This is a genomic window from Chryseobacterium gleum (assembly GCF_900636535.1).
Classification (GTDB): Bacteria; Bacteroidota; Bacteroidia; order Flavobacteriales; family Weeksellaceae; genus Chryseobacterium; species Chryseobacterium gleum.
This window is the reverse complement of sequence record NZ_LR134289.1, coordinates 980,417-1,211,102: the sequence shown is the minus strand read 5'-3', so window position 1 is coordinate 1,211,102 and position 230,686 is coordinate 980,417. Positions and strand designations below refer to the sequence as shown.

General features: G+C 36.8%; 219 protein-coding genes and 5 tRNA genes (2 of these 224 cut by a window edge). 120 read left to right on the top strand and 104 right to left on the bottom strand.

Annotated features, from left to right (window positions below):
• The 16 genes from EL165_RS05630 to EL165_RS05555 all read right to left on the bottom strand — a co-directional run.
• Nucleotides 1-159: the 5' end (the start) of an alpha/beta fold hydrolase gene (locus EL165_RS05630; protein ID WP_002978765.1), read on the bottom strand. It extends 516 nt beyond the left edge of the window; the window shows 159 of its 675 coding nt (coding positions 1-159); its start codon is at nucleotides 157-159; the stop codon falls past the left edge of the window.
• 194 nt (nucleotides 160-353) lie between these two features.
• Nucleotides 354-872 carry a DsbA family protein gene (locus EL165_RS05625; RefSeq protein WP_002978766.1) on the bottom strand — a complete coding sequence of 173 codons (519 nt, stop codon included), beginning with the start codon at nucleotides 870-872 and terminating at the stop codon, nucleotides 354-356.
• 2 nt (nucleotides 873-874) lie between these two features.
• Nucleotides 875-1,336 (bottom strand): redoxin domain-containing protein, encoded by a 462-nt coding sequence (locus EL165_RS05620; protein ID WP_002978767.1) that lies wholly within the window; start codon nucleotides 1,334-1,336, stop codon nucleotides 875-877.
• A 4-nt stretch (nucleotides 1,337-1,340) separates the two neighbouring features.
• Entirely contained in the window at nucleotides 1,341-2,033 is a 693-nt protein-coding gene (locus EL165_RS05615; RefSeq protein WP_002978768.1) for a YoaK family protein, read from the bottom strand.
• 5 nt (nucleotides 2,034-2,038) lie between these two features.
• Entirely contained in the window at nucleotides 2,039-3,085 is a 1,047-nt protein-coding gene (locus EL165_RS05610) for a cupin domain-containing protein (protein ID WP_002978769.1), read from the bottom strand.
• A gap of 128 nt (nucleotides 3,086-3,213) precedes the next feature.
• Complete coding sequence (locus tag EL165_RS05605; RefSeq protein ID WP_002978770.1) at nucleotides 3,214-3,771, bottom strand: hypothetical protein; 558 nt, start codon at nucleotides 3,769-3,771, stop codon at nucleotides 3,214-3,216.
• Nucleotides 3,772-3,972: 201 nt separating this feature from the next.
• The gene (locus EL165_RS05600; RefSeq protein WP_041461732.1) at nucleotides 3,973-4,524 is read right to left on the bottom strand and encodes a putative antibiotic biosynthesis monooxygenase; all 552 of its coding nucleotides are present in this window, start codon (nucleotides 4,522-4,524) and stop codon (nucleotides 3,973-3,975) included.
• Nucleotides 4,525-4,546: 22 nt separating this feature from the next.
• Entirely contained in the window at nucleotides 4,547-5,605 is a 1,059-nt protein-coding gene (locus EL165_RS05595; RefSeq protein WP_002978772.1) for an NADH:flavin oxidoreductase/NADH oxidase, read from the bottom strand.
• 11 nt (nucleotides 5,606-5,616) lie between these two features.
• A complete protein-coding gene (locus EL165_RS05590) occupies nucleotides 5,617-7,824 on the bottom strand; it encodes a hybrid sensor histidine kinase/response regulator (protein ID WP_002978773.1) in 2,208 nt (735 codons plus the stop codon).
• 107 nt (nucleotides 7,825-7,931) lie between these two features.
• The gene (locus tag EL165_RS05585; protein ID WP_002978774.1) at nucleotides 7,932-8,627 is read right to left on the bottom strand and encodes a LytR/AlgR family response regulator transcription factor; all 696 of its coding nucleotides are present in this window, start codon (nucleotides 8,625-8,627) and stop codon (nucleotides 7,932-7,934) included.
• A 54-nt stretch (nucleotides 8,628-8,681) separates the two neighbouring features.
• A complete protein-coding gene (locus EL165_RS05580) occupies nucleotides 8,682-9,155 on the bottom strand; it encodes a Dps family protein (RefSeq protein WP_002978775.1) in 474 nt (157 codons plus the stop codon).
• A gap of 161 nt (nucleotides 9,156-9,316) precedes the next feature.
• The gene (locus tag EL165_RS05575) at nucleotides 9,317-10,162 is read right to left on the bottom strand and encodes a sugar phosphate isomerase/epimerase family protein (RefSeq protein ID WP_002978777.1); all 846 of its coding nucleotides are present in this window, start codon (nucleotides 10,160-10,162) and stop codon (nucleotides 9,317-9,319) included.
• 16 nt (nucleotides 10,163-10,178) lie between these two features.
• Nucleotides 10,179-11,588 carry a carbohydrate porin gene (locus tag EL165_RS05570; RefSeq protein ID WP_002978778.1) on the bottom strand — a complete coding sequence of 470 codons (1,410 nt, stop codon included), beginning with the start codon at nucleotides 11,586-11,588 and terminating at the stop codon, nucleotides 10,179-10,181.
• A 5-nt stretch (nucleotides 11,589-11,593) separates the two neighbouring features.
• On the bottom strand, nucleotides 11,594-12,838 hold the full coding sequence (locus tag EL165_RS05565; protein ID WP_041461734.1) for a sugar MFS transporter: 1,245 nt from the start codon (nucleotides 12,836-12,838) through the stop codon (nucleotides 11,594-11,596).
• 10 nt (nucleotides 12,839-12,848) lie between these two features.
• Nucleotides 12,849-13,763 carry a carbohydrate kinase family protein gene (locus EL165_RS05560; protein WP_002978780.1) on the bottom strand — a complete coding sequence of 305 codons (915 nt, stop codon included), beginning with the start codon at nucleotides 13,761-13,763 and terminating at the stop codon, nucleotides 12,849-12,851.
• 55 nt (nucleotides 13,764-13,818) lie between these two features.
• On the bottom strand, nucleotides 13,819-14,826 hold the full coding sequence (locus EL165_RS05555) for a LacI family DNA-binding transcriptional regulator (protein WP_002978781.1): 1,008 nt from the start codon (nucleotides 14,824-14,826) through the stop codon (nucleotides 13,819-13,821).
• 595 nt (nucleotides 14,827-15,421) lie between these two features.
• Between EL165_RS05555 and EL165_RS05550 the strand changes: the two genes are divergently transcribed.
• Together EL165_RS05550 and EL165_RS05545 are read left to right on the top strand one after the other, a co-directional pair.
• A complete protein-coding gene (locus tag EL165_RS05550; protein ID WP_126358591.1) occupies nucleotides 15,422-15,829 on the top strand; it encodes a 5-fold beta-flower protein in 408 nt (135 codons plus the stop codon).
• 122 nt (nucleotides 15,830-15,951) lie between these two features.
• The gene (locus tag EL165_RS05545; protein ID WP_002978787.1) at nucleotides 15,952-17,751 is read left to right on the top strand and encodes a BamA/TamA family outer membrane protein; all 1,800 of its coding nucleotides are present in this window, start codon (nucleotides 15,952-15,954) and stop codon (nucleotides 17,749-17,751) included.
• Nucleotides 17,752-17,802: 51 nt separating this feature from the next.
• On the opposite strand, the gene EL165_RS05540 is transcribed toward EL165_RS05545, so the two are convergent.
• Entirely contained in the window at nucleotides 17,803-18,297 is a 495-nt protein-coding gene (locus tag EL165_RS05540) for a TlpA family protein disulfide reductase (RefSeq protein WP_041461456.1), read from the bottom strand.
• Between the two features lie 285 nt (nucleotides 18,298-18,582).
• Between EL165_RS05540 and EL165_RS05535 the strand changes: the two genes are divergently transcribed.
• Together EL165_RS05535 and EL165_RS05530 are read left to right on the top strand one after the other, a co-directional pair.
• A complete protein-coding gene (locus EL165_RS05535) occupies nucleotides 18,583-20,106 on the top strand; it encodes a catalase (protein ID WP_002978792.1) in 1,524 nt (507 codons plus the stop codon).
• A gap of 5 nt (nucleotides 20,107-20,111) precedes the next feature.
• Complete coding sequence (locus EL165_RS05530) at nucleotides 20,112-20,615, top strand: ankyrin repeat domain-containing protein (protein WP_002978794.1); 504 nt, start codon at nucleotides 20,112-20,114, stop codon at nucleotides 20,613-20,615.
• 121 nt (nucleotides 20,616-20,736) lie between these two features.
• Here EL165_RS05530 and EL165_RS05525 read toward each other — a convergent pair whose 3' ends face one another.
• Both EL165_RS05525 and EL165_RS05520 read right to left on the bottom strand, forming a co-directional pair.
• A complete protein-coding gene (locus EL165_RS05525) occupies nucleotides 20,737-21,375 on the bottom strand; it encodes a response regulator (RefSeq protein ID WP_002978796.1) in 639 nt (212 codons plus the stop codon).
• Nucleotides 21,368-24,358, bottom strand: a complete 2,991-nt coding sequence (locus EL165_RS05520; protein WP_002978798.1) for a ligand-binding sensor domain-containing protein — start codon at nucleotides 24,356-24,358, stop codon at nucleotides 21,368-21,370. Before EL165_RS05520 ends, EL165_RS05525 begins: the two co-directional genes overlap by 8 nt.
• A gap of 357 nt (nucleotides 24,359-24,715) precedes the next feature.
• On the opposite strand from EL165_RS05520, the gene EL165_RS05515 reads away from it, so the two are divergent.
• From EL165_RS05515 to EL165_RS05500, 4 genes are all read left to right on the top strand, one after another.
• On the top strand, nucleotides 24,716-25,603 hold the full coding sequence (locus EL165_RS05515; RefSeq protein WP_126358590.1) for a hypothetical protein: 888 nt from the start codon (nucleotides 24,716-24,718) through the stop codon (nucleotides 25,601-25,603).
• A 110-nt stretch (nucleotides 25,604-25,713) separates the two neighbouring features.
• Nucleotides 25,714-26,193: a hypothetical protein gene (locus tag EL165_RS05510; protein WP_002978802.1), complete on the top strand. Its 480-nt coding sequence runs from the start codon at nucleotides 25,714-25,716 to the stop codon at nucleotides 26,191-26,193.
• Between the two features lie 19 nt (nucleotides 26,194-26,212).
• Nucleotides 26,213-26,632, top strand: a complete 420-nt coding sequence (locus EL165_RS05505) for a hypothetical protein (RefSeq protein ID WP_002978804.1) — start codon at nucleotides 26,213-26,215, stop codon at nucleotides 26,630-26,632.
• The gene (locus EL165_RS05500) at nucleotides 26,608-26,940 is read left to right on the top strand and encodes a hypothetical protein (protein WP_002978806.1); all 333 of its coding nucleotides are present in this window, start codon (nucleotides 26,608-26,610) and stop codon (nucleotides 26,938-26,940) included. Before EL165_RS05505 ends, EL165_RS05500 begins: the two co-directional genes overlap by 25 nt.
• Before the next feature lie 432 nt (nucleotides 26,941-27,372).
• Here EL165_RS05500 and EL165_RS05495 read toward each other — a convergent pair whose 3' ends face one another.
• The 6 genes from EL165_RS05495 to EL165_RS05470 form a co-directional block, all read right to left on the bottom strand.
• On the bottom strand, nucleotides 27,373-27,831 hold the full coding sequence (locus EL165_RS05495; protein WP_002978808.1) for an organic hydroperoxide resistance protein: 459 nt from the start codon (nucleotides 27,829-27,831) through the stop codon (nucleotides 27,373-27,375).
• 45 nt (nucleotides 27,832-27,876) lie between these two features.
• A complete protein-coding gene (locus tag EL165_RS05490) occupies nucleotides 27,877-29,175 on the bottom strand; it encodes an epoxide hydrolase family protein (protein WP_002978810.1) in 1,299 nt (432 codons plus the stop codon).
• A 357-nt stretch (nucleotides 29,176-29,532) separates the two neighbouring features.
• Complete coding sequence (locus EL165_RS05485; protein WP_002978813.1) at nucleotides 29,533-30,339, bottom strand: SDR family NAD(P)-dependent oxidoreductase; 807 nt, start codon at nucleotides 30,337-30,339, stop codon at nucleotides 29,533-29,535.
• 92 nt (nucleotides 30,340-30,431) lie between these two features.
• On the bottom strand, nucleotides 30,432-31,019 hold the full coding sequence (locus EL165_RS05480) for a TetR/AcrR family transcriptional regulator (RefSeq protein WP_002978815.1): 588 nt from the start codon (nucleotides 31,017-31,019) through the stop codon (nucleotides 30,432-30,434).
• A 294-nt stretch (nucleotides 31,020-31,313) separates the two neighbouring features.
• Entirely contained in the window at nucleotides 31,314-31,736 is a 423-nt protein-coding gene (locus tag EL165_RS05475; RefSeq protein ID WP_002978817.1) for a hypothetical protein, read from the bottom strand.
• Between the two features lie 92 nt (nucleotides 31,737-31,828).
• Nucleotides 31,829-32,527 carry a hypothetical protein gene (locus EL165_RS05470; RefSeq protein WP_002978819.1) on the bottom strand — a complete coding sequence of 233 codons (699 nt, stop codon included), beginning with the start codon at nucleotides 32,525-32,527 and terminating at the stop codon, nucleotides 31,829-31,831.
• A gap of 673 nt (nucleotides 32,528-33,200) precedes the next feature.
• Here EL165_RS05470 and EL165_RS05465 point away from each other — a divergent pair.
• The 3 genes from EL165_RS05465 (at nucleotide 33,201) to EL165_RS05455 (ending at nucleotide 36,255) form a co-directional block, all read left to right on the top strand.
• Complete coding sequence (locus EL165_RS05465) at nucleotides 33,201-34,634, top strand: tetratricopeptide repeat protein (RefSeq protein WP_002978820.1); 1,434 nt, start codon at nucleotides 33,201-33,203, stop codon at nucleotides 34,632-34,634.
• A gap of 139 nt (nucleotides 34,635-34,773) precedes the next feature.
• On the top strand, nucleotides 34,774-35,796 hold the full coding sequence (locus EL165_RS05460) for a hypothetical protein (protein ID WP_002978822.1): 1,023 nt from the start codon (nucleotides 34,774-34,776) through the stop codon (nucleotides 35,794-35,796).
• Nucleotides 35,797-35,925: 129 nt separating this feature from the next.
• Nucleotides 35,926-36,255 (top strand): hypothetical protein, encoded by a 330-nt coding sequence (locus EL165_RS05455; protein WP_002978824.1) that lies wholly within the window; start codon nucleotides 35,926-35,928, stop codon nucleotides 36,253-36,255.
• A gap of 44 nt (nucleotides 36,256-36,299) precedes the next feature.
• Here EL165_RS05455 and EL165_RS05450 read toward each other — a convergent pair whose 3' ends face one another.
• On the bottom strand, nucleotides 36,300-37,535 hold the full coding sequence (locus EL165_RS05450; protein ID WP_002978826.1) for a PKD domain-containing protein: 1,236 nt from the start codon (nucleotides 37,533-37,535) through the stop codon (nucleotides 36,300-36,302).
• A gap of 354 nt (nucleotides 37,536-37,889) precedes the next feature.
• Here EL165_RS05450 and EL165_RS05445 point away from each other — a divergent pair, with 354 nt between their 5' ends.
• Entirely contained in the window at nucleotides 37,890-39,326 is a 1,437-nt protein-coding gene (locus EL165_RS05445) for a helix-turn-helix transcriptional regulator (RefSeq protein WP_002978828.1), read from the top strand.
• A gap of 233 nt (nucleotides 39,327-39,559) precedes the next feature.
• On the opposite strand, the gene EL165_RS05440 is transcribed toward EL165_RS05445, so the two are convergent.
• On the bottom strand, nucleotides 39,560-39,919 hold the full coding sequence (locus tag EL165_RS05440; RefSeq protein WP_002978832.1) for a hypothetical protein: 360 nt from the start codon (nucleotides 39,917-39,919) through the stop codon (nucleotides 39,560-39,562).
• Between the two features lie 240 nt (nucleotides 39,920-40,159).
• On the opposite strand from EL165_RS05440, the gene gndA reads away from it, so the two are divergent.
• The 5 genes from gndA to EL165_RS05415 all read left to right on the top strand — a co-directional run bounded on the left by gndA (nucleotide 40,160) and on the right by EL165_RS05415 (nucleotide 46,443).
• Complete coding sequence (gndA, locus tag EL165_RS05435) at nucleotides 40,160-41,578, top strand: NADP-dependent phosphogluconate dehydrogenase (RefSeq protein ID WP_002978834.1); 1,419 nt, start codon at nucleotides 40,160-40,162, stop codon at nucleotides 41,576-41,578.
• Nucleotides 41,579-41,591: 13 nt separating this feature from the next.
• Complete coding sequence (gene zwf, locus EL165_RS05430) at nucleotides 41,592-43,073, top strand: glucose-6-phosphate dehydrogenase (RefSeq protein ID WP_002978836.1); 1,482 nt, start codon at nucleotides 41,592-41,594, stop codon at nucleotides 43,071-43,073.
• 26 nt (nucleotides 43,074-43,099) lie between these two features.
• Nucleotides 43,100-43,810: a 6-phosphogluconolactonase gene (gene pgl / locus EL165_RS05425; RefSeq protein ID WP_002978838.1), complete on the top strand. Its 711-nt coding sequence runs from the start codon at nucleotides 43,100-43,102 to the stop codon at nucleotides 43,808-43,810.
• A gap of 688 nt (nucleotides 43,811-44,498) precedes the next feature.
• Nucleotides 44,499-45,173: a TetR/AcrR family transcriptional regulator gene (locus EL165_RS05420; protein WP_002978840.1), complete on the top strand. Its 675-nt coding sequence runs from the start codon at nucleotides 44,499-44,501 to the stop codon at nucleotides 45,171-45,173.
• A gap of 631 nt (nucleotides 45,174-45,804) precedes the next feature.
• Nucleotides 45,805-46,443 carry a TetR/AcrR family transcriptional regulator gene (locus EL165_RS05415; protein WP_002978843.1) on the top strand — a complete coding sequence of 213 codons (639 nt, stop codon included), beginning with the start codon at nucleotides 45,805-45,807 and terminating at the stop codon, nucleotides 46,441-46,443.
• 63 nt (nucleotides 46,444-46,506) lie between these two features.
• Here the strand turns inward: EL165_RS05415 and EL165_RS05410 are convergent, their stop codons facing one another.
• The 6 genes from EL165_RS05410 to EL165_RS05385 all read right to left on the bottom strand — a co-directional run bounded on the left by EL165_RS05410 (nucleotide 46,507) and on the right by EL165_RS05385 (nucleotide 53,663).
• Nucleotides 46,507-48,033: a peroxidase, FMP-type gene (locus EL165_RS05410; RefSeq protein ID WP_002978846.1), complete on the bottom strand. Its 1,527-nt coding sequence runs from the start codon at nucleotides 48,031-48,033 to the stop codon at nucleotides 46,507-46,509.
• An 18-nt stretch (nucleotides 48,034-48,051) separates the two neighbouring features.
• Nucleotides 48,052-49,506: a ferritin-like domain-containing protein gene (locus tag EL165_RS05405; RefSeq protein ID WP_126358589.1), complete on the bottom strand. Its 1,455-nt coding sequence runs from the start codon at nucleotides 49,504-49,506 to the stop codon at nucleotides 48,052-48,054.
• 4 nt (nucleotides 49,507-49,510) lie between these two features.
• On the bottom strand, nucleotides 49,511-51,586 hold the full coding sequence (locus tag EL165_RS05400) for a GMC oxidoreductase (protein ID WP_002978849.1): 2,076 nt from the start codon (nucleotides 51,584-51,586) through the stop codon (nucleotides 49,511-49,513).
• Nucleotides 51,583-52,029 carry a hypothetical protein gene (locus EL165_RS05395; RefSeq protein WP_002978852.1) on the bottom strand — a complete coding sequence of 149 codons (447 nt, stop codon included), beginning with the start codon at nucleotides 52,027-52,029 and terminating at the stop codon, nucleotides 51,583-51,585. The genes EL165_RS05400 and EL165_RS05395 overlap by 4 nt, the downstream gene beginning before the upstream one ends.
• A gap of 460 nt (nucleotides 52,030-52,489) precedes the next feature.
• Nucleotides 52,490-52,903 carry a RidA family protein gene (locus EL165_RS05390; protein ID WP_002978857.1) on the bottom strand — a complete coding sequence of 138 codons (414 nt, stop codon included), beginning with the start codon at nucleotides 52,901-52,903 and terminating at the stop codon, nucleotides 52,490-52,492.
• A 157-nt stretch (nucleotides 52,904-53,060) separates the two neighbouring features.
• Nucleotides 53,061-53,663 carry an FMN-dependent NADH-azoreductase gene (locus EL165_RS05385; RefSeq protein ID WP_002978859.1) on the bottom strand — a complete coding sequence of 201 codons (603 nt, stop codon included), beginning with the start codon at nucleotides 53,661-53,663 and terminating at the stop codon, nucleotides 53,061-53,063.
• Nucleotides 53,664-53,780: 117 nt separating this feature from the next.
• Here EL165_RS05385 and EL165_RS05380 point away from each other — a divergent pair, with 117 nt between their 5' ends.
• On the top strand, nucleotides 53,781-54,137 hold the full coding sequence (locus EL165_RS05380; protein ID WP_002978862.1) for a winged helix-turn-helix transcriptional regulator: 357 nt from the start codon (nucleotides 53,781-53,783) through the stop codon (nucleotides 54,135-54,137).
• Between the two features lie 104 nt (nucleotides 54,138-54,241).
• Nucleotides 54,242-54,838 (top strand): Crp/Fnr family transcriptional regulator, encoded by a 597-nt coding sequence (locus EL165_RS05375; protein ID WP_050791115.1) that lies wholly within the window; start codon nucleotides 54,242-54,244, stop codon nucleotides 54,836-54,838.
• A 15-nt stretch (nucleotides 54,839-54,853) separates the two neighbouring features.
• Here EL165_RS05375 and EL165_RS05370 read toward each other — a convergent pair whose 3' ends face one another.
• Complete coding sequence (locus EL165_RS05370; protein WP_002978866.1) at nucleotides 54,854-55,696, bottom strand: universal stress protein; 843 nt, start codon at nucleotides 55,694-55,696, stop codon at nucleotides 54,854-54,856.
• A gap of 23 nt (nucleotides 55,697-55,719) precedes the next feature.
• The gene (locus EL165_RS05365) at nucleotides 55,720-56,169 is read right to left on the bottom strand and encodes a MarR family winged helix-turn-helix transcriptional regulator (protein WP_002978869.1); all 450 of its coding nucleotides are present in this window, start codon (nucleotides 56,167-56,169) and stop codon (nucleotides 55,720-55,722) included.
• A gap of 217 nt (nucleotides 56,170-56,386) precedes the next feature.
• Between EL165_RS05365 and EL165_RS05360 the strand changes: the two genes are divergently transcribed.
• A complete protein-coding gene (locus EL165_RS05360; RefSeq protein WP_002978871.1) occupies nucleotides 56,387-56,740 on the top strand; it encodes a DUF488 domain-containing protein in 354 nt (117 codons plus the stop codon).
• Nucleotides 56,741-56,760: 20 nt separating this feature from the next.
• Here EL165_RS05360 and EL165_RS05355 read toward each other — a convergent pair whose 3' ends face one another.
• The 3 genes from EL165_RS05355 to EL165_RS05345 all read right to left on the bottom strand — a co-directional run bounded on the left by EL165_RS05355 (nucleotide 56,761) and on the right by EL165_RS05345 (nucleotide 59,625).
• Nucleotides 56,761-57,969: an MFS transporter gene (locus tag EL165_RS05355; protein ID WP_041461458.1), complete on the bottom strand. Its 1,209-nt coding sequence runs from the start codon at nucleotides 57,967-57,969 to the stop codon at nucleotides 56,761-56,763.
• 88 nt (nucleotides 57,970-58,057) lie between these two features.
• Nucleotides 58,058-58,972, bottom strand: coding sequence for a helix-turn-helix domain-containing protein (locus tag EL165_RS05350; protein ID WP_002978875.1), 915 nt, complete (start codon nucleotides 58,970-58,972; stop codon nucleotides 58,058-58,060).
• Between the two features lie 137 nt (nucleotides 58,973-59,109).
• Nucleotides 59,110-59,625, bottom strand: coding sequence for a hypothetical protein (locus EL165_RS05345; RefSeq protein WP_002978877.1), 516 nt, complete (start codon nucleotides 59,623-59,625; stop codon nucleotides 59,110-59,112).
• A 117-nt stretch (nucleotides 59,626-59,742) separates the two neighbouring features.
• Between EL165_RS05345 and EL165_RS05340 the strand changes: the two genes are divergently transcribed.
• The 4 genes from EL165_RS05340 to EL165_RS05325 all read left to right on the top strand — a co-directional run bounded on the left by EL165_RS05340 (nucleotide 59,743) and on the right by EL165_RS05325 (nucleotide 64,667).
• Nucleotides 59,743-61,158: an aminotransferase-like domain-containing protein gene (locus EL165_RS05340; protein WP_002978879.1), complete on the top strand. Its 1,416-nt coding sequence runs from the start codon at nucleotides 59,743-59,745 to the stop codon at nucleotides 61,156-61,158.
• 296 nt (nucleotides 61,159-61,454) lie between these two features.
• Nucleotides 61,455-61,631 carry a histone H1 gene (locus EL165_RS05335; RefSeq protein WP_002978882.1) on the top strand — a complete coding sequence of 59 codons (177 nt, stop codon included), beginning with the start codon at nucleotides 61,455-61,457 and terminating at the stop codon, nucleotides 61,629-61,631.
• 239 nt (nucleotides 61,632-61,870) lie between these two features.
• Nucleotides 61,871-62,962: a hypothetical protein gene (locus tag EL165_RS05330; RefSeq protein ID WP_126358588.1), complete on the top strand. Its 1,092-nt coding sequence runs from the start codon at nucleotides 61,871-61,873 to the stop codon at nucleotides 62,960-62,962.
• A 133-nt stretch (nucleotides 62,963-63,095) separates the two neighbouring features.
• Nucleotides 63,096-64,667 (top strand): M20/M25/M40 family metallo-hydrolase, encoded by a 1,572-nt coding sequence (locus EL165_RS05325; RefSeq protein WP_002978886.1) that lies wholly within the window; start codon nucleotides 63,096-63,098, stop codon nucleotides 64,665-64,667.
• 64 nt (nucleotides 64,668-64,731) lie between these two features.
• Here EL165_RS05325 and EL165_RS05320 read toward each other — a convergent pair whose 3' ends face one another.
• The gene (locus EL165_RS05320; RefSeq protein WP_002978888.1) at nucleotides 64,732-65,382 is read right to left on the bottom strand and encodes an HAD family hydrolase; all 651 of its coding nucleotides are present in this window, start codon (nucleotides 65,380-65,382) and stop codon (nucleotides 64,732-64,734) included.
• 41 nt (nucleotides 65,383-65,423) lie between these two features.
• Nucleotides 65,424-67,547 carry a Tex family protein gene (locus tag EL165_RS05315; RefSeq protein WP_002978890.1) on the bottom strand — a complete coding sequence of 708 codons (2,124 nt, stop codon included), beginning with the start codon at nucleotides 67,545-67,547 and terminating at the stop codon, nucleotides 65,424-65,426.
• A gap of 300 nt (nucleotides 67,548-67,847) precedes the next feature.
• Between EL165_RS05315 and EL165_RS05310 the strand changes: the two genes are divergently transcribed.
• Nucleotides 67,848-68,525, top strand: coding sequence for a YceI family protein (locus EL165_RS05310; RefSeq protein ID WP_041461459.1), 678 nt, complete (start codon nucleotides 67,848-67,850; stop codon nucleotides 68,523-68,525).
• Nucleotides 68,526-68,607: 82 nt separating this feature from the next.
• Here the strand turns inward: EL165_RS05310 and EL165_RS05305 are convergent, their stop codons facing one another.
• Nucleotides 68,608-68,964 (bottom strand): hypothetical protein, encoded by a 357-nt coding sequence (locus EL165_RS05305; protein ID WP_002978894.1) that lies wholly within the window; start codon nucleotides 68,962-68,964, stop codon nucleotides 68,608-68,610.
• A gap of 80 nt (nucleotides 68,965-69,044) precedes the next feature.
• Between EL165_RS05305 and EL165_RS05300 the strand changes: the two genes are divergently transcribed.
• The 8 genes from EL165_RS05300 (at nucleotide 69,045) to ychF (ending at nucleotide 80,167) form a co-directional block, all read left to right on the top strand.
• Nucleotides 69,045-69,299, top strand: a complete 255-nt coding sequence (locus EL165_RS05300; protein ID WP_002978896.1) for a DUF1294 domain-containing protein — start codon at nucleotides 69,045-69,047, stop codon at nucleotides 69,297-69,299.
• Nucleotides 69,300-69,521: 222 nt separating this feature from the next.
• Nucleotides 69,522-71,327 (top strand): translational GTPase TypA, encoded by a 1,806-nt coding sequence (gene typA / locus EL165_RS05295; protein WP_002978898.1) that lies wholly within the window; start codon nucleotides 69,522-69,524, stop codon nucleotides 71,325-71,327.
• 245 nt (nucleotides 71,328-71,572) lie between these two features.
• Nucleotides 71,573-72,892: a DcaP family trimeric outer membrane transporter gene (locus EL165_RS05290; protein WP_002978900.1), complete on the top strand. Its 1,320-nt coding sequence runs from the start codon at nucleotides 71,573-71,575 to the stop codon at nucleotides 72,890-72,892.
• Between the two features lie 38 nt (nucleotides 72,893-72,930).
• A complete protein-coding gene (locus EL165_RS05285; RefSeq protein ID WP_002978902.1) occupies nucleotides 72,931-74,289 on the top strand; it encodes an MFS transporter in 1,359 nt (452 codons plus the stop codon).
• Between the two features lie 183 nt (nucleotides 74,290-74,472).
• Nucleotides 74,473-76,089, top strand: coding sequence for a glycoside hydrolase family 10-like protein (locus tag EL165_RS05280; RefSeq protein WP_002978905.1), 1,617 nt, complete (start codon nucleotides 74,473-74,475; stop codon nucleotides 76,087-76,089).
• A gap of 241 nt (nucleotides 76,090-76,330) precedes the next feature.
• Complete coding sequence (locus tag EL165_RS05275) at nucleotides 76,331-76,882, top strand: ferritin (protein WP_002978909.1); 552 nt, start codon at nucleotides 76,331-76,333, stop codon at nucleotides 76,880-76,882.
• Between the two features lie 98 nt (nucleotides 76,883-76,980).
• Nucleotides 76,981-78,939, top strand: a complete 1,959-nt coding sequence (locus EL165_RS05270) for an AAA family ATPase (RefSeq protein ID WP_041461460.1) — start codon at nucleotides 76,981-76,983, stop codon at nucleotides 78,937-78,939.
• A gap of 136 nt (nucleotides 78,940-79,075) precedes the next feature.
• Nucleotides 79,076-80,167, top strand: coding sequence for a redox-regulated ATPase YchF (ychF, locus tag EL165_RS05265; protein ID WP_002978913.1), 1,092 nt, complete (start codon nucleotides 79,076-79,078; stop codon nucleotides 80,165-80,167).
• A 164-nt stretch (nucleotides 80,168-80,331) separates the two neighbouring features.
• Here ychF and EL165_RS05260 read toward each other — a convergent pair whose 3' ends face one another.
• Entirely contained in the window at nucleotides 80,332-80,577 is a 246-nt protein-coding gene (locus EL165_RS05260) for a bacteriocin (RefSeq protein ID WP_126358587.1), read from the bottom strand.
• Nucleotides 80,578-80,611: 34 nt separating this feature from the next.
• Entirely contained in the window at nucleotides 80,612-80,770 is a 159-nt protein-coding gene (locus EL165_RS25765) for a hypothetical protein (protein WP_002978915.1), read from the bottom strand.
• Nucleotides 80,771-81,001: 231 nt separating this feature from the next.
• Between EL165_RS25765 and EL165_RS05255 the strand changes: the two genes are divergently transcribed.
• Together EL165_RS05255 and EL165_RS05250 are read left to right on the top strand one after the other, a co-directional pair.
• Entirely contained in the window at nucleotides 81,002-81,940 is a 939-nt protein-coding gene (locus EL165_RS05255; RefSeq protein WP_002978917.1) for a helix-turn-helix domain-containing protein, read from the top strand.
• Between the two features lie 89 nt (nucleotides 81,941-82,029).
• A complete protein-coding gene (locus EL165_RS05250) occupies nucleotides 82,030-82,794 on the top strand; it encodes an SDR family NAD(P)-dependent oxidoreductase (protein ID WP_002978919.1) in 765 nt (254 codons plus the stop codon).
• 79 nt (nucleotides 82,795-82,873) lie between these two features.
• Here the strand turns inward: EL165_RS05250 and EL165_RS05245 are convergent, their stop codons facing one another.
• Nucleotides 82,874-84,022 carry a methionine aminotransferase gene (locus EL165_RS05245; protein ID WP_002978921.1) on the bottom strand — a complete coding sequence of 383 codons (1,149 nt, stop codon included), beginning with the start codon at nucleotides 84,020-84,022 and terminating at the stop codon, nucleotides 82,874-82,876.
• Nucleotides 84,023-84,238: 216 nt separating this feature from the next.
• On the opposite strand from EL165_RS05245, the gene EL165_RS05240 reads away from it, so the two are divergent.
• The 8 genes from EL165_RS05240 to EL165_RS05205 all read left to right on the top strand — a co-directional run bounded on the left by EL165_RS05240 (nucleotide 84,239) and on the right by EL165_RS05205 (nucleotide 93,778).
• Entirely contained in the window at nucleotides 84,239-84,778 is a 540-nt protein-coding gene (locus EL165_RS05240) for a DUF2867 domain-containing protein (protein ID WP_041461742.1), read from the top strand.
• 232 nt (nucleotides 84,779-85,010) lie between these two features.
• Complete coding sequence (locus EL165_RS05235) at nucleotides 85,011-86,897, top strand: DNA topoisomerase IV subunit B (RefSeq protein WP_002978924.1); 1,887 nt, start codon at nucleotides 85,011-85,013, stop codon at nucleotides 86,895-86,897.
• A gap of 105 nt (nucleotides 86,898-87,002) precedes the next feature.
• Entirely contained in the window at nucleotides 87,003-87,503 is a 501-nt protein-coding gene (locus EL165_RS05230; RefSeq protein WP_041461461.1) for a hypothetical protein, read from the top strand.
• The gene (locus EL165_RS05225) at nucleotides 87,478-90,069 is read left to right on the top strand and encodes a DNA gyrase/topoisomerase IV subunit A (protein WP_002978929.1); all 2,592 of its coding nucleotides are present in this window, start codon (nucleotides 87,478-87,480) and stop codon (nucleotides 90,067-90,069) included. Before EL165_RS05230 ends, EL165_RS05225 begins: the two co-directional genes overlap by 26 nt.
• Before the next feature lie 36 nt (nucleotides 90,070-90,105).
• A complete protein-coding gene (locus EL165_RS05220) occupies nucleotides 90,106-90,747 on the top strand; it encodes a rhomboid family intramembrane serine protease (protein WP_002978931.1) in 642 nt (213 codons plus the stop codon).
• Between the two features lie 29 nt (nucleotides 90,748-90,776).
• A complete protein-coding gene (locus EL165_RS05215; protein WP_002978933.1) occupies nucleotides 90,777-91,865 on the top strand; it encodes a helix-turn-helix domain-containing protein in 1,089 nt (362 codons plus the stop codon).
• Between the two features lie 159 nt (nucleotides 91,866-92,024).
• Nucleotides 92,025-92,810: an SDR family NAD(P)-dependent oxidoreductase gene (locus EL165_RS05210; protein ID WP_002978935.1), complete on the top strand. Its 786-nt coding sequence runs from the start codon at nucleotides 92,025-92,027 to the stop codon at nucleotides 92,808-92,810.
• Complete coding sequence (locus EL165_RS05205) at nucleotides 92,807-93,778, top strand: NAD-dependent epimerase/dehydratase family protein (protein WP_002978937.1); 972 nt, start codon at nucleotides 92,807-92,809, stop codon at nucleotides 93,776-93,778. The genes EL165_RS05210 and EL165_RS05205 overlap by 4 nt, the downstream gene beginning before the upstream one ends.
• Before the next feature lie 50 nt (nucleotides 93,779-93,828).
• Here the strand turns inward: EL165_RS05205 and EL165_RS05200 are convergent, their stop codons facing one another.
• From EL165_RS05200 to EL165_RS05165, 8 genes are all read right to left on the bottom strand, one after another.
• Nucleotides 93,829-95,370, bottom strand: coding sequence for an L-type lectin family protein (locus EL165_RS05200; RefSeq protein WP_228370520.1), 1,542 nt, complete (start codon nucleotides 95,368-95,370; stop codon nucleotides 93,829-93,831).
• A gap of 7 nt (nucleotides 95,371-95,377) precedes the next feature.
• Nucleotides 95,378-95,950, bottom strand: coding sequence for a hypothetical protein (locus tag EL165_RS05195; RefSeq protein WP_002978941.1), 573 nt, complete (start codon nucleotides 95,948-95,950; stop codon nucleotides 95,378-95,380).
• A gap of 639 nt (nucleotides 95,951-96,589) precedes the next feature.
• The gene (locus tag EL165_RS05190) at nucleotides 96,590-96,949 is read right to left on the bottom strand and encodes a DUF4180 domain-containing protein (RefSeq protein ID WP_002978944.1); all 360 of its coding nucleotides are present in this window, start codon (nucleotides 96,947-96,949) and stop codon (nucleotides 96,590-96,592) included.
• Nucleotides 96,950-96,951: 2 nt separating this feature from the next.
• A complete protein-coding gene (locus EL165_RS05185; RefSeq protein ID WP_002978945.1) occupies nucleotides 96,952-97,974 on the bottom strand; it encodes a serine hydrolase domain-containing protein in 1,023 nt (340 codons plus the stop codon).
• 31 nt (nucleotides 97,975-98,005) lie between these two features.
• A complete protein-coding gene (gene prmC / locus EL165_RS05180) occupies nucleotides 98,006-98,854 on the bottom strand; it encodes a peptide chain release factor N(5)-glutamine methyltransferase (RefSeq protein WP_002978947.1) in 849 nt (282 codons plus the stop codon).
• Nucleotides 98,855-99,613, bottom strand: coding sequence for a peroxide stress protein YaaA (yaaA, locus tag EL165_RS05175; RefSeq protein WP_002978948.1), 759 nt, complete (start codon nucleotides 99,611-99,613; stop codon nucleotides 98,855-98,857).
• Between the two features lie 4 nt (nucleotides 99,614-99,617).
• Nucleotides 99,618-100,322, bottom strand: a complete 705-nt coding sequence (locus tag EL165_RS05170; protein WP_002978950.1) for a CPBP family intramembrane glutamic endopeptidase — start codon at nucleotides 100,320-100,322, stop codon at nucleotides 99,618-99,620.
• Nucleotides 100,323-100,328: 6 nt separating this feature from the next.
• Nucleotides 100,329-100,940 carry an L-threonylcarbamoyladenylate synthase gene (locus tag EL165_RS05165; RefSeq protein WP_002978952.1) on the bottom strand — a complete coding sequence of 204 codons (612 nt, stop codon included), beginning with the start codon at nucleotides 100,938-100,940 and terminating at the stop codon, nucleotides 100,329-100,331.
• A 101-nt stretch (nucleotides 100,941-101,041) separates the two neighbouring features.
• Here EL165_RS05165 and EL165_RS05160 point away from each other — a divergent pair.
• The 5 genes from EL165_RS05160 (at nucleotide 101,042) to EL165_RS05140 (ending at nucleotide 101,558) form a co-directional block, all read left to right on the top strand.
• Nucleotides 101,042-101,114: transfer RNA gene (locus tag EL165_RS05160), tRNA-Met, on the top strand.
• Nucleotides 101,115-101,152: 38 nt separating this feature from the next.
• Nucleotides 101,153-101,225, top strand: a tRNA-Met gene (locus EL165_RS05155).
• 38 nt (nucleotides 101,226-101,263) lie between these two features.
• Nucleotides 101,264-101,336: transfer RNA gene (locus EL165_RS05150), tRNA-Met, on the top strand.
• A 38-nt stretch (nucleotides 101,337-101,374) separates the two neighbouring features.
• A tRNA-Met gene (locus EL165_RS05145) sits at nucleotides 101,375-101,447 on the top strand.
• A 38-nt stretch (nucleotides 101,448-101,485) separates the two neighbouring features.
• Nucleotides 101,486-101,558, top strand: a tRNA-Met gene (locus EL165_RS05140).
• 74 nt (nucleotides 101,559-101,632) lie between these two features.
• Here the strand turns inward: EL165_RS05140 and EL165_RS05135 are convergent.
• From EL165_RS05135 to EL165_RS05120, 4 genes are all read right to left on the bottom strand, one after another.
• Entirely contained in the window at nucleotides 101,633-102,028 is a 396-nt protein-coding gene (locus EL165_RS05135; RefSeq protein WP_002978954.1) for a GLPGLI family protein, read from the bottom strand.
• Nucleotides 102,029-102,043: 15 nt separating this feature from the next.
• The gene (locus EL165_RS05130) at nucleotides 102,044-102,403 is read right to left on the bottom strand and encodes a hypothetical protein (protein WP_002978956.1); all 360 of its coding nucleotides are present in this window, start codon (nucleotides 102,401-102,403) and stop codon (nucleotides 102,044-102,046) included.
• Between the two features lie 86 nt (nucleotides 102,404-102,489).
• A complete protein-coding gene (locus EL165_RS05125) occupies nucleotides 102,490-102,753 on the bottom strand; it encodes an Ada metal-binding domain-containing protein (protein WP_041461462.1) in 264 nt (87 codons plus the stop codon).
• A gap of 17 nt (nucleotides 102,754-102,770) precedes the next feature.
• Nucleotides 102,771-103,484: a 2OG-Fe(II) oxygenase gene (locus EL165_RS05120; protein ID WP_002978959.1), complete on the bottom strand. Its 714-nt coding sequence runs from the start codon at nucleotides 103,482-103,484 to the stop codon at nucleotides 102,771-102,773.
• A gap of 182 nt (nucleotides 103,485-103,666) precedes the next feature.
• Between EL165_RS05120 and EL165_RS05115 the strand changes: the two genes are divergently transcribed.
• Nucleotides 103,667-104,122, top strand: a complete 456-nt coding sequence (locus EL165_RS05115) for a GNAT family N-acetyltransferase (protein WP_002978961.1) — start codon at nucleotides 103,667-103,669, stop codon at nucleotides 104,120-104,122.
• A gap of 273 nt (nucleotides 104,123-104,395) precedes the next feature.
• Here EL165_RS05115 and EL165_RS05110 read toward each other — a convergent pair whose 3' ends face one another.
• Nucleotides 104,396-104,977: a hypothetical protein gene (locus tag EL165_RS05110; RefSeq protein ID WP_002978963.1), complete on the bottom strand. Its 582-nt coding sequence runs from the start codon at nucleotides 104,975-104,977 to the stop codon at nucleotides 104,396-104,398.
• Between the two features lie 332 nt (nucleotides 104,978-105,309).
• On the opposite strand from EL165_RS05110, the gene EL165_RS05105 reads away from it, so the two are divergent.
• The 5 genes from EL165_RS05105 to EL165_RS05085 all read left to right on the top strand — a co-directional run bounded on the left by EL165_RS05105 (nucleotide 105,310) and on the right by EL165_RS05085 (nucleotide 110,229).
• Nucleotides 105,310-105,675, top strand: coding sequence for a BlaI/MecI/CopY family transcriptional regulator (locus EL165_RS05105; protein WP_041461463.1), 366 nt, complete (start codon nucleotides 105,310-105,312; stop codon nucleotides 105,673-105,675).
• Nucleotides 105,676-105,680: 5 nt separating this feature from the next.
• Complete coding sequence (locus EL165_RS05100; protein WP_002978968.1) at nucleotides 105,681-107,672, top strand: M56 family metallopeptidase; 1,992 nt, start codon at nucleotides 105,681-105,683, stop codon at nucleotides 107,670-107,672.
• A gap of 55 nt (nucleotides 107,673-107,727) precedes the next feature.
• Nucleotides 107,728-108,630, top strand: a complete 903-nt coding sequence (locus EL165_RS05095; RefSeq protein WP_002978970.1) for a GLPGLI family protein — start codon at nucleotides 107,728-107,730, stop codon at nucleotides 108,628-108,630.
• 143 nt (nucleotides 108,631-108,773) lie between these two features.
• Entirely contained in the window at nucleotides 108,774-109,340 is a 567-nt protein-coding gene (locus EL165_RS05090; protein WP_002978972.1) for a sugar O-acetyltransferase, read from the top strand.
• A gap of 22 nt (nucleotides 109,341-109,362) precedes the next feature.
• A complete protein-coding gene (locus tag EL165_RS05085; protein ID WP_002978973.1) occupies nucleotides 109,363-110,229 on the top strand; it encodes a GLPGLI family protein in 867 nt (288 codons plus the stop codon).
• 69 nt (nucleotides 110,230-110,298) lie between these two features.
• Here the strand turns inward: EL165_RS05085 and fsa are convergent, their stop codons facing one another.
• Nucleotides 110,299-110,952 (bottom strand): fructose-6-phosphate aldolase, encoded by a 654-nt coding sequence (fsa, locus tag EL165_RS05080; protein WP_002978975.1) that lies wholly within the window; start codon nucleotides 110,950-110,952, stop codon nucleotides 110,299-110,301.
• 227 nt (nucleotides 110,953-111,179) lie between these two features.
• On the opposite strand from fsa, the gene EL165_RS05075 reads away from it, so the two are divergent.
• Nucleotides 111,180-111,668 carry a YdeI/OmpD-associated family protein gene (locus tag EL165_RS05075; RefSeq protein ID WP_002978977.1) on the top strand — a complete coding sequence of 163 codons (489 nt, stop codon included), beginning with the start codon at nucleotides 111,180-111,182 and terminating at the stop codon, nucleotides 111,666-111,668.
• A 59-nt stretch (nucleotides 111,669-111,727) separates the two neighbouring features.
• Here the strand turns inward: EL165_RS05075 and EL165_RS05070 are convergent, their stop codons facing one another.
• On the bottom strand, nucleotides 111,728-112,258 hold the full coding sequence (locus tag EL165_RS05070; RefSeq protein WP_228370521.1) for a hypothetical protein: 531 nt from the start codon (nucleotides 112,256-112,258) through the stop codon (nucleotides 111,728-111,730).
• A gap of 194 nt (nucleotides 112,259-112,452) precedes the next feature.
• Between EL165_RS05070 and pepE the strand changes: the two genes are divergently transcribed.
• The 4 genes from pepE to EL165_RS05050 all read left to right on the top strand — a co-directional run bounded on the left by pepE (nucleotide 112,453) and on the right by EL165_RS05050 (nucleotide 116,656).
• Complete coding sequence (gene pepE / locus EL165_RS05065) at nucleotides 112,453-113,145, top strand: dipeptidase PepE (protein WP_002978982.1); 693 nt, start codon at nucleotides 112,453-112,455, stop codon at nucleotides 113,143-113,145.
• Nucleotides 113,145-113,996, top strand: coding sequence for a hypothetical protein (locus tag EL165_RS05060; protein WP_002978984.1), 852 nt, complete (start codon nucleotides 113,145-113,147; stop codon nucleotides 113,994-113,996). Before pepE ends, EL165_RS05060 begins: the two co-directional genes overlap by 1 nt.
• Nucleotides 113,997-114,106: 110 nt before the next feature.
• Nucleotides 114,107-115,480 (top strand): D-alanyl-D-alanine carboxypeptidase/D-alanyl-D-alanine endopeptidase, encoded by a 1,374-nt coding sequence (gene dacB / locus EL165_RS05055; protein WP_002978986.1) that lies wholly within the window; start codon nucleotides 114,107-114,109, stop codon nucleotides 115,478-115,480.
• A 6-nt stretch (nucleotides 115,481-115,486) separates the two neighbouring features.
• Nucleotides 115,487-116,656 carry a sensor histidine kinase gene (locus EL165_RS05050; RefSeq protein WP_002978988.1) on the top strand — a complete coding sequence of 390 codons (1,170 nt, stop codon included), beginning with the start codon at nucleotides 115,487-115,489 and terminating at the stop codon, nucleotides 116,654-116,656.
• A 148-nt stretch (nucleotides 116,657-116,804) separates the two neighbouring features.
• Here the strand turns inward: EL165_RS05050 and EL165_RS05045 are convergent, their stop codons facing one another.
• The 5 genes from EL165_RS05045 to EL165_RS05025 all read right to left on the bottom strand — a co-directional run bounded on the left by EL165_RS05045 (nucleotide 116,805) and on the right by EL165_RS05025 (nucleotide 125,600).
• Entirely contained in the window at nucleotides 116,805-118,661 is a 1,857-nt protein-coding gene (locus EL165_RS05045; protein ID WP_002978991.1) for a M61 family metallopeptidase, read from the bottom strand.
• A 133-nt stretch (nucleotides 118,662-118,794) separates the two neighbouring features.
• Nucleotides 118,795-120,426, bottom strand: a complete 1,632-nt coding sequence (locus tag EL165_RS05040) for a M1 family metallopeptidase (protein WP_002978993.1) — start codon at nucleotides 120,424-120,426, stop codon at nucleotides 118,795-118,797.
• A gap of 140 nt (nucleotides 120,427-120,566) precedes the next feature.
• Nucleotides 120,567-123,524, bottom strand: coding sequence for a reprolysin-like metallopeptidase (locus EL165_RS05035; RefSeq protein WP_002978995.1), 2,958 nt, complete (start codon nucleotides 123,522-123,524; stop codon nucleotides 120,567-120,569).
• A 223-nt stretch (nucleotides 123,525-123,747) separates the two neighbouring features.
• Nucleotides 123,748-124,575, bottom strand: a complete 828-nt coding sequence (gene tatC / locus EL165_RS05030; protein WP_002978996.1) for a twin-arginine translocase subunit TatC — start codon at nucleotides 124,573-124,575, stop codon at nucleotides 123,748-123,750.
• 65 nt (nucleotides 124,576-124,640) lie between these two features.
• Entirely contained in the window at nucleotides 124,641-125,600 is a 960-nt protein-coding gene (locus EL165_RS05025; protein WP_002978998.1) for a KpsF/GutQ family sugar-phosphate isomerase, read from the bottom strand.
• Nucleotides 125,601-125,758: 158 nt separating this feature from the next.
• Here EL165_RS05025 and recQ point away from each other — a divergent pair, with 158 nt between their 5' ends.
• The 5 genes from recQ (at nucleotide 125,759) to lpdA (ending at nucleotide 131,585) form a co-directional block, all read left to right on the top strand.
• A complete protein-coding gene (recQ, locus tag EL165_RS05020; RefSeq protein ID WP_002979000.1) occupies nucleotides 125,759-127,963 on the top strand; it encodes a DNA helicase RecQ in 2,205 nt (734 codons plus the stop codon).
• 174 nt (nucleotides 127,964-128,137) lie between these two features.
• On the top strand, nucleotides 128,138-129,217 hold the full coding sequence (locus EL165_RS05015) for a glycosyltransferase (protein ID WP_002979002.1): 1,080 nt from the start codon (nucleotides 128,138-128,140) through the stop codon (nucleotides 129,215-129,217).
• Nucleotides 129,218-129,281: 64 nt separating this feature from the next.
• Nucleotides 129,282-129,626, top strand: a complete 345-nt coding sequence (locus tag EL165_RS05010) for a hypothetical protein (protein ID WP_002979004.1) — start codon at nucleotides 129,282-129,284, stop codon at nucleotides 129,624-129,626.
• A gap of 38 nt (nucleotides 129,627-129,664) precedes the next feature.
• Nucleotides 129,665-130,051, top strand: a complete 387-nt coding sequence (locus EL165_RS05005) for a cupin domain-containing protein (RefSeq protein ID WP_002979006.1) — start codon at nucleotides 129,665-129,667, stop codon at nucleotides 130,049-130,051.
• Nucleotides 130,052-130,181: 130 nt separating this feature from the next.
• Nucleotides 130,182-131,585: a dihydrolipoyl dehydrogenase gene (gene lpdA, locus EL165_RS05000; protein WP_002979008.1), complete on the top strand. Its 1,404-nt coding sequence runs from the start codon at nucleotides 130,182-130,184 to the stop codon at nucleotides 131,583-131,585.
• A gap of 126 nt (nucleotides 131,586-131,711) precedes the next feature.
• Here lpdA and EL165_RS04995 read toward each other — a convergent pair whose 3' ends face one another.
• A complete protein-coding gene (locus EL165_RS04995; protein WP_002979009.1) occupies nucleotides 131,712-132,158 on the bottom strand; it encodes a hypothetical protein in 447 nt (148 codons plus the stop codon).
• A 134-nt stretch (nucleotides 132,159-132,292) separates the two neighbouring features.
• On the opposite strand from EL165_RS04995, the gene EL165_RS04990 reads away from it, so the two are divergent.
• Nucleotides 132,293-133,117, top strand: coding sequence for a CvfB family protein (locus EL165_RS04990; protein ID WP_002979011.1), 825 nt, complete (start codon nucleotides 132,293-132,295; stop codon nucleotides 133,115-133,117).
• Between the two features lie 41 nt (nucleotides 133,118-133,158).
• On the opposite strand, the gene EL165_RS04985 is transcribed toward EL165_RS04990, so the two are convergent.
• On the bottom strand, nucleotides 133,159-137,067 hold the full coding sequence (locus EL165_RS04985) for a DUF7948 domain-containing protein (protein ID WP_002979013.1): 3,909 nt from the start codon (nucleotides 137,065-137,067) through the stop codon (nucleotides 133,159-133,161).
• A gap of 178 nt (nucleotides 137,068-137,245) precedes the next feature.
• Between EL165_RS04985 and EL165_RS04980 the strand changes: the two genes are divergently transcribed.
• The 4 genes from EL165_RS04980 (at nucleotide 137,246) to EL165_RS04965 (ending at nucleotide 143,559) form a co-directional block, all read left to right on the top strand.
• Nucleotides 137,246-137,839: a TetR/AcrR family transcriptional regulator gene (locus EL165_RS04980; RefSeq protein ID WP_002979014.1), complete on the top strand. Its 594-nt coding sequence runs from the start codon at nucleotides 137,246-137,248 to the stop codon at nucleotides 137,837-137,839.
• A gap of 88 nt (nucleotides 137,840-137,927) precedes the next feature.
• Nucleotides 137,928-139,295 (top strand): TolC family protein, encoded by a 1,368-nt coding sequence (locus EL165_RS04975; protein WP_002979016.1) that lies wholly within the window; start codon nucleotides 137,928-137,930, stop codon nucleotides 139,293-139,295.
• Between the two features lie 6 nt (nucleotides 139,296-139,301).
• Nucleotides 139,302-140,363: an efflux RND transporter periplasmic adaptor subunit gene (locus EL165_RS04970; RefSeq protein WP_002979019.1), complete on the top strand. Its 1,062-nt coding sequence runs from the start codon at nucleotides 139,302-139,304 to the stop codon at nucleotides 140,361-140,363.
• A 7-nt stretch (nucleotides 140,364-140,370) separates the two neighbouring features.
• Nucleotides 140,371-143,559 carry an efflux RND transporter permease subunit gene (locus EL165_RS04965; RefSeq protein WP_002979021.1) on the top strand — a complete coding sequence of 1,063 codons (3,189 nt, stop codon included), beginning with the start codon at nucleotides 140,371-140,373 and terminating at the stop codon, nucleotides 143,557-143,559.
• A gap of 313 nt (nucleotides 143,560-143,872) precedes the next feature.
• Here EL165_RS04965 and EL165_RS04960 read toward each other — a convergent pair whose 3' ends face one another.
• The 9 genes from EL165_RS04960 to EL165_RS04920 all read right to left on the bottom strand — a co-directional run bounded on the left by EL165_RS04960 (nucleotide 143,873) and on the right by EL165_RS04920 (nucleotide 149,892).
• Nucleotides 143,873-144,319 (bottom strand): KTSC domain-containing protein, encoded by a 447-nt coding sequence (locus EL165_RS04960; RefSeq protein ID WP_002979024.1) that lies wholly within the window; start codon nucleotides 144,317-144,319, stop codon nucleotides 143,873-143,875.
• A 164-nt stretch (nucleotides 144,320-144,483) separates the two neighbouring features.
• The gene (locus EL165_RS04955) at nucleotides 144,484-145,290 is read right to left on the bottom strand and encodes a hypothetical protein (protein ID WP_002979026.1); all 807 of its coding nucleotides are present in this window, start codon (nucleotides 145,288-145,290) and stop codon (nucleotides 144,484-144,486) included.
• 431 nt (nucleotides 145,291-145,721) lie between these two features.
• Entirely contained in the window at nucleotides 145,722-146,366 is a 645-nt protein-coding gene (locus tag EL165_RS04950) for a DUF2306 domain-containing protein (protein ID WP_002979030.1), read from the bottom strand.
• Nucleotides 146,367-146,436: 70 nt separating this feature from the next.
• A complete protein-coding gene (gene nudK, locus EL165_RS04945; RefSeq protein WP_002979032.1) occupies nucleotides 146,437-147,018 on the bottom strand; it encodes a GDP-mannose pyrophosphatase NudK in 582 nt (193 codons plus the stop codon).
• A complete protein-coding gene (locus tag EL165_RS04940; protein WP_002979033.1) occupies nucleotides 147,005-147,364 on the bottom strand; it encodes a DUF4406 domain-containing protein in 360 nt (119 codons plus the stop codon). Before EL165_RS04940 ends, nudK begins: the two co-directional genes overlap by 14 nt.
• A 53-nt stretch (nucleotides 147,365-147,417) precedes the next feature.
• Nucleotides 147,418-148,008: a Crp/Fnr family transcriptional regulator gene (locus EL165_RS04935; RefSeq protein ID WP_002979035.1), complete on the bottom strand. Its 591-nt coding sequence runs from the start codon at nucleotides 148,006-148,008 to the stop codon at nucleotides 147,418-147,420.
• A gap of 7 nt (nucleotides 148,009-148,015) precedes the next feature.
• Entirely contained in the window at nucleotides 148,016-148,924 is a 909-nt protein-coding gene (locus EL165_RS04930) for a TIGR01777 family oxidoreductase (RefSeq protein ID WP_002979037.1), read from the bottom strand.
• 24 nt (nucleotides 148,925-148,948) lie between these two features.
• Nucleotides 148,949-149,293, bottom strand: a complete 345-nt coding sequence (locus EL165_RS04925) for a hypothetical protein (RefSeq protein WP_002979039.1) — start codon at nucleotides 149,291-149,293, stop codon at nucleotides 148,949-148,951.
• Between the two features lie 5 nt (nucleotides 149,294-149,298).
• Nucleotides 149,299-149,892 carry an HPP family protein gene (locus EL165_RS04920; protein ID WP_002979041.1) on the bottom strand — a complete coding sequence of 198 codons (594 nt, stop codon included), beginning with the start codon at nucleotides 149,890-149,892 and terminating at the stop codon, nucleotides 149,299-149,301.
• An 800-nt stretch (nucleotides 149,893-150,692) separates the two neighbouring features.
• Between EL165_RS04920 and EL165_RS04915 the strand changes: the two genes are divergently transcribed.
• Complete coding sequence (locus EL165_RS04915; protein ID WP_002979045.1) at nucleotides 150,693-151,484, top strand: hypothetical protein; 792 nt, start codon at nucleotides 150,693-150,695, stop codon at nucleotides 151,482-151,484.
• A 115-nt stretch (nucleotides 151,485-151,599) separates the two neighbouring features.
• On the opposite strand, the gene EL165_RS04910 is transcribed toward EL165_RS04915, so the two are convergent.
• A complete protein-coding gene (locus tag EL165_RS04910) occupies nucleotides 151,600-152,325 on the bottom strand; it encodes a polysaccharide lyase family 7 protein (RefSeq protein ID WP_002979047.1) in 726 nt (241 codons plus the stop codon).
• Nucleotides 152,326-152,495: 170 nt separating this feature from the next.
• Nucleotides 152,496-152,855 carry a helix-turn-helix domain-containing protein gene (locus EL165_RS04905; protein WP_041461747.1) on the bottom strand — a complete coding sequence of 120 codons (360 nt, stop codon included), beginning with the start codon at nucleotides 152,853-152,855 and terminating at the stop codon, nucleotides 152,496-152,498.
• Nucleotides 152,856-153,205: 350 nt separating this feature from the next.
• Here EL165_RS04905 and EL165_RS04900 point away from each other — a divergent pair, with 350 nt between their 5' ends.
• From EL165_RS04900 to EL165_RS04875, 6 genes are all read left to right on the top strand, one after another.
• Entirely contained in the window at nucleotides 153,206-153,538 is a 333-nt protein-coding gene (locus tag EL165_RS04900) for a single-stranded DNA-binding protein (RefSeq protein ID WP_002979049.1), read from the top strand.
• Between the two features lie 14 nt (nucleotides 153,539-153,552).
• Nucleotides 153,553-154,008, top strand: coding sequence for an HRDC domain-containing protein (locus tag EL165_RS04895; RefSeq protein WP_126358586.1), 456 nt, complete (start codon nucleotides 153,553-153,555; stop codon nucleotides 154,006-154,008).
• 122 nt (nucleotides 154,009-154,130) lie between these two features.
• Entirely contained in the window at nucleotides 154,131-155,501 is a 1,371-nt protein-coding gene (hisS, locus tag EL165_RS04890; RefSeq protein ID WP_041461465.1) for a histidine--tRNA ligase, read from the top strand.
• Nucleotides 155,502-155,642: 141 nt separating this feature from the next.
• On the top strand, nucleotides 155,643-156,443 hold the full coding sequence (locus tag EL165_RS26070) for a PH domain-containing protein (protein ID WP_041461466.1): 801 nt from the start codon (nucleotides 155,643-155,645) through the stop codon (nucleotides 156,441-156,443).
• Between the two features lie 15 nt (nucleotides 156,444-156,458).
• Nucleotides 156,459-157,100, top strand: a complete 642-nt coding sequence (locus tag EL165_RS04880) for a GNAT family N-acetyltransferase (protein WP_002979053.1) — start codon at nucleotides 156,459-156,461, stop codon at nucleotides 157,098-157,100.
• 67 nt (nucleotides 157,101-157,167) lie between these two features.
• Nucleotides 157,168-157,959 carry a class I SAM-dependent methyltransferase gene (locus tag EL165_RS04875; protein ID WP_002979054.1) on the top strand — a complete coding sequence of 264 codons (792 nt, stop codon included), beginning with the start codon at nucleotides 157,168-157,170 and terminating at the stop codon, nucleotides 157,957-157,959.
• A 130-nt stretch (nucleotides 157,960-158,089) separates the two neighbouring features.
• Here EL165_RS04875 and EL165_RS04870 read toward each other — a convergent pair whose 3' ends face one another.
• From EL165_RS04870 to EL165_RS04860, 3 genes are all read right to left on the bottom strand, one after another.
• Nucleotides 158,090-158,326 (bottom strand): YtxH domain-containing protein, encoded by a 237-nt coding sequence (locus EL165_RS04870; RefSeq protein WP_002979055.1) that lies wholly within the window; start codon nucleotides 158,324-158,326, stop codon nucleotides 158,090-158,092.
• A gap of 99 nt (nucleotides 158,327-158,425) precedes the next feature.
• The gene (locus EL165_RS04865) at nucleotides 158,426-159,268 is read right to left on the bottom strand and encodes an isoaspartyl peptidase/L-asparaginase (RefSeq protein WP_002979056.1); all 843 of its coding nucleotides are present in this window, start codon (nucleotides 159,266-159,268) and stop codon (nucleotides 158,426-158,428) included.
• Between the two features lie 271 nt (nucleotides 159,269-159,539).
• Nucleotides 159,540-160,427, bottom strand: a complete 888-nt coding sequence (locus EL165_RS04860) for a cyanophycinase (protein WP_002979057.1) — start codon at nucleotides 160,425-160,427, stop codon at nucleotides 159,540-159,542.
• 201 nt (nucleotides 160,428-160,628) lie between these two features.
• On the opposite strand from EL165_RS04860, the gene cphA reads away from it, so the two are divergent.
• Nucleotides 160,629-163,259 (top strand): cyanophycin synthetase, encoded by a 2,631-nt coding sequence (cphA, locus tag EL165_RS04855; RefSeq protein WP_002979058.1) that lies wholly within the window; start codon nucleotides 160,629-160,631, stop codon nucleotides 163,257-163,259.
• 181 nt (nucleotides 163,260-163,440) lie between these two features.
• A complete protein-coding gene (locus tag EL165_RS04850; RefSeq protein ID WP_041461467.1) occupies nucleotides 163,441-163,854 on the top strand; it encodes an N-acetylmuramoyl-L-alanine amidase in 414 nt (137 codons plus the stop codon).
• A gap of 224 nt (nucleotides 163,855-164,078) precedes the next feature.
• Here the strand turns inward: EL165_RS04850 and EL165_RS04845 are convergent, their stop codons facing one another.
• The 9 genes from EL165_RS04845 to EL165_RS04805 form a co-directional block, all read right to left on the bottom strand.
• Nucleotides 164,079-164,537: a hypothetical protein gene (locus EL165_RS04845; RefSeq protein WP_002979061.1), complete on the bottom strand. Its 459-nt coding sequence runs from the start codon at nucleotides 164,535-164,537 to the stop codon at nucleotides 164,079-164,081.
• 24 nt (nucleotides 164,538-164,561) lie between these two features.
• Nucleotides 164,562-165,740 carry a hypothetical protein gene (locus EL165_RS04840; protein WP_002979062.1) on the bottom strand — a complete coding sequence of 393 codons (1,179 nt, stop codon included), beginning with the start codon at nucleotides 165,738-165,740 and terminating at the stop codon, nucleotides 164,562-164,564.
• Nucleotides 165,741-165,937: 197 nt separating this feature from the next.
• Nucleotides 165,938-166,771, bottom strand: coding sequence for a type 1 glutamine amidotransferase (locus EL165_RS04835; protein WP_002979063.1), 834 nt, complete (start codon nucleotides 166,769-166,771; stop codon nucleotides 165,938-165,940).
• A 33-nt stretch (nucleotides 166,772-166,804) separates the two neighbouring features.
• Nucleotides 166,805-167,926, bottom strand: a complete 1,122-nt coding sequence (locus EL165_RS04830; RefSeq protein WP_002979064.1) for a carboxylate-amine ligase — start codon at nucleotides 167,924-167,926, stop codon at nucleotides 166,805-166,807.
• Between the two features lie 30 nt (nucleotides 167,927-167,956).
• A complete protein-coding gene (locus EL165_RS04825; protein ID WP_002979065.1) occupies nucleotides 167,957-168,910 on the bottom strand; it encodes an ATP-grasp domain-containing protein in 954 nt (317 codons plus the stop codon).
• Between the two features lie 58 nt (nucleotides 168,911-168,968).
• Complete coding sequence (locus tag EL165_RS04820; protein ID WP_002979066.1) at nucleotides 168,969-169,682, bottom strand: alpha/beta hydrolase-fold protein; 714 nt, start codon at nucleotides 169,680-169,682, stop codon at nucleotides 168,969-168,971.
• A gap of 109 nt (nucleotides 169,683-169,791) precedes the next feature.
• A complete protein-coding gene (locus tag EL165_RS04815; protein ID WP_002979067.1) occupies nucleotides 169,792-171,006 on the bottom strand; it encodes an ATP-grasp domain-containing protein in 1,215 nt (404 codons plus the stop codon).
• 141 nt (nucleotides 171,007-171,147) lie between these two features.
• Nucleotides 171,148-172,563, bottom strand: coding sequence for a M17 family metallopeptidase (locus EL165_RS04810; protein ID WP_002979068.1), 1,416 nt, complete (start codon nucleotides 172,561-172,563; stop codon nucleotides 171,148-171,150).
• An 84-nt stretch (nucleotides 172,564-172,647) separates the two neighbouring features.
• Nucleotides 172,648-173,769: an alpha/beta hydrolase gene (locus EL165_RS04805; RefSeq protein ID WP_002979069.1), complete on the bottom strand. Its 1,122-nt coding sequence runs from the start codon at nucleotides 173,767-173,769 to the stop codon at nucleotides 172,648-172,650.
• 198 nt (nucleotides 173,770-173,967) lie between these two features.
• On the opposite strand from EL165_RS04805, the gene glgB reads away from it, so the two are divergent.
• From glgB to apaG, 8 genes are all read left to right on the top strand, one after another.
• Nucleotides 173,968-175,914, top strand: coding sequence for a 1,4-alpha-glucan branching protein GlgB (glgB, locus tag EL165_RS04800; protein ID WP_002979071.1), 1,947 nt, complete (start codon nucleotides 173,968-173,970; stop codon nucleotides 175,912-175,914).
• A gap of 3 nt (nucleotides 175,915-175,917) precedes the next feature.
• A complete protein-coding gene (locus EL165_RS04795) occupies nucleotides 175,918-177,324 on the top strand; it encodes a glycogen synthase (protein WP_002979072.1) in 1,407 nt (468 codons plus the stop codon).
• Nucleotides 177,325-177,364: 40 nt separating this feature from the next.
• Nucleotides 177,365-177,865 (top strand): FEKKY domain-containing protein, encoded by a 501-nt coding sequence (locus EL165_RS04790; RefSeq protein WP_041461468.1) that lies wholly within the window; start codon nucleotides 177,365-177,367, stop codon nucleotides 177,863-177,865.
• A gap of 14 nt (nucleotides 177,866-177,879) precedes the next feature.
• Nucleotides 177,880-179,148 (top strand): glucose-1-phosphate adenylyltransferase, encoded by a 1,269-nt coding sequence (locus tag EL165_RS04785; protein ID WP_002979074.1) that lies wholly within the window; start codon nucleotides 177,880-177,882, stop codon nucleotides 179,146-179,148.
• A gap of 257 nt (nucleotides 179,149-179,405) precedes the next feature.
• On the top strand, nucleotides 179,406-180,446 hold the full coding sequence (locus EL165_RS04780) for an SRPBCC domain-containing protein (protein ID WP_002979075.1): 1,041 nt from the start codon (nucleotides 179,406-179,408) through the stop codon (nucleotides 180,444-180,446).
• A 125-nt stretch (nucleotides 180,447-180,571) separates the two neighbouring features.
• Complete coding sequence (locus EL165_RS04775; protein WP_002979076.1) at nucleotides 180,572-183,388, top strand: 2-oxoglutarate dehydrogenase E1 component; 2,817 nt, start codon at nucleotides 180,572-180,574, stop codon at nucleotides 183,386-183,388.
• A gap of 40 nt (nucleotides 183,389-183,428) precedes the next feature.
• A complete protein-coding gene (gene odhB, locus EL165_RS04770) occupies nucleotides 183,429-184,682 on the top strand; it encodes a 2-oxoglutarate dehydrogenase complex dihydrolipoyllysine-residue succinyltransferase (protein ID WP_002979077.1) in 1,254 nt (417 codons plus the stop codon).
• Nucleotides 184,683-184,761: 79 nt separating this feature from the next.
• Nucleotides 184,762-185,151 carry a Co2+/Mg2+ efflux protein ApaG gene (apaG, locus tag EL165_RS04765; RefSeq protein ID WP_002979078.1) on the top strand — a complete coding sequence of 130 codons (390 nt, stop codon included), beginning with the start codon at nucleotides 184,762-184,764 and terminating at the stop codon, nucleotides 185,149-185,151.
• Between the two features lie 47 nt (nucleotides 185,152-185,198).
• On the opposite strand, the gene EL165_RS04760 is transcribed toward apaG, so the two are convergent.
• The 3 genes from EL165_RS04760 to EL165_RS04750 all read right to left on the bottom strand — a co-directional run bounded on the left by EL165_RS04760 (nucleotide 185,199) and on the right by EL165_RS04750 (nucleotide 187,821).
• A complete protein-coding gene (locus tag EL165_RS04760) occupies nucleotides 185,199-185,753 on the bottom strand; it encodes a 3'-5' exonuclease (protein ID WP_002979079.1) in 555 nt (184 codons plus the stop codon).
• A 196-nt stretch (nucleotides 185,754-185,949) separates the two neighbouring features.
• Nucleotides 185,950-186,930 carry a glycosyltransferase family 2 protein gene (locus EL165_RS04755; protein ID WP_002979080.1) on the bottom strand — a complete coding sequence of 327 codons (981 nt, stop codon included), beginning with the start codon at nucleotides 186,928-186,930 and terminating at the stop codon, nucleotides 185,950-185,952.
• Nucleotides 186,931-186,936: 6 nt separating this feature from the next.
• A complete protein-coding gene (locus EL165_RS04750) occupies nucleotides 186,937-187,821 on the bottom strand; it encodes a lysophospholipid acyltransferase family protein (RefSeq protein ID WP_002979081.1) in 885 nt (294 codons plus the stop codon).
• An 81-nt stretch (nucleotides 187,822-187,902) separates the two neighbouring features.
• On the opposite strand from EL165_RS04750, the gene EL165_RS04745 reads away from it, so the two are divergent.
• Nucleotides 187,903-188,475, top strand: a complete 573-nt coding sequence (locus EL165_RS04745) for a thioredoxin family protein (RefSeq protein ID WP_002979082.1) — start codon at nucleotides 187,903-187,905, stop codon at nucleotides 188,473-188,475.
• Nucleotides 188,476-188,581: 106 nt separating this feature from the next.
• Here the strand turns inward: EL165_RS04745 and EL165_RS04740 are convergent, their stop codons facing one another.
• Nucleotides 188,582-189,943 (bottom strand): aldehyde dehydrogenase, encoded by a 1,362-nt coding sequence (locus EL165_RS04740; RefSeq protein WP_002979083.1) that lies wholly within the window; start codon nucleotides 189,941-189,943, stop codon nucleotides 188,582-188,584.
• Nucleotides 189,944-190,129: 186 nt separating this feature from the next.
• Here EL165_RS04740 and EL165_RS04735 point away from each other — a divergent pair, with 186 nt between their 5' ends.
• Together EL165_RS04735 and EL165_RS04730 are read left to right on the top strand one after the other, a co-directional pair.
• Nucleotides 190,130-191,809, top strand: coding sequence for a hypothetical protein (locus EL165_RS04735; RefSeq protein ID WP_041461469.1), 1,680 nt, complete (start codon nucleotides 190,130-190,132; stop codon nucleotides 191,807-191,809).
• A 16-nt stretch (nucleotides 191,810-191,825) separates the two neighbouring features.
• Complete coding sequence (locus EL165_RS04730) at nucleotides 191,826-192,335, top strand: hypothetical protein (RefSeq protein WP_002979085.1); 510 nt, start codon at nucleotides 191,826-191,828, stop codon at nucleotides 192,333-192,335.
• A gap of 2 nt (nucleotides 192,336-192,337) precedes the next feature.
• On the opposite strand, the gene EL165_RS04725 is transcribed toward EL165_RS04730, so the two are convergent.
• The 3 genes from EL165_RS04725 to EL165_RS04715 all read right to left on the bottom strand — a co-directional run bounded on the left by EL165_RS04725 (nucleotide 192,338) and on the right by EL165_RS04715 (nucleotide 196,515).
• Nucleotides 192,338-193,900 carry an MFS transporter gene (locus EL165_RS04725; RefSeq protein WP_126358585.1) on the bottom strand — a complete coding sequence of 521 codons (1,563 nt, stop codon included), beginning with the start codon at nucleotides 193,898-193,900 and terminating at the stop codon, nucleotides 192,338-192,340.
• 306 nt (nucleotides 193,901-194,206) lie between these two features.
• On the bottom strand, nucleotides 194,207-195,253 hold the full coding sequence (locus tag EL165_RS04720) for an HlyD family secretion protein (RefSeq protein WP_002979087.1): 1,047 nt from the start codon (nucleotides 195,251-195,253) through the stop codon (nucleotides 194,207-194,209).
• Nucleotides 195,254-195,258: 5 nt separating this feature from the next.
• Nucleotides 195,259-196,515 carry a TolC family protein gene (locus EL165_RS04715; RefSeq protein ID WP_002979088.1) on the bottom strand — a complete coding sequence of 419 codons (1,257 nt, stop codon included), beginning with the start codon at nucleotides 196,513-196,515 and terminating at the stop codon, nucleotides 195,259-195,261.
• Nucleotides 196,516-196,629: 114 nt separating this feature from the next.
• Between EL165_RS04715 and EL165_RS04710 the strand changes: the two genes are divergently transcribed.
• Nucleotides 196,630-197,535 (top strand): helix-turn-helix domain-containing protein, encoded by a 906-nt coding sequence (locus EL165_RS04710; protein ID WP_228370522.1) that lies wholly within the window; start codon nucleotides 196,630-196,632, stop codon nucleotides 197,533-197,535.
• Between the two features lie 293 nt (nucleotides 197,536-197,828).
• On the opposite strand, the gene rplI is transcribed toward EL165_RS04710, so the two are convergent.
• From rplI to EL165_RS04675, 7 genes are all read right to left on the bottom strand, one after another.
• The gene (gene rplI / locus EL165_RS04705; RefSeq protein WP_002979090.1) at nucleotides 197,829-198,326 is read right to left on the bottom strand and encodes a 50S ribosomal protein L9; all 498 of its coding nucleotides are present in this window, start codon (nucleotides 198,324-198,326) and stop codon (nucleotides 197,829-197,831) included.
• Between the two features lie 108 nt (nucleotides 198,327-198,434).
• A complete protein-coding gene (rpsR, locus tag EL165_RS04700; protein WP_002979091.1) occupies nucleotides 198,435-198,737 on the bottom strand; it encodes a 30S ribosomal protein S18 in 303 nt (100 codons plus the stop codon).
• Between the two features lie 32 nt (nucleotides 198,738-198,769).
• Nucleotides 198,770-199,111, bottom strand: a complete 342-nt coding sequence (rpsF, locus tag EL165_RS04695) for a 30S ribosomal protein S6 (protein ID WP_002979092.1) — start codon at nucleotides 199,109-199,111, stop codon at nucleotides 198,770-198,772.
• 115 nt (nucleotides 199,112-199,226) lie between these two features.
• The gene (locus EL165_RS04690) at nucleotides 199,227-200,597 is read right to left on the bottom strand and encodes a chloride channel protein (protein ID WP_002979093.1); all 1,371 of its coding nucleotides are present in this window, start codon (nucleotides 200,595-200,597) and stop codon (nucleotides 199,227-199,229) included.
• Between the two features lie 42 nt (nucleotides 200,598-200,639).
• Nucleotides 200,640-201,260 (bottom strand): hypothetical protein, encoded by a 621-nt coding sequence (locus EL165_RS04685; protein WP_041461470.1) that lies wholly within the window; start codon nucleotides 201,258-201,260, stop codon nucleotides 200,640-200,642.
• Nucleotides 201,261-201,522: 262 nt separating this feature from the next.
• A complete protein-coding gene (locus EL165_RS04680; protein WP_002979095.1) occupies nucleotides 201,523-202,836 on the bottom strand; it encodes a dihydrolipoamide acetyltransferase family protein in 1,314 nt (437 codons plus the stop codon).
• Between the two features lie 63 nt (nucleotides 202,837-202,899).
• Nucleotides 202,900-203,727 (bottom strand): SAM hydrolase/SAM-dependent halogenase family protein, encoded by an 828-nt coding sequence (locus EL165_RS04675; protein WP_002979096.1) that lies wholly within the window; start codon nucleotides 203,725-203,727, stop codon nucleotides 202,900-202,902.
• Between the two features lie 131 nt (nucleotides 203,728-203,858).
• Between EL165_RS04675 and EL165_RS04670 the strand changes: the two genes are divergently transcribed.
• The 6 genes from EL165_RS04670 to EL165_RS04645 all read left to right on the top strand — a co-directional run bounded on the left by EL165_RS04670 (nucleotide 203,859) and on the right by EL165_RS04645 (nucleotide 208,835).
• Nucleotides 203,859-204,818 (top strand): PhoH family protein, encoded by a 960-nt coding sequence (locus EL165_RS04670; RefSeq protein ID WP_002979097.1) that lies wholly within the window; start codon nucleotides 203,859-203,861, stop codon nucleotides 204,816-204,818.
• A 116-nt stretch (nucleotides 204,819-204,934) separates the two neighbouring features.
• Nucleotides 204,935-205,600 (top strand): porin family protein, encoded by a 666-nt coding sequence (locus EL165_RS04665; RefSeq protein ID WP_002979098.1) that lies wholly within the window; start codon nucleotides 204,935-204,937, stop codon nucleotides 205,598-205,600.
• 138 nt (nucleotides 205,601-205,738) lie between these two features.
• Nucleotides 205,739-206,236 carry a hypothetical protein gene (locus EL165_RS04660; RefSeq protein ID WP_002979099.1) on the top strand — a complete coding sequence of 166 codons (498 nt, stop codon included), beginning with the start codon at nucleotides 205,739-205,741 and terminating at the stop codon, nucleotides 206,234-206,236.
• A 450-nt stretch (nucleotides 206,237-206,686) separates the two neighbouring features.
• The gene (locus EL165_RS04655; RefSeq protein ID WP_002979100.1) at nucleotides 206,687-207,355 is read left to right on the top strand and encodes an outer membrane beta-barrel protein; all 669 of its coding nucleotides are present in this window, start codon (nucleotides 206,687-206,689) and stop codon (nucleotides 207,353-207,355) included.
• Between the two features lie 72 nt (nucleotides 207,356-207,427).
• Nucleotides 207,428-208,090, top strand: coding sequence for an outer membrane beta-barrel protein (locus EL165_RS04650; RefSeq protein WP_002979101.1), 663 nt, complete (start codon nucleotides 207,428-207,430; stop codon nucleotides 208,088-208,090).
• Nucleotides 208,091-208,166: 76 nt separating this feature from the next.
• Complete coding sequence (locus tag EL165_RS04645) at nucleotides 208,167-208,835, top strand: porin family protein (protein ID WP_002979102.1); 669 nt, start codon at nucleotides 208,167-208,169, stop codon at nucleotides 208,833-208,835.
• 71 nt (nucleotides 208,836-208,906) lie between these two features.
• Here EL165_RS04645 and ffh read toward each other — a convergent pair whose 3' ends face one another.
• Nucleotides 208,907-210,268 carry a signal recognition particle protein gene (gene ffh / locus EL165_RS04640; RefSeq protein ID WP_002979103.1) on the bottom strand — a complete coding sequence of 454 codons (1,362 nt, stop codon included), beginning with the start codon at nucleotides 210,266-210,268 and terminating at the stop codon, nucleotides 208,907-208,909.
• A 175-nt stretch (nucleotides 210,269-210,443) separates the two neighbouring features.
• Between ffh and EL165_RS04635 the strand changes: the two genes are divergently transcribed.
• The 24 genes from EL165_RS04635 to EL165_RS04520 form a co-directional block, all read left to right on the top strand.
• Nucleotides 210,444-210,815: a hypothetical protein gene (locus tag EL165_RS04635; RefSeq protein ID WP_041461471.1), complete on the top strand. Its 372-nt coding sequence runs from the start codon at nucleotides 210,444-210,446 to the stop codon at nucleotides 210,813-210,815.
• A gap of 59 nt (nucleotides 210,816-210,874) precedes the next feature.
• Complete coding sequence (gene atpB, locus EL165_RS04630; protein ID WP_002979105.1) at nucleotides 210,875-211,972, top strand: F0F1 ATP synthase subunit A; 1,098 nt, start codon at nucleotides 210,875-210,877, stop codon at nucleotides 211,970-211,972.
• Nucleotides 211,973-212,017: 45 nt separating this feature from the next.
• Entirely contained in the window at nucleotides 212,018-212,212 is a 195-nt protein-coding gene (gene atpE / locus EL165_RS04625; protein WP_002979108.1) for an ATP synthase F0 subunit C, read from the top strand.
• A gap of 82 nt (nucleotides 212,213-212,294) precedes the next feature.
• Nucleotides 212,295-212,792, top strand: a complete 498-nt coding sequence (locus EL165_RS04620) for a F0F1 ATP synthase subunit B (RefSeq protein WP_002979110.1) — start codon at nucleotides 212,295-212,297, stop codon at nucleotides 212,790-212,792.
• 2 nt (nucleotides 212,793-212,794) lie between these two features.
• Nucleotides 212,795-213,334 carry an ATP synthase F1 subunit delta gene (gene atpH / locus EL165_RS04615; RefSeq protein ID WP_002979112.1) on the top strand — a complete coding sequence of 180 codons (540 nt, stop codon included), beginning with the start codon at nucleotides 212,795-212,797 and terminating at the stop codon, nucleotides 213,332-213,334.
• 16 nt (nucleotides 213,335-213,350) lie between these two features.
• Nucleotides 213,351-214,928 (top strand): F0F1 ATP synthase subunit alpha, encoded by a 1,578-nt coding sequence (gene atpA, locus EL165_RS04610; protein WP_002979113.1) that lies wholly within the window; start codon nucleotides 213,351-213,353, stop codon nucleotides 214,926-214,928.
• Nucleotides 214,929-215,004: 76 nt separating this feature from the next.
• Nucleotides 215,005-215,868, top strand: a complete 864-nt coding sequence (gene atpG / locus EL165_RS04605; protein WP_002979116.1) for an ATP synthase F1 subunit gamma — start codon at nucleotides 215,005-215,007, stop codon at nucleotides 215,866-215,868.
• A gap of 269 nt (nucleotides 215,869-216,137) precedes the next feature.
• Nucleotides 216,138-217,496, top strand: a complete 1,359-nt coding sequence (locus EL165_RS04600; protein WP_002979118.1) for a hemolysin family protein — start codon at nucleotides 216,138-216,140, stop codon at nucleotides 217,494-217,496.
• A 15-nt stretch (nucleotides 217,497-217,511) separates the two neighbouring features.
• On the top strand, nucleotides 217,512-217,817 hold the full coding sequence (locus EL165_RS04595; protein WP_002979120.1) for an ATP-dependent Clp protease adaptor ClpS: 306 nt from the start codon (nucleotides 217,512-217,514) through the stop codon (nucleotides 217,815-217,817).
• A 211-nt stretch (nucleotides 217,818-218,028) separates the two neighbouring features.
• Nucleotides 218,029-218,643 (top strand): uridine kinase, encoded by a 615-nt coding sequence (gene udk, locus EL165_RS04590; protein ID WP_002979122.1) that lies wholly within the window; start codon nucleotides 218,029-218,031, stop codon nucleotides 218,641-218,643.
• A 4-nt stretch (nucleotides 218,644-218,647) separates the two neighbouring features.
• A complete protein-coding gene (locus EL165_RS04585) occupies nucleotides 218,648-219,004 on the top strand; it encodes an FtsB family cell division protein (protein ID WP_002979124.1) in 357 nt (118 codons plus the stop codon).
• Nucleotides 219,005-219,072: 68 nt separating this feature from the next.
• Nucleotides 219,073-220,236, top strand: coding sequence for a methylmalonyl-CoA mutase family protein (locus EL165_RS04580; RefSeq protein WP_002979126.1), 1,164 nt, complete (start codon nucleotides 219,073-219,075; stop codon nucleotides 220,234-220,236).
• Nucleotides 220,236-220,676, top strand: coding sequence for a DinB family protein (locus EL165_RS04575; RefSeq protein WP_002979128.1), 441 nt, complete (start codon nucleotides 220,236-220,238; stop codon nucleotides 220,674-220,676). Before EL165_RS04580 ends, EL165_RS04575 begins: the two co-directional genes overlap by 1 nt.
• A 63-nt stretch (nucleotides 220,677-220,739) precedes the next feature.
• The gene (locus tag EL165_RS04570; RefSeq protein WP_041461751.1) at nucleotides 220,740-221,120 is read left to right on the top strand and encodes a GxxExxY protein; all 381 of its coding nucleotides are present in this window, start codon (nucleotides 220,740-220,742) and stop codon (nucleotides 221,118-221,120) included.
• A 33-nt stretch (nucleotides 221,121-221,153) separates the two neighbouring features.
• Nucleotides 221,154-222,302: a class I SAM-dependent methyltransferase gene (locus EL165_RS04565; protein WP_041461472.1), complete on the top strand. Its 1,149-nt coding sequence runs from the start codon at nucleotides 221,154-221,156 to the stop codon at nucleotides 222,300-222,302.
• A 136-nt stretch (nucleotides 222,303-222,438) separates the two neighbouring features.
• Nucleotides 222,439-222,711: a hypothetical protein gene (locus tag EL165_RS04560; RefSeq protein WP_002979134.1), complete on the top strand. Its 273-nt coding sequence runs from the start codon at nucleotides 222,439-222,441 to the stop codon at nucleotides 222,709-222,711.
• A 156-nt stretch (nucleotides 222,712-222,867) separates the two neighbouring features.
• Nucleotides 222,868-224,247: a dipeptidase gene (locus EL165_RS04555; RefSeq protein WP_002979136.1), complete on the top strand. Its 1,380-nt coding sequence runs from the start codon at nucleotides 222,868-222,870 to the stop codon at nucleotides 224,245-224,247.
• A gap of 209 nt (nucleotides 224,248-224,456) precedes the next feature.
• The gene (locus EL165_RS04550; protein WP_002979138.1) at nucleotides 224,457-225,374 is read left to right on the top strand and encodes a T9SS type A sorting domain-containing protein; all 918 of its coding nucleotides are present in this window, start codon (nucleotides 224,457-224,459) and stop codon (nucleotides 225,372-225,374) included.
• Nucleotides 225,375-225,452: 78 nt separating this feature from the next.
• Nucleotides 225,453-226,160: an SDR family oxidoreductase gene (locus tag EL165_RS04545; RefSeq protein WP_002979140.1), complete on the top strand. Its 708-nt coding sequence runs from the start codon at nucleotides 225,453-225,455 to the stop codon at nucleotides 226,158-226,160.
• 198 nt (nucleotides 226,161-226,358) lie between these two features.
• Nucleotides 226,359-227,105, top strand: a complete 747-nt coding sequence (locus tag EL165_RS04540) for an electron transfer flavoprotein subunit beta/FixA family protein (RefSeq protein ID WP_002979142.1) — start codon at nucleotides 226,359-226,361, stop codon at nucleotides 227,103-227,105.
• A gap of 40 nt (nucleotides 227,106-227,145) precedes the next feature.
• Nucleotides 227,146-228,093 carry an electron transfer flavoprotein subunit alpha/FixB family protein gene (locus EL165_RS04535; protein ID WP_002979144.1) on the top strand — a complete coding sequence of 316 codons (948 nt, stop codon included), beginning with the start codon at nucleotides 227,146-227,148 and terminating at the stop codon, nucleotides 228,091-228,093.
• A gap of 183 nt (nucleotides 228,094-228,276) precedes the next feature.
• Nucleotides 228,277-228,876, top strand: coding sequence for a bifunctional nuclease family protein (locus EL165_RS04530; protein WP_002979146.1), 600 nt, complete (start codon nucleotides 228,277-228,279; stop codon nucleotides 228,874-228,876).
• A gap of 22 nt (nucleotides 228,877-228,898) precedes the next feature.
• A complete protein-coding gene (locus tag EL165_RS04525; RefSeq protein ID WP_002979148.1) occupies nucleotides 228,899-230,179 on the top strand; it encodes an MFS transporter in 1,281 nt (426 codons plus the stop codon).
• 338 nt (nucleotides 230,180-230,517) lie between these two features.
• A protein-coding gene (locus EL165_RS04520) for a hypothetical protein (protein WP_002979150.1) crosses the window boundary here: on the top strand, nucleotides 230,518-230,686 show its 5' portion. 236 nt of this gene lie beyond the right edge of the window; 169 of the gene's 405 nt are visible here — the first part of the coding sequence; the start codon lies at nucleotides 230,518-230,520; the stop codon falls past the right edge of the window.

The following is a 230,686-nucleotide window of genomic DNA, read 5'->3' as shown; positions in this document are numbered from 1 at the left end:
GATCACTTCACCACCACCTGTTGAATGTCCGATGTGTACAACATCTTTCAAGTCTAAAAATTCAACCAGTTCTGCAGCATCAGATGCATATTGTTCAATAGTGTGATTGTAGATATTCTGGCTGGAACGCCCGTGGCCTCTTCTGTCGTGGGTAACCACTCTGTAGCCTTTCTTAAGGAAAAAGATTACCTGTGCATCCCAATCATCAGATGATAAAGGCTATCCGTGGTGAAACATTAATACAGGTCCTTCTCCCTGATCTTTGTAAAAAATTTCTGTTCCGTCTTTTAAGGTTAATGTGCTCATGTTGTTTATTTTTAATGTTATGAATTGATTTTTAAATATTTTTCTGATTAATAGGCTGCATTTTCTCGTACCAATTGAAAAAGATCTTCTGCACCGCCATTGAATTTATTTCCGTTAATGAAAAATGAAGGCGTTCCGTTCACGCCGCTGATGATACCGCTTTCAAAGTCTGTATCTACCTTTTCTGCTAATTCCTTCTTATGAATATCAGCTTTGAACTGAGGGATATTTAAACCCAGTTTTTCTGCAAGCTTTAACGGAAGATCAGCATTCAGATATTCTTGGTTTTCATAAATAGCATCATGCATTTCCCAGAATTTTCCCTGCAAAGCTGCCGCTTCTGCCGCCAGCGCTGCCGTTCTTGCATACTGATGCATTTCTGACAGCGGAAAATTTCTGAATACAAATCTGATCTGATTTCCGAATTCTTTCATTAATTCTTTAAGAACCGGATAGGCTGCTCCGCAGTAAGGACACTGATAATCCCCGTATTCTACAATGACTAAGCTGGCATCTGAGTTGCCCTGAGTGTGGTCAGCATTGCTGACTGATGGTTTAAGTGACATAATTATTTCGTGTTAAGGTTTTCTAATGCTTCTAAAATTCCGTCTGCGCCAGGATTGATGGCGGTGGGAGAGAGATAGCTCCATTCGATGAGACCGTCTTTAGTGATGACAAACAGGGCTCTGTTGCATTCTCCTTCGTCGTCATTGTAAACACCATATTTCCTGGCTGTTTCTCCTTTGGCTTCAAAGTCTGCAAGCAGTGGAAAGTGCAGGTTTCTGGATTGTGAAAATGCCAGGTGGCACCATTTGCTGTCTACGGAAATTCCGAAAATTTCCGCATCATATTTTTTGAAATACTTCAGCATTTCGTTGTACAATGCCATCTGGTCACTACACACCGGGCTCCAGTCTGCCGGGTAAAATGCAAGGATAACGTTTCGTCCTCTGAATTCGGATAAGGTAATCTTCTGATCCGGGGTTGCAAATAATGTAAAATCAGGGGCAACCATATTTTTTTGTAGCATAGAATTAGTTTTTAAACGTTGGAATTGGTATTGTGAATGCACAGATGAGCAGTAAGGCTGCCGGAAAGATCAGTGTCCAGTTTCCTGAATAAAAGAGCAGGAAAGGAGCTGCTGAAGCACCGGAGAGAAAGCCCATCCATAAGAATAACAAATGAAAAATATTTACTTTGTATTCCTTCCGCTCCTCTGCGTGATCACTCATCACAAAAAGAGCAGCTGTTCTTGCCAGGCTGTTTAAAGTTCCTGTCACAAAATCGGTGTTGATCTTTTGGTTACCTACCGAAGTGACAATGGTGTTCATAAGACCCATTGAGAAACCGATAACAGCTATAGACACTTCATTGGCAATATCTTCATAATAATCACTGATACTGTAAAGGACCATGATTCCGGAAACTGTATAGAAGATCATCTTTGTGCTTCTGAGCTTCTTTGATAATGATAGACACGTTCCTGTATAAATCCCCGCCAGAAAAAAGCTGATTACAATGACAGAACTGATGATAACACCATATTTTTCACTAAAAACTGCTGCACCTAACTGGGTTGTATTGCCGCTCATAAAAGAAACGTAGGTTTTCCATTGTATCAGTCCTGTAGCATCTGTATATCCTGCGATAAAAGCAAGGAATACTGCCAGTTTCTCCTGCGTTCTGACGATTTTGTCAGGAAGCAGGATTTTTGTTTCCGGAAGCACAGGAGTTATTTTCCAGGTTTGATGAATACTTTCTTTTCCGGAAATTTTTCTATTTCTCCTTCCTTCAGCCCGAAATTCGTAATGACCACATCTTTAGGGTTTCCTGCCAGCCACTCGCTGATATCAATGGACTCATAGGTGCCGCTATTAAATCCGATCAATACTTTACAGACGGTATCTCCGGTATTTTTGATATAATGCCCGGCTCCCATAGGGACATAGCCCACATCACCGGCATTGAACTGTTCTGTAACAGAAACTCCTTCTGCCAGGAATACCGACATTTCTGCCTGTCCGGATATAAAATACTGCCACTCATCGGCATTAGGATGCCAGTGCATTTCTCTTAAAGCTCCGGGCTGCAGCTCCAGTACAGAACCTGCCATTGTGGTGCTGATCGGAAATTCCTTACTCGTAACCAATCTTTGGAGACCTCCGCCGGGAATGATTCTTGGCTGCTGGGAATGCAGAGGATAGCGGTGAAGACTTATCAGTTCAATGTCTGATTCCTCAGGACGGGCTGTGGCATGCACGGAGAGTTCATCCGGAACAACTCCTGCTGCAAAGTAAACTTCTTTCTGAGGAAGTTCTGCTACTTCTTCAAGGCTTAGTCCTAAATTCTGTGCAACAATTTCAGGAGGCATACTTGAAACAAAATCTGTAACACTGAAGGTATGGTCTTCCGAAAAATTACCGTTGTCAAAAATCAGGATAAAGTGGCATTCCTCTGTTCCGGTAGCCTGGATGGAATGTCCGTAGCCTTTCGGGAAATACCATACGTCACCGGGTTCAAAATTATCAGTATAACTTCGTCCGTCCGGATGGATAATGGTGGTACGCACCGTTCCTGAAATCACATACGCCCATTCTGCGGCATTGGCATGCCAGTGAAGTTCTCTCATACTTCCGGGCTGTAATCTCATGGAAACTCCTGCAATGCCTACAGAAGCAGGGAATTCTTTTACGGAAGCACCTCTTGTTGTACCACCGTCACTGGTACGCGGTTCTTTTTTTTCTAATCCGTATCTGAAACTTAATGATGAAGGATTCATAATATTATTTTTTGTGATTAATGCTCTTTGTTTGTTATGGTAAAGCTATCCCGAAATCTTACCTTTTTTTAATATTATTCGGTGAAAAGGCAAAATGAGTCGTTGAGGATATAGAGGATTTGGTTGCTTTAAAAAGGCTGGTTATATTGACCTGTCAGTGCTTTATTTTCAATGCTTTTTGCAAAATTTGGAGTTTCTTCATGATTATGGGCATCAGAAGCGGCTTGTCTGGATGCAGCGGCATCTGCAAGGTTGATCCCGTGTTCTTTCATATATTCAAACATTTCTGGAGTAGCTGTCGCATGAATTTCATTGGTGTAAAGACAGGTGTTTTCATCAATCTTTGTCACTTTTAGTTCCCATAAGACCTGAACTTTTGTGCGCCCGTTTTTGGTAATTGAATCCGAGATGGAAAGCATGCGGCAGTAATCGGGACGGTGAACATCTGCGATATAATGTTGTACCATCAGTGCATCTCCAATGGTTTCTACGTTTAAAGACACAGGTTTGCCATCAAAAGTAACTGAAATAGCAGCTCCGATATGCTGGGTAGAGCAGCGCTGGTATTCGGCGTCCGGCAGATTAAGCAGCCAGTCTGCGATATTCACTTTTTCAATGGGTGCATTGATGATGGCACTTACGCTTGAGTGAGATAGTGCGTTTTCGGGAGTTTGTAAGATTTCCATAGTTGTTGATTTTGATTGTTATGTTATTGATGATGTAAAGCTACAAACCGGCCGTCCTTATTTTTACTGCTGTTCGGTCAACAGGCGGAAAGTATCGTTGAATAAGCTGGTGGGGTTCAAATGGTAACAGGACGAGGTTCCTGAAAACAAAAAAATCACTGTGGTTTACAGTGATTGATGAAGTATAATTTTTAAATGTGGTTATTTATACAGCCATTTTTTGATCAGTCTGGTATAATTGGGCATGACGGCAAACACCATCAGAAAAACAATAATTCCGGAATTGATGAATCCGTCGGAATAATGATTGGCTGGAATATGTAAAAACCGTAAAAAAGGAATGATCAAAGCAGGAATAAGTACAGACAGCGGATAAATGGCAGACCACGTTGCCAGAAACTGTTTCCAGCGTACCGGAACTTTATTCCCTTCATTTTCTGTCGTAAAAAGAAAATCAAGCCCGGATCTGATCTGATAATGGTCGTTTTTCCTGAACAGCGGATTCGCTTTCTCAATGAGTTTTTTCCGGTTATCCGATTCCATCCAGCTTTTAAGATGGTTAATCGTATCAAAACGGATAATGACGGTATACACAAAAGTCAGATCGGGAATCGGCCGAATAATCTGCAGATCAATAAAGCCTTCAGAATGTTTGGTGACAGGCACAATTTCGTCCAGCCATTTTTCATACTGTGATTGTTTTCCATCCAGAATATGATGGGTAATCACTACGGAGGCACCCTGATTTTCCATAACTGATTTTTTATAGGTTAATTTAATATGCTCTTTTATACTGCCACGGAATTTCTGTTTCAATACCTAATGTCTTGGCAGAATGAATAGCAAAATAAGGATCTCTAAGATGTTCCCGGGCAATGATTACCAGATCTGCATCTCCTTTGGCAATAATATCATTGGCCTGTTCTGCTTCTGTAATCATTCCGACAGCTCCTGTTAAAATCCCGGTCTGTTCTTTAATCGCTTTTGCAAAAGGAACCTGATATCCCGGAAATACTTTATCCTTGCTTACATTGGTAAATCCTCCGCCGGATGCCGTAATGAAATCTACACCGTTTTCTTTAAGGATTTCTGAAAGTTTAATGCTGTCTTCCAGAGTCCAGGCTTTATCCGATTCTATATAGTCAACTGCAGAAATTCTTACGAACAGAGGCATTTCAGCAGGAATAACTTTCCTGATTTCCTGAACGGTTTCTACAAGAAAACGGATTCTGTTCTCAAAACTTCCGCCATATTCATCCTGTCTTTTATTGATCACTGCGGAATAAAACTGATGAAATAAATAACCATGGCCTGCGTGAAGTTCAATGGTATCAAAACCTGCTTCAACGGCACGAAGAGCTGCTTTAACGAATTTCGTCTTCAGTTCCTGGATCTCATCAATGGTGAGCTCTTCTGCAAAAACTCCGTTGAACTCGTGAGCTGAGGAGGATTTTACCGTCCAGGCACCTTCTTCCGGAGTTAGGGGTTTCATTCTTTCATTGGGATGTTTCAGGCTTCCTTTTCCTCCGGCGTGCCAGAGTTGAATTCCTATTTTGGCATTCTGCTCATGTACAAAATTCACGATGTTTTCCCAGGCTTTTTTCTGCTCATCATTCCAGATTCCTACATCAGATAATGTAGCCAGACCTTCTTCTGAAACAGCTGTACATTCGGTAAGAATTAATCCTGCGCCGCCAACAGCACGACTTCCGAGATGGACAAGGTGCCAGTTGCCGGGAATTCCGTTTTCAGCACTGTATTGCTGCATTGGAGATAGTACAATTCTGTTCTTTAGGGTAAGATTGCGAATGTGTATGGGTGAAAATAAATTCATTTTTTCTTTTTTTAAATTGTTTTTGAAAATGCTTCAGCTTCTGAAACTGCTTCTGACAGAACTTTCTGTACTTCTGCCAGTATCTTTTGAAGATCAGGGTTCTCTCCCGAAGTTGTCTCAATAATATCGAGTTTTTCCTTTAAAAGAGGATGTAATCCCATAATGGCAATACTTGATTTCAGATCGTGAGCCCAAAGTTCCACCTCCTGAAAATCTTTGTTTTCGTAAGCCACTATCAGTTTCTGTAGATGATTGGGAATGTTCTCAATAAACTGTTGCGTGACCATTTTTTCGAAACTTTTGTCGCCGCCGCTCACCGTCTGCATATAAGAGAGATCAATATACTGATAGTCAGATGATGGATTTTCGGTTTTCTTTTCGTTTTTATTCGTTTCTTTAAACCCGAACTTCGAAATCAGCATAAACAGCTCTTCTTCATTGACAGGCTTGGAAATATATTCGTTCATCCCACGGCTCAGGCATCTTTCTCTTTCGCCTGCCAGGGCATGGGCGGTCATTGCGATGATCGGAATATCCAGTCTGAGTTCTTCCCGGATTTTCTGGGTAGCTGCATATCCGTCCATGTGCGGCATCTGTATATCCATTAAAACCAGATCGCATGCATTGCTTTTAAGATAACTTACAGCTTCAAGACCGTTCGATGCAATATGAAAATCAATATTCCATTGTGAAAGCAGATGTTTCATCAGGCTTTGATTGATCACATTGTCATCAACTACCAGAACTTTCAGAGGTGTGTTGGATTTATCCTTAAAATAATGCGGATCAGCAGCAGGCAGAACAGTAAGCTGTTCCTCAGCAATTCCGTAAGGGATATAAAAGTGAAATGTAGTTCCTTTCCCCGGTTCACTGCTTACTTCAATGTTTCCGTTCTGCAGGAGAATTAAGCTTTTCACGATGGATAAACCTAATCCTGTTCCTCCGTAATTTCTTGTCGTTGAATCTTCTCCCTGATTGAATCTTTCAAAGATTTCAGTAAGCTTTTCTTTGTCAATTCCAATTCCCGTATCTGAAATTTTAAATCCGAGAACAGCTTCTTTTTCTGTTTGCTGTTTACTGTAGATTTCAACAGTAATATTTCCCTGGTGGGTAAATTTTATGGCATTTCCGATGAGGTTCACTAAAATCTGCGTCAGTCTTGTGGCATCTCCCACCAAAGTGTCAGGAATGGAAGGTTCAATCGTACTGGAAATGGTAAGTCCTTTTTCTTTGGCCCGTTCGGTAAAAAATGTTTCTACGGAATTAACCAGACCGTTGATGCTGAAAATTCCAGGGGTAATGCGCATCATTCCTGCTTCTATTTTGGATAAATCAAGAATGTCATTGATGATGGCCATCAGGTTTTCTCCGGAACGCTGTATGGAAGAGACAAATTCCGCTGAGGTTTCATCCAAAGGACGTTTTTGCAGCAAATTGGTGAAACCGAGAATTCCGCTTAAAGGAGTTCTGATTTCATGGCTCATATTGGCAAGGAAGTTTTCCTTGGTTTGTGCCGCCACCAATGCTTTTTTCTCCGCAATATCAAGTTCGCTTATGAGTAACCTTTGGCGTTTAAACTGTCTCAGAATGTGATATCCAACGACAGAACCGCCCAAAATCAGTAAGACCAATATTGAAATGTCATAAAATCTTGCTTTCTGCCCCATTTCCTCACTTTTCTGGCTGAGTTCAACCATATTCAGCTTTCTGCTTTCATATATTTTAGCTGTGATTCTGGTGATTTCATTGGAAATATTCCTTGCACGCGGATTGGCAATGGAGGTATTGTCGTCCATGTTTCCTACAGAGAGGTAACGGTGCAGGAGTTTATCTTTGGTTGTTTTCTTTTCCATGGCAAGAACGCTTAATCTGTGGATCAGCTTTTCTTCCTCAGCATTTACATTGTCTTTGGACAGAGAATCCAGGAAATTTTCAATCTGACTGATTTTTTGGTCAATGCCTTCGAGATGCGTGGTGTCATTCGTTGCAATAGAAGCTCTGATTCTGCTTTCCACTCCAAGAATATCACGGTCAATCTCCCTTAAATGATTGCTGGAACGTAATTCGCTCAGCAAGGTATTGTTATTCTGAATCAGCGCTTTGGTATTTCCTGCAGAATTGAGCTGAACAGCTATCAGCAGGAGTGAGCCTGCAATAAATGTCAGGATAATAAAATAGCTGAATCGCTTGTTATCCATTACTGAAGATATATTTTTCATAATAACGGTCTGATTTAAATAAAATACAGATAAAGGTTGATTAAACCCTAAACTGTTCAGGAATTGAGATCAAAAAAGGAAGTAAGATTTCTGATGGCCGGCAAAGGCTAAAAGACATTCATTCTCGTGTTGAGTGCTTTCCTGTAGGCGTCTGCCACAGGAATGAATTTACCGTTGATCATAATACCGCCGTCCTGAAGGGTGTCAATTTTACCCACAGAGACAATATAGGAACGGTGAACTCTTATAAAATGATCTTTAGGAAGACGTTCTTCAGCCGTTTTCATTTTACCGTGAATGGCAAACATCTTTTCTTTGGTATAAAACTTTACATAATCACCCATGGCTTCAGCATAGAAAATATCATCCAGTTTTAAGCGCCTTGTAATATTGGAATCCCTCACGAAAAGAAACTCATCCCTTGTGATTTCCACATTCTCTTTTCTGCTTTCAAGAATCGTCTGTGCCTTGCTTACTGCCTGCAGAAATCTGACCGGCATAATGGGCTTCAGAAGGTAATCTGCAATATTAAGCTCAAATGCTTCCAGTGCATATTCCTTTTTTGAGGTCGTGAAAATGATGATGGTCTCTTTACCGGAAAGCGTTTTCGTGAGCTCAATTCCTGTCATTTCCGGCATTTCTATATCGAGAAATATCAGATCGACGGAATTGGACTGAAGATAATGATAAGCTTCTATAGCATTGGAAAACTCGCTGACAATGGAAAGATCCGGAACCTGTTTGGCGAGGTGTGCTAATGTTGTTCTTGCAATATCATTATCATCCACGATTAAGGCTTTCATAGGTATAGTTGTTTATGGTTTACACAAAGATAATTATAACTTTTTTATTTTGTGTTATCTGAAATAGGAACGGATCATCCATGCCATTTCCTCATGGGTTTCCATCAGACCTGTAATAAAATCGCTGGTACCGTAATCTTTATACTTTTCTGCAAATGGAGTGATATTTCCACGAAGAAATTCGATGATGCTTTCATGATCACTTAACAAGTCTTTCATATATCCCAAACCGTCGTTTGTTCTTTCACTGTATTCCGTTAAATGAGTCAGTTCCAGATAGATTTTCATCGTGGCCGGTGCATAATGCCCGATTTTACGCATTCTTTCTGCAACACTGTCTATCAGTTCATCCAGTTGTTTGTATTGTTCTTCAAAGAAAATGTGATTGGCATGGAAGTTATCTCCGGTTACGTTCCAGTGGGCATTTCTTGTTTTGATGTAAAGCAGTGTTTCATCTGCTAATAGTTTTGCTAATTGTTCTGCAACAGCTTCCGTGTTTTTTTCTGTAATTCCGATTTTTGTTTTCATAATAATAAGATTTTAGTTGAGCATTATTGCCTTTTTCTGAGGTAAAGGTCAGCCATAATCCTGGAAAACAATCTGTATTTTCGGCGAACGGGCAGAATCAATCGGTGAAAAGCGGACAATTTCCGCTTTCCATAAGTTTCAGAATAATATAACAGATAATTTTATAAGCTAAGATGCTTCTTTAAAAAGGCAAGACTTCCTTCTGCCAATGTCTGAGCATCATAAGGTGATTTCTGCCATAATGAAACCTTTTCCTGCATTCCCGGAATTGAGGAACTGAAATTTTCAAGAACCAGATTTCCTTCAAAATTGATCTTTTTCAATGCCGCGAAAAACTCTTCCCAGTTGACAGTTCCTTCTCCCAGCATACCGCGGTGAGATTCTGTCACATGAATGTGCTTCAGCATTTTTCCGGATTTGATAATCGGGTCATAAAAATTATCTTCCTCGATATTCATATGAAAGGTATCAAGGTGAAGGAAGATATTATTTTTACCTGTTTTTTTTATAAGTTCCAGGACATTTTCTGCCGTATTGCAGACATAGGATTCATAGCGGTTAATAGGCTCTATGGCAATATCTATACTTTTGGCCTGGGCGTAATCCGCCACATTGCACCACACATCAGCAATGATTTCTTTTTCGTTTTCTGTGAGTGGTTTTCCGGTAAAAACACCGATTCCGCCATGCAGGACACCAGCCAGAAGATGGGTTTCCAGTTCATCAACTTTATCAATTGCTTTTTTGATAAGCTTTTCCGCAGCTTCAGGCTCAAACGCAATATGAGCGTCTTTAGGAAGATTCAGCGAACATACTGCTTCCAGATGATTGTCTTTCAATTGTTTTTTTACCGTGGATGCATCAAAATCCATGGATCCGGGTAACAGTATTTCGATCAGATCAAAACCGGCCTGTGACGTTTTTTCTATCGCATATTTTCCTGATTCTGCATTCCATAACGGAGTGATCCAGGAGAGTAGGGAAGCCCCTAATTTTATATTCATCATATTTCTTTATTTTAATTTAAAAAATCCACCATTCTGTTCGTACTCCGAAATAGGTCCCGAATCTTTTGGCTCCTGACTGTTGTAAAAACGGTGAGTAAAGACTGTTCATAGCCTCATCATTATACCTTGATACTTCTGCAATAAAACGGATGTGAGGTCTTGCCCAGACACTTCGTTCCGCTGTAGGAACAATAGTGGGAGCCAGAACAAGTTTCATCATCGATGCTGCATCCTGCGTTCCGTTTTTACGGGTTGCATAGTGAAACTCGGAGAGAATATGGAACCAGTTGTTAAAATAGCAAGTGGCTCTGATCCCCGTATTAAATTCTGTTTTCCTGTTGAAAATCTCTCGGTTATAATAATCCAGCGCTTTATCAGTATTGGCTGATCCTCCTTTGCTTTTGGTGAAAACCGCATAGGGATTAAGTGACCACCGGTTTGAGATATTCCAGAGGAAATGTTCAACAACCGTAAGAGAGTAAGCTCCTTTGTATGTTTTTGTGATTTCATCAGGAGCTCCGTAGGTGCGCCAGGTCTGGGTATTTCCATTATCACCTCCATTGGCGATTCCGGTCCCGTATCGTACAGAAAGCTGATTGAATGAACCCGGAATTGTCGTTGCAATATCTGTATTTAATTTAGCTCCAAAAACCCAGCCCTTATCCGATGGATATTGCTCTACAGAATTTTCCCCTGATTTTTCTACATGATGAAATTCCGCCATCAGTTTCAGCTTGTGTTTTGTATTTTTAAATGGCAGCGTCTGCTCCAGGACAAAAACTTCCCTTTGCCTGTAGATGAGGTTTTTTGAACCGCTGATCACATTGGTGTAAGAGTAGGGAGTGGAGTTGCTGGCCGCAGTATCAATAGCTGCCGGAAAGAACATTGAAAACCTGGTGTTTTTATGCCTTACACCCCAACCGGTTGCCGAATGGTCATCAAAATAAAAATAATCGGCAATGTGAATGTCATCATATCTCAGCCATCTTGATCCTGCCCAGACATCCCAGTCACTTCCCATAATATTCCTTGCTTCCACAAAGGCTTCCGGCAAGGCAATAATCATCCCCTGATTGGATTTTGAATCCACATTTCCCAGAAAAGTTCCTCCTGAATAAAAGCTCAGTCTTGCCTGCATATCGATCTTTGTACTTTTTGCACTGTCACCGTTTACCACAGGGGTAAAATGAAAGGCCGGCAGGAAATCAACATAATCTCCCTGATCCATTCTGCCTCCTAAAGATCCCTGGTTGTTCAGATTCAGCTGTCTTCCTGTTTTTCCATCGGCATTCGGAGAATAACCAGCTCCGATTCTTCCTGTTGTCCCAAAGGAAAATTTTTTGTTGGTTATTGTGATCTGGGCATTAATTCCCCTTCCGGCGCATATAAGTAAAATACACCAGGCTAATAAAAGCTTTGTTTTCATAGGGATTATTTAAGTGTTTTGGGCTTGTAGAACTTTAATGCAAATAATAAAATGACGACATAGCAGAGAATAGGAAGGAGATAAGCATGGGCAATATCTTTTTCTGCAATTCTACCCATGATCGGAGGGAAAACAGCACCTCCAAACATGGCCATAACCAGGAATGAAGAAGCCTGCTGAACTTTTGACCCTAATCTTTTAAGTCCAAGACTGAAAATAGTAGGATACATTACACTAAGAAACAGGTTGAGCAAAATAAGGCTTATAAATGATACCCATCCGAAACTTTGGGAAATAATCAGGCACAGAACGATATTACAGGCTGTAAAGATAGCCAGCAGTTTGTTGGGAGCAATAAATCTCATCAGGAAGGTTCCGATAAATCTTCCGATCATCATCATCGCCATACTTAAAGAAAAATAATAAGAAGTCTGTATCTCCGGAAGGTGCATTTTCTCTACACCGTAATTGATAAAATAAGCCCATGTTCCACCCTGTGCGGCAATATTAAAAAACTGGGCAATGACGGCAAATATAAAATGTCTCTGCTTATAGAGCGGTGCGTGTGGGTCTGATACAGAAACGTCTTCTCCTTTTTCATTTTCTGAAATGATGATATCTTCCGCATGAGGATCTTTAAGGTCCGGCACTCTGATAAAGCTGAAAATTATGGTAATCACGAGAATGACAATCCCAATCCAGGTATAAAGATTTTTTACGGAATCCAGTGATCCAGATCCGGAATCAGGCGTTCCGAAAATGAAATATCCTCCCAGCAAAGGGCCGATAATGGCTCCCAGACCATTAAAAGACTGTGCAAAATTAACTCTCTGATCACTTGTTCTTTCATCACCAAGAGCTGCTACAAAAGGATGGGCTACCGTTTCAAGGGTTGCCATTCCCATTGCCAGAACAAAAAGAGCCAGTCTGAAAAAATTAAATGATGAGGTGTCTGCTGCAGGGATAAACAAAAAAGATCCCAATGCGAAAAGTGACAACCCTAAAATAACACCCAACTTATACCCGAACTTTTTCATAAATAATCCTGCCGGAATACCCATAAGCGCATAAGCTCCAAAAATGGAAAGCTGCACCAGCCCTGATTTGGACTTCGAAATATGAAGAACATTCTGAAAATGTTTATTCAATACATCCCCCATGGTAAGCGCAATGGCCCAGAAAAAGAAGAGAGAGGTAACAAAAGAAAGGATGATATAGTATTTCTTATCTGTAAATTTTGGAGTATTCATATCGTAAGTTTTAAGAGGTTTTACAGCTGTTTTTTTCTCTGAATGCCTTGAATTCTTCATAAGTATAATCAGGGCATGCCCCCGATTTCGAAGTGATAAAAGCACCCAGTGATGTGGCCTGTTTCATGATCTCTTCCGGAGATCTTCCCTGAATTCTTTTAGACAGGAAGCCAGCGAGAAAAGAGTCTCCGCTACCCACTGTGTCTGCAATTTCAATATGAACTGCCGGGAAATCATACGCAATATTCCCCACAAAGTATCTGGCGCCTTTACTTCCTTTGGTAAGGACAATTTCATTTAAATTAAAATAAGTCTGGAGATGTCTGATGCTTGTATCTTCATCAATATACTCTTCACCGAGATATTCAAGAATGGTTCTGAGTTCTGCCTTATTCATTTTAACAAGATCAGCCTTGTGCAATAACTTTTTGATGAATTCAAAATCAATAAAAGGAGGACGGAAGTTAACATCAAAAACTTTGAAATTTGAATATTCCAAAAGTTCCAGCAGAGCATTCCGGGATGCTTCATTTCTTGTGATCAGACTTCCAAAAACAAATGCTTCTGAATTTTGTATCAGTTCCTTATGCTCCGGCAGTGGCTGAATATAATCCCAGGCAACATCCTGTACAATGTCATATGCAGCCTCTCCATGCTCATCAAAATCGGCAATGACAGTTCCTGTGGCCTTTTCCTGATCTACCTGTATGAAGTCTGTTGTTATTCCCCAATCCTGGATCTGATTAAGAAGACGGTCTCCCAATTCATCATTTCCTATACGGCTAAGCATTTTGGTATCGATTCCCATTTTGAAAAGATTGTAGGCAACGTTGAATGGTGCTCCGCCGGCTCTGGATACTGTAGGAAAGATGTCCCACAGAACTTCTCCAAAGCAAACGACATCGTTGAATTTATTTGTTATCATATTAGGTTAAACGTTTAAGTTATTGTTTAAAAAAAATGTTTTTATGTCAAATTGCTTATTTTAAAGACGCTTTAGCAACCAGTCTTGCGGATAATGTTATTCTTTTCCCGGTTGCCGTATAATCATTGATTTGCCCGTCGAGAAGCTTAATTGCTTCTTCTGCCATTTCTTCAATCGGCTGCTGGATGTAGGTGATTTCTGTAGGGAAGAGGTCATAAGCATCGGTTTCATCAAATGCGATTACAGAGACCTGTTCCGGAACTTTTATATTGTTTTTAACGAGGTAGGAAAGCCCCGCTACCGCAAGTTTATTACTGGAAAAATATAATGCTGTATTTTCAGGTTTTTTTCCCAGGCTTTTTTCAATCTTCACATGTACTTCCTGTGCAATATTTTCCAGTCCTACCAGGAGATATTGTATTTCAGCTGTTTTTCTGGAAGAACTTACCGCTTTTTCAAAACCTTGCTGTCGGTCCAGCAGATGCGGGAGCTTAGTGTCATAGCCCACATAGATCATTTTGTCAAAATCCTTATTAAGAAGCAGGCTGGCTGTGCGCTCTGCGATCTCCTGATTATCAATGGTAATTCCCGGAACAGAAACACCTTTAAGGTACCTGTCAATCGTTACAACAGGGTATTTAAGCTGAATAAGGTTTTCAAGTGTCTTTTCTGATCCTGCTACAGGAGCAACGATCATTCCGTCTACCTGCTGCTGTGAAAATAGTTGGGTAAGTTTTTCAAATTTTTCTGCATTTTCATCAGAACTGCCGATGATCAGGGTATATCCCAGCTTTAAAGCTTTATCTTCCAGATTCCTTGCCATGTGGGAATAGAAATCGTTGGAGATATCTGCAACGATGAGCCCCAGTAGCTTGGTCTTGTTGGTTTTAAGGCTTTTTGCGATCTTATTCGGGGTGTAGTTAATCGTTTCAGCAATTTCAAAAATTTTTTTCCGGGTCTCTTCGCTGATGCGCTGTCCTTCCTTTCGGTTGAGCACATACGATACAGTGGCTACGGAAACTCCTGCCAGCTTAGCTATATCTTTTATGGAAGACCTTTTCATTTTAATTTTTAATGCACAAAAATATTTCAGAAAATAGTAAAAAAACAATAGCTAGGTTTTTTTGGTGGTTTCAGAAAAAAGTGTAATTTAGCGCAATTTTTTAAAATAGATTTAATTATTTGTATATCAATTAGTTATATATTTACAACTGTTTTTAATATGAACTAATTGTTAACTGATTCAGTCAGATTGATTAAATTTGGTTAAACGTTTATCCTTAAATTTTTTTAATTAAGTTTTAAATTGATAATGCGTGTAAAATTTTTCAGCGGATTCACCACTGTTTTTTGATTATAGCTGTAAATATATTTCTGAGTCTGTCTTCTGAAATTGAAAATGCAGAAACAAAAGAAAAAATAAAATAAGCTTCCTGCTAAAGGAAGCTTATCTGATTTCAAGTAAGATGTAATTATAAACAAGACTCAAAAATAAGATAAATAGGACCAGATAATTATGAGTGTGATCATATTCGGTAATGATTGTTGAAATTGTATAGTATTATATTCAGTATCCTTATTGATTTATTAATGTTATAGAGAAAATTCAGAATAAGAATCTTAACTTAGATTTAAATCTTAAATAAAACATGAAAGAAATGAAAAAAATACTATTTTTTATCATCACTATAACAAGTATAGTCTTTACGAAAGGGCAGACTATTGAATCTGCCAGCCGAAGTACCATCGGATACATTAAAAGTGACGGGACAATTGAAAACAGCAGTCATGCGACCACAGGTTATATCAGAAATGACGGAACGATTGAAAACAGCAGCCATTCAACGATTGGATATATCAGAAATGATGGAACTATTGAAAACGGCAACCGTTCTACAGTTGGTTATGTGAGGGAAGATGGAACCGTAGAAAACAGCAGCCGTGCTACTTTGGGATATATTAAAGATGATGGAACAGTTGAAAATGCAAGCCGAAGTACGATAGGGTATGCCCGTGGGATAAAAAAAGAATGGGTGGCTGTAGTCTATTTCTTTTTTAAGCTCTAGAAGAAAATTTTATTGCCGGACAGCTTTATTGTTTCTGATAATTTTTTTGCTTTTTCTACGCTTAAAGCCTTTTGTTGGCTTGCAAATTGATACTACAAACTGAATTGAATTTTTGATGACTAATGGCTAGAACGACTGTAACTCTGATTTTCCTTTTAAGTGGTTTTTTCTTTTTACAAGCACAGGAGAAGAAAGACTCACTTTATTATAAAATAGAAAAATTTTCAGACAAAAGAAAGGTTACCAAATTCATCCACCGGTTTATATTTCGTAGAGAACCGGATTCTACTTCTGTAAAATCCAACACTGAAAAGCTTTCGCAGAAGACTTATGACAAAAAAATCATCAGAAATATCAGGATAGAAACCATCGACCCTTTCGGATATAATTCCAAAGACAGTAAAGAAATGGGCAGATGGTATGATTGGATAAAGGATCATCTTCATTCCAGTACAAGGAGATCAACGGTCAATAATTTTCTACTTTTTGAAGAGGGAGAAGAGTACAATGCCCAAAAGCTCTACGAATCTGAACGTTTGCTGAGAGCAATGCCTTTTATAAACAGGGTTAATATCAGTGTTTCTGACAGTACTTCGAGTAAAGATTCTATTGATGTTGTGGTAAGGGTACTTGATTCCTGGAGCCTGAAGCCGAGAATCAGTTATTCCGGAAGTAAAATTGGCCTCGGTGTTACGGAAGAGAATGTGCTGGGACTGGGACATACGCTTGACTTCCTTTACAGAAACGATTCCAAAGAAAAGCAGAACTACCTCTTAGGAAGCTATACTACCCATAATCTTTTTGGTACCTATATCAATGCCCAGATTCTTGGAGAGCGGGACTTTTCGAAAAATGAAAGAATTAATTTCAGCCTCACAAGAGACTTTTTCTCTCCTCTGACGAAGTGGGCGGGAGGTTTTACATTTGAATATTTTATGCGAAAAGTTCTACTTCCAACAGATACAGCTAACACATTTCCCGAGGTTCAAATTAAAGTATACAGCCAGGATTTATGGGGAGGTTACCAGATTCCGGTTTCGGCTGATCCGCGTGAAAAAGTATCCAGTAATATTGCTATTATAGGAAGGTTTCAGAATTATCAGTACAAAGACAGCCCGGGAATAGACCAGTATAAATATTTCAGCTCCTACAACAGTTTTCTGATGTCTGTCGGGTTTATTCAGAGAAACTTCTCTGTTCAGAAGAATATTTTCCAGTATGATTTGCCGGAGGATATTGCTTATGGTAACTCTGTGAATATTATTGGAGGAGGTTTATCAAGAAATAAAGAAGTGAATCCATATGTGGGAATTTCAGCATCTTACGGCCGTTTTACGAATCTGGGATATTTCACAGTGAAAGCACAGTTTGGAAGATTCTTTAATGAAGACAGCCAGAACAGGGAGTCTTTCCGCTTTGACGGAACGTATTTTACTAATCTTATGGACTGGAAATTTGCCAAAGCAAGACATTTTTTTTCTCCGACTTTAGCACTGGGAAATCCGCAGCATAATTACTCTTATAAGGATAGAATAAACCTTTCATCCCCGGACGAATTTCCGGTTTACAATTCAGATTACATTGGCACTAAAAAACTGGTTTTAAGATATCAGCTCCAATTGTTTATAAATAAAACCTGGAAAAATTTTCATTTCAGTCCTTATTTAACAACAGCGGTGGGCTGGCTGGGAATGCCTGATGATAAGCTGTTTAAAACAAAAGCCAATGCAAAAATCGGAATCGGTGTTTTAATTAATAATCCGTATCTGGTGTTCAACAGGATTCAGATTTCTTTCATGTACTATCCACGGGTTCCATTTGATAATAACTCTGTTTTTGATTTTAACAGTAACCGTAATAACCTGTTACCATTGAACAGCTTTGCAACGGAGATTCCGCATTTTGTGAATTTTGGAAATTGATAACGAGGATGATTTACATTTTCATCCGTGCTAAAATTAAAATGCTTTATGCTATTGGAGTGCTTTTAATTTATTGGAAAGTTCAGTATAATCTATACTGCCTACACTTTTATCAATAACTTTTCCATCTTTTATAATAAAGGTTAACGGAATGGCGCTGTAACCCAATACCCCATTTCCTCCCAGAAAGTTTTTAATGGCTTCAATATACTTTATATTCTGAAGGGTAATATCGTTTATTTTATTTTCAGCAACAAAGGATTTTAAATTTTCGGTATTTTCATCAATGGATAAAAAAACAAACTTTTTGTCAGGGTTCTCTTTTATCAGTTTTTTGAATACAGGCATTTCCTGAACACAAGGTTCGCACCAGGTAGCCCAAACATTTACGATTATTATTCCGCCTTTATTCAGGTATTCTTTTTGGAAAGGGCTGTCTTCAATTTTTCCGGAAGATTTTGATGGATGAGGAGCGATGTAATTCTCATTACTTATTGTGACGAACTTTAGTCCAAGAAAAATAAATGCTGCAGGAATAATTATCATTAATATTATTCTTTTTATCATCTGTTTTTTTTTGTAAAACTAAATAAATCTTCGATATAACAAATTATTCTGCTTGTAGAAATTAAACTACAAGAAAGGCGGTTTTAATTGACATGGATGAGTTAGTCTTATTTATTAGAGAAGGTATATTTTTTAATAAAATAGTAGTCTTTGTCTATTGGTTTTGTTAATTGTGATAGATTGTGTGAATTAATTGAATCGAATTTATTAAGACGAACTTCCTGTACCAACTTTCTATATTTGCCCCACAATAAATAATAAATTATGAAAAAAAGTGTTTTTCTAGCGGGGATTCTTATTACCTCCGTACTCTATTCTCAACAGCTCACAACCAATACGGGAAGTCCTGTAGGAGATAACCAGAATTCTAAAACAGCAGGAAATAACGGACCGGTTTTATTGGAAGATATTCATCTAATTGAAAAGTTAGCTGCTTTTGACAGGGAAAGAATTCCTGAAAGGGTAGTGCATGCCAGAGGAGCCGGAGCTATTGGTGAATTTGTTGCTGATGCTGATTTTTCTGATGTAACCATGGCAGACTTTTTATCCAAAGCAGGTAAAAAAACTCCTGTGCTGGTAAGATTTTCAACAGTAGTGCACCAGCAGGGATCTCCGGAGACATTCAGGGATCCGAGAGGATTTGCCGTTAAATTTTATACAGATCAGGGAAATTATGATCTGGTAGGTAATAATTTACCGGTATTCTTCATCAGGGATGCAATCAAATTTCCTGATATGGTACACGCTTTCAAACCTTCTCCGGTTACCAATAATGCTTCGGATAATAACAGGGTATTTGATTTTATGGCCAATATTCCGGAAGCGACGCATATGCTTACATGGCTGTTCTCTGATTATGGGATTCCTGCGAATTACAGAGAAATGCAGGGAAACGGAGTGCATGCCTTTAAATGGGTTAATGCAAAAGGTGAAGTAACTTACGTAAAGTACAAATGGGTTCCGAAACAGGGAGAAAGAAATCTTACTCAGGAAGAAGCCGATAAAATTCAGTCTACACAAATAGAACATGCTACAAGGGATCTGTATAATTCTATTCAGAATAAAAACTTTCCAAAATGGGATCTGTATGTGCAGATGCTAAAAAAAGATGACTTTGAGAAGCTTGATTTTAACCCTCTTGATGTGACCAAAATCTGGCCTGAATCTATTGCAAAATCTGTTAAAGCAGGAACAATGACTCTTAATCAGAATCCAACCAATTATTTCCAGCAGGTAGAACAGGCTGCTTTTTCTCCGGGAACCCTTGTTCCGGGGATTGAACCTTCTGAGGATAAACTGCTGCAGGGAAGACTGTTCTCCTATTTCGATACCCAAAGACACAGAATTGGTGGAAACTTTCAGCAACTGCCTGTTAACGCTGCAAAAAATGATGTTGTGACTTACAATCAAAACGGTTATATGTCTGTGAGAACTCAGAACGGTGAGGTAAACTACCAGCCTTCAGCAGCAAAACCGGAAGTAACTGATAATAAGAAATTCAAATATTCTCAGACGGTATTTCCTGCAGGCACAACTTCTGTACAGGGCAAAATTGATAAGGAAAACAATTTTAAGCAGGCAGGAGAGCTGTACAGATCTTTTTCTAAAAAGGATCAGGACCAGCTGATTAAAAATTTAGGGGATGCTCTGAACAGTGTAACCAATAAGAAAGTGGTGGCAAAAATGATTTCCTACTTTTATCAGGCTGACTCAGAATACGGAAAACGTTTGGCTCAACATGTTAAGATGGACCGTCAGCAGTTGGAATCTTTATTATCTTCAAAATAACAGCAATGAAGAGCCTTATTACCGTTATTATTATGCTTTTTGCCGTCAATAATGCCAAAGCACAGGACATTTTTGCTTATGCAAAAACTGGTGATACGGAAGCCATTTCAAAATTTAAAAAGGATGTTAACTCCAGAAATCCGGAAGGTTATACTCCTTTAATTCTGGCAGTGTATCATAATCAGTATAATGCTGCCAAGTGGCTGCTGGAAAACGGAGCACAGCCTGACCTGCAGGATCAAAGTGGAAATACGGCACTTATGGGAGCTACATTTAAAGGATATAAAGAAATGATATTGCTGCTTATTTCCCATAAGGCGGATGTGAATTTAAAGAATTATAATGACGCTACGGCACTTATTTATGCCGCCGTTTTTGGAAAGACGGAAGTTATACAATTACTGTTGGAGAACGGAGCGGATAAGACTGCAAAAGACAACCGCGGAAATACTGCTCTTCAGCATGCTGTGATGCAGAATAATGAAGAAGCGGTAAAGTTACTTCAGTAACCATTCGTAAAAAATGATTCAACAGTATCTGCTGTTTAAAATAGTAATCCCCTTTATCCATCTGATAAAGGGGATTTTTGTTACGACCTTTATACTTATAATCTCTTGGGTAAGATGGTGATTACTTATATTTATGAGCCTGGTTTCTGTCTCCTAACCGTACAAGATCTACTGTGTTTTTGATGTTCAGCTTTTTGTAGATTCTGGTTTTATAGGTGCTTACTGTAGACAGGTGAAGATTGAGCTCATTAGAAATCTCAATATTACCATACCCTTGTATCAGCAGATCAAATATTTCCTTTTCTCTTTCTGATAAAGATTCCAGAGGATTGGCAGGAGCTTCTTTCTTTGCTGAAGAAACCAGTTTTTTTACAATATCCGGAGAATAATAAGTGCCGGTTTCAAAGATGCTTCCCACGGCTTCCAGAATGTTATTTTCATCACACAATTTATTTATGTACCCATCAGCACCTTCAATGATGTATTGTATTGCAATATCATTGTCATATACTGAAAATACTAAAATTTTAAGATCAGGCTGGATCTTTTTTAATTCACTGATCATGCTCAGGTATTTACTTTCCGGCATGTTGATATCCAGGATTACTAAGTCGAATTGCTCAGCATGTAATTGATCTGTAAGATTTGTATAAGATTCTGCGTAAGAAATCTGTATATTTTTATAATGAGACTCCAGAATCAGTGTGGTTCCCAATCTGACCACAAAGTGATCATCCGCAATAATAATTTTTCTATCCATATTTTTGTTTTTTTATTTTAATCGATACTATTGTTCCATGAGGGGTATTGTTTTTAAAGTCTATTTTACCATTAATCATCATGAGTAACTGAAGAATAAGGTGTAATCCCAAACTGTATTTTTGCAATACAAGTTTTTCATTTTCAATGTTATTCTGAAGCTTTTCATAATACTTCATTTGTTCCGGGCTCATGCCTTTTCCTGTATCCCGTACTTCGAGAAAAAAGATGCTGTCGTCCTCAATCGTAGAAAGCTCTATCACTCCGTTTGTTGTATTTTTTATGGCATTGTCTATTAAATTATGAATAATAACTGCCAATACATTCTGATTGATTTTTGTGTACGTGGGATTTTTTACATTGTTAATAATGAGTGTGTTTTGCTCCCTTGCAGCTGCTTCAAAAAGAGTTTTTTTGGTTTCAATTACTTCGTAAATGTTATACATTTCTTTCTTTTCAGAAATATTATAAATTTCTGCATACTCTTTTAAGGTTTTAACGAAATTATAAAACTCTATAGAAGATTTATAAAAGCTTTCAAAGTGTTTTTTCTGTATATAATGATCATGTTCATCTGTTTCGTAGAGTTTTTTCGCGGTAATGGAAAGGTATTTTACCGGAGTGATAATATCGTGGCTTATGGTCTCCAGTAATTTCTTTTGCTGAACACTTTCTTTACGTAATTGTTCTTTGGTATATTCAAGTTTTGCTACCGCTTTCAGTAGTTTCTGCGTTCTTATTTCAATGATGTCTTCCAGTTCCTTTTTCTTCAGTTCCTGTCTTCTTATCCTCAGTTTGATCAATGTAAATAGAATAATTGAAAAGAGTAAAATAATAAAAAATTTAAAAAACAAGGTTTGGTAAAACAGATATTTTACGTCAATATCAAGAGTTCTGTAAATATATTTTCCTGTTGGGGAAGCTAAAACCCTCACGATAAGTTGATATTTTCCGGGATTCAGATTGGTAATATAATATTTCCCGTCACTGTTTACCTTTTCCCATTTTTCATTTTTAGAACCTTTTAATTTTGCCTCAATAACAAGGTTTACTCTGTTGGCATAATAAGGTACATCAACAAGAATCAGGGCTTTGTAAAAGTTATTCTCAAGAGTGATGGTGTTATCTTTTATACTGCTTTCGGAATCATAGAAAACAACACGCTCCATAAAGAAATTCTGAGGATAGTAGCTTCTGATCGTTGTGGGATCAAAAAACACCAGCCCTTTTATAGAAGGGAAAACAAAACTTCCATTCTGCAGAACCGAAGCGCTGGGAGAGCAGCCTCCATTGAACTCGTTTGTATTGAATCCATCTTCTTTGCTGTATCTGTAATAATATACCGGAGTTTTATTATCTTTAGAATAGTGGAGGAGAGAACTTTTCAGTACCTGAAACAGTCCATTATTGGTGCTGATCCAGAAAAAACCGTTTTTATCTTCAAGAATAGTATGTGAAAATAAAAGGTAACCGTCCTTATCTTCAGGCATTTTTGTTAATTCTTTATTTTTGTAAAGAAAAAAGCCGTTTCCCTGAGTCATAATCCAGAGATTACCATCCCTGGTTTTTACAATTTCCCTTACGTTTAAAGGTTTTGAAGATATTTTTTCAGGTGTAAAAGAGGGTGCTTCTATGCAATATAAGGCATCTCTGGTTCCTACAAGCCATTTGTTTCTGTCAAATTCCTGTACAGAGGTTACAATATTGGGGATTGAAAATTGTAAAAAAGGAGTTTTAAAACCGGAATCTTTATAAAAAACAAGCCGGGTCTTTAATGATGTGCCATGAAATGCGATCACATAATTACCATTAATATTCCATACATAAGACGCTGTATTCCCAAAGTACAGGACTTCTTTTTTTGAATAGTTGGTATTGCTAAAAAAACGGATAAGCGATAAATTATCCTGAATAATAATATTCTTCTGATTATCATACAAAAGGAAATATCTGCAGGATGTATTGAAATGATGCCGCTTTACCAACCCGTTTTCACTGTACACATCTCCGAAAGAGGTAATTACCTTGTCTGTGGTGTAAGGCAGCTGTGCATAAAAAATATTATCATAAGAACTGTCTGATTTATTGACGATATGAAAGTTGTTGAATTTGATAACATTCAGGCCGTCCGACAAAGTTCCCAGATAGAGTTTATTATTGATTTCATCATGGTAAATGGAAGATAAAGAGTTTTTGTTAAGATCATAAACCGCGATCTTCTTTATGCTCAGGTGATTGTGATCATACAGTACTTTATACAAAATGTGATCCTGAATAATAAAAGACTGATTGTTGATCTGGCTCCAGTAGACCTTGACATTATCCTGAAAAAAAATAGCAGGAGCGTCTAAGTAACTGACTTCACCCTGGCTGATCTTAATAATTTTTCTTAATGTCCTGGATATTATGAAGATATTATGATCAAAACAAAATGTGTCCGGTATATACTTCTTATGCAGCCCTTTAATGGGAGCTAATTTTGTGTTCTTATATTGTACATTATTGCCAGACAGTCGGTAATAATCATTCTTGTCGAAATAAATAAAGAACTTTTCATGATCAGCTTCTTCTAAAACTCCATTTTTTATGAAGGGAGAATAGGATCTGTTATCATGTAATATTTTTCGTATACAATGGGTCTGTTTCTGTAGTACACTTACATTTCTTTTGGATATTAAAGTCGTGTTTTCACTGTACGCTGTGAAATTATAAATAGAGTCTTTTTTTGTATTTCCAAAGAAGAATGTAAACCTGTTGTTTTTAAGGTGAAGATGGCTGTATGTTACAAAATTATATCCGTCATAACGCACAAGTCCGTTCTCTGTACTCAGCCAGATAAATCCATATTTGTCTTTTATAATATCCTTCACACTGTTTTGCGGAAGCCCATTATCTGTATCATACCATACAGAGGCGATCTGCTGGCTGTAACAGATTTGTATACAGAATAATAAAAAAAAGATATGGATTTTAAAAAGCGTCATTGCAGGTATAAAATTATGTGTGTTTTTTTAATAGAAATAGTGAATTATTATTATAAAATTAGGAAAAATTAACGGCCAGCAAAAGTATAAAATGTCATTTTTAAACTACATACTATTAAATTTAAAATTACAATCATGGCTATCTATTTTTACAATAATTATTTTACAATCCGTATAGCTTATCAGATCTTTGTCCCATCAATTTATTACCGGATTTAACTACGAGTGTTAAACATGTTCCCAAGCATTTTTAATAGAATTTTAAGGTGATTTTTAATACAGAGGAGATCCATCTCCTCTGTTAAAAATGAAATAAACAACAAACAAATGAATGTCAAAAAAATAAACCCAAAGGTTATGAAAAATAGAAGAATTACATCCTTAGTAACGGTAATGCTTGGACTGTGCATTACTGTGTCCGGACAAACCGGAAATGTAGGAATCAATACAACGTCTCCTACAAAAACATTAGATATTAATGGGGAATTACGTACCCGTACCTTGCCAATAATTCCCTCAGGTACTCCGGTAGTTGCCGATGCAGACGGAAATATAGGAATATTCAAGCCGGCAAATCCTAATGATTTTATTGTATATAATTTAGACAGTAATATCAGACAGAACGATGCCAGAAATGTAGCTTTAACATCTATAAGAAATACTGTACAGAATAACGGTTCACCTCAGATAGACGCTAATGATTGCTGGGTAGTTCCCAACTCTTCCATTATTTTAAGGTTTCCTCAAAGTGCTATACGAAGAGGTACAGTTTCCTGGGGATTGTGGTTTGAAATGAATTATAACGATCTGGGTCCGTTTTCTCAGCGTTCTATTGAAGGAGGAACAGGACAGATTAAACTTCCCGTATTCTTCAACAGCAGGGCTTATGCCAGACTTTATAAAAAAACAGGAACCAATCCTGATGTCTGGACTCCGCAGAATACAGTAACAGTGGTAATGCAAACGTCACAGATTTCACCCTATTTTGGGGCAGCAGCAGCTTACGACAGTTCCGGAAATCCTTATCCTGACAGTGGTGCTACCAATGCTAATTTCAGATATTTTCTTTATGCCAATTACAGTGTAGGTGACGGAACAGGTATTACGGTGGATCCTGATTCAGAATATAAAGTTGAGTTGTTATACGGAATTGAAAATCTCTCTTCCCGAGCTAATATTACGGATCCAATGTTTTTACAGAACTGGGGGGTACAGTCTACAGGATATAGTTTTTATAAGAATTAAATTTTAATATATTTAAGAAAATGTGCGGGATAGGAATATTCCGCCATTTGAATTAAACTAATCTTAGGGAAGGGAAATGTAAAAATAACAGTCTTTTAATTGGTAGCTCAATGAAAATAAGCAATAAGAAAAAGGTGAACAGTTATATGACTTTTCAATTGGTAACAATTGCAGTACTTGTTTGTACAATTGTTGCCTTCAGATGCTTTAATTTTCATTTCCTTTCATTGCTGTTTGTTTTTATTACCCTGTTACTGCTGTTATACGTAAAAATAAAAAACCGTTATATTTTCGAATATGAAAACTCCGGAGAAGTTCTTTCTATAAAAAGCTATCAGTGGCTTGCGAAAGGCAGAAAACCGAGTTTTGAAATGCCCAGAAAGAAAATTCTAAACAGTAAGATAAAGAAAGGGATTTTCAAAAATTACCTCGTAATTATCTTTTCAGGCTCTTCGGGAAAAACCGTAAAAGTAGCTATTGATATTACCTTTTGTAGTGAAAGCCAGGTAAACTTACTTTTCAATGATATTACAAAAAATATAATGCAGGGAAATCAGCAATATACTGCTGAAAAAAATGATGGTGTTTAAACAAGATAAATGAGTATAGATGAAGAATGTAAAAGATATTCATATCGGAGATTTATTGTATAAAAAAGTAAAAGAAGAAGAAATAGAAATCAATAGAATCTGTAAGTTTCTACAGAAAACAGAAAATGAAATTGTAGAAATGTATTCCCGGAAATCAGTAGATTCAGAGATGCTTTTAAAATGGTCAAAGCTGCTGGAATATGATTTTTTTCGTCTTTATTCCAGCCATTTGATTTTATATGCACCACCTTCCAATCCCATTAAAAAGGAAAAACAATCACAACTGCCTCATTTCCGGAAAAGTTTGTATACAAAGGAGATTATAGATTATATACTGGAGCTCCTGGAAACGCATCAGATGACAACTAAGGAGATCATTAATCAATACAGGATTCCAAAATCAACCCTTAATAAATGGATAAGCAAGTACAGACCGTAAATACCGGACCCAATTACAAACAGATTTATCATGATTTTATTACAGCGAAGTGCCCTGATAAAAGACAATTTGTTAAAGGATTTTTATCCAAAGATAAGCTGTCCTTATCGGATGTGCTGAAAATCAATGATATATTGTTTTTTAGCGGATTGTCTGAAAATCAGAAGTTTAAATCATACGATAAGGAGGCCATTTTTGAGATTCTGGAGTATCAGCAAAAGAATAAGTTGAATAACAGCCAGTTGGCCAATCATTTTAAACTGAGCCGGAATACGGTTACCAAATGGAAACGTACATTTTTAAGATAAAAATATAAAAGATAAGAGCATATTTTCTGCTAAGTCAATGTTGTTTACGACTTTTTTTTCTAAGTTTTTAGAGTATATCTGATTACAGATATGCTCTTTTTTGTTTCTGTGATCGTGTTAAGTAGTATTTTATCTACAATATCCGGGATTTCTTTTTACAGAATGGGCTTAGAGTGTTTACAAAATTTTTTTGGCTCTTTTTCTTAAATATTGGACCTTTGAAGTTACATTAATGATTAAAATTAAATACTGATTGCATTTAATTAATATCGATTCTAAAGACTAAGGATGAAATATCTAGAGAGATCATTTTCTTTCTAGGTATTTCATTTGCGTTTTTTGAATATTTTCCTTTTTCATTTCAAAAGCAAAACCTTCCTTACAAAAGCAAGGAAGATTTCAGTCAAAGTGTAATACAAACATTCTGACAACTTATACCACTACATCTATTTTGACATTAATATTGCCTCTGGTCGCTTTTGAATAAGGACATGTTGCGTGGGCTGTTTCCACCACTTTTCTGGCTTTATCTACCGGCAAACCTGGCAAAACGATTTGCAGATGGGCCTGCAGGAAAAATCCGTCATCATTGGTTGCCAGATCTATTGAAGTGTTGACAGACAGATCCGGAGGAAGATTAATCCCAATTTTAACGGCTCCCAAATGCATAGCTCCGATAAAGCATGCCGACCAACCGGCTGCCAACAATTGTTCCGGATTGGTTCCGTTTCCTTTTGAACCTGGAGACGTCAGTTCAACATCCAATTTTCCGTCACTGCTTTTTGCTTGTCCGTTGCGGCCTCCTGTTACGATAACATTACCTGAATACAGTACTTTACTGATGTTTACAACGGTTGTGTTTTCTACTTCCTGAATGGTATTTAATTCCATATTTTTATTATTTAGATTAAACGATATTGCGGATTGATATTTCTATTAAAGTTTTTTTCTTAAATCTTTGAACGCTGCTCTAAGCTCTTCCGTAAAGACCTGTGGCTGTTCCCACGCTGCAAAATGTCCCCCTTTCGGAGCTTTATGGTAATAATATAAAGTCGGGTAAGCACTTTTTGACCAGCTTTCCGGTGCCTGGTAGATCTCATGAGGGAATACCGAAATGGCCACAGGGATTTTAATGTCTCTCGTTTTCTGTGCCTCAGCACTGAAATTGTTTTTATTGTTTTCCCAATAGAAACGGGAAGAAGACGCTCCAGTATTGGTAAGCCAGTAAAGGGTAATATCATCCAGGATCGCATCACGACCTATTACATTTTCAGGATGAAGATCACTTTCGCTCCATTCAGCAATCTTTTCATAAAGGAATGCAGCTAAAGCAACCGGAGAATCAGAAAGTAAATATCCTGTTGTCTGTGGACGTGTTACCATCATTCCTCCATAGGCTGCATTTCTTCCAAAGAACGTACTCATCGCATTATAAGCTTTTGCTTCTGAAGCGGAAAGTCCTGATGGAGCAGGATCTCCGGCATTGATTGGCTTTACAAGATCAGCAGGAATAGTGGCCGGCATAGTAAGATGAATCCCTAAAAGTCCTGAAGGAGCCTGCTTGGCCAATGCATCGGATATTACAGAACCATGGTCACCCCCTTCGGAAACATATTTTTTGTATCCAAGACGCTTCATCAGCACATCCCATGCACGGGCAACGCGATCAGGATTCCAGCCAAGTTCAGTGGGTATTTCTGAAAAACCATATCCCGGAATAGCGGGAATAATCACATCAAATGCATCGCTTGCCTTTCCTCCATATTTTACGGGATCGGTTAGCGGGTCTATTGCATTAATGAACTCCAGCGGAGAACCTGGCCAGCCATGGGTAAGGATTACCGGCATTGCATTAGATTCTTTAGAACGTACGTGGATAAACTGGATATCAAGCCCGTCAATTGTGGTTACAAACTGTGGAAGTGCATTCAGTTTATCTTCCACCTTTCTCCAGTCGTATCCGTTACCCCAATAAGTGATCAGTTCTTTTAACTGTTCAAGCTGAATTCCCTGGGAAGCATCTTTTACTGTTTCTTTATCCGGAAAACGGGCTTCAGCAATGCGCTTTTTAAGATCATCCAATTGGGATTGCGGAATACTGATGTGAAAAGGACGAATACTGGTATCAGATTTTGCTGATAGAGTAGAAGTCTGATTAACTTGTGCTTTAGAAACTGCAGGTGTACTTAAAATGAAAGTGGCTGCGAACAGGATGGTTGAAATTGTTGTTTTCATTGTTTTTCTGTATTAGATTTTAAATCTGTTTTTCTTTTTTGATGAGACAAAATTATGCTCCGGTAAGCAGCTGTTAAACGGGTAATTTGTTCAGGTGGCCATATTTGATTGTGAAGCAGACATTAGGGAAGGTGAAGAGGATCGTTAGTTATAAATGATAAATGATAAATGATAAATGATTAATGATTAATGATGAATGATGAATGATGAATGATGAATGATGAATGATGAATGATGAATGGTGAATGATGAGTGGAAAAAACCGTATAAAAATTAAACTGTTTGCTTCATAAAGGACAAAAAATTAGCTCCGTTTAATCAAAAACGGAGCTAATTTTCGGCTGTATTTTTTAAAGATTATCCGTGAGCTTCAACAGATACATCGTTCCATTCTTCCCAGACTTTTAATCGCTGCTCATAATTATGTTTTACAAATGGCAGTGCCACTTTTCCAAGCAACAGACGCAATGGAGGATTTTCAGTTTCGGCAAGTTTTATAAGTGCCGGAGCTGTTGCTTCTACACTTCCGAAAGATGTTTCTGCTTCTGAGAATGCTTTTTTAACATCATCATAAACAGGATTACTTTGAGTGTTAATTCCTGTATTCCAGATATTGGAAGCATATCCGTTCGGCTCTACCAAAGTCACATTGATGCCGAATCCTTTTACTTCTGTAGCTAATGTTTCACTTAATCCTTCAATAGCAAATTTAGAAGCATTATAAAGTCCCATAGTTGGTAAAGTAGCAAGTCCTAAAATAGAAGAAACCTGAATGATATGCCCGTTTTTCTGATTTCTCATAATGGGAAGCACTGCCTGCGTAAGCCATAAAGTTCCAAAGAAATTTGTTTCAAACTGTGCTCTGGCTTCCTGCTCGCTGGTCTCTTCCACAGCACCTGTTAATGCGTAACCTGCATTGTTGATCAGGATATCAATGCTGCCAAAATGCTGTTGTACCTTCTGAACTACCGCTAATGATTGCTCTCTTTTATCTACGTCTAAGGATAAAGGCAATACGGAATCTCCGTATTGATCTTTCAGATCCTGAAGTGTTTCTACATTTCTGGCTGTTGCGGCTACTTTGTAACCTTTTGTTAAAAAAGCTTCTGCCCATGCTTTTCCGAAACCTTTTGATGCTCCTGTAATTAAAACTGTTTTTGACATTGTTTTGTTTATTTAATTGTTATGATTATGCTTTTCTATAAAGCCTTATATTAATTTAAATGACCGATCGGTCATTTTTTTGATAAAAAAAATTATACTGTATTTTCCTCTATAATTTTTTTCAGATTATTTCCGATAATTTTCATTGTATCATTGTTACCGGACATTCTGGACATTAAATGTCCACCCTCAAGCATTGCAAACACAACTGTGGCAAAGTCTGATGCATTCCAGTCTGCTCTGAATTCTTTGTTGGCAATCCCTTTTTCTATAATGCCGGAAAGCAATTTTTTCCCCCTCTTAATTCCACGGTTTACTTTTTCTTTTACAATAGGATTGGTATCATCCGCTTCAGTTCCAAAGTTTAACAAAGGACAGCCTCCAACAACCGGTGGATGATTGGGATCACTGAAAAAATCAATATAGGCCAATAATTGTTCCCTGGAAGTTTTGAATCTGCTTAAAGTTTTTTGGAGTTGATCACTCAGCATTTGCATATTATGCTCTACAGCTGCACAGGCCAGTACTTCTTTATTTTCAAAATGAACATACATACTGCCCTTGGACAATTTGGTGGCTTCCATAATATCACTCATAGAAGTAGCCGCAATTCCTTTTGTATTAAAAATAGGAGCTGCTTTTTCTATAATGAACTGTCTGGTTTCTTCACCTTTTGCCATGATGATAATAAATAATGATGCAAATATATGACCGATTGGTCATAAAAACAAATTTTCTTTGATTTATTTTTAAAGTTGGATACAAATACCCTGTTCAAATGGCCTGCTAGCATGGAAAATAAAGCTTTTGAATCAGCCATCATATCATGCTGCAGGACCGGAATCCTGCAGTGATACTTACATTTGTGTTATAGAATCGTAAGTTTATAAAAGTGAAAAGGATAACATACTTTCAATAGAGGGATATGGAAAGTATGGAGCAACTTAATTTTGATTATGAGTTCATAAATCTGATCAGTATTTTTTGATCCATTTGTATAAGGTGGTTTTGGGAATTCTGTATTCTTCTATGATCTGCTGTTTTGTTTTTTTATTGGTTTTTAAAAGGGTCAGGATAAAATCAATCATTTCTGCGGTATAGATATTTTTCCTGAACTCCGGAAGCTGTGTTTTTTTCTGTATTGAATTCTGATAATATTCTAAAGATGATGGAGGAGAATATAGGATAAGGTGTTGGGAATAAATCCTGAAAAAATCATAAGCAAGAAGCTTGCTCCATTTAAGAAGAAGCTCTGCATCGAGAGATTTACTTTTGTACATTTCCGTAAGTTCATGATGGCTGCATTGCAGAAAGTTCAACAGTCTGTCAGAAGAGAAGCCGGTTTCCTGTACCCTTTTTTGTATCAGTTCACCGATGTGTATGTCTTTAAAAAGCATAATAAAAGAATGGGGATAAAAACCACTTTTGTGAGGGCTTTAAAAGTGGTTTTTATTGATTGAAAATAAATTATTCTAAACCAAATCGGAAATTAGGTACCGTAATATACAATGCTCAATGAAGCTGTAGTTAATCTGTGAGGCCTTGTATAGTTGGCTCTGCAACTTATTATATCACCAATATTAAAATATGCCGTTACTCCAATTGTATTTGCTTCAAAAGAAACATTATCCGTTAAACCATTTTGATTTACTGAGAGTTCAGTTGTAGTAGCTCCAACAGTTTTCTTTATAAAGGTTTGTACTGTTCCTCCGGTTGTAGGAGAGTTCATACTTACATCTTTTTTTGTATAAAGTGATATACCATAGTATCCTGCTTTTAATACTGTAAAATTACCTGAACTATATGATAGATTAGCAGAATTAATTTTGTTCACAGTAAAATTATATTTAGCTTCTGTATTGGCAGGCAGATCACTGGTTGACGCAATCCCTGTGGCAATACCTACAATAGAAGGAATACTTGCTGTTGTACCGTTCACCAGGTTGCCATTGACGTCAGTACCCAATAGACTGAAGTTTTTATAATTTTCCAGACGCACAGATCCGTCATCAGATACACTAAGCAGCTCCTTATTGGTACTGTCATTAATCTCTAAAGCTTTCGTAGCATTGGTATTTCCCTTACTTACTATATCAACTGTAGCACTTGGATTTGTAGTATTCATACCAACCTGTGAGTAAATATTCAACGAGGTTAGCAGGACAAGGGGTAATAATAATTTTTTCATAGATGTAAAGATTTTTATTTTGTTTTTTCATATATAGTCCGTTGATTGACAGATTTTAAATCCTGTATATCAACCGGATACATTTGTTGTTACAATATTACTTTCAGAACTTTATGCTGTGCAAAATTTTTGCTATGACATAACTATGACATGAGCATAAATTTCTGATAATCATTGTTTTATTTTTTAATCGAAAAAATCATAAGCTGTTTAAAATATTCACATTTATGATATAGATGAGAGGAAATTCATTGTAATCTTTTTAAAGAGAAAACAGAGTCAGTTTTAAAGTAATTGTGGTATTGAATACTGTATGCCGGGCTTAAGTCTGCAACAAAAAAAAATATCCTTTTATTATGAGAAACAGCAATTTGTATGCTCTGATTGTAATATAAATTATAATGAACTCATTTCTTTAAAAAAGATCAATAATTATCCAGGTCATACCTTTGTCATATCTATGTCATATCTATTTTGACTTTTTATTTCTTTTAAATATTTTATCATTGCCCTTAAAACAGGTAGTAAAATGTTTCCGAATTGTTAATTGAGTGTTGGATTTTCTTATTATTAATGATTTTCTAATAATTAAATTATTGATTTTGGCTTCAATATGATTTTTTTTTACTGTTATCTTTGTTTTATAAATAAATTATTTGCACATACATATTACATGATGAAATTTATCTTTTTGTTTTTTCCATTATTGCTGTTTACACAGTCTAAAATTACCATATCGACCATCGAAAAGAAACTTGAGAAATCTAATGATCTTCTTATTGAAGGACATACAGAGGAAATGATCAAATTGAATCTTTCGATCCTTGATGATGCTAAACAGATTAATCATGCAGAAGGTAAATTGTCTGCATATTATAATTTAGCGCTAGCTTTTTCTATGGAGTACAAGTATAATAAAAGCAATTACTTCTTAAAGATGATGGAGCCTGAATTTAAAAATTCGGATGCTGAAGATCAGGAAATTTCCATGAATATTTTATACAGTATTAATTACAGAGGAATTAAAATGTATGATGAAGCCCTGAAAAAACTGAACAAGAACCTGTTGATGGCAAATGATTTAAAAAATGATTCTACCAGACATGCCATAAAAGGAATGATCCTTGTTCAGATGGGAAAGAATTACCTTGAAAAAAAGCAGTATGACTCTGCCACTTATTATGGGAAAAGGATTATTGATGAATTGAGAAAATACAAAAACACAGATGCCGGAATGAATACCAGCTTAAAAGCGGGCATGTTACTTTTAGCTGAAGCAAAGCTTAATGAAAATAAAATTGATTCTGCGGAATATTATATTAAATGGGCCCAATCTGTCCCTGTCAAGTGGGGTAATAATGATTTTGCAACATTTAAACTTTTGGGGCAAATTCATGATATGAGAAAGCAATATGATTCAGCAATTGCAGATTATAAAACCGCAATAAAGCTTGCCGAAAAAGTAAAGAATTTTAGAAAACTATCAGAGTTATATAACTTAATTGCTCAGTCATACGAAAAAAATGGGCAAATTGATAATGCAGGTAAATATGAGCTAAAATATAATAACCTTAGTGATAGCTTAAAAAGAGTAGACGAGGAGAATCTGAAAGATACCGTAGGCCTTCTTGTAGAAGAAAAACAGAAACCACTGAAATATAAAACTAATTTTTTACTTTACGTTATTCTTATAGGAGTTGTGGGTACAATTGTTATCATCTTCTTTGTTTATATCAGAATAAAAAATAAAAATAAGGTGTTAAATATAAAAGAAAAGGAGACTCAGGAACTTAATCAAAAGCTAAATTTTGCATTTGAAGAAGTTATCCAGCTGGCCAAAAATAATGACCCGGAATTTCTTACCCGCTTTCAGGAAGTATATCCGGATTTCTTTCCAAAACTGCTGAAAATAGAGCCTCAGTTACAGAGTACAGAATTAAAATTTTGTGCATTATTATTTCTTAATTTTTCTACCAAAGATATTGCAGCGTATACTTTTGTTCAGCCTCAGTCCATACAGACCAGAAAAAACCGGTTACGCAAAAAATTAAGCATCCCTTCAGAGGAGGATATTTATCTGTGGATAAAAAATATCCATACTCAATAACAGGAAAGAAATAGTAGTACCTGAAGTCAGGTAAATGAATATGTTTGTTTTTTTTTCAGGTGTCATATCTATGTCATATTCCTTTTTTTGGTTCAATGCTAGAAAAAATGACAGTTTTGTGACTTCAAAAAAACCAAATATGAATCGAAAAAAATTATTGCTGGGCATAAGCTTCGCGTTTACTGTTTTTTCAGCTAAGTCCCAGGTTGGAATCAATACCACACAACCAAAAGCCAGTCTCCACATTGAAAAAAACACAAATACATCATTTCCTGATGGCCTCATTATTCCTAAATATACGGTATCTGAGCTGGCGGCAAAAGATTCTAATTATAATGCGGAGCAAAACGGAGCTTTCATTTTCATAACTGCAGGGGTAGGAGTGAGTGGTAAAACAAGTGATATTACAGGAGCTGGATTATATTATTATGACAGTAATACTGCAAAATGGGTAAGCTTAACTTCATCAAATGGGATTACCAAAACAGGGAACAACTTTCAGTTAGGGGGAACGCTTGTAAAGCCTACTACATTGGTAACGAGCTCTGCCAATACTTTGGCTGTTAACGGATTGCCTGTATCGCCAAGTATTGATGACAACCTTGTGGTGTCAGATCCTGTAACCGGAGTTTTGAAAACACAGACCATAAGCAAGCTGGGTATTCCCAGGCCTGCTATTTTCCAGTTGGATAGTAATAAAACTGATTTTCTTAAGAATGTTGCAAGAGGAAACAGTTCAAATGTTCCGATGAGTATTTTAGTGAACAATACCGGAATTAATGGATTAACGTTTAATAGCAGTAACAATACCATTACATTTAAACCTGGTTTATACCAAATCACTTTTGTATATGAAGCCACGCATTATACTGTAGCTGGCCAGCCGGATTGTAAAGTTTCTTCTTATTTTGTAGATTTTCCGGTGGGAAGTTCTTCATCTCAGAGAATACATTCTACTGCAGTTCATGGAGCAGCACCAAGCACTAACAATGCAACAAACCATGGTGGTACTGTCACTTATACTACAAGGATTACAGCTAATTATGATTGGGTAATCCAGTTGGGAAGAGGACAATCCGGGGATGGGGGATGCGAAAAAACTGAAGGAATGACCCTTGTTGGCAAATCAACTCAGCTTGCAATTTTACGTGTAGGAGATTAAATAAAGATTCATTTGCCGTTCACTTCGGATTAGAATTATTTGTTGTAAAGAATTTAATTATATTGGCCGGAGATCAGCCACAATCCGGCCCCTTTTCGAAGGATAATTGATTAAACCATATAAAAATCTATGAAAAAAACAGAACCACCTGATTATAAAAGAATCTACGAAGATATCTTACGCCTGGAGCATCCTGCTAAAAAAGAACAATGCAAGTCTATCCTTTGTAAAAAAGCATTTTCGGTGAATGATGTTATTGCAATTAACAATATCATTTTCCCGAATGCGGACAAGAAAACCGAGAATATAAATCAAAGGCATCGTTCCTATGATAAAGCAGCAATTCTGGAAATCCTGGATTATCAGAAAAAAAATCAGCTTACTACAGCTCAACTGTCCAGATATTTTAAATTGAGCAGAAATTCTATTGTCAAATGGAAAAAATGGTTCAGTATCTAATTCATTGATTCCGTTTTTGTTTGAAAAATAATTTTAAGTTTTGGTTATTTAACGATAATCTTAATGCTTTCCCTACGGTCATTTTCATACACAATACTGATCATGTAAACCCCTTTGCCATACGCTGATAAATCTAATTTTATATCATGGGAATGCAGGTTTTTCCATTCGGAAAGCTTTCTTTGAGCCATATCATAAAGATTGATATTCTTTATCATTTCTTTACTCTTAAGATAACAGAAATCCGTAACAGGATTAGGGTAAAATGTAAGCTCAGACTGTACTTCAATATCCATAGTTCCAAGAGAACCGACATTAATGATTTTACTGATGGTTTCCGAACATGAATTTTTATTAACAGTAAGATTAACCGTATAGCTTCCGGGAGAGGTATACTGATGAATCGGATTCAATGATGAGTCATTGGTGCCATCTCCGAAATTCCACAGTACTGAATTGTAATTCGCTGATTGATTGGTTAAGCTCACAGTCATTCCATTGATTCCTGCTATAAAATCCGAATGAAGATGAAATACATTACTGTTCCATTGCGCCGGATTATTAAAAAAGACCAGATCAGCAATATTCTGAAAATTTTCAGCAGTATTTTGAGGTAGTCCGTTATAAAAATTGGATGGAAAGACATGGTCCTGGAAAATAGCGGAATATATAGAAGCAGCCACAAGATAGCTTCCTTTGGGCCCCGGATGAATATCATTATAAGATCCGTGAAGTGCCAGATCCTGGGAAGAGTTGTAGTAATGTCTTGCAGATTCACCGGCAGGTATTATCTCTACCTGCATCAGATTAGACATCTTTGTGATGGAATCCTTTATTTTCTGCTGGACATTGAAATAAACATTGTATTCATTCGCAGATGGTACTCCGTAAGGAATTTCATACAGAAATATTTTGGAACAGGGGCTGTACTTCCGGATAGAGTCTCTTATTTTGCGTCCGCGTTCAGCTGTTACAGAAACAGGGTAAGAATGACCGGCAGATTCAGCCGTTCCGGGCTGCATGATAACATATTTGTAGTTTTTAGATCTTATTTTCTGATACAGCAAAGGATCATCCACGTGATTGACAAAACCTGTTCCTCCCGGTGTATGCGTCGTTATCGAAACATTTTTTCCTTTTGAAATTGCTATATTTTTGAAAATTTCAGGCATATCATTAAAATAGGTAACACTGTTTCCAATAAACAGAACCTCATCGGCTTGGCAGAATAATAAGACTGAAAAACCTGTACATATCAGAAGGAGTAGTTTTTTTATCATATATCAATTTGTTGAATTGTAATTTTAAAAAGGTACCTGTAGACAACCACTTATACTACAGGTACTAAACACAAACGATGATTAAAAAATGTTTTATAAATTTTAAAGTTATGTATTATTCTTTGCCTTTTTTAAATACAATCATTTTTATAGTATACTGCTAAAAATATTTAAATTGCTGTTGTATACACATATTGTATTTTATAATATCCGGGCATTCAAAAGTAATTGCTAATTTTGTATTACAAGTAATGTTGTATTGTGATTTTCGCATATTGTGTATGTAATACGTATGTATTTTAGGTTATTTGGTAGTGGAGTAGTATTAATATTGCATTTTATTTTAATAGCATTATGATGAAAAAAATAATGATTGTATTCTTTTTTATTTCTTCCTTCTTCTATGCACAGCACACGGAACAAGAAATAAAGAATATTATTTTTGATATAGACTTTTCGACTGCCGGCCCAAAAGAGATAAAACAGATTGACAGTCTTATTGCAGTTTGTAAAAAAAATTCATACAATGATTGTGTTGCATTAGGATATCTTAAGATTGCGAATATCTATGATAAAATGAATGACACCAGGAAGTCTTTTTATTATATCAATAAAGTAGAAAAAGAAAACCTCATCAATTCTGATACCGACTTTGAAGTTATCTTTTATATTCATTTGCAAAAATCTTTTTTATACCGAAAATTGGGTGAGAGAGTTGCTTCTTTTAAGGAACTGGATGAAATCTATGATGAAGCAATGAAGACAGGGAATGCTTATTTTATTTATCTGATCAACAGGCAATATGCTGATAAATATATTGACACCAATAAGCAGCTCGCATTACAGTATAGTAAAATTGCGTATAAATTTTCAAAAATATACAGAGAAAATAAAGGTAACCGTTATCGGATTGATAAAAACAGATTGAGTAACAGTTATAAAACTTCAGCTTATCTGGGAGGAATATATATTGATCTTAATAAATTGGATTCTGCACGTGTATATATTGAGGAAGCCATTCAGGATGAAAAAAAAGTAAATGATACCAGTCTGAAATATATAACTTCATTATATGCCGGAAGATATTTTAGAACAGTTAAAAATGTTGAACAGGCGCAGCACTATTTATGGATTGCCAAAAATATTGCCAAAAATTACTTTAAAAGTGAGAACTATCAAATTGCAGTGGGAGATGAGCTTAATGCTTTATATAAAAGTATTGGTCAGAAAGACAGTGTTGGTTACTATTCCAACTGGCTGGTAAGTATAGAAGAAGTAAACCGTGAGCAAAATCAAACACTGAATGATACTGTAGACAAACAGAATGAATTGGAAAATATGAACAGGAAAAAAGAAAACAAAAAACTTTTTTTCATTTTATCATTAAGTATTGCAGTATGTATTCTCTTTATTTTCCTTTTTCTATATTATTATAGAAAACATAAAAGTAAAAACCTGGATAAAATAGATATCCCTCATCAGTTGCCGGTGCAGGAGAGCATTTTTAAAGAAGTGACACAGCTTGCCAAAGAAAATAATCCCGAGTTTTTGACGCGTTTTAATGAGTACTGCCCTCGTTTTTCAGAAGAGCTGCTGAAAGTTTCTCCTTTAAAAATATCAGAAATAAGGTTCTGTGCTTACATCTACCTGAATTTTTCTACCAAAGAAATTGCTGAATATACTTTTACATCAGTGAGGACGGTACAAACAAAAAAATACAATCTAAGGAAAAAGCTAAATGTCCCCAGCGATATGGATATTTACGTCTGGTTTTCAAAACTGTTGAAATAAAGTAAAACAACGTTCCGAAATAAAATATACTCATTACTTATGAAATATAGAAGTATTGTTGTGCATTGCAGAGAAGCAGATAATTGAAAGAATCAGAAAAAATATAATCAAAACAATAAAGAATAGTTTGATTTATAATCTGCAGGTTAATATAAAAAACGGTTTTTTCATACACCTTATCCTGAGAATTCTCCTTCTGCGAAAAATACAAAAGGAGAATTACTTGGAACAGCTTAATTAAGCTGATAATTTGCGATCACTAAACTCAGGATGAAATGAACATAATTCTGTTCTACCTCTTTTCTGTTAATCAGTTTGTTTTTGTATTCATAAGAATTCAGATCTCGGGATAATTTCTGATAGGTTTCAAAATCATCACCTTTTACCTTTACTCTTATATTACCATCTTTTCTGTTAATCAATACATCATCCAAAGTTCTTACTTTAAACAAAACTTCACATAATGTAGGACGAGCCTTCATGGAACCGATATATCTTTCAACTATATTAATCTTGAACGAATCAAATATGATGTTATTAAAAACGATTTTAGAATTAGGCTCCTGAGTGTTGAGTTCAAGTTTATAGTTCATTACTTTATAAATTTTGGCAAATATAAGTTTAATTATGCCAAAAAACAGACTGTTTTAATAGATCATTCCCATATTAATGATTGAATTTTATTCTGTAAACTCAAAATCATATGAAAATGTGAATATTAGAGGGCATAAATGAAAGTATTGAAAACTTTTTCTTTTCTTTTATTTTTTTCCTTATAGTCATTTGCGTAATTTTATTCTCTGTATAACAAAATTCATATTAATACCAATATAATGGAAAGATATAGTTATGGAATGGTTGGCCTTGGAGTAATGGGGCGGAATCTGCTTTATAATATCGCTGACAACGGGTTCTCAATCGCGGGATTTGACCTTGATCAGGAGAAAGTTAAAGAACTGGAAGAAGGAGCTGCTTCAGGAATGAAAGTAAGAGGTACAGACACTTTGGAAGATTTCGTATCAGCGCTGGAAGTCCCGAGAAAAATCATTCTTATGGTTCCTGCAGGCAAACCTGTAGATGCAGTGCTGGGAAATATTACCCCGCTTTTAACTGAAGGTGACATTGTCATTGATGCAGGAAATTCTTATTTTGAAGACACCAACAGACGGGTTGCTGATCTGGCATCCAAAAAGCTGCATTTTATGGGAATGGGAGTTTCAGGGGGTGAAAAAGGAGCCAGAACAGGTCCAAGCATAATGCCCGGAGGTGATCCTGAAGCATTTAAACTTCTGAAGCCAATGCTGGAAGCCATCGCAGCAAAAGTTGATAACGAAGCATGTACAGCCTACATGGGAAAAGGATCAGCCGGAAACTACGTAAAAATGGTCCACAATGGTATTGAATATGCAATCATGCAGCTTATCAGTGAAGCGTATGATCTTCTTAAAAGGGGAGCAGGCTTAAATAATGATCAGCTGTATCAGGTTTTCAAAGAATGGAATAGCGGAGAAATGAACTCATTCCTTATTGAAATTACCAGAGATATTTTCACCCAGAAAGATACATTCACAGATAATTACCTTGTAGATCAGATTTTAGATAAGGCTGGCGCAAAAGGAACAGGAAAATGGACTTCTGAACAGGCTATGGAAATTGGGGTTTCTATTCCCACCATTGATATAGCGGTAACATCAAGAATTTTATCAGCATATAAAGAAGAAAGAGTTCAGGCTTCTGAAATATACTCTGAAAAAGAAATTACAAAACCTGAGGATACAGAACAGTTTATTAAAGAAGTGGGAGATGCTCTTTTCCTTTCTACGTTAATCAGCTATGCACAAGGTTTATCTTTACTGGTAAAAGCATCTGAAGAATATGGTTTTGAAATTCCGTTAAAAGATGTTGTAAAAATCTGGAGAGGAGGATGTATCATCCGTTCTGTGCTGCTGGAAAAATTCTATTCTGCATATACTCAGGATCCTAATCTTTCCAACATTCTGCTTGATAAAGAAATTTCAGAACTTGTAAAATCAAAAATCAAAGCTTTAAGAAAAACTGCCGGATATGCTGTAGCGAACGGAATTTCCAGCCTGGGAATCCAGACAGCCTTAGGATATTTTGATGCCTATACCACAAAATCTCTTCCCGTGAATCTGATCCAGGCTCAGCGTGATTATTTCGGAGCTCATACTTATCAACGTATTGACAGGGAAGGAGTTTTCCATACCTCATGGCAAAGTTCAAACAATTAAAATTCGGAAAAAAATGAATCAACACAAAGTCTTGCAGCCAACAAATATTGTTATTTTTGGTGCGACAGGCGATCTGGCAAAAAGAAAACTTTTTCCGGCATTTTATAATCTGTATATCGATGGGAGAATGCCCAAAGGCTTTAATATTATAGCACTGGGAAGAGCAGAAAATACCAATGAACTTTTTAGAAATTACATCAAGGAAAATCTTGAGAGTTTCTCCAGAAAAAAAGTGACTTCTGAAGACTGGGCAGGTTTTCAGGCTCACATTACTTACTTTCAGCATCAGCTGGATGAAGAAAGTTCTTATCAGAATCTGCAGCAAAAGCTTCAGGATTTTGATTCCGTTTACGGAATGAGAGCCAATAGGTTATTTTATCTCTCGATCGGACCTAATTTTATCTCTACGATTTCCAACCATATTAAGACCACATCGTTAGCTTCCGATCCGAAAAAAGACCGCATTATTATTGAGAAGCCATTTGGCCACAATAAACAGTCAGCGATTGAACTGAACAGTCTTCTGGCAAAAACTTTTGAAGAAGAGCAGATCTATCGTATCGATCATTATCTGGGAAAAGAAACGGTGCAGAATATATTGGCGTTCAGATTTGGAAATTCAATTTTTGAGCCTTTATGGGATCATAAATATATAGAATCAGTACAGATTACGGTAGCCGAAGAAGTAGGAGTGGAAACCAGAGGAGCTTTCTACGAACAGACAGGAGCATTAAGAGACATGATTCAGAACCACCTTTTGCAGATTCTTTGTATGATCGCCATGGAACCGCCGGCTTCATTGCAGTCAGGTGAGATCAGGGACCGTAAGGTAGATGTGCTGAAATCAATCCGTAGAATATCACCCGACCAGGTTGATCACTATGCTGTAAGAGGGCAGTATGGAAAAGCAACAATAAACGGTGTTGAAGTAAAAGGATACCGCCAGGAGGATGGTATTGCAGGAGATTCAAACACAGAAACCTTTGCCGCAATAAAATTCTATCTGGATAATGAAAGATGGCAGAATGTACCTTTTTATGTTCGTACCGGGAAAAAAATGAAAGAAAAACATTCCTACATTACGATTCAGTTTAAGCCGCTTCCTCATTCCACATTCTCAGACAGTCCGCACCATTTATCAGCGAACAGGCTGATCATTAATATTCAGCCTATGATGGATATCAGGTTACAATTTATGACGAAAAAACCGGGGCTGACATTGGATTTGAAACCGGCAGAAATGATTTTTGATAATTTTGCATGCCAGGAAGATACTCCGGAAGCCTACGAAACGCTTTTACAGGATGCACTTTTAGGAGATCTTACCTTATTTATGCGTTCTGATCAGGTAGAAGAAGCATGGGACGTTGTTACCACTATACAGGAAGCCTGGGAGAATAATAAAGACTTATCATTCCCGAACTATAAAGCCGGAAGCTGGGGGCCTGAAGATGTTAATGCTTTGGTTGAAAGACAGGGGCACAGCTGGGTATAAACAATATAAATTTAAACAGACAAAAAATGAATATTACAGTATTTGACGATCTCGAAAAACTGTACACAAAGGCAGCAGATGCATTTGTTGACCTTTCAAAAAAATCTATTCAGAAAAAGGGAAGCTTTGTGGTGGCGTTGAGCGGAGGATCTTCTCCAAAAGCCATTTTCAAACTACTGGCAACACCGGAATATAAAGATCAGATTGAGTGGAATAAAATCTACTTTTTTTGGGTTGATGAACGTTGGGTTCCTTTACATGATGATAAGAGCAATTTCCGCATGACAGATGAAACCCTTCTCAGTCAGGTTCCTGTAGATAAAAATCATGTATTTCCTATGTATGCTGAAGGAATCAGTCCTGAAGACTATGCGGAAACCTACGAACAGCAGATCAGGAATGTTCTTGGTAATGAGGGAACTTTTGATTTTATCCTTTTAGGAATGGGAGATGATGGGCATACAGCTTCTCTTTTTCCCGGAGAAGCCGTTTTGGAAGAAAAAGAAAAGTGGGTCTCGGCCTATTATCTTAAGCCGCAGGAAATGTTCAGGATTACTTTGACAGCACCTGTCATCAACAAAGCAGAAAATATTCTGGTAATAGCATTTGGTGAATCCAAAAAGCATGCATTGAATGAAGTGCTGAACGGTGAATACAATCCGTCTCTATATCCGTTACAGCTTATTGAGAAGAAAGAGGGATTTCAGTTTTTCACAGACGAAAAAGCAAAAGGTTAGAATAGCTTAAACTTTATAAAAATGAGACTGTCCGAGGACAGTCTCTCTTCATATCAACTATTTTGATACCGTACCGTCGGTATACAATTTTCTGCAGATTAAATCCGAATCAGAACTAAAATTAAAAACAGTATCACTAAAGAGCTAATGATACTGTTGCATTGTGCTTTTACCTTAGTTGCATTTTTCGAAATTTTTATTTTCCATCCACATAGTGTTCTATATAAAATGGTTATTAGTTTGAAGCAAATATACAAAATAAGACACTACGTAGTGTCTAAATTGAAAAAAATTTGAAAAAAAAATGTTAAATTTTTAAAGTGGCAGGTAAAAACCCTTTCATACAGCGACTTTACATACATTTAAAAATCAAAAAAGTCGTATCTTATCAAATGATCAGCTACAATATCTTGCAGAATATTCATAACTGTTAAAAATATCTTTAATAAAAGACAGCACCATTACAATGATAATAATGCTGTCTGAGTAATGTTTTACCTCAGTTATTGAATATTAAAATACTTTAACTGAGGGAACTAACGGTACAATCTGATCTCAATCAACCTCACAACTTTGATTATCCGTTTCAATAAAATGGTTATTAGTTTCTACAAATATATACATTTAGACACTAAAAAGTGTCTAAAATGAAAAAAAATTCATAAACTTGTACGATTGAAAGTTTGTCATGGAAAGAAAGCCAGTAGCAGGAAGCATTCGGAACAAAGAACGTAGTAAAAAAAAATTCCTGGATGCAGTAGGGAAAATACTGAGAACAAAAGGATATACCGCCTTGAAAGTAAGCAGTATTGCTGCAGCAGCCGGAGTAGATAAGAAAATGATATATTCTTATTTTGGGGGCTTAGACGGGTTGATTGATGAGTATTTTCGATCACAGGATTACTGGAGTGAATTAGACATTGAAGAAGTTGAAAAAATAAGTTTTCAATTAGAAGATGGTGGAAAATCTTTCATGGAAAAAATGCTTCAGGCAAAATTTGATTATGTCTACAACAATAAAGAGGCACAAAAATTACTTCTATGGTGTTTATCGGAAAGCCGGAAACCATTAAAAAAACTCAACCATATCCAGGAAGAAAACAGAGAATATATTTTTAAAATGCTGATGAATCCATATGTTAAGGATAAAACTGAAGATGTCCGTTCTATTCTTGCCATTCTGGTTTCAGGATTGTATTACCTTAATATGTATGCTGCGATGAATGGGAGTATTTTCTGTGGAATAGACCTCAGTACCATTAAAGGAAGAGATAAAATCAAAACAGCAATCTCATTTCTGCTGCATCGTACTTATGAACATTTGCAGGGTTCTGATAAAAAAACAAAACCATTAGAAATCTAATGGTCTGTCTATAAAGTTGCGTTTCTACCTAGTCGTTTCATTTCGAAATGTTCTTAAGTAAGGGAACTCAATAATACAATGTGACTTGTTTTATTTTTCAACCTGATAGTGTTTTAAATATATAGATGGTATTAGTTTCTACAAATATATAAAATAAGACACTACTAAGTGTGTAAAATAATAAAAATTTTACTGGTTTTATTTAAAGTATTGGTTTTCAGTGTAATAATTTTTATTGTTGTAAAGTAATTCTTACTTTGATGAGCAAAACAGATTCGGTTTTACCCAATTACAGAAGTAATTTTTATGCTTACCTCGGTGTTGTCAAATAAGAAATATCTATACAAAAATATTTTATTTTATATCAAAACACTTTCAGATTTAAAGACAACCACTATGAAAAAGTAATACCGTTTTTGTCTTTTTTCCTCAGTTGCTGATGACAGAAACATTTTAAACTGAGGGAACTAACAATACAATCTGAAGAGTTTTATTTTTCAAATCTGATAGTGATCCTGTCTGTTTGGTACGATCAGTTTTTGCAAATATAGACAAATCAATGATATTAGACACTGTTCGGTGTCTAAAATAATAAAAAAAATTCTTAAACTTGTATATTGAATGTTTAGTCATGGAAAGAAAGTCAGCATCAGGTAGTATCAGAAATAAAGAACGAAGTAAGAAAAAGTTTTTAGATGCCGTTGGAAAAATACTGAAAACTAAAGGACATGCAGGGTTGAAGATAAATGACATCGCTGCTACTGCCGGGGTAGATAAGAAAATGATCTATACCTATTTTGGAGGAATGGATGGCCTTATGGACGAATATGTCAGAACACAGGATTTTTGGGTAAAAGTAACCAGCGAGGAAGTGGAAAAGATGAAGCCGAATCTTGAAGATGGAGGCAGAGAATTTATCGAGCATATGCTGCTTTCCCAGTTTGATTATGTATATGCCAATAAAGAAGCTCAGAAACTCTTGTTGTGGACTATTTCTGAGCCCCGGAAATCATTAAAAAAACTGATTGACACTCAGGAGGAAAACGGAGAATATATCTTTAAATTATTGATGGAGTCCCGTTTCAAAGATAAAATGGATACCTATCGTTCTATTATGGCTATTATGGTTTCAGGATTGTATTACCTGAATATGTTTTCGTCTCTGAACGGAAGTATTTTCTGTGGTATAGATACCAATACTCCTGAAGGACGGGAAAAAATCAAAAAGGCAATATCTTTCATGGTAGAGCAGGCCCACGATAATCTTTAATCTATTATAAAGAACAGAAAAAGGGACAATAGTTTGTCCCTTTTTTTATGATAATTATGGTGTCTATCCTTTATGATAAGGACAGCCAGAAGCTGCGCCGGCATTAACTCCGGTATTAAAGAACTGCTCTTCAATTACTTTTCTCTGATCCTCAGGAATATCTTCTATTTTACGGAGTGTGTTCACCTGGATGTGGGGCCAGCTCGTGGTACCACCGTCATTTCCGAAATCAAATTCGAAAAATACAATCTGCTCATATTGCAGCTGAAGAATCTCTTTTCCGTTTTCAATCACTGTTTCAATCCACATGTTCATATCCACTTCAACGGTCGGGACAAAACGGTTGACAAACGGTACATTTAAAATTCCGCCCTGCGCCCCGGTTTTCATCTTGGAAGACATTCTAACATGGACATAATTGCTGACCTCCTGACCTCTTAATGTATCTCTGAGTCTTAAATCCGGCCGTACAGAATAGGGATATAAATCATCAGCCAGTATTCTCTGGGTGTAAATTTTGTTTGAACCAGGATCATTATCATCATTAAGTGTTTCATGCACCCAGGCCGGTGCTGGCTGGTCAAGATCAATAATATTGTCAGGTGTTACCCCTGCATTTCCCATTGTACGTGAAATAGAAAGATGATTCGTATCCCATGCCTCTTTACCGTAAGGGAACTTAGGAGATCCATTGATTAAATAAAAGGTTTGATCAGCAGTATTTTGCGGGACAATATCTCCGAGCAAAGTAATGGTGCTCCCATGGGGAATCACACCGCTTCGCGAAATAGAGTAGTCCGGGATAAAATAAGGACCATCAAGTCCTGCTCCCGGCTTTATTTCCTGCGCAGGAATGATTTCATAATAAGGCTGCCCCGGTTGTAGCTGGCTTTGAAGAATATATTGTGGGTTTGCTTCACCGTCCGGTGTTATCCTCAGCAAAGGCTCATCTCTGTATTCGCCGGTATATCCATACTTGGCATCTTCTGTTGAAACGGCATGGATACCACGGTCTCTTTCAATAGATTTTTTGGTAGCCGCATGATTATAAACATCGCTCAGCCAAAGATACATTCCGTTTTCTTCATGAATAGGAGTGTATTTTAATGCTTCCTGCCCCTGTACGGTAGTCACACTTTTAATACTTTGCTCATATTTAACTGCTCCGCAGAATAGCTCACTGGCACCACCACGGTTACGTACACCGCCGGGAACAATGGAAAAGGTCAGCTTCTCAATATACTCTTCACTGGTAAAAGCGAATTTTCCGGGAATTGTTCCCGGGTTGGTTCCCGGAGACGGCATAATTGTAGTATGGACACCGCTTGCCAGTGAAGGACTGGTAACATCTTTATTATAGTTCACATTGTAGCTTACCCATGTGCCATCCAATGCGGCAAGGATACCGTAATCTACATTGTTTTCAATCGACTGCAGATTGTCTTCTCTGAATGGCCTTACCGGATCATCAATAGGAAGCTTGGAATAGCCATCCATAAGTTCGGCCAGATTAACTCCATTTTGGCCTGGCATTCTGCGGAATAGCTGTTCTCCTCCCGCTTCGGGACTCTCTTTTTTTCTTTTAAGCATGATATTTAGTTTTTATAGTTACAGATCGGTGTATTCGAATGTTGGTCCCGCATTAGTCTGAGCATCCAGGGGTTGTTTCATCAGATTAACAGCCTGTTCTTTTAAAGCATACATATACATAATTGATTTTTCAAGCTCTCGCTGGTTACCTTCCACAGCACTTTGAATAGCATCCAGCAGACGTCTGTATGTTTTATTAAATTCAATAGCCTGAGTATGTAATTCTTTATTTTGAATATAATCTTCCAGCTTAGGATTGGGTTTCATCGGATATGCCTCATTCCAGTCTACCGGAAGATCTTTTCCTGTAGGCGGCGTGGTTACAGGCATCATCCCATTTTCGTCCATGAAGGGCTCATAGTTTCCTCCCAGATAAAAATGCTCATGAAAAACTTCTTTGAATCTGAAATAATGAGCCAGTTCAACCCCTTCTTCAAACTGTGAAGGATCCACATCGAAAATAGAATCATCAGCTCCTTCACCCTGACCCTTAATTTCCTGGAAAACAGCAATAACTCCAATTAAAGCTTCCACGGAATGTAATTTTCCACCACTTCCATAATATTGCTCAGGACGGATTTGTTTTTCCGGCTTTCCTGTGAAAATCCCTCCGGCATTTAATTCTTCGAAATTCTTCGGAAGTGTTCCATGTGCTTTATAGTAAGCAATAATCTGGAAAATAACGATATAGAAGAATAAAACATCATAATACTCACCAATGGTGTGTACATTTTCCATGATGAAACCTTTCATGTTTTCAAGTGTCCAGAGGTGGTTTTCCTGCAGGGCAGCTCTTTGGGAATATAATTCAGAAGTTTTCGTTTCATAATCATATTTCGGAGCTTTTACAAGAGGTTGGCTTGGGCTTTCTATTGCGATAAATGTTGCAATGCTGTTGCTTGAGAATGTTTCCAGACCTACATAGAAATCAACATTCATGGGTAATTTCATGGGATAAGTAGGGTAGTTCTCCTTTTTGTTGACGGAAGGTTGAATATCGATGGCATTCAATACATTACAAACCATAATCAAATGAAGCATTTCCTCTACAGCAACACTTCTGATGATTTGTGAAGCCAGAGCATTGGTTCCGTCTTTAATTGAATACAAAGCGGTAAGATAAGGAGGAATAGTAGAATGTTCAATAAGAATTGCTGTCTGCAAAAGATCCTGCAAAATCGGTTTGTAATCGATTTCTGTGATCTCTTTTTTTATTTCTGAAATTCCTGAACCGAACTGAGATTCCAGATAGGCATTAAAATCTTTAATCTGATCATTCAGTAAAAGATGGGTTACTGTTTTACTATGATGCTTTAATCCTTCTATCCAGTCTTCTTTACTCAGTGTTGAATCAAATAATAAAGAAGGCAATGAAACAGGTTCTATAATGGCTGCGCTTCTTGCCGCCGCCATTCTTCCTGCTGTTAAGGTCTCCTGTGGTTGTGGTGCTTTATTGATAAGTCTTTGTCTCATGTTGTTATTTTTTAAGTTGAATTTCAAGATCAGCAAGGATGGATTCTACCGAACGGATGGTGAATGCTGATAATGTTAAAGTAGGATTTGATGTTCCCAGCGTGGTCATATTTCCCGCACCTACAACGTATAAATTCGGATGATCCCAGGTTTTGCAGTAGCTGTTGGTTACGGATTCTTCAGCTTTAGAACCCATTCTGTGAGTTCCCACGATGTGCCCTGCACCATTGTAAGAATATCTTTTCTTATTGTATATCACAGAGTTTTTATCTTCTGCAGTATATTTTGTACAATCCTTAATGTTTAACCTTTTAAACATCTGATCCGAAGCATTTTTTGCCTGCTCCATAGCTTTCATTTCATACTCTGTAAGTTCATAATGAATCACAGGGCGTGGAATTCCGAGAACATCCAGATATTCATCATTGATGGTTACCCTGTTATTTGGATTCGGGAGCTGTTCAATTTCAAAATGAAATAATACCTGTTTTGAAAGTCTGTCGGTAAGATTTTTTCTTAATTCTGCCCCAAACTGTTTTTCTTTGATAAAGTAGGCCACATCAGAACCCGGAGAAAATGCCGGCCAGCCCCAGCCCCAATTGTCGAGCGGGGAGATCCATGCAGAAAAGTCCTTTCTGAACGCTCCGTCACGGAAAGAAGAAATATTTGTAGTAGAACCCGGGCCTCTGTACGGATATACCGGTTCAGGGAAAAGTCCCCAGGTAAGCATTACCATATGGTCCATCAGGTTTCTTCCTACCTGATCACTGCTGTTGGCTGCAGTCTTTATACCATCCGGGGTCGTGTATCTGGAGTTTAATAAAATCTTTGGATTTTCAAAAGCATTAGCTGCCAGAATGACGATGGCATCTGAAGTATCAATAGATTCTTCAACGAAATCGGTTTTTTCTTTTGAGATATATCTTCTCAGATGAACCTTTGAAACTTTATGATTGTCATTTGGATCAATGCTTAATCTGTAAACTACACTCTGTGCCTGAATCTGCATGAATGGATTACGGCTCAGGTTATCGTTATCATTCATTTTATATAAAGCCTTTTTCAATGTTTTTAAGGCATTGTACTTCGCCTGAACAGGACAGATCGGAACACACGAAGCATTCCCTTCGCAGCGTTCACCCATATAAGGATTCCAAACAGAACCGAGCGCTTTGTATTCTTCTTTTCCGGAACTGTCTAAAACCAATTGATATCCGGAGACCTTTGGTTCTGCTTTAATGATCTTCGTTTTTCCGTATTTTGGATTGGGAACGGAATTTCTTCCCTGTGGAGAAGGTACCATCATTAAAGGAATTTCTCCTGAACTTAGATTTACACTTGTTCCTTTAAGTCCCTCAATAATCTTATGGTCCATATAACTCTGTGGAATTTCTTCCATTGGAAATACATAATTTCCATAATAATCTTGCGTTTTCTCAGTAATCGGATATTCCTGTTTCGAAACATCCCCGGAAACCCCGATTTCAAACTCTGCCATCTCATAATAAGGCCTTAATTCTTCATAGCTTATCGGCCAGTCGACAGGAGTTTGCTCATCAGAATCCGGCTTTGGAATCGTAATACCATATTTTTCGGTAAGTTTGAAATCGTTGGGAAGCATTCTTGGAGTGGTTCCCAGCCAGTGAAGGGTAGTTCCGCCGCCTACTCTTATTGCATCACTGGCAAACGGCATCGGCCCGAACTGAACAAGATACCCTTTTTTATCCGGATACGGCTGAACAATATGTTCCATATCCAAAACGTTGGGAGAAGGAGCCTGCTTTAAGTTCGGATAAGGAGAATTGGGAACTTTGGCTTCCTCTCTGTAAAAAGTCCGGATATACTCATTATAAGTGGTCATTGAAGATACGGAATCCAGCTCAATACCTGCTTCCAGGCCTGCTTCGTACATAAGTATGGAAATCTCCTTAATATTATCAGATTTTCCCGCATCTGCACGATGAACCATTTTTCCTTTGGTGACGTCAAATACATGGTCAGACAATAGCTTTGCGATTAATGACCCTGCGATCCCTGTTCCTACAATGATCACATCTTTTTTGTTATGGATTGGATTCATGAGTGGGTGTTTACAGGTTTAATATTCCATGATTTGTAGCCAGGTTGTTTTGCTCCGGGCGGATGGGCATGTATCAGGTTCCATACAAGGCCTTCCTTATAAGAAAGATCATTGATATAAGCACCATCCCAGGTTCCCAGGTACCACATGGTAATTACTTTTCCGGCAATGTCGTTCATTCCCGGGTTACCAATAATTTCGGATTGGATGGCATTTTTTAATGCTTCCTCACCGGAAGAATTTTCAAGGATATTTTTAGAAACCGTAAGGAATTCTACGAAAGTGGCTGCTTCCAGGCTTTTTAAAACATATGTGTAATAGGTTTCTGCGAGCCCTGTTGACTGGAGTTCGTTTACGGTGAACCCGGTAAGCGCTTCCGAGATAGACATGAACACGTCGAAATAATAATCGTTGACGTTGAGAATTTTGTTAATAATATTCATTTCGTAAAAAATTTGGATTCAATATCTTCAACTCCTTATTAACAGGAGATGATTAAGCTGATTGATCTACAGCTGCCGGATTTTTCAGATATCACCTCTTGTTCAGAAATGATTGAATGTATTTCAGGCGATCCATAGTTATCAATTTTGTTGATCCGAAATTAATCACATCCCGGCAGATAAGATTCAGTATTTCTACGTAATTTGAATTAATAATCTTTTAATTTTTTGTAACAATTCCTTTGTTGTAAGTGTTTGTAAGAGATTTTATTTTCACATAGTTTAGAATTATTTTAAATAATGTGGTATCTTGTTGTTTAAAAATATCGGATAAAAACAGTGATGATAGCCTTTGATATAAATAAAAAATGCCTGAATTGAATATTCAGGCAGGATTAAATTAATAAGGTTGAAGGTAAGAATTATCATATCATCGTATCAGATACTCCTAGCTGTCAAGCTATTCCAGAGCAATCGCGTCTATTTCAAACAACATTCCGGGTAAAGCCAGCTGACTTACAGGAATAAGTGTACTTGTTGGCAGTAATGTAGATTTCCAGACTTTCCTGGCTTCTTCTGTCCATATTTCAAGTTTTTCCTGGTTGTGATCTACAATAAGCAAGGTGATTTTAACTATATTTTCAAACGTCATTGAATGGCTCTGTAAAACGATTTGCAAATTTTTCAAAGCATTCTGAACCTGAGTTTTAAAGTCATCTGCCAATACATGATTTTCACCTACGCCGCCACTCTGTCCGGATATAAAACACATCCTGGAAGGAGATTCCACAGAAATACTGTGAGAAAAACCATAAGGAGCGGGATTAAATAACTCAGCAGGATTGATCAGTTGGGGTTGTTTATTGTTTTCCATAATCTTTCATTTAATAAAGTAAAAATGAGAGGAAAAATTTGAAAAAACCTTTACATATGTTGAGGAAAGTATTTTTTTAATTCTTTATATACTTTTGTGAACAACAAAACTCTGATACAAAAAATTGCTGTTCGAAGGAACAGCAATTTTTTTGTTTTTATTCTACAATAATACTTTCAATCCCTTTTTGCAGGGCTGTTTCCTGAACGACCGGAACAGAAAGTCCTTCTGCACGGACAACAGAAATATCCGTCATTCCCATAAATCCAAGCGTTTTTTCCAAGTAAGGAATTACGAAGTCGTAAGCCTGTCTTTCCCCTTCAGAATATACGCCGCCACTTGAAAAGGCAAGGTATACTTTTTTATTTTTCACCAGGCCTTCAGGACCGTTTTCGCTGTAGCTGAATGTTTTTCCTGCTCTGGCAATATGATCAAGCCATGATTTCAGTGTGGAAGTGATGCTGAAATTGTACAGGGGCGCTTCAATAACAATAATATCAGCTTCCTGAAGCTCATCAATTACCGTATCTGAAAGCTTTACAATTTCCGACTGTTCAGAAGTCCGGTTTTCAGCCGGCGTAAAGAATGCATTGATATGCGCTTCTTCCAAATGAGGAAAAAGGGGATTTGCCAGATCGCGTTTTTTTAAAATATGGTCAGGATACTTGGCTGTTATTTTCTCTACGACTGCATTTCCCAGTTTTTTACTCACTGATGATTCACTTCTCGGACTTGAAGTAATATGAAGTACTCGTTTCATTTTTTATTTTTTTTAAAATTGATGTTCCAAAATTATCTATATTTACTAATAAAAAGATAGTAGTTACCGAAAGGTTAGTAATAACATTTAGGTTAGTAACAGAATAAAACAGAGGCAATGGAAGAAGAAAAAATAGTGTATTCAAGGCCGCAATGCAGTAACCATCTCTCTGCTACAGAGGATGCATTATATGTTCTCGGAGGCAGATGGACTATACGTGTAATGATTGCGATCCTGGGAGGGCACACCCGTTTCAATGAATTACAGCGTACCATCAAGGGAATATCTGCACGGGTATTATCCAGTGAATTGAAAAAACTGGAAGTTAATCATCTGGTAGAAAGAACCGTAATTACAGATCAGAAACCTGTGCTGGTAGAATATGTTCCTACAGAGTATAGTGAATCTCTGAAAGATGTCATTGCTGCTTTGGCAGACTGGGGAACAAAACACAAGAAAAAAATCACTACATAATAAAAGTATAGCGGTGTTGCAGCAAAATCACTTTTTCTGTGGTATTTGTTAAGTTGCACTTTGCTTGTACTTTAAGTATTTTTACTCAATTTAATAATGGCAAGATGATCATATGCGAAGACTTATTATTTTCCCACGGAGCCAGTCTGGAAAGGTATGAAGCAGGAGAAACAATTTTTCAGGAAGGAACCGCTGCAAAATATTATTTTCAGATCAGATATGGCACTGTGAAACTGAATACTTTATTGGAAGACGGAAAAGAATTTGTTCACGGCCTTCCTTTTGATGGGCATTGCATCGGCGAAAGTTATTTGTTTACAGGACATCATTATGCTGTTAACGCAGTTGCAGTGACCAGCTGTGAAATCATCAGGCTTTCTAAAACCAGATTTCTTGAAATATTGCTGGAAAAACCTGCATTAATGCTTGAGATTAATAAATATACCGCAGACAGACTGCATTTCAGGTATATGATCTCTAGTTTTCTGGCTATTTCAGATCCTATCGTAAAGCTGGTGAAGCTTTTTGACCATCTTAAAAAATATTTTGGTTTTGAAGAAGCTTATTCATTCCTGATTCCCTATACCAGACAACAGATTGCGACACTCACCGGTCTCCGGGTAGAGACGGTGATCAGATATGTCAAAAAAATGCAGGAGCAGAAACTCGTTAAAATCGAAAGCTCTAAAATTTATTATTAATTTCAATCAGCCTTTTTATTTCAGGATGAGTACAGGCTGATGGGTGTTCTGGTAAATTCCTTCGGAAATACTTCTGCTTGCCAGATAGTACAAAAAACTGTGCTTACCGGGCAAAGCAATGATAAGATCTGCTTCATGAGTGGCTGCAAAAGTCAGAATGCCATTAATGACATTTTCATCATGAGAGTAATAAATGCTGCTTGGGATTTCCGTTAAATGCTCACGGATATAGTCTTCAAGCTCTTTTTTCTTGTTTTCATCTTCTTTTTCGCGGGTATTGATATTTAAAAAAGACAGATGCACATCCTGCTTATGAATGAGAGATTTATGATGAAACAATCTTTCTAACCGTTTAATTCCATTGATGTCACAAGGGATAAAGATATTTTTAACAGGAGTATAATGATAGCTGTTGGGAACAATTAAAGTCTTCACAGGACTTGTTCTTGCGATACTTATAATATTTTCAGATACAAAACTTTCAGTGGCAGATGTCTGATCATCACTTCCCAGAATAATCAGTTCTACAGACGATTCATCTTTTAAAAGTTCATTGATACTTCTGGTAAGAGCCCAATCACTTAAAATTCTTGAAACCTTGATTTCAGGTGATTTTTCTGTTACAATGCTGCTTAACTGATCAAGTAATAATTCTGTTCTCTGCAATAGATTGTTGACACTTTCTTCATTTACAAATGAATGCCCTTCTGCAATATGCAGATAGTCAAACTCAGATTCTCCTGCCGTTTTTAAGAGGATAATGTTTTGATAGCCGTAGGTTTTTGCCCATTCTGCGGCAACTCTTACTGCATTTTCTGTAGTTGATGTAAAATCAACAGGTACAAGGATTGTTCTCATATTGTATCATGTTTTGATCCCGGTTATTCCAGGTTTGCTGTCATTTTTTTTACCAATAGCAGTGCTTTGCTGATTTCTTTTTCATCAATGCCTTCAACTGCCTTTTTATAAAGATCTAATGCCCATGGATAAACGGTCTCCACAATCTGTTTACCCTTCGGAGTTAAAAAAATCTGTTTATTTCTTCTGTCGTTTTCATCAGCTATCCGCTCAACAAGATCTCTTTTTACAAGGCTGTTGATGAGATAGGTAATACTGGATTTGTCTTTGCTTACTTTATTTCCTATTTCCTGCTGGTTGATTCCGTTGTAGCGTGAAAGTAATCCCAGAATCTCAATCAGTTCAAAAGACAGATCAGGGTCATATTCATTAACGGTAGCCTGGATCTTCTGCCGGAGACGGCTCTTCATTTCGCTCATTGCCAATCCAAGCTCCAGAGCCAGTTCAGAAATATCATTCTTTTTTGCAGACATACTTTATTTATATAATGATAAACAGGTTAGGAGTCATACACAAATGGATTTTTAGCATAACCTTACCCTAACAAATATACGAAAAATTAGTTTTAATTAAAACTAATTGGATGTTAAATAATGACCGGAAAAAATTAAGCTGGAATATACTTTTGCAGGAATAAATTTTGCTGTTGTTTATACAATAAATTTCAAAGTGTCATTTAAAATCGTAATCATGCCTGAAATTGTATTAAAAAGAGTTTATGAGGCTGCGTCTCCGGACGACGGATACCGTGTTCTGATAGATCGTCTTTGGCCAAGAGGCCTTTCTAAAGAAAATGCTGATCTTGATGAATGGGATAAAGACATTGCACCATCCACAGAATTAAGGCTTTGGTTTCATCATGATGTCAGGCTATGGGAAGAATTCTCAGAAAAATATAGGAAAGAACTTCATGAAAGTAACCTTGGAAAAGATTTCATGAAACGCCATAAGAAACATAAAAAAATTACATTACTGTATGCAGCCAAAGATGAAGAACACTGTCATGCAATTATTCTGAAGAAGTATCTTGAAAGCATAAAATAAAACATAAAAAAAGCAGAGAATCAACTGATCTCTGCTTTTTCTTTTTTAACAGCCTGATGCATCATCATAATAATCCCGAAAAGAAAACAGGCAATGATCAGATAACGCCAGGAAAGATCTTTCTGTTCACTTACCGTTCCGCTTACCGAAATGATAAAGCTTGTTACGGAGGTAATCACATATACCAATCCGCCCATGAGTCCGCCGGCAGTTCCCGCGTTTTTAGGAAAGTAAAGCATACTTGTCGTAAAGAATGAGGTAAATAAAATTCCGGAGCAGATATGGATGAAGAATGCGAAAGGAATCATAATAAAAAGACTTTCTGCAAAATAACTGGTGATAATCAACCCTGCGATGAGGATTAGCTGGAGAAAAATAGGCTGTAAAATCCTTGATCTGAAACCAAGAGTCAGTCTGCGTTTCCCGATAAAACCTCCGATCATCCACGAAAACCCCAGGATTAATGTACAGTATCCGATGACTACCGGAGTAAAATGAAACGTATTTTCAATAATAAAAGGCCCGGTAATATTAAACAACATTACAATGGAGTAGCTCAGTCCTAAGATGAAAATTCCCAGCATAAAAATCCTGTTCTTAAGCATCATTTTGTAAAGGCTGATATTCTCTGAAAGATCCAGTTTCTTTTTTTGAGGAAGGCTCTCTCCGCTGAAGAACCATTCAAAAAGGAAGAGGAATCCGGCGTATGCGGCAAGGAAATAAAAATTAGCATGCCAGTTAAACATTTTCTCAAGATAACCTCCGAGGAAAGGCGCCAGAATGGGACCGCACGACCATACAATGGTAAAATAACTCAGGTAGTGCTTCACTTTCTCCGCATCATATATATCTACGAAAATAGCACGGGTAGCTACGACAAGCACTGAAACTGCTGCCCCCTGAAGTATACGAAGCAGACAGATCAATAAGATGCTGTTCGTCATAGTAATTAAAATACTCGTCAGGATTAGCAGAAATAAGGCGATCAGTTTGGGACGGTAGCGGCCGATGCTGTCCAGAATTCCTCCCACAAACAACTGGGAAATCCCGTAGCTCAAAAGGTATGATGTTAAAGTAATCTGGATATCTTTTTCTGATACCATCATTTCTTTTGCCATAGAGGGAAACGATGGTAGATAAATGTCTGTTACAAACCCGGAAAGCGGGATAGACACGAAAGCCATAATGGTAATTAATCTGATTCGTTGTTCAGATGCTTCTCTCAACATATTCATTCATTTTTTACTATGCAAAAATAAGTCAGGAAATAGGAAAGTGAATTTTAAAAGACAAAGTAAAAATTACAAAAATCAAAGATTAAGATAAATTCTTAAATTTTAATGGTGAAGTGCGGGCGTGCTTTTTAAAGAAATTATTAAAGTGGGCAGGCTGGTCAAATCCTAACGTATAACCAATCTGGGCAATATCCCAGTTTGTATACTTTAGCAGATTTTTGGATTCTTCAAACATTTTTTCCTTGATAATCTGAGTGGTCGTAAGATTTGTCACGGATTTTACCGAAGAGTTCAGGTGGTTGACATGAACGTTCAGGTGTTCGGCAAAGTCGGAAGGCGTTTTTAAAGCCAGCGGATAAGCAGGTGAATCCAAAGGAAACTGTTTGTTGAGCAGTTCATCAAACAGTTTGTATAAACGTACATTTGCAGGAAGCTCATTCGGATTGATATCTTCTACACGGTTTTCAAGAGCCAGATGCATCACGGACGCCAGATTGCTTTTGATACTGCTGCAGCGGAAAGGATAAGTGGAGTTGTTCATTCTGTACATCTGCTCGAAATAAAGAGTAGCCAGCTGAGTTTGCTCCTCTGTCAGAAAAACAACCGGCTTGCTCCATTCTTTGAACATCGATGTTTGTTTGAACAGGTTGAATTCTGTGTTTCCACTAAAGAATTCCTGGTTAAACAAACAAAAGTATCCTTCCTGTACATCACTCTCACATTCCCATGAATACGGAATACCCGGAGATGGAAAGAACAGGGCAGGGCGGTCAATATACAGCTGATGTGAACCATAATGAATCGTTCCTTTTCCAATGATAAAGCTGATTTTATAATAATCACGGCGGTTATAGGGGCTTTTGAAGCTGCAGTATCGCCGCATGGAAATGTTGAAGTGGGATTTTCCCGTTTCAAAGTCTTCAGAATCAAACATTTTAATCTGATCTTTGCGGATGCGTCTGTAATAATCTTCTATGGTTTCCAGCTGATCACTCATAAGTAAAAATTATAAAAATCAAAGATAAGCAAACTGCTGTTCACTCATGATAATTTTAAGTGAAATAATAAGAATCAGAATTATAGGTTTCTCGATTTCGTTAAACATCTTACGAATCTGTGTCCTGTAGTTAAGAATCAGTTTTTATTAATCTCCAGTTCCAAAATATGCGAAGGAAGCTGAAAAGGACCCGCCTTTGAAATATCCGCGGTTACAAATCCGGACTCTTTAAAAAATGCTGCAAGCGGATCATGGTCCAGCATATTGATCCATATAATATCAGTGAAGCTTACTGCTGATCTGCATTTTTTCCAAAGTGACTGCCTTGTTTCCGGAGTGTCAAACTCTGAGAGAATCACAAAACTGATTTCTGTTGCTCTTTTTCCTTCAGGAATTCCGGGATGAAGAGAACCGCTTTTAATAATGCTGTACCCTATAGGCTTTTGGTCAGCATAGGTCATGATCAGCTGGTTGGAAAGATCATTAAGATCATTGATCATCTTTCTGGGATCTATATCGTTGTGAATATATTTTTTAATCTGCTCCTCGCTTACGAAATCCTTATATAATGTATAAACAGAAGAATCGATAATGGTTATAAGATCAGAAATTCCTTCTTCAGAACCTACTGTAAATTTTGAAATAATATCCATGGGGATTTTTTTTATTCAAAATTATAAGATTAATCTATTTAAAAAGGATACAGTTTGCTAAAATATAATCGGTACAGAAGGATATTTTTATAAATTTGTTCAGTACAGTTGAAATGTATGATGGAACCCTATAAGTACGAAGTTTTTGCAGCTGCAATAGAGGAACAGATACGCAATGGAATTTTACAGGAAAATGACAGGCTTCCGTCTGTTCGTGAGATTAAGAGAAAATACAAGCTGAGTACAAGTTCTGTACAAAGGGGATTTGAATATCTTATGATCAAAGGACTGATCAGGAGCAATCCACGATCCGGATATTTTGTCAGGAGAATTCAGGATGAAAATATCCCTGAAGTGAAAACAAAATTCCCGGCGGTCGTGAGAGACGAAGTGTTCATGAAAAACATAATGCTGACTTCCAAAAGAACTTCCGAATCCAGCTCTTTTAATACGGCAGTGCCCGGTGATCTGCTGATTCCACAGAAGCTTATCCTGAGAACGATGCAGGAAGTTATTCGTGAAAAAGGAGCATCTCTTCTCAGATATTATCCTTCAAATGGCCTGGAAGCATTAAGGAAGCATATTGCAAAAAAAATGGGCACTTATGACTGTACCTTAAATCCTGATGAAATCATTATCACTGATGGTGCTTTGCAGGCTCTTACCATTGCTTTAAAATCGGCTGTAAAAGCCGGTGATGTGGTAGCCGTTGACAGTCCTTGTGTGTTTTCTGTACTCGAAGTAATTGCCCATCTGGAACTGAAAGTGATAGAGATTCCTGTACATTATAAAGGAGGCTTTGATACTGAATTCTTCAGAAAAGCTTGTAAGGAAAATAATATCCGTACTCTGGTTGTTACTCCGAATTTTCACAACCCTACAGGAGTGCTGATGAATGATGAAACAAAAAAAGAAATTCTAACTATTGCAGAAGCTCATCAGTTGTATATTATTGAGAATGACATGTATTCTGATCTATATTTTGGCGATCAAAGACCACGCAGTATAAAAAGCTTTGATACGAAAGGTCAGGTCATGATCTACTCCTCATTTTCAAAAACACTTTCGCCGGGAATCCGCCTGGGCTGGCTGTATGCCGGTGATTTGTATGCAAGAGCTGAAAGAGTGAGGTTTGCTTTGGGACGTTCTGTTTCTCCGGTATATCAGGAGTTGGTGTTGAAACTGCTCCAGGGAAACAGCTATGAAAGACATCTTCAGTCCTTCCGGAAAAAACTTAATCAGCAGGCTGCTGAGGTATTGGAAGCTGTAAGGAATTCTTTTCCTGAAAACTCTTATTTTCACAGACCACAGGGAGGTTACAGTATTTGGGGACAGCTTCCGGAAAGTACAGATATAAAAAGGTTTTACGACTATTGTGAGCGACACCGGATTTTATTTACTCCCGGAGATACCTTTTCTTTTATGGACAGATATCATTACCATTTCAGGATTATTTTTGCAGAAAGAATTACTTCAGAAAGTATTGTTTTGCTGGAAAGTGCAGGCACAAAGGCAAAAGAATTGCAGATTTAAGAACATTAAGTTTGTAAAGGTAAATCCAAAGATTTTATAAGTAAGACCTGTCAAACGGAGTGGTCTTGATTTTATTCGTTTCTCTTTGATTTTTAATGGTTTAATTGAATATTAAATTATACTCTATATTATGCCCGGTCAGATGCTTGATTTCTACAATACTTGATTTTCATTTTAAAAATTAAATTGAAATTAAGAAAGACTCAAAAAAAATTATAAAATCCGCTATTTTTTTTCAGCACAATTAGGCTGGAATCACCATAAAACCTATATTTGCAGCCTAAATTTTTAAATAAATGAAAGAACTAATTGAAAAAATCAACGCAGAATTTGAAGCGTTCACAACTGAGGCAAACCAACAAGCGGAAAAAGGAAACAAGGCTGCTGGTACAAGAGCTCGTAAAGCAGCTTTAGAACTAAGCAAACTGTTCAAAGAATTCAGAAAAGTTTCTGTAGAAGAAGCTAAGAAATAATTCACCTTTAACCGGCTTTTGAAGCCGGTTTTTTTATATCTGTATTTTCCTGATCACTTTCGATCCTATCATACCTTTATGTTGATACTTTTTAAATCCAATGTTAATTTATTTTGTTTGAATACATACCATTTATATAATTTGTATTTTAGAAACATCAATGATGGTATATTATGAAATATTTTTATCTGCTGTTTATTCTCTTTTTTAATTTTTTTTCAGGGCAGAAATTAAAAATTGTGGATGCAGAAAACGGGAAGCCTATTTTCAATGCAAGAATTCTTTTACAAAATCAGATTGTTTATACCAATGAAGATGGTTTTGCACCGGTTGAACAAGGCGCTGTGAACTTTGAAATTTCTGCTTCCGGTTTCCAAAAGACAATAGTTCATGAATTTCATTCTGTTATTAAACTAAAGCGGGTTTATAAAAAAATTGATGAGGTAAAACTAGCAAAAATCGATATCAGAAAACTCTTTGAAGACGTGAGTGATAATTATAGAAAAAGATATTACAGTGATCCATCTCTATATGACGTAATCTACAAAGAAAAAAAGAGTGATAATAATAAGCTTTATTTTTTAGTAATTGCGGAGACTAAATTGTGGAGTAAGGCCAATTATTACAACCATAATAAATCCTATGATAAGAACCTGCAAATGCAGTTAAATAATGTGAAAAGCTTTAAAAATGTAAAGTCGGACAGTATTTTTACCGCAGGATTAAAAGAATTTTCTGAAGAATATATGGGGAATTTTTTTTTCAATTTTGAATTAACACGGGTGCTGGCTCATTTAAAAAATAAAGATTCAAAATATTCAGGATGGATGATCTTCGAAGAAGGCAATGAACAATTGGTTACCTTTAGTATTAAATCGGGATTGGGAATTGAAATGGAAGGCGAATTTAAATTTAATAAAGCAGATAAAGTAATTACCTATTTTGAGATCCATTATTTACAGGATCAATATCCGATGATGAAAAGAAAAACAGGTGAGGGGGAAGAATATGATTATCAACTGGGAAATGCAATACTTGTTTTCGATTTTTATAAAAATGATGGAATGTATGTTCCTGCGATGAGCAGACTTGAAGGGAATAAATATGTTGCATATTACAAAGGGGTTAAACATGAAAGGAAGAGCAGTAGGGAACTTATATACAATACATTTAAAAAATCAGAAGAAAAAGGACTTGTCCCTAAAGTGGATTTTACTAAAAATATTTGGGATAATGTTCAGGTGAAAGAAAATAAAAATAATACAATTTTACTTTCCAGGGAAGAGCAAGCTTTTATCGATAGGAAATTACCTGATTTTGGATCCAAATAGCAGAAATATTTCTAATTATATTCTTTATCAATTTAATTTATTATATAAAAAACTCTTTAAACTATATTGTTTAAAGAGTTTTTTGCTTTCATTTCCCCAATTTCTGCTATCTTTAAACCAATCAATATATATTATGAGGATAAATAGATTTTTTGCAGTGCCTGCAGTAGTGCTGGCTGCCCAGTTTTCATGGGCTCAGATAAAGGTTGACCCCAAAGAAAGGTTAGACTCTGTCGTAAAAAGTTTTGTAGATGAAGTAAATAATAATTCCCAGCTGGAAAATCTGGCTTATGAACTGCTGGACGGTATCGGGCCACGCCTTGTGGGAACTCCGGAAATGCTTGCCGCAAATGAATGGAGTGCCAACAAGCTTCGTTCGTGGGGAGTGGATGCCAATCTTCAGCAGTTTGGAACCTGGAAAGGATGGCAAAGAGGAACAACGCATGTTGATATGACCTATCCGCGGGTAAAATCTCTTGCAGCAACACAGCTGGCGTGGAGTCCGGCAACTAAAAAAGCGGTTGAGGCAGAAGTGATTATTCTTCCGAAAGTATCTTCCAAAGCAGAATTTGACCAATGGCTTCCTTCTGTGAAGGGCAAAATAGTCCTGATGGCACAATATCAGAAAATCGGACGCTCTGATGAGCAGATCAAAGAATTTGCTACTCCTGAGCTGTATGAAAAGCTTAAGGCAGAAAGAGAACAGGCTGCCAAAGACTTTACAGCGTATGTAAAAAATATAGGATATGATAACAACAGCCTTCCTGAAGCGTTAGAAAAAGCAGGTGCAGCAGGCATTGCCATTTCTAACTGGACCGGCATCATGGGGGCTAACAGAATATTTGGCGCAAAAACATCCAAGATTCCAATGATCGATATTGATGTGGAAGACTATGGAATGCTTTACAGGATGGCGGAAAAAGGAGGGAAGCCTAAAATTAAAATTGATGCCCAGTCAAAAATACTTCCTGAAGCCAAAAGTTTTAATACGATCGGGATGATCAAAGGAAAAGAAAAGCCTGATGAATATGTTATTCTTTCTGCTCACCTTGATTCATGGGATGGCGCCCAGGGCGCTACAGATAACGGAACCGGAACGATCACGATGCTTGAGGCAATGAGGATTCTGAAAAAATACTATCCTAACAATAAAAGAACGATTGTCATTGGACTTTGGGGAAGTGAAGAGCAGGGACTGAACGGTTCAAGAGGTTTTGTTGCAGATAATCCTCAGATTATAAAAGGAGTACAGGCTGCTTTTAATCAGGATAACGGTACCGGCCGTGTGGTAAATATCAGCGGTCAGGGATTTGTAAAAGCTTATGATTATATCGGAAGATGGCTTGATGGCGTTCCTAAAGCAGTGAAGACCCATATTAAAACAGACTTCCCTGGAATGCCTGGCGGCGGTGGATCGGATCATGCTTCTTTTGTGGCAGCAGGAGTACCGGGATTTTCTTTAGGTTCTCTGAACTGGGGCTACTTCGGATATACATGGCACACTACAAAAGATACCTATGATAAAATTGTTTTTGACGAGGTAAAAAATAATGTGATCTTAACGGCCGCATTAGCGTATATGGCTTCTGAAGATCCGGAATTCATGAACAGAGAGAAGAGAGCAATGCCTCAGGATGATAAAGGGGAAACAGTAAAATGGCCGGAAGTAAAAGAACCAAGAAGAAGTTCTAAGGATTATAAATAATAATTTTTCTTCTTTGAAAAAATCAAGGCTGCCTAAAAGGTAGCCTTGATTTTGATATATAATCTTATCTTGCAATATCAGAAATATGAACCTTTAAATCTGGAAATGTAAGAATGGATGGCTCATAAAGAGATTCAGCTAACTTTCCAAAACCATATTCACAGAAAACAAATGGAAGTCCATTAGCCCTTGCTGAATCATAATCGGTTTGTGTATCACCTATGTATACAGAATCTTCAATGGATAGCTGATTTCTTTCCATAAGAAGCTTGATATTGTCAGCCTTTGGCTTTTGAGTTCGCCCATGGGATTCAAAATCTGTAAACAGATCATTGAATTGATAATATTCTAAAAAAGATTCAATATAACCGTCCTGGCAGTTACTTACAATAAAAAGAGAATGAGTACTGGAAAGGCTTTTCAATGTAGCTTCCACACCGTCATATAAAATTCCGCCTTGTATACGCAGGATTTTATTTTCTTCGGCTACGATCTCAGAAAGAAGCTCCCGTATCTGAAGGTCCGAAATTCCCGGAACAATATCTTTGATAATATCGTGAGCTAATAAACCCATGTACTGATCCATGTCTTCGGGTTTTATTTCTCTTTGAATCAACTGACGTTTACCCAATACCTTATTCCATATTTTGATGATCGTCGCTCTGGGATCCCATAATGTGCCATCCAGGTCGAAAACTAAGTTCTTTGTGTCCAAAATAAAAATTTTGTGTTTATACTTTAATCTGCAGCAGCTATTTACAAAATCATACTCAGCTGCACTCTTTTTCTTGCCTCATCCACTTCGGTTACCTTTACACGAACATGCTGGTGAAGCTTTACTACTTCATTGACATCGGAAACAAATCCGTCTTTCAGCTGGGAAATATGAACCAGTCCGCTTTCTTTAATTCCAAGATCTACAAAACATCCGAAGGCTGTAATATTATTGACAATTCCAGGAAGAATCATACCGGCTTTTAAATCTTTAATGCTTTTAACATTTGGATCGAATTCAAATACTTTGGCGGCCTTTCTTGGATCCAGTCCCGGTTTTTCAAGTTCTTTTAAAATATCCTTAATTCCTAAAATCCCGATCTCTTCCGTGATATAGTTTTCCGGTTTTACCAGAGCTATTTTTTCCTTATTGGCAATCAGTTCATTGGTTTTAATCCCTAAATCTTTGGCCATTTTCTCAACAATTCCATAAGCTTCGGGGTGTACAGCAGAATTATCCAGCGGATTTCTGGCATTCTTAATCCTTACAAAAGCTGCTGCCTGCTGGAAAGCTTTATCTCCAAGCCTCGGAACTTTTTTAAGCTGCTTTCTGTCTTCAAACGCTCCGTTTTCAGTACGGTAATTAACTATATTTTCAGCCATTTTTTCCCCGATCCCGGAAACGTAGCTTAGAAGTGATTTGCTGGCAGTATTGAGATTAATTCCTACAGAATTTACACATTTCATCACAGTAGAATCCAGCTCGTTTTTTAATTGGGTCTGATCCACATCATGCTGATATTGCCCCACACCTATAGATTTGGCGTCAATTTTCACCAGTTCTGCCAGCGGATCAGAGAGTCTCCTCCCGATGGAAACGGCACCGCGAACGGTCACATCATAGGAAGGAAACTCGTCTCTTGCAATTTTACTTGCAGAGTACACTGATGCTCCGGCTTCAGAAACCACGAAAACCTGCAAAGGCTTATCAAAAGCAATTTTTTTAATAAAAAACTCTGTTTCACGGCTTGCTGTTCCATTACCAATTGAAATGGCTTCAATATTATAGGCATTTACCATAGAACGAATTTTTTTCATGGCCATTCCGCTTTCGTTCTGTGGAGCATGAGGGTAAATGGTTTCGTTGTGCAGCAAGTCACCTTTTTCATCCAGACATACTACTTTGCAGCCGCTTCGGTATCCAGGATCTATTGCAAGGATTCTTTTCTCTCCCAAAGGTGGAGCCAGAAGCAACTGGCTCAAGTTTTCAGAGAAGATTTCGATTGCTTTTTTGTCTGCCTTTTCTTTGGCTTCCTGCAGGGTTTCATTAGAAATGGCAGGCTCAAGAAGTCTTTTATAACTGTCTTTTATGGCCAGCGAAATCTGGTCCGAACTTTCATTATTTGATTTAATAATTGCTTTTTCAATAAAATCAATCGCCTCTTCTTTGTCTATTCCTACATTCGTTTTGACGAAGCCTTCCGCTTCAGCTCTCAACATGGCCAGAAGTCTGTGGGAGGGAGTTCTGTTAAGGCTTTCTTCCCATTCAAAATACTGGGAGAATTTCTGTGCTTCCTCTTCATCTTTTTTAGCCTTTACAACTTTTGAAGTAATAACTGCCTTACGCTGAAATAATCTGCGGAGATTTTTACGCACATACATATTTTCATTAATCCATTCTGCCATAATATCCCTGGCTCCCTGAAGTGCTTCTTCTTCGGATGTAACTTCGCTGCTGAGGTATTTTGATGCCAGAAACTGCACATCATTATTCTTTTGACTCATGATAATTCTGGCCAAAGGTTCAAGCCCTTTTTCCTTAGCGGCATCAGCTTTGGTTTTTTTACGTTTTTTGAAAGGTAAATAAAGATCTTCCAGCTCCTGGATGTCAAAGCTTTCCTCTATTCTCTGTCGAAGTTCAGGCGTTAAAGAGTTCTGTTCTTTAATAGATTTTAAAATAGATTCCTTTCTTTTAACAATCTCTTCAAACTGCCTGCTTATTTTTGAAATCTGTTCGATTTGTGTTTCATCAAGATTTCCGGTTTTATCTTTCCGGTAACGGGAAATAAAAGGAATGGTGCAGTCTTCTGCTAATAGTTGTAAAGTATTGTTGATGCTCTTTTCAGAAATATTCAGCTGTTTCTGGATAAATTCTACGGTCGTCATTGTTCTGTTTTCGTAGGGCTAAAATAGGGTTTTGGGATGAAAAAATATAAACACAGGATGTATTAATCTTTTATTCCCTCCTTATTTTTCACCAGTTCACTGCAATAAGCCCTTTAAATATCTGTTAATAATATTCAATTTTTGCTACGATTCGCAATCTGGAAAAGGTTTTCAGGAAAAGGATTTATCATAATATAAAAATACCACATTTCTTGATGTATGATAAGGTGCCTCCCAATAGGTTTTTCTATTTTTGTACCCGAAAACAACAAAATTCAAACTTTTTTAAAACAGTTCAATATGAAAAAAATTAGCGTAATTGCATTAGTTGGAGTAGGATTGCTTTTAGCATCATGTAATAAAGGAAAATCGGCAGAATCTGCAGCTACAGCTCAGGAGCAGGCGGTAGCAGAAAGCAAAGGTGAAACTCTTGCTGTGGATACAGTAGCTTCAGTAGTAAACTGGAAAGCATTCCATAAAGGAGGTATGGCACCTCGTTGGGGAACTCTTACAGTAAAATCAGGAGACATCAGTGTTGATGCAGGTCAGGTTGCAGCAGGAAACTTTATTATCGATATGAATTCTATTAAAGTAGATCCGGCTTCAGTAACTGAGAAAGATAAAAAGCCGGCAGATCTTGAGGCTCACCTTAAAAATCCTGATTTCTTTGATGTAGCGAAAAACCCTACTTCAGATTTTAAGATTACAAGTGTTACAGATCTGAAAGAAGCGCCAAAAGATGCAGTAGCAGGAGCTAATAAAACAGTAAGCGGAAACCTTACATTATCTGGAAAAACAATGAATGTAACTTTCCCTGCCAAAGTAGATGTTACTGAAAACTCAGCAGCTATTCAGGCTAAATTCACTGTAAACAGAGCAGATTGGGGAATCAAATTCGGTACTTCAGAAGCAGATCCTGCAGAATGGATGATCAGCAAAGATATCGAGATTGCAATTGATGTAAAAGCTAAAAAATAAGTTATTCAACTTTAATAAATAACGGGCTGCCTTGATAAAAGGCAGCTCTTTTATTTCTGTGAATTCTCTCAAAAGAAAAAAGCTAATTCAAAATCTCAGAATTTTGAATTCTCACGCAATATTCACTTCCAAGATATAAGGGATTGCCATGCTTTTCTGACCAGAATCCATCCAGGATATTCTTATTCAGACAGCGGTAAACAGCCACTCCTTTGTAGATTTTATTATCTTCACCTTCATAATTGAAGTTAATTACTAAAATCTGATCTTTATAAAATCCGGTACCATTTTGTATATGATCACCAATAATCCATTGGGCAATGATGCGGTTGTTCTCATCAAGGGTTAGGGTTAATATACCATGATATGTTGGCAGGGAAGATTCTTCCTGATTACTTCCCTCAATAGAATAGCTTCCCGCAAGATCCTGTACTGTCATTGATTTTATTTTTAGGAAGTGCAAATTTATAAAATCCTGTTCTGAAATTAAACTCTACTTTTGCAGCAAATTAATTTAAAATGATTCCTTTTCTTTTTGTCATCAATCTGATTGCATTTGGAACTTTTGGCTTTGATAAGTGGCAGGCTAAAAAACATCAATGGAGAATTTCAGAAAATACTCTTTTAGGAATTTCGCTTTTGGGTGGAATTCTGGGAGCGGCTTCCGGAATGATTCTTTTCAATCATAAAGTTTCCAAAAAATCATTTCTGGTGAAATTTATATTGGTGGTTTTAATTGATCTGGTTTTGTTTTACCGATTGATGAGACATTGATATAAAAAGTATTAAGATGATTTCGAAAAACAGATATTCATAAAATCAATGTTGTGTTTATTCTGCTTATAAATTTGTCACCAAATCATTTTAAATGACGTTTTTTGGACATTCTTTTTTTATAGTTCTATGAGTAAGCATTTTAAACAAAATATTAAATATTTAGAGAACTAAATAGTTTTTCATTAAAAATCACTACTTTTGCACCCGTAAAAATCTTTTATGCAAAACATTAGAAATATTGCGATTATCGCACACGTTGACCACGGAAAAACGACTTTGGTTGACAAGATCATTCACGCTACCAACATTTTCAGAGAAAATCAGGAGAGTGGGGAGTTAATTATGGATAATAACGATCTTGAAAGAGAAAGAGGGATCACGATTTTATCCAAGAATATTTCTGTTACTTATAAAGACACAAAAATTAACGTAATTGATACTCCTGGTCACGCCGATTTCGGAGGAGAAGTAGAAAGAGTATTAAAAATGGCTGATGGGGTTATTTTGTTGGTGGATGCGTTCGAAGGACCAATGCCACAAACAAGATTCGTACTTCAGAAAGCTTTGGAATTAGGATTAAGACCATTAGTAGTTATCAATAAAGTAGATAAACCAAACTGCCGTCCGGACGAAGTTCACGATCAGGTATTTGATTTATTCTTCAACCTTGAGGCTACTGAAGAACAGTTGGATTTCCCAACATTCTACGGTTCTTCTAAGCAGGGTTGGTTCAACACTTCATTAGAACAAACTGAAGATATTTTACCATTACTTGACGGAATTTTACAATATGTTCCTGCTCCTACTGTAACTGAAGGGAACCTTCAGATGCAGATCACTTCCCTTGATTACTCTTCTTTCTTAGGAAGAATTGCAATCGGAAAAGTGACAAGAGGAGAGATTAAGGAATCTCAATGGATCGGTCTTGCTCAGGCAGACGGTAAAATTGTTAAAGGAAAAGTAAAAGAGCTTTACGTTTTTGAAGGATTAGGAAAGAAAAAAGTAACAGAAGTACAGGCAGGTGATATCTGTGCTGTAGTAGGTTTTGATGCTTTCCAGATCGGAGATTCTTTCGTAGATCTTGAAAATCCTGAGCCATTGGAAAGAACTGCAATTGATGAGCCTACATTGAACATGACGTTCTCTATCAACAATTCACCTTTCTTTGGTAAAGATGGTAAATACGTTACTTCAAACCACCTTAAAGAAAGATTAACTAAGGAATTAGAGAAAAACCTTGCATTAAGAGTTCAGCAGACTGATGATGCAAATACTTTCCTTGTATTTGGTAGAGGTATTCTTCACTTATCAGTTTTGATCGAAACCATGAGAAGAGAAGGTTACGAAATGACAATTGGCCAGCCACAGGTTATCCTGAGAGAAATTGACGGAGTAAGCTGTGAGCCTTATGAATCTTTAGTAGTAGACGTTCCTGAAGAATTTGCTTCAAGAGTTATCGATTTGGCTACACAAAGAAAAGGTGATCTTCACATCATGGAAACTAAAGGAGAAATGCAGCATATGGAGTTCGAAATTCCTTCAAGAGGATTGATCGGATTACGTTCTCAGATGTTGACAGCTACTGCCGGTGAAGCTATTATGGCACACCGTTTCACAGAATACAAGCCTTTCAAAGGAGCTATTCCGGGAAGAAACAATGGTGTATTGATCAGCAAAACTACAGGTCCGGCTACAGAATACTCAATCAACAAACTACAGGATAGAGGTAAATTCTTCGTTGATCCGGGTGAGGAAATCTACACAGGAATGATCGTTGGAGAACAGAACAAGCCTGGAGATTTGGTAGTAAATATCGTAGAAGCAAAACAGCTGAACAACATGCGTGCTGCCGGAAAAGATAAGGATACAGGAGTTGCTCCGAAAATCTTATTCTCACTGGAAGAATGTATGGAATACATCCAGGCTGATGAAGCTATTGAGGTTACTCCGAATTTCATCAGAATGAGAAAGAAAATCCTTTCTGAAGAAGAAAGAAAAAGAGTAGAAAGATCTGCAAAAGCATAAGAAATTCTTGCTATATATCCAAAAGCCCCGAAATTTTCGGGGCTTTTGTTTTTTTAAGGCCATATTGTCAAATTGTTGAATGAATATTTTACATTTTTATTCCAATTATATATTATTTTTTAAATATTTATCATTTATATTTTTATTCTTATGGGGATAATTTATCTTTTTTCTGAATTTAGCTAACGAACGATTGTTAGTTTTCGAATTTATTGTATGTTTGAGAATAACTAAACACACATCTAATGAGAAAAATTCTATCCTTATCTTATTTATTATGGTTCTTATCAGTATGTCCATTGTCAGCACAGAATGAAACTAAAACTGATACATTATCCTCAGCTCAAACAACAACTCTTTCCAAAAGTAGACATGAAAAGCTGGTCGACTTAGACTTTTATGGATTTATCAGGAACGATGCTTTTTATGATACAAGGCAAAACATTGGTGCCGGTGAAAATCTGGTTCCGCTTTATCCAAAAGACAAGTTAACCGATATATATGGAAAAGATATTAACAATGCACCGAAATTTCATATGCTTTCAGTGCTTTCAAGAGTCGGGATTAATGCAAAAGGACCAGAAGTTTTAGGCTCAAAGACGGCAGCCATTTTGGAAGCCGAATTCTTTGGTTCAACAGAAGCAGGGATCAATGAACTGAGATTACGGCATGCCTATGTTACCTTTGATTGGGATAAAACACAATTGGGAATTGGGCAGTACTTGCATCCGATGGTTGTTTTAGATTGTTTGCCTAATGTGGTAAACTATGGTACAGGTGCCCCCATATTTGCTCTGAATAGAAATCCTCAGATAAGACTTACCCAAAAAATAGGATCTAAATTTAAAGTAATTGCCGCTGTTAATGCGCAACGTGATTTTACCCCCAATACTTCTCCGTACAGAGACAGCGGCTTGCCATCTTCACATCTCCAGCTTCAATATAAATCAGAAAAACTGGTTGCCGGAATGGCAGGACAGTATGAGGTTTTGAAACCCCAACTTTCTTCCGGTACACCTCCGGTAGCTAATGATAACCGTTTGGAAAGTTTTACTACAATGGCATATGCAAAGGTCATTACAAAGCCATTAACGATCAGTGCTTCAGTTATGTTGTCCCAGAATTCAGCTTCCATGGTAATGCTCGGCGGGTTTGTAGGGTATTCTGCCCCTAAAGAACCGGATATTTTTCATACAATGAATACCAGAAGTGCATGGATTGATTTTCAGCAGACTACGGATAAGAAATTCTTATTTGGGCTTTTTGGAGGAATCGTGAAAAATAGGGGAACCCGGGAAACCGTAGAGGGAAGAACTGCGAATGCTTATGGCGTTACGGCCTCCTGGGGGGCAATATCCGCAACATCTGGGGGCAGGAGTGTAGATCATCTATGGCGCGTGGTCCCGCGTGTAGACTGGTCACTCAGTAAAGCCATCAAGCTCAGATTTGAAGTAGAAAATACAGTAGCTGTTTGGGGAGATGCCCAAAGCAGTGGACGGGGAATTGGAAATGAGTACACAGCAATAAATAACCGTTTTCATCTTGCTACTTTCTTTATGTTTTAGATTCTGTTTAAACAAATAAAAAATACAAATAACAAAATATGGATACAATAAGAATTACCCCTCAAAATAAAATATTTACTATCATTATAGCATCATCCGCAGGAACTCTGATTGAGTGGTATGACATGTTTCTTGCCATACTCCTTGCAGGTACACTGTCAGTAAACCTATTTCCAGCCGGAGAATCTCATTTTCTGGAAACATTGGCCGTTGTGGTTTCATCATTTATGTTCAGGCCTATTGGTTCTCTTATCTTCGGCAATATTGGAGATAGAATAGGGAGAAAATCTTCCTTTCTTCTGTCTCTGGTTCTAATGGGTGTTTCCACATTTTTAATAGGCTGTATTCCTCATTTTTCCACTATAGGTTGGGCGGCTCCCATTCTTTTGCTGATTTGCAGGCTGATGCAGGGGCTTGCTATCAGTGGTGAATATGCAGGTGCGGTAATATATGTAGCAGAGCATGCCCCTGCTCATAAGAGGGGATTTTATACTGGATTTATACAGGCTACGGTTCCGGTTGGTCTTTTGGTTTGTCTTGGCATTATTTTTATTGTAAAAAGTATAATGTCCGAATCAGATTTTACTGCTTATGGGTGGAGAATTCCCTTTCTTTTAAGTTCTGTTTTGGTACTGCTTAGCTTTTTTGCAAGAAAAAAACTTCATGAAAGTCCGGTTTTTGAAGAGCTTAAAAAAGCCGGGAAAACGAGCAAAGCCCCGATAAAAGAAGCTTTTACTACAAAAGGTAATATCAGAACAATGTTAAAAGCTATATTCGGGGGTAATGCCGCGCAAAGTTCAGTAATGCAGACCAGTCTTTTTGTAACCTTGTTTTTTATGCAGCGTGCTGTAAAACTGGAAGAAAATACAGTTTTATTGATCACCGGTGTTGTTACACTTTTGAGTACCTATTTTTATCAGTATTTTGGTGCTTTAAGTGATAAGATAGGTCGCAAAAAAGTTCTGATTGGAGGGTTGATTTCTAGTCTGATTATGATTCCGCTTTCTTTTTACCTTTTCATGGAAATTGGAAATCCGGATGAACTTACCGAGGTACATGCTATTAGTAATAGTGCAGTTTTACAGATAATGGGAGTCAGTTTTCTGCTTTCCGTTGCAGGAGCTGCTACCTATGGGCCGCTGGGTGCTTTTATGCTTGAAATTTTTCCCACAAAAATAAGATATACAAGTATGGGATTCTCCCAGAATATGGGAAACGGTTGCATAGGAGGAGCTACCACCTTTATAACCGAGCTTATAAAAACATCCTTTATGGTAAGTGCCGCATTGTCTCCTTTTATTGGTTTAATTTATCCTGTCTTTCTGGTTGTGGTTGCCATTATCGTTAATGTGTTGTTTATTCCTGAAACGTACAAGACAAATCTTACAGAATCATGACGAATAAAAACTATCTGATTATTTAAAAACATATTAAAAATGTAAAAATAATCAGTAAAAATATTTTATTTGTACTGATCATATTTTTAAGAAACTTTAGCTTTTCAAATTCGGATAAATGATCTTTATATTCTTAGCTTTGTACTTTTAATATCTTAGAATTTCCTTCTTCAAGAACCCAATATGAAAATCAGTAATTTAAAAGTAGTTTATCTGCTGGGTGTTTTGGCATCTTTCAGTACTGCATGTTCCGTTCAGAACAATGTTGTAAAAACACCTTCCACGAAGAATCCGACAAAACCCGCCAACAATACCAATCCGCCAAAAGTAAATCCTGCAGCTACAAATCCTGCAACAGGAACTGCTGCATCAACCGAAGATAATTTCAGAACCAATCTTCCGGAAATTAAAAGAGAATTCCGTGGTGCATGGATTGCGAGTGTGGCCAATATCAACTGGCCTTCAAGAAATGACCTTACAGTAGAGCAGCAGAAAGCAGAGGCAATCAGTATGCTTGATATGTTGAAAGATAACAACTTCAATGCAGCTATCTTTCAGATCAGACCTTCTGCAGATGCCCTTTATACAAGCAATATCGAGCCATGGTCATATTTCCTGACCGGAGAAACGGGAACTGCACCTTCTCCCAACTATGATCCGCTTCAGTTCTGGATAGAAGAAGCCCATAAAAGAGGTCTTGAACTGCATGTATGGTTAAATCCATACCGTGCACACCATACCAATGGTGGTGCCGTCAATAAACTGTCTATGGTCAATAAATTGTCCGATATTGTTGTCAGATTAAAGAACGGAATGTACTGGTTTGATCCTGCTAATCCGAAAACCCAGGGACATGTATCAAATATTGTAAAGGATATCGTAAAAAGATATGACATTGATGCCATTCATTTTGACGATTATTTCTATCCATATGCAACTTATAACAAAGGCGCAGATTTTCCTGATAATGCAAGCTGGAATGCTTATGTAAGCAGCGGAGGTACTTTATCCAGAGCAGATTGGAGAAGAGACAATGTAAATAAATTTGTGGAACGTATTTACAAAGAAATTCACGCAGAAAAAAATAATGTAAGATTCGGGATCAGTCCGTTTGGAATATGGAAACCTGGATATCCTGCAGGAATTGTAGGCTCTTCACAATATGACGAGCTGTATGCAGATGCTAAATTGTGGTTAAATAAAGGATGGGTAGATTATTTCTCACCACAGCTGTATTGGCCTATTGATTCCAAAGGACAGAGTTTTGAGGCCCTGTTGAGTTGGTGGCAGTCTGAAAATACCATGAACCGTCACTTATGGCCGGGACTGAATACTGTTGAGATCAAGGTTTCAGACCGTCCAACGGAAATTAAAAACCAAATTGACATTTCAAGAAATATCCTGAAAAATGATGCCGGGGAAATTCACTGGAGTATTGCAGGACTTACCAGAAATCCAAATATGCTTCCTGCTTTGAAAAGCGGTCCATATAACGAAAAAGCATTGGTGCCGAAATCTCCATGGATAAAAGCTGCCCCGTTGCAGACTCCTACATTGTTTATTGCTGATAACGGAAGCTTTGTGCAGACAAGCTGGAGTACAAAAAATGCTGCTGATGTATTCCTGTGGGTACTTTTTACTCAGTACAACGGAGTATGGCAAACAGAAATAGTAACGCTGGATACCCTTTCAAAAGATATTCCTAAGTCTAAAGACGGTAAAAAACTGAATGCAGTAGCCATTAAAGCCGTCGACAGATTAGGAAATGAAAGTGATTATACAGCAAGAAGAATTAAATAGTGGTATAAGACCCGCTCCAATAGGTCATTGCGAACCTTTAGGTGAAGCAATCTCAACAATAAATTTAAAACCCGGTTCTCAGACAGAACCGGGTTTTATTTTAGAATAACTATAAATTATTAATTTAAAATATTGAAAACCAGTTGTATTTTAAAGTGTATTGAGTGTTTTAAAGTAAAATAGAAACTTTATCGGAATCATTTTTGCATAGATTACTCCATAATCACCAAAATATAACATTATGAATACCAAAAGACTTTCCGACAACATGGAAAAGGCATTAAGCGATCAGATGAACAAGGAAATTCACGCGTCACACGTTTTTTTATCCTATGGAATTTGGGCTGATGATAAAGGATATCAGGGAATTGCCAATTTCCTTTACCGCCATGCTCAGGAAGAAAGAAATCATTCAATCAAATTCATGGAATATATTTTAAACAGAGGAGGAAAACCAAAAGTAGAAGCTATCCCGGCTCCTCCCGCAGATCCTGAAAATCTTACTGCTTGTTTTGACGGGGTTTTTAAGCATGAAGTAGACAATACAACCGCTATTTACAGAATTGTAGACCTTTCCATGGAAGAAAAGGACTGGGCAACATGGAATTTTATGCAATGGTTTGTACAGGAACAGATTGAAGAAGAAACATTAGCTCAGAATTTAATTGATAAATTGAAAATTGCTGGCGGTGACAGAGCTACTGATGAATCTTTATTTACTTTAGATAAAACTTTACAGGAAGCACCCAATGAAGTTCCGCTGGCTCAGGAAGCTACCGGAGACAATCCTTAAGGTCGTTCGGTGAAATCCAAACTTTTGAAAATCTGTCAGAACACTGGCAGATTTTTTTTGTAAACTAACTTTATCTATTTTTGAATAAACTAATAAATATGAGTGATAAATTTGATTTAATTTTTCCAAATGCTAATGCTTTTTATTCATATTATAATGAAAATGAAGACGAACTAGTAAAGTTATATGATCTTTCTTTAATTAATATATTTACTGGCGCTAATAACAGTGGTAAAAGTAGACTTATAAGAACTTTTCTAGATTCTAATACTATTTATTATGAACATAAATCTTTATTAAAAGAATATCTTACAGAATTTAATGAATTAATTAATAGTAAAAAATTTGGTGGGGTTAATAGCAATAACAATGTACTTTTTAATTCATTTCAAAATGATCGAGATGAAGTAGTGTTTAAAATTTTGAATTACTCTGATTTACAGATGGATATGTTGAGTGGGGTTGATTTTAATTTAAATGTTTTTAGGCTTTTAACAGAAAACTTTCATAGACTTTCTCTTAATTATTTTGGAAGTAATGGCTTTATCCAATTGCAAGGAGAGGATAAAGAAAGGATTAGTTTTTTGTTAATGCAAATAAAAAAAATGCTGCAACAAGATTTTTTTGAAGAAAAGAAAAAAATATTTATTCCAACTCTTAGAACAGCTCACTCTATTTTTCAAAAAAAAACGGATAAAAGCTTTTCAAAAATCTCAACGGATATTTTAAAAGAAACAATTGTAAAAAGTTATAATTTAAATGATGAAAAAGTAGAAATTTTTACTGGAATGGATTTGTATTATCAAATTGTAAATGTAAGAAATGATATAAAAGATAAAAGAGAAGGATTTGAAAAATTTGAAGAATTTTTATCTCAAAATTTTTTCCATGGTAAGCGTGTTGAAATTGTTGCAAAATTTAATATTTATGATAAACACAATGGCAAAGATGATTCTGAAATAATAAATGTTTTCATTGATGAGGAAAGTAAAGATTTACACGAACTAGGTGATGGTATTCAAGCCTTATTTATTTTAATGTACAAGATTTATACTTGCGATAATAAAAGTGTTATTTTTATTGATGAACCTGAGATTAACTTGCATCCTGGAATGCAACGGTTATTTTTAGAACAGATAACGAATAATAAATTTCTAAAAGAAAAGGAGATAATTTATTTCATCTCTACACATTCAAACCATTTCTTAGATTTAACAATTGAAAAAGATGATATTTCTATTTTTTTATTTAATAAAGTAAATAAAGATAAATTTATTGTCAAGAATGTTAACCATGGAGATAATTCAGCACTTCAATATCTTGGAGTAACTAATTCTTCTGTATTTCTAGCTAATTGTTCTATATGGGTTAAGGGAATTTCTGATAGAAACTATTTGAAAGCATTTTTAAAAGCATATTGTAAAGCTAATTCAAATAAAATATATCCTAAGGAAGATATTGAGTTTGCATTCATTGAATATGCTGGCAGTAATATTGATCATTATAATTTTGATGAAATCGAATTAAAAGAAAAAATAAATGCTTTTTCAATTAATAATAAAATATTCTTAATTTCTGATTATGACGGACCATATAAAAATGAAAAGCATGCTATTTATGAAGAAATAGAAAAAGAAAATAATAATTTTAAATATCAGACAACTAAGGATTATAGAGAAATAGAGAACTTATTACCATTTAGCGTTTGGGATAAAATTTTAATTAACTTTTGTGATAAGAGAAAAGTGAAAAGAGAAGAAGATTTTGAGAGAGTACAGGCAGAAATTTCAATATCTCTAAAAAAGAAAAAAATAGAAGCTTATAAAACAACCTATATTGGAAAATTATTAAAAGATATTAAAACTAATGTTCCTGAATTGAATAAAATTTGGGATAAAGCAGAAGGGACTTTAATGAACAAATCTGAAGTAAGTTTTAAAGTTTTAGAATTAACCGAACAAGGGAAAATTACTTGGGAAGATTTTAAAACAAACCCTAAAATAGTTTCCATAATACAGAATCTATATGATTTTATTCAAAAATCTAATTATAGGTAAATCATTTTTTATTACGGTTAAACTTCACTATCTTTGCACGCTGAAAGTTCAAGAATAAAAGTAATAGAGTGCGATAAACTCTAAACTTTAAACATTGAACTTTAGACTCTAAACCTTAAACTTTGAATTTTACAATATGAAATGTGGAATCGTAGGCCTGCCGAATGTAGGTAAATCAACTCTTTTTAACTGTCTGAGTAACGCTAAGGCTCAGTCTGCAAACTATCCTTTCTGTACTATTGAGCCGAACCTGGGAACGGTTTCTGTACCGGATCAGAGATTGTTTGAACTGGAAAAAATCGTAAAACCTGAGAGAGTTTTGCCAGCTGTAGTTGAGATTGTTGATATTGCAGGTCTTGTGAAGGGAGCCAGCAAAGGAGAAGGATTGGGGAACCAGTTCTTAGCCAATATCCGCGAGTGTGAAGCGATTATTCACGTTTTAAGATGTTTTGATAACGGTAATATTGTTCACGTAGAAGGTTCAGTAGATCCGTTAAGAGATAAAGAAATTATTGATATTGAGCTTCAGCTGAAAGACCTTGAAACAGTAGGAAAAGCAGTTGAGAAAGCTAAAAAGTTCATCAAGTCAGGGAAGAAAGAAGATATCCTTACTTACGAAACTCTTCAGAACTTACAGAAATTCCTTGAGGATGGTAAAAATGCAAGAGAATTCGCTACTGATGATTTTACAAAATCAATTATCGGAGAAGTTCAGTTATTAACCAATAAGCCGGTACTTTACGTTTGTAATGTGGATGAAAATTCTATCAAAAACGGAAATGAATGGATTGGTAAGATTGAAGAAATGGCTCAGAATGAAGGTGCAGAAGTAGTTGTATTGGCTGCACAGATTGAAGCTGATATCAACGAGCTTGAAACTTTTGAAGAAAGAGAAATCTTCCTTGAAGAATTAGGGCTTACAGAACCGGGAGTTAACCGTTTGATCAGAAAAGCTTATGATCTTTTAAAACTTCAGACTTATTTTACAGCTGGAGTAAAAGAAGTAAGAGCATGGACTATCGGACAGGGTTGGACTGCTCCACAGGCTGCAGGAGTTATTCACACAGACTTCGAAAAAGGATTTATCCGTGCAGAAGTAATTAAGTATAACGATTTTATCAGCTACGGGTCAGAAGCAAAAGTAAAAGAAGCCGGAAAACTTTCTGTAGAAGGTAAAGAATATATTGTACAGGATGGTGACATCATGCACTTTAGATTCAATGTATAAATAAAAGTATTAAAGTTAGTTATAAAGAAAAGCGCTTCCATGTATTTGGGAGCGTTTTTTGCTTTTAGGAGCTCGCCGTTTTAATTTATTTTGTAATTGAAAATAAGATACACTGCATAAAAAACTGCCCCCTGAAATCAGAAAGCAGTTCTTGTTATTTTATCTTATATACCTGTATCGAATCTGCATTTTGCTTCTATACAAGCTGGAGAGAAAACCACACAGTTATTGACTATATCTGTACATCTTAACTGTGATTGACCACCTCTACACTGTGGCTCATAGCATGATGGATGAGTTTGTGTGCATATTGTTCCATTTTGTATGCTACATATCATTACACCTCCTTTAATGGTTTTCAACTCTTTTTTATTGAGTTTTTTACCATTATTTAAATGTTGATTTCTCATTCGTTGAAGTTTTTATGGTTTAGTTTTTTCTTTACTACAATTCAATTCCGGGCTGGCATTGTATTTCCGCACAGGTAAAAGAATATTTTTTGCAGGTTAGGTCCGGAAGCAGGCACATTTCTTTTCCACCTGTAATTACTCTTAATTGTTTTTTGTTCAGTTTTTTCCCTTGTTTTAAATTTTTGTTTTCCATTGTTTTGATTTTTAGTGAGTTAGTTTTAACGAATGTATTAAAAATAAATGAAATATATCACGATGCTTAGAAAAAAATGAGATTTTTTTTAATATCTTATTACAATTGATATAAATTTTAAAATGATTCTAAATCTTATTCAGCATAAAAATAAAATGTTCTACTTTAGATATTTATTTGAAACCGGCTGTTTCATAACTTCGTATATTTGAATTTTACAAATCATTTGTGATGGAAAAAGTAGCACATACTTCACTGGAAGACTTTTACAGGGAAATGGCCGCCAAGCTGGGCAAAGACCTTGAAAGCATTTTTCCGAAAGGACTTCATAAAGACATCGGTCACTTTAATGTTTTCGATATTGCCCAAACTATAGAACGGGCAAAAACCACTTCGGAAATGCCTTATAACAGAAGAAAATACTATAAAATCAGTTTTATAAAAGGCAGAAACAGGGCAGAATATGCAGACAAGGTAATTTCTATACAACAGAATGCCTTATTATTTGCAACCCCAAAAGTTCCTTATCACTGGATACCTGAAGATCCGGATCAGTCAGGGAGTTTCTGCGTATTTACAGAAGATTTTTTCATTAAGGACAAATCTTATTACCACCTTGAAGATCTTCCCATTTTTCAACCTGGAGGAATACCTGTCTTTGAAATTGATGATGAACTTGCAGAAGAGATTGAAAACCTTTTTAAAAAAATAAAAAAAGAAATTGAATCTGATTACGTATTTAAATATGATCTGATTCGAAACTATGTGCTGGAATTAATCCACTATGGGCAGAAATTACAGCCCGCTTCCAAAATTTCAGCATCCAATGATGCTTCCATGCGGGTGGTTTCTTTATTTATAGAATTGCTGGAAAGACAGTTTCCTATCGAATCATGGGAGCAGAGACTGCAATTGAAGTCAGCTAAAGATTATGCTGACCGGCTGGCGGTTCATGTCAATTATCTGAATAAAAGATTAAAAGAAAGCACGGGAAAAACAACTACGGAATTTATTTCTGACCGTATTGTTCAGGAAGCTAAAATACTTTTGAAGCAGACAAGGTGGAATGTTTCCGAAATTTCTTATGCTTTGGGATTTGAAGAAGTTGCCCACTTTTCCAATTTCTTCAAAAGAAAAACAACTTTTACTCCATTGGAATTTCGCTCCTGATTTGAATTTTGCAAATTTCAGATTGATTCAGACAAACACTTCAATCCTGAAATGTCTCAACTTTGTATCATCAAAATAATCAAAATACAATGAACACAAAAACAAATATCGCACTGGTAACCGGAGGAAGCCGTGGATTGGGGAAAAATTCAGCCCTTAAAATTGCTCAGAAAGGATTAGACGTTATCATTACATACAGAAGCAACAAAGAAGAGGCGGAAGCTGTGGTTAGTGAAATAAAATCGATGGGGAGAAATGCCATTGCATTTCAGCTGGACACCAAAGACATAAAAAGTTTCGATGCTTTTGTAAAAGATGTGACAGATCATCTGAAAGAAAACACCGGAAGTACCCACATTGATTATCTTATCAATAATGCAGGTACAGCTTTATATTCACCAATTACCGAAGTTACGGAAGAGCAGCTGGATGATGTGGTAGACATTCACTTCAAAGGCGTATTTTTCCTGACTCAGAAATTTTTGCCATTTATCAATGATGGAGGAGGGATTATCAATATATCTTCAGGATTGGCAAGATTTGCAACACCAGGGTCTTCTGTCTACGGATCAATAAAAGCCGGGGTAGAAATGCTGACAAAATATATGGCTAAAGAGTTGGGGCCGAGAAAAATCAAAGCAAATGTGGTGGCTCCGGGAGCAATTGAAACTGATTTCGGCGGGGGAAGAGTGAGAGATAATGAAGAAATCAACGCAATGGTAGCTGGTGCAACAGCCCTGGGAAGAGTAGGTTTGCCGGATGATATCGGTGGAGTGGTAGCTTTCCTGTGCACAGAAGATGCCAGATGGATCAACGGACAAAGAATTGAGGTTTCCGGAGGAATGTTTTTGTAACATTTGAAGGGCCTGTCATATTAAAAGAATCAGCCGGCTCATTTTGAGCCGGCTGATTCTTTTTTTTAACCTATTGTCATTAGATCTTTGAAAGATTCTCGAGAGCCTTTTCCAGAGTCTCTTTTTTCTTGGCAAAACATAACCTGATAACATTTTCATTCAGTTTATTTTTATAAAAAGATGAGAAAGGAACACTGGCTACCTTATGGTTAATGGTAAGTTCAGAGGCAAAATCAAAATCATTTTTATCCGAAATCTTATCATATTTTACTGCCTGAAAATAAGTTCCTTCACAATCCAGCAGTTCAAACGAAGTTCCTTCCAGTCCTTTTCTCAGAAAATCTCTTTTTTCCTGGAAAAATTGGCTTAGCTGACTGTAATGTTCATCATTTTTCATGTATTCAGCCAATGCCAGCTGGATTGGAGTATTTACACAAAATACATTGAACTGATGAACCTTTCTGAATTCATCCGTAAGGCTTTTAGGAGCTGCACAATAACCGACTTTCCAGCCTGTGACATGGAAAAGCTTTCCAAAAGAGGCTACAAGCAGGCTTCTTTCTTTCAGCTCAGGATATTTGCATATGCTTACATGCTGCTTTCCGTCAAAAACAATATTTTCATACACTTCGTCGCTCAAAATAAGAATGGAAGTTCCCTTTACCAGCTCAATCAGCTCCCGTATATCATTTTCTTTCAGGATTTTTCCTGAGGGATTATTAGGATTATTAAGAATGATCATTCTGGTTTTTTCGCTGACAAGCTTTTTTACTGCAGTCCAGTCGATTTCATAATCGGGAGCTTTCATTTCAAAACGTTTCACAACACCTCCGAAAAGCTCTACAGTAGGTTCATAACAATCATAAGCCGGCTCGAAAATAATCACTTCGTCATCTTTTTTTACAAAAGAAGCAATCGCTGTAAAAATAGCCTGAGTTCCACCTGCAGTGACAGTTATTTCAGAATCCGGATGATAAATTGCCTGATGGCTGTTTTCAATTTTTCTTGCAATCTCTTCCTTTAAGCCGATCATTCCGCCGAGAGGGGCATACTGATTGAAGCCTTTTTTGATAAAATGATCTACATAATTCAGCAGTTCAGGATCAGGCATAAAATCAGGAAAACCCTGAGACAGGTTGATCGCTTCATTTTCATTGGCAAGCTGAGTCATCTGGCTGAAAATAGTAGTTCCTACATTGGAAAGTTTTGATAAAGGAAGTTGTATCATAAAAACAGTTTTGTTGATCGAATTTAATGAAATATTTAAAACAGTTTGAACTTAGGACAATAAAAATCGGAAAATAGTAAAGGTAAAGCCAATATCCGTTAAAGCCTTATAAGTTTCAATGCGAAAATTATTTTAAACATTTGTTTAAATTTTCCTTTTGAATCAGCATAAATATATCTACATTTGTTTGATAAACAACCATTAAAAACGATGACAATGAAGATTAAGAAAACAGAGTTTCCTGAAAAATCCGTTTTATCAAAAGGAAAAAAAGAGTTCGATTATATCGATAGTTTTGAAGGAGAATTTGCGCATGGTGGCCGGAATATTGATATCTCAGAAATCGGTAAAGCTTTTTTTACAAGCGGACCTAAATGGGGTAAGAGAATGTTTGCTTTCAGGAATAAAGCAGTGGGAATATTCGGGCTGAAGACCGGCTCTGAATCTGAAACGCAGCAAAAAGAACAGGGTTTTAAATGTGAAGTAGGTGAGCGTGCGGGGCTTTTTAAGGTGTTTGATAAAACCAGCAATGAAATTGTTCTGGGAGAAGATGATAAGCACCTGGATTTCAGAGTATCTCTTTTAGTTGACAGGAGTAAGGTGCATCCTGATGAACATTCACTTACCATTTCCACTACCGTAAAGTATCATAACTGGCTGGGTGTGCTTTATTTTCTGCCTGTACGGCCTTTCCATAAGCTTATTGTACCTGCTATGCTGAAAAATATAATTGTACAGCTGGAAAATAAAAAATAAAATATTGATCTGTGAATACAAAAGTAATAGTCGTCCTGTAATTGTAAACATCTTAATGAAAATTTTCAGAGTTAAAATGAATTTTATTGCTTTTGTATGTCGACTAATTTAAAGCGCTTAAAAATCAATGAGTATTCTTCTCACTGAACAATAAAAGTTAGGAAAAAATGACCTTTAAAATTCGGATAATTTTGGACAATTTTGTATTTTTGTATGTTTGCTGAAATCATATATGTCACAAGAAATAAATCCAACCTATTCCGAAGATAATATCAGAACCCTCGATTGGCAGGAACACATCCGTCTGCGCCCCGGTATGTACATCGGGAAGCTCGGTGACGGGTCTTCCGCTGATGACGGTATTTATATCCTGTTAAAAGAAATCCTTGATAACTCTATTGATGAGTTCAGGATGAGAGCAGGAAAAAGAATTGAAATAAAACTGGACGACGGAAAAGTCACAATCCGTGACTTCGGACGTGGTATTCCACTGGGGAAAGTTGTTGATGCGGTTTCAAAAATGAATACCGGAGGTAAGTACGACAGTAAGGCTTTTAAAAAATCTGTAGGATTGAACGGGGTGGGTACCAAAGCGGTAAATGCCCTTTCAGATTACTTCAGAGTCCGCTCTTTCCGTGACGGAAAAATGAAAGCCGCCGAATTCTCCCGTGGTATGATCAAGGAAAACTTTGAGGAGAAAGAGACTTCAGACAGAAACGGGACTGAAATTTCTTTTATCCCTGATGGAGAAATCTTCCTGCATTTCAAGTACAGAAAAGAGTATATCGAAAGAATGCTCCGAAACTATGCATATCTGAATCCGGGACTTAAAATTCTTTTCAACGGAGAAACCTATTACTCTGAAAACGGTCTTAAAGACTTATTGGAAGAAGAGCTGGAAAGTGATATCCTTTATCCGATTGTCCATTTAAAGGATGATGATATTGAGGTGGCTATTACCCATTCTGACAAATCTCAGACAGAAACCTATTTCTCGTTCGTTAACGGACAGAATACAACGCAGGGAGGTACACACCTTAATGCATTCCGTGAAGCATATGTAAAAACGGTTCGTGAGTTTTTCAATAAAAGTTTTGATGCTTCGGACATCAGAAAATCTATTATTGCAGCAATCTCAATCAATGTAGAAGAGCCGGTTTTCGAGTCTCAGACCAAAACAAAATTAGGATCTAATGACATGGGACCGAACGGACCTACAGTCAGAACCTTCATTATCGATTTCCTTAAAAGCAAACTGGACAATTTTTTACATAAAAATCCAGAAATAGCAGAAGCAATTCAGAGAAAAATCTTAATTTCCGAAAGAGAAAGAAAGGAACTTTCAGGAATTCAGAAGCTGGCAAGGGAAAGAGCTAAAAAAGTATCGCTTCACAATAAAAAGCTTCGTGACTGCAGACAGCATTATAACGATCAGAAAGCCGAGAGAAAAGGGGATACCCAGATCTTCATTACCGAAGGAGATTCGGCATCAGGATCTATTACAAAATCCAGGGATGTAGAAACGCAGGCAGTATTTTCACTGAAAGGTAAACCTCTTAACTGTTATGGGCTTACCAAGAAAGTGGTATATGAAAATGAAGAATTTAACCTTCTTCAGGCAGCTCTAAATATTGAAGAAAGTCTGGAAGACCTAAGATATAACCAGGTAATTATTGCTACCGATGCCGATGTTGATGGGATGCACATCCGGTTGCTGATGATTACTTTCTTCCTGCAGTTCTTTCCGGATCTGATTAAAAACGGACATCTTTATATCCTTCAGACTCCTTTATTCAGAGTAAGAAATAAAAAAGAAACCCGATATTGCTATACAGAACAAGAAAGAGTAAAAGCCTTAAACGAACTGGGAAAGAATCCTGAGATTACACGATTTAAGGGATTGGGAGAAATTTCTCCGGATGAGTTTAAGCATTTTATTGGTAAAGATATCCGTTTAGAACCTGTAGTAGTAGGAAAAGACCAGACGATTGATCAACTTCTGGAATTTTACATGGGAAAAAACACTCCGGACAGACAAACTTTCATTCTTGAAAACCTTGTTGTAGAAGATGACTCAGATATTGATAAAAAAGAAATTCTGGATGAAGTTGAAAACTAAAACTTGAAACTTAAAAACTGGTTGTAAATACCAGTACATTGACTGAAAAAAACACAATTTTGGATGAAGTAAGAATTATAAAACTTACACAGCCAAAAAAATAAAATGAGACTAAGTAACCGTAATAAAGCATCGATTTATAACTCTCTGAGTACGTTGCTTTTGATGATAACCATGTTTGGTATAATAGCATTTATTGCTAATGAATACCGGTTTAACGCAATAGGTAATGAAAGTTATTTATTGATTGTTATACCCATTCTGCTGCTGATCATATTTTACATCAGCGGGAGGCAGATTTTTGAATATGACAGCGATGGAGAAGCTTTGAATTTTAAAAACAGGAATATTATTCCTTTTTTGGATAAGCCTCTTCACGATGAATTTCCAAAATACAAACTGGTAAAATATGATGTGGTCAGTATTCTCTTTTTCAAAAGATTATACATTACCGTTTCCAGCAAAAATAATGGTTCTACGATACTTAAGTACCAGATCTCTTATTTGAGTAGAAAAGAAGTAAACGATTTAAAACTTTCTCTGAACAAAGTAGTGAAAGCTAATAAAGATAAAAAAACAGATGACGACAGAAGAATATTCGCATGAGGGTGAAAGCTTAAAAAAAGTTTCCGGTTTATACAAAGACTGGTTCCTTGATTATGCTTCCTATGTAATTTTGGATAGAGCTATCCCTTCGATATATGATGGTTTAAAACCCGTTCAGCGAAGAATTATGCACTCTATGCGGGAACTGGAAGACGGCCGTTACAATAAAGTGGCCAATATCGTGGGAAATACCATGAAATATCACCCGCACGGTGATGCTTCCATTACAGACGCCATGGTGCAGATCGGGCAGAAAGAGCTGTTGATAGATACCCAGGGAAACTGGGGTAATATTTATACAGGAGACTCTGCTGCTGCTGCAAGATATATAGAAGCAAGACTGACTCCTTTTGCGCTGGAGGTGGTCTTTAATCCTAAAACTACGGAATGGACAAAGTCTTATGACGGAAGAAACAATGAGCCTATTGATTTACCTGTAAAATTTCCTTTACTCCTTGCACAGGGTGTGGAAGGTATCGGGGTTGGACTTTCCACCAAAATACTTCCTCATAACTTCAATGAGCTTATCAATGCATCTGTAGCCTATTTAAAAGGTAAAAAATTTGAACTCTATCCCGACTTTTTAACAGCCGGTTATCTCGACGTTTCTGAGTATAACGACGGCCACAGAGGAGGAAAAGTAAGAGCAAGAGCAAAAATTACCCAGACGGATAAGCACACATTGGTGATTTCCGAACTTCCATACTCCAAAACAACAACCGATCTTATTGACTCTATTTTAAAAGCCAATGAGAAAGGAAAGATCAAAATCAAAAAGATTGAGGATAATACTTCAGATAAAGTAGAGATCCTGATTCATATTCATAATGATGTTTCTCCGGATAAAACTATTGATGCCCTGTATGCCTTTACAGACTGTCAGGTAACTATTTCGCCGAATGCCTGTGTTATCGTAGGAGATAAGCCGATGTTCATGAATGTATCTGAGATTCTGAAAATGAATACAGATCATACGGTATCCTTACTGAAAAAAGAACTTGAAATTGAGCTTCATGAACTTCAGGAAAGCTGGCATTTTTCCTCGTTGGAAAGAATTTTCATCGAGAACAGAATTTACCATGACATAGAAGAGGTGAAAACCTGGGAAGATGTATTAAAGACCATTGATGCAGGATTAAAACCTCATACAAAACATCTTTTAAGAGCCGTTACAGAAGAGGATATCTTAAAGCTGACGGAGATCAGAATCAAGAGAATTTCAAGATTTGATTTAGATAAATTTAAAGAAAATATTGCATCGCTGGAAGGTAAGATAGAACAGGTAAAATACAATCTGGAAAACCTGATCGCTTATGCCATTGATTATTATTTAAATATTCAGAAAAAATACGGTAAAGACAAACAGAGAAGAACTGAGCTCAGAATTTTTGATACGATTGATGCTACAAAAGTAGCCGTAGCCAACGAAAAGTTCTATGCGAATTTTGAAGAAGGTTTCATTGGTACATCGCTAAAAAAAGATCAGTATTTGTTTGACTGTTCTGATATTGATGACATCATCACTTTCAGAAAAGACGGAAGTATGAAGGTGGTAAAAGTGGAAGCAAAAACTTTTATCGGAAAAGATATTCTTCACGTTGCCGTATGGAAGAAAAACGATAAAAGGACAGTGTATAATATGATCTACCGTGAAGGCAGGGAAGGACCATATTATATGAAACGTTTCTCTGTAACAGGGGTAACCAGAAATACAGATTATCCGTTAGCTTCAGATAAAAAAGGTTCGGAAACACTGTATTTCTCAGCAAACCCAAATGGAGAAGCAGAAACAGTAACAGTACTTTTAAAGCCGAATCCAAGAATCAGAAAAAATAAAATGGAAATCAATTTCTCTGATCTTGCCATCAAAGGGCGTGATTCCAAAGGAAATCTGGTCACAAAATATGCCGTGAAGAAAGTGGACCTGAAGGAAGAAGGAGTTTCTACCCTGGCTCCAAGAAAGATCTGGTTTGATGATACCGTAAGAAGACTGAATGCAGATGCAAGAGGAACATTACTGGGAAGCTTCAAAGGAGATGACAAAATCCTTACCATCAATACAAACGGTGAAGTAAAACTGGTTTCTTTTGATCTTGGCAACCGTTTTGATGATGAATATCTGGTACTGGAAAAGTGGAAACCTGAACAGCCGATTACCTGCATTTATTATGACGGAGAAAAAGATATTTATTTCATAAAGAGATTCTTACTGGAAAATACAGTAAATGTACAGACATTTATGCCATCTGAACATCCTAAATCCTTTATTGAAAATGTAATTGTTGCCAATGACGCCACAGCAGAAATTATTTTTGCCAAAGATAAAGGAAAAGAACGCGAGCCGGAAGTTGTGAATATTGATGAATTCATTGCTGTAAAAGGAATAAAAGCAATCGGAAACCAGTTTACCAAGTTCAAAGTGAAAGCCATCAATATTACCATTCCTGAACCTGTAGAAGAAGAGCCTGAAGTTTATGAAGATCCTGAACCAACCGGTGATCCTGACGAAGATGGAGGGATGATCGGAGATCTGTTTCAGGATGACGGGAATAATGAAAATGAATAGAGATCTGCCTGTTCCCGCATAATATAAAAAAATATCATGGATATAATTGTTATCATTATCATTGCTGCCACATGTATCTTCAGTTACATGGGGTTCAATAATACAGCATTATTTGAAAAATATAAATTCAATGTCGCGGCTATTGCCAACCGAAAGGAATATGTCAGGCTGATCAGCTCTGCATTTTTGCATGCTGACTTTATGCATTTATTTTTCAATATGCTTTCCCTGTATTTTTTCCAGGGTGTAGTTATTAGTTTCTTTGGTGAAACGGGATTTTTAATCCTTTATTTCGGATCCATGATCCTTGGGAACTTATTCAGTTTGCAGATCTATAAAAATCAGCCGTGGTATTCCGCAATCGGAGCATCTGGAGCAGTTTCAGGAATTATCTTTGCTTCTATAGCAATGGCTCCGAATGAGATCAGTGTCAATTTCTTGCCGGGATGGTTATTCGGAACCCTGTATTTCGGATATTCGGTATATATGATGTTGAATCCAAAGCAGTGGGATAATCTGGGGCACGCAGCCCATCTTGGAGGAGCGTTCTTCGGATTGGTTTACTCTATTGTAATGCATCCGCAGCTGGCCATGAGCAACAGCCTTTTCCTGGGAATAATGTCGCTTCCGCTGATTTATTTAGGATATGAAATCTTTGTAAGGAAACGAATAGGATAAAGACTATTTCAATTAAAATATCAAAACCAATGAACACATCAGAGTTAAACAGTTTCATCGTGATACTTATCTATGGTTCATTGGTTTTGCTTTCTCTGCTGAAGCTGGCTAATCCTTTGAAAGTAAACCATAAGGCTAATTTCTGGTTTGGCATATTTCTTTTTCTGTGGTCTACTTTTTGGCTCGATGAAGTTCTTTTTCTCATTACCGGCTCAATAGTAGAATTTCATTCTCTCTTTTGGGTTAAATTTATTCAGTTTTTTACACCCATTGTTTTTTACTTCAGTGTGTTGTTCTATACCAATCCTTCCTTTACCTTTAAAATCACTGATATAAAGTTTTTATTGCTTCCTGCAGCTTTTCTGGGATGTCTTATAATGGTAAAACTGGGGTATGAAACACCGTTTCAGTACATAAGTATTATTTTAATCCTGATACAGGCTTTTTTCTATACCCTGCTTTCCTATATTACCATCAGAAAACATCAAAGGAGAATCCAGCAGTTTTCCTCCAACACGGAAGGGATCAATCTGAACTGGCTGGAGTATATTATCCTGGTAATGCTTATCGTAAACATCATCTATATCATTTATAACCTGTTCTACGATCCGAAATCCCTGAATTTCTTTATCAACACTGTTTTTTTACTCGTGATCTACTGGGTAGGATACTACTCTATGAAACAAAGAGAGATTTATCCTCTGGAAGAAAAACAGAGAGAAGAACTGATCTCCATTAATGAAGATTCCGGCTCGGAAGAAGTAAAGAGAAAACTGATTTCTGATGAGGAATTGTTAAAAATTAAAATTTCCCTTCAAACTCTAATGGAAGTGCAGAAGCCTTATCTTGATAGTGAACTGAATCTCATCAGGCTGGCAGAAATGCTGTCCGTCTCTACCCATCATTTATCTTACGTCATCAATACAGGCTTCGGGAAAAATTTCTTTCAATATGTCAATGAATACAGAGTAGACTATGCCAAAAAACTTCTAAAAGAGCCGGACAGCAAATTATCCATTCTGGGAATCGCTTACGAATCCGGGTTCAATTCCAAAACCTCCTTTAATACAACCTTTAAAAAAGTAACCGGGCAAACTCCTTCTGAGTTTAAAAAATAAGTTCAGTTTTATAAGTTTTAACTTTTTAATGAGTTTAAATTATTGATTTTTAACTCATTGAGTTTTGAGTGTTTTTTATTTTAAAATACGTTCGTCCGGATAAAACTGAACATCAGAACGTTGTTCACATGATAGCTTTGTACCATAAAATGTAAACTTATGGATACCAAAGAATCATATGCGGTAGTGACGGGAGCAAGCCAGGGACTTGGAAAATCATTTGCTGAACATCTTGCAAAACAAAAGATCAACCTTATCCTTGTAAGTCTTCCGCATCAGAATCTCAAAGAGCTTTCCCGGGAACTCGAAAAGCTCTATGAAGTAAAAGTTCAGTATTATGAAACAGATCTTTCCGTGAATGAAAATGTCATGAAACTTACCGAATGGCTCAATCAGTCTTTTGCCATTCATATCCTGATCAATAATGCCGGACTTGGCGGAACTAAAAAATTCACGGAAGCCTCTTCTGATTATATCAATACCATTTTGCAGGTAAATGTTGCGGCTACTTCTTTAATTACCCATCAGCTTCTTCCCAATCTTTTAAAACAACCCGAAGCTTACATCCTGAATGTTTCAAGTATGGCAGCATTTTCTCCGATAGGCTTTAAGACGGTATATCCGGCATCCAAAAGTTTTATCCATTCCTTTTCAAGAGGGCTGCGCGAGGAGCTTAAAGATACTAATGTCTTTGTAAGCGTTGTTAATCCGGGAGCGATGAAAACGAATACGGATGTATGCAAAAGAATAGAAAAGCAAGGCTTTATGGGAAGATTAACGCTTTTAAATCCTGATAGGGTAGCTTCTTACTGTATCCGGCAGTTATTTAAAAAAGATTCCGTAATTATGGTGAATCCAATCAGCTGGCTGGTGATAAAAATTTTACCCATATGGATCAGACTGCCATTAATGACCCAAGCAATAAAAAGAGAGATCGAAGCATGAAAAAAATTTGCGTAACCGGAGCTACAGGGCTTCTGGGAACTAATGTTATTCTTAAATTATTACAAAATGGTTATTCTGTTATTGCTCTGGTGCGCAAGAAAAGCAGCTGGCTGGGTGAAGAAAACGAAAATCTGAAACTTATAGAATCTGATCTTTTATCCGATGTTTCAACACATCTTACCAATATTGACTGTATCATTCATATTGCCGCAGAGACACGTCAGAATCTTATCAATTATGATGAATACAGGAAAGTGAATTATGAAATGGTTGTAAATCTGTCGAAATATGCAGAGATAATGGAGGTGAAAAAGTTTTTATTTGTAAGCACGGCAAATACCTTGGGTTGCGGAGAGACAGCGCTCTGGGGAAGTGAAAAAGCACCTCAGATATATCCTTTTACCCATTCCTGGTATGCCCAAAGCAAATTGGCTGCTGAAGATTATCTTTTAAAAAATATTAAAAATACTGAGGTGATCATTGTAAATCCTACTTTTATGATCGGTGCGTATGACAGCAAGCCAAGTTCAGGTAAAATTATTTTCTGGGCCTGGAAAAAGAAAGTAATATTCTATCCGAAAGGAGGCAAGAACTTTGTACATGTGGAAGATGCTGCCATCGGAATTGTGAATGCCATTGAAAAAGGGCGGAATGGTGAAAAATACCTTTTAGCTAACGAAAATTTGAGCTACAGAGAATTTTTCAGGAAAGTAAACCGGATTACCGGTCAAAAGCCTGTTATGATAGCTATTCCAGACAAGGTGTTGAACTTTCTTGGATTAATTGGTGACGGCCTGCGAAAATTAAAAATAAAAACCAATCTCAGCTCTTCCAATATGAAGGCACTTCAGATCCGTAATTATTATAACAACCGGAAATCGGTAAAGGAACTTGGGATAAAGTATCAGCCTGTTGATAAAGCAATTGAAGATGCTGTCCGGTATTTTGTTAAGAATAAAAAGTATTGATTTGCCCGTTAAAAATAAAAAACCAGCTGCTGAGAGCTGGTTATATCAAATTATCTTATAATTTTCTGAGTTACATTTCTGTTGGAAATAACACAGGCTTTACTGCAGTTATTTGAACTTGAAATATTAACCTGTACCAGTGCAGGCAATGACCTGTATTCTTCTGTATTGTAAGGAGCTTCAGTACCATTTCTGCCACCACCTTTGATGTCATACTGTATCTGAGCCACACCGGTAAACCCGGCGGCAGGTTTGAAAGAAAGCGCTCCGGTAGTAGGAAAATAAGTCCACGTTCCCTGACTGTTCGTATAAACATTTCCGGTTATATTCGGAATCACAGCTCCATTACTGTCCAGGAAACGGAATGAATTAAAATCAAGATTATTATACGAAAGTGTTGGCGGATTCTGACCGTTTGCTGAAGAATAAGCTGCATCATTTAGCAAAGGATAATAAGTTGATTTTATTCCCGGACAGCCTGCAAACAAATCATCCGTTACTTCAGCTGCATAAGGTCTCGTCACGCCCAGGTTTTTCAATAAATGTATATTTTTAGCAGCTCCGGTAGAAGCCGCAAAACCAATTCTGAAAGTAGCGGGAGGTGAGGTATCCAGCGTTCTTACTGTGGTGTTGGATATTGTGGTTTCGGTATATTTAAGAGAGGTCGGATAATAATAATTATCAATCACTTTTTCTTTCACAGTTCCATGCTGTATTTCCAGGGTAATATTGTAACCTCCGGCAGGATTGGGTACCAACGTAATATAGGCTTTACGGAATCTTGCATCATTTTCATTCTGAGGAATTGTAGTTCCGCCGCTTTCAATACTGAACTGCTGAAGATTCGTATTTCTAATACCGATATACTTTCCAGTCTGGGTATCCAGATAAGCAGACCTGTTGCTGCTGGAAGGAGCTGCATTGGTAGCAATACTGTAAAGCAGAGGATAACCATTGTATCCGGCAGGCTCAGCTGATGACAGATATTGGTTTCCGCGTTTTGCCCTTAAAGACACATTGCTTCTTCCATCTGCCAGTGTTACTCCAAAAATTCCATTTCTTACACGCTCTCCTTGTTTAAAGCTTGTTTTAAAATTCCCGAATTCATCCAGACCAATTCCCAGGTAGGCTCCTCTCAATCCTTCCGTAGATTCACCACCACGTACAAAACTATATCCCAATCCTCCGCCGAAGTAGCCAAGATTAAGCTGCTCTTTGGGAATGGAACCATCTACCAGAAATATCGAAATACCATCTCCTCCGTTAGTATTTCCTCCATAAATGGCAAATTCAAACTCGAACTTGATACCCTGATCACTTTTAAATATCTTGTCAGCCAATATCACTCCTCCGGAAATATTATTTACACTACGGGTAAGCCTAAGACCATCCGTGGTAAAGGTAGCATCATTCTGAACACCACTGGTAGAAACTTTATAAGCTTCCTGAGGCTGTAATCCCTGTGTGAAATTGACAAAATAAGGATAACCGGTTCCCTGTTCATTCTGAGCCTTGATATTCTGGGTGAATATCATCACGGGAAGCATCAACAAAAACCTTTTGCATTGTACAATTGAGGTACTTTTTATCATAGCTCAATTATTTAACAACAAAAACAATATTGATGAAAGAACAGTCTGTTGCTGCTGCTTTAACGTCGTAAGTCATTACACCATCATCAGAAATAGAAATATTGCTGAATACATTAGGATCAGCATCGGTTACGTAATAGTAAAGGTCCTTGCTTGAAGGGAAAAAAGGAATTGAAGCAGGAGCGCTGATACTCTTTGCTTTTGGGGAACCGAACTGCGTTTTATATAAGGTATATAAATCTTTAGTCCTGCCGTTCGCTGTGATTGAAGTGTCAAAAGAAACACTTGGCATGTAAAACATTTTTACAGCATTACTGCTGATACATAGCCAGTCAGGCTTGGCTGGAGTTCCTATATTCTGGCTCAGACATTTCTTGTCGGTGTCATAGATAAGAAGTGAGTTGGCCGGATTGGTAATCGCATCTCTTTTTGCTGTAGTAAGTCTTGGTATCAGTATTCCTTTATTCTGACTGTAAATGTCCAGCATGGCACTCTCATCAGGTGCGGGGATGTTAATACCTACTTGGGCAAATGAAAATGAACTTACTAAAACGATTGGTAGAAATAATTTTTTAATCATGATGAATTAATAATTTTTTATCTGTGTATTTTTATGTGTTTATATTGTGTTTTTATGAAGAATCAGTCAATTTTAATCTTAATGGACATAATTATCTATGACAATTCATTTAGAATAATCATTTATACTGATTTAATGGCATAATGGGGTTCTCAGGTCCAAAGCCAGTACAGATTAAAATGCGGGTCTCCATGAGACCATACTATGGCTTTATCTGAAAATATCTGCTAAGTAAATTGATGTAAGCAGCCTTTTATATTGAATATACGGCGGTGTACCAGTGAAAATCATAATTTTTGTGTTTTTTGCAAATATACGAATAAAATACTAAAAAACCTGCTTTAAATAGCTTGTGAGTTGATTTAACACTATTTGTTAGTTAAATTAATATTTTTTAATTTAAATTTTTATTAAGATAACAAGATATGTAGATTGTTTTTAATGTATAAAATGTTGAATTAAATAAAAATAAGTGTAAAATATGAAATACAGAGAAACATTATTAAAACATCAAGGTATTATGAAGCGCTCACATTAGTAAGAAAGTTTCGCTTTAGACTTAAAATCAGAATGATGAATTAACTTCAGAATTTTATTAAAGGCGTATTTTTTCAGCAGTTTAAAAAACAGCTGAAAATGTTATTGAGAGAGCTTTTCTAATGCCTCCTCCAATAATCCTACAAAATTGACATTTTTTGTTTTATTACTTTCAAAAATAAAATCCTTTATACTTTTACTTTCGTATTTACTGAAATCACCAACAATAGCTAATCCTATCCGATAGTTGGAGAATTTCTGCAGGATTTCACCCGCAATTTTTGTTTTTAAATCGAAGAATTCCGGAGTGATGTTTTTCTCGTAAAGAATTACTTTGTCAAACCCCTGATAATAAATGTTTCCCATGAGATCAAGCCCATCTTGTGCAGACTGTATAATCATGCTGTCGGAAATAATTTCTGCAATCTTTATATTGTTGATTTCGTGTGGCTGAATAATCATATTTATTGTATTGTTTTTTTTATGTCGTATAAAAAGTTCCCTAAAGGAAATATATCTCCCTGATTGGTAAGCGCAATAATGCAGCTGTTATGCTTCAAATCTCTCCAGAATAAGGCTTTAAAGCCGTTCAGGCCCCCTGTATGCATTGCTGATTTTCCTCCGTTTTTATTTTCTAAGAACCATGCAAACCCGTAGTCTGAGATCTTTGCATTGGACAATTGGAAGGGAGAATACATCATATTGGTATTTTCTTTATTAATTAAGGCATAGTTTCGTAAAGCACGATCAAATTTATAAAGATCTTCAGGAGTAGAGTAGATTCCACCATCACCGGTTGTTAAAATTGAATAATCATCAGGCTGTTTTTGTTTATTATATCCTGCTGCTCTGTTCTGAATAACTGTACCAGGTTCATACACATAAGTGCTACCCATTTTTAAAGGAGTAATAATCTGCTCATTGATAAATGTGCTGTAAGATTTTCCGGAAACCTTTTCAATAATCTGAGACAGAATGATGTATCCGCTGTTGCTGTACTTAAATTCGCTGTCAGGAATGAACTCAAGATTTTTAAGATCAAACAGCCAGTTCATTACTTGCTGATTGGTTAATCCCTTTCTAGAAAACAGATTTTCATAATCCCTGACTCCCGAAGTATGGTGCAAAAGCTGTCTGACCGTAATATTTTTAGCATATTCCGGAAGCATTATGAATTGGGAAGCTTTGTCATCAAATTTCAATAGACCTTTTTGCTCCAGCATGATAATAGCTGCTGCAGTGAATGGCTTACTGAGGGATGCAATATAAAATGAAGTGTTTTTGTCTGCCTTCAGTTTTTTTTCAAAGTTGCGGAATCCCAGAGCAGTATCACAGACAATCTGGCCGTTTTTCACAATCAGAACCGAACCGTTGAATTCTCCTTTATTGTAATATCCATTTATAACATCCTGAGGATTCTGTTTGCAGGATACCAGCTGAGTAATGAGTAAAACAAAGATGAAAAAGTTCCATGTCAAAGTTTTCATAGGTTATGTATATATATGGAAGTAAAATTACTTATTTCCTTCCATAAATAAACCTGTCATTTTCAGATAAATCCTTTAATAATTGAACGTTAGAAAAATAATGATACAGGTCCAGCGTTTCGGGACCTAATTTCTGATTGATTTCTAAAAATAAAAGTCCATCCTCTGATAAATATTTTTTAGCATCTTCTGCAATTTTCCTGTAAAAGATCAAAGCATCAGCAGTAGGGGAAAAAAGAGCCATTTTGGGTTCAAATTCTTTTACTGAATCTGCAATTTCAATCTCTTCTTCAATCCCGATGTATGGCGGATTTGAAATGATAATATCATAGTCTTCACCCGGTTCATAATTAAGATAATCGGCGTGGATGAAATTGATCTCCAGCTGATGGTACTCTGCATTTCTTTTTGCAGTGTTCAAGGCTTTTTCAGAAAAATCAACAGAGGAGATGTGGGCTTCAGGAAAATACTTCTTTAAGACCAGAGAAATAATTCCGCTTCCGGTTCCAATATCCAGAATCTTTATATCCTGATCCTTAAACTTTGAATTTTTGATCTCCCTGATCGCAATTTCCAGCAGTTCTTCCGTTTCAGGACGGGGAATCAGTACATTTTCATCTACGAAAAATTTCATTCCGTAAAATTCGGTTTCACCCAATATCTGCTGGTAAGGTCTCCCGGTTTTAAGTTCTGATACAAAATGGCTAAGTTTTTCTTCATCAGCTGTTAAAAGTTCCTGTTCTGAGAATCTCCTTTGCTGGAAATTATCAAAACCTGTAATCTGGTGAATGAATAAAGACGATAAAAATATACTTTCCGACTCAGTATAAAGGCTGGAAAGTTCTGCTTTGAAATATTTTTTAAAGGCTGAAATTGTCATTTATCTTGTAAAAACCAGTTTTGTATCTGTGGACTTTTCTTCATCAATTCTGTATCCTTCATAGTTGAATGCTTTTACATCCTCCAGAGTTTTGGCGTTGGTTTCTGCACAAAATCTTACTACAAGACCTCTTGCATGTTTGGTATACACTACAATGGTCTTGAGTTTTCCATCTTTCAACTCGTAAAAATCAAAGTCGATTACTGTATGGTTCAGCTTTTTTCTGTCGATTACTTTTCCGTACTCATTGCTGGCAAGATGAAGTAAAAGCTCTCCTTTTTTCATTTCGGAATTCAGCTGTTCTGTGATCTTTTCTCTCCAGAATTCATATAGGTTTTTGTATTGCTCAAATTCAAACGGACGTCCCATTTCAAGCCTGTACAACATTACTTTATCCGAAGGTTTCAGTAAACCGTAAAGCCCGGAAAGGATTCTGTAGTTTTTCTGAAGGTAATCTACCGCATTTTTATCCAGTGTTTTAGCATCAAGACCTCTGTAAACTTCTCCTGTAAAAGCAAACATGGCCGGAGCAGATTCTTTTGCGGTAGGCCTGGATTTCCATTTTTGATTCCTTTCCCAGTTTTCATCAGCCAGCTTAGCTGATATTTCCATCAGTTCGGAAAGATATTTTGGTGATTTTTCTTTTAAATAAGATTGTATAAATGCAGCGTCTTCAATGAATTTCGGGGTAGTGGTTTTCAACAGGTTCGTTGAATTTTCTACGTTCATCAATTTTGCCGGAGATGTTATAATTTTCATAATGTTAAAATACAGATAAGTGTTTAATGTCAATAAAATTCATCCCTGTCATCGCTATAAAATCAATCATAAAATGACAGATAATCAGAATTTTAATATTTGAATAACGTTTGTAAAACAAAGCAAAGACAAGTCCGATAAATAAAGGTCCGATAACCTGGGCTATGGTACCGTAAGTGCTATGCAGAATCCCGAATAAAACAGAGGAAATAATAATTCCTGCTACCGGATTGTTATAAATTTTTTCAATTCTGGACTGTATATAACCCCGCATCAGGAATTCTTCTACAATAGCAGCTGTAAGTGATGTAAAAGTAATTAAAAAATAGTTGTTTCTGAAAATAGGTATAAGATTCAGAAGTTTATCACTTACTTTTTCCTTTATAATGAACATACTGAAGGCATTCAGAATGGATCCGCCGAGTATACAGATAAAATATAAGCTCAGAACAGCTTTGATATAAAAACCTATGGCATATTTTTTCTCTTCTTTAAGTAAAAAAGAACTTTTCTCAATAAAAATACTGTATAGAAATACAATAATCAAAATGATCCACAATATTATTCCGCTGAAAAAAAAATGGTCTGCCGTAATTTTTCTTATCCCAGTTATTAAAGTAATCGCCGGATTAGAATAAAGCATCGCAGCAGCTAAAAGAATAAAAGTAAGTAAAATCCCTGCAGCATATTTCCCGGTAAGACTCATCATTTTGAATTAAATAATTCCTTTTCCCTGACGGATAATCTCCGGTTCTCCTGAAGTAAGGTCAACAATAGTGGATGCTACATTATCCCCATATCCCGAATCAATCACAATGTCTACCAGGTGATCATATTTTTCTGCAATAAGCTCAGGATCGGTAGAATACTCAATGATTTCATCATCATCCTTAATGGAAGTTGAGGCAATAGGGTGTCCCAGCTTTTCAACAATAAGTTGCGGAATCGGGTGATCAGGAACGCGGATCCCGATGGTTTTATGACCTTTATAGGCTAAAGGCAAACTTTTATTAGCTTCCAGAATGAAAGTGAATGGACCCGGAAGATGACTTTTCAAAAATCTGAAAACTGAGGTGTCAATAGGTCTTGTAAAGTCGGAAAGATGGCTGAGATCATTACAGATAATCGAGAATTTTGACTTCTCAAGCTTCATTTTTTTCAACTGAGCCAGTTTTTCCATGGCTTTGATATCAAAAATATTACAGCCTAAAGCATAAACCGTATCTGAAGGATAAATGATCAGCCCACCATTGTTTAATGTTTTAATAACCTCATTCACAAGATTTTCCTGTGGGTTGTCCGGATAAATTTTCAATATTTTTGCCATAGAACAAAGATACAAATAATAAAATAGTTTTTATAAAAGTCCTTTATTTAAAAGAAAAATTAGGAATTTTAAAAATTATTCGTACCTTTGCAATCCAATATCGCGGGATGGAGCAGTAGGTAGCTCGTCGGGCTCATAACCCGAAGGTCATCGGTTCGAGTCCGGTTCCCGCTACTAAGTCAGTGTTTACGGTAAACACTCTAAAAATACACCGCGGGGTGGAGCAGTAGGTAGCTCGTCGGGCTCATAACCCGAAGGTCGCACGTTCGAGTCGTGTCCCCGCTACTAAGCCAGTGCTTTCGGTAAGCACTCTAAAAATACACCGCGGGATGGAGCAGTAGGTAGCTCGTCGGGCTCATAACCCGAAGGTCATCGGTTCGAGTCCGGTTCCCGCTACTAAGTCAGTGTTTTCGGTAAACACTTTAAAAATACACCGCGGGGTGGAGCAGTAGGTAGCTCGTCGGGCTCATAACCCGAAGGTCGCACGTTCGAGTCGTGTCCCCGCTACTAAGTCAGTGCTTTCGGTTAGCACTCTAAAAATATACCGCGGGATGGAGCAGTAGGTAGCTCGTCGGGCTCATAACCCGAAGGTCATCGGTTCGAGTCCGGTTCCCGCTACTAAACGAAAAATCGGTATGACGTATTGTTATACCGATTTTTTTATGTTTAAAATGATTTAATGCAAAGTGATTTTAATCAAGAAAAGTATTTGTATTTTTTAAACGGTCCGTCATAATTTTAGTTTTGTCATTACCATTAGAATCTATAACTTTCAAATTGCCATTATATATTGATGGATTTTCGTGAAAACTTTTTCTTGCTTCCAAAAACTGTTTCTTACTTTTAGCTTTAACCTCATTATAATAGGTTAACGGCTCTATAATTTCGTCTGATCTTTTAATCTCTGTTGCATATATTTCGATAGTTTTATTTTTATTGAACACCTCCAAAATTAAACCTGAAAGTCCTTTGAATCGGAATGGTCCATCCGGAATAGCAATCTCAGTGGTAAACCACGCAAAAAAAGTATCTCCTGTATCAGTTATGGTTCTTGCCAGCTGGCATTTGAAACCTTTTATATGTTTCATTTCATTCAAAACTTCCTAATCTAATTTAGGCTCCTCAAACGAAAAAATATATTTTCCTACCGGGAGATATGCATGAATAATACCTTTAGCATTATAAATACTTTCTACGGCTTTAGGATATTTCGGTATGTTTCCATAATTTGTATTGATAGTTTGTGTGAAATTTCCTTTATAATATGCTTTAGCCTCTGCGCTACAATAGATGGATTCTGTATTATTACATAGTAAAACGGATGAATAAACTTTCACTTTTTCCTTATTTAAGCTATCGGAAATTATCTTAGTTTCATAGTTAATTTCCATAACAGCCTTATTTTGTGCCGAGATCATAAGAAAGCAGGAAGCAAACAATCCCAGAAATACTATTTTCACCATGAGTAATAAAGATTAATGTTTCACAATAATATCAATTTGATTTGAACAATATGAATGAAGAACCATAATTTCTATAAATTTTTAATTCATCCCTGGAGCTTTCTCTTAACAATTAATTCCTTCCATTGTTGATATGCCTCCCTCATACAATGTCCGCACGGACGGTAATTATTCTGTAAAGCATCTTTTTCATCTGTAAAGAAAACCCTGTTTTCCTTCTTCATCCTTTTTCCTGAACGGCAACTGAACAATCCGTAAATTTTTAATTGTTTATTACCTCCAAAACAGATTTCCCTACTGTGGATTTTGCTTCTGAGATCTTCGGGTGATATCTGAGAATGTTGAATCATAGTCATAATTTTAAAAACTAATTGACCGCATCATGGAAAATAATACCCAAAGCATAGCGGTTTCCTTCTTTAACTTCACTTACGCCATGTTTCATATTAACCCTGTAATATCCTTTTGTGCCTTTTTCCGGCTTAAACTGAGTCGTGAAAATAAGGACGTCTCCTTTTTTAGGCTTTAAAACAATGGCTTTAGACTGTGCCCTTGGAATTTGCTGGGTAAGTACAAACTCACCTCCTGTAAAATCTCCGTCAGGTTCGCTAAGCATTAATACGATCTGAATAGGGAAATAAATATCTCCATATAAATCCTGATGCAGCGTATTAAATCCACCTTTTCCATATTTCAGAATTAAAACAGTGGCTTTTTGCTGTCCATTGGCATGACATTGATCCAGAAATTCCTGATGCTGCAAAGGAAATTGGGTATCAATATGCAATGCTTTAAACCATGTGTTGGCAATTGATGCCAGATAAGGATATATAGTTGTTCTTATGGTCTGAATCATCTCAGGTAACGGATAATTAAAATACTTATATTCTCCGAGGCCGAAACGGTGTCTGGCCATGACAACTGTTTTGCGGAAAAGAACAGAATGGTCATAATTGGATTTTAATGTTTCGCAATCATCTTCAGATAATAACCCGGGAATAATAGCATATCCGTTTTGATGCATTGTTTCCGTAAGTTGCAGCCAGTCTGTATTTTTTATTTTATGAACAATATCTTTCATTGGTTTGATTTACCTGCAAAAATCTGACGTTGTCCAGAATGATACAATCCAAAACATGCGGTATTTAGATATCAATACATAAAACTGATGATATCTGGCCTATAGGTTTAATATATTTCTGGATGGTACCATCATTCCTGTTTAAGGCTACTTTTGCCATGTAATAAAAAATATAAATAACAATGAATTACACTATTAAAAAGGCAGGTCTTGAGGATCTTGATGAAACGGCTGAATTGTTCAATCTTTACCGGGTTTTTTACAGACAGGAATCCGATGTTGAAAAAGGAAAAGCTTTTCTCAAGGAACGGTTTTTAAACAGTGAGTCGGATATTTTTCTTGCAATAGCAGATAGAAAAGCGGTAGGATTTGTACAGCTTTATAAGTTATTCCATTATACAAAACTGCAAAAGCAATGGTTACTAAGCGATCTGTTTGTTCATCCTGATTACAGAGGAAAAGGAATTTCTGTAGCATTAATAGATCGTAGTAAGCAATGGTGTGAAGAAACAGGAGCATGCGGATTGATGCTTGAAACAGAAAAGACCAATAATATCGGAAACGCATTATACCCGCGTTGCGGATTTGAGCATGACGACATGCACAATTACTACCACTGGTGGAAACAGGGAAAGTAGTATTACTTCTACAATGTTGAACGTTTAATTCTACAGGTATTGTTCTGCCAATAGAGGACGTAGACCTATTTTTGTAAAGCTCTTACAGATCATGGGTAGGACAGTTGATCTGTAGAGTGTATGCAAAAAAATCTCTGCCTAATTTTCTACTTTTTCCCCAAGGGTTTTATGATTAGTACCACAAAACTACTTTTCCGGTAGAGATTTTTTGCTTTTAAAAAAAATAGAACCGCAATTGCAGTTCTATTTTTTATTTTTATGTGACTTCAGATATTATTGAGCCAGCTGGGCGTAAGGGGTAAGCTTGTTGTCATCAGACATTGTCTGTCCCAGAAAATCTCTTTTCTGGTCAGCCTTCATTCTTCCCGCAGCTTCATTGGCATTGAAATAAGCTTCACTCAGTTTTGTAGCGATATCAGCTGGCTTAAAATCAAATTTGGTATCACCATCTACGCCTAAATATCCGTTCTTTCTTGTTAGGTTAGTAATGTAATTATTATAGTTGATCATGGTACCTCTAAACATATTGTTATGGTATTCCATGCATTTTTTAGCTTTTTTAGAAGAGTTATTCAGGATGCAGTTTTTCATATTATTTCTATATAAGAACCATTCAGATTCTACAATAGCATATTCTTTACCTAAGGTAATCTTTCCGTTGTTCACAATATTCTGATCTCCCTCTTTGGTCGCAATCGTCTGAAGATGTTGAATAACCAATGGAACGGTAGCTTCGATTTTTGATTTAGTATCTTTTAGTATGCTAAGGTCGGCAGCAGGAGAACCCTTTTTTTGTGCTGTAGTAATGTTAAAAATAAGCAGTAATAGTACAATCAATAAATTATATCTTTTCATGAGAAATTTTTAAAGCACTAAAATAAATATAATTTCCCGGTTAAAACAAATTCATTTTAATTTTATTTAATAAAAATTAACAAGTTTTAAGAATTTATCCTTTAAATGCTTCTTTTTATATGAATTAAGGAGGTATATTTTTCACTCCGTTAAAAAATTAATATATTTTAACTATTTTTATTTGCTTGATTTACAGTCAGTTATTATTTTTATTTATTTATCACTAAAAAAATAGTTGTTTGATTCAATTTTATTTCTACATTTGTATAACTAATTTCTTAGTGATATAGAATTAAACGGTTTTATATCAATAATTGATAAATGAACAGGATATGAAAATTCAGACTTTAACAAAAGCAGAAGAACAGGTAATGCAGTATTTATGGAAAATAGAAAAAGGATTTCTTAAAGATGTTCTTGATCTTTTTCCGGAGCCAAAGCCGCACACCAATACAGTCTCTACTATTTTAAAAGTATTGAAGGACAAAGAGTTTGTAGACTATCGTGTACATGGGAGACAGCATGAGTATTTTCCGCTTGTTTCAAAAGAACAGTATTCCGGGAAAACCATGAAAAGCCTTGTGAAAAATTATTTTAAAGGTTCTTACAAAAGTGCCGTTTCATTTCTGGTAGAAAAAAATGAAATGACGGTGGAAGACCTTGAAATGCTATTGGATGAACTCAAAAAGAAAGACTAATACCTATGGAAGCAATACTTTTATACTTTGGAAAAATTATTTTATGTTCGGGTGTAACGTTTTTGTACTACCAGTTGTCTTTAAAGGACAAGACATTCCATCATTATAACAGATTTTATCTGTTGGCGGCGATTTTGATCTCGCTGTTATTACCACTTATAAAGGTAGATGATTTTACGATCGAGGTAAATAGTGATATGTATATGCTTCTTGACAGGATACAGAATTTTAATACAGAAAAAACTATAGACAATGGTAACCTTTATTTTAACCTTACTTTTTCAGCTCTGGGACTGGTTTCTCTCTATTTTCTAGGGAAGCTTATCTATGGGATTTTTAAAATCCAGCAGTTTAAAAAACAGTTTCAGAAAGAAAGCTTTGACGGGATCAATTTTTACCGTACAGATCTTAATGAAGCCCCGTTTTCCTACTTTAAAAATCTTTTCTGGAAGAATGCTATTACCCTGCATTCTGATATTGGAAAACAGATTTTAAAGCATGAGATGGTACATATTGAGCAGAAACACTCTTTTGATAAGATTTTTATCGAGATTATAACTTCTGTTTTCTGGTTCAATCCGTTCTTTCATATCATCAAAAAAGAAATTAATCTTATCCACGAATACCTGGCTGATAAAAAAGCCGTAAAACAATCGGACACCAAAGCATTTGCGCAGATGCTTTTAGCAAGCCACTTTTCCGGAACACAGTTGCCTGCTGCCAGTCCGTTTCTAAGTTCAAACCTTAAAAAAAGACTTAAGATGTTACAAAAACCAAAAACCAAGTTCGGATATGCGCGAAGAATCTTTGCATTACCGGTTTTATTCTCAGTAGCCTTTGCTTACCTGGTAAATGCGAAAAACAGAGAAATTGAGGAAACCAATATCAGCATTCAGAAAGCGGTTTCACAAATTAAGAAAGACACTGTAAGACCTGAAAAAATACAGCAGGAAGAAGTTAAAGATCCAATACCGGAATTACCTAAATTAAAAGCGAAATCAGCGGAACTTCAAAAAGAACTTAATCAAAAAAGTAAAGAATTAAGTAAGTTGAAACCTGAAACGTCAGCTTTTGATAAGAAAATAGAAGAAATTAATCTTCTTGCTTCAGAAATGGGGAAAATAGGAGATGAAACATCAAGACTGGTTGATCAATATTTCAAATCTCCGGAATGGAAAAATAAAATGCTGGCCCTGGATCATATGAAAGTAGAATTGCCGGAATTGTCCAACCTCGATATTGATGTTGATTTTCCGGACCCACCTGTACCGCCGGATGCGCCGGGAACTCCTCCGGGAACTCCAAAAGCACCGAAGGCTCCAAGAGTATTTTATTTTAAAAATAATAACACTGTTCACTTCAAAGATCTGAGCGGTAAAGAAAAGGCTGAAATCCGTAAAGCGATGAAAGAAGCCAGAAGAGCAATGAAGGAAGGTGAAAAAGCCAGAATCCAGGGTGAGAAGGCACGAATTGAAGGAGACAGAGCGAGGCTAGAAGGACAAAAAGCCTTTCTGGAAGGTGATCGTGCCAGAGCAGAAGGAGCTAGAGCCAGATTAGAAGGGGAAAAAGCAAGATCAGAGGGAGAAAAAGCAAGAGCTGAAGGAGATAGAATCCGCAAAGAACATATAAGAATACGAATAGATGGGGATAAAATCAGAAAAGAGGTTGAAAGAGCTCGTGCAGAAGCAGAAAAAAGATCATTCAGCTTTAAAGACGGGACCTTTATAAAAGTGACCAACGCTTCACCTGATGTTATCGTAATGAACGCAGATTTTATCAAAAAAGATGGTAACGGAAACATCGCCATGAATGGGGTGAAAAACTTCAGAATAAGCGGAAATGATGATGTGAAATACAAGTATTATATTGACGGGAGGGAAGTTTCTAAGGAGGATGTAAATTCATTAGATACCGGCAACATATCGAAAGTCAATGTTAATACTCAGAAAAAAGGAGATTTTAAACAGGGGGAAGTAAGAATTGAAACAAAGAAATAAAGTTCCATCGGGCTTTGTCGGTTTCAGATTGGCAAAGCCTTTTTAATTATATACTATGAAAAGTAAAATTCTATTTTTTATGTTTCTGGGAGTGCTCGCCAGTGCACAGGTTAACAGATTTTTTTATGAATATAAGTTTATTCCGGATTCCAATAATAAGGAAGATGTGAAGACAGAAATGATGATGCTCGATATCGATAAAAACGGATCAAGCTATTACAGCCGTGATAAATTTGTCGCAGATTCTACTGGAAAGGCAGAACTTGAAAAGCAGCTGAAAGCAGGTGGCGGAAACATCAGTGTCAACAGAAGAGAAAAACCGGGACAGGTTTCTTATAAAGTAACTAAACAATACCCTGATTTTAAAACTTATCTTTTCAGAAGTATTTCTACAGATAAGTATAAAATAAAAGAAGACCAGAAACCGGAATGGAAAATACTACCTGAGAAACAAAAAGTAGGGGAGTATCAGGCGCAGAAAGCCACTACCAGCTTTGGAGGGAGAGAATGGATAGCCTGGTTTACGACAGATCTTCCTTTTCAGGATGGACCTTATGTTTTCTACGGACTTCCCGGGCTTATTGTCAAAATTGAAGACACCACAGGATCCCATATTATGACAATGATAGGTAATAAAACCGTTAATGCTCCGGCTTCTGAATCGGAAATGCAGGTTCCTGATCATGTGAGAGTACTGGGAATAGGAGGAAAAGAGCTTGAAGTAACAAAAGATCAGTTCAAAAAGGTATGGAAAGCATATGTAAATGATCCTGCCAAAAATATGAGGGAAATGCTGATGAAAAATGGAGAGGGCAATACTAAAGTCAGTTTCAAGGTTAGAACCGGGGACGGCAAAGAAATCTCAGATCCTAATCAGGTACTTAGGGAAATAGAAAAAAATACTAAAGAAGCTCTTAAAAAAGATAACAATCCGATTGAACCGGATCTGGTAAACTAAAAATCATTATATTTTCTACTATAAACAGGATAGCATATATGTTATTCTGTTTTTTATTTATAAGGTTGCAGGTGATGAATATCAATTAAGATAATTGTTACAAATTTCTTACCTTTCCATAGTTAACACCAACTTAATATCTTATGACAGAAAAGGAAAAATGTGCAGCCGGACTTTTATATAATGCCAATTATGATGAAGAGCTGATTCAGGAGCGTATTGCCTGTAAGGATTTATGCCAGGAGTACAATGCCCTGAAAAATTCGGACACAGAAAAGAGATATCAATTACTCAAAAGAATTATTGGCAGTATACCAGAAAATATCTGCATAGAACCTAATTTCTGGTGCGATTACGGGTATAATATAAAAGCAGGAAAAAACTTCTATGCCAATCATAACCTGGTTATTTTGGATTGTGCCAGAGTAGAGTTTGGTGATAACGTGTTTATCGGCCCCAACTGTAGTTTCTATACCGCAGGTCATCCGCTGGATGCACAGCAAAGGAATGAAGGTCTGGAATATGCACATCCAATAAAAGTCGGGAATAATGTATGGCTGGGTGGAAATGTAGTTGTACTTCCGGGTGTTTCTATTGGAAATAACTCAGTAATAGGAGCAGGAAGTGTTGTTACAAAAAATATTCCTGATAATGTAGTGGCCGTAGGAAATCCGTGTAGGGTTGTAAAATCAATTGTAAAAGAAAACTAAATAATACTTCAACTAATAATCCATGAAAAAAATAATTATTGCATTCAGTATGTTGTTGGCTCTTGCAGCTAATGCCCAGAATCAGAGATTTATTTATGAATATAAATACAGTATTGACTCTACTGCCAAAGATAAACCCGAAACTGAAATAATGTTTCTAGATGTTGTCTCCAAAGGATCCAAGTTTTACAGTAAAGATGTTTTTGAATCAGATTCGCTTATGACTGCATCTATGGAAAAACAGTTACAGGCTGGAAGTACAGAAGTCAATTTTTCCGGTATCAAATTTAAAGGCAAGATTCCTTATAGTGTAGAGAAAAGCTATCCTGATTATTCGGTGAGCTTTTTTAACAATTTATCTGCGGATGAATATTTGGTGCAGGATGAAAGAAAACAGGCGTGGAAAATCCTTCCGGAAAAAGAAAAAATAGGAACATTTAATGCTCAGAAAGCCGTTTGTAATTTCGCAGGCAGAAAATGGACGGCGTGGTTTACAGCAGATTTGCCCATCCAGGACGGACCTTATAAATTTTCAGGACTTCCGGGATTGATTGTAAAGATGGAAGATGCTTCCCGCACCCATTCATATGAATTAAAAGGAAGTAAAAAACTTCCGGCCGGATATGAGTGGAAGAGTACCAAAGAAAAAGAAAGGTTTAATGCACTGGTTACCATAACGGAAGCCAAATACCGGAAAGCCTTTAAAGAATATCTTGCAGATCCGATGAAAAGTGAAAAACAAATGGTGGCTCAGGGAATTGAAATTCAGGAAATAGATGAATCCGGGAAATTGATTCCTATTGATAAAGCACAAAAAGCTAAAGAAATAAAAAAGAAGAATGATCTTAAAAAGCAGAACAACATCCTGGAACTGGATCTGCTGAAATAAGATTGGACATAAAAACAAAATCCCGGAACAACGTTCCGGGATTTTTATATCTGAATTAAGAGTCAGTGATTATGCCAATTTCTGAGAATCTGCAACAAACTGAGCCAATCCGCTGTCTGTTAACGGGTGCTTCAATAAGCTTAAGATCGGAGGAAGTGGAGATGTAATAACATCTGCTCCGATTTTAGCACAGTCGATGATGTGCATTGAGTGACGGATAGAAGCTGCAAGGATTTCAGTTTCGTACATATAGTTATCGAAAATTAATCTGATTTCCTGGATAAGGTTCAGACCATCTGTAGAAATATCATCCAGTCTTCCAAGGAACGGAGATACATAAGTAGCTCCTGCCTTTGCTGCCAAAAGAGCCTGCCCCGGAGAGAAGATCAATGTACAGTTGGTTTTGATTCCTTTGTCAGAAAAATATTTTAAAGCTTTGATTCCGTCTTTGATCATCGGAATTTTTACAACGATATTAGGGTGAATAGCAGCTAATTCGTCTCCTTCTTTGATCATTTCTTCGTATGTTGTAGAAAGAACTTCTGCAGAAATATCTCCGTCTACAAGCTCACAGATTGTTTTATAGTGGTTTTTGATGGCTTCAGCTCCCTGAATTCCTTCTTTTGCCATTAATGAAGGGTTGGTGGTAACACCATCTAAAATTCCAAGATCTCTTGCTTCCTTAATTTGCTCTAAATTAGCTGTGTCAATAAAAAATTTCATTTTGATAAATAGATTTATTGATACAAATATAGGGAATTAATTGTGTTCTGAGATATGAATTTTGAGTTACAGGGTCCGGGATATGAGTTATATAGTGGGAGCGTTTGAGAGTTTGAGAATTTTGAGTTTTAAAGAGTGAAGATAGGAAAGAAAATTTTCTATTAATCTTAAATCAAACAGTTAACTTTGCTTCTAGCGTCCAGCCTGATCGTTTTAAATTATGAATTATGGAAAACAAGAGTTTCACCGCTACATTGGAAATCATAGGAATTAACCCTTTTGTATTTGTTCCGGAAGAAATACTGAACACGATTTTTGAAAAATCAGGCAGAAATAAAAGCCCTATCCCGGTAAAAGGAACTGTGAACGGAAAGGAATTTAAACAAAACCTGATGAAATATCTGGGAGAATGGAGATTGTACGTGAACCTCATTATGTTGAAAAACTCTCCGAAAAGAATAGGAGAAATCATTGAAGTCGTACTGGAGTATGATGATTCTGACAGAAGTATTTCCATTCATCCTCAACTGGAAAAGGCGATTAAAGAAAGCAGCCTGGCAACGGAAAACTTTGGAAAGCTGATTCCTTCAAGAAAGCATGAACTGATAAGGTATATCAATAATTTAAAAACTGAAGCCAGTATTCAGAGGAATATTGAGAAAATCATTCGTCACTTACATGGCGAAACCGATTTTTTTGGAAAGAAGATTGAATAAATTAAGTATTCATTAGTGATAACAAAAATGCCGGAAACTTTCCGGCATTTTTTATGTTACTAAGAATTTAATGTTTTGCTAAGTTTCAGAGCATCCTCGTTGGTCGGGTCATACTGAATTGATTTAGCAATATGCTCCTTAGCTTTATTTGGATAAGTTTTCTGTTCTGAGAAAGCAAGATAGAAATAGGCATATGCCAGGTTTTTCTTATTTTGCTCTACCTCTTCAGGTTTTACTGTTGCAATATACTTTTCATAAGCAATTTTTGCATTGGCATCATCTTTAGCAGACTGATAGGCATAAGCCTGGCTGTAATAAGACGGAGCCCAGTCCGGTAATAATACAGAGATTTTTTTCCAGGTGTCAATAGCATTCGTCCAGTCTGATGCATCCTGGTAAGCTGCTGCTAATTTTGCTAAAGATTCTGTATCTTTTGGATTGGCCTCAACCTGCTTCTTAAGTCCTTCAATAGTTGGATTTGCTGACTGGCTAGCTGTGGCCGTAGTTTCCGGTTGAGTTGTTTGTGCATTTACAAGACTTACACTCCCTGCTAGTATTAAACCTAAGAATAGGCTATTAATTTTACTCATTTTCATAATCTTATATTTTAAAGTCAAAATCTAAAATTCAATAATAATTCCACAAAAACTTAAATTTTAGAGGCTTTAAGTTTTTTTAGAAAATATTAACGGGATTGATGTTTTTTTTAATTTAATTTTTGATTCGTTCATCTTTGAGGTTATCTTTGTCCTTCATTTTTATTAATACTATATAATTTCGTCATATGAATATCATATTAGCCTCAACATCCACCCTTTTTGGTGGAGAATATCTGGAATACCTGAAAGAAGAATTAATCCAATTGTATAAAGGTATTGACGAAATCGTGTTTATTCCTTTTGCCCGCCCGGGAGGTATTTCCCATGATGATTATACTGCAAAAGCGAGTTCTTTCTTTGAAACCATCAATATAAAAGTAAAAGGTCTCCACGAATTTGAAAATAAAGCAGAAGCGCTGAACCAGGCAAAAGGTTATTTTACAGGAGGAGGAAATACTTTTTTACTGGTTAAAACATTACATGAAGAAGGGCTGATGTCTGTTCTGAAAGAAAATGTTTCAGGGGGAAAAGCTTATCTGGGTTGTAGTGCGGGAAGTAATATCGGAGGTCAGAATATGAAAACTACGAATGATATGCCGATCGTATATCCGCCAAGCTTTGATTGCATGGGGCTGGTTCCTTTCAATATCAATCCGCACTATCTGGATCCTAATCCGGATCTGAAGCATAACGGAGAGACCAGAGAAACCCGCATCAGGGAATTTCTTACCCAAAATGACATCAAAGTGGTAGGGCTCAGAGAAGGAAACTGGATCAGAAGAACCGGAGATTCAATAACCGTTGAGGGAAGTGAACTGACAAGGATTTTTGAAAAAGGAAAAGAACCTTACGAAATTGAAGCAGGAAGCAGACTTTAATGAACGAAAAAGAAATAAACCTTTTCATAGAACGTAACCTGACTAATTTTTCGGTGAACAGCACCGGATGGGACGGACTGATCCGGAAATTACTGTATGAATTTGCGATGGCTGGCTGGAATCCGAAGCATAACGTATTTGGAAAAGAAAAGTTTGGCGGATTGAGATGCTATACCTATTCTGAAGATGAAGCGCTTAATAACAGACTTAAAAAAATCAAAGACAAATATTCAGAATTGTCTGTTAAAACCTGTGAAATCTGTGGCAGTGAAGGTAAAATGAGAACCATAGGTTCATGGCAGACCACATTGTGCCTTACTCATTTCCTGGAGCAGCAGCCGGTTATTGAAATCGATAACAAGCAGAATATCAGGAGAGACCGTAAGACCATTCTGAATATTAAAAATATCATTAAAGCTGAGGTTGAATATGACCTTCAGAGATTATGGCTTTATACCAGTGAGGAGGGAGTAGTTTATTTTTCATGGCAGGAGCCAAATTACTATCTGCTTTTAAAAACGATTCCGCTTTCGCTTTTTCCCGAAGACAGACGAGGTGAAATTTCAGCATTATTTCAAGGCTTACAGGATTGCGAAATATGCGGTTATAAGGCTGTTCATCAAAGGAATTGCCTGCGGTGTCATAATGAGCCCTGGAGTGAATCCGGTTTTTTTATTCAGGAGTATGAAGAAAAAGCAGACTATATTAAAGACTGCCAGATGGATATTTTCATAGATGAAGATGATTATGAAAAATATTTCAGACATGATCGTTCATTTGATAAATCTCCTGGCCATCAGATTCTTTTCACTTCAGATGATCTCAGGGAGTATGAAAAGCTTTTATTTTAACTATATTTGATTAGAATTTAGACATGAAAAAAAGGTTCATGCCTTGGAACATTAATACCATTGCAATGAACTTTTGAATGCTATTTGTTTAGACCCAAATTAACAATGTAATGAAAAAAACACTTGCTGTACTCACACTTTCTGTACAGATCGTTGCCGCACAGAATATCGCCCAGAAACTAGACAAAGCTACAAAGGATCTTATGGATTCTTCGGGAGCAATTTCTTCCGGCCTGTCATTTTATGTTTCGGATGAAAATGGCAATCTTATTTACGAATACCAGGGGAACAAAGGCCTTTCTACAGCTTCTACACAGAAGATTTTTACTGCCGGTGCCGCTCTGGAAACTTTAGGTAAAAACTACACTTATACCACCACTTCGAGTTATTCCGGAAATATATCAGCAGGAACGCTGAACGGGAATTTGTTTATCAGTTCCAATGGTGATCCTACATTGGGAAGCTGGCGGTATGAGGGCTATAAACCAGAAAATTTTAAAAAGAAACTGATAGATGCCATTAAAAATTCAGGGATAACTAAAATATCGGGTGACCTCGTCATTGATGATTCTTATTTTGACCATCAGACGATTCCGGGAGGCTGGCCGTGGGATGATCTTGGAAATTATTATGGCGCCGGTGTTTGGGGAATCAACTGGAAAGAAAACCAGTTTGATATTAATATTAACGGAACCGATTTTAAAAGCTTTTCTTATCCTTTAGAAGGAGTGAAATGGCTGAATGACCTGAAAACAGGAGGAAGCTCAGATCAAAGCCTGATCTTTACCGCTCCTCATTCTGATGTTGCGCTGATTAACGGGATGCTTCCGTCAGGGAAAACAGTTACGGTTTCCGGTTCTACTCCTAATCCGCCGCTACAGCTGGCAGCAGAAATAAAGCAATGGCTGAAGGAATCGGGTATTGAGCTTTCAGGAAAAGCGGTAACAAATTCACAGCTTGAAATTGATGGAAAACAGGCTTTGGAAGCTCTGAAAAATAATATTATTCTCACTTACCAATCGCCGACTCTGGATAAAATTGTATACTGGTTTCTGAGAAAAAGTATCAATCTGTATGGTGAAACATTAATTAAAACTTTAGGAAAAGAGAAAAAAGGAAATTCAAACTTCAAAAGCGGAGTTTCTTATCTGAAAGAATTCTGGAAGTCAAAGGGAATCAACCCAAATATGATCAACTTTGCAGATGGAAGCGGACTTTCTCCACAAAATTATGTAGCTGCAAAAGCAGAAGTGCAGGCTCTTTTATATGCCAGAAAACAATCCTGGTTTGAAGCATATTATGACGGATTTCCGGTTCAGGATAATGGAATGAAGATGAAAAGCGGAACCATGAGAGATACCAAATCTTTTGCAGGGTATCATACCGCAAAGGATGGAAAAAAATATGTATTTTCGATTATTATCAATAACTATCAGGGAAGCGGAAATGCAGAGCTTCAGAAAATCCTGAATGTTTTAAAATAAATACCTTTGAGAAAATCTATCCTCACCAGGCTGAATAACTGGATCATTTTCGTTGTGATGACTACTTTGGTAATTGCCATCATAGTAGCTTCAACATCGCTTATTAATTTTCTCAGAAAAGAGGAGATCAAAAGGATCAGTCTGCTTTCCAAAGCGATAAGGATACAGCAGGAAGTGAAGACTCCCGATACGGATGTTCTGGATCTGCTGCCGGATATCCTGAACATCAATAACACAATTCCGTTCATCGTAACAGATAAATATAAAAATCCGATTCTTGATCTCGGATACTACAGAAATATTCCTGAAAGTACAATCAAAAACCCTGAAAAACTGCAGGATCTGATCCGGAATATGGAGAAAAATTATGACCCGATTGAGATTAAAGTGCCGGATGGAAATAACCAGTTTGTGTATTATGACAACTCACGCCTGCTTAATAATCTCAGGTATTCACCTTATATCTTAGGTCTGTTTATTCTGCTGTATTTCGGTTTTTCTTTCTGGTTTTTCAGGACCATTAAAAAGACGGACGAAGGGTATCTTTGGGCAGGTCTGGCAAAAGAAACAGCCCATCAGATCGGAACACCTTTATCATCCATGATCGGATGGATAGAAATTATGAAGCTGGATAATCCGGATTCTGAAGGAGTACATGAGATTGAAAAAGATATTGAAAGGTTGAGAACCATCTCAGAACGGTTTTCAAAAATAGGATCCGTTCCTGAACTGAACGACAGGGATTTCAGTAAAACAATTCAGGAGAATTATGATTATTTAAAAACCAGAATTTCCAGAAAAATCAATTTTACTCTGAATCTTCCTACTTATACCGTTTTGGTGCCCCACAATAAAATCCTGATAAGCTGGGTAATTGAAAACCTGGTAAAAAATGCTGTGGATGCGATGAAAGGAGAAGGTGCTATTACAATATCTGTTTTTGAAAGAAATAAGAATATTTTAATTGAAGTAAAAGATAACGGAAGCGGAATGACAAAACAACAGGCACGAAATGCTTTTAATCCCGGCTATTCCACCAAAAAAAGAGGCTGGGGACTGGGATTGTCGCTGGCCAGAAGAGTTATTCATGAATACCACAACGGAGATATTAAGATTTCCCAGACGGAAATAGGAAAGGGAAGTACCTTTAGAATAACGATCAGAAAAGAGGAGTGATGCTGGTTTAATGAGTTGTAAACAGAAAATCACTTGTAAACAGAAACCTAACAGGTTTTCAAAACCTGTCAGGTTTGAATGGTAAAGAATAAGAATAAATATCAGCCTTAGAAAATAAAAAGCGGGGAAATTTTTCCCCGCTTTTCTCTTATTTTTTACCAGTGAGCCACTGGGTCTGTAATTTCAGCTCTTCCGGAGTAGGATTCGCTTTAAATATTGGGGTTTCCATGGTCATTTTATCCAGTATTGCTTTTCCTTTCAGCGTCATTTTCTCTTTCTTTCCTGCATTATCTCTCAGGATAGTTACGGTAACTTCCTGTCCGTCTTTAATGGTTCGGGTATACCCGATAAAATCCTGTACTTTTTTAATGTCTACTGTTCTTCCATCCAGGGCAAGCACCTGGTCAGTGATTTTAAATCCAATACTTTTTGCAAATGGAGACAGTGCAGAATGTTCATCAAAAGCAAAAGCATTGGTCTTGTCATCAAAACCTGTCTGGTTCGGATCTTTGATAAACCAGAAAATAGGCTGGCTTTCCTGTTTTTTAATATCTACACCTACCATGCTCAGATATTGTGCATAAGGTGTTGGCTGGTTCCCTGCAATATATTTGTTGTAAAATTCTTTTACCTGAGGGTATCCTGTTACGGTTACCAGTTCATCAATCAACTTATCATCTTTGAAAGGTTTGTTTTCACCAAATCTCTGTGACAGTTTTCTGATCATATCACGGTAGCCCATTTCTCCGTTGGAAAGTTTTCTGAGCTCAATGTCTAAACACATTGCTAAAAGTGCTCCTTTCTCATACACATTTCTGTACTGATCTTTGTAAGGCTCTACCAATACATTTTTACTCATTACCGTAAATGGCATTGTATCATCATAGCTTTTGGAGTTGGCGATTTTCTCACCAATTCTTTGCAGGAACTGGTTTTTGTCGATCAAACCTTCCTGGATCTGGAATAAATTGGCAAAGTATTCTGTTCCGCCTTCATACATCCATAAGTGCTGTGACATTTTAGGATCCGCGTAGTCAAAATAGTGGATTTCTTCAGAATGGGTTTTCAGAGGGTTTACCGTATGGAAAAACTCGTGAGAAACCACATCAGTAATGGTGTTGTCGATTGCATCTTTAGGCATGGCTTCAGGAAGTACAACGCTTGTGGATTCATGATGCTCCAGTGCTCCGAAACCTTTTACCGACGGACCATCACCTCCGGAAAGATAAAGCATGATTGCATACTTTTTATTCGTATTCATATCTCCCAGGAATTTCTTCTGGGCAATAACCATTTTTTCAAGATTGTCTTTGAAATCAGCGGCTTTATATTTTCCTGTCGGGGAATATACGCCCAAAACAAGATCCATCCCTCCGGCATTGAAAGTGATATAATCCGGCTTTGTATACATAAGCGGAGAATCTGTCACCTTCGCATAATTGGCAAGGGTATAGGTATCTGTAGATTCAGATTTATCCTGATCTACCAACGCTGTGGTTCCGTAGAAATCGGTTGGTTTCTGAACGATCAGCTGATACGGAACATCCTGCATATTCTCAATATATCCAATGAATCCGTGGGTATTGATCATATATACTTTTCCTGCCTCAATATCGGTCCCTGACGGAGAAAATACAGCTTTATGTTTGGAGGTATCCGTTTCTTCATCAAAACTATCATTGACAAGATAAGAGATTTTGGAAAGGCCCTGGGCATTTTTCAATGAATAGGTATTGTCATTTACTTTGGTATACGTAAGCTCTTTCCCTTTGTTGTCATAAAACTTAATTCCTTCGATGAATCTTCCGTAGTCATCTACAGAATAAGTACCCGGAACCGTTTTGGGGAAATGAAATTTAACATCCCCGGATTTCATTTTCGGGAATTCCATGGTAACGGCTACTTTATCATCTTTTACATTAACAAGGTCAATGGTTGTTTTAATAGACTGGGCATTTGCCAAAAAAGCAGCAAAAATACCGAGACTAAGTACTGTTTTTCTCATTAGGTTTACATTAATAGTTAAATAGTTGCTTTTTTTATCAATTTGTTACGGAAAAAGTATTAAACTTTTCTTAAAATTTTAAAGAAAAAACGAAAAAGACAAACCTGCTGGTATGCGGATTTGCCTTTTTTCTTTATTGAGTGTTAGTATAATTGATATAATAGTTGGGATTAAATTCAACCGGACTATTGTTTTTAAGCTTTACGGTCTGCCATTCTTCCGTTGGATTTATGGTTTGATCTCCATTAATGATGATAGGTAATTTCAGATTTTTTACCACATCTGTATAACGGAATTTTAAAGTATCACCATTTTGGGCATACTCCAGGGTCGGGATCTTTACCGTTCTCAGGTATTGGTCAAAAACAGAGGAAAAATTGATTCCGGATTTTGAGGAAATATAATTTTCAATCTGTTGGGTGGTAACCGTCTGATGATAAAAATCCTTACTCAAACCTCTTAAGATCTGCCTGAATTTTTCATCATTATTGATGACCTGTCTTATGGTATGAAGCATATTGGCACCTTTCGGATACATATCTCCGCTGCCTTCATTTCTTACGCCATACTGGCCAATAATTGGGATGTCATTGTCTATCAGTTTCCTGATCCCCTGAACATAGATGTCAGCAGATTTTTTGTCCATATATTTTTCCGTGAACAGAGTCTCGGAATAATTGGTGAAACTTTCATGGATCCACATATCAGCCTGGTCTTTTGCGGTAATATTATTAGCGAACCATTCGTGGCCGCTTTCATGAATAATAATGAAATCCCAGTTTAATCCAACTCCTGTACCTGAAAGATCTCTGCCAAGATAGCCGTTCTGATATTTGTTTCCATAGGCTACATTACTCTGATGTTCCATGCCCAGATGAGGAGACTCTACCAGTTTGTATGAATCTTCATAAAACGGGTAGGGACCAAACCAGTATTCAAATGCGGAGAGCATAGGCTTTACCTGTTGAAACTGTTTTTTTGCCTTGTCCAGGTTATAGTCAAGTACCCAGTAATCCAGGTCCAGTTTTCCCTTTTCTCCCTCAAATACATCTTTGAAATTTACATATTTTCCTATACTCGGGATAATGGAGTAGGCATTGATAGGATTTTTTACTTCCCAGGTATAAGTAGTTTTACTGCCGGTAGTTTTTTTATTAATGAGCCTGCCGTTACCCACACCCACCAGATCATTAGGAGTTATAATTTTCATGATGATTCCGTTATTAGGTTCATCACTCCAGATATCTTTGGTAGGAAGCCATATGGAAGCTCCTATTCCCTCATCAGCAGCTGTCATCCATGGGTTTCCTTTTTCATCTTTAGTGAAAACCCATCCGCCATCCCAGGGTGCCTTTTTAGCAATGGTTGGATTTCCCGAATAGATAACGTTGATGGTGTATTTTTCCCCTTTTTTAAATTTTTTATTTGTTGTAATGAAAATAAAATCTCCATCCCGTTTATAATTGGCAATAGGAAAACTTGCTTCCACCTTATCAGCTTTCATAGGCTGCTGAAGGTCAATCTGAAAAACAGGATTGGTAACATCTTTTATAATCTCAAAGCTGATTGTATTATTTCCTTTGATGCTTTTCTGTTCAAAATCCGGTTCTACAGAAAGATCATATTTTTTGACATCCCAAAAATTCCGGAATTCCGTATTGGAACCTTTTAAAGTATCCTGTTTGGTAAAAACCTTCCCTTTCTCAAAGAACTGTCCGAAAACCAATCCTGATGCAAATAACAGGGTGTATGACAATTTTTTCATTTAAACTTTATTAATAATCTTTTCAAAAGTATAAAATTAAATTAATAGCCTTATGCAGAAAATCAAATTAAATACAGATTTTAAGAAGACATGAAAAAGCCCGGCCATTAATGACCGGGCTGAAAAAAAACATGTTAGTTTTATTTTTTGATGAATTTCAGGTTGGTAGTAGCACCTTTATCTTCAATTGAAATGATATACGCTCCTGTACTTAATTTTGAAACAGAAATTTTATTATCATTAATCTGGCCGTTCATTACTTTCTGGCCTGCCATATTGGTAATAATAAACTGAGCTTTGGATGAAATCTGAGTTACATTTAATACATCACTAACCGGGTTAGGATAGATCTGAATAGAGCTCTTATCTTTCACTGTCTCACTTGTGGAAAGCTGCTGCTGGATAAGTACCGGATAATCTTCAACTTCACCGTACTGCTGGTTGCTGCATCCGCTGCTTGGCTGGCTTTCATATCCCAATACCACTCTCATAATAACGTTTCCTCCGGTATAAGCATCTGCAGGTACAGAGAATGTTCCGGAAACCGGTGTTGCTATGTTTGGTGCACTGGTGTAGATGACTTCAGATGAAGAGAATACTCCGTCTTTGTTGAAGTCTATCCATGCTGTTACTCCGTCATTATATTGTGCGCCTGTCCATGCTTTGGTAATGCTTATATTGTTCCCTGAAGATCCGGACATAAGAGTGATCAGCTTCGAAGGGTCGGAAGTATAATCCGTGTAAGGAGTATTGCTGCTGCTGTTTGAAACAGGGTTCATTCCCGAAGGCGTTACCGTAACATTGGAAATATATTCATCAGCTGCGTTTGTTCCTGTTATTGAACATCTGGCAAATGAAGACGTTGTAAAATTGGTTGATGCTGAATAAGAACCCAGCGTACCTGCGCACACATTAGCCACCTGTACTTCATATTGAGTTGATTCAGTAAGTCCTGAAATTGTATATGAGTTCGTTGAAACTGGAACAGTGGTCCAAGTGGCAGTTCCCACTTTTCTATACTGTACAGAATAGGATGCTCCTACCAGAGCTGCCCAGTTTACAGATGCCGAAGTTCTTGTAATTCCTGTTACAGTAATTCCGGTAGGGGCAGATGTTGTACAGGCACTTGCAGATGCGGAAACAGTAGCATTTCCAATCGCATAGAATACGTTATCAATAGCACTTACTCTTATTTTTACACTGGCACCTGTTGCCAAAGAAGAGAATGAAAACGGTTCAGCACCATCATTCGGAGTAGATGGGGTAATTACCGTCCATGTGCTTCCATTGTCTGTGGTATAATCTATTTTAACATTCTGTACATTATACGGAGCGCTATTTGTGTTTACCACATCCCATGTAACCGCTCCCGGTGTATTATTATAAACAGTAGCTGATGTTACTTTAAACGGTCCTTCGTTTCCTATATCCACTTTCATCAGACTGCTTTGTGTCTGTTGTTGTGCAACATCAGGGTTATTGTCTCTTACCGTTACCTTGAAATTCATCGTTCTTGGGATGTTAGATACGGTTTCCCAATCTGCAGCACTGGTAAGCGTACCATTAAGAACATTTGAAAACTTAGGGAAATAGCGTGTAGGATTAGTGGTTGGCATCAGAGATCTGAAGTTGGCCCCATTATTTCTGGTAGCACTTACCGGTCCGAAAGCAGAAGTTGCCAGATCATATTGCTCCCAGGTATATGTCATCGGATCATTTTGCGTGTCTGTTGCAGAAGCGGTTAACACAAAAGCTGTTCCTTTAGGGATCATTTTACTGGCCATTGGCTGGATTGAAGGAGGGGTATTGGCTACCGGAGTAATAATACCACAATCCTGAGAATTGACATATGCTCCTACTTCCTCAATATTTTTAGTATGAAAATAAGCATCAGAATGCATCTGAACATTATAGTTGGTAATACCGGCGTATCCCATGATAGTAGATCCGGATCCCGGTTCCATATGAGCACCATGCAAAGCAATAGACATTGTATGGGCAGCACCAAACTGGTGGCCGATTTCATGAGCTACAAAGTCTATGTCATAATTATCTCCGAAAGGCTGATCCGGAGTGGAAGGTGAAGTGATTCCCGCACCTTTTGAAGTTGCATCATTGTTGCTCGCAGGGTTTCTGCAGACATTTCCTACATCCCCGGCACTTCCGCCGCCGCCTCTGTGGCCAAAGAAATGTCCTATATCATAGGCATTGTTGCCCACACCTGGCGTATTGGTAAGAGTTTGCTGAAGCTGAAGGTTCCATGCTGCGGGAGCACTATATGTACCATTTGTATTGGTTATTACATTCGAATAAGGATCCGTAGCGGGATCTGGAAATATGAGCTGAGGAAGATCCTGCACAATCATATGGATTCCGAAGTCTTTTTCGAACACACCATTTACACGGTTCATTGTTGCATTAATACGTGCCGCTGCCAAAGGAACGCTTCCGGCAAGCTGTGTATATTCACCGTTTACGGAGATGGCGATTCGATAGGTTCTGTACTTTTGTTCACTGCTTTTATTAAAACCTCCGCTATTCAAAACACTTTTTGTCTTAAGCAGCTTATTCATCTCTTTTTTTGCTTTCTCAGGCTCAGAAGTTCTGCATTCGAAAGGGTCTTCATGAGATTTATTGGATTTGAAAAAGACTCCGTAAACATCTTTTTCTTTGTTGATGGGTTCTATGAATTCGTATTTTCCTGTATCGGCATCAAATACCATGGACTGGAAGTCATTAGGTGCAGTACTGAACCGGATTCGTTTATGCGGGCTATCCAGGCCAATACCTGAATAAGCTCCCAATTCATAACGGTCTGCCATAGACTTTTCTACTACAGGCGAGCTGTATACTGAAAATCTTTCAATTTTTCCGTTGGCTGCTGGAATAAAAACAATTACAGGGCTTCCTCCCATACCGGCTTCAGGAGCATTTTTCAGCTGATCTCTCAATGCAGAAAGGTCAAACTTATAGGCATATTCTACCTTTACTTCTTTCCTTACCGGTGCCACTTTCTCCGAAACCGGTTCCCAGCGTTGTGCCTGTAAACCGCTCAGACCTAAGGCCAATGCACAGACGAGAATAATTTTCTTTTTCATATTATTTTTGATTGTAATTAACGTTTTAAATATAGTGTATTTTTTTTAATATTTTGTTGGTAATTCAGTGTTAATTGTCCCTAAATTGATAATATTAGTTAAATTTTGCAATTGTTTTAAATTGAATTAAGAATAAATATAATTAAGGTTAATATTTTTATATAAAAAAGCGCTGCTATTCATACGAATAGTAGCGCCTGTATTTTTTTTAGTAAAATATTAATTATTCTTGTACTGCCGGAAGATTTCCATTGCTTTTCTGAACCTTTTTATAAGTGAACGTACACATCATAATACTGAATTCATACAAGATCAGCAGCGGGAAGGCAGCCATCAGCATACTCAAAACGTCAGCAGGGGTAATAATTGCAGCAACTACCATAATCAGAACAATAGCGTGACGACGGTAAGTTTTCATGAACACAGGTGTAAGGATTCCGATGCTGGTAAGGAAATAAATCAGGATAGGGAAAAGGAATATCACTCCCATACCTAAAACTACCTGTAAAAATAAAGTGGTATAATCACTTAAGTCATAAAGAGGAACGATAATATCCGAAATTTTAAAAATAACCCCAAAATTAACAGCAAACGGAAGGATTAGAAAATAACCGCATAATACTCCGGTCATGAAAAGCATCCATACTGCATTGATGATATAAATTGAATTCTTTTTCTCTCTCGGGTGTAAAGCCGGACTGATAAAGCGCCACAGCTCCCATACAATATAAGGAAACGCAGCTACCATCCCGCCGAAAACCGATACAGCCATCATTACATTGAACTGCTGATACAGCCTCTGCACACGGACAGGGAAATCTTTTGGAAGATGAATGCTGTCTTCGCCCAAAATCATTCTCGAAAAATGATTAACAATTCTGAAGGTAGGGAAATCATTTCTGGTAGGCCCAAAAAAGATATGGTCCATAATCCAGTTGATGTTAAAGCCCACTACAAATGCAGCAACTATGATAGCAATAATCGAACGGATCAGGTGTCCTCTTAATTCTCCTATATGTCCAAGAAAGGACATGTCTTTACCTTCGCTCACGGAATAAAATTTTTAAAGGGCAAATTTATAAAAAAAATGACAGAAGTGAATCTGATTTCTCAGTTCTAATTGATTCCTTCGTCCAGCAGTTTATGCAGATCAATAATACCGAAATATTTTCCGTTTTCTGTAACAACCAGCTGACCGATATTATTTTCTTTCAGTATTTTCATTGCTTCTTTAGCCAAAGCATCTTTTTCAATGGTTCTCGGATGGGCAGACATGATGTCTTTAGCCAGCACCTTGCTGATGTCTTCGCCTTTCATCAGCATTCTTCTCAGATCTCCGTCCGTGATCACCCCAATAATCTGGTCTTCATTGGTGACTACCGTAATTCCATGGCTTGATGCACTGATGGAAATAATGACATCTCTTATCGGAGAATCTTCAGTAACCTGAGGTTTTTGTGAAGATAAAAACTGCTCAACTTTAGAAGTCAGGTTTTTTCCTAAACTTCCTCCCGGATGGAATTTGGCAAAATCATTAGCTTTGAAATCGTTCAGTTCCATCAGAGCAACGGCCAAAGCATCTCCTAATGCCATTTGTATAGTGGTAGAACTGGTAGGTGCAAGTTTATTGGGACATGCTTCAATATCAACATGAGTATCCAGAATTACCTCTGAAAATTCCGCCAGTTTGCTGGTCTTGTTTCCGGTCATTCCGATCAAAGCAGAAGAATAATCTTTTAAATAAGGAACCAGATTGGCAATTTCAGGCGAATTTCCCGAATTGGAAATGCATAAAACCACATCCTGTTTCTGAATTACTCCAAGATCTCCATGAATAGCTTCGGAAGCATGCAAAAACTGAGAAGGGGTTCCTGTAGAATTTAAAGTAGCTACAATTTTATTCCCGACATGAGCAGATTTCCCTATTCCTACTACAATAAGTTTCCCATTTGCTGAATGAATAATCTCTACTGCACGGGCAAACTGGTCATCAATTCTGTTTTTTAATTTTTCCAGTTCGGAAATCTCTATTTCTAAAGTGCTTTTTGCAATTGATATAATGTTGGTTCTATCCATTTTACGATGATAAGGTATACAAAAAAGTTCTTAAAAAACGTTATATTTTAAAAAGAATATTTAATATAAATTTTATTTTTTATAAATTCGTTCGCTTTTATTTTAAGCAGAATTTTTATAACTTTGGGTGAGATGCAAATTTAGCAATAGAAAATTAGATGAGCGCAAAAAAAGCCAATTTATCAGGCGAATTGAAAAAGTATTTTGGGTTTTCTACATTTAAGGGCCAGCAGGAACAGATTATAGACAACCTATTAGGAGGGAAGGATATATTTGTTTTAATGCCTACAGGTGGCGGAAAATCATTGTGTTACCAGCTTCCGGCACTTATTTCGGAAGGTACAGCAATAGTAGTTTCGCCCTTAATAGCGTTGATGAAAAATCAGGTAGATGCAGTAAACGGCCTTTCATCTGATGATGGGGTAGCCCATGTACTGAATTCATCATTAAACAAAACACAGACCAAACAGGTTTTTGACGATATAAAAAGCGGCAAGACCAAACTTCTGTATGTAGCTCCTGAATCATTAATTAAAGATGATTACCTGGATTTTTTGAAGGAAGTTAAAATTTCTTTCTTTGCTATCGATGAGGCCCACTGTATTTCAGAATGGGGGCATGATTTCAGACCGGAATACAGGAATCTGAAACAGATTATAGACAAAATTGCCAATGTACCGGTAATTGCTTTGACGGCTACTGCCACTCCTAAAGTTCAGGATGATATCCAGAAAACTTTGGGAATGACCAATGCATTGGTATTTAAAGAAAGCTTCAACAGACCTAATCTATACTACGAAGTACGTCCGAAAGTTAACGTAGATAAGGAAATCGTTAAATTTATCAATCAGCATAAAGGAAAATCAGGAATTGTATACTGCCTGAGCCGAAGAAAAGTTGAAGAGTTTGCCCAGCTTCTGCAGGTAAACGGAATCAATGCGCTTCCTTACCACGCCGGTCTTGACCAAAAGGTAAGGGTGGCAAATCAGGATAAATTCCTGATGGAAGAGGTGGATGTAATTGTGGCAACCATTGCTTTCGGAATGGGAATTGATAAACCGGATGTTCGTTTTGTGATCCATTATGATTTTCCGAAATCACTGGAAAGTTATTACCAGGAAACCGGAAGAGCAGGAAGAGACGGAGGCGAAGGTCACTGTCTGGCATTCTATGATCCGAAGGATATCGAAAAACTGGAAAAATTCCTGGCTCAGAAACCCGTGTCTGAGAGAGAAATCGGATTACAGCTTCTGAATGAAGTCGTAGGCTATGCCGAAACTTCAATGAGCAGAAGACAATATATCCTGTATTATTTTGGAGAAAGTTTTGACCCGGTAAAGGGTGAAGGTGCCAGGATGTGTGACAACTCATCCAACCCGCCAAAATTAAAAGATGCAACTGCCGATTTGAAAAAAGCGCTGGAGCTGATTCATGATACGGGAGAAAAATTCAAGGCGAAAGACCTTATTTCTGTTATTGCAGGGAAAGAAACTGCGGTAACAAAATCTTACAAGCTTGAGCAAAGTTCTTATTTTGGCTTCGGAAAAGAAGAAAAAGACAATTACTGGAAAACGATTTTGAGACAGGCCACTGTTCAGAATTTTTTACAGAAAGATATTGAGACATATGGCGTTTTAAAGATTACTGACAAAGGAAGAAATGTTCTGAATGGTAAATCTAAAGATGTCTTTTTAATTGCAGAAGACAGGGAATTTGATCTTACCCAGGCAAAAGCAGAGAGCGATCAGGTACAGCAGCAGGCCGGAGGAGGTCTGGATCAGAACCTTTTCAACCTGTTGAAAGAATTGAGAAAAAAAGTGGCCAAAAAGCATGGAATCCCGCCTTATACGGTGTTTATGGATCCAAGTTTGGAAGATATGACAGTTCAGTATCCGATCACGGTAGATGAAATTACCAAAATCTATGGAGTAGGAGAAGGAAAGGCCAAAAAATACGGTAAAGAATTTGCAGATTATATCAAAACATACGTTGAGGACAACAATATAGAACGTACTCAGGACATGGTATTGAAGCAGGTGGCCAATAAATCAAGCCATAAAGTATTCATTATCCAGAGCACAGATAAAAAGATTGATCTTGAAGATATTGCAAGAGCCAAAAACCTTTCTATGGATGAACTCCTGAAAGAAATGGAAAGGATCGTGTATCAGGGAACCAAGCTGAATATCGATTACTATATTGAGGACAATTTTGATGAAGATATTGTAGATGGTTTCATGGAATTCATGAATGAATCTGAAAGTGACAGCATGAAAGTATTGCTGGATGAATTCGGGGATGAGCTTTCTGATGAAGAAGTGAGAATGTTGAGAATTAAGTTCATCAGTGACGTCGCGAATTAAAAAATCAGTATAATTAAAATATAAAATAAGCTCTTCATCTGAAGAGCTTATTTTATTATAAGTTCGTTTAAACTTTTAATTCATAGTTAATTTCTGTTAACAATCATCCCAAACGGCCATCTTCATCCTTCCAATATTTGAAAGATAACTAAACTTTTTAGTAACTTTGATAAGATGAAAAAAATATCTGTCATATTTATTCTGCCGGACTTAGAAACCGGGGGCGCAGAAAGGATTGTAACCACCATTGCAAACCATCTTTCCCGAGATCGGTTTGAGCCTAAGATTTTGTTGCTACGTAAACAGGGCGGATATTTGAATTTCCTGAAAAAAGATGTCGAAATTATTGATATCAATACCGAAAGAATAAGACATTCATTAAGACCTATTTTGGGAGAGATCTACAGAAGAAAACCGGATGTTGTTTTCTCAGGTTTTGGCGAAGTAAATGCCTACCTGTCTCTCTTTATCAAACTATTTCCGAGAACAAAATTCATTGCTAGAGAAACTAATGTTGTGACTCAGCATGTTACCCGTAAAGAAATTAAATTTTTCTACAACTTCTATAATAATTATCAGAAAATCATTGCCCAGAGTGATGACATGCTCAAAGATCTTGTTGATAATTTTAATATTAAGAAGAAAAAGATTGTTAAGATCAATAATCCTGTAGACTTTGATTTCATCGAAGAGAAAATGGCTTTGTCTTCAAAACCTGAATGTTTCAAATACAATTATAAGAATGTGGTTGCCATTGGTAATCTATCTTCCAGAAAAGGATTTGATAATCTTCTTAAGGTTTTTTCAAGGCTTAAAAATGAAAACATCATGCTTCATATTTTAGGTGACGGAAAAGATAAAGATCTTCTGCTTCAGACAAAAGAACTTTTGGGACTGAAAAAAGTGATCTTCCATGGAAGACAGGATAATCCTTACCAATACTTAAAATTTGCTGATTTATTTGTCCTTTCTTCAAGATATGAAGGTTTTCCCAACGTTCTTCTGGAGGCAGGTGCCTGCGGAACTTATTCCCTGGCCAATAATTGTCCCGGAGGAATTAATGAGATTATCCAGCATAATATTAACGGAGAAATTGCAGATATTGAAAATCATGACCGATTTGCACAGGAGATCGTGAGGATTCTTCAGAGCAATTATAATCGGGATGCTATTAAAAATTCGATCAAATCAAGGTTTTCAAAGAATATTATACTGGACAAATATGAAAAGGTGTTACTGGACTTAATGAAGTAGCTCCTATTGTCTATTTGACTTATGCTGTTTTATTTCTTTAAATTTGGGGCTAAAATAAATCGTAATGAATAAAATCCCGAAAATAGGATGTGCCTGTGAAAAACCTGATTTCAATTATACAGAATTCAGAAGTTCGGAATTAGGTATAGATCATACTAACGGAAGATATGGAGAAGTAACGATTCAGCAGTGCAAGCTGTGCCAAAGGATATGGATTCATTATTTTGTGGAATATGAACATTATTCCAAATCAGGAAGATGGTACAAAGGAATTGTTTCGAAAAAAGACCGGCCAAATATCACTCCTGAAAATGCAGTGGAGTATCTGGAAAGTCTTGAATGGTATGTGTATGGAGGTTCGTTTTTTGAAAGTACGGGAACTATTGGGCAAGGAACCTTGAACGTATAATCTTCTATGCTGATTTATTAACATTAAATATCAAATCCATGAAGCCATTTATAATTGTTGCTGTAATGCTTAATTCTGTTGTAATGATAGCTCAGCAGAAGACAATCTCCAGAAAAGAGCTGTTAAAAACTGTTATTGATCAGAAAGTAAAATCCACGGAGATTCAGGAAATCACAATGGCTGCAGGGCAGGGAGCTCCCGAACATCTGCACCCTTGTCCCGTTTTAGGGATAATCAGTTCCGGCGAAGCTGTTTTTCAGATAAAAGGACAGGAGAAAGTAGTACTTCACAAGGGAGATGCTTTTTATGAGCCTAAAAATGTGAAAATTCTTCATTTTGATAATGCGTCAGCTGAACAGCCACTTGTCTTTACCGCCATTTATCTGAAGGAGGGAAGTGAGGAAAATATAAAGTTCATAAAATAATACTTTTCATCAAACTAAAGCATATAATTATCATTTTTAAAATTGATAAAACTCACTTTGGTGCTTGGTAATTTATATGTAAATTTGTGAGAATTAAGATAGATAATAATAAACAAATTCATACAATAACATGAGTCAATTCGATGTTACCGTAATAGGTTCCGGTCCCGGTGGTTATGTTGCAGCGATCCGTGCAGCACAATTAGGTTTCAAAACAGCAATTATTGAAAAATATTCAACTTTAGGCGGAACTTGTCTTAACGTTGGATGTATTCCGTCAAAAGCGCTTCTTGACAGCTCTGAGCATTTCGAAAATGCAAAACATAATTTTGCAGGTCACGGAATTATTATCAACGAGCCGCAAGCGGATATCGCCAGAATGATCGAACGTAAAAACGAAGTGATCAAGCAAAATACAGACGGAATCAGCTATCTGATGAACAAAAATCAGATTACTGTTTTTGAAGGAGTAGGAAGCTTCGAATCTGCTACTCAGATTAAAGTAACTAAAAACGATGGTTCTTCGGAAACAATCGAATCTAAGTATACCATCATTGCAACAGGTTCTAAACCTTCTACATTGCCTTTCATTACTTTAGACAAAGAAAGAGTGATTACTTCTACGGAAGCTTTAAACCTTAAAGAAATTCCTAAGCATTTAGTAGTAATCGGTGGTGGAGTTATCGGTCTTGAACTAGGTTCAGTATACCTGAGATTAGGAGCACAGGTAACAGTTGTTGAATTTATGGATAAAATCATCCCTGGAATGGATGGAGCTTTAAGTAAGGAATTGACTAAAGTTCTTAAAAAGCAAGGAATGAAGTTTATGCTTTCTACTGCGGTTTCTGCGGTGGAAAGAAACGGAGATACTGTAAAAATCACAGCTAAAGATAAAAAAGGAGAAGAAGTAGTTGTAGAAGGAGATTACTGTTTGGTTTCTGTAGGTAGAAAACCTTACACATACGGTCTTGGACTTGAAAAAGCAGGTGTTGAGCTTGATGAGAGAGGAAGAGTTAAAGTAAATGATCACTTACAGACTAACGTAGCTAATATCTATGCGATAGGTGACGTTATCAAAGGTGCGATGTTGGCTCACAAAGCTGAAGAAGAAGGGGTTTTCGTTGCTGAAACATTGGCAGGACAAAAACCTCACATCAATTATAACCTGATCCCTGGTGTTGTTTACACATGGCCGGAAGTTGCAGGAGTTGGTAAAACTGAAGAGCAGCTGAAAGAAGAAGGTGTAGCTTATAAAGTAGGATCTTTCCCGATGAGAGCTTTAGGTAGAAGCCGTGCAAGTGGTGATATCGACGGTCTTGTTAAGATTATTGCAGACGAAAAAACTGATGAGGTTTTAGGAATGCACATTGTAGGAGCAAGGGCTGCTGACCTTATTGCTGAAGGAGTAATTGCAATGGAATTCCGTGCAAGTGCTGAAGATATCGCAAGAAGTTCTCACGCTCACCCAACCTATGCAGAAGCTATTAAAGAAGCTGCATTGGATGCTACTGCAAAAAGACCAATCCATATGTAATAATTGATTAAAGATTTAATCATTTAAATATAAAAAGGAGAAATCAATTCGGTTTCTCCTTTTTTTTGTATAAAAATCTAATTAGTTTTTAAAATTTCATCTACTAATTAAAAATAATAACGGTTTTTATATTATTTTCATTTTATCATAAAACTTAGAATACTTAGGTGCAATATTGAGCTGTATTCCAAAAGTCACTCCTTTAAAATATTTTTCTTTATGAATTGGAAAGGCATAGCCGGTATTTAAAAAGATGGTATTGAATAATGAAATACCAATTCTTGGCTCCAATGAATACTGATTTCCTGATATCCCAAAAAGTAATCCGTTATCGATAAAATTAATATTAGCTTCCGGAATGAATTTATCGGTCTGATTAATGCGGGTATAGAGAAGAGAAGGACCAACTACTATTGATTTGTAACGGCTTTCTCCAAATCTGTATTCCAGGCCTGCCTGCAGGACGTTTCTTCCGGTGTAACGGTATGAAATATTCAATGCAGTTTTCTCTAAAATCTGGGCTTTTACAAAAAACATTGAAAAAAACAGAAACAGAATGCCATATTTTTTCATGATTATTTTTGTTCAAATGTAAGCGTTTTTATGGTCTTTATGAAAGATGTAAATGAGGCTTCAAGAATTATAATCGTATTGACTAGGTTCGCATCTTCAAATTTCCGTAACTTTGTCAGCTAATTTTATCATCAATGCAACTCGGAAAAACTCAGACTTTAACAATTTCAGAAAAAATTAATTCAGGATGGATCCTCGTAGACGAATCCGGTGAGAAAGCTTTTCTTCCTAAAATTTTCATTCAGGATGAAAAAGAAACAGGTGAGGAAGTTGAAGTATTTGTGTATCAGGATGACGATAAATTAAAGGCAACTACTGAAATTCCATTAGCTGAAGTAGGAGAATTTGCGGTAATGAGCTGTGTACAGAGTCTTCCAAGCGGAGCTTTTATGGATTGGGGAATCATTAAAGACTTATTTATTCCTTACAAGCAGCAGAAAACCAAAATCATCGAAGGAAAGAGATATCTGGTATATATCTATGTAGATGAAGATATGGAACTGATTACAGGTACTACTAAGTTCAAAAGAAATCCTCAGTATGATGAACTTCCGTTCAAAAAGGGGGATAAGGTAGATCTGATCATGATGAACGAAAGTGAACTGGGCTGGAATGTGATCATCAATAAGCAATACATTGGCCTTATCTATGCTTCAGATGTTTTTAAAAAGCTGTATCCGCTGTCAGAAGAAAAAGGATATATCAAAACAATACGTGAGGACGGAAAAATTGATGTTTCTTTACAGCCGGAAGGTTTTGAAAATATTGACGAGTTCAAGCAGAAAATTCTGAACAAGCTGGAAGAAAATTACGGACTTCTGTATGTCTCCGACAAATCTTCTCCTGAAGAGATCAAAGATGAGCTTCAGATGAGTAAGAAAAACTTTAAAAAGGCGATCGGAGGACTTTATAAAGATAAGATTATTGATATTTTAGATGATAAAATCAAATTATTATAAAACTAAAAACGGGCAGAAATTTCTGCCCGTTTTTAGTTTTATTACCGGTTCTTAATCAGAAGCCATCCGTTATAGATTCTTCCGTCAGAAACTTTTATGGTGTACCAGTAATTTCCGGTAGAGATCGGGTGTGATTCATATTTCCCGTCCCATTGAAAAGGTTTACTTTTAATAATTTCTCTATAGATTGTAACTCCTCTTCGGTCATATAAACTGACTTCGGTTCCCGGATAGTTTTCCAGTCCTGCAATTCTCCATGTATCATTGATTCCGTCACCATTAGGACTGATCGCATTGGGAATATTAAAGATTGAGAAGCTCTTTTGTCCAATGATACATCCGGATTTTGTTTTTACATAAACAGTATATTCTCCCATATTCAGATTGGTGAAGATATTGGAATCCTGCCATGTAAAATTGTTTAAAGAAAACTCATAATTTCCGCTCTGAGAAAGAATAACAGTCGCTGTATTGTTCGTGATATTTACAGAAACAATATGGGCTAAAACAGAATAGCTCACCTGCGTTGAACCTGTATTTTCACATCCGAATATATTGGTCACTTTCACAGTATAAGTTCCGGGAGTCGTTACCGTAATGGTTTGAGTAGTTGCTCCGGTATTCCATTCGTAAGATTTAAATCCTGGTCCGGCATCCAGTACAACTGATTTTCCTTCGCAGAAATCAAGTGTAGCAGGTAACTGAACAATAGGTTTGGGATTTAATGTCAGGTTTAATCTTATCACTTTAAAGCATCCGTCCGGTGTTGCAACTCTTACGTGAATAAGTGTTGTTCCTATATTTAAAATATAAGCTGAAGGATTGGAGATAGGATTTCCTGCGGTATCGGTATAAGTGAAAATATAAGAGCCTGGATTATTAATAATACTTCCTTCAAAAGAGTGAAGATTAATAACCATAAAATTTGAAGTTGTAGTATTACACTGTACCTGTGTGATATCTTTTGCAGGCACATTATCTGTGGATAGAGTTACTGTAATGGCCAGTTTTTCAGATTCACAATTGTTTAAGGTCTGAGTTACAAAATAGGTTTGTCCGTTTACAAGAGGAGTTGTTATTGGAATTACATTTCCTGCAGCATTGTAGAATTTCAGAGATGTTCCTGTTACAACAATCTTTTCTATTGTAGGGTTGGCAGAGGCACAGAAATCCTGGTTTACATTGGCTGTTGGTTTCGGAGTATTATTTATGGTTACCTGAACAGCTGTTTTATTACTTTCACAACCATTGATCGTTTGAGATGCATAATAGGTCTGTCCATCGATAAGAGCAGTTGCAGCAGATAAAATATTTCCTGTGGCATCATACCATTTTATATTCTGACCTGTAATCTGAATATCAGAGATCTTTGGAGTATTGGTAGCGCAGAAAGTTTGTTGGGTGCTTGTCGTTACTGGAAGAGCAGGAGAGGATACCATTACATTCTGATTCTGTGTGGTGGTATTTCCGTTTCCATCGTTATAAGTCCAATGGATGATATAGTTTCCTGGGGTGGAATAAGATAAAGGATCTGTTGTTGTTGCTGTAACAGTTCCTGCACAGTTATCTGTTGCAGTAGGAAACCCCGTAATTGTCGTATGACAGTCCCCTGTAATATCAGCCAGAGTAGTGATATTGGGAATAGGAGCGATATTGTCACCCACAACAACGTTTACTGTGAAAGTACCATCACAAGCGCCGGATCCTGAGACCTGACATGTATATGCACCGGCATTGGCTGCTGTTGCATTGGGTATTGCTGGGTTTTGCTGATTGGAAGTAAAACCGTTAGGCCCTGTCCAGTTGTATACTGTTCCTCCTGTCGCGTTCAGCTGAAGCATACCGTTAGGACATACGGGAGAATTAGACGTCACAACAGCAGTTGAAGTGCAGTCCTGAAACTTAGCGATAAAAATGTCGTTTCCTCCTCCTGGTGATTGTTGAAAAGTTCCTGGTGTAGCAATGCCGGAGGTATTTCCGCCTGACATTCCGGCAAGGTAAATAGCGCCGTCATTATCTTTTGTAACTTCACTTTGTTGTGTAGCTCCATTTCCTGTATAATAAGTTCCCCATTCTTTTACATCATTCTGGTTGTATTTAATTAGGAATGAAGAAATATACATTCCAGGCATTCCCATATAGGCTCCTGGGGTTGATATGTCAGGTTGTCCGCTTGAATGCAGTCCGGTAAAGAAAACATTTCCGGAAACGTCGGGATATGCTAATAGCTGGGGTTCACCCGTGAAATTGAAATAATTTTTTGTAATAGTATTGTTGGCCAGGTTTACTCTCCAGATTCCTGGTTGTCCCAAAGGAAAAGCGGACGTAGAATACTTCCCTGGCAAAATTAGAGTATTATTTACAATCCTTGCTTTCCATATAAGTTCTGATCCTGCATTGCCATAATAGCTTGAACGCAGGATAGTATTGCCTGATTTTGAAAGCTGTATATAAAGTCCGTCTGATTCACCGCCTTTTACAGGTTGAAAAGCATTAACCATAGGAATCGTTGAAGATTGCGTAGCACCAATGATTTCAAGATTGTTATTCGAAGAGAAAATCTGAAAAACTGAAGTGGAACCATCGCTGCTCCCCAAATAAGTTGCCCAGTCAACACTACCGCTTGTTGAATTTAAAGATGCTAAAATTCCATCTGTGTATCCGATAGGAGTAGACTTTGCAGGTTGCATAGCGTTGACAGTAGGGAAATCAGAGCTAAAGGAATGTCCTCCAATGTATACGTGGTTTTGATTATACGAAACTGAATAAAGCTCACTTTGTCTGGTAGAAACAAACTCTTTTTGAAAAGCAAGGCCGCCATTACTATTAAATTTTACTAAAATAATATTTTCATTATATGGCCCTCTCTGAACTCTTCCTCCAGCATAAATATTAAAGCTTTCATCAAAATCTACATCGCCAAAAACATCTGTCATTCCAAAGCCATAATAAGTTCCCCAAAGTTTTTGCCCATTTTTTGTGAGTTTCATCAGAAATGCATCAAGTCCGCCGGCAACATTTTGCTGATAAGTTCCGCTGGTAGCAAAGTTGGTCGTACTATTTGTGGTTCCAAATAAATAACCGGTACTCTCAATATCTGTTTTTATCCTGCCATAATCATCACCAAATCCTCCCGCATAGCTTCCCCATATTCTTGTGGGTACAGGATCTATAACCATTATTTTATCAGAAGTATTTAATGGAGTGTTAAACCCAAAAGTCTGATCACCAAGATCTTTAAAAGAAACATCAATGCTTGTTTTTGTATTTCCCAAAATCCAGCTGTTAGGAATATTTTCGTGCATTTCCCCAAACCGAACATTCATAGCTAGTTTTCCATCTTTTATCAAAGTAGGGGCACCGTTAAATTTCATTTTAATATCTGAAATTTTTCCACCAGGATTGATGATGAAGTTATACTCAATGGGTTTTAATGTATCATTGGGTTTGAAGAATACCAAATCAATATGAGGATATATATTTTTATAGCTGATTTTTTGATATCGGTGAACATTCGTAATACCTTTTGAGTTTTCCGGTAGATTATAATAATTTTCGTAATCAGGTGATTTCCCTTCAGGTAAAATAGTAACTTTTTTATTTGAATTGATAAGCTCAATGTCTATTCTGTGAGTTAATTTTTCATAAATGTACTGATCTATATCAGATGACGTTGGCGTCGGAACTGTATTTTTTGTTTTTTTTGAAAAATCAGGATTTAAGGTTTTCTTAGTTTCATAAATATCATAAGAAAAACCATTAGAATGCAGTTGTACATTTAGACCATTAGAGTGAAAAAGATATTTCACATCGTTATTTTCTTTGCCATTCTGATCTATAATTTGCCCTCTGTTTTCATAAAAGTGATAGAAATTGTTTTTAGAAATTTTCTTCTGTGAAAATAGAATTGCTATGCTCAAAATTGAGAACAGCGAAAGAATTTTCTTCATTGGGTTATTAATTTTGCGGCAAAGATATAAAAATAGACTTCTTATTAAATAATAAGTAATCGTAAACTTTAATAACAGAATATGACGGATGTCATGACTTTTTTGTTTAATTTTTTTGTTTAACAATTTTGTCAAAAATAAATTTTACTATAAATTTGCACAAATTTGTTTAACGAAAATGTCAAATCAAGCAAAAAAAGACCAAACACAGGAATTGATCAAGGAGACAGCGAAAAATTTGTTCTTTGTGAAAGGAAAATTTGATGCTACTACGCAGGAGATCGCAGATGAAGCAGGAGTGAACAGGACCCTTATTAATTACTATTTCCGTTCCAGGGATAAGCTTATTCAGATCATCTTTGATGAAGCACAAAGAGTGGAACAGGAAAAGTCGAAGATCATTCAGAATTCTGATCTGCCCTTTAAAGAAAAGATCAGCAAATTCATTGAAAGCAGCCTTTCTACAAGCCTTCAGTATCCGTATCTTGAAACGTATATCGTATCTCAGATTAATAAAGGAACCTGCCATCACAGGGAAATTGAGGAAGATATCCTGAACGAAATGTATCGTGATATTGAAAAGGAAATGGAGTTGGGAAATATTGAAAAAATGGCACCGGTGCAGTTTATTCTGAATATGGTTTCGCTGCTGGTATTTCCAAGTGCCATACGACCGTTATTTATGGAGAATCTTTTAATTAATGATGAAGAATATGATAGGATTATTTCTGAACGAAAAGAAATAATTATCAATATGTTATTTAAAAATTAATAAAAACTAAAGTATTTCTGATGATGATTCGTCAAATAGAAATAAATAATGAACGAATTAAATAAAAAAATAAACGAAGTATAAAATTATGAATAGAAAACGTATAACTGCTACAAAGCTAAAAATTGGGATAGCTTCAGCATTTATGATTTTCGGTTTTTCATTGGTGTCTGCCCAGCAGCAGGTTTCCCTGCAGGAAGCAATCAAACAGGCCCTCCAGAATAAGGCAGAAGCAAAGAAAGCTGCTTTACAGGTTAAAAAAGCCGAATACAAGATTGATGAGGCCAGAGCCGGGGCTCTCCCTCAGATCAGTGCAACAATAAACAATACGTACAATCCTATTTTGCAAAAATCTGTTCTTCCCGGTGAGGTTTTAGGTAAACCTGGTGAGCTGATTCCTGTTGCCTTTGGAACGAAATGGCAATCTGTAAACGTAGTAACTCTTAATCAGAACGTTTTTGATCAGAGAGTTTTTATTGGTCTTAAAGCAGCAAAATCTACAAGAGAGTTCTATCTTTTAAATTCGGATTTAACCAACGAGCAGATTATTGAGAATGTTGCCACAGCATATTATCAGGTGTTCGTACAGGAAGAGAATCTTAAAACGGTGGAAGAGAGTTATGCCAATACGGAAAGGGTAAGAAACGTTATCAAAAGTTTGGTAGATAATGGTCTTGCTAAGCCAATTGACCTGGATCGTACCAATGTTCAGCTTACCAATATCGGTTCAAACAAGCAGCAATTAATTAATGCTGTTGAAGTGTCAAAAAATTCATTGAAGTTCTATATGGGAATCCCTATTGATACACCTATTGAACTTGAAGAAAAAACAATTGTACCGAATCCACAGCTATTGGACAGCAATGTAAACCTGGAGACGCGTTCTGAATTAAAAGTTTTAAATAAACAAAGAGAGCTTCTGGAATATAGCAAAAAGGCAACTATTGCCAATCTTTATCCTACGGTAGGACTTTCAGCTAACTATGGCTGGCAGGGGCTTGGGAATAAATTTCCTTATGCTACGGGATCAAGCCAGGGAACGAACTGGGGAGACTATGCTTCCATTGGTTTAGCGATTAAAATTCCGATTTTTATGGGAGGGGCTACCAAAGCTCAGATTCAACAGGCGGAAATCGATATTCAGGATCTTGATCAGGATATACAGAACCAAAAACTGAACTTGAGTTTAGATTATAAAAATGCAGTTTCCAATATGGAGAATGCAATAATCAATATTCAAAGCATGAAAGATAATGTGGACCTGGCAGAAAAAGTACAGAAAAATACTCAGTCCAACTATCAGTATGGTTTAGCAACACTTACAGAAGTATTGGATACTGAAAATGCTCTGACACAGGCTAAACAGAATTATGCAAATGCATTACTGGACTATAAGCAGGCTGAAATCAAAGTCATTAAAGCAAAAGGAGAGTTAAACACATTACAAAACCCATAATAAACAATGAAAAAAACTTTAATATATATCATCGTAGCAGCTGTACTGGTAGGTTTGGCCGCTTATAAGATTGCAGGTAACAAAGAAAAGCAGACTCAGGAAGTAAAAGAGGTTGCCAAGCAGGTAGATAAAATCAACGTTAATATTGTAACCGTTACAAGAGAAAATATTGATACAGACTACTCAGCCAACGGAACTTTCATTCCTAAGCAGGAAATGAACCAGTCTTCGGAGATCTCAGGACGTATTGTAAACGTTTTGGTAAAAGAAGGTTCAAGAGTAGGTGCAGGCCAGGTTCTGGCAACCATCAAAAGAGATGCTATCGAAGTGGATGTTACCCAGGCTCAGAATAATTTGCAGAATGCTATTATTGATAACCAGCGCTATGAAAACGCATACAAAACAGGAGGAGTTACAAAACAACAGCTTGATAACTCAAGATTACAGCTTAAGAATGCTCAGGCTGCAGTAAAAGCTCAGGGTGTAAAAGTAAACGATACAAGCATCCGTGCAGGAATCAGCGGTACGATCAACAAGAAAATGGTTGAGCCGGGAACCGTTGTTTCACCGGGGACAGCAATGTTTGAAATCGTTAATATCAACAGCTTAAAACTTTCTGTTTTAGTAGATGAAAGCCAGATCGGAAAAATTCAGTTAGGTCAGGAAGTTCCGATTAAAGTAAACGTTTTACCTGAAGATTCCTTCGTAGGAAGAATTACATTTATCGCTCCTAAGAGTGATGCTTCTCTGAATTTCCCTGTTGAAATCGAAGTTCAGAACAAAGGAAACCTTAAAGCCGGTATGTATGCAACCGCTAAATTCAGTACCAACAACGGTGCGGAAACCCAGAATATGCTTACCGTTCCTGCAGAAGCATTTGTAAACGGAGTAAGCTCAGGACAATTATTCATTGTTCAGAATGGCGTTGCAAAATTAATCAAAGTAACCATCGGAAAAGTTTACGGAGATAAAGTTCAGATTTTAAGCGGATTGAATGGCGGAGAGCAGGTAGTAACCAGCGGACAGATCAATCTGGACAACGGATCTAAAGTAAACATTATAAAGTAGAACGTTTATGAAGTTAGCAGAAATATCGATTAAAAGACCCTCGCTGGTAATTGTATTATTTACAATTCTGACGTTGGGAGGTATCCTGAGTTATACGCTCATGGGATACGAATTGATTCCGAAGTTTGAAACCAATATGGTAACCATTTCCACGGTGTATCCGGGAGCTTCACCTGCAGAGGTGGAAACATCCGTGACCCGGAAGATTGAAGATGCCGTAGGTTCCCTGGAAAACGTTAAAAAAGTAGAATCTTCTTCATACGAAAGTTTATCCGTAATCATGGTTCAGCTGAACGATGGTGCCGATGTAGACTACGCTTTGAATGATGCCCAGAGAAAGGTAAATGCGATCCTTGCAGACCTTCCGGAAGACGTAAAAGCGCCGTCTCTGAATAAATTCTCCTTAGATGACTTACCGATTATTACGATGAGTATTTCATCTGATAAACTGAACAGTAAGGATCTTTATGACTTACTGGATAAAAAGATTGAGCCTATTTTCTCCCGTGTAAACGGTGTAGCTCAGGTTGACCTTGTGGGTGGACAGGAGAGAGAAATCCAGGTAAATCTTGATGAGAAAAAATTACAGGGGTACGGACTTTCAATCGGAGACGTACAACAGGCTATCCTTTCATCCAACCTTGATTTCCCTACAGGAAGTCTGAAAACAAGAACTACAAAATCTACGATCAGACTTTCAGGAAAATATAAATCTATTGAAGAGATGAACAACCTTGTAGTTTCCAATAAAAACGGAGCTCAGGTACGTTTATCCGATATCGCAACAGTTTTCGACTCTCAGAAAGATGTAGAAAAAGTAGCGAGATTCAATCAATTTCCTACCATTTTAATGCAGGTTAAAAAACAATCTGATGCCAATGCCGTAGCGGTATCTGAAAGCGTTCAGAAAACAATTAAAACAGTAGAAGAAGCTTATAAAGTTCAGGGTGTAAAAGTAAAAATCGTAAACGATACTACAGAATTTACCCTTGAATCAGCCAACCACGTTATTTTCGACTTATTCTTAGCGATTATCCTCGTGGCAATTGTGATGCTATTATTCCTTCACAGTATCAGAAACGCGTTTATCGTAATGGTTTCGATCCCGGCTTCATTGGTGGCAGCGTTCATCGGTATGAACTTAATGGGATATACCTTGAACCTGATGAGCTTACTGGGACTGTCACTCGTGGTAGGTATCCTGGTGGATGACGCGATCGTAGTACTGGAAAACATTTACCGTCACATGGAGATGGGTAAAAGTAAGATCAGAGCGGCGTATGACGGAGCATCAGAGATCGGATTTACCGTTGCTGCGATTACATTGGTAATTGTGGTGGTATTCTTACCGATCGCGATGAGTTCAGGTCTTGTGGCCAACATCCTTGCCCAGTTCTGCGTCACGGTAGTAATTGCAACCTTATTATCATTGCTGGCTTCATTTACCATCATTCCTTGGCTATCATCAAGGTTCGGTAAACTGGAACATTTAACAGGGAAAAACTGGTTTGAGAAATTCATCCTTTGGTTTGAAGGATTAATCGACAAGTTTACACACTGGATTACAGGAATTCTTGAATGGTGTCTGAAAACGACATTAAGAAGAATCTCAACAGTAGTGATCACGTTCCTTGTCTTAATCAGTTCATTTATGCTGGTAGCATTCGGATTCATCGGAGGTGAATTCTTCCCGCCGATTGACCGTGGTCAGTTCCTTGTACAGATGGAATTATCCAAAGATGCAACTGTTGAAAAAACCAACCAGTTAACATTAGAAGTTGAGAAATTCTTAAGAAATGATAAAGATGTTGTAGACCTTATTACAACAGTAGGACAACAGTCTACAGGTTTTGGTGGTGCTCAGGCAACTACTTACCAGTCTGAGGTTCAGGTGAACTTAACAGATAAGTCCGAACGTTCTGAAAGTACCAATATCAAAGCTGCAAAAATAAAAAGACAGCTGGAAGAGAAATTTACTGGTGTTGAATTTAAAACGGCTCCGATCGGTATCATGGGTGCAGAAAATGCTCCGATTGAAATGGTAGTAACAGGACCGGATAACGCTACTGCAGTAAAAGAAGCAACCAGAATCCTTGAACTATTGAAAAAAGTACCGGGAGCTGTGGATGCCGAATTATCAACAGATACAGGTAGCCCTGAAGTTCAGGTAAGTATCGACAGAGATAAAATGGCTTCTTTGGGCTTGAATCTTTCAAGTGTAGGACAGACGATGCAGACTGCATTCAACGGAAATACAGACGGCAAATTCAGAGCAGGGGAGTATGAATATGATATCAATATCCGTTTCGGAGATGTCAACAGACAGTCCATTGATGATGTTAAAAACCTTATGTTTACCAATCCTCAGGGACAGCAGGTTCGTCTGAGCCAGTTTGCCGATGTGAAAATGGGTTCAGGACCAAGCTTACTTGAGCGTAGAGATAAATCTCCTTCTGTAAAAGTAAGAGCAAAAGCGGTAGGTAGACCGGTAGGGGATGTAGCTAATGAATGGGCAGATAAGTTCATGAAGAGCGATAAAAAACCTGTAGGAGTAGATTATATCTGGAGTGGAGATATGGAAAACCAGCAGGAAGGTTTCGGTACGTTAGGAATTGCTTTATTGGCAGCTATCGTATTGGTATATCTGGTAATGGTTTCACTGTATGACAGTTTCGTGTATCCTTTCGTGGTATTGTTCTCAATTCCGTTAGCGATGATCGGAGTAATGGTAATTCTAGCCTTAACTGCCAACTCACTGAACATCTTTACCATGTTAGGGATGATCATGTTGATTGGACTTGTAGCGAAGAATGCGATCCTTATCGTTGACTTTACGAATGCGAGAAAAGCAGCAGGAGCCAATACTCACGATGCTTTGGTACAGGCTAACCACGCACGTCTTCGTCCGATCCTGATGACCACTATTGCGATGATCTTCGGTATGTTACCGATCGCATTGGCAACAGGGGCCGGAGCTGAAATGAACAAAGGTCTTGCATGGGTAGTAATCGGTGGTTTGACATCGTCACTATTCCTTACATTGATCATTGTACCGGTAGTATATTCATTATTTGACTCTCTTTTAAGAAGAATGGGACAACATAAGAAAGTAGACTACGAAGCTGAAATGAAAGCAGATTATGTACACAGAGAACTGAATGAAGACGGATTTACTCCGAAGCATTTAGATAAATAAATTAAACCTTTTAATTAATTGAAAGCGCCTCAGAACTTCTGAGGCGCTTTTTTGTTGATATTTGATGATTTAAAATTTAGTTATATAGGTTTTGGCTAAAGCCATTGGATGATTTTTATTATTGTAAATGGGCTAAAGCCCATTTCTATTGATGATTATTGTGCATTAAGAAAATATTCAATAGGAGTGGGCTTTAGCCCGCTTAAATTTATAACAGCCAATATTGGCTTTAGCCAAAACATAACATCCGGTTTTGGCCATAAAAAAGCTTCCAGTTTTTACTGGAAGCTCTTCAAATATTGTAATGAAAAAATTAATCTGCCATAACCTCTCCGGACTTTCTGTAAACGAAGTTTCCGTAGATATGTCTTCTTGCAAAACGGCTTGGGGAATCAGCATTAATCATTTTGATATAGGTATTTTTCGGAACACCCATATATTCGTAGATATTACCGTTCAGATGTTGTACCGTTAAAATCGATTTTTCAAGATAGAAATCCTGGATATTGGACTTTGTAATCGTTTCTGTATATTCTTCTTTATATTTTTCCTGAGTTTCCGGATTGATACTCACCAAAAAATGGTAGGCTTCAATAACAGATTTGCTCTTTTCTTCCGCTTCCTGCTTTCCTGCTTCATCATTAATGAATTTATCAGGATGGGTGTCTTTCATCACATTTCTGTAAATGGTCTTTAATTCTTTTAAAGTAACATTTTTATCTACGCCAAGAAGTGTTCTGTGCTCACCAATTTTTTTCATATCTCTAATCCTTATTTTCGGGGTGCAAAATTACGGATTTAAATCTGATAAACCATAACTTATTTATTATTATTTATTTGATTTTCAACTTGAAACAATTTTAAAACAAAAAACAGCACCCAATGAAAGTGCTGTCATATATTGTATAATGTAAATCTTAATTCTTATGGTTCATCACAGGTTCTTTTCAGTTTTGTAAAGATTTTGTCAAAATCTTTATAGGAAGTCTCTTCATTATCACGTTTTTGTCTGAAACTGCTGTTGGCACAGTTATGAAAACCTAAACCAATCATATCAATCAAAGCGTAGTCTTCTCTCTGAGGATCATTCATTTTAGCGTCAAATCTTGCCATTACGCCTTTAGGGTCAGCATTATTTTTACTTTTAAGCTCCGTATACATTCTCCATGCAGCATACATCTTTTCTCTGTCAGGAGAAGCGATGGCGTCAATCTGCTCTCTGCAGGTATCGTAATATTTACTGTTTTTAAGAGTTGAAGGATCAGAATAAGCAATGATTTCTTCCTTATTCAACTGGTATTCATTTTCAAAAGACTGGATCGTTTCTTCCTGAAGTTTTTTCCATCTTGGAAGATCGATCACTTTTATACTGTACAGCTCCTTTTTCTTTTCCTGATATTGTTTTTCAAGCTCTTCTAAATAAGCTTCTCTGTTCTGGCGGATTTCTTCAAGCTGGGAAAGCTTAAATACGGGACGGGTATCAAAAACAACGCCGTTGAACTGGTACAAAAGCTTGTTCACTCCGTCTATTTCTTCCTTTTTATATTTAGCCGGATCAAAGTAGCCTTTATTGTCACAATTGAAAGTCTGATAGCTGTATGGTGTCAGATTATTTGTTTTTGCAGGAGATTTTTGCCCCCATATAGTAATGGATAAGGCCATTGTAAGCCCGATCATCATTTTTTTCATGTACATACGTTGTTGAAAGAATCCGAATTTTCTGAATTTCATTGCAAAATTAAGGCTTTAAATTCAAAATCTAAAGAATTAAATAGATTTTCTCAATTGATTTTGCATTTTTTATACAGATTTTGTAGCATGGCTTTCATTCACGTTTCTCAGACGGTATATCATTTACTCCTCAATCCCGTCATAGCAGCGGGTACAGAGAATTTAATATGCTATAAAGCAGGGGTTCTTGTTGACAATTGCTTTTTAGGATTTAAAATAATAGATTTACATGAATTAATAAGCATCCATGATATATTATGTTTTTCTTCTCGGTATTCTCGCTGTTTTTGCAGGCATTTCTTCCCTGATTATGCGTTTTTTCGGTAAATGGACTAAGAAGAGTAAATACGAAACTTTATTTAATACTTTTATATTCATTGCTTCATTCTTTCTGATTTCATTTTTCAGCATTTATATTTTTCTGTCAAATCTTAATTTTTCCCGATAACGGAAGAGTTTCTTTTAAGAATTATATAAGCAATAAAAAGATTGATGAAAAGAGCAGCCCAGACATTCAAGCCATAAAAGAGCTCGTAATCATGACGGGTTTCATTGTATAGAAGATTTTTAATGATTCTGAAAGTAATTGCGGTGGTGGTCACTGCGTAGCTTAAAGTCATATACATCTTATGCCTGCTGACATTTCCTTTTTTTACTGAAATCACAGCAGCAATGGTAAAATACATCCAAAGCACATCTTGTATCAGAAATCCAGTAATCCCGATAAAACCTCCGTTTGAAAACAATCCCAGAACAAAACAGGCAGGAACATTAATGATCAGAATATTATAGACATATATTCTGCCAATGATCCTATGAAGGCTTTTGCTTTCCGCTAAAATCCGGCCGGAGAACTGTGTAAGACCAGCCAGAAGGCAAAATGTTATGGAAAAGATATGGACGTAGAAAAAAGCCATCCAGTACGGATTGTTGACAACCTGTTGTTTAAAAGCGAGAAACCCGGTATTTTTATCAAAAGAAGTGTATTGCAAAATCACTTTCAGAATCAGGATACTGAAAATGAAGATTAAAAACAAAGCTGCGGCTTTAAGGATTTTTATTCCCAAAGATTTCATAGATAAACTTTTCCGGGTAATGGCAGGTCTAACTTTCCAAAATTTAAATCATCGTTTATCAATCATCATTTTACATAATTCCTTTCAGCCGTAAGTGCTGAAGAAGCATAATCGTTTTAGCATCTTTGATCTCTCCGGTATCAATCATTTCCAGGCTTTTTTCAAAAGAAAGTTCAAGCACCTGTATATTTTCACCTTCTTCTTCCAATCCTCCGCCATCATTTATTTTCATTTCATTCGAATATTCTGCAATGAAAAAATAAAGAATTTCAGTTACGGATCCGGGAGACATATAGGCTTCAAATACCTTTTCTACTTTCGAAATCTTATATCCGGTTTCTTCTTCCGTTTCCCGTTTTATACAATCTTCAGGATTATCATTATCCAGAAGTCCGGCGCAGGCCTCAATAAGCATTCCTGTGGGATTTCCGTTGATATAAGTAGGCAGGCGGAATTGTTTCGTAAGGATTACCGTGTTTGAAAGTTTGTTGTAAAGAAGGATAACCGCTCCGTTTCCACGGTCATAAGCTTCTCTGCTTTGAGTTTCTGTAGTTCCGTCCTTTTTGCGGACAGAAAAAGTTACTTTATTTAATGTGTACCAGTTGTCTGATAAAATTTCGGTTTTAAGGATGGTAATATCAGGATTTTGCATATGGGATATCTTCTATGTTATAATAAATGGTTAGTCCTCTTTTTTTAGCTATTCTTACGTCCTCATCAGCGCCTTTGGATGCTCCTTCTATACGGAGTACTGCATCACATTTTTCGAGCAAGGCATGAGCCACGGGATACTGTATCTCCTGCCATGCTTCATCACCTATTTGGGTAGATCCCGCAAGGTGTATCAATGGTAACGCAACCCACTCTCCGATAATAGGAATATGCCCCTTTCTGAAGATAGGGAGCGCAACAGATTCAAGACGGTTAAGATTCTGCTGAATCAGTTGCGGATCATCATTCGTTCCGCTGCGGTAAGGTCCTGCAATAAGTATAAACATAATCTTTTTTGGGTAAAATAACAGAACTTTCAGGATAAAAAAAATAATATAGCTTAAGAGAAACTGTTTTTTTGTTTGTTGGATTTTATAAGGCTTAAAAATTCAGGAGTAATGCCTAAATAAGAAGCAATTTGCTTTTGCCTGATGCGTTTTACCGATTCAGGATATTTGTGAAGAAAATTAAAATAGCGCTCTTCTGCTGGTAAAGACAGGTTTTCAATCGTTCGGAGTTGCTCCCTGATATAAGCATTTTGCATCATGATCCGGAAAAAACGTTCAAATTTCGGGACCTTGAGATAAAGTTCATCCAGATGATTTTTCTGAAGCTGTAAAATACTGCTTTCTTCCAATGCTTCAATATTCAGCATGGCAGGTTTCTGATTGATAAAGCAATACATATCGGTAATCCACCAGTCCGCCACAGCAAACATAATGGTAGATTCCTTTCCCGAAGCATCCATATGAAAAGCTCTCAGAATTCCTGACTGAACAAAATTGATCTCTTTACAAACTTGTTGGTGCTCCAGAATTAATTCTTTCTTAGCCAGCTTTCTTTCTTTTAAAAGAGACAGAAAATAAGATTTTTCGTAATGGGTAAGCGAAATATGCCTGGAAATGTTTTTTATAATTAAAAGTTCTTCCATTATCCTCCTATTGCTTCTTTAACAGATCGCGTAAAGCCTTTTCCAGATCAGGAAACTTAAAATGAAACCCGGCATTCAGAATTTTCTCTGAAGAAGCTCGGGAGCCTTCCAGTATGACTGAAGCCAGTTCGCCAAATATCAGTTTTAAAACAAATCCTGGAACATTAGGCATCCATAATGGCTTACCAAGTACTTTCGCAATCTTTTTTGTAAGTTCTTTATTGGTGGCGTGCTGTGGAGAAACGGCATTGTAAGCGCCCTCAATCGTAGAATTTTTCAAAGCAAATTCATAAATAGAGCAAATGTCTTCAATATGAATCCAGGGCATGTATTGTTTGCCACTTCCCAAAGGAGAACCGATATAATATTGAACCGGAGGAACCATTTTCTTTAAAGCTCCATCCTTTTCAGAAAGAACTACAGCTGTCCGTATTTTGACAACTCTTTCTGCCAGTTCCTGTTCTTTAAAATCATCTGCAGCTCTTTCCCATAAAACAACTACTTCACTTAAAAAATCATTGCCGGGCGGATCGGTTTCCACATCAATTTTTTCTGAAGTCTTTGTACCGTAGAAATTAATTCCTGAAGCTGAAATAAAAGATTTTAATTTAATCTTGTTTTTTCTTAAAGTGGTTCGAAGTAGTTCCGCAGAATCTACACGGCTAGAGATCAGTTCTCTTTTTCTTTCCGGCGTCCAGCGCTTCTCTGAAATATTGGCTCCTGCAAGATGAATGATGTGGGAAACATTGTCAAAGGCAGTTTCATCCACCGTTCCTTTTTTAATGTCCCATTCATATTCATTTTCTTGCTTCCTGTGCCTGGTCAGAAACCTGATTTCATAGTCTTGACCTATTTTTTTTGCCAGTTCTTTGGCAATCATACCACCGGCTCCGGTAATCAGAACAACTTCTTTCATAATAATATTGTTAAGGTGTAGTTTTTATGCCTGATTTTTTACAATCAGTACAAAGTCATCTTCCAGCAGTTTATAACCGTAATCATAAATAAACTTGTATTCAGAACCGTTTTTATAGACTTTCAGATTGGTAAAATAATCAAAATCAAAACCCAAGCCATCCAGCCGGGATTTGGGTACTTTTGTTTTACCGTCTGTGTTAATCTCCATAAGGATGCGGTAATTTTTGCGGAGTTTGTTATTCACATTCCGCATCAGATTATTAGAATCCTTATTCTGCTTATTGTTATAGGCGTTCCGGCAGGCATCATTACAGAACTTTTTATCAGACCTTCCGATGATTTTTTCGCCGCATTCCAGACAATTCATGATCTTTATTTTAGGTGATGTGTGTGTCTTTTTTTTAGCAGTTTCTTAAACCTGCTGTGGGTAGGGTAGCTTCTGTTGGGCGTAATGTTATTAAAGAACAAAGCCACAAGCAGAAGAATAATGCATCCTGAAAGAACAGGGGAGACTACATACCAATACCCTAATTCAGGGATTTTGCCCGTAGAGCTTACAGCAATGAGAGCGGTAGCACCTCCAGGTGGATGCAATGTCTTTGTATACTGCATCAGCACGATAGAGAAAGCCACTGCCAGAGGTGCCGAAAGCCAGATAATATGAGGAACAAACTGATAAACAGTAACTCCTACGAGTGCCGATAAAACATGGCCGCCTATAAGGTTTCTGGGCTGTGCCAACGGACTTTGTATGGCTCCGTAAATAAGAACACTTGAAGCTCCGAAAGAACCGATGAGGAAAATATTTTCAGTTTCGGCCAGTGAATGAGACTGGATAAATGCAATAATTCCGATCCCAAAAAACGCACCTAAAAATGACCAGAAATGCTCTTTATAATCAACAAGCGTTTCCTTATAGATTACGTACTTTGAAACTCTGAATGTTCTTTTTATACTCTTCTTCATTTAGTCTTCTTTATTTTTTATAATTTAAATTAAATTTTCTACAAATGTTGCATATTACGTTCTGTCTTCACATACCAAAGCATAACGGTTTTAAACAAAGATCACAGCAATTCCTCCAGATCATCATCACAATTCCATGTTATAATACAGTCGCTTTTTTTGACCATATTTAACAATCTATGCTGCATTTCTGAAATCTTTATCAAAGTACATGGAGTATTCCGGAGCCTCGGGCCTGAAAACATTCTTAGAGTTAATTCTTTTATGAAAATCAAATTTTGTAAGCCAGTCCGGAAGTGTTCGAACACCGGATTCTGTCTTATCTTTCTTTTGGTAAGTCCCAGATCGAGAGGAAACTCAAAAATATTGATATTCCTTTTCATAAAGAATTTTCACAAAGATACGCAATTATCCATTTGTAAATGACTAGCTGTGAGATATACAGCTATTTTATTGAAACAAATTCATCTTTAGAATGAATTAACTCTTAACTTCTGAAATACAGTAAATTATTTAAAAAATGGAACTGATTTGAGAATATTCTGATGACTATGGTAGTTCATTTTATGAAAAAAGGCCTAATTTATTTATTAAAATTATTCTTCTGAATATTCAAGCCTGTATTTTGTTTAATTTTCTATATTTTGAAAAATTCAATGTTTATCAATGTTTTAAAATATTTTTTTATTCATAATATATTATTGTTTGTAACTATCTTGTTTTCATGCAAATAAATTGAATTTTTATTTCACGGTATTGTGGTTTTTTGTAATTTTGAGATAACATTCAAAAAGCAAACCATGAAAAAATCCAATTTATTGATGAGTATTGTATGCTCTTCCTTCTTGTCTGCACAGGTTGGGATTAATACAACCTCTCCACAAGGAGTTTTAGATGTAACCTCATCCAATTCGGCAGTTGTGTTAACCAGAAATGCCAACCCTCCGGCAAATGTAACCACACCCACAGCGGGAATGGTCATCTACGATTCTACAAATAAGACCCTAAGGTACTACAACGGGACCCAGTGGAGTACGGTAATTTCTTCGCAGACCTTAACAACAGCTAATGAAGGCGTTGTAAAACTGAATAGCGGGGCAGGTGTGAAGCCTTCATTCGCATTCAGATCTTCCGGCGGAGTTCCATTAATGACTTATGAAAACATTGTTTACCAGACCCCGATGAATATTGTGACAGACTTTGCAGCTCCTCCTACAACTACCTGGCCGGAAAATATTCTCAATCCGGTACCCGGGGACATATATAATCCTACTACGGGACGGTTTCTGGAAAACCCTATTGCAGGGCAGGTTCATATGTGGAGGGTTATTGTAAGCTATGCCAATAAAAATAATGGTTCCGTTGCATTTGTGACAGTAAACCTCTCAAATCCTGTACCTCCTTCCACATTCTCCATAGATCAGACAGCTGTTGCGCCCAATGGGGTAACATCCGGAAATCTGGTTTTTTATCTGGTGAGTGTTGCAGATCCTTTATCTATCGGCAGCGGATATCTTATTAAAATAAAATCTGATACTTCATTAGATGCCACTATTGATAGTATAACAAGGATTTCTCAAGCCAAAGATTAATCTCATTATTTAAAGCTTATTAACCGACTGACCATTGAATGAGAAACGTATAAAATTCCAATTCTAAGTTAGATGATTAAGTGAAAGGTACTCATTAGTTGCTTGAGTGCCTTTTTTATTCTGATATTCTGATATCGTAAATAGCAGTCAGGCCTGAAGTTACAGGAGATTGGTTGTTGTCCTGCAGATAATTTCCTGCCTTGAAATAAACGGATTCTGTTTTCCAGCTGTCACCAAAATGAAAAGAAACAGTCTGCTGGTTTACCGTTACTAAGACATCAGCATTGTTTTGTTGAATACTGTAATCAAATGTTTGATCTAAAGAAACATTTTTCAGAAGCGTAATTCTTTCTTCTTTGTCATTAACTTCTTTTTTGAAGCCAGCCTGAATTTCACCATTATTCCACCAGATTTTTAAAGCTTCGGTGCCTTTGGAATGCCCATGAATCTGACCAATAATAATTTTTCCGGTTCCAGGTTGCTGCAAAACAGCCATTTTTACACGTAAACTATGTTGATTTTCAAAATTCCATTCTTTTATCTGGCGCAATTCTGTTCTTGGAAAATGTGAACCTTGGGTCGTTTTGCCATTAGAAGAACAAAAGAAACGTATGCTGCTATCCTGAGGAGAAAAATAAAAGTTATCGGAGGAGAATTGTTCAATATCAGATCCTTTAATAATCGTAATGGAATTATTTTTAGGAATAGGCAGTTGCAGATCAAATCTACTCAGATCAAATTGATGAGGAACTTTCGTATAAGTATTTTTTTGTGCTGAAGAGAGCACGGGAAACAATAAAAATGCGGTGTATGCTGCGAGAATTTTAAAATGATTTCTCATACAAAGGAAATTATGCCGGAATAACCTAAACGAATTTAGAACTTTTGTTGAATAATATTCCCGATAAATAATTAAGAAAATATTAAAAATTACTTTACCAGATGTCTGAAAAAAGAAAGTCAGAATAAGTAATAACCCATTCTGACTTCAATATATTTTTAGCAATAATTTTATTTTTTCAGTCTTTCAATTTCCTCTTTCAAAAGCCCAATATATTCCTGCATCGTTTTAATAATTTCTATGCTTAATTCATTGCTGATGTTAGTAGTATTATTATTACCAATATTTGCTAGAGAGCTATCATTAAATATAGGATTCTCGACAACAAATTTTACTTCCTCTTCTTCGTAAATTTCTTCAACCGGAACCTCTAGAAATTTAGCAAGTTTGCTCCATTCTGTCTGTGTAATAGATACAGTACCACTTTCTTTTCTGCTGTAATTGGAGACATCAGTGGGGATTACCTCAGCCATTTGCTGCTGGGTAAAGCCTTTCATCTTTCTTACTGTACGAAGTTTTTCTTTTTGCATATCAGACATTTTTACAAATTTGCAAAAAAAAATTAAATTAAATAGAAAAAAATCCTCGTTCATACTTCTGTTTTTCTGTGTTTTTGAATGGAGAAGAATATTTTTGGATATGTTTTTGTTTCATTAAATTTTTAATTAAAAAGCAGAAATTATTGCCTTTTAATCCAGATGAATCCTGTTTTATACAGAATTCTTTTTGTTTCTGTATCCGTTTACAAACGACTACAAACGGATTTAAATAGTTTATAACCGACTGTGATATCAGAACATCGCAATCTTTGCAAAAGAGATTTGAGAAAAACAGTGAACGTCTCTTATCTGAATTTATTAATCTTTAAAATCTAAAAGCTATGTCACTAAGAAACAAAGTAACATTAATTGGTTACACAGGAAAAGAAGTTGAAATGGTAAACTTCGACAACGGAAATGTAAAAGCAAGTGTATCCTTAGCTACCAGTGATCATTACACGAATGCCAAAGGAGAAAAAGTAGAAGAAACGCAATGGCACAACCTTATTGCCTTTGGAAAAACAGCAGAAATTTTTGAAAAATATGTTCCCAAAGGAAAAGAAATTGCCGTAGAAGGAAAGCTTACCTACAGATCATATGATGACAAGGATGGGGTGAAGCGGTATATCACAGAAATTCGTGTAGATGAGATCCTATTATTAGGAGGTAAATAATTCTAAAAACACAAATGATGAAAGTAAAAGTTTTTAAAATCAGGATTCCTGAAGAATTTCTCTACAAAGATCAGAAAATGCTGGATGATTTTCTGGAAGCCAACGAAATTATGAAAGTAGAAACAGCTTTTGTAAGTGAAGAGCGCTACTGGTCTGTAATATTGTACTTTGAAGACTTAAAGCCTGCAAAAAATACAGTAAAAGAACCGAAGACCGTAAAATACTCTGCCGAAAGCGAAACTTTGAATATGGATGAAGAAAAGATACTGGATGCTTTGAAGCTCTGGAGATCAGAAAAAGCAAAAGAACAGAATCTTCCCACTTATTTCATTGCCAGCAATAAAGAGCTGGTCTCTGTAGCGAAGTATAAACCTGCTAAAAAAGAAGAATTACTGGAGATTAAAGGGTTCGGGAAACATAAAATTGAAAATTATGGTGAAGAAATTCTCGAAATTCTTGAAAGCATATGATTTTTTGAAATAATTGATAACACAACAAGAAAAGCTGAAGGAAGATTTTCTTCAGCTTTTTTATGCTGTGTAAAGTCCCTGCAATTCCTTACTTTTGCATTTATCAAAATGACATACAAGAAATGAAGCCAAGTTTAGCAAAAGGGACGAGAGATTTTACGGCACAGGAAGTTTCCAGAAGAAAATATATCATCAATATATTACAGAATAATTTTGAATTATTCGGGTTTCAGCCATTGGAAACGCCAAGTTTTGAAAATCTTTCTACACTTACAGGAAAATACGGAGAAGAAGGTGACCGCTTGATTTTTAAAATTTTAAATTCAAGTATCAATGAAGCAAAAGAAGAGAAAAAAACTCAGATGCTTCATGATTTCCAAAAAGCATTGGAAAAACCATTCAGTGCAGAAAGCCTTACTGATAAAGCTCTTCGCTATGACCTTACCGTACCTTTTGCAAGATTTGTAGCAATGAACCATGGGAAACTGACTTTTCCGTTCAAACGTTCGCAAATTCAACCGGTTTGGAGAGCAGACAGACCTCAGAAAGGAAGATTCAGAGAATTCTATCAGTGTGATGCAGATGTGGTGGGAAGTGAAAGCTTATTACAGGAAGTAGAGCTGGTTCAGTTATATTTAAAATCATTTGCTGATCTGAAAGTTCCTGTTACGATTCATATGAATAACAGGAAAATCCTTTCCGGTTTGGCAGAATATGCCGGAATCACAGATAAACTGATTGACTTCACGGTGGCATTGGATAAACTGGATAAAATTGGCAAAGACGGAGTGGTGAAAGAATTACTGGAAAGAGAAATTTCTCAGGAATCTATCGATAAATTAGACTTTTTATTCAGCCAATCTGATGATGCACTGGAAAATCTTCTTCAACTGAAAGAGAAATTTGCAGGAAATGAAATCGGTCTGAAAGGAGTAGAAGAACTGGAGTTTGTTCTTACCCAGTCTCTGAACCTTGGTGTTGATATCCAAAATCTGGTATTCAATATTACATTGGCCAGAGGTTTAGATTACTATACAGGAGCCATCTTTGAAGTGAAGGCAGATGAGGTTGCTATGGGATCCATCGGGGGAGGTGGAAGATATGATAACCTGACTGAAGTTTTTGGAGTGAAGAATATTCCGGGGATAGGAATTTCATTCGGATTAGACAGAATCTATCTTGTAATGGAAGAATTGAATCTTTTCCCTGAAGAAGCGTCAGCCAAAATAGAATATCTGTTTGCTAACTTTGGAGGTGACGGTGTAACGGAAGCTTTAAAACTAATGATGCAGCTAAGAGCAAAAGGTATTTCGGCAGAATTGTATCCTGAAAATGCGAAAATCAACAAACAGTTTACTTACGCAGAAAAGAAAGGCATAAAGAATCTTGTTTTCCTTGGTGAAGAAGAAATTAAAAATAATACAGTTACTTTTAAAGATCTGGAAGCCGGAGTACAGAAAACGGTTTCATTAGAAGAATTTTTAGGAGAATAATTTTTTAATTATATAAAAACAGAACAACTGCAAAATTACTTTTGTGGTTGTTTTTTTTGATGGATGCTGAGAATTTAAATACTTTTGAATAAAAAAGAAATGACTAATAATTGTGCATTTTGTAAGGCAGAATTAACATCTATGGATACGCTTCTGGGAGCCAATATGCTTTCTGATGGCAATGTTTTATGCAATAAGTGTCTGAATATAGCAACAAATATCAATGAAGAATTACTTTATAACCTCAATAAGTTCAGCATTGAAGATATCAGTAAAATTCTGAATAATAAAAAAACCGGATCTTTAGAGATTGCTGTAAACACAAATCAGAATCTTCCTACGCTTACGAATACAGATTCAGGCCAGATCTCAAGAGAAGTTTATAAAAGAAGACATCGCAAAATAAAGCAGGAACTGGAAAAACTGCGTGCCAACCTTTCTATTTTCACCAAAGGAGAAATCAAAGAACTTCCTTACCTGATTCCTGAAGATGAACCAATTATTGCAATTACAGATGCTCAATTTGTCAATACGTTAGCTGCAGGAATACTTGTAGCTACCTCCAAAAGGCTGATTTCTGTTTCAAAATCAATGTTCGGAGCAGCGGAGATCAATGATTATCCCAATGAAACCATCAGAGCGGTAAGTTTTGTAACAGATCCCAGATCACCCATCATTAAGCTGCATCTTGATGAAAAGATTGCAGAGTTTGAATGTTTTATGGATAAGGAAGATGCAGAAAAGTTCTATGATACGATAAAAGCTTTCTATAACGCTCCACAGAAACCGTCTTCTATACAAACTGATACTGTAAACAAAAGAGCCGTTTCATCAGAAGAGATTTTAAACCAGCTTGAAAAATTAGGAAAACTTCGGGAAAACGGAATTTTGACTGATGCAGAATTTACAGAGCAAAAAAAGAAATTGCTGGAACAATTATAAAAAACTTTTAATAAGATGAAGGATAAAGTAACAATCGTAGAAAACTGGCTTAAGGGTTGGTGTTTATCAAGAGAAGTATCTTTTCCTGTTCAATATAAATCAGGTTTCAGAGTGATTGTAGGAGATGAAAAGCAAAAAGAACGTTTTGTATTTCCTGAACTTAATGACGATTTTTTTCAGCTCGCCCACTCAGTTCATGAGCCCTGGATTCATCTGAAAGTATCTGCTGCTCCTGAAGAATTTATAGAAAAAATTCCTGAAAGATGGGTACTGCAGCCACAGGGTTATATGATGACCTGCTTTCACCCGATGCATTTCAGGGAAATCAGTCTTGCAAAAGGATATCACCTGGAGTTTTCTGAGTACAATACAACTTTTGTGGTCAGAATTGTGACAGAAAATGGTGAACAGGCTTCCATTGGACGTGTTTCTCTTATAGATAGCCTGGCTGTCTATGACAGGATTGTTACTGAAAAAGATCATCAGAGGAAAGGTCTTGCTACTTTTTTATTGAAAGAGCTTGAGAAGATTGCTTTGTCAAAAGGATTTTCAAATAACCTGTTAGTGGCAACAGAAGAAGGAAAACTATTATATCAAACCTTAGGCTGGCAGATGTATTGCCTGCATACTTCCATTGTAATACCGTCTCAGAGCTAGGTTCTCTCAAAAAGCAGTAATTTAGATCTTTAAACTATAACTATAAAAATCAAGACCTTGTTAAACAATGGAAAACTACTTAGAAATAAATAAAAAGTCATGGAATTCCAAAGTGGAGCCGCATCTGAAGTCGGATTTCTACTTTGTAGATGAATTTTTGAAAGGAAGGACCTCTTTGAATTCAATTGAACTGGAGCTTCTTAAAGATATAAAAGGAAAAAATATTCTGCACCTGCAGTGTCATTTCGGCCAGGATTCTATTTCCTTGTCAAGAATGGGAGCAAAAGTTACAGGAATTGATCTTTCTGATAAAGCGATTGATACAGCCAGAGATCTCGCACAGAAATGCGGTACGGACACTGAATTTATCTGTTCAGATGTTTATGATCTGCCGAATATTCTGGATCATAAATTTGATATTGTTTATACCAGCTATGGTACAATAGGATGGCTTCCTGACCTTGCAAAGTGGGCGGAAGTTATCAATCATTTTCTGAAGCCCGGAGGAAAGTTCATTATGGCAGAGTTTCACCCTGTTGTCTGGATGTTTGATGATGACTTTACTAAAGTAGCTTACAATTATTTCAATGAAAAACCAATTGTGGAAACCTATGAAGGAACTTATGCAGATCAGTCTGCGCCTATCATACAGGAATATGTTATGTGGAATCATTCTTTAGCAGAAGTTCTTGATAATTTAATTAAGAAGGATCTGAAACTGGATACTTTTCAGGAATTCGACTGGTCACCATACCCGTGTTTCAGACATGTGGAAGAATTTGAAAAAGGAAAATGGAGAATTCCGCAGTTTGGAAATAAAATACCACTTGTATTTGCTTTGGTTGCAGAGAAAAAATAAGATTTAATTAACCATTAAGATCAGATAAGCTTTTAAAGAATGGTTTAATTTTTAAATAAAAAGTCATCGCAATTACTATTACGATGACTTTTTCCTATATATGAATGTTAAAAAAACTGCTCTTTGTTGGTTAGCTTAAAGAATCTTCAGCTTTTGTTTTTACTTCGTCCACTTTACTCTGAACCTGGGAAGCCACATCATTGGCTTTGCTTTTAAGGTCATTTCCCCATTTATTCAGATTATCTTTTGCTGTATTGATTTTATCTTTTACAGCTTGTTGATCTTCAGGGCTTGAATTCTTATATTTCCAATAAGCTAATGCACCTAATCCTAGTAAAGCTAATAAACCTTTTGTCTTGTTTCCCATGATTTCTATTTTTTTAAGTATTAATATTAAAATTTGTTGTTATGAATAATGTAAAATACGTGCCAAAAAAATAAATAGACCTATAAAAAAATGTTAAATTTAAGAAAAGACTTCAAAATTTTCACCGTCAAAACTGGCGAAAACCATAGTGGGATAGGAGTCCTGATGATAAATATTTCCATCTTTATCAATAGCGATGGCACCTGCGAAACCATCAATGGTTTTAAGCTCTTCAAATGTTTTGGCAAAAGCCTGCTGAAGATTCATCCCATCGGTAACCCTCGTTACAATTTTTGCAGCAGTAGCATTGCTTACAATATCTTCACCCACACCGGTACAGCTTACCGCACAGAAAGCATTGGCATAATTTCCGGCCACAGTGGCAGAATCTGAAATCCTTCCGGGAATCTCAAAACCTTTTCCACCTGTGGATGTTGCAACGGCTAGTTTCCCTTCATGATCTATTGCTACGCAGCCTACAGTTCCTTTGCCTCCATTGGCAAGCTTGGCTTCATATTCTTTTCTTCTCTGAGGAGTCTCCGTAGAAAAATTCTCAAACCCATTTTCCGTAGCATAGATTTTAGCACCATTTCCTCCTAAAACTCTGTCGTCTTCATTGATAAGATCTTTGGCAACAAATATAGGGTTCTGTACATTTTCAATATTGATCACGCCGCTTAGTTTCTGAGTATCTCCGTTCATTATTGCAGCGCTCATGCGGATCACACCATCACTCTGGATCTGAGATCCGATTCCGGCATTGTATAAAGGATCATCTTCAAGCAGCGAAACAGCATAGGCAACAGTATCAAAAGCCGAATGTGTTGTAAGATAATCAAAAGCTTTCTTTGCAATTGATTGTAAAGACTCCTGTTTTGCTGTCTTTACTTCGTGGCTTTGGTCACTTTCAGAGAAAAAACCGCCGTGGATAATGATTTTCATAGAGTAAGAGTTGATGAATATTTTTACGAAGGTAATTTATTAATAAAAGATAAAAGATAAAAGATAAAAGATAAAAGATAAAAGATAAAAGATAAAAGATATTATCGTAAACCAACTATTATGCATCCGGATATCAACATCAATAGAGGTGGGCTTTAGCCCGCCTTACCATAAACATATTAAATCCATTGCCTTTAGCCAAACCTTAAAATATGAATGTTAAAATAACAAACGGAACCGAGGCCCCGTTTGTATAGCTGTATTTGTTGTTCTATTTATCCTGTGGAATAGGGTTAAACTGCGAATTCTCAATCGTCAGTGTCTTGGTAGTAAGATCATAATGGTCATTCATAGACATGACATGTACCGTTAGATTATCAATAGAAATTGGTTCCCCAAGGTTGATATTAGTAAGGTTGGTGTCTTTAATAAACCTTCCGTCTACCAGAATCACAAGACCTGAGCCTACAGCTGTCATCACATCATTATGAATGAAAAGTCCTGTATCTTCTCCCAATCCAATTCCCAGCGTTCTCGGATTGTTCACTACCGCTTGGAAAAGACGCCCGATTCTGCCTCGCTGTACAAAGTGGGTATCAATAATAACATTATCAATTAATCCTAATCCCTGTGTGGTTTTGATTTCTCCTTTCAGAAGTGCTTCAGAACTGCTCCCCTGATAAATCATATTTTCAGAGGCTGCGGCAGCACCTGCAGAAGTTCCGGAATAAATAAAGTCCTGTTCCTGATATTTCAGTAAAACTGTATCGTGGAATCTTGTTCCTCCAAGAATAGAAGTCAGTCTCAGCTGGTCTCCGCCAGTGAACATCATGACGTCTGCAGCATTGGCTCTTGCCACCATGGCATCAGAATTAGCTTCTTCGCGGTTATGAATATCAAGAACATTTACATTTTTAGCCCCAAGAAATTCAAATGCTTTTTTGTATTCGGAACCTACGATCTGAGGGATTTGAGAGGCAGTTGTTACAATTTCAATGACAGAATTCTCCTTTAATTTTGATTCGTTGATGATCTTTCGCAGGATCCCACGCTCAAAAAAATTAAGATTCTTTTCTATATTCTGATCATAATCGGTTTCAGCAAAACTGCCTTTGTTTACAGCGCCTCCGATAACTATTAATTTTCCAACAGGTTTCATCATTGTGCAAAATTAAAAAATAATTCACATTCTCTGGCCAATTTCATGCCATCTTTAGTTGATTTTTAATGTTTTAGAAATGTTAATTAAAATTAATTTTTTTTTAGCGAATCTTTAAATGTGGTATAGTTTCGTTTAGGGTTTTACATTATCTTTGATTATGAAAGGAGTTATTGTTAACTGTTAAAATGCCAATAGACTATGAAAATCGAAAAGATTCAGGCACTAAGAGGTCCTAACATCTGGAGCATCAGAAGAAAGAAGCTGATACAGATGAGGTTGGACTTAGAAGAAATGGAGAATTATCCTACCAATAAAATCGAAGGATTTCGGGAAAGGATTGAAAAATTAATCCCATCATTAATTACACATCGCTGCTCGGAAGGAGTGGAAGGCGGTTTTTTCCATAGAGTGGAAACAGGTACCTGGATGGGACATGTCATTGAGCATATCGCCCTGGAAATACAGACGCTGGCAGGGATGGATGTAGGGTTTGGAAGAACCCGCGAAACAAAAACTCCGGGAGTTTATAATGTGGTATTCAATTATATTGAAGAAAACGCAGGGATTTATGCTGCAGAAGAATCTGTAAAGATTGCTGAAGCATTGATAGAAGGAAAAGATTATGATTTGAATGCATGTATTCACAGGTTAAAAGAAATCAGGGAGCGTGTCCGTCTTGGTCCTTCTACCGGAAGTATTGTAGAAGAAGCCGCTTCCAGAAAAATCCCATGGATCAGATTGGGAACCAATTCCCTGGTACAGCTGGGTTACGGAGTGAATCAGCAGAGGTTTCAGGCTACGATTACCGGAAACACAAGCTCTATTGCTGTTGATATCGCCTGTAACAAAGAATTAACCAAAAGAATGCTTCACGATGCTGCTATTCCCGTTCCGATTGGTGATCTGGTAGTGGATGAAGAGGGTTTAGATGCTGTGATCAGGAAAATTGGGTATCCGATTGTTTTAAAACCTTTGGATGGCAACCATGGAAAAGGCTCTTCCATTAATGTCAACGACTGGGAGGCCGCCAAAACAGGCCTGGAGCATGCGCAGAAATATTCAAGAAAAGTAATTGTTGAAAAATATATTACCGGTTATGATTTCCGTATCCTGGTAATTAATAATAAAATGGTGGCTGCGGCAAGAAGAGTTCCGGCCCATGTTGTTGGAGACGGAGAATTAAACCTTCAGCAGCTTATCGAAAAAGAAAATAAAGATCCGAGAAGAGGCTATGGGCATGAGAATGTCCTTACTGAAATTGAGATCGATAAAGATACCTTAGAATTACTTGATAAGCTTCAGTATACTTTGGAAACCATCCCTCAGAAGGGAGAGATTGTATATCTGAAATCTACGGCCAATCTTTCAACCGGAGGAACGTCCATTGATGTAACAGATATGGTGCATCCGGAAAATATCACAATGGCTGAAAGAATCTCCAAAATTATCGGGTTGGATGTCTGCGGTATAGACGTTATGGCAGAAAACCTTACACAGCCTTTAAAGGAAAGTGGCGGAGCTATTATTGAAGTAAACGCTGCTCCAGGGTTCAGAATGCACCTGGCTCCAAGTGAAGGCTTGCCAAGGAACGTGGCTGCACCGGTGGTAGATATGCTGTATCCTCAGGGAAAACCTTTTACCATTCCAATTATTGCAGTAACGGGAACCAATGGAAAAACGACCACAACAAGGCTTATTTCGCATATTGTAAAAAGTAACGGATATAGAGTGGGATTTACAACGTCAGATGGAATCTATATTCAAAATACCATGCTGTCTAAAGGAGATACGACAGGACCACTTTCTGCAGAATTTATTCTGAAAGATCCTACGGTAGAGTTTGCCGTTTTAGAAACAGCAAGGGGCGGTATCTTACGTTCAGGGCTTGGCTTTTCACAATGTGATATCGGAGTGTTGACTAATATTGAGGAAGATCACCTGGGGATGAATGACATTCACACTTTAAAAGATCTTACCAGGGTAAAACGTGTTGTATTGGACAGCGTTAAAAAGAGCGGATGGAGCGTATTGAATGCTGACAATGAATATTCCATGAAGATCGTGAATGACCTTGATTCCAATGTGGCGATTTTCAGTATGGATGAAAACAATCCTCATATTGTAAAATTTGCCAAAGAAGGAAAGATCACCTGCGTGTATGAAGAAGGTTTTGTAACCATTAAGAAAGGAGACTGGAAAATCAGAATAGGAAAAGCAAAGGATTTCCCGATCACGATGGAAGGTAAGGCCAGATTTATGATTGAAAACGTATTGGCGGCCAGCCTGGCGAGTTATCTGTATGGATTCGGAATTGAAGATATTTCCAATTCTTTGAGAACCTTTATTCCGAGTGCCCAACTTACTCCGGGAAGACTGAATGTTTTTAAATTCAAAAACTTTAAAGTTCTGATCGACTTTGCGCACAATCCTTCCGGATATGAAGCAATTGAAGATTATCTGAAAAATGTTGAATCTACCAAGAAGATCGGAATTATCTCAGGCGTTGGAGACAGAAGAGACAATGATATTAGAGAATGCGGAAAGATAGCAGGCAGAATGTTTGATCACATCATCATCCGAAACGAAAAACACCTTCGCGGAAGAACCGAAGATGAAATTAACGGATTGATTATTGAAGGAATGCAGTCTGCAGGAAAAGATGTAAGCTACGAGATCATTCCCAAAGAAATAGAAGCATTGAAACATGCCATAGGAATGGCAGAAGAAGGAACATTTATCACGGCTTTAAGTGATGTTATTTCCAATGCTATTGATCTGGTTCAGGAATACCAGGCGCGGGAGCTGCTGGAAGATGATAAAAATATATAGAAAAACCTCCGGAATTTCCGGAGGTTTTGTTTTTTCTAAAGTTTCTCAGGTTGCTTTATAATGTTTGAAATTTTAATTATATAAAATATAGTAATCACAACAATTAAAATAGGGTGTTTTTCCTTCACTGTTTTGGGACTTACAGATTTAATTTTGTTCATCAATAAATAAAATGAAATCAATGAGACCAATCAATTACATCGTTATACATTGTACAGCAACACAGCCGGATGTTACAATAGAAAGCATTAAACGGTATTGGAAGGAAAACCTGAAATGGAAAAATCCAGGGTATCACTATATGATAAAAGCTGATGGAGAAATAGTTAACACCTTACCAATTGATCAGGTATCCAATGGCGTAGCAGGGTGGAATTCCCAAATTATCAATATATCATACATTGGAGGCATTGATAAAAGCAACCATCCAAAAGATACAAGAACGCGAGAGCAAAAAAAATCTATTGTCAAGTTGCTAAGAGAATTAAAATCAAAATTTCCTAAAGCTAGAATTCAGGGACACAGAGATTTTCCCAATGTCTATAAAGCCTGCCCCAGCTTTGATGCTAAGAAAGAATATGCTGGTTTATCATAGCTGAAGTGTTGTAAGGCTGTTAGAAAGAATTTATGGAAAACTTATAATTAAAAAGCAGGCCTTACGGTTTCCCGTAGAGTATGCCTCCGGTCAATTTGTATATTTACGATGTTTGTGAAAACACAACATACATGTTAATTTTTTATATCCTCCTTTTGGGGGATTTTATGGTTAAAGAGATTTTCAGGAATAAAAATAACCTCCGAAATGTCGGATGTTTGTTTCTATAAGTTTTCCCAGGTTGTTTTGATGCTCTGCATTTTCTTAAGATAAAAGTATAAAGGAATCAGTTCTAATCTGAGAGTTAAACTGATCGTTGGAATAGTAAAAGGGATAATAGCCATCATGATCAGACAAATGGCAATGCCTATGATTGCATCAATTATGGCTGCCTGTGGTGCCCATTTTTGTTCAAACCAAAGTCCGTAGGCTACAATACCTTTGAACAGGAATAAAGAACAGATCAAAAGTCCTGTCATTGAATAGGGATGATCAGCCTTCATTCCATATAAAGATAAAGAAGTGTTAGTGATCAGAAAGCCCGACATCAGTAATACAGCAGCTACTGCGCCTCCGATTAAAAAGATCCATAAGAAAACTTTAATCCAGGTGGGTAATAGGTTTCTTCTTCGTGTTAAGATGTTGTTGTCAAATTCTGCGAAATGTGTTGATGTTTCTTCCATGTATTATTAGTTTTTATAAGTTATTTATCCAAAAAAAGCATTCGAACTTCCGATCCAGATGGCATCTTTTTTATTGAAATCTACATTCACCATGGCGGCTTTAGTCATTCTTCCAAGATTTTCCAATAGGATAGGACGCTCATCATTTTCCCGCCAAATATACAACAAACGGATCTCTGCTTTCGAAAAATCTCCGTTAATATCTTCAAAAATCGGTTCATAGTACACTTTTCTCTGCAGAATGTAGTTTTCCTTATCCTGAATAGAGTCTGTAATTTCGCGGGTAGGGTTTAAATTAACTCCGCTTCCTGCGAATGAAAACAATGGTTTTAGTACAAAATTTTCAAGATTTTCATGCTCCGGGAATTCATGCAGAAAGTAACTCTTTGGAACAAATTGATGTTTTAATAAAGGTAACAGGAATTTTGAGATTTTAAAGAACCAGTTCGGGTGCGTGATCCACTTGACATCCACTTCCTCCCGGAAATCAAATTCTGTTTTCAAATCAGGAATATTATCCAGTTCATCAAATATAACACGGTTGTAGATTCTTTTGACCTCTGTAAGCTTGCCATCATTTTCATAATACAGCTTTCGTCCTTCCTTCTTTATCTTTGTCAGACATACGGTTTTAATTCCTGTTAATTTCTCTGTAAGCGCAAAATCAATGGCCGTTTTTTGTTTTTCAGGAAAAATTTCAAGCAGAATTACATTTTCAGGATGTTCATCTCCTACAATGAGTTCCTTTAAATAGTTTTTAAAGGTTTCATGAGGCATTGGGTTTCTGATCTCTGAAAGAAAAGGGTAGACCTCACAGTACGTTTCTTCATAGACTTTTTGAAAAGCATACAAAGAAGGGAAAGCCTGAAGTTCTATCAGCTGAGGTTCTATTGCTCCGTTTTCACTTTTGCAGACTCCAAAATCGATGGTGAAAAAATGGGGCTGATTGGTATCATTGGGAACTCTACAGTGATCAGGAATAGCTTTTTGAAGCAGTTCTGCCGGCATTGCTTTAATCTGGCTGATGATACTTTCACTGGCGTCTATGAGCTTGCTTTCAAATTCTTTAGTCAGAAAAATAGGACTTTCTGAAACTCTGAAAGCAGGAGCTATACCGCCTTTTTCTGCCAATATGCCTTTGAGCTGGCTGTATTTTTCATCCGAAAACTCTTTATTGAACTGTTGTCTGTATTTTGGAATCATATTTTTTTTCTTTGTGATGTTAAAAAATCGAGCATCACTGCCCGATTGTTATTTATAGCTGGAAGAGGGAAGCTGGGAGAGGGAAGTTTTCAATTCTGAATTTACATTATTAATTAAAAGAATATCAATAATCAATAATCAATAATCAATAATCAATAATCAATAATCTTTGAAAATAACTTCCAGCCTCCAGCCTTTTATACCAAAGTTTCAGCTTTCTTCAAAATGTTTTTTCTTGCAAACTGAAGGAATCTCGGAAGGATCTGATGTCTGGTCAGAATAATTTTGTCTTCATCATCTATTCTGTCCATAGTTTCAAGGTATTTTTCCATACCGAAGTTTTCGATCATGGCTTCTCTGTTTTTTTCGTCTTTCAGATTTTCGATCAGAGACTCAGGGTTGGCTTCCGGATGAAACTGTGTCCCGAATATCTCTTCGGAAAAACGAACGGCCATTACCGCTCTTTCAAGGTTAATATGAGGACGGAATTTTTCAATCGCCATGATAGTCATTCCAAGCTCTTCAAAGCGGTTATGATCCGGCTCAATAAACTGGTAAGCTCTTGAATCTACTGCATAAAAAGGATCCTGAAGATTTTTGAATAAAAATTCGTCTTTGCCTTCTTCTGTTTTATGAACAGGCATTACCCCAAAAGAATAGGACTTTCTTTTGCAGATATTTCCCAGGTTCCAGTGAATGCTTGCCAGCTGGAATGAATGGCAGATCAGGAAAAGATACTTTTTATCGTCATGGTATTTATTATGCTCGAAAACAGCATCCAGAAAATCAGCATATCTGTCTTCCCAGGCAAGACCTTCCCGATGTGGATTTCCGGGCCCGCCTGAAGAAATAAAAATATCAAAGTCTCCGATTTCGGGCATTTCATCTTTATATCTTACATCAAACGTCTTGATCACCACATTTTCTTCAGAGTTCTGCTGAAAAGTTTCGGAAATCTCTTTAATGTTTCTAAAACCTTGATTCGCATGATTGTTGTTCATGTCCAGCAGAGCAATTCGAATATCTTTCATTACATCATATTTTTTGTAAAGTTACCAAAAATATTATGAAGCCGGCTCACCATGAGTTATACCGTACTCTGTTTCAGAGATCATATAATCAACGACTTTCGTGAGATCACCTGTTTCCTTAAAGATCTGAAGCTGTCTGTCTGCACCGGTTCCGTTTTCAAGGATTTTCCAGGCATATTCAACTTCCTTACGGCATCCTAAATCGTCTACCACATCATCAATAAATTCTAAAAGCTCTTTCAATAAATGAGGATAAGGAACAGATTCTTCTTTCCCAAAATCGATAAGATGGGCTTCAATACCGCTTTTCGAGGCACGCCATTTATTTTCGTTCAGCAGCAGTCTTCTGTAGCTTCTGAAGCTCAGGTTTTGCTGGTGAAGTTTATATATTTTAGCTACAAGACTCTGCATAATGGCTGCCAGACATACGGTTTCATCTATCCTCAAAGGCATGTCACAGATTCTGAACTCAATAGTAGGATAAAACGGATGTACCCGTAAATCCCACCAGATTTTCTTGGCATTGTCTATAGTTCCTGTTTTTACCAGAAGATCTACATAGCTGTCGAATTCCGCCAGAGAGTTAAAATAACTCGGAATACCTGTTCTGGGGAATTTTACGAAAATTTCCTGACGATAAGATTTAAAACCTGTATACCTTCCGATCCAGAAAGGTGAATTGGTAGAAAGAGCGTACACATGAGGAAGAAAATAACGCATCACATTCTGAATTCTCACCCCTTCTTCACGGTTGGGAATTCCAATATGAACATGTAGCCCGAAAATAAGATTTTCACGGGCTACATCTCCCATATCATCAACGATTTTAATATATCTTTCTCCCTGAGTAATATTATTTTCCGACCAATGAGAGAACGGGTGGGTGCCTCCTCCGGAAACTCGTAGTCCCTGTTCATGGGCAATATTGATAAGATGACGTCTTAAATTCGTTAATTCAGCTCTGGCTTCCTGAATATTCTGGCAGATTCCCGTTTCCATTTCAATCATGGATTCGTGCATTTCGTGCTTTAAATTTTCACTTAAAACCGCTTTGCCGCCTTCAATGATTTTTGAAACGTGAGAAACCAGATCTCTGCTTTCCACATCAATGATCTGATATTCTTCTTCAATTCCAATAGTAAACTGATGATGCATTTATTTTGTGTTTTTTAATTCTTTTCAATGTTATTTAATGGAATCTTTCACAAAGGTTCCCCAGGCAATATTGGGTTTTCCCGGAACATATTCTTTAGCTTTTTCTATTGCCAGTTTTGCCGCGTGTTCAATGATCCATGCAAAGTTTTCTTCCCCTACAGAATTTCTGTCTGCGTCAGGGGCGGGATTACAGAAATCAATCGCATAAGGGATACCGTCTCTTACCGCAAATTCTACGGTGTTGAAGTCATATCCCAGGGCTTCATTCATAGTAATGGTATAATCATGGATGGTTTTCAGGAGTTTTTCAAGCTCCTTTCCTTCTGTTTTATGGGTGGTGGCGTATCTTAAATGCGGTGCGTTTCTTGGCTCATAAGGCATGATATGAACATACTTTCTGCCCAGGCAGTAAACCCTGTAATAATCATCAAAGATAATTTCTTCCTGAACCATCATGACCAGCTGTTCCGTTTCCCCTAATTTATTCCAGAGATCATCAGGATTTTCCACTCTGTAAACGTTTTTCCAGCCCCCTCCGTCATGAGGCTTCATATAAGCAGGAAATCCTACGTAATTGAAGATGTACTCCCAGTCATGTGGAAATTTCAGGTTTCTGAATGAAGTTTCCGAAGTATTATCCGGTCTTTCATGGGATGGAAGCAAAACTGTTTTAGGAAGTGGAATTCCGAGTTTGGACATCAGGGCATTGTTGAAAAATTTCTCGTCAGCGCTCCACCAGAAAGGGTTGTTAATCACATAGGTGCCGTTAAGCGCAGCGTTTTTTAAATACGCTCTGTAAAAGGGAACGTCCTGTGAAATTCTGTCGATAATTACTGCATAGCCATAATCTGCACCTTGTTCCAGTTTATCTATAATAACAGGTTCAGCTATGATATCTCCACCTCCCAGTTCATTCACTTTATCTATAAATGCCCAGGGAAAAGTGTCTTCCATACCGAAAAGAATTCCTACTTTTTTTGTCATAATTTTTGTTTTTAAGGTGGGTGTTTATTTTTTCTATTTGTCTTTTTATTGGTTTATGTTAAGAGAAAAAAGCTCCTATGAAAGTAGGGAAGACCATTCTCCACAAAGGCCAGTCGTGGCCGATCCATTTTCTTTCATCATACCAGAAGTCTATGCCTTTCATCCTGAGAATATCAGCCATTTCAACATTTTTATCCTTGCAGATATCCTGATCTGATGTGCTCAGTATAATATGCATATGTTTGTATTTCCAGGCCTCGTCATTTCGGACAAACTCCCTTGGGCAGTTGAAATATACCAGATCATCAGAATAACCGTCCATAAAGTTTCTGATACTAAATGCTCCCGAAAGGCAAAACAAATGAGAAACTACATCCGGAAATCTGAAAGCAAAATTAGCAGCATGATATCCTCCGAAGCTCGCTCCGGCAACTGCCACACGATGTGTTTTGTGTAGTTTTTGGATATAAGGCACAAATTCCTGGATCAGAAACTGTACATACCGTTCATAATTCCTTATTCTTTGCTGTGGAGATATCTTATCATCATAAAAGCTCCAGCTGTCAATGGTCTGCACATTGTAAAGCTTTACCTTTCCCTGTTCTATAAACCAGTTGATACTTCCGTTAAGATGAAAATCATGATTCTGGGTATACTGTCCCTGGGAAGTAGGGAACATAATGATAGGGTAGCCGTAATGCCCGGTTACTTCTACCTTGAGACTAATTCCCAGTATATTTGAATAATATTCTGTATGTTCTATGTGAGGCATTTTCCTTGTTGGGTTTTATCTTTTCTAAATTACGTTTTACCGTGGAACTGCTGATAGGGTGTATATTATGAATTCAATAACATTTTGAATATCAATGTTACGCTTCATTTTAAGAACTCAATTTATTGCTTTTAGGAGGAAGGATATTCAGCATATCTGCATGAATTATTTCTGCTGCAGAATCAAGTCTGTCCTGCACAACAGAAGCATCTCCGGATTTATAAACAATCCCGACATGATAATCTATGGGAAGGAACTTGACCACTTCTTCACATTCAAAGTTGCTGTAGTCAGGTTCTTTATCTTTAATCAGGGCGACAATCAGACCTGAATAATATCCTGTGGGTGGTGAAACATGGTAATCATTACCTCTCAGAAGAGCATCTTCAATTTTAGCCCATTCTCTCCATATATTGATGTTACTTGATGCTTCTACCAGATCCGGAATATGAGCACCGCCAACTCTGGAAGAGGTTTCCAGGAAATACCATTTTCCGTCTTCTCTTCCACGGATAAATTCTGTGTGGGTGGCTCCGTTGACAAGTCCGAAGTTGGAAAGGACCCTGGCATTTATTTCTTCCAATGCTTTAAATTCTTCAGAATACCTTCCTAAAGTTTTAGATCTGAAAACGCCGCCTTCATGAGAAACCTGCATTGGAGGGGCCAGATATTTTGATGCAGAGGTGAATACGATTTTTTTATTAAAAGTAAGGCTGTCCACATGATAAACATCTCCGGGTTTAAAACTTTCCAGTAAGAAAAGATGGCGTTCTTCACCCAGTGTTTCCAGGGCTTCAAGAAGCTGTTCTTTGGAAGTTATTTTCTTAATGCCGGATGCTGATGCTTCAGAGCGCGGCTTTAGTACCCATGGAGCAGGAACACGGTCTGTAAATTCGTCCACTTCATGATCATTGAATACAGCAGTAAATTCGGGAACGCTGATCCCGGAATCTTTTGCTTTCTGCCGCATTGCCAGTTTGTCCCGGAAATATCGGTGTGTAGTCTGTCCCATTCCCGGAATACGGAATGTTTCTCTGATTAATGCAGCTTTTTCAACGTCATAATCATCCAGAGCCACTACAGCATCTACTTTGCGGGTCTTCATCAGATGGGAAAATCCCTGGATAAGATGTTCCAGATTCCATACGGATGGTTTAAGCTCAGGCATGTAAAATACCTCATCAATAGCGTGCCATGGCCAGTTTTTCTCTTTGAGGTTTTCAGAGGTTACCAGAATAACTTTATTGCCGAGCTTCTTCATCTCGTCCATAAAATCATACCCTTTGTAATAGCACGAAATACATACGATCGTTTTCTTCTCCATATAATGTTTTTAAAGATTTAGTGAATTTTCAAAAATAAAAGCATTTGTTTATTATTTTATTAATAGTAAAAAATGCAATATCGTGCGGTTTTGAAAATTCACTAATCAATTATACAGAGTTTTTTTGTAAAAAACTAATTTTTAGTGATAATTTTCAATTAAATTCACCAGAAGTTGAACCCCAAAACCGGTGGCTGCTTTTTCTTTGGCATAACCCACATTTCCAAAAGCTACTCCGGCAATGTCCAGATGCGCCCATTTAGGGTGGTTTTCAATGAATTGCTCTAAAAATTTAGCGGCAATAATACAGTCTCCAACCGGCTTCAGGGAAATGTTTTTCATATCCGCCACATCAGACTGTATATCGTCTTTCCAGACCTCCCACAAAGGCAGATTCCATACCCTCTGATTGGTTTGATCACCGGTTTTTATCAGATGGTTTTTCAGTTCCTCATTATTGGAGAACATGGCGGCACAGGTATCTCCGAACATTCTGACAGAACTTCCCGTTAAAGTAGCCAGATCAATAAGGAAATCTGTTTTGTAGTTTTTAGCCAGATAAGATAGTCCGTCTGCAAGAATTAATCTGCCTTCCGCATCAGTATCAAGAACTTCAATGGTTTTTCCGTTATAAGCTGTAATCACATCACTTGGAAGAAGAGCCTTTTCAGAAACAGCATTGTCTGTAATAGGCAGAACAGCAATAATGTTCACAGGAAGTTTCATTTCAGCAGCATAGATCAACGTTCCCAATACTGCTGTAGCACCTCCCATATCAGATTTCATATAATGCAGATTGGCTGAGCTTTTTATGGATATACCTCCGGTGTCAAACAATATGCATTTTCCTACCAGCCCGAAAGTTTTTGCGTTTTTAACGGTAGTTTTATATTCCAGAATCGTAAATGCAGCATCATAAGCACTTCCCTGGTTGACAGAAAGATAGGCGCCTAATCCGAGCTCTTCACATTTTTTTCTGTTGAATGCTGTATATTTCAGATCATATTTTTTAGCGAGATTTTTCAGGTATGCACTTAATATATCCGGTTTTTTCAGATTGGCCGGTTTGTTGAGCCAGTCCTGGCAGGCAGTCTGTCCATTAATCAATGCTTCTGTTTTCTGGCTGATATGGTCTAGTTTTTTCTGACTTAAATTTTCAAAATGCAATTCAAATTTTGCATTCCAGAAAGTGTGTTTTTTATCAAAAGGGTAGTTGTAAGTTCCGGCCAGAAGCCCTTTTACAAATTCCTCAAATTGTTTCTCATTGATGAAATCAGCCAGTGCCAACGTAGGAACTGCCTGAAGCTTTTCTTTATAGGTTTGTGAAAATTTTGCTGCAACCTGCTGGATCTCGAAATTTTGTAAGGCAGATTTTCCCAGTCCGATAAAATAAGTGATTCCTTTTTCATGAGCATTGACAAAAACTTCATACTTCTTTCCTGTGAAAAAAGTGGAAATGTTTTTATTGAAATTTTTGCTTGTTTTCGTCCACTCTTCCTCTGTAAATAATTGAAAAATCTGAGTGTAGTTTTTGTTTTTTTTATTGATTAATTTCATAAATAGATGTTATATTTCTAAAGTCATACAACCGTCGTCTTCAATTTGTTTCAATCGGCGTAAATTTCCTACAGCGTTGTATGTTTAGTTTTTAATGCTTCGTTGTTGCGGCTTTACTTCCACAGGGTTTTCCGTATTGTCATAGAACAGCCATTCTATAGCTCTGGGAAACTCCTGCGACCAGTAAAATTCATTGTGGGTGCCTTCAGGGTTAATATTGGTTTTAAATTCGAAATCAAAAAGCTTTTTTTCTTCCCATCTTTTCAGATATTCTTCAAAAATATGAATTCTTTTGACCATTTTGGAACCTTCCTGCCCACCGCCGTAAAGATAAATTTTTGTTTTAAAAGGAACTCTGAAATTCATCATCGGGAAATTATTATTCGGTTCTACCCAAAGGGAAGGAGAGAATATCAAAAGCTTTGAATACACTTCAGGATAAAGAAATCCACTGTATATGCTGATCAATGCTCCCAATGAGCTGCCCCCGATTCCGGTATTGTCGCGGTCTTTTTTAGTTCTGTAATTTTCGTCCACATAAGGTTTCAAAGTATCTGCAATAAAGCGGATGTATTTCTTTCCTTCAGAACCGTTGGCCACATGATCATTATCATAAATATATTCTTTAATTCTTTCCTCGCTGCCATGTTCTATTGCTATGATGATAAGATCACCACGTCCGTATTCTGCAAGTATAGACAGTTTTTTATCGATTTCCCAGTTGCCATATCCGCTTCCTTCATTGAACAGATTCTGTGCATCCTGAAGGTATAAAACAGGATAACGCTTATCTGTAGTATGATAGTCATAAGGAAGAAGTGCCCAGATTTTGCGGTAACGGTCAAGCTGTGGAATATAAAAATTTTCCGAAATAACTTCCGCAGTAGGAAAATACTCTTCTTTGAACGGTCCCCAGTTTAATCTCCATTTTTTTACAATATCAGAAGTGTTGCCGGAACTTTTTTTTGCTTTCCGGTTAGGTGTGATGTTGCCGTACTGATCCAGTTCCACGTTTTCCCAGCCACCTTTTGTGAATTTGTATTCAATATCATCGGGAAGATTCTGATTTTCAATTTCTATAAAATAGCTGGCAGGGTCAAGTTGCTTAAGCTGAAAATTATAATCTTTAGGGTTCCAGCTGTTGAAATTTCCGGTGATAAAAACCGGTCTGTCATCTTTTTCTTCTGTATAAAGTTCAAACCTCATCGTATGTGTTTAATAAATGTTGATGTTAAATTTATAAAAAGATTGTTTTGGAATCATAAAAAATGTGAGGTAAAAAATGATATATTTGATAGATAGACGAAAGCCGAAATTCAGTTGATAAATATTTGATGAATTATTAACCGCTTTTGCCGGTATTTTTCGTAGTTTCAGGGAAAATATAAATACAAACTGATCTTGATGAATTCTGTTAAGACCTACACGCTTTTCACCGATCATGATGTGTATCTTTTTAAAGAAGGTAGACATTATAAGCTGTATGGTAAATTCGGTGCACATTCTGCAGAAAAGGATGGCGTAAAAGGAGTGTATTTTTCTGTATGGGCACCTAATGCAAAGAAAGTTTCCGTGATCGGAAATTTCAACAACTGGAATCATAAAGATCATATCCTGTTTCCTAGATGGGACGGATCCGGGATCTGGGAAGGCTTTATTGAAGGATTAACCTGGGGTACCTTATATAAATACGCTATTGAAACACAGGGTGGCGAAATTCTGGAAAAAAGTGATCCTTATGCATTAAGCTGGGAGCAGAATATTCAGGCGGCTTCTCTTGTTTCTACTACATGGTATGAATGGAATGATCAGGGATGGATGGACCAGCGCTGGAAAAAAAACAGACTGGAAGCTCCGTTATCTGTATATGAGCTGCACTTGGGTTCATGGGTAAGAGACGGGGAGTATCCTGACCGCTTTCTGAATTACCGGGATATTGCCAAAAAGCTGGTTCCCTATATAAAAGAAATGGGATTTACCCATGTAGAATTTATGCCTGTGATGGAATATCCTTACGAGCCCAGCTGGGGATATCAGATTACCGGTTTTTATGCTGCTACCTCACGTTTTGGCTCACCGCAGGATCTGATGTTTCTGATTGATGAACTTCATAACAATGAAATTGGGGTTATCCTGGATTGGGTTCCGTCTCATTTCCCGGGAGATGCCAATGGTCTTCACCGTTTTGATGGCACTTACCTTTATGAGCATGAAGATCCGAGAAAAGGCTTTCATCCCGATTGGAAATCACATATTTTCAATTACGGAAGAAATGAAGTGAAATCCTTTCTGATTTCAAATGCCATGTTCTGGCTGGATCGTTATCATGCCGACGGATTACGCGTAGATGCGGTAACTTCAATGCTCCATCTGGATTATTCAAGAAATGAAGGAGAATGGGAACCCAATATATATGGAACGAATGTGAACCTTGAAGCCAAAGCTTTTCTGCAGGAATTCAACACTGCTGTTTACAAAGAGTTTGGAGATAATATCATAACTATTGCTGAAGAAAGTTCGGATTTTCCTATGCTTACCAAGCCTGTTCATGATGGTGGCGTGGGTTTTGGTATGAAATGGATGATGGGCTGGATGCATGATACGCTGGATTATTTTAAAGAAGACTTTGAAAACAGGAAATTCCATCACCATAAGCTGACATTTGCGTCCATGTATATGTATAATGAAAATTATATGATGCCTTTATCGCATGATGAAGTGGTACATGGCAAAGCAAGTCTTATTTATAAAATGAAAGGTGACGAATGGCAGAAATTTGCCAATCTGCGTACCTTATATGTATATATGTATACCCATCCTGGAGCTAAGTTACTTTTTATGGGAGACGAATTCGGACAGACCAGTGAATGGAATTTTACCAGAAGCCTCGACTGGCATTTGTTGAAATACCCTGTTCACAAAGGAATGCAGGAGCTTGTTAAAGATATGAATCACCTTTACAGGTCGGAAGCTGCCTTTTATGAAAATCAGTTTGATAGAAATGGTTTTGAGTGGGTGGAAGCGGATGATCTCGAAAATTCAGTTTACATTTATCTGAGAAAAGGTAAAAAAAGAGACGATATTGTGATGGTGATTTTAAATCTGGCTCCGAAAGTACTGGATTATAAAATCGGGATTCCTGCAGGAACCCACTGGGAAGTTGTTTTGAATTCAGATGATGAAAAGTACAGTGGAAGCGGAGTAGAACCTGAAATCCTGGGAGAGAAGTATGAAGAATGGAGAAATTATCCAAAAACAATGACCGTGAAGCTGCCGCCATTGGCCGGAATAGTGTTACGTCAGAAGAAAGATAAAAAATATAAATTACACAGAATTAAACATAAGAGATAAAGAATGGTTATTTATCATTTAAGTACAGAATGTTACCCTGTCGCAAAAGTTGGTGGTCTGGCAGATGTGGTCGGAGCACTTCCAAAATATCAGAATAAAATAGAAGGAGTAGAGGCGAAGGTGGTGATGCCTTGGTACAACAAACCCTTTGTATATGATCATGAATTTGACCTTGTTTTTGATGGGTTTATTCATCAGGGAGCCAATATGCTGCAGGTTCAGGTACTGAAAGAAAAGACAAATGTTCTGGGATTTGAGCTATATATGGTAAGAATTCCCGGATTATTAGACAGGGACAATCCTTATGGCTACCAGGATGAAAGTTTCCAGTTTCTGGCTTTTCAGCATGGAGTATTGCATTGGCTGTCTGCCATGAAAATACGTCCTGATGTACTGCATTGCCATGATTATCATACAGGTCTGGTGCCTTTTATGGTAGAAAACTGTTATGAATTTGAATTCCTAAAAGGAGTAAAAACAATAGGAACGATTCATAATGGCGAATATCAGGGCATGATGAGCTGGACTATGGCACAATATATGCCTTCTTTCGATGCGTATAAATGGGGACTGATGGACTGGAACGGATTGATGAATCCTCTGGCGAGTATGATCAAATGTGCCCATGCTTTTACTACCGTTTCTGAAGGATATCTTGAGGAACTTTTTATAAGCTTCCGCGGACTCGAAAGTCTGGTTCGCCAAGAATTCGGAAAAGCATATGGAATCATCAATGGTATTGACACAGAAGTCTGGAATCCTGAGACCGATCCGATGCTGGATTTTAATTTTAACATTACAAATGCGGTAGCTCAAAAGAAAAAAAATAAAGAAAACCTCTGTAAAGCATATGGATTAAAACCTGAACTTCCTTTATTTGCCTTTATTGGAAGATTCGCTACAGAGAAGGGAGCAGATCTGCTGCCGGATGTTGTATGGAGAAGTATCAAGCAAAGTTATGGTGCTTTAAATATTATGATTCTCGGATCAGGGAATACCTATATTGAGAATAAGCTGAAAGAATACGACTATACGTATACTAATTTTGCATTGGATCTAGGATATAAAGAACATCTTTCTCATAAGATCTATGCCTCGGCAGATTTTCTTCTGATGCCCTCCAGGGTAGAACCATGCGGATTGAATCAGATGTACTCTATGAGATACGGAACTGTTCCCGTGGTAAGATATACAGGAGGACTCAAAGATACGGTGGAAGATATTTCAACCGGCGGAGCAGGGCTGAACTTTACTTATCCGGGAGTTGATGATGTTGTACATGCGATGAACAGAGCAATGGCGATTTATAATCAAAAAGGCGTTATGGAAGATCTTATCCATGCCAATATGAATTTTGATTTTGCATGGGAGAAATCTGCAGAAAAATACATAGCTTTATATAATAGCTGATGGAGTGAAGATTTTCGGATTTCTTTTCCTGATAATACTTATGTTGTTTTCCTGTAAAGAAGACAGAGGAAGTTATCATGGAGGCTATTATTGGATCTATGGCTACGGCCTTCCTGCGATGGAAAAGTATGAAGCAATGGCTGGCATTTCCGAAAAATGGAAAATAAAGCATTACTCTGTCGGTGGTTGTCTGGTGGAATCTGAAGAGATGAAAAGAATAGACGCTCTTAATAAAAGGACGTACGCTGTAATAGAAAGAAAATATGGAAAAGGCTGGAGAGAAAAGTATCGTAAAGATGTTGATGATTTTGTGATGAAGAGCGCTGGTGTAATGGATGTGCTTATTACAAACCCTCTCTTCAGAAATGAACTTAAAAAATATAATATTGAAATCTATAACCTGGATAAAGAGGTTTTAGTACTGAATGATAAAGATGATTTTCGGGTGACTGTTTATAAAAACGAACTCCAATATGAAAACAAAGAATGCTTTAAAGTAGCAGTAAACACTAAGAACAAAACAGTAAACTTAATAAAATAAAACGCCAGATATTTATGAATCGAAATGTAATCTCTATTGTTTTAGGAGGAGGCAGAGGAACAAGATTATTCCCGTTAACGTATACCAGATCAAAACCGGCTGTTCCTATAGCAGGAAAATACAGACTGGTAGATATTCCTATCTCAAACTGTCTGAACTCAGGACTGAACAAAATTCTGGTGTTGACGCAGTTTAATTCTGCTTCCCTCAATTCACATATCAAGAATTCCTATCACTTTGATATTTTCAGCAAAGGATTTGTTGATATTCTTGCAGCTGAACAGAATGTAGAAAATGACAGCTGGTACCAGGGAACAGCAGATGCTGTACGTCAATCAATGAAGCACCTTGAAAAATATGATTATGACTATATTCTTATTCTTTCAGGAGATCAGTTGTATCAGATGGATTTCAGGGAAATGCTTGACTTCCACATTGAAAATGGAGGAGATCTTACCATTGCTACTATTCCCGTGAACGCAAAAGATGCGACGGGTTTTGGAATCTTAAAGTCAGATGATGAAGGAAATATTACCTCTTTCTATGAAAAGCCGGGTTATGATATGCTGGAAGGCATGAAATCTGAAGTTTCAGATGAAAATAAACATGCAGGAAAGGAGTTTCTTGCTTCTATGGGAATTTATATCTTCACCAAGAATATCCTTAAAAAGATGTTTGAAGAGGGAGCAGGTGATGATTTCGGAAAAGATATCATTCCAAGTTCCATCGGAAAATATAAAACATTAAGCTATCAATATGAAGGTTACTGGACAGATATCGGAACCATAGAATCTTTCTACGAAGCGAATCTTGATCTTTGTCTTGATCTGCCACAGTTTAACCTTTTCTCTTCATCACCAATTTATACCAGAGCAAGAATGCTTCCACCGTCAAAAATCAACGGTTCATACGTAAGTAAGGCTGTTTTTGGAGATGGATGTATCATTATGGCAGATAAAATTGAAAATTCTGTGATCGGAAACAGAACCAGAATTGATAAGGGAAGTACCATCGTAAATTCCTATGTTATGGGAGCTGATTTCTATCAGAATACGACAGAAATTGTGATCAATGACAGAGGAGGACGTCCGAATATGGGGATCGGAAAATATTGCTATATAGAAAAAGCAATCCTTGATAAAAACTGTTACATTGGCGACAATGTCAAAATCATCGGCGGAAAACATATCCCGGACGGAGATTATGGAACCTATTCTGTTCAGGATGGGATTGTGGTTGTAAAGAAAGGTGCTGTCATTGCTCCGGGGACACATATAGGATAAAAGAAAGAAAGAGGGGTGCTGGAAGATGGAAGTTATTGAAGAACGAAGTATAAAAGCAGACTCTTCATATAAACGTCAGGTTTATTGGTAGTAAGTTTGGATGTTTTTAATCAAAAAAAATAGTAATTATCTGCACAATAGTAACTTCCAGCTTCCCTCATCCCGCTTCCAGCCATTAACCAGTTAATTATTGTTAAACATATCATTGGAGTGATCAGCATATTGTTCACTCTTTTTATTTGTATTATTTTTGTGCGATGCGTATTTTTAAAATCTTAGCGGTAATTATTATCCTTTTGGGAGGAGCTTATGCTGCTTCCATGTATTATTTTGTGGATGAAAGTAAAAACTTCACGATTGAAAAAGAGATCGATTATCCCGTGGATAAGGTTTTTGCCCAGTTTAATAACCTTCAGAATTTTACAAGATGGAATAATTTTTTTACCAGCTCACCCTCTATAGACATTGATTATTATACGCCATACGAGGGACAGGGAAGTGCCATCAGCTATGTAGACCCTAAAAATGATACTGATGGGGAAATGTTCATCAGATATGAGAACCTTAATAAAACCCTGAAATATCAGCTTTTTGAGGATGAAAATGAAAACCCGACGCTGGTTGATGTTAAATTTAAGCCCGTTTCTGCCGAAAAAACAAAAATTATCTGGTACGTACACACTCCGAAACTGCCGGTCTGGAAGAGAGTGGAAAACTTCTGGACGGAGGACCGTTTTGCTGAAAACATCAACAAAAGTATGGTGAATCTTAAAAACTCTTTAGGAAATAAAGTGGAAAAAGACAACCAGATGGCAGCAATAAAGTACGACAGTTTAATGGTAGAAAATGAAGAAAACAAATTGTTGCTGGGAATCAATGTGAGTACTTCAAACAAGAAAGATGCACTTTACAAAAATATCGTGATGAACTATAATAAAGTTTATAATTTCGTGACGATGGATCTTGGAAAACGGGATGATGAATTCGGATATCCTGTCCTGATCACTGATGCGGATAATTTCAAAGACAAAGAGGTTTCTTATTTCCTCGGAATTCCACTTTCCAAGAAAATCGGAGTATCTGACAATAACTTCAATTTTAGGACCGTAAATCCGTCTCAAAATTATGTAATTTACTACAAAGGAAACTATGAGGGCCGAATTAAGGCAATTCAGCAGCTGATTCAGAAAGCCAAAAAAGACGAGATGCGCTTCGGAGATATTTGCCAGACCTTTATTGAACGTCCGATGGATGGACAGGAAGTGAACGTTAAGCTCTCATTATCAGTGTATAAGTAATTTTTTTTTAATTTATTTTTTCTTAAGTTTTTTTAACGGTTTCAGACTGTTCTAAGTCGGTTTTTTTTATTAAATTTGAAGATTAATTCTACAAATAAATTTTAATAAATAGATAAACTGTAATAATGGACAGATTTTCATTCCTAAACGCAGCTCATTCTCAGTTAATTGAGGATTTATACCAACAGTACTTAAAATTCCCGGACTCTCTAGAACCATCATGGAAAGCTTTCTTTCAAGGCTTCGACTTTGCTTTGGAGAACTACGGAGATGACGATAACACTCAATTTATTCAGGCTTCGGCCAGCGCTGCCCCGGCAGTACAACAACAGATTTCTCAGGCAGTATCCAATGGAGAAGTTCCTGAGCACATCAAGAAAGAATTTAAAGTAGTAAACCTTATTGAGGCTTACAGAACAAGAGGACACCTTTTTACAAAGACTAACCCTGTTAGAGAGAGAAGACATTATACCCCTACTTTAGACATCGAGAATTTCGGTCTTTCTAAAGAAGATTTAAATACAAAATTCAACTGTGCTGTAGAAACAGGAATGAAAGAGCCATCAACTCTGGCAGATTTGATCAAGCACCTTGAAAACATCTACTGTGATTCAATCGGAGTAGAATACATGCACATCAATAACGTTGAAGAAAAAGATTTCATCAAAAGATGGCTTCAGGTCAATGAAAATCATCCAAACCTTTCTGCAAACGAAAAAACAGAAATCTTATTAAAATTAAATCAGGCGGTAGCTTTTGAAAACTACCTTCACACAAAATTTGTAGGACAAAAAAGATTCTCGTTAGAAGGAGGTGAAACATTAATCCCTGCTTTAGATCAGCTGATCTCAAGATCTTCTCAGTTAGGAGTAGATGAAGTAGTATTAGGAATGGCTCACAGAGGTAGATTGAATGTTCTTACCAACATTTTCGGAAAATCTTACAAGCAGATCTTCTCAGAGTTTGAAGGAAAAGAATTTGAAGAAGATGTATTCTCCGGTGACGTTAAATATCACTTGGGATCATCTAAAAAAATTAAGACCGCTTCTGGAGAAGAAGTATGTATCAACCTTACTCCGAACCCATCTCACCTTGAAACAGTAGCTGCTTTGGTAGAAGGAATCTGCCGTGCAAAAGTAGACGACAAATACAAAGACTATTCTAAAGTATTGCCAATCATCATCCACGGTGACGGTGCTATTGCTGGACAAGGTATCGCTTACGAAGTTGCTCAGATGATGACTCTGGAAGGATACAGAACAGGAGGTACTGTTCATATCGTTGTTAATAACCAGGTTTCATTTACAACCAACTACATGGACGCAAGATCTTCAACATACTGTACAGACATTGCGAAAGTTACAGAATCTCCTGTAATGCACGTTAATGCTGACGATGCTGAAGCGGTTGTTCATGCGATCCATTTTGCTGCTGATTTCAGAGCAAAATTTGGTAAAGATGTTTATATTGACCTTTTAGGATACAGAAAATATGGTCACAACGAAGGTGATGAGCCAAGATTCACTCAGCCTAACTTATATAAAACAATCTCAAAACACCCGAATCCAAGAGAAATTTATAAAGATAAATTATTGAAAGACAGCGTTACTTCCAACGATGTAATTGCTAAAATGGAAACGGAATTCAAAGCTCTTTTAGATAAAGATTTTGATGCTTCTAAAGAGATTGAGAAGAACGTAATGGATGTTTTCATGGCTGAAGATTGGGTAAACTATCCGATTGGTAAAAGAGGAGCAGTTCAGTTGCCGGTAGATACAAAATATGACCTTGCGAAGCTGAAAGAACTGGCAATTAAAATGTCAACACTTCCCGCAGACAAAAAGTTCATCAATAAAATTACAAGACTTTTCGAAAACCGTATCAAAGCTATTGAAGGAAATTCATTAGACTGGGCATTAGGAGAGTGGTTAGCTTACGCAACACTTCTTGTAGAAGGTCACAATGTAAGAATCTCAGGAGAAGATGTGGAAAGAGGTACATTCTCTCACAGACACGCTGTCGTAAAAACAGAAGATACGGAAGAAGAATACATCCCGTTAAGACACGTTTCTGAAAACAGATTTGATGTATTCAACTCTCACCTTTCAGAATATGGTGTTTTAGGTTTCGATTATGGATATGCAATGGCTTCTCCAAATACACTAACCATTTGGGAAGCTCAGTTCGGGGATTTCGTGAACGGTGCACAGATTATTGTAGACCAGTATCTGGCAGCTGCAGAAGAAAAGTGGAAAATCCAGGACGGATTGGTAATGTTATTGCCTCACGGTTCAGAAGGACAGGGAGCAGAGCACTCTTCAGCAAGATTAGAGAGATTCCTTACCCTTTGTGCTAATGAAAACATGGTAGTAGCCAATATTACTTCACCTGCCAACTACTTCCACTTATTGAGAAGACAGTTGAAATGGTCATTCAGAAAACCATTGGTGGTAATGAGCCCTAAATCTCTGTTGAGACATCCTAAAGTGGTTTCTCCGCTTGAAGATTTTGCAAACGGTGCATTCCAGCCGGTATTAGACGATCCTACTGCAGATCCTAAAAAAGTGGAAAAATTAGTTCTTTGTTCAGGTAAACTGTACTTCGAATTATTAGCGAAGAAAGAAGAACTGAACTGTGAAAATATTGCATTGGTAAGATTCGAGCAGTTATATCCGCTTCAGACAGATGCTATTGAAGCCATCTTCAACAAATATGAAAACAGAAAACAATTGGTGTGGGCTCAGGAAGAACCTGAAAACATGGGGGCATGGTCTTATATCCTGAGAAACTTCAGAGATACAGGAATCCAGGTAGTTGCTCCGGTACCAAGCGGTGCACCAGCTCCGGGTAGCCACAAAATGTTTGAGAAAAACCAAAATGCAGTAATCAACAGAGTTTTCGACAGAGACGATGCTCCTGCAAAAAGACCAGTAACAGCTTAATTTAAAATAATAATCAATTAAAAAATAAAAAATACTCGATATGTCAGTTTTAGAAATGAAAGTTCCTTCACCGGGCGAATCAATTACAGAAGTTGAAATTGCAACTTGGCTTGTAAAAGATGGTGATTATGTAGAAAAAGATCAACCTATCGCTGAAGTGGATTCAGATAAAGCAACTCTTGAATTGCCTGCAGAACAAAGTGGTGTAATCACTTTAAAAGCAGAAGAAGGTGATGTAGTACAAGTAGGTCAGGTAGTTTGTTTAATTGATATGGATGCTAAAAAGCCGGAAGGTGCTGCACCTGCTGCTGAGGCTCCAAAACAGGAAGAGGCTCCGAAAGCTGCTGAACCTGCTAAACAGGAAGCTCCAAAACCTGCTGCTCCGGTAGCTGCACCACAAACTTACGCAACAGGAGCTCCATCTCCGGCTGCTAAGAAAATCCTTGACGAAAAAGGAATGGATGCTGCACAGGTTTCAGGAACAGGAAGAGACGGAAGAATTACTAAAACTGATGCTGAATTAGCGGCAGTACCTGCATTAGGAGGTAGCCCTCTTACTGCAACAGGTTCAAGATCTACTACAACGACTAAACTTTCAGTTTTAAGAAGAAAAATCGCTCAGAGATTAGTTTCTGTGAAGAATGAAACAGCGATGTTGACTACTTTCAATGAAGTTGACATGTCTGAAATCTTCAGATTAAGAAAACAATATAAAGAAGAATTTGCTCAAAAGCACGGCGTTGGACTTGGTTTCATGTCTTTCTTCACAAAGGCTGTTACAAGAGCATTACAAATGTATCCGGATGTAAATGCATCTATTGATGGTGACTTCAAAGTAAACTATGATTTCTGTGATATTTCAATTGCAGTTTCAGGTCCTAAAGGATTGATGGTTCCTGTATTAAGAAATGCAGAAAACATGTCTTTCAGCGCTGTAGAAGCAAACATCAAGGATCTTGCTACAAAAGTAAGAGACGGTAAAATTACTGTTGATGAAATGACGGGTGGTACTTTCACAATTACAAACGGTGGTACTTTCGGATCTATGATGTCTACACCAATCATCAACCCTCCGCAATCTGCAATTCTTGGAATGCACAATATCATCCAGAGACCGGTTGCTGTTGACGGGCAGGTAGTAATCAGACCAATGATGTATGTAGCAATGTCTTATGACCACAGAATTATCGACGGAAAAGAGTCTGTAGGATTCCTTGTGGCAGTAAAAGAAGCGATCGACAATCCTGTTGGAATCTTAATGGGAGGTGACGAAAGAAAAGGCCTTGGATTATAGTTTAAACAGAATTATAATATAAATATACAATCTCGCCTAAAAAAGGCGAGATTTTTGTATCTATTAAGAAAATGCTACAATGATGTTTTCAAAAATGACTTCCAATATCAAAGTTTCAGTAATACCTGAATATGATAGTAAAAACAGTTATCCATCCGAAAACCGTTACGTTTTTAAATACAATATCACGATAGAAAATGACGGAAGCTTTCCTATCAAAGTGTTGAAAAGAAAATGGTTGATTTTTGACGTAGGATTTGGATATACAGAGATTATAGGAGATGGCGTAATCGGTCTTACTCCTGAAATAGGAACCAGCGAAAATTTCGCTTATTTCTCCAATGTAATGCTTCGTTCCGGAGTAGGGAATATGAGCGGAAAATACCTGGTAAAAAACATGGAGACACAGGAGACTTTTGAAATTGATATTCCAAAATTTAATCTGTTGTCTGAAGTATTAAGTAATTAATGATTATCAATTGCAGGCTAAGAACCCGGGTTCAGTAGTCTGTAATATTAAAGTTTTTTGATTTTTGCTTTCATATAATCATGTACTTCATCATTACTGGTGAGGAAGAGTTTCTCAAATGCCAGCAGAGAGATTTTGGCACACACTTCAGCATCAGCTCCTGCCCGGTGGTGGGTAAAATCAATCTTATGATATTCAGCTAAGGGTTTCAGTCCGTATTTTGGAAGATAATTCCATGATTTTTTGGCAAGCTGGATACTGCACAAATAGTTCAATTTAGGAGTAAACATTCCGTAATGCTCCAGACATCCTCTTAAAACAGACGCATCGAAACCGGCATTATGAGCAATCATAAGGCTTCCGTACATCATGTCCTGAGCCTCATACCATATTTCATCAAACGTTGGAGCGTCTTTTACATCTTCCGGCTGAATTCCATGCACAGCAATATTAAATTTGCTGAAATAAGGAAAGCTTGGCGGTTTAATCAGCCACGTTTTTGTTTCAACAATTTTAGAATCCTGTACCACACAAATTCCCATCTCACAAGCTGAACTTTTCTCATGAGTGGCAGTTTCAAAATCTATTGCACAGAAATCCATTATTTTAAAATTATAAGGTGTTGGGTTATTTTTGTTGCTGGTTACTGATTTTTGTTTGGAATTTGATGTTCAAGGTTTTGGGTTTAAAGTTTAAGGTTAATTGAAGTTATAAATTTTTACTCAAATAAAAACCCTTAGTTCATAATAAATAAGAAAGTCTTAGTTTTTCCTAATCCCTAATCTCTGGAACCTATAACTATGACCTTCCTCTCAAAAAGTGCTTAAAAATAAGCCATTTTGATTGATAGAAATTCTTCTTCTGATGGCTTTGACGAAGTTTCCACGTTCCCGGAATCTGACTGTAAAATGCAAAATGAGCCCGCAATACAGCCCAGAGATGAGAAAAACCATATTTGATTCCAAAATATACTCCGGCAATACCATCTAAACATAACCTGAAAAAAATTACCCAGATCACCTGTGGAAAAGGAAGATTTTTAAGCAACATAGAAAGGTTGTTCCTCATGTTCAAATAGGTTTTCTGTGCGCTCTGTTTGTTGAGCGTTCCACCTCCTACATGATAAACCTGGGACTTTCCTGTGTAATAGATCTTTTTTCCTGAATTGATCAGCCTCCAGCAAAGGTCAATCTCCTCCTGATGAGCAAAAAATCTGGCATCAAAACCGCTCTGTTCCCAAAAGTCTTTTGAGCGTATGAAAAAACAACATCCTGAAGCCCAGCAAATCTCTGCTTCATCATTATATTGTCCTTTATCTTCTTCAAGATCATCGAAAACCCTGCCTCTGCAATACGGATATCCAAGGTTATCAATCAATCCGCCTGCTGCACCTGCAAATTCGAAATAATTTCTATTGTGATAGGATAAAATTTTGGGCTGTACAGCTGAAACAGAAGGGTTACTTTCCAATAATTCCAATACAGGTTCTGTCCAGTTCTCTGTCACCTCCACATCAGAATTAAGAAGACAGTAATATTCGTTTTTGATAGCTTTCAACCCTTCATTATAACCGCCTGCAAAACCATAGTTCTTATCGTTTTTAACAATCTGTACTGTGGGAAAATGCTTTTCTAAAAATTCAATTGAATCATCCGTAGAAAGATTGTCTATCACATAAATATCGGCATTCTGAGAAAATTGAACTACTCCAGGAAGAAATTGTTCAAGCCAATTCCTGCCGTTCCAGTTTAAGATGGCAACTGCCAGTTTTTTCTGCATGTCAATCTATTTTTTTTCAGAATCAAAATTTTTGATAGAGTCCTGATATTTCCATTTTCTGTGTGACCAAAGATAATTGTCCGGATGTTTGTGTAATGTGTTTTCCAGCAATTTATGGAACTTTCTAACTACTTCATTCTCTGTAAACTTTTCCCCATCCGGATAAATTCTGTGATAATTAACCTGATAATAACCACGCTTTACCTTTTTCATTTCACAATAGATAAAAACAAGATCCATTCTTGTGGCAAGTTTGTCATATCCTATGAAAGCAGGAGTACGCTGATTCAAAAACTCTAATCCATACGTAATATGAGCGTGATGGGGTGTTTGGTCAGCCACAAACATATATGCCGAGTCACCGTTGTTTTTAGATCTGAAAATATTCAGAATCACTTCATTGGCTTCAAGTGCTTCATTTCCGAATTTATTCCTGACTTTCTTCATTTGGTTTTCCCAGAAGTCACTATTTACTTTTCTGTATACAGGATGGCAGTGCGCCTGGGGGATAATTTTCGCCAGTGCATTGATCCATTCCCAATTGAAAACATGGCCTGCCAGTAAAATGATATTTTTACCTTCCTCTTTGGCTTCGTGAAATAAATGCTGGTTGATATGCTGCATTCTCACTCTGGATTCTGTTTCCGAAATGCTGAATGATTTAATGGTTTCTACCAGATAATCTGAAAAATTGAGGTAGAATTTTTTCCGGATCTCCTTGATTTCTTCTTCAGACTTATCAGGGAAAGACTTTTTCAGGTTTTGTGTAATAACCTCTTTTCTGTATCCAACTATATGATAGTTCAGGAAAAAGATGACGTCCGAAAAAATATATAATATTTTAAGCGGAAGCTTGGAAATCAGATATAATATTTTGATCAGAAAATTCATAAAACACGCAAATTTAGTGATAATAAAATTATGGTTCTATTTTTGCTGAGGGATATATGTTATTTTTTTTACTTTTAGATTATGAAAAAATTGATAATATTCGCTTCTTTGGGATTAAGTGCTTTTGCTTTTTCACAAGAAGTAAAGAATTTGCCTGATAACGGAAAACAAAAAACAGCTCTTATAGTGCCTGCAGAACAAGCAAAATTAGAGGCTCAGAAAAAGGCAGCTGAAGAAAAGGCTAAGCTTCCTAAACCTTATGACCCAAAAGCAGATGCTCAGGCTGATATTAATAAACTGGTTGCTCAAGCTAAGAAAGAAGGAAAGAATGTGATGATCCAGGCTGGTGGAAACTGGTGTATCTGGTGTCTTCGTTTTAATAATTTTGTGCAGACAACTCCTGAACTGAAGGAATTAGTAGATAAGAATTATGTTTACTACCATCTGAACTTTTCTCCAGACAATAAGAATGAAAAGGTTTTTGCCCAGTATGGAAATCCGGGTGAAAAATTTGGTTATCCGGTTTTTATCGTTTTGGATAAGGATGGGAAAATGATCAAAGTTCAGCAAAGTGATGTTCTGGAAGAAGGAAAAGGGTACAGTAAAGAAAAAGTAAAAGAATTCTTTACTATCTGGGCCCCAAAGAAAGGATAAAAATATAAAACTGCTTCAGAAATGAGGCAGTTTTTATTTTTATGTATTGATTTATAGATATGTTATAATACAAATAGTTAAATCTGTACAAATATAACCTTCAGCATTACATTAATTTCTTTATCCAGCTTAATTTTTTTTCCGAATAAGGCGGATATTTGATATTTGGTTCACCCCATGTGGCTTTTTCAAGAATCGCTTTTTGATGTGAGAACGTTTCAAAACCATACTTTCCATGGTAATTTCCCATACCGGAACTTCCTACGCCTCCGAATGGCAGGTTATCATTGCTCAGATGCATCACTGTATCATTGATGCAACCTCCTCCGAATGAAAGTTTCCGTGTAAAGATTTCTTTTTCTTCAGAATTATTTGTGAAAAGATAAGCTGCCAATGGTTTTTCAAGCTCTGAAACAGTGTTGAGAACTGCATTATAACTTTGAAAACTGATGACAGGCAGAAGAGAACCGAAAATTTCTTCCTGCATGATTTCGTCATTCCAGTCTATATGATTCAGAATAGTAGGTTCAATGTACAACCTTTCTTCATCAAAATTTCCTCCGGAATAGATTTTTTCTTTATCAATAAGGCGTATAAGACGCTGGAAATTTCTTTGGTTAATAATTCTTGTATATTGTTCAGAATCCGGTTCATATTGAAATTCTTTAATATATTTCCTGAGCATTTCCAGAAACTGTTCCTGAATGGTTTCTTCTATCAGCAGATAATCCGGAGCTACACAGGTTTGCCCGGCATTAAGAAATTTACCCCATACAATTCTTTTGGCTGCAATTTCCAGATTAGCATCTTTGGTGACAATGGCCGGGGATTTTCCGCCTAATTCAAGCGTTACAGGAGTAAGATGTTCTGCTGCCGCTTTATAAATGATCTTTCCGACCTTCGTGCTTCCGGTAAAAAATATTTTGTCAAATTGTAATGTTAAAAGAGCTGTCGTTTCTTCAATACCTCCTTCGTACACATAAAGATACTCTGAAGGGAAGTTTTCATTGATGAGTGAAGCCATTGCTTTCATTGTATTTTCAGCAATTTCACTGGGTTTAAGGATACAGCAGTTTCCAGCTGCCATTGCAGCAATAACGGGAGAAAGAGATAATTGATAAGGATAATTCCACGCTCCGATTACCAGCACACAGCCAAGCGGTTCCTTATAAATTTTACTGTTTCCGAGTTGATTGACAAAGTTGGTCCTTACTTTCTGGGGTTTTGAAAGCGCTTTTAAATTACTGATATAATAATCAATATCATTCAGAATAAAAGACAATTCGGTAGTTAAGGTGTCGAATTTTGATTTTCCAAAATCTTTGTTAATTGCTTCATACAGCATATTCTCATTAGAAATAATAAGATTTTTAAGCTTTTCAAGGTACATTTTCCGGAAGGCAATACCTTTGGTTTGCTGTGTTGCAAAAAAATCTCTTTGCTTCAGTAGAATACTTTCAATTTTCATTGGTGATTTTTTTATTAAACGTCTGTATTTCCTGGATTGTATTGATCGGAAATTATATAATAATTGTGTATTAATTTAATTAAAAACAATATAATATCAAATAATTATTAATAAAATAATAAATATTGAAAAAATCATTGTTTGGTGATAAAAAATATTGTAGATTTATTTGTATAAAATTTGCGGATGAGAAATTTATTCTATCTATTTTCCTTATTCTTCTGTTATTTCAGTTACGCACAATGTACAAACTGCGGAATTCAAAACCCTACTGATCCAAATTTCCATTTTCCCGACAATACAACGGTTTGTTTCAGTTCTGATATGACATTTAATAATCCAACCTTTGGAACCAATTCCAAGATTTGTATTGCTTCCGGCGTTACCTTGCAGTTTCAGAATAGTATAAGTGGCGTAGCTAATGCTCCTGCGGTTTTTGAAGTGCATGGAAAACTTAATTTTATCCAGACGATAACCAGTGTTGCTGATCTTGATGTACATGTTTATAGCACAGGGAGTATTACAGTGGGAGGAGGAAATGGTAACCTTACCATTGGAGGACAGGATAATAAAATAATTAATGAAGGACTTATTGAAATGGGAGTGCTTCAATTAGGTGATAATACCAACAATATCATTGATAATTTCGGAAATCTCAATATTAATGGAAACCTGAATATGAGTAATTCTGCGACCACTTTATTTAGAAACGAAGGCGGCGGCTTGATATCAATCACTGGTAATTATGGAAATAATGAGCAGAGCGTGTATGTCAATTGTGGTACTATTATATCTCAGAACGGATTTAACATTAATGGCGGTAAAATCATCAATACCGGCATTTTTACTGTAGGAGGCGATATTAATTTATCAGGAAGCAGCAGCGAAATTCACAATTTCGGTCTTTTTACTTCCACCGGAAATATGAATAATGCACCGGCTGATGCAGTTATTTATAATGAGGGGCAATTGACCTTAAATCAATTCCAGGGAGGAAATGCAGATATCCAGGGACCTTCTTCATCATCAAAAAAAGGATATATAGTCCTGCAAAATCCTATACAGGTAGGAAACGTTGTTGTAGGTCCTAATCTTGACTTTAGGAGAACCACCGGCGTATCTGATCCCAGTACTGTTTTCATGAACAGTAACCCAAGTTTTCTGGCGAATGTTACTTACGATTGCGCTTCCACAAACAGTTGTAGTGCGCCTTTGATCATCAATCCGGGATTTTGTCCTGCCATTAACGGAGCCTTACCTCCAATGGCGGTTGATGATACATATACCATTGTTGCCGGAGGATCTTCTGCAGGAATTGTACTGGATAATGACTTTGAAACCTACGGCGGAGCACAGGCAACACTTTCTAATGTTTTGCTATCACAAATATCCACTTCAAACTCAAATATTTCATTAAATACAGCTGACGGGCATATTTTAGCAGCTCCGGGAACAGCTCCGGGAACGTACTCGCTGGTTTATCAGATCTGCCAGACAGCTTCTCCATCAAATTGTGATACGGCAATAGTGACGGTTACAATCCAAGGCACTGTACCTTGTTATAAACCGGCTGTAACAGCGGGTACTACGCTTTCTTCAAATTTCGGCATTACTTCACTGAGCAGGGCAGATAGTGGAGAGAGTAACTGGCCGGGAGTGAGAAAAGGAGCATGGGTCGTATTGGAATCAAAGAATAAAGGTTTTGTTCTTAACAGACTTACCGATGCTCAGGTTGCAGCAATCCCGCAGGCAGACCTTAAAGAAGGAATGATGATTTATAATACCACACAGAACTGTCTGCAGGTTAATATTGACGGAACAGCAACAGGCTGGAATTGCTTTAATACCCAAACCTGCCCGGATTAAAAGAAAACTGAACTGTATGAAAAAAATTACCTTAATAATCGTTATAGCAGCTTTCGGATATTGTAATGCCCAGGTTGCTTTTGGGAAAACGACTTTAGAATCAGCTTCATCATCTATTGAATTCGGAAATGAAAACCGCGGACTTGTTCTTCCCTGGGTAACCAATACATCCGGTATTCAGAATGTTGTGAATGGTACTTTGATTTTCGATACTTCGGATATGAAGGTGAAAGTTTATCAGAATAATCTCTGGAAAGATCTTTCAGTAGATGGAACAGGTGCTGCTGATACAAGTCTGCAGGATGGTTTAACAGACCAGCCGGATGCAGAAGTTTCTATAGGGACACCATCATCAGTCTCAGGAATTCTGGTGCTGGAGGATAATAATAAAGCGATGATTTTACCTAAAGTAGCCTCTCCCCATCTTACTATTGTTTCTCCTGCAGCTGGAATGATTGTGTATGATACACAAAAAAAACAGCTGGCTGTTTTCAATGGTACAGTATGGTCTTTTTGGGGTGAGTAAGCCTACATGATATTTCTTATTGCTATTTTTACCGGATGGTAAAGCAATAAACCAATTGCAGTAACAAGAGCCAGCCAAAATAATCCCGTAAAAATTTCCATATTGGAAAGGAGGATGGATTGAGCTGTGATTTTAGCTTTAAAAGCACCGGCTGTTACAGAAAGAGAATCATTCACCGGAAGCCTGGAAACCGCATTTCCGAAAATCTGATTCCACTGACTGTAAAAAACAGGATTGGTATCTGTAAGATTAGCACTAAGTGCGTCAGAATGTTTTAACGTTAAAAATAACATCAGGTTCTGCATCAGCGCATATCCGATAGCAGTTGTCCAAAATCGGGTTGTTGTGCCCAGGGCTGTAGCATTGGATACATATTCTTCCTTAGTTCCTGAAATCAAAAAGAAAACAAGCGGCGTAAATAATAATCCCTGGGCTGTTCCCTGCAGGAACAAGGGTGGACAGATCGTAGAAAGAGTTGTATCAGGATAAAAAGTATAGGTAAACCATGCACAGTCAATGGCAAGTAACAGAAACCCTGTAAAGAAAACAATCCTGGAAGATACTCCGCGAACCAGACAGAGTCCTGATAATATAATTCCCAAAAGCGTACCGGCAACATTCCAGTACTGGATGTTCACAATATAATCCCATGGCCATTTCCATACGGTAGCCATGATGCTGTAAACATTATTCAGTCCCGAACGGATCAGGTAAAAAATAAAAAAAAGGATCATTCCGGCAATGACGTTTCTGGAACTGAAAACTTCAAAATGAAAAAGTGGTCTTTTAGAATTTCTCTGTTTAAGCATAAATAATCCTCCTGAAAGAAGAAATATAAAAAGGCACATCATAATGGTATCGGATTCGAACCACATGAGTCTTTTACCGTAGATAATTGCATAACCGCCAGCCTGGAGAGAAACCCAAAGCAAAAACCAGCTGGTAATATCCAACTGATACAAAGGCTTTTTAGGAAAGAATCTGTTTTTGTTGAATAGTGCAATACCAATAATCAGTACAAATACATGAAAGTAAACCATCATCAGGATCATATGCCGGAAATCATAATTCTCAATACTTGATTTCAGCAGGGAAGTGGTGATGGTTCCTCCTGTCAGCATAATCGTATACATAAAGAGATACGCTAAAACTTTAGCGTGTTTCGTTTTTAACTCCGCAATGATTAAAGGAAGGAAAATAGCCCCTTCCAGCAACCCGAAAATTCCTTCCAGAAATCTGATCACCAAAATAACATGATAGTCGTGGGTTACTGACAGAACATAAAGAATAATTACAGAAATGGAAGCCATCAGCAGCACATAATATTTTACGCTGAAATAAGCCATAAACCTCTGTAAAACTAAAAGGGTAACCACAAATGTCCCATACATCAAAATCATTAAATACTGGATGTCATCTGAATCTACATCCATAAAAGAAGATGTGAAGGCGCTGTTCGAATGTAAAAGCGACAACAACATCAGGTGGGGAAACAATGCCAATATGAGAAGCGGCAGTTTCAGCCATTGTGGTACCCATTTATGATAAACTGAATTGTGTTGCATAATTTTTTAAAACAAAAGGCAAAAAAGCGAAATGTAGAATCGCAAAATTGCGGTTGAATATAATCAGACCATGAGTGATTTTACTTTTAGTATAATACCTGTTTAATCTGTTTAAAAACGCGAAAAGACAAAAGGGCAAGGTGTAAAGTAAAAGGTAAAATGGCAAATATGCTTAAGAAAAAATTCGCAGATTCGCTATTTGCAGTTTTGCCTTTTCGCAAAAAAATAATTTAATTGTAAAGTCTCAAATAGGGTTGTGTAAAGATATTTTGTACTCTAATACTCTAAAACCTCCCACATTCAGACTCATATCTTCTTAGCGCTCACCAGAACATTCATTCCGGAAAGCAGCTTTTCATTGTCTTTATTGTTATCAAGGATAATTTTTACAGGAAATCTCTGTTCAATTTTTACAAAGTTTCCGGTTGCATTATCCGGTTTTACCAAAGAAAATTGTGATCCTGATGCTGGAGACACAGACAGTATTCTTCCTTTAAATTCAACATCAGGGTAAGCATCTGCTGTAATAATCACTTCCTTGCTCTGGTCAATCTGTCCAAGCTGTGTTTCTTTATAATTGGCTATGATCCATTTCTCTTTGCTTACGATCTGAACCAACGCCTGACCTTCTTTAATCAATTGACCTTCCTGAATGGTTTTCTTACCTACCCATCCGTCATAAGGAGCCGTAATTACCGTATAGGAAAGATAAAGTTTAGCATTATTAAGGCTTGCAGAACTCTGCTGAATCTGGCTTTTAACAGGAGCTACCTTTGTCTGCTGTTCGTTTGCTCCGGCTCTCACTGCATTTTTCTGCTGTTCCAATGCCAGAAGATTAGCTTTTGACTGTTCATAGGAAGCTTTTACATTTTCAAATTCCTGTTCGGTTGCTGCGTCTTCTGCCAGAAGGTTTTTATATCTTTTAAAATCCTGTTCTGTTCTCCAGATATCAATTTTTGCAGATGCAATTTTAGCATCAATGATCTTGGTGTCGCTTTCTTTGGTATTGACACCGCTTTCAATAGTGCTGATGGTTGCTGCATTGGCATGAAGGTTGGCTTCTGCCATCTGTACCTGGTTCAGGAACTCCCTGTTGTCTATGATGATTAAAGTGTCGCCCTTATGGACAAACTGGTTTTCATTAAACTTTATAGTTTTAATAAACCCTGATACCTTGCTGGAAACGGGAGTAATATATTGCTCGATCTGTGCGTCATTTGTAGTAACATTTTTTCTTGAAAAAAGATAAAAGCTGACCATCCCTGTAATTCCGCTGATAATCAGGATCCAGGCCAGTAAAGTAATGGACTTGTTAATTCTTTTTTCTTTTTGTGTCAGTTGTTTCTGTGCCATAGTTTTTATAGGTTTCCAATCGTATATTGGAGTTGGTAATATTTAAGTTGTCTGTTTATTTTTACGGAGATAAGATTAGATTCGGCTTCCAGATAAGCATTGTCCGCATCTATCAGTTCTGTGATAAGACTAAGCTTATTGGCGTATTTTGTTCTAACAATACGGTAGTTTTCTTTGGCCTGTTGAATGGCTTCTTCAGCAATTTTAACCTTCTGGTCTGTTTCTTCAAACTTTTTATACGCTTCATATACATTGTGTCTGATTTTCTCTTCATTTTCCTCGATCTGAAGCTTGGCAAGATCAATATTTTCCTTTGCTTCCTGCATTTTATACTTATTCTTATACAGGCTTTCAATAGGATAGGTAAGATTTACTCCAACCATTCCCAGACGATAAGCATAGGGCTCAGGAGGGAAGAACATCATATTCGGGTATTTTAAAAAGTATTCTCCGCCAGCGGTGATCTTGGGTAAATAATTCGCTTTGGTAATTTTCTGATCCAGCTCCTTCAGTGAAAGATTTTTATGGGTAATTTCAACAGATTCGTTTTTGCTTAATGCGGTTTCTGTCAGTTCATCAACATAAGGAATCGAAGCATTCTCTGAAATCAAATCTTCTGTATCAACGTGCATTTCCTGGCTTTCCGGAAGGGAAAGAATCGTTTTAAGTTTGTGTTCTGCAATCTGAATGTCATTATCCAGTTCAGTCCAGCTCATTGTATGGTTTGATAGCTGCAGTGACGTTCTTAAAACTTCGTTTACCGTTACAACACCATTGGCTTTCAAAGCTTTTACCTGCTTGATGTTGACAGAATCTTCTTTCATTTTATCATTAATAAGACTTTGCTGCTCTTTTAAATGATGAATCTGTAGAAAAGCAGTAATGATCTCCATTTTAAGTTGTCTTTCGTCAAGATGAGTTTTCAGTGCTGAAATTTCAGTATCAATGCCTGCTTTCTTTTCCGTGTTCTTGATTTTGCCACCCATATACACAGGAATAGAAGCAGATAATGTAAAGTCGTACATACCATTGATGACATCATACTTGGTTGCTTTGTTAAACACGCCATTCTGATGCTGGAACAGGTTGGTTACCTGATTATAGCTGGTATGAAACTCAATGTCCGGAAGTTTTTCCATTTTGAGATCCTTCTCTTTGGTAACAGACATGTTCTGTTTCAGATGACTGATCTGAATGGTTTTATTGTTTTTCAAACCAATTTCTATAGCTTGTTGTAAGCCAAGATGCTGGTAATCTATCATCTGTGATTGTAAAAAACTGCTCAATAATAAGCACAACGCTATGCACAGATACCGGCATGCGTTAAATATGATATTCATAAATTAATTAAAGGATTTTTGCTAAAAATGATTTTGATGCAGCAAAGTTACGACGTCATGCATAGTACCCGATTTGTGAAAACAGAAAAAGATTTGCTCATTTACGCCAAATTCAAAATTCTTCCATACCTTTATACTATGAATGACAGTCATTTTAAAGCAGTAGAAGAGGATGATGCGGAGTTTTACGTCTATCACGTCCTCACAGGTAACGTAACCACAGAGATTCATTATCACAGTTCTGCACAATTGGTTTATGCAGAAGGCGGTATTGTGCATGTTTTTACCGATCAGAAGCACTGGTATCTTCCTGCCAGATGCTTCATGTGGATTCCTGCAGGAACTCCCCACTATATTTTCTCTACCAGTCCCAAAGTGGATTTATTTAATTTTTATTTTAAAAAAGAAGAAAATGAAAGTGGCTTTTTTGATGAAATTAACATTTATTCCGTTAATAACTTACTTCGGGAGATGATTTTTTATACTAAAGACTGGGATGGGAAAATCACAAAAAATGACCATTCTAAATATTATTTTCTCAAAGCTCTTAAAGGTGTTCTACAGGAAAAAAAACACAAGCATCTGGCATTTCCCATTCAACATCCTTTTCCCAAAGATGAAACACTGCTGAAGATTGCAAGATATATTCATGCTAACCTTGAAAAGCCCCTTACGATAGAATCCACGGCAAAAGAATTTGGAATGAGTACAAGAACCCTATCAAGGAAATTTAAAGAGATTCTAGGCATGAATTACGTACGTTTTCTACGTGCATTACGAATTACACGTTCTCTGGAACTGATGCTGGAAGGAAAATATAATATGTATGAAATCGCTATGATGGTAGGGTACAACAGCCTGTCGTCATTCAGTAACATTTTCAAAAAGATCATTGGTGTACCTCCTACGGAATACCAGCATAAACTGAGAGGGGATAAGTAGTGAGTGGGAGGGTTTGAGGGTTTGAGATTCGGGTTACGGGGTGCGAGGTAAGGGTTTATAGTGTGGAAAAGATTTTCCTACCTGTTCTTACTACAGGGTTGTTAAAAAGATAATTTAACGAGTAATAGCTGTTAAGATTTCCCATATTCCCCTTCTTTGAAGGGGTGGATTTTTGCAAAGCAAAAAGACGGGGTAGTTCATATCAATCTTACTTCAAAGTAACCCTATACAAAAGAAAAACCACCTCAATCAATTGAAGTGGTCTTGTATTGTGAGAAATTCTCAGTCGCTTATTAAGCTTCTTCAGTTTTAGCTTCTTCTTTTTTAGGAGCTGCCTCAACCGGAGCATCAGATACGATATCAAACTCGTAGTTGTACTCAACATTTCTGTGAAGTCTGATAAGAGCTGTGAATTTACCAGTTCTCTTGATCGTGTTACCAGGAATTTTGATGTATTTTTTCTCTACAGAAACACCAGCTTTTTCTAAAGCAGCAGATAGATCAGCATTGTTGATAGATCCGAATAATTTATCACCAGCACCTACTTTTGCAGGAATAGTGATAGAAGTTTTCTTCAATTGCTCAACTACAGCGTTAGCAGCAGCGATTAATTTAGCTTCTTCTTCTTTTCTAGCTTCTAATGTAGCTTCTAAAGCAGCTTTGTTTTTAGGGGTAGCTAAAAGTGCAAATCCTTGAGGGATTAGGAAGTTTCTAGCATAACCAGGCTTTACGTTTACTGTATCAAACTCAAGTCCTAAGTTTTCTACGTCTTTTTTTAGGATAATTTCCATTGTTGTTGTCCTTTTTTAGATTTTAGTGGTCTAAAATCAAGTTAGAATTAATGATGTATTCAGCAACAAAAGAAGAGGTTGCCCTCTTCTTTTATTTATTTTTTTGTCTTATTTCAATAAGTCAGCTACGTATGGTAGTAATGCAAGGTGTCTTGCTCTTTTGATAGCAGCAGAAACTTTTCTTTGGTATTTTAAAGAAGTTCCGGTGTATCTTCTTGGTAAAATTTTACCTTGCTCGTTTACGAATTGTAATAAGAAATCAGCATCTTTGTAGTCAACGTGCTTAATTCCGTATTTTTTGAATCTACAATATTTCTTTTCAGATTTTGTATTGATATCAAGTGGAGTAAGGAATTTTACTTCTGATTCTCCTCCTGCTGAGGCTTGTTTAGCCATTTCATCTATTGCCATGTCTTGTCTTTTTTAAAAAATAGGGTTAATAATTAAGCTTTAGCTGCTTTTACTTTAGCTCTTCTTGTTACAGCGTACTCAACAGCGTGTTTGTCAAGTTTTGTAGTAAGGTAACGGATTACTCTTTCGTCACGTTTGAATGCCAATTCTAAGTCAGCTACTACAGAACCTTCTCCTTTAAATTCGATTAAAGTATAGAACCCATTCTTTTTCAATTGAATAGGGTAAGCCAATTTTTTTAATCCCCAGTTTTCTTTAGCAACGATTTCGCAGTTCTTTTCTTTGATTAGATCTTCGAATTTTTTCACTGCTTCCTCCACCTGTGCATCAGATAGAACGGGAGTTAAAATGAAAACAGTTTCGTAATTGTTCATAATGTTAAAAAATTTGTTAATTATTTCGAGGTGCAAAAGTAGAAAATATATTTCTTATATGCAAGAGGATGTAGGAAATAGTTGAGTATTCCCGGAAGATTTATTTTCTTTTGGATCAGTTTCTGGTTTCAACTTCATCTTTAGCTCTGACTTCCGCCAGAAAATTCACTTTCAAAACATCATACAATGAATGTCTGCTTACCAATATGGAAGCAATAGAAGATACCATTCCGGCAAGCATCAGATGGAATATCAGCGAATGTCTGTCGGTCATTTCCAGAACGATAATCGCTGAAGTAAAAGGCGCTCTGGTAATTCCTGTAAGAAAAGCAACCATTCCGGCCAGGACCACAACATTCGTTTCATTAGGTGTCAAATGAATCGCTCCTGAAATGACGGAACCTATACTGGCTCCTGCAGTAAGAGCCGGAGCAAAAATTCCACCAGCACCTCCGGAAGTAAAGGAAAGGGCAGGCCCCAGCATTCTCAGAACAGGAACATACCAGTCTTCATGCTTGTCTTTGGTAAAAAGAACCCGCTCCATGATCTCTTTTCCCGAACCCAGAATTTCTCTGTTGATGAAATAAGCAATCGAAGCAATAATTAATGCACAAATTACCAGGAATATCACATTGGCTTTATCTGTTTTCAGTTTTTTCTTTTTCCAGCTGTTGATTTTAAGCATGATGACTGAGAGCTGACTGGCAAGAATACCTGCTGTTGCGGCAACAAGAATGATCGGAAACATAACCATTAAAGAAACATCATTGGTTTTCGGATATCCCAGATATAAATAAGATCCTGCCAGTGTCTGTGCCGTAAGACCTGCAATAATTACCGCCGTAAATAATGCTGTTTTAAAGTAATTGATATGGGTTTTTGATAATTCTTCTACTGCAAAAACGATCCCTCCCAGCGGAGTGTTAAATGCTGCTGCAAGTCCTGCTGCTGCTCCTGTCATAATCATGTTCTTCTTGGAAATCTTTGGCCACCATTCAGGAAGGTATTCATTGACTTTTCTGAAAACGGAGCCTGCAATCTGAATTGTTGGCCCTTCACGTCCTACGGCGCCACCTCCGATTACCAGAATAACTGAAGACAGGATTTTGAAAAAAATAATCTTAAGGCTAAGAAGATTTCTGATTTTGCGATGTTCTTTGGGATTGGCAAGTTCTACAGCTGCCATCACCTGCGGAATACCGCTTCCTTTGGCGTTCGGGGCAAATTCTTTGACGAGCCACCATGAAAGAACAAATCCGATGGGAGCAATAATGAAAATCATCCAGGCATGCCAGTCAAAAATGAAATTCATCAGATGTTCTGCCCATGCAAATATCTGCGCATACATCACCGCAAAAAAGCCTGTAATCACAGACCCAATCCAAAAGGGAATCGCCTGAAGCAGGTTGTGCTTCAGCTGTTCGTTCCGGATATTGTCGAAGGAATTTTTGAGGGATTTCCGTATCAGGATGAAAATTTTCAACATTTGCAGGTTTTGAGGGATGAATTTACGGTAAAATTTTGGAAATTATATTTCGTTTAAAAATTTTGAAATCATTTCAGCTTTTTCAACCGTAAGAATATCAGGTATACCAAAGCTTAAAATGCTGTTTCTGACTTCAAGCTTAAAGCTTTCATCAGGGAAGCTTTTTATTGCTTCTTTTCTTTTTTGTGTTAAAAAACTCATGGTTTTAAATGCATCACTTCCCACGACATAAAAATCTTTAAAATCAGGATCTTTAAAATTAACGGAGAAACTGCTGAAAATTCCTGCAATCTTATCCATTAGCTTCTTTTTATTAATGGAAATATATCCAAAGTCTTCTTTTAAGTTTTTTAGTCCCCAAAGCTGGATGGTGTTATATTTACGATCTAAACGTCCGCCTTTGAAATTTATTCCCACTTTACTAACGATAAAAAGATAGAAAGGGCTATTGTCCACATCCTTTACCAGGTAAAAGATGCGTGGAATAAATAACGGATACATATCAAAAGAACTGAACTGTTCGTAAGGAGACTCTTTAATGTCAATAACTGAAATATTATAAGAGAGAGATAGCAGATCATAGATTTCAGTAATGAGCTTTTCATCCTGTTCGGTGAAATCAAAAAACCTTGTGGCATCATATTTCCTGTAATCCGGATCCATTTTCTGATATATTATTTGTTTAAAAATAATGCTAATAAATTTAATTTCCAAGAACTTATTATAATATAAAATCGGATTTAAATAATTGTTGTTTCTGTAAATTTAAACGTATTTAATTCATTATTTAATAATGATTTCGGTTATTGTTTGTTCTTTTGAAATTAACTGAACTTAACCATATAAAAAACAAAAAAACCTCCGATTAAATCGAAGGTTTAGTATTTAAAATCAACAAAATTACTTATTGCTGATTAATCATTACTTATATTTCTGTGTTCAGATCCCAGTTTTCAAGGTAGTCGTGAACGTGCTTCAACATCATTCCTCCCAAAGAACCATCTACTACTCTGTGGTCGTAAGAGTGAGACATGAACATCAGGTTTCTGATTGCGATTACATCACCGTCAGCGGTTTCAAGAACTGCAGGCTTCTTAACAATAGCTCCGATGGCTAAAATAGCTACCTGAGGCTGAGGAATAATTGGGGTTCCCATAAGGTTTCCAAAGCTTCCAACGTTAGAGATTGTATACGTTGCACCCTGAGTGTCTTCTGGTCTTAATTTTTTGTTTCTTGCTCTGTAAGCAAGGTCATTGATTGCTTTTGCAAGACCTGAAAGAGAAAGCTGATCCGCATTTTTGATTACAGGAACAATAAGGTTTCCGTCCGGAAGGGCAGTCGCCATACCGATGTTGATATTTTTCTTTTTGATGATGTTATCACCATTTACAGAAACATTGATCATTGGGAAATCCTGAATTGCCTTCACTACAGCTTTTACGAAAATAGGCATGAAAGTAAGCTTTTCACCTTCACGTTTTTCGAATGCAGCTTTGTTTTTATTTCTCCATTTTACAACGTTGGTAACGTCAGTTTCAATAAAAGAGGTTACGTGCGGAGCAATTTGTTTTGCTTTCACCATATTTTCAGCGATGATCTTTCTCATTCTGTCCATAGGAATGATCTCATCACCTGCATTTACCGGAACCGTAGCTGCCGGAGCAGATACTGCTGCTGCCGGTTGTGGAGTAGAAGCTGCCTGTACTGGAGCTACCTGCTGAGCTGGCTGGCTTCCTCTGTTGGCAACGTAAGCTAATATATCTTCTTTTGTAATTCTTCCTTCCAAACCGCTTCCTTTGATGGATTTCAGTTCAGTTTCAGAAATATTTTCCTGTTGTGCGATAGATTTTACGAGTGGAGAAAGATAAAGATCTCCTGAGAATTCTACGTTTGAAGCAGCTGCTGTCTGCAAAGGCTGTTCAATCGTTTTTAAAGTTTCAGCATCCGGAGCAGCCGACGGAGTTTCAGTTTTCGCTTCTTCTGAAGCTGTACCTTCTCCTTCAATTTCTAAAATAGCAATGGCTTCACCTACTTTTGCAACTTCATCTTTTTGCTTTAAAATTTTCACGATTTTCCCCGAAACTGGTGTCGGAACGTCTGAATCTACTTTATCTGTTGCAATTTCTACTACGGAGTCATCCTCCTTTACGTTATCACCTTCATTGAATAACCAAGTGATAATTGTCGCTTCCATAACACCTTCTCCCATGGAAGGAAGCAATAATTTGTATTCTGCCATTTTTGATTTTTAGATTTTGACAAATATATAAAAAAAATCGGTTTTTTTAAGAAATATATAATCTTAGCTAAATTCGATGTAAATATTCTCTCCCACATTCAGTCCAAACAGGCTTTTGGCGCCGTTTTTCCTGCTTCCTTTATAGATGGTAAGCTCCAATAGCTGGCTATCATTGAAAATAGCAGCAGACTGTCCGTGGAATTCCGTTTCTCTGTCCCAGTCCGAAACCACTTCTGTATGGCTGGAAAATATCCTTGACAGGCTTAAATTCCTGAATTTTATAGTAAAACTGTTGTAACCTTTGCTGATATTTTCAAAAAAATCTTTATTAATATTTGATATTATATTTCCGAAATTATCAATATAAGTGACTTCACCAATAATCATTCCTTCCGATTCATTGTAAACTGCTCGCGGGAACATTAATTGCTTTGCAGAATGTATCTTTCGTCCTATCACTTCAGGAAGCCCGCCATTGGCAAGATGTACCGCTGCGGGAACAAAAATATCTGTAGAAGTGAAATTGATGACATCATCAAAACGGTTGTTCAGCGTAAGCTCATAGATGGCCTCAGGCTTAATATCAAAAAAAATAAGGCTTAAAAGGCCGTTATCCGCTGCCAGAAAGTAAGATCCGTCGGCCTTATAGAGTATATTTTTTCTTGATTTATGGTGAAAACTGTCTACCGAAAGGATATGAATGCTTCCTTTAGGAAAATATTTGTATGCATTTCTTACAATATAAGAAGTCTGTATAAGGTTGAATGCCTGGATTTCGTGAGTGATATCAATAATATTAACCTCAGGGTTTAGAGACAGAATTTTGCCTTTTACAGCGGCAACTCTGTAGTCCAAATTTCCGAAATCCGAAGTAAGGGTAATAATTGACATGAGTAATTTTAGAATAGTCTAGTATTGCAAAGTTATTTAAATAAAAAGAAAGCCCGAAAGATTGTTGAAAAGAATTTGATATAAATTTGAAAAAAAGCTTTAATTTTAAAATCTAAAAATAAAAATACTACATGTTTGAATTAACATATGATTTGGAAGATATCGATGCGAAAATCTTCTATGGAGTTAATAACCAATATTTCAACTTAATAAAATCAAGCTTTCCAACCATTAAAATTACAGGAAGAGATCATTTTATCTTTGCCATGGGGAATCAGGAAGCTTTAGACATACTGAAACAAAAACTGGATGATATTGTCAGTTTTATCTCCAAAAACAACTCAATAGGACTGAAAGACGTTGAGAATATATTGAATATTAAAGACGAAAACGAGAAACAGCTGGTATTTGACCAGGATATTATCGTAAAAGGAGTCAATGGGAAAGTTATCAAGGCTAAAACGACCAATCTTAAAAAGCTGGTGAAGGAAACGGAGAAAAAGGACATGGTCTTTGCCATTGGTCCTGCGGGAACCGGAAAAACATATACCAGTGTGGCATTGGCAGCAAGAGCTTTAAGAGATAAAGAAGTAAAAAGAATTATCCTGACAAGACCGGCTGTAGAAGCGGGGGAGAGTCTTGGATTTCTGCCGGGCGATCTTAAAGAAAAACTGGATCCGTATTTACAGCCATTATATGATGCACTTCGTGATATGATTCCGCATGAAAAACTGGAAGGGTTTATGGAGAAAAAAGTAATTGAAGTAGCTCCGTTAGCTTTCATGAGAGGCCGTACACTGGATGATGCTTTTGTGATTCTTGATGAAGCGCAGAACACTACTCATGCGCAGATGAAAATGTTCCTGACCAGAATGGGGATGAATGCCAAGTTTATTATTACCGGTGACCCAAGTCAGATTGACCTTCCGAAAAATCAACAGTCAGGTCTTAAAGAAGCTATGAGAATTTTAAACGGGGTGAAGGAGATCGGATTTGTACATCTTACAGAAGAGGATGTGGTAAGACACCCGGTAGTAAGAAAAATTATCCTTGCTTATAACGATGAAGAGAAAAGATTGAGGAATGACTAATTCTGTATCAGTAAAAGTTTTGTTAACTTTTTATTAACCTTAAAATTAAGACAAAATTTGGTGTTTTAAAAAAAAATAATTAGTTTCGCTGTCCTTAAATGTAAAACTAATTAAACATGAAAAAACTTTTACTTGCTACAGCAGTCGCTGTAATGGGGATTTCTGCAAATGCACAGGAATTCAGGTTTGGTCCAAAAGCCGGATACTCTTATTCTACTATTAAATTAAAAGGAGATAATCAGTCTGAAACTTCAGATCCTTTACATACATTTTATATCGGTGGTATCGCTGAATATAAATTGAGTGATAAGTTTGCCCTACAGGGAGAACTTTTATACTCGCCGCTTGGAGGAAAAGTAAACGTAGCTGAAGCGGATCCGGAAGATCCAACTACTTTTTTAAATGTAAAGGCAAAGCAGACTTACCATACTTTATTGGTTCCTATCTCTGCTAAGTATTTCATTACAGAAGGATTGTCTGTTTCTGCAGGAGCAAGCTTCGGATTTATTCTTTCTGCAAAGCAAAAACTTACTGCTGATTTCGGATTCGGAATTCCAGGATTCGAGATTGATGCTAATGACGAAAGAGATATTAAAGACCAGATGAACACTTTGAATATCGCTCCTTTCCTGGGTGCAGAGTACGCTCTTGAAAACGGATTGTTCTTTGATGCGAGATACAATCTTGGTGTTTCTAACCTTGCTAAACATGCTGAAGGGAATGAAAAGTTAACTAACAGCTTCGTACAAGTAGGTGTAGGTTTTAAATTCGGAGGAAACTAATGCTGGAATTTTAATATCAATCATGATATAAATATAAAGCAGGGCAAATTTTGTCCTGCTTTTTTTCGTTGTAGACCGTTTTATCTTAATGATGAAAATAATTAGTATTTTTGCAAAGTAAAATTTAAACTTAAAAAAATGAAAAAACTATTATTACTAGGTGCTTTTGCACTTTTAGGAGGTGTTGCTCAGGCACAGGAAGGTTTCAAATTGGGTGGACATATTGGTGTTCCTGTATCTGATGCAAGTGATGTATCTTCATTTACATTAGGAGTGGATGCTGCTTATATGTGGAATATTGCGAAAGGTTTTGACCTTGGGGTAACAACAGGATATTCTCATTTCTTCGGAAAAGATCACTTTGATGATTTCGGATTTGTTCCTGTGGCTGTTTCCGGGAAGTATAAATTTAAAGGTGCTCCTATTTTTGTAGGATTAGACCTTGGATATGGTATTTCTACAAAAGATGGGGTAGATGGTGGTTTCTATGCACAACCTAAATTCGGATATCAGATGTCCAAAGGAGAGCTGTATATCGGATATCAGTCTATCAGTAACAGACGTGATTATGGTTGGTACAAGCATGATTGGAACGTAGGCGCTGTCAACTTAGGATTTAACTTCTTTATCAAATAAAGACAGCTTAAAAATAACTGAACTCCGGCCGAAGGCCGGAGTTTTTTACTATATAATAAGCTTTACAGATGTTTTTGATGGAAGTTTTTAAATAAAATGGATGTTACTGGAATACAAAAAACAGAACCATATAATAAACGTTTGTTTAAATTTTAAGAGTTAATAACTTAAAAATTAACAATTTAGGTTAATTGTTTTTGTAGTTTTCCCAGAATCCATGGTGTTTCAGAGGAAAAGTGAAAATTTAAAAAAGTAAATATATTTAACTCTTGTTGATAAAAAGTGATTTTTTTATTCATAATATTGTGAAAAACTCAACAGTATCTCTTAAGTATGATTTATTTTTATAAAACCCTAAAAATTAGTACTGATATTAATCACATTAACAAATTTTAATATTCGTGGTAGCCACTGTAAATTTGCCCTCAGAAAGTATTAAAATTTTTTACAATGAAAAAAATATTATTAGCGGGTGCTGTTGCACTTTTTGGTTTATCAAACGCTCAGATTGCTAAAGGAACTACATATTTATCAGGATCTGTTGGTTATTCTCAGGTAGAAACTAACAACGGTAACGATAAAAAAGAAAACTTCAACGTATTACCTACAGTTGGATATTTCGTAAACACTAACTTAGCTATCGGATTAGGAGTTGGATATCAAACTGAAAAGAACACTGTATCTACTACTACAACTTTAGGAAACACTACAGTTGTAAACGAGAGTGTTGTTAAAACTCCAGCTTTTGTTGTGGCTCCATTCGTAAGAAAATACTGGACTTTATCTGACAAGTTATATTTCTTCGGACAGTTAGCAGTTCCAATGCAGTTTGGAAAAACTGAAACTGAAACTAGCTCTGTAGCTACTACTACAACAGGTGCAGGAACTACAGTTTCTACTAACTCTACTTCGACTGAAGCTAAATACACTAAAATTGGTGTTACTGTGAAGCCAGGTTTAGATTATTTCTTAAACAAAAACTGGTCTATCGAAGCTACTATCGGTGAGTTCGGTTATAGCAACTACAAGCCAAAAGATGGTGATGCTACAAACAACTACAACTTCGGATTGAATTTATCTTCTGTAACTTTCGGAGTTAAATATGTATTTGCAAAATAATAAACAAAGCATATAGCAAGAAAGCCCTGAGAAACTCTTAGGGCTTTTTTCTGTAAAACTAATATAATAATCATGAAAAAAATCTTATTGATGGGCGCTGTAGCGCTTTTCGGTTTATCGAATGCACAGATTGCAAAAGGAACTTCTTATCTTTCAGGTCAGGTAGAATATTACCACAATGAAAAGAACGAATTCGAAGCCAAAACAAAGGATGATGTGATCAGAATTCTTCCAACAGCTGGATATTTCGTTGATAACAACTTGGCAGTAGGGCTTGGTGTAGGCTATAAAAGTGCTGTTACAAAATATACGGTAAATGGTTTTGGGTTCCTTAATACAATTGAAATTAAAAATACGGATAACGCATTTGTTATTGCTCCCTTTGTGAGAAAATACTGGACTTTATCCGATAAATTATACATCTTTGGACAATTACAGGTTCCATTGGAATTCGGTAATGAAAAACTGGATTTTAACAGTGAAGGTGATGAAGGAGATCCTATACTTTCCGCTCCGTTTACAGAAAAAAATAACTACACCAACATCGGCGTGAATATTAAGCCGGGTCTGGATTATTTCCTGACTAAGAACTGGTCAATTGAAGCTACAATAGGGGAATTCGGATACAATACTTACAAAAAAGACATGGAAGGAGCTAAAAGAACTAATGATTACAAATTTGGAGTCAATTTAGCTTCAGTGACTTTTGGAGTGAAATATGTATTTGCAAAATAATAAACAATTATATATTTTAGCCCTGGGGTTAATATCCCGGGCTTTTTTAAGTTTGAAAACTATTTAATTAATAATCATGAAAAAAATCTTATTAGCGTCTGCAATCGCTTTGTTTGCAGGTCTGAATGCACAAACTACATTCGGTGTCAAAGCCGGTTATGCTTTATCAAAATTAAATTCCAGTGAGGGCGATTTCGAATTTGGAGGATTCGAAGCCAGTTTAAAATCCAAATCAGGGTTTTATATCGGAGGTTTGGTTGAGCATAAATTCAATAATAAGTTTGCCGTTCAGGGAGAGGTAGAATACGCTAATCTTGGCGGAAAAGCTGAAGTTGGAATACCAGGTACAGGTATTACTTTAACTGAAAAGATGAATCTTAACAGAATTGTTATTCCTGTATCTGCAAGATATTATGCAACGCCGGAACTAGGAATTTATGCAGGTCCTTATGTAAGTTTTAAAACGAATAATAAAGCAAAATTTGAAGTAAGTGGTCCTAATGCTGGTATGGTAGATCCTTCCGGGCTTAAAGAAGGAGAACGTTATTTGGAAAAAGAGCTGAATGATGGTTTGAAATCTACCGATTTTGGTTTATTCCTGGGAGCAGATTATAATGTATACAAAGGATTATTTGTAGATGCACGCTACAGTTTTGGTCTTACCAATATGATCAAGAATCCTGTGGATGGAGAAACATTAAAAATGAATTTCTTCCAGTTAGGAATAGGATACAAGTTTAAATAGACGGATATCCATATAAAAAAACAAAACTCTCAGAAATTCTGAGAGTTTTTTTATGAATAATTTGGACTTTCTTATTTTCCGAACATTCCACCCATTCCAGGCATATTCGGCATTTTGCTCATCATCTGCATCATTTGTTTTCCCTGAGGTCCCTGCATCATCTTCATCATTTTACCCATCTGATCGAATTGCTTCATCAATTGATTCACGTCTTCGATTTTTCTTCCGGCACCTTTAGCAATTCTGTTTTTTCTTTGCGTATTGATAATAGAAGGTTTTCTTCTTTCTTCAGGAGTCATAGAGTAGATAATCGCTTCAATATGCTTGAATGCATCATCACTGATTTCTACATCTTTGATTGCTTTTCCAACTCCAGGAATCATTCCCATCAGATCCTTCATATTACCCATCTTCTTGATCTGGTTGATCTGCTTAAGGAAATCATCAAATCCGAATTCGTTTTTAGCAATTTTTTTGTGAAGCTTTTTAGCTTCTTCTTCATCAAACTGCTCCTGAGCTTTTTCTACAAGGGAAACAACGTCTCCCATTCCCAGGATTCTGTCTGCCATCCTTTCCGGGTAGAAAAGATCCAAAGCTTCCATTTTTTCCCCTGTGGAGATAAATTTGATTGGTTTTTCAACAACAGAACGGATTGTTAAAGCAGCACCCCCTCTTGTATCACCATCTAATTTTGTTAGAACAACTCCGTCAAAGTTCAAAGCATCGTTAAATGCTTTTGCTGTATTCACTGCATCCTGACCTGTCATAGAGTCCACTACGAAAAGAGTTTCCTGTGGTTTGATGAAATAATGTACGGATTTGATCTCGTTCATCATCTGCTCATCAATCGCCAAACGGCCCGCAGTATCCACAATCACAACATCGTGACCGTTTGATTTTGCAAAATTGATCGCATTTTCAGCAATCGTAGACGGGTTGGTAGAACCTTCTTCAGTATAAACGGGAACTTTAATCTGTCCTCCCAATACTTTCAGCTGGTCAATTGCTGCAGGACGGTATACGTCACATGCAACCAGTAAAGGTTTTTTATTTCTTTTTGTCTGTAAATAATTAGCAAGCTTTCCTGAGAAAGTTGTCTTACCGGATCCCTGAAGACCTGCAATAAGGATTACAGTTGGTTTTCCTGAAAGATTGATTCCCTCCTGAGAACCTCCCATAAGGTCTACCAGTTCATCATGAACAATTTTCGTCATCAGCTGTCCCGGTGTAAGGGAAGTAAGAACGTTTTGTCCCAATGCTTTATCCTGAACTCTTTTGGTAAGGTCTTTTGCAACTTTATAGTTAACGTCGGCATCCACCAATGCTCTACGGATCTCCTTTACGGTTTCCGCCACGTTGATTTCAGTAATTTTTCCTCTACCGGAAATATTATGCAATGCCTTGTCTAATTTATCCTGTAAACTATTAAACATATTTATTGTAAATTATAGGTTTGCAAAAATAAGGAATTTTTAGCATATCCAAAGTGTTTGAACACGTAATATTATATATATACGTAATATTATTATGCGGAGAAAAATGATAAATATCAAATCATACGATAATACGATAGAAAAAGTCTATTTTTGCGATCAATTAAAATATAGAATGAAAATTAATCCCAATATTCTTGTTGTCGTTTTATTCTTTCTGACTTTCCTGGTGCATTTTTCTCTTTGGAAATTTGTTTTTCACCTGGATGAGATAGTGATCATTAAATTTTACCTTTTTCTAAGTGTCATGTTTATGATGATGATCACTCTTATTATTTTAATCAATAGGGTAGCGCCGGAATTTTTAGGACTGTCTGTTATTGGTTTGATCCTTTTAAAATTCGGTTTGATGTACTTAATCAGAAAAAAACTGAACTTTGAAGTGATTCCCGGCTATAAATTTCACTTTATCATGCCTTATTTTGTCCTGACAGCACTGCTTACATACTATGCAATCAAGCTGATTAATCATGATAAAAAACAGTAAAATTATTTATTGAAACTAGAAAAAATATCATATTTTTGCACAACGAAAAAAACCTATCAATGTTTAAGAAATTCGCAGTTTTATTCTACAGTATTTTTGTATTAAACTTAGTGTCTGCACAGCACGGTGAAGCTACTGCTGGGGCAGTTCCTGCTCAAGAGCTTTCAGAGAAAGACAAAATAAGCAAAGAAAACAAGGAGTTCATCGATCATCACTTATTAGATGCACATGATTTCACATTGATGGTTGATAAAGAAGGTCACCATATCGGTTTTCCTCTTCCTGTAATTTTCTATGATAATGGTTTCCATTCTTTCATGAGCAACAAAGAAGGGTTCATGCATGGAGAGCCTACTGAAGTAGATGGTTCTTATTATGTATTACACCATGAGAAAATTTATAAGACGGACGCAAAAGGAACTTTAACACTTGGTGAAGATGGTCATCCAACTAATGGAAAGCCTTTGGATCTTTCTATTACGAAAAGTGTACTGATTATATTACTAGTGTCGATCTTTATGTTTGTATTGTTTGTTGGAATGGCTAAGTCTTATAAAAAATCAGCTATCCCTACAGGTGCAGCAAGATTTTTAGAACCACTAATCATCTTTGTAAGAGACGAAGTTGCTATTCCTAATATCGGGCACAAGTATAAGAGATTTATGGGGTATTTATTAACTGTATTCTTCTTTATCCTTTTCCTTAACGTTCTTGGATTAATGCCTTTCGGAATTAATGTTACGGGTAATATTACAATGACATTCTTCCTTGCAATCCTTACTTATCTGATTACAACATTTTCAGCAAATAAAGATTACTGGAAACACATTTTCTGGATGCCAGGAGTTCCTGTTCCAATGAAACTGATTATGCTTCCTATCGAATTATTAGGAACAATCACTAAACCGTTTGCTTTGATGATCCGACTTTTTGCAAACATGACAGCAGGTCACATCGTAGTAATGAGTTTGATCGGATTGATCTATGTATTCAAAAACTTTATTGCAGGTGTTGCATTCCCGTTTCTTACATTGGTAATTTATTTACTGGAGGTATTGGTAGCGTTCTTACAGGCTTATATATTTACAATGTTATCAGCTCTGTTTATCGGAATGGCAGTAGAAGAGCACGAGCACGAACATCATGCTGCTCACTAATTGAAATTTAATTAAAGTAAAACAAATTTTTTAAAATTATATATTATGGAAATCCCTAAAATTGTAGGTGCTGGTATCGTAGTACTAGGTGTAGGTATCGGTCTTGGTAAAATCGGAGCTGCTGCTCTTGAAGCTATCGCTAGACAACCTGAGCAATCTGGAAAAATCCAAACAGCTATGCTTATCGCAGCTGCACTTGTAGAAGGTGTTGCGTTTGCTGCTCTATTCGCAGTAAACTAATTAAAATCAAACCATTATCTGTAACGGTTGGTTGCAGGTAATGGTTCTTTAAAAAAGTAATAATTATTTATACATTTATATAATGGAATTAATTCATCAGTTTTCATCAGGATTATTTATTATCCAGTCTGTTATTTTTCTAGCATTATTATTTTTGTTAGGTAAATTCGCTTGGAAACCTATTTTAAAGTCTATCAATGACAGAGAAACTTCTATTGTTGACGCTCTTAATCAAGCTAAATTAGCAAGAAAAGAAATGGAAACTTTAAAAGAGGATAACGAAAGAATCATTCGTGAAGCTAAAATCGAAAGAGATGCTATCCTTAAAGAAGCTAGAGAAATTAAAGACAGAATCGTAGGAGAAGCTAAAGATGTTGCTAAAGCTGAAGGAGACAAAATGATCGAAGCTGCTAAACAGACTATCAACGCTGAGAAAAATGCTGCTATGGCAGACATCAAAACTCAAATCGGTACTTTATCTGTAAACATTGCTGAATCTATCTTGAAGCAAAAGCTAGACAACAGCGAAGCTCAAAACGAATTAGTTCAAAATTATTTAAACAAATCAAACCTTAACTAATAATGCTTACATCTAAAGTAGCTAAAAGATACGCACAAGGTTTACTTGACTTCACCAACGAAGCAGGGCAAACGGCTACTGTATTTTCAGAAATGAAAGATGTAGTAAAGGTAATGGCTGAATCTAAAGATTTAAACAAGTTTTTCCTTACTCCTTACATCGATTCTAAAAAGAAAATAGAAGTAGCAAACGAAATATTCAAAGGTTTATCTGTTTCTTCTCAAAATCTGATCAGATTGGTGATTAAACACGGACGTGAAAACCAATTGAAAAATATCGCTCAGGAATTCATCAATAAAGTTGAAGACCTTAGTGGTGTACAGAGAGTAACGCTTACTACAGCAACTCCGCTTTCAAAAGAAAACCTTGACCAGATTTTAAGATCTACAAATCTTGTAAATGCTGATTCAAACTTTGATCTGAAAGTAAATGTTAAGCCTGAAATTCTTGGAGGATATATTCTGAGAGTAGGTGACCAGCAGGTAGATGCGTCTGTAAAGACCAAGCTAAACCAAGTTAAAAAAGATTTCCAATTAAATTAAGAAAAACAACCATACAATGGCAGAAATAAATCCGGCAGAAGTATCTGCGATCTTAAAACAGCAATTGGCCAACTTCGATACTCAATCCAACGTTGAGGAAGTAGGTACAGTTTTAACCATCGGTGATGGTATTGCTCGTGTATACGGGTTAGAAAACGTACAATACGGAGAGTTGGTGAAATTTTCTAGTGATGTAGAAGGTATTGTACTTAACCTTGAAGAAGACAACGTGGGTGTTGCTCTACTTGGTGAAAGTAAATTAGTAAAAGAAGGTGATACAGTAAGAAGAACAAACAGAATCTCTTCTATCAAAGTAGGAGAAGGGATGTTAGGAAGAGTAGTAGATACTCTTGGTAACCCAATCGATGGTAAAGGTCCTATTACTGGGGATTTATACGAAATGCCATTGGAAAGAAAAGCTCCTGGAGTTATCTTCAGACAGCCGGTAACTGAGCCTTTACAGTCAGGTATCGTTGCGATCGACTCTATGATCCCTGTAGGAAGAGGACAGAGAGAGCTTATCATCGGTGACAGACAGACAGGTAAAACTACTGTTGCGATCGATACGATCATCAACCAAAAAGAATTCTTTGATGCTGGTAAACCAGTATATTGTATATATGTTGCTATCGGTCAGAAAGCTTCTACTGTAGCACAAATCGTTAAAACTCTTTCTGATAAAGGAGCTTTAGCATATACTGTAATCGTTGCGGCTAACGCATCAGATCCGGTTCCTATGCAGGTATATTCTGCGATGGCAGGTGCTGCTATCGGAGAATTCTTCAGAGATACAGGTAGACCAGCGCTTATCGTTTATGATGATTTATCTAAACAAGCTGTTGCTTACCGTGAGCTTTCTCTACTATTAAGAAGACCACCGGGCCGTGAAGCTTATCCTGGAGACGTTTTCTACCTTCACTCAAGACTATTGGAAAGAGCTGCAAAAGTAATCGCTGATGACGAAATTGCTAAGCAAATGAACGATTTGCCAGAGTCTCTTAAGCCAATCGTAAAAGGTGGTGGTTCATTAACAGCCCTTCCGATTATCGAAACTCAGGCTGGTGACGTTTCTGCATATATCCCTACAAACGTAATCTCTATTACAGACGGACAGATCTTCCTGGAGTCTGATCTATTCAACTCAGGGGTTCGTCCTGCAATTAACGTAGGTATCTCTGTATCAAGGGTAGGAGGTAATGCTCAGATCAAATCAATGAAAAAAGTATCTGGTACATTGAAACTTGACCAGGCTCAATACAAAGAATTGGAAGCGTTTGCTAAGTTCGGTTCTGACCTTGATGCTTCTACGCTGGCAGTAATCTCTAAAGGAGAAAGAAACGTGGAGCTTCTTAAGCAGCCGGTAAACTCTCCACTTCCTGTAGACAGTCAGGTTGCAATGATCTATGCTGGTACTGAGAACTTATTGAGAAACGTTCCATTGAACAAGATTAAAGAATTCCAACACGAATATATCGAGTTCCTTAGATCTAAGCACCCTGATACAATGGCTGCTATCAAGTCTGGAAAAATCGATAACGATATTACAGGTGTTCTTAAGCAGGCAGCTAACGATTTAGCTTCTAAATACAACTAAAAAATTCAATGTTTAAGGTTTAAAATATAGCGTTTTAAGCCTTAAACTTTAGACCTTAAACTTTGAACCCAAATTAATGGCAAACTTAAAAGAAATACGAGGCAGAATTACGTCAATTTCATCTACGATGCAGATTACACGTGCTATGAAGATGGTTTCCGCAGCGAAACTTAAAAAAGCACAGGACGCAATCGTAATGCTAAGACCTTATTCTGAAAAATTACAGGAGCTTATCCAGAATGTAAATTCTAGCTCTGATCCTGACCAGGTTTCTGTATATGCTCAGAAAAGAGAGGTTAAAAGAGTACTTTTCATCGCTGTTACTTCAAACAGAGGTCTTGCGGGAGCTTTTAACTCTTCTATCGTAAAGGAGCTTAACATTCAGTTCCAGAACAACGCTCAGTATGAGATTGAAGTTCTTCCGGTAGGTAAAAAAGTATATGATGCTGTAAGAAAAAACCGTTCGGTTTATGCTAATGGAAGTTCTGTTTATGATAATCTGAACTTTGATACAGTTGCTCATATTACTGAAGGAGTAATGACAAGCTTCAAAGAAGGAAAGTTTGATGAAGTTTATGTTATCTATAACAAATTCGTGAATGCAGCTACTCAGGAAGTAACTACAGAAAAACTTCTTCCGATCTCAATGCCTGAAAATACAGAGCCACAGGTTGAAACTGATTATATCTTTGAACCTAACAGAGCTGAAATCCTTGATAATTTGATTCCGAAATCTATCAAAACTCAGGTTTTCAAAGCAATCTTAGATTCAGTAGCATCTGAGCACGGAGCGAGAATGACAGCAATGCACAAAGCAACAGATAATGCTCAGGCTTTAAAGAATGATCTTGTGATCTTCTACAACAAAGCAAGACAGGCAGCAATTACCAACGAAATCCTGGAAATTGTTTCCGGAGCAGAAGCTTTGAAAAATTCGTAAAGAATTATTTTAACATACAATTAAAGCATCGATATTATCGGTGCTTTTTTATTTTCACAAGGCTGAAAATGTCATTTAATACCCAAAAAACTCTTTATTGACATTATAATGAGAATATACCTCAATTATTTTTTTTATTGAGAAAAAACAGCATCAGATCACTTCAGATTTTTCTTTCAAAAATTCCTTCATCGAAATAATCTATCCCGGATTCAGGTTATTTTTATTTTACATATCTTTGTACTTAATAAAATTTATACAACTTCTAAATGGACTCGGACATAGTCAGGCTTTTGCTGGCCTTATTTCTTGTTTTACTAAATGGCTTTTTCGTAGCCGCAGAATTTTCAATTGTTAAAGTTCGTTATTCGCAAATTCAGTTAAAAGCTGCAGAAGGAAATTCTATGGCTAAACAGGCAGAACATATCATCAAGCATCTTGATGAATATCTTTCCGCTACACAATTAGGAATTACATTGGCATCCCTTGCCCTGGGTTGGGTAGGAGAAAGTGCCCTGCATCATATTGTTGAAAATATTTTTCATTCCCTTAATATGGAAATGAGCCAGGCTTCCATTACTTCGGTATCACTGGTGATCAGTTTCGTATTAATTACCATCATGCACATTGTGTTTGGTGAGCTTATTCCAAAATCAATTGCGATCAGAAAATCTGAAGCCACTACCATGGCAACAGCTGTTCCACTGAGAATTTTCTATCTGATCTTTAAACCGTTTATCTGGTTGATGAACTCTATGTCGAATGGTTTCCTGAGATTAATCAAAATCCATCCGGCTTCCGAACAGGAGATCCACTCTACGGAAGAGCTCCAGCTTCTGGTAAAACAAAGTGCCGATAGCGGAGAGATTGAAGAGGAAAACTATGAGATCATCAAAAATGCATTTGATTTTACAGACCATTCTGCCAAGCAGATCATGGTGCCGAGACAGAATATTACTTCCATAGACTTTGAAGAAGATATCAATGAGATTATCAATAAGATTATGGACAGCGGATATTCCCGTATTCCTGTATATATTGACTCCATTGACAATGTGATCGGGATTTTCTATACCAAGGAAATTATAAGGGAATATGTGAAAAGAAAAGGAGATCTTGATCATGAAGACCTTAAAGATCTTATGAGAGATGCATTCTTTGTGGTAGAAAGCAAAAAAGTTTCAGATTTGTTGAAAACCTTTCAGCTTAAAAAACAGCATATTGCCATTGTTATTGATGAATTCGGAGGAACAGAGGGGATTATTACGCTGGAGGATATTCTTGAAGAGCTGGTAGGAGAAATTCAGGACGAAGAAGATGATGAGGAAAAAATCGTTGATAAAATTGCTGAGAATACCTATTGGGTACAGGCAACCCAGCCTTTGGACGAAATCAATGAGTTTTTACCTAAAAAACTACCGCTTTCTGAAGAAAGTGAATATAATTCATTAGCAGGATTTATTCTTTATGAACTGGAAGAGATTCCTGAAGAAAATCAGGAGTTTGACCTGGCCAACTATCATTTTAAAATTCTGAAGATGAATAATAAAAGTGTTGAGCTGGTAGAGTTGGTGTATGAAGAGCCCAGCACTATAGATAACTTAGCAGACAAAATCGGAGAAGTTTAAAACAAAACCGTAACAATGAATTTTTATAACAGTATAAAAGATTACGAAAACCCAAAACGTCAGTATGAAGAAGAAGTCCTTGTTCTGGATGATACGGATGACGTTTATAAACTGGTACTGCACAATGACGATATTCATACCTTTGATTATGTAATTGACTGCCTGATCGAAATATGCAAACATACCCTTGAGCAGGCTGAACAATGTACAATTCTAGTTCATTACAAGGGTAAATGTACCGTAAAAACAGGTTCAATGGATGTTTTGAAACCTATGCATGAAAAATTAATTTCGCGCGAATTAACAAGCGAAATCGTATAAGATAAAGTCCGGTAATAAAATTTACCGGACTTTTTTTATGAAATCCAGAGAGTAAATTTGAGTAATAACAATAAATCATAAAGACTGGCTGGTTTCCTGAAAATATTTTAATCTTTAAAAGCTTTAATCTTTTAATTTCTCAACACACTTACATTGTCACATTTTATCTAAAATAGTATATTTGTACCAACTATAAAGAAACAAAAAAACAATGCTTGTAATAGGAATTGCCGGTGGTACAGGATCCGGCAAAACTACAGTTGTTGACAAGATACTTCAGCAGCTTGATATTGAGGGAATGAATATCCTCTCTCAGGATAATTATTATCACGATAACCAGGGTCTTACATTGACGGAAAGAGAGGCTTTAAATTATGACCATCCAAAATCAATAGACTTTGACTTACTGATAAAACATGTAAAAGCTTTAAAAAATAATGAGCCGATTGAACAGCCGATTTACAGCTTTGTTACGCATTCCAGAACAGGAGATCATGTCACTGTAGAACCTAAAAATGTATTGGTAGTAGAAGGAATTCTTGTTCTTACCAACAAAGAATTACTGAAAGAATTTGATCTGAAGGTATTTGTTCATGCTGATTCTGATGAAAGATTAATCAGGAGAATCAGGAGAGATACCCAGGAAAGGGGAAGGGATCTGAGTGAGGTGCTGCACCGTTATCAGACCACCTTGAAACCAATGCACCAGGAATTCATTGAGCCTTCTAAAAATGAGGCCGATCTTATTATCCCGAATATGAAGCAGAATTCCGTGGCAATAGATTTTTTAACTACTGTTATTAAAAACTCGTTGAAAAAACATTAAAAAAATGGAAGAAAATAACCTTATCAAAGACATTCAGCCGAAATCTGAAACATTCAAACTTATCCAGAAATATGTTTTGAACAAGTATACCATTACGATCTGTCTGTTTTTGGTATGGATGATTTTTTTCGATAAAACCTCATTTCTTGTGATTAACGAACTGAATGGTGAGATTCATAAATATGAAGAGCAGCTGGACTATTATAAAAAAGAGTACGAGAAAAATGATGCTTTTTATAAAAAACTGATGAACAACAAATCAGAGAAAGAAAAATACGCAAGAGAAAATTATTTTATGAAAAAACCGAATGAAGAAATCTTCATTCTGGTGGTAGACAGTACAAAAGTCGCTAAGAAATAATAAAGTTGAATAGAGAAATTCACTTGCAAAGCAAAATTCACTATTGACAATTCACAAATAAAAAACTAATGTCAAATACAGATATACTTTCAAACTGGGAAAATTTAGTCAGAAAACAGCTTAAAACAGAGGATATTTATCCTGTTTTAGAGAAACAGAATCTGGAAGGAATAGAGGTGAAGCCTTTTTATACAGAAGTGCAGAAGCCTTTGGTAAACCTGCCACGAGTTGAAGAAAGTACCCATCTGGTAGCAAGATACCATGAAAGTCTGGAGGAGGAAGTATTTGCATTTATATTGGACCAGAATGTAGAAAACCTGGATCAGAAGACTCTTTTTGTGAATAATAAAGACCTTGCAGGGCATATCAGTCCTAAAGAAGAAGATCAGTATTTTTCGCTGATCGATGTTTTTAATGAAAAAGAAGGAAATATTGATGATCAGCTGGCAAAAGAATTACTGGCAAAAGGTTTTAAAAGAAGCATTTGTGTAGACATTTCACTCCACCAGAATGCAGGAGCAGCAATTTATCAGCAGCTTGGTATTGCTCTTGCCAAAACAAAAGAGCTGGTAGAAGCATACGGTGCTGAAATTTTAAATAAACTGATCTTCAGAATAGCAGTAGGAGGAAACTATTTCTTTGAAATGGCAAAGCTGAGAGCTTTTAAAATAGTTTTTAATCAGCTTTCCAAAGAATACGGCTTGGATGAAGTTCCTTACATCTTCGCAGAGACTTCATTGCGAAATAAAGCCGTTTCAGACAATGAAAACAATCTTATCCGATCTACACTGGAACTTGCCTCCGCAATGATCGGAGGAGCAGACGCTGTTTTCTCTAACAATTATCTGGTGGACAGAAGTACAGATAATTCAGAAGAAATTTCCTTCAAGCAACAGATTGTTCTGGCCTACGAAAGTATTATCAATGTATTTGAAGATGCTTCTAACGGAAGTTATTATGTTGAAGATATCACCCGTCAGTTTGCAGAAAAAGCCTGGGCTTTATTTGTTGAAATGGAAGAAGCAGGAGGATATCTTGAATTATTAAAACAGGGAGTTGTTCAGAAAAAGATTTATGATCATGCTGTGGAAGAGCAGAAATGGATTGAAGAGGGCAAAATAAAGCTAATAGGAGTGAATCTATACCCTAAATTAGACGTTAAAAAGTCTGCCACCGATCTTTACAACGAAAAAGAAATAAAGGCGGTACGCTGGGCTGAAATGTTTGAGTAATGAAAGAAAAATTGATCGATTTATTTGAATACACCTATCATTTCAATGCTGAAGTGATTAAAGTTATTGCTGAGAACAGAGAACTTGTAGATGATAAAACAATCAGTCTGATTAATCATACTCTTAACGCACAGCAGATCTGGAATGCCAGAATACAGGGAGAAACTACTTTTGAAGTCTGGCAGATCAATCCATTTGAGTCCCTGCAGGAGATTAATCATAACAATTTTCTTAAAAGTATTGATCTTATCAGTAATCTTGATTTAGATAAAAGGATAGAATACCAGAACTCAAGAGGAACAAAATTTGAAAACAGTATTTTTGAAATGCTTTTTCATGCAGTCAACCATTCCACCTATCACAGAGGACAAATCAATTCTTTGCTTAAGCAAAACGGGATAACTCCAGTAGCGGCTGATTATATTTTTTATAAGAGATAATTTGATTAATAATCATTTTCGAATAAGATTTTGTGTAGATTTATGAAACACAAAATGCAAATTATGAAAGAAAATGAAATAAGTTTTTATATCAGAAAATCTATATTTTCTGTTTATAATGAATTTGGACCAGGTTTATTGGAAAAGGTTTATGAGAAAGTTTTGGCACTTGAATTAAAAAATAACGGTTTAAGCGTTAAAACCCAAGTCCCAATACCCATTACATTTAAAGGAGTTTTTATTGATTCAAGCTTTATTGCAGATATAATTGTGGAGGATAAAGTTATTATCGAAATAAAATCAATTCCTGAAATAATTAATGTTCATCACAAGCAGCTCTTAACCTATTTAAAATTGACCAACCTGAAATTAGGAATACTGGTTAATTTCAATACTGATTATATTGATAAAAGTATTATTCGAAAAATAAACGGAAACATTTAATAAGCATAATAATCTGTGCAATTTGTGAAATCTGTGGGAAATAAATTACTAAACAAGGAAATCCAAAACTACATCAGTGCAAATCTGAATACGGATTTACATACACTATTGCTGAAAAAATCCCCGTTTCCGGAAGTGTCAATGCATGAAATTGTTCAGCAGATCAAAGGAAAACAGGTTGCCGAAAGAAAATTCCCTTTTCTGTTGAAAGAAGGCATCATTTTTCCACCACAGCTTAACCTTGAGCAGTCATCATCAGAAAAAACAGCCCTTTACAAATCGGATTCTTTAAAAGGAAATAAATTTATTGATCTGACAAGCGGTTTTGGCATTGATGCCTATTATCTGTCTCAAAACTTTGATGATGTTACTTTAATAGAGCAGAATACAGAACTTCTGGATATTGTTGAACATAACTGGAAGATTTTAGGCCGCCAGGCAAAATTTATCAACAGCAGACTTGAGGATTTCCTAAACGAAAATCAGGAACATTTTGATGTCATTTATCTTGATCCGGCAAGAAGAGATCAGAATAAAAACAAAGTTTTCCTTTTGGAAGATCTTTCCCCGGATATTCTTGAAATTCAGGAAAAACTGCAATCTTGTTCAAGTCTGGTGGTCATTAAACTTTCCCCGCTCATTGATCTTAAATACCTTATTTCAGTGCTGCCGGGTATTGTAAGAATTGATATTATTGCCCTGAAAAACGATGTGAAAGAAATAGTCGTGTTTCTATCCAACGAAAATACGGGAAAAGTTTTCTGCAATTGTGTAAACCTTGATAGCAATGAAGCTGCCTTTACTTACACATTTGGGGACGAAGAAACTGCACAAGCTGAATACTCTGAGCCTGAAAAATACATTTATATCCCAAATAATGCCGTTTTGAAGGCAGGTGTTTTTAATTTGATTTCGCAGAAATTCGGATTGAAAAAGCTTCACCCGAATAGCCATCTCTACACTTCCGGTGAAAAGATAGATAATTTTCCGGGGAGAATTTTTGAAATGGTAATGATTGATTCTAAAAGTATTAAGAAAAAAGGTCAGTTTAATATTATTTCAAAAAATTACCCTTTAAAACCCGAAGAAATCAAAAAGAAATATGGTTTAAAAGACGGAGGAGACCAGTATCTTATTTTTACACAATCCAAAAAAGGAAAAATTATATTAAAATCAGTATAAAAATGTTGCCGAAAAAAGCAGGATTTCTTACTTTTGGGCAATCAAAAATTTAAGCATGAGATCGCCTGCTGTTTGGAAGATTATACAGACTGAAAATAGTGCGGTTTCATATTACCTTTAAAAAATAATTTTACATATGAAAAAATTAGTGATATGTTTGGCGATTGCAACGGTGGCGGTAAGCTGTAAAAAAGTTCCGCAAGGAGGAAACAGAGGTGCTTTGAAACTTGAAGAAGGAGTAGAAAGATATTCTGATGATCCTCAGGGAGGAGCTCACGGGCATGAAGCTGCTGCTGCAGAGCACAAAGAAGAGACTCCTGCACAACCGGAAGCTGCTGCTCCGAAAACAGACAGTACTGCGGCTGCAAAACCTGCTGAAGCTGAAAAAGCTCCAAAAGCTGAACACTAATTACAAGTACAAAATATATAATTGCCCTGTTTCTGCAGGGCATTTTTTATTAAAAAGAGTGCTATAGGGCTCATTAGCATGACGTTGGGAAAATCCTGCCTTTTTGTTTGCCCCTGCCGGTCATTTTTTTTAATTTTAACAAAATAAATTTTTACAATGCAAGAGACATTAAATTACATTAACGAAAACAAACAGCGTTTCGTGGATGAATTATTTGAGTTATTGAGAATTCCTTCTATTTCTGCAGATCCCGCGTATAAAGATGACGTTTTGAAATGTGCAGACGTAGTGGCAGCACACCTTAAAAATGCAGGAGCTGATCATGTTGAAGTTTGCCAGACCAAAGGATATCCAATTGTTTTCGGAGAGAAAATTTTAGATAAAAATTTACCAACAGTACTGGTATACGGGCATTATGATGTTCAGCCGGCAGATCCGTTGGAATTATGGACCAAACCGCCTTTTGAGCCTTATATTGAGAAGACGGAATTACATCCTGAAGGAGCAATCTTTGCCAGAGGTGCCGCAGACGACAAAGGGCAGTTCTTCATGCACCTGAAAGCTTTTGAAGCCATGATGAAAACCAATGCTCTTCTTTGCAACGTTAAATTTATTCTGGAAGGAGAAGAAGAAGTAGGATCTGTAAGCTTAGGCGACTGGGTAAATGAAAATAAAGAGAAATTAGCCTGCGATTGTATCCTGATTTCCGATACACATATTTACAGCAACGAACAACCGACTGTTACAACAGGGTTAAGAGGATTAAGCTACGTAGAAGTAGAAGTGGAAGGTCCCAACAGAGACCTGCACTCAGGGCTTTATGGAGGAGCGGTTCCAAACCCTATTCACGTTCTTTCAAGAATGATTGCTGATCTGATTGATGAAAACGGTCATATCACCATTGACGGATTCTACGACAATGTAGAAACGGTTTCAGATGCAGAGAGAGCTGAAATGAACAAACTGAAAGATAATCCGGAAGAATTCAAAAAATCAATCGGATTAAGCAATATTGAAGGGGAAAAAGGCTATACAACCTTAGAAAGAACATCTATCCGTCCTACGTTAGACTGCAACGGAATCTGGGGCGGCTATACAGGAGAAGGTGCAAAAACAGTAATTCCTTCAAAAGCTTTTGCTAAAATTTCAATGCGTTTGGTTCCTTACCAGACTCCGCAGGAGATCACGGAAAAATTCACTAAATATTTTGAAAAAATCGCTCCGGATACAGTAAAAGTTAAAGTAACTCCTCACCACGGCGGAATGCCATATGTTTTACCAACGAATACCAAAGAGTTTGCTGCAGCAAAGCAGGCAATGGAATCGGCATTCGGAAAAGAGGTGCTTCCATACAGAGGAGGAGGAAGTATTCCGATTACAGCGATGTTCGAACAGGTTTTAGGCGCTAAATCTGTATTAATGGGATTCGGATTGGATTCTGACGCAATTCACTCTCCAAACGAGCATTACGGACTATTCAACTTCTATAAAGGAATTGAAAGTATCCCGTTATTTTTTGAGAATTATTCAAAATAATTGAACAAAAATAATATATGATAAGGTATTTCTGAGAAGAGATACCTTATTTTTTGTTTTATTTTCTATCATAAAATACATTTAGAAGCATATTTTTAAAGGGCTGAAAAATTAAATTCCTTGATAATAAAAGCGTTATTTTTTATTTGCAATAAGTTATTTCACCATTCATGGAAAGTTTATATTTTTAATACAAAACTTGAACTACTATGAAAAAATACTACTCAATTGCACTGTTGATATCATCAGTTTGCATTTTTGCACAGCAGTCCATATCCTTTGAGTCTACTGAAGGATTCAACGCTGGAGATATCAACGGACAGGCAGGATGGATCAGTACTCCCACCGGAGGAGTTCCCCAAAATGTAACCCATCAGACCATCAGCATGGATAAGGCAAGTGATGGAAACAGTTCCCTGAAAATTGTCAAAGAAAATACCTACGGAATCCAGAGTGCTCCCATTATCGGAGGGTTTTACAACTTGCCGACACCTCTTGCCTACAACAATTTTTCTATATCATTCGATATTAATATGTCACAACTTAATGGCTCTGATTTTGGTTTTCAGGGAGTAAATGATATGGATGATCAGTTTGTAATGAGATTGGATTTTGAAAAAAACGGATTGGTAAAGCTCCTGAATATGGTATCCGGTATACAGAACCTGATTACTGTTTCTTCAACCTGGCTGCCTAATAGCTGGTATCATTTAAAAGTAATAGGGACCGCCACAGATGTCAGATATTACCTTAATGATCTGTTGATTTATACCGGCCCGGCAGCAAGCTCTCTACCTATAAACCAGCTTCGTTTTGTACACAATAATGCATTGGGTTCTGCCTATATTGATAACATTAAAATCAATAATCAGGCAACTCTATCTACAAAAGATCCGGTTAAAAATGAGGTGAGATTATCGGTTTATCCAAACCCGGCTACTGAGTTTATAAAGATCACAACTTCTCAAAAAATAAGGCATATTGAAGTATATGACCTGTCAGGAAAAAAAATAGATGTACCGGTGAATGGAGAGCAGGTATATGTGAAAAATCTGCCTTCCGGAACTTATTTACTGAATGTGGAAACAGATGGAAGAAATTTTACAGAGAAGTTCATCAAAGAATAAATCCTGATAAATCTTAGTATCAGCAAAACGCCCCAATTGGAGCGTTTTTGTTATTTTAGAGAATTAAAAATTAACCATATGTCAGAAAATAAAACAGCTTATATAACAGGAGGAACCAAAGGAATAGGTTTCGGAATTGCGAAAATATTACTTGAAAACGGAATCTCTGTCGCATTTTCAGGAAGAAAAAGGGAAGATGTGATGAAGGCGGAAGAAGAGCTCAGACAGTATTCACAAAATGTATTGGGAATTGTTTCTGATGTAAGAAACCTGGAAAGTGAACAGGAAGCGGTAAAATATACGATTGAAAAATTCGGAAGGCTGGATTATGTGGTTGCGAATGCAGGATTGGGGATTTTTAAGCCCGTAGATGAGCTTACCGCCGAGGAATGGAACGATATGATAGAAACCAATCTCACGGGTGTATTTTATACCTTAAAAGCCTCTGTGGAAGAACTTAAAAAGACAGAAGGTTATTATATTACCATCTCCAGTCTCGCAGGTGCCAATTTTTTTGAAAACGGAACAGGATACAACGCATCGAAATTCGGGGTAGTAGGGTTTACGCAGGCTGCAATGATTGATTTAAGAAAATACAATATTAAATCTACAGTGATTATGCCGGGGTCTGTAGCAACTCACTTCAATGGAAACGTTCCTTCAGAAAAGGACAGTTGGAAGATTCAGCCTGAAGATATGGGGAATCTCGTATTGGATATTCTGAAGATGAATCCAAGAGTTTTGCCAAGTAAAATAGAGTTTAGGGCAACAAAACCAGCGAAGTAACTACATCTAATGTATTGAATAATAATTTAATAAGTATTATGCATGCATAATATATTTTTTATTTATATTAGCAAAAATTAATTCAGACAAAATCTCTGCATAAACCATCATGATTTTATGCTTCAAAGAGAAAAATAAAAATAGTACACGTGAAACCCTAAGGTTACATATGACCAATAAAAAAATTAAGAACAACATATGAAAATATTAGTTTGCATTAGTAGTGTTCCGGATACTACTTCCAAAATTAACTTTACAGCAGATAAATCTGCTTTCGACAAAAACGGAATTCAGTGGGTAATCAATCCTCTAGACGAATTTGCGTTGACAAAAGCGGTTAAACTTCAGGAATCCCAGGGAGCAACAGTAACAGTAATCAACGTAGGAGATACTGCTACAGAACCTGTTATCAGAAAAGCTTTGGCAATTGGTGCTAACGATGCAGTAAGAGTAAATCTTGATCCGAAAGACAGCTATTCTACAGCAAAAGAAATTGCAGCTGTGGCGCAAAACGGAGGATATGATCTTATCCTTTGCGGAAAAGAATCTATCGATTATAACGGAGGTTCTGTTCCGGGAATGGTAGCTCAGTTATTGAATCAGCCTTTCGTAAACGCTTCTGTAGGATTAGACGTAAACGGAAGTGAAGCTACAGCAGTAAGAGAAATTGAAGGAGGAAAAGAAACTATTTCAGTAAAATTACCGGCAGTTATTGCAGGTCAGAAAGGATTGGTAGATGAGAAAGATCTTATCATCCCGAATATGAGAGGAATTATGTCTGCAAGAACAAAACCATTGCAGGTGGTAGAGCCTTCTTCTTCAGAAGTAAAAGTTCAGGGAGTATCTTATGACAGTGTTCCGCCAAGAGCAGCTGTGAAGATGGTTTCTCCTGACAATCTGGATGAATTGGTAAGATTACTTCACGAAGAAGCTAAAGTAATCTAATCTTTAAATTTTTCAATCTTTAAATTTTAAATGTAAAACAATGGCAGTATTCGTATACGCAGAAAATATAAACGGAGTTTACAAAAAAGCGGCTTTCGAAGCAGTTTCTTACGCTAAAGCTATCGCTGATAAGGCAGGAGATACCGTTACGGCAATCTCTGTAAACCCAACTGACTCTTCAGATTTATTATACAAATATGGAGCGTCAAACGTAATCAATATCAAGGACGAAGGTCTTAAGAACTTCTCAGCAAAAGCATTTGCACAGGCGGTAAGCGAAGTGGCAGACGGAAATATCATCGTTTTCCCTCACACTACTGATGCTTCTTCTGTTGCTCCTATGCTTGCTGTGATGAAAAACTATTCTTTAATCACTAACGCATTGGAAGCTCCTGAAAGCCTTTCTCCTTTCCAGGTAAAAAGAAGAGCATTCTCAGGAAAAGGTTTCATGCATGCTAAAGCTGAAGGAAACGGAGTAATCGTTACGGTTTCTCAAAATGCTTTCGGTGTTAAAGAAAATGCGGTATCAGGTTCAGAAGAAGTGAAAAACTTATCTGTAGCGAATGAAGATACCAAAGTGATCTCTCACGAGCAAAGCTCAGGAAAATTAGACCTTAAAGAAGCTGAAATCGTTGTTTCTGCAGGTAGAGGGATGAAGGGGCCTGAAAACTGGGGAATGATCGAAGATCTGGCAAACGTTTTAGGAGCTGCTACGGCATGTTCTAAGCCGGTTTCTGATATCGGATGGAGACCTCACACAGAGCACGTAGGGCAAACAGGTAAAGCGATTTCACCAAACCTTTACATCGCTGTAGGGATTTCCGGAGCCATCCAGCACCTTGCAGGGGTTAACTCTTCAAAAACAATCGTAGTAATCAACAGTGATCCTGAAGCACCATTCTTCAAGTCTGCTGATTATGGAGTTGTAGGAGATGCCTTCCAGATTATTCCTGCATTAACAGAGAAAATTAAAGCAATTAAAGGATAAGAAAGCGAATAGTGAATAGTCGCTTGCTTGTCAATTTTTAATTAAAATAATTCACTCGCAAAGCAAAATTCATTATTGACGTTTGACCATCATCAACAATACAATAAAAGCTCGGCTTTCCGGGCTTTTATTTTTGCGTAAAAAAGTGAAAACACAACAAAAAATTAATCTATATTTGTAGCTATGGATTATAAACAGCTAATTATTCGCGGAATATCGTACAGCCAGACTCAATCAGGTGCGTACGCATTGTTACTGGAGCATGAAGAAACACACATAAAATTACCTGTTGTTATAGGAAACTTCGAAGCCCAGTCTATCTCTCTAGGATTGGAAAAAGATATTCATCCGCCGCGTCCTCTTACCCATGACTTATTCACAAAATTTATAGTCTCTGCCAATTATGAGTTGGTTTCTGTCATTATCTATCAGATTGTAGACGGAGTATTCTTCTCCAATATCAACTTTAAAAATAAAGTGACGGATGAAGAACTGATCCTTGATGCCAGAACTTCTGATGCTGTTGCAATGGCCGTAAGATTTGATGCGCCGATATTTACAACCCAACAGGTTTTAAATGAAGCCGGAATTTTACTGGAACTTGAAGATGTATCAAAAGAAGACCAGTCCTTCTCAGAAACTGTACAGACAGAAGATAACTTAAAATCTCTTTCGATGGAGGAGCTTCAGAAACTATTGGATGAAGCCGTGAAAGAAGAAGACTATGATACTGCCCTTGAGATTCAGGAAGAAATCAAGAGGAGGAAAAAGAAAATTGATTAAAGAGATACTTTTTATATAAACTATGAATTTAAAATTACGACTGACTGTCCTGAATTTTCTTCAGTTTGCAGTTTGGGGAGCTTACTTAACTTCTATGGGAAATTATTTAGGTTCTATAGGATTAGGCTCCAAAATAGGACTTTTCTATGCAATGCAAGGAATTGTTTCTATTTTTATGCCTGCAATTATGGGAATTATTGCAGATCGTTGGATCCAGGCGCAAAGACTTCTTGGGATCTGTCATTTACTTGCTGCGGGATTTTTAATTGCTGCAGGATATTATGGGATGTCAGCAGGAAACAATGTTGAGTTTCCCAAATTATTTACTTTGTATAGTTTGAGTGTGATGTTCTATATGCCTTCAATTGCATTGTCAAACTCTGTAGCCTATACAATTCTTGTTAATAATAATTTCGATACAATTAAAGCTTTCCCACCAATTCGTACTTTTGGAACGATTGGGTTTATCTGTGCAATGTTATTTGTAGATTTTACAAGTTATCAGAATAATTATTCACAGTTTTTTGTTTCTGGTATTTTAGGAATTATTTTATTCCTGTATTCATTTACGTTGCCTGCATGTCCTGTTAATAAAAGCAATGAAAAAAGAAGCTTATATGATGCTTTAGGATTAAAAGCTTTTAGTTTGTTTAAAGATAAAAAAATGGCAACATTCTTTATCTTTTCAATGTTATTAGGAGTTTCCCTTCAGATTACTAATGGTTATGCAAATCCGTTTATAACAAGTTTTAAAGATATTCCTTCTTTTAAAGAAACATGGGGAGCTAATCATGCTAATGCATTGATTTCCTTGTCCCAGGTTTCTGAAACAGCATGTATTTTGTTAATTCCATTCTTCTTAAAAAGATTCGGAATTAAAAAAGTAATGCTAATGGCCATGTTCGCGTGGGTTTTAAGATTCGGATTATTTGGATTTGGAAATCCTGGTGGTGGTGTATGGATGTTTATTCTGTCCATGATCGTCTATGGTATTGCATTCGATTTCTTCAATGTATCAGGTTCCCTCTTTGTGGATAAAGAAACAGATAAGAGTATACGATCAAGTGCACAAGGAGTCTTTATGATGATGACAAACGGTTTCGGTGCAACAATTGGAATGCTTCTAGCGCAGGAGATTGTAAATCATTATGTATTTTCTCAAACCGATCCTTTGCTGCAACTAAAAGGATGGGAAATGTCCTGGTATATTTTTGCAGGATATGCTTTAGTCGTTGCAGTATTATTTGCTTTTATTTTCAAACACAAGCACAATCCGGAAGATGTTTCATCCGTAAAACATTAATTGAAACTCACATTTTATTAAGATATTAAATTGCATTTTGAAAAAAATGCAATTTTTTTATTTAAAGATGGTTATGCGAATTAAATCTGTTTTTCATAAGGACTTTACTTCTGCTTTCACTAATAATGCTTACTGAACAAAAAATATGGTCTTCAGATAGGAATAGAAATAGCAAATGTTAATTTTAAATTTAATAATAAATCCATTTTTTCTTTACATAATAATTAAAAATATCAAACATTTTTTATGTCTAACAAGTGTTCGGTGCCAAACTTCTATTTTTAAGACACACTATTTAAAAGTGTGTTTTTTTTTTGTATTTTGGCACTTTAGTAAATATGAAAAATATTCAGTTATTAGGTTTAATTTTAGTCATCGTAGGCAGCTTTTTACCCTTGGTACATGTACCTGTCATCGGAAACTGGAACTATTGGAAGCTTGATCATTATCTGGCTATTATCTGCTGGATTTTTTCTGCTTGTGCAGTTTTTGGAATTGTAAATAACA

Bases quoted from the DNA above. Each gene is read 5' to 3' on its own strand.
- EL165_RS05625 (WP_002978766.1), bottom strand. From the start codon at position 872: ATGTCACTTAAACCATCAGTCAGCAATGCTGACCACACTCAGGGCAAC.
- EL165_RS05620 (WP_002978767.1), bottom strand. From the start codon at position 1,336: ATGCTACAAAAAAATATGGTTGCCCCTGATTTTACATTATTTGCAACC.
- EL165_RS05610 (WP_002978769.1), bottom strand. From the start codon at position 3,085: ATGAATCCTTCATCATTAAGTTTCAGATACGGATTAGAAAAAAAAGAA.
- EL165_RS05605 (WP_002978770.1), bottom strand. From the start codon at position 3,771: ATGGAAATCTTACAAACTCCCGAAAACGCACTATCTCACTCAAGCGTA.
- EL165_RS05600 (WP_041461732.1), bottom strand. From the start codon at position 4,524: ATGGAAAATCAGGGTGCCTCCGTAGTGATTACCCATCATATTCTGGAT.
- EL165_RS05595 (WP_002978772.1), bottom strand. From the start codon at position 5,605: ATGAATTTATTTTCACCCATACACATTCGCAATCTTACCCTAAAGAAC.
- EL165_RS05590 (WP_002978773.1), bottom strand. From the start codon at position 7,824: ATGAAAAATATATCTTCAGTAATGGATAACAAGCGATTCAGCTATTTT.
- EL165_RS05585 (WP_002978774.1), bottom strand. From the start codon at position 8,627: ATGAAAGCCTTAATCGTGGATGATAATGATATTGCAAGAACAACATTA.
- EL165_RS05580 (WP_002978775.1), bottom strand. From the start codon at position 9,155: ATGAAAACAAAAATCGGAATTACAGAAAAAAACACGGAAGCTGTTGCA.
- EL165_RS05575 (WP_002978777.1), bottom strand. From the start codon at position 10,162: ATGATGAATATAAAATTAGGGGCTTCCCTACTCTCCTGGATCACTCCG.
- EL165_RS05570 (WP_002978778.1), bottom strand. From the start codon at position 11,588: ATGAAAACAAAGCTTTTATTAGCCTGGTGTATTTTACTTATATGCGCC.
- EL165_RS05565 (WP_041461734.1), bottom strand. From the start codon at position 12,838: ATGAATACTCCAAAATTTACAGATAAGAAATACTATATCATCCTTTCT.
- EL165_RS05560 (WP_002978780.1), bottom strand. From the start codon at position 13,763: ATGATAACAAATAAATTCAACGATGTCGTTTGCTTTGGAGAAGTTCTG.
- EL165_RS05555 (WP_002978781.1), bottom strand. From the start codon at position 14,826: ATGAAAAGGTCTTCCATAAAAGATATAGCTAAGCTGGCAGGAGTTTCC.
- EL165_RS05550 (WP_126358591.1), top strand. From the start codon at position 15,422: ATGAAAAAAATACTATTTTTTATCATCACTATAACAAGTATAGTCTTT.
- EL165_RS05545 (WP_002978787.1), top strand. From the start codon at position 15,952: ATGGCTAGAACGACTGTAACTCTGATTTTCCTTTTAAGTGGTTTTTTC.
- EL165_RS05540 (WP_041461456.1), bottom strand. From the start codon at position 18,297: ATGATAATTATTCCTGCAGCATTTATTTTTCTTGGACTAAAGTTCGTC.
- EL165_RS05535 (WP_002978792.1), top strand. From the start codon at position 18,583: ATGAAAAAAAGTGTTTTTCTAGCGGGGATTCTTATTACCTCCGTACTC.
- EL165_RS05530 (WP_002978794.1), top strand. From the start codon at position 20,112: ATGAAGAGCCTTATTACCGTTATTATTATGCTTTTTGCCGTCAATAAT.
- EL165_RS05525 (WP_002978796.1), bottom strand. From the start codon at position 21,375: ATGGATAGAAAAATTATTATTGCGGATGATCACTTTGTGGTCAGATTG.
- EL165_RS05520 (WP_002978798.1), bottom strand. From the start codon at position 24,358: ATGACGCTTTTTAAAATCCATATCTTTTTTTTATTATTCTGTATACAA.
- EL165_RS05515 (WP_126358590.1), top strand. From the start codon at position 24,716: ATGAAAAATAGAAGAATTACATCCTTAGTAACGGTAATGCTTGGACTG.
- EL165_RS05510 (WP_002978802.1), top strand. From the start codon at position 25,714: ATGAAAATAAGCAATAAGAAAAAGGTGAACAGTTATATGACTTTTCAA.
- EL165_RS05505 (WP_002978804.1), top strand. From the start codon at position 26,213: ATGAAGAATGTAAAAGATATTCATATCGGAGATTTATTGTATAAAAAA.
- EL165_RS05500 (WP_002978806.1), top strand. From the start codon at position 26,608: ATGGATAAGCAAGTACAGACCGTAAATACCGGACCCAATTACAAACAG.
- EL165_RS05495 (WP_002978808.1), bottom strand. From the start codon at position 27,831: ATGGAATTAAATACCATTCAGGAAGTAGAAAACACAACCGTTGTAAAC.
- EL165_RS05490 (WP_002978810.1), bottom strand. From the start codon at position 29,175: ATGAAAACAACAATTTCAACCATCCTGTTCGCAGCCACTTTCATTTTA.
- EL165_RS05485 (WP_002978813.1), bottom strand. From the start codon at position 30,339: ATGTCAAAAACAGTTTTAATTACAGGAGCATCAAAAGGTTTCGGAAAA.
- EL165_RS05480 (WP_002978815.1), bottom strand. From the start codon at position 31,019: ATGGCAAAAGGTGAAGAAACCAGACAGTTCATTATAGAAAAAGCAGCT.
- EL165_RS05475 (WP_002978817.1), bottom strand. From the start codon at position 31,736: ATGCTTTTTAAAGACATACACATCGGTGAACTGATACAAAAAAGGGTA.
- EL165_RS05470 (WP_002978819.1), bottom strand. From the start codon at position 32,527: ATGAAAAAATTATTATTACCCCTTGTCCTGCTAACCTCGTTGAATATT.
- EL165_RS05465 (WP_002978820.1), top strand. From the start codon at position 33,201: ATGATGAAATTTATCTTTTTGTTTTTTCCATTATTGCTGTTTACACAG.
- EL165_RS05460 (WP_002978822.1), top strand. From the start codon at position 34,774: ATGAATCGAAAAAAATTATTGCTGGGCATAAGCTTCGCGTTTACTGTT.
- EL165_RS05455 (WP_002978824.1), top strand. From the start codon at position 35,926: ATGAAAAAAACAGAACCACCTGATTATAAAAGAATCTACGAAGATATC.
- EL165_RS05450 (WP_002978826.1), bottom strand. From the start codon at position 37,535: ATGATAAAAAAACTACTCCTTCTGATATGTACAGGTTTTTCAGTCTTA.
- EL165_RS05445 (WP_002978828.1), top strand. From the start codon at position 37,890: ATGATGAAAAAAATAATGATTGTATTCTTTTTTATTTCTTCCTTCTTC.
- EL165_RS05440 (WP_002978832.1), bottom strand. From the start codon at position 39,919: ATGAACTATAAACTTGAACTCAACACTCAGGAGCCTAATTCTAAAATC.
- gndA (WP_002978834.1), top strand. From the start codon at position 40,160: ATGGAAAGATATAGTTATGGAATGGTTGGCCTTGGAGTAATGGGGCGG.
- zwf (WP_002978836.1), top strand. From the start codon at position 41,592: ATGAATCAACACAAAGTCTTGCAGCCAACAAATATTGTTATTTTTGGT.
- pgl (WP_002978838.1), top strand. From the start codon at position 43,100: ATGAATATTACAGTATTTGACGATCTCGAAAAACTGTACACAAAGGCA.
- EL165_RS05420 (WP_002978840.1), top strand. From the start codon at position 44,499: ATGGAAAGAAAGCCAGTAGCAGGAAGCATTCGGAACAAAGAACGTAGT.
- EL165_RS05415 (WP_002978843.1), top strand. From the start codon at position 45,805: ATGGAAAGAAAGTCAGCATCAGGTAGTATCAGAAATAAAGAACGAAGT.
- EL165_RS05410 (WP_002978846.1), bottom strand. From the start codon at position 48,033: ATGCTTAAAAGAAAAAAAGAGAGTCCCGAAGCGGGAGGAGAACAGCTA.
- EL165_RS05405 (WP_126358589.1), bottom strand. From the start codon at position 49,506: ATGAGACAAAGACTTATCAATAAAGCACCACAACCACAGGAGACCTTA.
- EL165_RS05400 (WP_002978849.1), bottom strand. From the start codon at position 51,586: ATGAATCCAATCCATAACAAAAAAGATGTGATCATTGTAGGAACAGGG.
- EL165_RS05395 (WP_002978852.1), bottom strand. From the start codon at position 52,029: ATGAATATTATTAACAAAATTCTCAACGTCAACGATTATTATTTCGAC.
- EL165_RS05390 (WP_002978857.1), bottom strand. From the start codon at position 52,903: ATGGAAAACAATAAACAACCCCAACTGATCAATCCTGCTGAGTTATTT.
- EL165_RS05385 (WP_002978859.1), bottom strand. From the start codon at position 53,663: ATGAAACGAGTACTTCATATTACTTCAAGTCCGAGAAGTGAATCATCA.
- EL165_RS05380 (WP_002978862.1), top strand. From the start codon at position 53,781: ATGGAAGAAGAAAAAATAGTGTATTCAAGGCCGCAATGCAGTAACCAT.
- EL165_RS05375 (WP_050791115.1), top strand. From the start codon at position 54,242: ATGATCATATGCGAAGACTTATTATTTTCCCACGGAGCCAGTCTGGAA.
- EL165_RS05370 (WP_002978866.1), bottom strand. From the start codon at position 55,696: ATGAGAACAATCCTTGTACCTGTTGATTTTACATCAACTACAGAAAAT.
- EL165_RS05365 (WP_002978869.1), bottom strand. From the start codon at position 56,169: ATGTCTGCAAAAAAGAATGATATTTCTGAACTGGCTCTGGAGCTTGGA.
- EL165_RS05360 (WP_002978871.1), top strand. From the start codon at position 56,387: ATGCCTGAAATTGTATTAAAAAGAGTTTATGAGGCTGCGTCTCCGGAC.
- EL165_RS05355 (WP_041461458.1), bottom strand. From the start codon at position 57,969: ATGTTGAGAGAAGCATCTGAACAACGAATCAGATTAATTACCATTATG.
- EL165_RS05350 (WP_002978875.1), bottom strand. From the start codon at position 58,972: ATGAGTGATCAGCTGGAAACCATAGAAGATTATTACAGACGCATCCGC.
- EL165_RS05345 (WP_002978877.1), bottom strand. From the start codon at position 59,625: ATGGATATTATTTCAAAATTTACAGTAGGTTCTGAAGAAGGAATTTCT.
- EL165_RS05340 (WP_002978879.1), top strand. From the start codon at position 59,743: ATGATGGAACCCTATAAGTACGAAGTTTTTGCAGCTGCAATAGAGGAA.
- EL165_RS05335 (WP_002978882.1), top strand. From the start codon at position 61,455: ATGAAAGAACTAATTGAAAAAATCAACGCAGAATTTGAAGCGTTCACA.
- EL165_RS05325 (WP_002978886.1), top strand. From the start codon at position 63,096: ATGAGGATAAATAGATTTTTTGCAGTGCCTGCAGTAGTGCTGGCTGCC.
- EL165_RS05315 (WP_002978890.1), bottom strand. From the start codon at position 67,547: ATGACGACCGTAGAATTTATCCAGAAACAGCTGAATATTTCTGAAAAG.
- EL165_RS05310 (WP_041461459.1), top strand. From the start codon at position 67,848: ATGAAAAAAATTAGCGTAATTGCATTAGTTGGAGTAGGATTGCTTTTA.
- EL165_RS05305 (WP_002978894.1), bottom strand. From the start codon at position 68,964: ATGACAGTACAGGATCTTGCGGGAAGCTATTCTATTGAGGGAAGTAAT.
- EL165_RS05300 (WP_002978896.1), top strand. From the start codon at position 69,045: ATGATTCCTTTTCTTTTTGTCATCAATCTGATTGCATTTGGAACTTTT.
- typA (WP_002978898.1), top strand. From the start codon at position 69,522: ATGCAAAACATTAGAAATATTGCGATTATCGCACACGTTGACCACGGA.
- EL165_RS05290 (WP_002978900.1), top strand. From the start codon at position 71,573: ATGAGAAAAATTCTATCCTTATCTTATTTATTATGGTTCTTATCAGTA.
- EL165_RS05285 (WP_002978902.1), top strand. From the start codon at position 72,931: ATGGATACAATAAGAATTACCCCTCAAAATAAAATATTTACTATCATT.
- EL165_RS05280 (WP_002978905.1), top strand. From the start codon at position 74,473: ATGAAAATCAGTAATTTAAAAGTAGTTTATCTGCTGGGTGTTTTGGCA.
- EL165_RS05275 (WP_002978909.1), top strand. From the start codon at position 76,331: ATGAATACCAAAAGACTTTCCGACAACATGGAAAAGGCATTAAGCGAT.
- EL165_RS05270 (WP_041461460.1), top strand. From the start codon at position 76,981: ATGAGTGATAAATTTGATTTAATTTTTCCAAATGCTAATGCTTTTTAT.
- ychF (WP_002978913.1), top strand. From the start codon at position 79,076: ATGAAATGTGGAATCGTAGGCCTGCCGAATGTAGGTAAATCAACTCTT.
- EL165_RS05260 (WP_126358587.1), bottom strand. From the start codon at position 80,577: ATGAGAAATCAACATTTAAATAATGGTAAAAAACTCAATAAAAAAGAG.
- EL165_RS25765 (WP_002978915.1), bottom strand. From the start codon at position 80,770: ATGGAAAACAAAAATTTAAAACAAGGGAAAAAACTGAACAAAAAACAA.
- EL165_RS05255 (WP_002978917.1), top strand. From the start codon at position 81,002: ATGGAAAAAGTAGCACATACTTCACTGGAAGACTTTTACAGGGAAATG.
- EL165_RS05250 (WP_002978919.1), top strand. From the start codon at position 82,030: ATGAACACAAAAACAAATATCGCACTGGTAACCGGAGGAAGCCGTGGA.
- EL165_RS05245 (WP_002978921.1), bottom strand. From the start codon at position 84,022: ATGATACAACTTCCTTTATCAAAACTTTCCAATGTAGGAACTACTATT.
- EL165_RS05240 (WP_041461742.1), top strand. From the start codon at position 84,239: ATGAAGATTAAGAAAACAGAGTTTCCTGAAAAATCCGTTTTATCAAAA.
- EL165_RS05235 (WP_002978924.1), top strand. From the start codon at position 85,011: ATGTCACAAGAAATAAATCCAACCTATTCCGAAGATAATATCAGAACC.
- EL165_RS05230 (WP_041461461.1), top strand. From the start codon at position 87,003: ATGAGACTAAGTAACCGTAATAAAGCATCGATTTATAACTCTCTGAGT.
- EL165_RS05225 (WP_002978929.1), top strand. From the start codon at position 87,478: ATGACGACAGAAGAATATTCGCATGAGGGTGAAAGCTTAAAAAAAGTT.
- EL165_RS05220 (WP_002978931.1), top strand. From the start codon at position 90,106: ATGGATATAATTGTTATCATTATCATTGCTGCCACATGTATCTTCAGT.
- EL165_RS05215 (WP_002978933.1), top strand. From the start codon at position 90,777: ATGAACACATCAGAGTTAAACAGTTTCATCGTGATACTTATCTATGGT.
- EL165_RS05210 (WP_002978935.1), top strand. From the start codon at position 92,025: ATGGATACCAAAGAATCATATGCGGTAGTGACGGGAGCAAGCCAGGGA.
- EL165_RS05205 (WP_002978937.1), top strand. From the start codon at position 92,807: ATGAAAAAAATTTGCGTAACCGGAGCTACAGGGCTTCTGGGAACTAAT.
- EL165_RS05200 (WP_228370520.1), bottom strand. From the start codon at position 95,370: ATGATAAAAAGTACCTCAATTGTACAATGCAAAAGGTTTTTGTTGATG.
- EL165_RS05195 (WP_002978941.1), bottom strand. From the start codon at position 95,950: ATGATTAAAAAATTATTTCTACCAATCGTTTTAGTAAGTTCATTTTCA.
- EL165_RS05190 (WP_002978944.1), bottom strand. From the start codon at position 96,949: ATGATTATTCAGCCACACGAAATCAACAATATAAAGATTGCAGAAATT.
- EL165_RS05185 (WP_002978945.1), bottom strand. From the start codon at position 97,974: ATGAAAACTTTGACATGGAACTTTTTCATCTTTGTTTTACTCATTACT.
- prmC (WP_002978947.1), bottom strand. From the start codon at position 98,854: ATGACAATTTCAGCCTTTAAAAAATATTTCAAAGCAGAACTTTCCAGC.
- yaaA (WP_002978948.1), bottom strand. From the start codon at position 99,613: ATGAAAATTATAACATCTCCGGCAAAATTGATGAACGTAGAAAATTCA.
- EL165_RS05170 (WP_002978950.1), bottom strand. From the start codon at position 100,322: ATGATGAGTCTTACCGGGAAATATGCTGCAGGGATTTTACTTACTTTT.
- EL165_RS05165 (WP_002978952.1), bottom strand. From the start codon at position 100,940: ATGGCAAAAATATTGAAAATTTATCCGGACAACCCACAGGAAAATCTT.
- EL165_RS05135 (WP_002978954.1), bottom strand. From the start codon at position 102,028: ATGAAACATATAAAAGGTTTCAAATGCCAGCTGGCAAGAACCATAACT.
- EL165_RS05130 (WP_002978956.1), bottom strand. From the start codon at position 102,403: ATGGTGAAAATAGTATTTCTGGGATTGTTTGCTTCCTGCTTTCTTATG.
- EL165_RS05125 (WP_041461462.1), bottom strand. From the start codon at position 102,753: ATGATTCAACATTCTCAGATATCACCCGAAGATCTCAGAAGCAAAATC.
- EL165_RS05120 (WP_002978959.1), bottom strand. From the start codon at position 103,484: ATGAAAGATATTGTTCATAAAATAAAAAATACAGACTGGCTGCAACTT.
- EL165_RS05115 (WP_002978961.1), top strand. From the start codon at position 103,667: ATGAATTACACTATTAAAAAGGCAGGTCTTGAGGATCTTGATGAAACG.
- EL165_RS05110 (WP_002978963.1), bottom strand. From the start codon at position 104,977: ATGAAAAGATATAATTTATTGATTGTACTATTACTGCTTATTTTTAAC.
- EL165_RS05105 (WP_041461463.1), top strand. From the start codon at position 105,310: ATGAAAATTCAGACTTTAACAAAAGCAGAAGAACAGGTAATGCAGTAT.
- EL165_RS05100 (WP_002978968.1), top strand. From the start codon at position 105,681: ATGGAAGCAATACTTTTATACTTTGGAAAAATTATTTTATGTTCGGGT.
- EL165_RS05095 (WP_002978970.1), top strand. From the start codon at position 107,728: ATGAAAAGTAAAATTCTATTTTTTATGTTTCTGGGAGTGCTCGCCAGT.
- EL165_RS05090 (WP_002978972.1), top strand. From the start codon at position 108,774: ATGACAGAAAAGGAAAAATGTGCAGCCGGACTTTTATATAATGCCAAT.
- EL165_RS05085 (WP_002978973.1), top strand. From the start codon at position 109,363: ATGAAAAAAATAATTATTGCATTCAGTATGTTGTTGGCTCTTGCAGCT.
- fsa (WP_002978975.1), bottom strand. From the start codon at position 110,952: ATGAAATTTTTTATTGACACAGCTAATTTAGAGCAAATTAAGGAAGCA.
- EL165_RS05075 (WP_002978977.1), top strand. From the start codon at position 111,180: ATGGAAAACAAGAGTTTCACCGCTACATTGGAAATCATAGGAATTAAC.
- EL165_RS05070 (WP_228370521.1), bottom strand. From the start codon at position 112,258: ATGAGTAAAATTAATAGCCTATTCTTAGGTTTAATACTAGCAGGGAGT.
- pepE (WP_002978982.1), top strand. From the start codon at position 112,453: ATGAATATCATATTAGCCTCAACATCCACCCTTTTTGGTGGAGAATAT.
- EL165_RS05060 (WP_002978984.1), top strand. From the start codon at position 113,145: ATGAACGAAAAAGAAATAAACCTTTTCATAGAACGTAACCTGACTAAT.
- dacB (WP_002978986.1), top strand. From the start codon at position 114,107: ATGAAAAAAACACTTGCTGTACTCACACTTTCTGTACAGATCGTTGCC.
- EL165_RS05045 (WP_002978991.1), bottom strand. From the start codon at position 118,661: ATGAGAAAAACAGTACTTAGTCTCGGTATTTTTGCTGCTTTTTTGGCA.
- EL165_RS05040 (WP_002978993.1), bottom strand. From the start codon at position 120,426: ATGAAAAAATTGTCATACACCCTGTTATTTGCATCAGGATTGGTTTTC.
- EL165_RS05035 (WP_002978995.1), bottom strand. From the start codon at position 123,524: ATGAAAAAGAAAATTATTCTCGTCTGTGCATTGGCCTTAGGTCTGAGC.
- EL165_RS05025 (WP_002978998.1), bottom strand. From the start codon at position 125,600: ATGGATAGAACCAACATTATATCAATTGCAAAAAGCACTTTAGAAATA.
- recQ (WP_002979000.1), top strand. From the start codon at position 125,759: ATGAGCGCAAAAAAAGCCAATTTATCAGGCGAATTGAAAAAGTATTTT.
- EL165_RS05015 (WP_002979002.1), top strand. From the start codon at position 128,138: ATGAAAAAAATATCTGTCATATTTATTCTGCCGGACTTAGAAACCGGG.
- EL165_RS05010 (WP_002979004.1), top strand. From the start codon at position 129,282: ATGAATAAAATCCCGAAAATAGGATGTGCCTGTGAAAAACCTGATTTC.
- EL165_RS05005 (WP_002979006.1), top strand. From the start codon at position 129,665: ATGAAGCCATTTATAATTGTTGCTGTAATGCTTAATTCTGTTGTAATG.
- lpdA (WP_002979008.1), top strand. From the start codon at position 130,182: ATGAGTCAATTCGATGTTACCGTAATAGGTTCCGGTCCCGGTGGTTAT.
- EL165_RS04995 (WP_002979009.1), bottom strand. From the start codon at position 132,158: ATGAAAAAATATGGCATTCTGTTTCTGTTTTTTTCAATGTTTTTTGTA.
- EL165_RS04990 (WP_002979011.1), top strand. From the start codon at position 132,293: ATGCAACTCGGAAAAACTCAGACTTTAACAATTTCAGAAAAAATTAAT.
- EL165_RS04985 (WP_002979013.1), bottom strand. From the start codon at position 137,067: ATGAAGAAAATTCTTTCGCTGTTCTCAATTTTGAGCATAGCAATTCTA.
- EL165_RS04980 (WP_002979014.1), top strand. From the start codon at position 137,246: ATGTCAAATCAAGCAAAAAAAGACCAAACACAGGAATTGATCAAGGAG.
- EL165_RS04975 (WP_002979016.1), top strand. From the start codon at position 137,928: ATGAATAGAAAACGTATAACTGCTACAAAGCTAAAAATTGGGATAGCT.
- EL165_RS04970 (WP_002979019.1), top strand. From the start codon at position 139,302: ATGAAAAAAACTTTAATATATATCATCGTAGCAGCTGTACTGGTAGGT.
- EL165_RS04965 (WP_002979021.1), top strand. From the start codon at position 140,371: ATGAAGTTAGCAGAAATATCGATTAAAAGACCCTCGCTGGTAATTGTA.
- EL165_RS04960 (WP_002979024.1), bottom strand. From the start codon at position 144,319: ATGAAAAAAATTGGTGAGCACAGAACACTTCTTGGCGTAGATAAAAAT.
- EL165_RS04955 (WP_002979026.1), bottom strand. From the start codon at position 145,290: ATGAAATTCAGAAAATTCGGATTCTTTCAACAACGTATGTACATGAAA.
- EL165_RS04950 (WP_002979030.1), bottom strand. From the start codon at position 146,366: ATGAAATCTTTGGGAATAAAAATCCTTAAAGCCGCAGCTTTGTTTTTA.
- nudK (WP_002979032.1), bottom strand. From the start codon at position 147,018: ATGCAAAATCCTGATATTACCATCCTTAAAACCGAAATTTTATCAGAC.
- EL165_RS04940 (WP_002979033.1), bottom strand. From the start codon at position 147,364: ATGTTTATACTTATTGCAGGACCTTACCGCAGCGGAACGAATGATGAT.
- EL165_RS04935 (WP_002979035.1), bottom strand. From the start codon at position 148,008: ATGGAAGAACTTTTAATTATAAAAAACATTTCCAGGCATATTTCGCTT.
- EL165_RS04930 (WP_002979037.1), bottom strand. From the start codon at position 148,924: ATGAAAGAAGTTGTTCTGATTACCGGAGCCGGTGGTATGATTGCCAAA.
- EL165_RS04925 (WP_002979039.1), bottom strand. From the start codon at position 149,293: ATGAATTGTCTGGAATGCGGCGAAAAAATCATCGGAAGGTCTGATAAA.
- EL165_RS04920 (WP_002979041.1), bottom strand. From the start codon at position 149,892: ATGAAGAAGAGTATAAAAAGAACATTCAGAGTTTCAAAGTACGTAATC.
- EL165_RS04915 (WP_002979045.1), top strand. From the start codon at position 150,693: ATGAAAAAATCCAATTTATTGATGAGTATTGTATGCTCTTCCTTCTTG.
- EL165_RS04910 (WP_002979047.1), bottom strand. From the start codon at position 152,325: ATGAGAAATCATTTTAAAATTCTCGCAGCATACACCGCATTTTTATTG.
- EL165_RS04905 (WP_041461747.1), bottom strand. From the start codon at position 152,855: ATGCAAAAAGAAAAACTTCGTACAGTAAGAAAGATGAAAGGCTTTACC.
- EL165_RS04900 (WP_002979049.1), top strand. From the start codon at position 153,206: ATGTCACTAAGAAACAAAGTAACATTAATTGGTTACACAGGAAAAGAA.
- EL165_RS04895 (WP_126358586.1), top strand. From the start codon at position 153,553: ATGATGAAAGTAAAAGTTTTTAAAATCAGGATTCCTGAAGAATTTCTC.
- hisS (WP_041461465.1), top strand. From the start codon at position 154,131: ATGAAGCCAAGTTTAGCAAAAGGGACGAGAGATTTTACGGCACAGGAA.
- EL165_RS26070 (WP_041461466.1), top strand. From the start codon at position 155,643: ATGGATACGCTTCTGGGAGCCAATATGCTTTCTGATGGCAATGTTTTA.
- EL165_RS04880 (WP_002979053.1), top strand. From the start codon at position 156,459: ATGAAGGATAAAGTAACAATCGTAGAAAACTGGCTTAAGGGTTGGTGT.
- EL165_RS04875 (WP_002979054.1), top strand. From the start codon at position 157,168: ATGGAAAACTACTTAGAAATAAATAAAAAGTCATGGAATTCCAAAGTG.
- EL165_RS04870 (WP_002979055.1), bottom strand. From the start codon at position 158,326: ATGGGAAACAAGACAAAAGGTTTATTAGCTTTACTAGGATTAGGTGCA.
- EL165_RS04865 (WP_002979056.1), bottom strand. From the start codon at position 159,268: ATGAAAATCATTATCCACGGCGGTTTTTTCTCTGAAAGTGACCAAAGC.
- EL165_RS04860 (WP_002979057.1), bottom strand. From the start codon at position 160,427: ATGAAACCTGTTGGAAAATTAATAGTTATCGGAGGCGCTGTAAACAAA.
- cphA (WP_002979058.1), top strand. From the start codon at position 160,629: ATGAAAATCGAAAAGATTCAGGCACTAAGAGGTCCTAACATCTGGAGC.
- EL165_RS04850 (WP_041461467.1), top strand. From the start codon at position 163,441: ATGAGACCAATCAATTACATCGTTATACATTGTACAGCAACACAGCCG.
- EL165_RS04845 (WP_002979061.1), bottom strand. From the start codon at position 164,537: ATGGAAGAAACATCAACACATTTCGCAGAATTTGACAACAACATCTTA.
- EL165_RS04840 (WP_002979062.1), bottom strand. From the start codon at position 165,740: ATGATTCCAAAATACAGACAACAGTTCAATAAAGAGTTTTCGGATGAA.
- EL165_RS04835 (WP_002979063.1), bottom strand. From the start codon at position 166,771: ATGAAAGATATTCGAATTGCTCTGCTGGACATGAACAACAATCATGCG.
- EL165_RS04830 (WP_002979064.1), bottom strand. From the start codon at position 167,926: ATGCATCATCAGTTTACTATTGGAATTGAAGAAGAATATCAGATCATT.
- EL165_RS04825 (WP_002979065.1), bottom strand. From the start codon at position 168,910: ATGACAAAAAAAGTAGGAATTCTTTTCGGTATGGAAGACACTTTTCCC.
- EL165_RS04820 (WP_002979066.1), bottom strand. From the start codon at position 169,682: ATGCCTCACATAGAACATACAGAATATTATTCAAATATACTGGGAATT.
- EL165_RS04815 (WP_002979067.1), bottom strand. From the start codon at position 171,006: ATGGAGAAGAAAACGATCGTATGTATTTCGTGCTATTACAAAGGGTAT.
- EL165_RS04810 (WP_002979068.1), bottom strand. From the start codon at position 172,563: ATGAAATTAATCAATAAAAAAAACAAAAACTACACTCAGATTTTTCAA.
- EL165_RS04805 (WP_002979069.1), bottom strand. From the start codon at position 173,769: ATGAGGTTTGAACTTTATACAGAAGAAAAAGATGACAGACCGGTTTTT.
- glgB (WP_002979071.1), top strand. From the start codon at position 173,968: ATGAATTCTGTTAAGACCTACACGCTTTTCACCGATCATGATGTGTAT.
- EL165_RS04795 (WP_002979072.1), top strand. From the start codon at position 175,918: ATGGTTATTTATCATTTAAGTACAGAATGTTACCCTGTCGCAAAAGTT.
- EL165_RS04790 (WP_041461468.1), top strand. From the start codon at position 177,365: ATGTTGTTTTCCTGTAAAGAAGACAGAGGAAGTTATCATGGAGGCTAT.
- EL165_RS04785 (WP_002979074.1), top strand. From the start codon at position 177,880: ATGAATCGAAATGTAATCTCTATTGTTTTAGGAGGAGGCAGAGGAACA.
- EL165_RS04780 (WP_002979075.1), top strand. From the start codon at position 179,406: ATGCGTATTTTTAAAATCTTAGCGGTAATTATTATCCTTTTGGGAGGA.
- EL165_RS04775 (WP_002979076.1), top strand. From the start codon at position 180,572: ATGGACAGATTTTCATTCCTAAACGCAGCTCATTCTCAGTTAATTGAG.
- odhB (WP_002979077.1), top strand. From the start codon at position 183,429: ATGTCAGTTTTAGAAATGAAAGTTCCTTCACCGGGCGAATCAATTACA.
- apaG (WP_002979078.1), top strand. From the start codon at position 184,762: ATGATGTTTTCAAAAATGACTTCCAATATCAAAGTTTCAGTAATACCT.
- EL165_RS04760 (WP_002979079.1), bottom strand. From the start codon at position 185,753: ATGGATTTCTGTGCAATAGATTTTGAAACTGCCACTCATGAGAAAAGT.
- EL165_RS04755 (WP_002979080.1), bottom strand. From the start codon at position 186,930: ATGCAGAAAAAACTGGCAGTTGCCATCTTAAACTGGAACGGCAGGAAT.
- EL165_RS04750 (WP_002979081.1), bottom strand. From the start codon at position 187,821: ATGAATTTTCTGATCAAAATATTATATCTGATTTCCAAGCTTCCGCTT.
- EL165_RS04745 (WP_002979082.1), top strand. From the start codon at position 187,903: ATGAAAAAATTGATAATATTCGCTTCTTTGGGATTAAGTGCTTTTGCT.
- EL165_RS04740 (WP_002979083.1), bottom strand. From the start codon at position 189,943: ATGAAAATTGAAAGTATTCTACTGAAGCAAAGAGATTTTTTTGCAACA.
- EL165_RS04735 (WP_041461469.1), top strand. From the start codon at position 190,130: ATGAGAAATTTATTCTATCTATTTTCCTTATTCTTCTGTTATTTCAGT.
- EL165_RS04730 (WP_002979085.1), top strand. From the start codon at position 191,826: ATGAAAAAAATTACCTTAATAATCGTTATAGCAGCTTTCGGATATTGT.
- EL165_RS04725 (WP_126358585.1), bottom strand. From the start codon at position 193,900: ATGCAACACAATTCAGTTTATCATAAATGGGTACCACAATGGCTGAAA.
- EL165_RS04720 (WP_002979087.1), bottom strand. From the start codon at position 195,253: ATGGCACAGAAACAACTGACACAAAAAGAAAAAAGAATTAACAAGTCC.
- EL165_RS04715 (WP_002979088.1), bottom strand. From the start codon at position 196,515: ATGATAGATTACCAGCATCTTGGCTTACAACAAGCTATAGAAATTGGT.
- EL165_RS04710 (WP_228370522.1), top strand. From the start codon at position 196,630: ATGCAGCAAAGTTACGACGTCATGCATAGTACCCGATTTGTGAAAACA.
- rplI (WP_002979090.1), bottom strand. From the start codon at position 198,326: ATGGAAATTATCCTAAAAAAAGACGTAGAAAACTTAGGACTTGAGTTT.
- rpsR (WP_002979091.1), bottom strand. From the start codon at position 198,737: ATGGCAATAGATGAAATGGCTAAACAAGCCTCAGCAGGAGGAGAATCA.
- rpsF (WP_002979092.1), bottom strand. From the start codon at position 199,111: ATGAACAATTACGAAACTGTTTTCATTTTAACTCCCGTTCTATCTGAT.
- EL165_RS04690 (WP_002979093.1), bottom strand. From the start codon at position 200,597: ATGTTGAAAATTTTCATCCTGATACGGAAATCCCTCAAAAATTCCTTC.
- EL165_RS04685 (WP_041461470.1), bottom strand. From the start codon at position 201,260: ATGGATCCGGATTACAGGAAATATGATGCCACAAGGTTTTTTGATTTC.
- EL165_RS04680 (WP_002979095.1), bottom strand. From the start codon at position 202,836: ATGGCAGAATACAAATTATTGCTTCCTTCCATGGGAGAAGGTGTTATG.
- EL165_RS04675 (WP_002979096.1), bottom strand. From the start codon at position 203,727: ATGTCAATTATTACCCTTACTTCGGATTTCGGAAATTTGGACTACAGA.
- EL165_RS04670 (WP_002979097.1), top strand. From the start codon at position 203,859: ATGTTTGAATTAACATATGATTTGGAAGATATCGATGCGAAAATCTTC.
- EL165_RS04665 (WP_002979098.1), top strand. From the start codon at position 204,935: ATGAAAAAACTTTTACTTGCTACAGCAGTCGCTGTAATGGGGATTTCT.
- EL165_RS04660 (WP_002979099.1), top strand. From the start codon at position 205,739: ATGAAAAAACTATTATTACTAGGTGCTTTTGCACTTTTAGGAGGTGTT.
- EL165_RS04655 (WP_002979100.1), top strand. From the start codon at position 206,687: ATGAAAAAAATATTATTAGCGGGTGCTGTTGCACTTTTTGGTTTATCA.
- EL165_RS04650 (WP_002979101.1), top strand. From the start codon at position 207,428: ATGAAAAAAATCTTATTGATGGGCGCTGTAGCGCTTTTCGGTTTATCG.
- EL165_RS04645 (WP_002979102.1), top strand. From the start codon at position 208,167: ATGAAAAAAATCTTATTAGCGTCTGCAATCGCTTTGTTTGCAGGTCTG.
- ffh (WP_002979103.1), bottom strand. From the start codon at position 210,268: ATGTTTAATAGTTTACAGGATAAATTAGACAAGGCATTGCATAATATT.
- EL165_RS04635 (WP_041461471.1), top strand. From the start codon at position 210,444: ATGAAAATTAATCCCAATATTCTTGTTGTCGTTTTATTCTTTCTGACT.
- atpB (WP_002979105.1), top strand. From the start codon at position 210,875: ATGTTTAAGAAATTCGCAGTTTTATTCTACAGTATTTTTGTATTAAAC.
- atpE (WP_002979108.1), top strand. From the start codon at position 212,018: ATGGAAATCCCTAAAATTGTAGGTGCTGGTATCGTAGTACTAGGTGTA.
- EL165_RS04620 (WP_002979110.1), top strand. From the start codon at position 212,295: ATGGAATTAATTCATCAGTTTTCATCAGGATTATTTATTATCCAGTCT.
- atpH (WP_002979112.1), top strand. From the start codon at position 212,795: ATGCTTACATCTAAAGTAGCTAAAAGATACGCACAAGGTTTACTTGAC.
- atpA (WP_002979113.1), top strand. From the start codon at position 213,351: ATGGCAGAAATAAATCCGGCAGAAGTATCTGCGATCTTAAAACAGCAA.
- atpG (WP_002979116.1), top strand. From the start codon at position 215,005: ATGGCAAACTTAAAAGAAATACGAGGCAGAATTACGTCAATTTCATCT.
- EL165_RS04600 (WP_002979118.1), top strand. From the start codon at position 216,138: ATGGACTCGGACATAGTCAGGCTTTTGCTGGCCTTATTTCTTGTTTTA.
- EL165_RS04595 (WP_002979120.1), top strand. From the start codon at position 217,512: ATGAATTTTTATAACAGTATAAAAGATTACGAAAACCCAAAACGTCAG.
- udk (WP_002979122.1), top strand. From the start codon at position 218,029: ATGCTTGTAATAGGAATTGCCGGTGGTACAGGATCCGGCAAAACTACA.
- EL165_RS04585 (WP_002979124.1), top strand. From the start codon at position 218,648: ATGGAAGAAAATAACCTTATCAAAGACATTCAGCCGAAATCTGAAACA.
- EL165_RS04580 (WP_002979126.1), top strand. From the start codon at position 219,073: ATGTCAAATACAGATATACTTTCAAACTGGGAAAATTTAGTCAGAAAA.
- EL165_RS04575 (WP_002979128.1), top strand. From the start codon at position 220,236: ATGAAAGAAAAATTGATCGATTTATTTGAATACACCTATCATTTCAAT.
- EL165_RS04570 (WP_041461751.1), top strand. From the start codon at position 220,740: ATGAAAGAAAATGAAATAAGTTTTTATATCAGAAAATCTATATTTTCT.
- EL165_RS04560 (WP_002979134.1), top strand. From the start codon at position 222,439: ATGAAAAAATTAGTGATATGTTTGGCGATTGCAACGGTGGCGGTAAGC.
- EL165_RS04555 (WP_002979136.1), top strand. From the start codon at position 222,868: ATGCAAGAGACATTAAATTACATTAACGAAAACAAACAGCGTTTCGTG.
- EL165_RS04550 (WP_002979138.1), top strand. From the start codon at position 224,457: ATGAAAAAATACTACTCAATTGCACTGTTGATATCATCAGTTTGCATT.
- EL165_RS04545 (WP_002979140.1), top strand. From the start codon at position 225,453: ATGTCAGAAAATAAAACAGCTTATATAACAGGAGGAACCAAAGGAATA.
- EL165_RS04540 (WP_002979142.1), top strand. From the start codon at position 226,359: ATGAAAATATTAGTTTGCATTAGTAGTGTTCCGGATACTACTTCCAAA.
- EL165_RS04535 (WP_002979144.1), top strand. From the start codon at position 227,146: ATGGCAGTATTCGTATACGCAGAAAATATAAACGGAGTTTACAAAAAA.
- EL165_RS04530 (WP_002979146.1), top strand. From the start codon at position 228,277: ATGGATTATAAACAGCTAATTATTCGCGGAATATCGTACAGCCAGACT.
- EL165_RS04525 (WP_002979148.1), top strand. From the start codon at position 228,899: ATGAATTTAAAATTACGACTGACTGTCCTGAATTTTCTTCAGTTTGCA.